Origin of the sequence: Enterobacter sp. R-25 (assembly GCF_049913205.1) — a bacterium.
GTDB lineage: Bacteria > Pseudomonadota > Gammaproteobacteria > Enterobacterales > Enterobacteriaceae > Enterobacter > Enterobacter ludwigii.
This window is the reverse complement of record NZ_CP183982.1, coordinates 919408-1150093: the sequence shown is the minus strand read 5'-3', so window position 1 is coordinate 1150093 and position 230686 is coordinate 919408. Positions and strand designations below refer to the sequence as shown.

At 55.4% G+C, this 230686-nt stretch carries 212 protein-coding genes, 1 tRNA gene, 1 other RNA gene and 1 other annotated feature (2 of these 215 running past the window's edge); of the genes, 87 read left to right on the top strand and 127 right to left on the bottom strand.

What is annotated here, in order from left to right; genetic code table 11:
* Positions 1-1074, top strand: partial view of a PLP-dependent aminotransferase family protein gene (locus ACN9MQ_RS05415; RefSeq protein WP_244047734.1) — the 3' portion only. 306 nt of this gene lie to the left of the window's left edge; the window shows 1074 of its 1380 coding nt (coding positions 307-1380); its start codon lies beyond the left edge, outside the window; it ends in the stop codon at positions 1072-1074.
* Between the two features lie 329 nt (positions 1075-1403).
* Complete coding sequence (locus ACN9MQ_RS05410; RefSeq protein ID WP_020885097.1) at positions 1404-1880, top strand: RrF2 family transcriptional regulator; 477 nt, start codon at positions 1404-1406, stop codon at positions 1878-1880.
* 69 nt (positions 1881-1949) lie between these two features.
* Here the strand turns inward: ACN9MQ_RS05410 and oqxB are convergent, their stop codons facing one another.
* Positions 1950-5102, bottom strand: coding sequence for a multidrug efflux RND transporter permease subunit OqxB (oqxB, locus tag ACN9MQ_RS05405; RefSeq protein ID WP_020885098.1), 3153 nt, complete (start codon positions 5100-5102; stop codon positions 1950-1952).
* A 23-nt stretch (positions 5103-5125) separates the two neighbouring features.
* Positions 5126-6301 carry an efflux RND transporter periplasmic adaptor subunit gene (locus tag ACN9MQ_RS05400; protein WP_284962500.1) on the bottom strand — a complete coding sequence of 392 codons (1176 nt, stop codon included), beginning with the start codon at positions 6299-6301 and terminating at the stop codon, positions 5126-5128.
* Positions 6302-6633: 332 nt separating this feature from the next.
* Between ACN9MQ_RS05400 and ACN9MQ_RS05395 the strand changes: the two genes are divergently transcribed.
* On the top strand, positions 6634-6984 hold the full coding sequence (locus tag ACN9MQ_RS05395) for a helix-turn-helix domain-containing protein (protein ID WP_025204752.1): 351 nt from the start codon (positions 6634-6636) through the stop codon (positions 6982-6984).
* A gap of 74 nt (positions 6985-7058) precedes the next feature.
* Here the strand turns inward: ACN9MQ_RS05395 and ACN9MQ_RS05390 are convergent, their stop codons facing one another.
* Positions 7059-7892, bottom strand: coding sequence for an oxidoreductase (locus tag ACN9MQ_RS05390; RefSeq protein ID WP_426262680.1), 834 nt, complete (start codon positions 7890-7892; stop codon positions 7059-7061).
* A gap of 103 nt (positions 7893-7995) precedes the next feature.
* On the opposite strand from ACN9MQ_RS05390, the gene ACN9MQ_RS05385 reads away from it, so the two are divergent.
* Complete coding sequence (locus ACN9MQ_RS05385) at positions 7996-8916, top strand: AraC family transcriptional regulator (protein WP_160890631.1); 921 nt, start codon at positions 7996-7998, stop codon at positions 8914-8916.
* A gap of 70 nt (positions 8917-8986) precedes the next feature.
* On the opposite strand, the gene ACN9MQ_RS05380 is transcribed toward ACN9MQ_RS05385, so the two are convergent.
* The 5 genes from ACN9MQ_RS05380 to ACN9MQ_RS05360 form a co-directional block, all read right to left on the bottom strand.
* Positions 8987-9382 carry a YidB family protein gene (locus tag ACN9MQ_RS05380; RefSeq protein ID WP_020885102.1) on the bottom strand — a complete coding sequence of 132 codons (396 nt, stop codon included), beginning with the start codon at positions 9380-9382 and terminating at the stop codon, positions 8987-8989.
* A gap of 44 nt (positions 9383-9426) precedes the next feature.
* Entirely contained in the window at positions 9427-9876 is a 450-nt protein-coding gene (lysM, locus tag ACN9MQ_RS05375; RefSeq protein WP_020885103.1) for a peptidoglycan-binding protein LysM, read from the bottom strand.
* Positions 9877-10081: 205 nt separating this feature from the next.
* Complete coding sequence (locus ACN9MQ_RS05370; RefSeq protein ID WP_032677594.1) at positions 10082-10945, bottom strand: biotin/lipoyl-binding protein; 864 nt, start codon at positions 10943-10945, stop codon at positions 10082-10084.
* Positions 10942-11157, bottom strand: a complete 216-nt coding sequence (locus ACN9MQ_RS05365) for a DUF1656 domain-containing protein (protein WP_020885123.1) — start codon at positions 11155-11157, stop codon at positions 10942-10944. The genes ACN9MQ_RS05370 and ACN9MQ_RS05365 overlap by 4 nt, the downstream gene beginning before the upstream one ends.
* Positions 11147-13144, bottom strand: coding sequence for an FUSC family protein (locus tag ACN9MQ_RS05360; protein WP_426021400.1), 1998 nt, complete (start codon positions 13142-13144; stop codon positions 11147-11149). The genes ACN9MQ_RS05365 and ACN9MQ_RS05360 overlap by 11 nt, the downstream gene beginning before the upstream one ends.
* Before the next feature lie 76 nt (positions 13145-13220).
* Between ACN9MQ_RS05360 and ACN9MQ_RS05355 the strand changes: the two genes are divergently transcribed.
* Positions 13221-14015 (top strand): AraC family transcriptional regulator, encoded by a 795-nt coding sequence (locus tag ACN9MQ_RS05355; RefSeq protein WP_014168979.1) that lies wholly within the window; start codon positions 13221-13223, stop codon positions 14013-14015.
* On the opposite strand, the gene ACN9MQ_RS05350 is transcribed toward ACN9MQ_RS05355, so the two are convergent.
* Positions 14012-14902: an oxidoreductase gene (locus ACN9MQ_RS05350; RefSeq protein ID WP_426021401.1), complete on the bottom strand. Its 891-nt coding sequence runs from the start codon at positions 14900-14902 to the stop codon at positions 14012-14014. The two genes, ACN9MQ_RS05355 and ACN9MQ_RS05350, sit on opposite strands and share 4 nt — an antisense overlap.
* A 143-nt stretch (positions 14903-15045) precedes the next feature.
* On the opposite strand from ACN9MQ_RS05350, the gene ACN9MQ_RS05345 reads away from it, so the two are divergent.
* On the top strand, positions 15046-16167 hold the full coding sequence (locus ACN9MQ_RS05345; protein WP_025204771.1) for a YbdK family carboxylate-amine ligase: 1122 nt from the start codon (positions 15046-15048) through the stop codon (positions 16165-16167).
* Here ACN9MQ_RS05345 and ACN9MQ_RS05340 read toward each other — a convergent pair.
* The 3 genes from ACN9MQ_RS05340 to ACN9MQ_RS05330 all read right to left on the bottom strand — a co-directional run bounded on the left by ACN9MQ_RS05340 (position 16118) and on the right by ACN9MQ_RS05330 (position 23138).
* The gene (locus tag ACN9MQ_RS05340) at positions 16118-19252 is read right to left on the bottom strand and encodes an efflux RND transporter permease subunit (protein WP_426021402.1); all 3135 of its coding nucleotides are present in this window, start codon (positions 19250-19252) and stop codon (positions 16118-16120) included. The genes ACN9MQ_RS05345 and ACN9MQ_RS05340 overlap by 50 nt on opposite strands.
* Positions 19253-19261: 9 nt before the next feature.
* The gene (locus ACN9MQ_RS05335; protein WP_104440481.1) at positions 19262-20323 is read right to left on the bottom strand and encodes an efflux RND transporter periplasmic adaptor subunit; all 1062 of its coding nucleotides are present in this window, start codon (positions 20321-20323) and stop codon (positions 19262-19264) included.
* A 106-nt stretch (positions 20324-20429) separates the two neighbouring features.
* On the bottom strand, positions 20430-23138 hold the full coding sequence (locus ACN9MQ_RS05330) for a cation-transporting P-type ATPase (RefSeq protein ID WP_047744073.1): 2709 nt from the start codon (positions 23136-23138) through the stop codon (positions 20430-20432).
* Positions 23139-23626: 488 nt separating this feature from the next.
* Here ACN9MQ_RS05330 and ACN9MQ_RS05325 point away from each other — a divergent pair, with 488 nt between their 5' ends.
* Positions 23627-23875 carry a DUF1158 domain-containing protein gene (locus ACN9MQ_RS05325; protein WP_025204775.1) on the top strand — a complete coding sequence of 83 codons (249 nt, stop codon included), beginning with the start codon at positions 23627-23629 and terminating at the stop codon, positions 23873-23875.
* Positions 23876-23933: 58 nt separating this feature from the next.
* On the opposite strand, the gene ACN9MQ_RS05320 is transcribed toward ACN9MQ_RS05325, so the two are convergent.
* Positions 23934-24275 (bottom strand): RamA family antibiotic efflux transcriptional regulator, encoded by a 342-nt coding sequence (locus ACN9MQ_RS05320; protein ID WP_020885132.1) that lies wholly within the window; start codon positions 24273-24275, stop codon positions 23934-23936.
* Between the two features lie 32 nt (positions 24276-24307).
* Positions 24308-25411 (bottom strand): MBL fold metallo-hydrolase, encoded by a 1104-nt coding sequence (locus tag ACN9MQ_RS05315; protein ID WP_032681517.1) that lies wholly within the window; start codon positions 25409-25411, stop codon positions 24308-24310.
* Between the two features lie 190 nt (positions 25412-25601).
* Here ACN9MQ_RS05315 and ACN9MQ_RS05310 point away from each other — a divergent pair, with 190 nt between their 5' ends.
* From ACN9MQ_RS05310 to nfsB, 3 genes are all read left to right on the top strand, one after another.
* A complete protein-coding gene (locus ACN9MQ_RS05310) occupies positions 25602-26192 on the top strand; it encodes a TetR/AcrR family transcriptional regulator (RefSeq protein WP_020885134.1) in 591 nt (196 codons plus the stop codon).
* Positions 26182-26550 (top strand): MmcQ/YjbR family DNA-binding protein, encoded by a 369-nt coding sequence (locus ACN9MQ_RS05305; RefSeq protein ID WP_020885135.1) that lies wholly within the window; start codon positions 26182-26184, stop codon positions 26548-26550. Before ACN9MQ_RS05310 ends, ACN9MQ_RS05305 begins: the two co-directional genes overlap by 11 nt.
* 121 nt (positions 26551-26671) lie before the next feature.
* Entirely contained in the window at positions 26672-27325 is a 654-nt protein-coding gene (gene nfsB, locus ACN9MQ_RS05300; RefSeq protein ID WP_426021403.1) for an oxygen-insensitive NAD(P)H nitroreductase, read from the top strand.
* Between the two features lie 121 nt (positions 27326-27446).
* Here nfsB and ACN9MQ_RS05295 read toward each other — a convergent pair whose 3' ends face one another.
* Both ACN9MQ_RS05295 and ACN9MQ_RS05290 read right to left on the bottom strand, forming a co-directional pair.
* The gene (locus ACN9MQ_RS05295) at positions 27447-28481 is read right to left on the bottom strand and encodes a DUF2157 domain-containing protein (protein WP_426021426.1); all 1035 of its coding nucleotides are present in this window, start codon (positions 28479-28481) and stop codon (positions 27447-27449) included.
* Complete coding sequence (locus ACN9MQ_RS05290; protein WP_014168966.1) at positions 28478-29347, bottom strand: helix-turn-helix transcriptional regulator; 870 nt, start codon at positions 29345-29347, stop codon at positions 28478-28480. Before ACN9MQ_RS05290 ends, ACN9MQ_RS05295 begins: the two co-directional genes overlap by 4 nt.
* Before the next feature lie 107 nt (positions 29348-29454).
* Between ACN9MQ_RS05290 and ACN9MQ_RS05285 the strand changes: the two genes are divergently transcribed.
* Positions 29455-30891, top strand: a complete 1437-nt coding sequence (locus ACN9MQ_RS05285) for an MFS transporter (RefSeq protein WP_032681520.1) — start codon at positions 29455-29457, stop codon at positions 30889-30891.
* A 66-nt stretch (positions 30892-30957) separates the two neighbouring features.
* Positions 30958-32202 carry a mechanosensitive ion channel family protein gene (locus ACN9MQ_RS05280; RefSeq protein WP_020885139.1) on the top strand — a complete coding sequence of 415 codons (1245 nt, stop codon included), beginning with the start codon at positions 30958-30960 and terminating at the stop codon, positions 32200-32202.
* On the opposite strand, the gene ACN9MQ_RS05275 is transcribed toward ACN9MQ_RS05280, so the two are convergent.
* The 10 genes from ACN9MQ_RS05275 to ACN9MQ_RS05230 all read right to left on the bottom strand — a co-directional run bounded on the left by ACN9MQ_RS05275 (position 32203) and on the right by ACN9MQ_RS05230 (position 44805).
* A complete protein-coding gene (locus ACN9MQ_RS05275) occupies positions 32203-33174 on the bottom strand; it encodes a LacI family DNA-binding transcriptional regulator (RefSeq protein WP_025204778.1) in 972 nt (323 codons plus the stop codon). It abuts the gene before it with no gap.
* Positions 33175-33249: 75 nt separating this feature from the next.
* Positions 33250-34392, bottom strand: a complete 1143-nt coding sequence (locus tag ACN9MQ_RS05270) for a Gfo/Idh/MocA family protein (protein ID WP_047955161.1) — start codon at positions 34390-34392, stop codon at positions 33250-33252.
* Positions 34385-35410: a sugar phosphate isomerase/epimerase family protein gene (locus tag ACN9MQ_RS05265; protein ID WP_252068674.1), complete on the bottom strand. Its 1026-nt coding sequence runs from the start codon at positions 35408-35410 to the stop codon at positions 34385-34387. The genes ACN9MQ_RS05270 and ACN9MQ_RS05265 overlap by 8 nt, the downstream gene beginning before the upstream one ends.
* 15 nt (positions 35411-35425) lie before the next feature.
* A complete protein-coding gene (locus ACN9MQ_RS05260) occupies positions 35426-36664 on the bottom strand; it encodes an MFS transporter (RefSeq protein WP_426021404.1) in 1239 nt (412 codons plus the stop codon).
* Positions 36665-36848: 184 nt separating this feature from the next.
* Positions 36849-38237: a phenylalanine transporter gene (gene pheP, locus ACN9MQ_RS05255; RefSeq protein ID WP_014168959.1), complete on the bottom strand. Its 1389-nt coding sequence runs from the start codon at positions 38235-38237 to the stop codon at positions 36849-36851.
* 102 nt (positions 38238-38339) lie between these two features.
* Positions 38340-40523 (bottom strand): TonB-dependent receptor, encoded by a 2184-nt coding sequence (locus ACN9MQ_RS05250; protein WP_025204782.1) that lies wholly within the window; start codon positions 40521-40523, stop codon positions 38340-38342.
* Between the two features lie 217 nt (positions 40524-40740).
* Positions 40741-41781, bottom strand: a complete 1041-nt coding sequence (locus ACN9MQ_RS05245; protein ID WP_426021405.1) for an ABC transporter ATP-binding protein — start codon at positions 41779-41781, stop codon at positions 40741-40743.
* Between the two features lies 1 nt (position 41782).
* Positions 41783-43357 (bottom strand): ABC transporter permease, encoded by a 1575-nt coding sequence (locus ACN9MQ_RS05240; protein WP_014168956.1) that lies wholly within the window; start codon positions 43355-43357, stop codon positions 41783-41785.
* A gap of 24 nt (positions 43358-43381) precedes the next feature.
* Positions 43382-44398: an iron ABC transporter substrate-binding protein gene (locus ACN9MQ_RS05235; protein ID WP_032677574.1), complete on the bottom strand. Its 1017-nt coding sequence runs from the start codon at positions 44396-44398 to the stop codon at positions 43382-43384.
* Positions 44399-44728: 330 nt separating this feature from the next.
* Positions 44729-44805 (bottom strand) — tRNA-Arg (locus tag ACN9MQ_RS05230).
* Positions 44806-45083: 278 nt separating this feature from the next.
* Here ACN9MQ_RS05230 and ACN9MQ_RS05225 point away from each other — a divergent pair.
* The 3 genes from ACN9MQ_RS05225 to fimZ all read left to right on the top strand — a co-directional run bounded on the left by ACN9MQ_RS05225 (position 45084) and on the right by fimZ (position 47968).
* Positions 45084-45782 (top strand): EAL domain-containing protein, encoded by a 699-nt coding sequence (locus tag ACN9MQ_RS05225; RefSeq protein ID WP_134178872.1) that lies wholly within the window; start codon positions 45084-45086, stop codon positions 45780-45782.
* Between the two features lie 24 nt (positions 45783-45806).
* Positions 45807-46523, top strand: coding sequence for a helix-turn-helix transcriptional regulator (locus ACN9MQ_RS05220; RefSeq protein ID WP_032677572.1), 717 nt, complete (start codon positions 45807-45809; stop codon positions 46521-46523).
* A gap of 812 nt (positions 46524-47335) precedes the next feature.
* The gene (gene fimZ / locus ACN9MQ_RS05215) at positions 47336-47968 is read left to right on the top strand and encodes a fimbria biosynthesis transcriptional regulator FimZ (RefSeq protein ID WP_014168952.1); all 633 of its coding nucleotides are present in this window, start codon (positions 47336-47338) and stop codon (positions 47966-47968) included.
* 51 nt (positions 47969-48019) lie between these two features.
* Here the strand turns inward: fimZ and sfmF are convergent, their stop codons facing one another.
* The 6 genes from sfmF to fimA all read right to left on the bottom strand — a co-directional run bounded on the left by sfmF (position 48020) and on the right by fimA (position 54033).
* Entirely contained in the window at positions 48020-48544 is a 525-nt protein-coding gene (sfmF, locus tag ACN9MQ_RS05210) for a fimbria assembly protein (protein ID WP_047356118.1), read from the bottom strand.
* Positions 48545-48553: 9 nt separating this feature from the next.
* The gene (gene fimH / locus ACN9MQ_RS05205) at positions 48554-49561 is read right to left on the bottom strand and encodes a type 1 fimbria D-mannose specific adhesin FimH (protein WP_020885154.1); all 1008 of its coding nucleotides are present in this window, start codon (positions 49559-49561) and stop codon (positions 48554-48556) included.
* Complete coding sequence (locus ACN9MQ_RS05200) at positions 49554-52115, bottom strand: fimbrial biogenesis usher protein (RefSeq protein ID WP_426021406.1); 2562 nt, start codon at positions 52113-52115, stop codon at positions 49554-49556. Before ACN9MQ_RS05200 ends, fimH begins: the two co-directional genes overlap by 8 nt.
* Positions 52116-52129: 14 nt before the next feature.
* Positions 52130-52822 carry a type 1 fimbria chaperone FimC gene (fimC, locus tag ACN9MQ_RS05195; RefSeq protein ID WP_020885156.1) on the bottom strand — a complete coding sequence of 231 codons (693 nt, stop codon included), beginning with the start codon at positions 52820-52822 and terminating at the stop codon, positions 52130-52132.
* 34 nt (positions 52823-52856) lie between these two features.
* The gene (gene fimI, locus ACN9MQ_RS05190) at positions 52857-53402 is read right to left on the bottom strand and encodes a type 1 fimbrial protein subunit FimI (protein ID WP_020885157.1); all 546 of its coding nucleotides are present in this window, start codon (positions 53400-53402) and stop codon (positions 52857-52859) included.
* Positions 53403-53469: 67 nt separating this feature from the next.
* On the bottom strand, positions 53470-54033 hold the full coding sequence (gene fimA / locus ACN9MQ_RS05185) for a type 1 fimbrial major subunit FimA (RefSeq protein ID WP_020885158.1): 564 nt from the start codon (positions 54031-54033) through the stop codon (positions 53470-53472).
* Between the two features lie 310 nt (positions 54034-54343).
* Between fimA and folD the strand changes: the two genes are divergently transcribed.
* From folD to ACN9MQ_RS05160, 5 genes are all read left to right on the top strand, one after another.
* Positions 54344-55210, top strand: coding sequence for a bifunctional methylenetetrahydrofolate dehydrogenase/methenyltetrahydrofolate cyclohydrolase FolD (folD, locus tag ACN9MQ_RS05180; protein ID WP_014168945.1), 867 nt, complete (start codon positions 54344-54346; stop codon positions 55208-55210).
* Between the two features lies 1 nt (position 55211).
* On the top strand, positions 55212-55424 hold the full coding sequence (gene ybcJ, locus ACN9MQ_RS05175) for a ribosome-associated protein YbcJ (RefSeq protein ID WP_014168944.1): 213 nt from the start codon (positions 55212-55214) through the stop codon (positions 55422-55424).
* A gap of 219 nt (positions 55425-55643) precedes the next feature.
* A complete protein-coding gene (locus ACN9MQ_RS05170; RefSeq protein ID WP_014168943.1) occupies positions 55644-57143 on the top strand; it encodes a PTS transporter subunit EIIC in 1500 nt (499 codons plus the stop codon).
* Positions 57144-57227: 84 nt separating this feature from the next.
* Positions 57228-58244, top strand: a complete 1017-nt coding sequence (gene malI / locus ACN9MQ_RS05165; protein WP_014168942.1) for a Mal regulon transcriptional regulator MalI — start codon at positions 57228-57230, stop codon at positions 58242-58244.
* Positions 58245-58316: 72 nt separating this feature from the next.
* Positions 58317-58838 carry a metal-dependent hydrolase gene (locus ACN9MQ_RS05160; RefSeq protein ID WP_025204825.1) on the top strand — a complete coding sequence of 174 codons (522 nt, stop codon included), beginning with the start codon at positions 58317-58319 and terminating at the stop codon, positions 58836-58838.
* A 78-nt stretch (positions 58839-58916) separates the two neighbouring features.
* Here ACN9MQ_RS05160 and cysS read toward each other — a convergent pair whose 3' ends face one another.
* On the bottom strand, positions 58917-60302 hold the full coding sequence (gene cysS / locus ACN9MQ_RS05155; RefSeq protein WP_020885161.1) for a cysteine--tRNA ligase: 1386 nt from the start codon (positions 60300-60302) through the stop codon (positions 58917-58919).
* A gap of 174 nt (positions 60303-60476) precedes the next feature.
* Here cysS and ppiB point away from each other — a divergent pair, with 174 nt between their 5' ends.
* From ppiB to mnmH, 6 genes are all read left to right on the top strand, one after another.
* Positions 60477-60971, top strand: a complete 495-nt coding sequence (gene ppiB, locus ACN9MQ_RS05150) for a peptidylprolyl isomerase B (protein ID WP_014168939.1) — start codon at positions 60477-60479, stop codon at positions 60969-60971.
* A gap of 3 nt (positions 60972-60974) precedes the next feature.
* On the top strand, positions 60975-61697 hold the full coding sequence (gene lpxH, locus ACN9MQ_RS05145) for a UDP-2,3-diacylglucosamine diphosphatase (protein ID WP_426021407.1): 723 nt from the start codon (positions 60975-60977) through the stop codon (positions 61695-61697).
* A gap of 137 nt (positions 61698-61834) precedes the next feature.
* Complete coding sequence (locus tag ACN9MQ_RS05140) at positions 61835-62044, top strand: YdgH/BhsA/McbA-like domain containing protein (RefSeq protein ID WP_040021483.1); 210 nt, start codon at positions 61835-61837, stop codon at positions 62042-62044.
* A 212-nt stretch (positions 62045-62256) separates the two neighbouring features.
* Positions 62257-62766, top strand: a complete 510-nt coding sequence (purE, locus tag ACN9MQ_RS05135; protein WP_020885164.1) for a 5-(carboxyamino)imidazole ribonucleotide mutase — start codon at positions 62257-62259, stop codon at positions 62764-62766.
* Positions 62763-63830, top strand: coding sequence for a 5-(carboxyamino)imidazole ribonucleotide synthase (gene purK, locus ACN9MQ_RS05130; RefSeq protein ID WP_025204827.1), 1068 nt, complete (start codon positions 62763-62765; stop codon positions 63828-63830). The genes purE and purK overlap by 4 nt, the downstream gene beginning before the upstream one ends.
* An 84-nt stretch (positions 63831-63914) precedes the next feature.
* Positions 63915-64985 carry a tRNA 2-selenouridine(34) synthase MnmH gene (gene mnmH / locus ACN9MQ_RS05125; RefSeq protein ID WP_068795145.1) on the top strand — a complete coding sequence of 357 codons (1071 nt, stop codon included), beginning with the start codon at positions 63915-63917 and terminating at the stop codon, positions 64983-64985.
* A 71-nt stretch (positions 64986-65056) separates the two neighbouring features.
* On the opposite strand, the gene ACN9MQ_RS05120 is transcribed toward mnmH, so the two are convergent.
* The 3 genes from ACN9MQ_RS05120 to ybbA form a co-directional block, all read right to left on the bottom strand.
* Entirely contained in the window at positions 65057-66202 is a 1146-nt protein-coding gene (locus ACN9MQ_RS05120; RefSeq protein ID WP_014168933.1) for a porin, read from the bottom strand.
* Positions 66203-66384: 182 nt separating this feature from the next.
* Positions 66385-68799, bottom strand: coding sequence for a putative ABC transporter permease subunit YbbP (gene ybbP / locus ACN9MQ_RS05115; RefSeq protein ID WP_086463096.1), 2415 nt, complete (start codon positions 68797-68799; stop codon positions 66385-66387).
* Complete coding sequence (gene ybbA / locus ACN9MQ_RS05110) at positions 68796-69482, bottom strand: putative ABC transporter ATP-binding protein YbbA (RefSeq protein ID WP_068795147.1); 687 nt, start codon at positions 69480-69482, stop codon at positions 68796-68798. Before ybbA ends, ybbP begins: the two co-directional genes overlap by 4 nt.
* Between ybbA and tesA the strand changes: the two genes are divergently transcribed.
* The 3 genes from tesA to ACN9MQ_RS05095 are packed head-to-tail and all read left to right on the top strand — an operon-like array spanning position 69453 to position 71788.
* Positions 69453-70076: a multifunctional acyl-CoA thioesterase I/protease I/lysophospholipase L1 gene (gene tesA / locus ACN9MQ_RS05105; RefSeq protein ID WP_025206538.1), complete on the top strand. Its 624-nt coding sequence runs from the start codon at positions 69453-69455 to the stop codon at positions 70074-70076. The genes ybbA and tesA overlap by 30 nt on opposite strands.
* Positions 70066-70875: an SDR family oxidoreductase gene (locus tag ACN9MQ_RS05100; protein WP_014168929.1), complete on the top strand. Its 810-nt coding sequence runs from the start codon at positions 70066-70068 to the stop codon at positions 70873-70875. The genes tesA and ACN9MQ_RS05100 overlap by 11 nt, the downstream gene beginning before the upstream one ends.
* A gap of 58 nt (positions 70876-70933) precedes the next feature.
* Entirely contained in the window at positions 70934-71788 is an 855-nt protein-coding gene (locus ACN9MQ_RS05095; RefSeq protein WP_050737449.1) for a co-chaperone YbbN, read from the top strand.
* 49 nt (positions 71789-71837) lie between these two features.
* On the opposite strand, the gene fetB is transcribed toward ACN9MQ_RS05095, so the two are convergent.
* Both fetB and fetA read right to left on the bottom strand, forming a co-directional pair.
* Entirely contained in the window at positions 71838-72620 is a 783-nt protein-coding gene (gene fetB, locus ACN9MQ_RS05090; protein ID WP_020885171.1) for an iron efflux ABC transporter permease subunit FetB, read from the bottom strand.
* A complete protein-coding gene (gene fetA, locus ACN9MQ_RS05085; protein ID WP_044868016.1) occupies positions 72613-73284 on the bottom strand; it encodes an iron efflux ABC transporter ATP-binding subunit FetA in 672 nt (223 codons plus the stop codon). The genes fetB and fetA overlap by 8 nt, the downstream gene beginning before the upstream one ends.
* Before the next feature lie 217 nt (positions 73285-73501).
* Between fetA and ACN9MQ_RS05080 the strand changes: the two genes are divergently transcribed.
* Positions 73502-74416 (top strand): SPFH domain-containing protein, encoded by a 915-nt coding sequence (locus ACN9MQ_RS05080; protein WP_014168925.1) that lies wholly within the window; start codon positions 73502-73504, stop codon positions 74414-74416.
* On the top strand, positions 74413-74871 hold the full coding sequence (locus ACN9MQ_RS05075) for an NfeD family protein (RefSeq protein WP_014168924.1): 459 nt from the start codon (positions 74413-74415) through the stop codon (positions 74869-74871). Before ACN9MQ_RS05080 ends, ACN9MQ_RS05075 begins: the two co-directional genes overlap by 4 nt.
* Here ACN9MQ_RS05075 and cueR read toward each other — a convergent pair.
* Positions 74862-75272 carry a Cu(I)-responsive transcriptional regulator gene (gene cueR, locus ACN9MQ_RS05070; protein ID WP_014168923.1) on the bottom strand — a complete coding sequence of 137 codons (411 nt, stop codon included), beginning with the start codon at positions 75270-75272 and terminating at the stop codon, positions 74862-74864. The two genes, ACN9MQ_RS05075 and cueR, sit on opposite strands and share 10 nt — an antisense overlap.
* 108 nt (positions 75273-75380) lie before the next feature.
* On the opposite strand from cueR, the gene copA reads away from it, so the two are divergent.
* The 3 genes from copA to ybaK all read left to right on the top strand — a co-directional run bounded on the left by copA (position 75381) and on the right by ybaK (position 79403).
* Entirely contained in the window at positions 75381-77879 is a 2499-nt protein-coding gene (copA, locus tag ACN9MQ_RS05065) for a copper-exporting P-type ATPase CopA (RefSeq protein ID WP_426021408.1), read from the top strand.
* A gap of 50 nt (positions 77880-77929) precedes the next feature.
* The gene (locus tag ACN9MQ_RS05060) at positions 77930-78724 is read left to right on the top strand and encodes a TraB/GumN family protein (protein WP_025204835.1); all 795 of its coding nucleotides are present in this window, start codon (positions 77930-77932) and stop codon (positions 78722-78724) included.
* A 199-nt stretch (positions 78725-78923) separates the two neighbouring features.
* The gene (gene ybaK / locus ACN9MQ_RS05055; protein WP_020885175.1) at positions 78924-79403 is read left to right on the top strand and encodes a Cys-tRNA(Pro)/Cys-tRNA(Cys) deacylase YbaK; all 480 of its coding nucleotides are present in this window, start codon (positions 78924-78926) and stop codon (positions 79401-79403) included.
* Between the two features lie 89 nt (positions 79404-79492).
* On the opposite strand, the gene ushA is transcribed toward ybaK, so the two are convergent.
* On the bottom strand, positions 79493-81145 hold the full coding sequence (ushA, locus tag ACN9MQ_RS05050) for a bifunctional UDP-sugar hydrolase/5'-nucleotidase UshA (protein WP_014168919.1): 1653 nt from the start codon (positions 81143-81145) through the stop codon (positions 79493-79495).
* Between the two features lie 169 nt (positions 81146-81314).
* On the opposite strand from ushA, the gene ACN9MQ_RS05045 reads away from it, so the two are divergent.
* Together ACN9MQ_RS05045 and ybaL are read left to right on the top strand one after the other, a co-directional pair.
* A complete protein-coding gene (locus tag ACN9MQ_RS05045; RefSeq protein WP_426021409.1) occupies positions 81315-82523 on the top strand; it encodes an MFS transporter in 1209 nt (402 codons plus the stop codon).
* Positions 82524-82752: 229 nt separating this feature from the next.
* Positions 82753-84429 (top strand): YbaL family putative K(+) efflux transporter, encoded by a 1677-nt coding sequence (ybaL, locus tag ACN9MQ_RS05040; protein WP_014168917.1) that lies wholly within the window; start codon positions 82753-82755, stop codon positions 84427-84429.
* An 89-nt stretch (positions 84430-84518) separates the two neighbouring features.
* On the opposite strand, the gene ACN9MQ_RS05035 is transcribed toward ybaL, so the two are convergent.
* The 9 genes from ACN9MQ_RS05035 to ACN9MQ_RS04995 form a co-directional block, all read right to left on the bottom strand.
* Entirely contained in the window at positions 84519-85823 is a 1305-nt protein-coding gene (locus ACN9MQ_RS05035) for an inosine/guanosine kinase (protein ID WP_020885178.1), read from the bottom strand.
* 63 nt (positions 85824-85886) lie between these two features.
* Entirely contained in the window at positions 85887-86849 is a 963-nt protein-coding gene (hemH, locus tag ACN9MQ_RS05030) for a ferrochelatase (protein ID WP_025204839.1), read from the bottom strand.
* 125 nt (positions 86850-86974) lie between these two features.
* Complete coding sequence (gene adk / locus ACN9MQ_RS05025; RefSeq protein WP_006809841.1) at positions 86975-87619, bottom strand: adenylate kinase; 645 nt, start codon at positions 87617-87619, stop codon at positions 86975-86977.
* Positions 87620-87811: 192 nt separating this feature from the next.
* Positions 87812-89686: a molecular chaperone HtpG gene (gene htpG, locus ACN9MQ_RS05020; protein WP_014168914.1), complete on the bottom strand. Its 1875-nt coding sequence runs from the start codon at positions 89684-89686 to the stop codon at positions 87812-87814.
* Between the two features lie 110 nt (positions 89687-89796).
* Entirely contained in the window at positions 89797-90402 is a 606-nt protein-coding gene (gene recR / locus ACN9MQ_RS05015; protein WP_006809843.1) for a recombination mediator RecR, read from the bottom strand.
* Positions 90402-90734 carry a YbaB/EbfC family nucleoid-associated protein gene (locus ACN9MQ_RS05010; protein ID WP_010428194.1) on the bottom strand — a complete coding sequence of 111 codons (333 nt, stop codon included), beginning with the start codon at positions 90732-90734 and terminating at the stop codon, positions 90402-90404. The genes recR and ACN9MQ_RS05010 overlap by 1 nt, the downstream gene beginning before the upstream one ends.
* Positions 90735-90788: 54 nt before the next feature.
* A complete protein-coding gene (dnaX, locus tag ACN9MQ_RS05005) occupies positions 90789-92717 on the bottom strand; it encodes a DNA polymerase III subunit gamma/tau (RefSeq protein ID WP_426021410.1) in 1929 nt (642 codons plus the stop codon).
* Positions 91395-91459, bottom strand: a sequence feature (DnaX frameshifting element). It overlaps the preceding gene by 65 nt.
* Before the next feature lie 88 nt (positions 92718-92805).
* On the bottom strand, positions 92806-93357 hold the full coding sequence (gene apt, locus ACN9MQ_RS05000; RefSeq protein WP_000127359.1) for an adenine phosphoribosyltransferase: 552 nt from the start codon (positions 93355-93357) through the stop codon (positions 92806-92808).
* Between the two features lie 151 nt (positions 93358-93508).
* A complete protein-coding gene (locus ACN9MQ_RS04995; protein ID WP_020885182.1) occupies positions 93509-93886 on the bottom strand; it encodes a DUF454 family protein in 378 nt (125 codons plus the stop codon).
* Positions 93887-93936: 50 nt separating this feature from the next.
* Between ACN9MQ_RS04995 and priC the strand changes: the two genes are divergently transcribed.
* Together priC and rsmS are read left to right on the top strand one after the other, a co-directional pair.
* Positions 93937-94464, top strand: coding sequence for a primosomal replication protein N'' (gene priC / locus ACN9MQ_RS04990; RefSeq protein ID WP_279256709.1), 528 nt, complete (start codon positions 93937-93939; stop codon positions 94462-94464).
* A gap of 12 nt (positions 94465-94476) precedes the next feature.
* On the top strand, positions 94477-94662 hold the full coding sequence (rsmS, locus tag ACN9MQ_RS04985) for a pleiotropic regulatory protein RsmS (protein WP_014168908.1): 186 nt from the start codon (positions 94477-94479) through the stop codon (positions 94660-94662).
* A 1-nt stretch (position 94663) separates the two neighbouring features.
* Here the strand turns inward: rsmS and mscK are convergent, their stop codons facing one another.
* Both mscK and acrR read right to left on the bottom strand, forming a co-directional pair.
* On the bottom strand, positions 94664-98011 hold the full coding sequence (gene mscK, locus ACN9MQ_RS04980) for a mechanosensitive channel MscK (protein WP_426262679.1): 3348 nt from the start codon (positions 98009-98011) through the stop codon (positions 94664-94666).
* Positions 98012-98124: 113 nt separating this feature from the next.
* On the bottom strand, positions 98125-98778 hold the full coding sequence (acrR, locus tag ACN9MQ_RS04975) for a multidrug efflux transporter transcriptional repressor AcrR (RefSeq protein ID WP_014168906.1): 654 nt from the start codon (positions 98776-98778) through the stop codon (positions 98125-98127).
* A 141-nt stretch (positions 98779-98919) separates the two neighbouring features.
* Between acrR and acrA the strand changes: the two genes are divergently transcribed.
* The 6 genes from acrA to ACN9MQ_RS04945 all read left to right on the top strand — a co-directional run bounded on the left by acrA (position 98920) and on the right by ACN9MQ_RS04945 (position 105760).
* Positions 98920-100113 (top strand): multidrug efflux RND transporter periplasmic adaptor subunit AcrA, encoded by a 1194-nt coding sequence (acrA, locus tag ACN9MQ_RS04970; protein WP_426021411.1) that lies wholly within the window; start codon positions 98920-98922, stop codon positions 100111-100113.
* Between the two features lie 22 nt (positions 100114-100135).
* The gene (gene acrB / locus ACN9MQ_RS04965; protein WP_014168904.1) at positions 100136-103282 is read left to right on the top strand and encodes a multidrug efflux RND transporter permease subunit AcrB; all 3147 of its coding nucleotides are present in this window, start codon (positions 100136-100138) and stop codon (positions 103280-103282) included.
* Positions 103283-103793: 511 nt separating this feature from the next.
* Entirely contained in the window at positions 103794-104168 is a 375-nt protein-coding gene (tomB, locus tag ACN9MQ_RS04960) for an Hha toxicity modulator TomB (protein ID WP_020885187.1), read from the top strand.
* Between the two features lie 27 nt (positions 104169-104195).
* Positions 104196-104414 (top strand): HHA domain-containing protein, encoded by a 219-nt coding sequence (locus ACN9MQ_RS04955; protein ID WP_014168902.1) that lies wholly within the window; start codon positions 104196-104198, stop codon positions 104412-104414.
* 209 nt (positions 104415-104623) lie between these two features.
* A complete protein-coding gene (maa, locus tag ACN9MQ_RS04950; RefSeq protein ID WP_020885188.1) occupies positions 104624-105175 on the top strand; it encodes a maltose O-acetyltransferase in 552 nt (183 codons plus the stop codon).
* 117 nt (positions 105176-105292) lie between these two features.
* The gene (locus ACN9MQ_RS04945) at positions 105293-105760 is read left to right on the top strand and encodes a YlaC family protein (RefSeq protein WP_032677533.1); all 468 of its coding nucleotides are present in this window, start codon (positions 105293-105295) and stop codon (positions 105758-105760) included.
* Here ACN9MQ_RS04945 and ACN9MQ_RS04940 read toward each other — a convergent pair.
* Positions 105732-107192, bottom strand: coding sequence for a PLP-dependent aminotransferase family protein (locus ACN9MQ_RS04940; RefSeq protein WP_149376877.1), 1461 nt, complete (start codon positions 107190-107192; stop codon positions 105732-105734). The genes ACN9MQ_RS04945 and ACN9MQ_RS04940 overlap by 29 nt on opposite strands.
* Before the next feature lie 100 nt (positions 107193-107292).
* On the opposite strand from ACN9MQ_RS04940, the gene ACN9MQ_RS04935 reads away from it, so the two are divergent.
* Positions 107293-108003: a GNAT family N-acetyltransferase gene (locus ACN9MQ_RS04935; protein WP_181240139.1), complete on the top strand. Its 711-nt coding sequence runs from the start codon at positions 107293-107295 to the stop codon at positions 108001-108003.
* Here ACN9MQ_RS04935 and ykgO read toward each other — a convergent pair.
* Both ykgO and ACN9MQ_RS04925 read right to left on the bottom strand, forming a co-directional pair.
* Positions 108000-108140 (bottom strand): type B 50S ribosomal protein L36, encoded by a 141-nt coding sequence (ykgO, locus tag ACN9MQ_RS04930; protein WP_003859006.1) that lies wholly within the window; start codon positions 108138-108140, stop codon positions 108000-108002. The genes ACN9MQ_RS04935 and ykgO overlap by 4 nt on opposite strands.
* A 2-nt stretch (positions 108141-108142) precedes the next feature.
* Complete coding sequence (locus ACN9MQ_RS04925; RefSeq protein WP_010428154.1) at positions 108143-108403, bottom strand: type B 50S ribosomal protein L31; 261 nt, start codon at positions 108401-108403, stop codon at positions 108143-108145.
* A 208-nt stretch (positions 108404-108611) separates the two neighbouring features.
* On the opposite strand from ACN9MQ_RS04925, the gene ACN9MQ_RS04920 reads away from it, so the two are divergent.
* Positions 108612-110177 (top strand): EAL domain-containing protein, encoded by a 1566-nt coding sequence (locus ACN9MQ_RS04920; protein ID WP_063156334.1) that lies wholly within the window; start codon positions 108612-108614, stop codon positions 110175-110177.
* Here the strand turns inward: ACN9MQ_RS04920 and ACN9MQ_RS04915 are convergent.
* Positions 110170-110442: a metal/formaldehyde-sensitive transcriptional repressor gene (locus tag ACN9MQ_RS04915; protein ID WP_020885193.1), complete on the bottom strand. Its 273-nt coding sequence runs from the start codon at positions 110440-110442 to the stop codon at positions 110170-110172. The genes ACN9MQ_RS04920 and ACN9MQ_RS04915 overlap by 8 nt on opposite strands.
* A 134-nt stretch (positions 110443-110576) precedes the next feature.
* On the opposite strand from ACN9MQ_RS04915, the gene ACN9MQ_RS04910 reads away from it, so the two are divergent.
* The gene (locus tag ACN9MQ_RS04910) at positions 110577-111479 is read left to right on the top strand and encodes a nickel/cobalt efflux protein RcnA (protein WP_426262678.1); all 903 of its coding nucleotides are present in this window, start codon (positions 110577-110579) and stop codon (positions 111477-111479) included.
* A gap of 33 nt (positions 111480-111512) precedes the next feature.
* On the opposite strand, the gene ACN9MQ_RS04905 is transcribed toward ACN9MQ_RS04910, so the two are convergent.
* The 3 genes from ACN9MQ_RS04905 to ACN9MQ_RS04895 all read right to left on the bottom strand — a co-directional run bounded on the left by ACN9MQ_RS04905 (position 111513) and on the right by ACN9MQ_RS04895 (position 116469).
* Complete coding sequence (locus tag ACN9MQ_RS04905; protein WP_426021413.1) at positions 111513-114605, bottom strand: beta-galactosidase; 3093 nt, start codon at positions 114603-114605, stop codon at positions 111513-111515.
* A 103-nt stretch (positions 114606-114708) separates the two neighbouring features.
* On the bottom strand, positions 114709-115779 hold the full coding sequence (locus ACN9MQ_RS04900) for a LacI family DNA-binding transcriptional regulator (RefSeq protein WP_422714450.1): 1071 nt from the start codon (positions 115777-115779) through the stop codon (positions 114709-114711).
* 78 nt (positions 115780-115857) lie between these two features.
* On the bottom strand, positions 115858-116469 hold the full coding sequence (locus ACN9MQ_RS04895; RefSeq protein ID WP_014168890.1) for a YczE/YyaS/YitT family protein: 612 nt from the start codon (positions 116467-116469) through the stop codon (positions 115858-115860).
* Between the two features lie 87 nt (positions 116470-116556).
* On the opposite strand from ACN9MQ_RS04895, the gene ACN9MQ_RS04890 reads away from it, so the two are divergent.
* Complete coding sequence (locus ACN9MQ_RS04890; RefSeq protein WP_025204848.1) at positions 116557-117978, top strand: PLP-dependent aminotransferase family protein; 1422 nt, start codon at positions 116557-116559, stop codon at positions 117976-117978.
* Positions 117979-118058: 80 nt separating this feature from the next.
* Here ACN9MQ_RS04890 and ACN9MQ_RS04885 read toward each other — a convergent pair whose 3' ends face one another.
* From ACN9MQ_RS04885 to ffs, 3 genes are all read right to left on the bottom strand, one after another.
* A complete protein-coding gene (locus tag ACN9MQ_RS04885) occupies positions 118059-118274 on the bottom strand; it encodes a hypothetical protein (protein ID WP_014168888.1) in 216 nt (71 codons plus the stop codon).
* A complete protein-coding gene (locus tag ACN9MQ_RS04880) occupies positions 118271-118522 on the bottom strand; it encodes a hypothetical protein (RefSeq protein ID WP_020885198.1) in 252 nt (83 codons plus the stop codon). The genes ACN9MQ_RS04885 and ACN9MQ_RS04880 overlap by 4 nt, the downstream gene beginning before the upstream one ends.
* Before the next feature lie 268 nt (positions 118523-118790).
* Positions 118791-118887, bottom strand: an RNA gene (ffs, locus tag ACN9MQ_RS04875) — signal recognition particle sRNA small type.
* A 170-nt stretch (positions 118888-119057) separates the two neighbouring features.
* On the opposite strand from ffs, the gene ACN9MQ_RS04870 reads away from it, so the two are divergent.
* On the top strand, positions 119058-119369 hold the full coding sequence (locus ACN9MQ_RS04870) for an MGMT family protein (protein WP_025204849.1): 312 nt from the start codon (positions 119058-119060) through the stop codon (positions 119367-119369).
* A gap of 30 nt (positions 119370-119399) precedes the next feature.
* Here ACN9MQ_RS04870 and ACN9MQ_RS04865 read toward each other — a convergent pair whose 3' ends face one another.
* The gene (locus ACN9MQ_RS04865) at positions 119400-119927 is read right to left on the bottom strand and encodes a YbaY family lipoprotein (protein ID WP_014168885.1); all 528 of its coding nucleotides are present in this window, start codon (positions 119925-119927) and stop codon (positions 119400-119402) included.
* Between the two features lie 203 nt (positions 119928-120130).
* Here ACN9MQ_RS04865 and tesB point away from each other — a divergent pair, with 203 nt between their 5' ends.
* Entirely contained in the window at positions 120131-120991 is an 861-nt protein-coding gene (gene tesB / locus ACN9MQ_RS04860; RefSeq protein ID WP_047744132.1) for an acyl-CoA thioesterase II, read from the top strand.
* Positions 120992-121066: 75 nt separating this feature from the next.
* Here tesB and amtB read toward each other — a convergent pair whose 3' ends face one another.
* The 5 genes from amtB to ACN9MQ_RS04835 all read right to left on the bottom strand — a co-directional run bounded on the left by amtB (position 121067) and on the right by ACN9MQ_RS04835 (position 127005).
* A complete protein-coding gene (gene amtB, locus ACN9MQ_RS04855; RefSeq protein ID WP_020885201.1) occupies positions 121067-122353 on the bottom strand; it encodes an ammonium transporter AmtB in 1287 nt (428 codons plus the stop codon).
* A 35-nt stretch (positions 122354-122388) separates the two neighbouring features.
* On the bottom strand, positions 122389-122727 hold the full coding sequence (glnK, locus tag ACN9MQ_RS04850; protein ID WP_008503304.1) for a P-II family nitrogen regulator: 339 nt from the start codon (positions 122725-122727) through the stop codon (positions 122389-122391).
* 222 nt (positions 122728-122949) lie between these two features.
* Positions 122950-124731, bottom strand: a complete 1782-nt coding sequence (locus tag ACN9MQ_RS04845) for a SmdB family multidrug efflux ABC transporter permease/ATP-binding protein (protein ID WP_020885202.1) — start codon at positions 124729-124731, stop codon at positions 122950-122952.
* The gene (locus tag ACN9MQ_RS04840; protein ID WP_032681552.1) at positions 124724-126496 is read right to left on the bottom strand and encodes a SmdA family multidrug ABC transporter permease/ATP-binding protein; all 1773 of its coding nucleotides are present in this window, start codon (positions 126494-126496) and stop codon (positions 124724-124726) included. Before ACN9MQ_RS04840 ends, ACN9MQ_RS04845 begins: the two co-directional genes overlap by 8 nt.
* 50 nt (positions 126497-126546) lie before the next feature.
* Positions 126547-127005, bottom strand: a complete 459-nt coding sequence (locus ACN9MQ_RS04835; protein ID WP_020885204.1) for an Lrp/AsnC family transcriptional regulator — start codon at positions 127003-127005, stop codon at positions 126547-126549.
* A gap of 115 nt (positions 127006-127120) precedes the next feature.
* Between ACN9MQ_RS04835 and ACN9MQ_RS04830 the strand changes: the two genes are divergently transcribed.
* On the top strand, positions 127121-128167 hold the full coding sequence (locus tag ACN9MQ_RS04830) for a PLP-dependent cysteine synthase family protein (RefSeq protein ID WP_040016790.1): 1047 nt from the start codon (positions 127121-127123) through the stop codon (positions 128165-128167).
* A gap of 41 nt (positions 128168-128208) precedes the next feature.
* Here ACN9MQ_RS04830 and cof read toward each other — a convergent pair whose 3' ends face one another.
* On the bottom strand, positions 128209-129027 hold the full coding sequence (gene cof, locus ACN9MQ_RS04825) for an HMP-PP phosphatase (protein ID WP_014168878.1): 819 nt from the start codon (positions 129025-129027) through the stop codon (positions 128209-128211).
* A 101-nt stretch (positions 129028-129128) separates the two neighbouring features.
* Here cof and ACN9MQ_RS04820 point away from each other — a divergent pair, with 101 nt between their 5' ends.
* Positions 129129-130829: an SgrR family transcriptional regulator gene (locus ACN9MQ_RS04820; protein WP_426021414.1), complete on the top strand. Its 1701-nt coding sequence runs from the start codon at positions 129129-129131 to the stop codon at positions 130827-130829.
* A gap of 66 nt (positions 130830-130895) precedes the next feature.
* Entirely contained in the window at positions 130896-131591 is a 696-nt protein-coding gene (gene queC, locus ACN9MQ_RS04815; RefSeq protein WP_014168876.1) for a 7-cyano-7-deazaguanine synthase QueC, read from the top strand.
* Positions 131592-131651: 60 nt separating this feature from the next.
* Here the strand turns inward: queC and ACN9MQ_RS04810 are convergent, their stop codons facing one another.
* From ACN9MQ_RS04810 to bolA, 9 genes are all read right to left on the bottom strand, one after another.
* Positions 131652-132050 (bottom strand): YbgC/FadM family acyl-CoA thioesterase, encoded by a 399-nt coding sequence (locus ACN9MQ_RS04810; protein ID WP_014168875.1) that lies wholly within the window; start codon positions 132048-132050, stop codon positions 131652-131654.
* 99 nt (positions 132051-132149) lie between these two features.
* Positions 132150-132530 carry a helix-hairpin-helix domain-containing protein gene (locus ACN9MQ_RS04805; RefSeq protein ID WP_426021415.1) on the bottom strand — a complete coding sequence of 127 codons (381 nt, stop codon included), beginning with the start codon at positions 132528-132530 and terminating at the stop codon, positions 132150-132152.
* A 148-nt stretch (positions 132531-132678) separates the two neighbouring features.
* Positions 132679-134550, bottom strand: a complete 1872-nt coding sequence (gene ppiD, locus ACN9MQ_RS04800) for a peptidylprolyl isomerase (RefSeq protein ID WP_020885208.1) — start codon at positions 134548-134550, stop codon at positions 132679-132681.
* A gap of 212 nt (positions 134551-134762) precedes the next feature.
* A complete protein-coding gene (gene hupB / locus ACN9MQ_RS04795) occupies positions 134763-135035 on the bottom strand; it encodes a nucleoid-associated protein HU-beta (RefSeq protein ID WP_002444653.1) in 273 nt (90 codons plus the stop codon).
* A 210-nt stretch (positions 135036-135245) separates the two neighbouring features.
* Positions 135246-137600, bottom strand: coding sequence for an endopeptidase La (lon, locus tag ACN9MQ_RS04790; protein WP_014168872.1), 2355 nt, complete (start codon positions 137598-137600; stop codon positions 135246-135248).
* 183 nt (positions 137601-137783) lie between these two features.
* Positions 137784-139058 carry an ATP-dependent protease ATP-binding subunit ClpX gene (clpX, locus tag ACN9MQ_RS04785; protein WP_020885209.1) on the bottom strand — a complete coding sequence of 425 codons (1275 nt, stop codon included), beginning with the start codon at positions 139056-139058 and terminating at the stop codon, positions 137784-137786.
* Positions 139059-139184: 126 nt separating this feature from the next.
* A complete protein-coding gene (gene clpP, locus ACN9MQ_RS04780) occupies positions 139185-139808 on the bottom strand; it encodes an ATP-dependent Clp endopeptidase proteolytic subunit ClpP (protein ID WP_020885210.1) in 624 nt (207 codons plus the stop codon).
* A 260-nt stretch (positions 139809-140068) separates the two neighbouring features.
* Entirely contained in the window at positions 140069-141367 is a 1299-nt protein-coding gene (gene tig, locus ACN9MQ_RS04775) for a trigger factor (RefSeq protein ID WP_014168868.1), read from the bottom strand.
* A gap of 330 nt (positions 141368-141697) precedes the next feature.
* Positions 141698-142015, bottom strand: a complete 318-nt coding sequence (gene bolA / locus ACN9MQ_RS04770) for a transcriptional regulator BolA (protein ID WP_013095855.1) — start codon at positions 142013-142015, stop codon at positions 141698-141700.
* A 304-nt stretch (positions 142016-142319) separates the two neighbouring features.
* Here bolA and ACN9MQ_RS04765 point away from each other — a divergent pair, with 304 nt between their 5' ends.
* From ACN9MQ_RS04765 to ACN9MQ_RS04730, 8 genes are all read left to right on the top strand, one after another.
* Complete coding sequence (locus ACN9MQ_RS04765; RefSeq protein WP_014168866.1) at positions 142320-142898, top strand: lipoprotein; 579 nt, start codon at positions 142320-142322, stop codon at positions 142896-142898.
* Positions 142899-142944: 46 nt separating this feature from the next.
* On the top strand, positions 142945-144420 hold the full coding sequence (ampG, locus tag ACN9MQ_RS04760; RefSeq protein ID WP_025204965.1) for a muropeptide MFS transporter AmpG: 1476 nt from the start codon (positions 142945-142947) through the stop codon (positions 144418-144420).
* A 479-nt stretch (positions 144421-144899) separates the two neighbouring features.
* Positions 144900-145847: a cytochrome o ubiquinol oxidase subunit II gene (cyoA, locus tag ACN9MQ_RS04755; protein ID WP_008503322.1), complete on the top strand. Its 948-nt coding sequence runs from the start codon at positions 144900-144902 to the stop codon at positions 145845-145847.
* A 16-nt stretch (positions 145848-145863) separates the two neighbouring features.
* Positions 145864-147855 (top strand): cytochrome o ubiquinol oxidase subunit I, encoded by a 1992-nt coding sequence (gene cyoB, locus ACN9MQ_RS04750; RefSeq protein ID WP_014168864.1) that lies wholly within the window; start codon positions 145864-145866, stop codon positions 147853-147855.
* Positions 147845-148459 (top strand): cytochrome o ubiquinol oxidase subunit III, encoded by a 615-nt coding sequence (locus ACN9MQ_RS04745; protein WP_014168863.1) that lies wholly within the window; start codon positions 147845-147847, stop codon positions 148457-148459. Before cyoB ends, ACN9MQ_RS04745 begins: the two co-directional genes overlap by 11 nt.
* Positions 148459-148785, top strand: a complete 327-nt coding sequence (locus ACN9MQ_RS04740; RefSeq protein ID WP_006176899.1) for a cytochrome o ubiquinol oxidase subunit IV — start codon at positions 148459-148461, stop codon at positions 148783-148785. Before ACN9MQ_RS04745 ends, ACN9MQ_RS04740 begins: the two co-directional genes overlap by 1 nt.
* 11 nt (positions 148786-148796) lie before the next feature.
* A complete protein-coding gene (cyoE, locus tag ACN9MQ_RS04735; RefSeq protein WP_014168862.1) occupies positions 148797-149684 on the top strand; it encodes a heme o synthase in 888 nt (295 codons plus the stop codon).
* Between the two features lie 149 nt (positions 149685-149833).
* The gene (locus ACN9MQ_RS04730; protein WP_426021416.1) at positions 149834-151195 is read left to right on the top strand and encodes an MFS transporter; all 1362 of its coding nucleotides are present in this window, start codon (positions 149834-149836) and stop codon (positions 151193-151195) included.
* 32 nt (positions 151196-151227) lie between these two features.
* Here the strand turns inward: ACN9MQ_RS04730 and ACN9MQ_RS04725 are convergent, their stop codons facing one another.
* On the bottom strand, positions 151228-151719 hold the full coding sequence (locus ACN9MQ_RS04725; protein ID WP_020885215.1) for a YajQ family cyclic di-GMP-binding protein: 492 nt from the start codon (positions 151717-151719) through the stop codon (positions 151228-151230).
* Positions 151720-151922: 203 nt separating this feature from the next.
* Here ACN9MQ_RS04725 and panE point away from each other — a divergent pair, with 203 nt between their 5' ends.
* Both panE and yajL read left to right on the top strand, forming a co-directional pair.
* Positions 151923-152834: a 2-dehydropantoate 2-reductase gene (gene panE / locus ACN9MQ_RS04720; RefSeq protein ID WP_014168859.1), complete on the top strand. Its 912-nt coding sequence runs from the start codon at positions 151923-151925 to the stop codon at positions 152832-152834.
* A complete protein-coding gene (gene yajL, locus ACN9MQ_RS04715; RefSeq protein ID WP_426021417.1) occupies positions 152797-153390 on the top strand; it encodes a protein deglycase YajL in 594 nt (197 codons plus the stop codon). Before panE ends, yajL begins: the two co-directional genes overlap by 38 nt.
* A gap of 45 nt (positions 153391-153435) precedes the next feature.
* Here the strand turns inward: yajL and thiI are convergent, their stop codons facing one another.
* Complete coding sequence (gene thiI, locus ACN9MQ_RS04710) at positions 153436-154884, bottom strand: tRNA uracil 4-sulfurtransferase ThiI (protein ID WP_014168857.1); 1449 nt, start codon at positions 154882-154884, stop codon at positions 153436-153438.
* 312 nt (positions 154885-155196) lie between these two features.
* On the opposite strand from thiI, the gene xseB reads away from it, so the two are divergent.
* From xseB to ACN9MQ_RS04690, 4 genes are all read left to right on the top strand, one after another.
* Complete coding sequence (xseB, locus tag ACN9MQ_RS04705) at positions 155197-155439, top strand: exodeoxyribonuclease VII small subunit (RefSeq protein WP_008503331.1); 243 nt, start codon at positions 155197-155199, stop codon at positions 155437-155439.
* A complete protein-coding gene (gene ispA / locus ACN9MQ_RS04700) occupies positions 155440-156339 on the top strand; it encodes a (2E,6E)-farnesyl diphosphate synthase (RefSeq protein ID WP_014168855.1) in 900 nt (299 codons plus the stop codon).
* A gap of 24 nt (positions 156340-156363) precedes the next feature.
* Positions 156364-158226, top strand: coding sequence for a 1-deoxy-D-xylulose-5-phosphate synthase (dxs, locus tag ACN9MQ_RS04695; protein WP_025204969.1), 1863 nt, complete (start codon positions 156364-156366; stop codon positions 158224-158226).
* A 63-nt stretch (positions 158227-158289) separates the two neighbouring features.
* A complete protein-coding gene (locus ACN9MQ_RS04690) occupies positions 158290-159264 on the top strand; it encodes an aldo/keto reductase (RefSeq protein ID WP_014168853.1) in 975 nt (324 codons plus the stop codon).
* A gap of 81 nt (positions 159265-159345) precedes the next feature.
* Here ACN9MQ_RS04690 and thiL read toward each other — a convergent pair whose 3' ends face one another.
* From thiL to nrdR, 5 genes are all read right to left on the bottom strand, one after another.
* Positions 159346-160317 carry a thiamine-phosphate kinase gene (gene thiL, locus ACN9MQ_RS04685; protein ID WP_020885221.1) on the bottom strand — a complete coding sequence of 324 codons (972 nt, stop codon included), beginning with the start codon at positions 160315-160317 and terminating at the stop codon, positions 159346-159348.
* Positions 160318-160395: 78 nt separating this feature from the next.
* A complete protein-coding gene (gene nusB, locus ACN9MQ_RS04680; protein WP_006809908.1) occupies positions 160396-160815 on the bottom strand; it encodes a transcription antitermination factor NusB in 420 nt (139 codons plus the stop codon).
* Between the two features lie 21 nt (positions 160816-160836).
* Positions 160837-161307: a 6,7-dimethyl-8-ribityllumazine synthase gene (gene ribH, locus ACN9MQ_RS04675; RefSeq protein ID WP_006176874.1), complete on the bottom strand. Its 471-nt coding sequence runs from the start codon at positions 161305-161307 to the stop codon at positions 160837-160839.
* Between the two features lie 87 nt (positions 161308-161394).
* Positions 161395-162498, bottom strand: a complete 1104-nt coding sequence (gene ribD, locus ACN9MQ_RS04670; protein ID WP_063925420.1) for a bifunctional diaminohydroxyphosphoribosylaminopyrimidine deaminase/5-amino-6-(5-phosphoribosylamino)uracil reductase RibD — start codon at positions 162496-162498, stop codon at positions 161395-161397.
* Positions 162499-162502: 4 nt separating this feature from the next.
* Complete coding sequence (gene nrdR / locus ACN9MQ_RS04665; protein WP_426262677.1) at positions 162503-162952, bottom strand: transcriptional regulator NrdR; 450 nt, start codon at positions 162950-162952, stop codon at positions 162503-162505.
* 152 nt (positions 162953-163104) lie between these two features.
* On the opposite strand from nrdR, the gene ACN9MQ_RS04660 reads away from it, so the two are divergent.
* Complete coding sequence (locus tag ACN9MQ_RS04660) at positions 163105-163644, top strand: DUF3251 domain-containing protein (RefSeq protein WP_025204974.1); 540 nt, start codon at positions 163105-163107, stop codon at positions 163642-163644.
* Positions 163645-163910: 266 nt separating this feature from the next.
* Entirely contained in the window at positions 163911-164795 is an 885-nt protein-coding gene (locus ACN9MQ_RS04655) for a nucleoside-specific channel-forming protein Tsx (protein WP_025204975.1), read from the top strand.
* Positions 164796-164843: 48 nt separating this feature from the next.
* Here ACN9MQ_RS04655 and ACN9MQ_RS04650 read toward each other — a convergent pair whose 3' ends face one another.
* The 7 genes from ACN9MQ_RS04650 to queA all read right to left on the bottom strand — a co-directional run bounded on the left by ACN9MQ_RS04650 (position 164844) and on the right by queA (position 171510).
* A complete protein-coding gene (locus ACN9MQ_RS04650) occupies positions 164844-165524 on the bottom strand; it encodes a helix-turn-helix transcriptional regulator (protein WP_014168847.1) in 681 nt (226 codons plus the stop codon).
* Between the two features lie 14 nt (positions 165525-165538).
* On the bottom strand, positions 165539-165904 hold the full coding sequence (locus ACN9MQ_RS04645; RefSeq protein ID WP_426021418.1) for a VOC family protein: 366 nt from the start codon (positions 165902-165904) through the stop codon (positions 165539-165541).
* Positions 165905-166046: 142 nt separating this feature from the next.
* Positions 166047-167018, bottom strand: a complete 972-nt coding sequence (gene secF, locus ACN9MQ_RS04640; RefSeq protein ID WP_020885225.1) for a protein translocase subunit SecF — start codon at positions 167016-167018, stop codon at positions 166047-166049.
* 10 nt (positions 167019-167028) lie between these two features.
* The gene (gene secD, locus ACN9MQ_RS04635; protein WP_014168844.1) at positions 167029-168876 is read right to left on the bottom strand and encodes a protein translocase subunit SecD; all 1848 of its coding nucleotides are present in this window, start codon (positions 168874-168876) and stop codon (positions 167029-167031) included.
* Positions 168877-168903: 27 nt separating this feature from the next.
* Positions 168904-169236 carry a preprotein translocase subunit YajC gene (gene yajC, locus ACN9MQ_RS04630; protein ID WP_000007630.1) on the bottom strand — a complete coding sequence of 111 codons (333 nt, stop codon included), beginning with the start codon at positions 169234-169236 and terminating at the stop codon, positions 168904-168906.
* Positions 169237-169258: 22 nt separating this feature from the next.
* Complete coding sequence (gene tgt / locus ACN9MQ_RS04625; protein ID WP_020885227.1) at positions 169259-170386, bottom strand: tRNA guanosine(34) transglycosylase Tgt; 1128 nt, start codon at positions 170384-170386, stop codon at positions 169259-169261.
* A 53-nt stretch (positions 170387-170439) separates the two neighbouring features.
* Positions 170440-171510, bottom strand: a complete 1071-nt coding sequence (queA, locus tag ACN9MQ_RS04620) for a tRNA preQ1(34) S-adenosylmethionine ribosyltransferase-isomerase QueA (RefSeq protein ID WP_032677507.1) — start codon at positions 171508-171510, stop codon at positions 170440-170442.
* Positions 171511-171602: 92 nt separating this feature from the next.
* On the opposite strand from queA, the gene acpH reads away from it, so the two are divergent.
* Together acpH and ACN9MQ_RS04610 are read left to right on the top strand one after the other, a co-directional pair.
* Positions 171603-172184 (top strand): ACP phosphodiesterase, encoded by a 582-nt coding sequence (gene acpH, locus ACN9MQ_RS04615; RefSeq protein ID WP_025204983.1) that lies wholly within the window; start codon positions 171603-171605, stop codon positions 172182-172184.
* Between the two features lie 127 nt (positions 172185-172311).
* Positions 172312-172914, top strand: coding sequence for a peroxiredoxin (locus ACN9MQ_RS04610; RefSeq protein WP_014168840.1), 603 nt, complete (start codon positions 172312-172314; stop codon positions 172912-172914).
* A gap of 70 nt (positions 172915-172984) precedes the next feature.
* On the opposite strand, the gene ACN9MQ_RS04605 is transcribed toward ACN9MQ_RS04610, so the two are convergent.
* The 8 genes from ACN9MQ_RS04605 to phoB all read right to left on the bottom strand — a co-directional run bounded on the left by ACN9MQ_RS04605 (position 172985) and on the right by phoB (position 183472).
* On the bottom strand, positions 172985-174853 hold the full coding sequence (locus tag ACN9MQ_RS04605; protein ID WP_014168839.1) for an amidohydrolase: 1869 nt from the start codon (positions 174851-174853) through the stop codon (positions 172985-172987).
* Positions 174854-174874: 21 nt separating this feature from the next.
* Entirely contained in the window at positions 174875-175420 is a 546-nt protein-coding gene (locus ACN9MQ_RS04600) for an antibiotic biosynthesis monooxygenase (RefSeq protein ID WP_014168838.1), read from the bottom strand.
* Between the two features lie 48 nt (positions 175421-175468).
* Positions 175469-176110, bottom strand: coding sequence for a hydrolase (locus tag ACN9MQ_RS04595; protein WP_014168837.1), 642 nt, complete (start codon positions 176108-176110; stop codon positions 175469-175471).
* A 200-nt stretch (positions 176111-176310) separates the two neighbouring features.
* Positions 176311-178128: a maltodextrin glucosidase gene (gene malZ, locus ACN9MQ_RS04590; RefSeq protein ID WP_270292906.1), complete on the bottom strand. Its 1818-nt coding sequence runs from the start codon at positions 178126-178128 to the stop codon at positions 176311-176313.
* 153 nt (positions 178129-178281) lie between these two features.
* On the bottom strand, positions 178282-179655 hold the full coding sequence (gene proY / locus ACN9MQ_RS04585) for a proline-specific permease ProY (protein ID WP_014168835.1): 1374 nt from the start codon (positions 179653-179655) through the stop codon (positions 178282-178284).
* 81 nt (positions 179656-179736) lie between these two features.
* Entirely contained in the window at positions 179737-181056 is a 1320-nt protein-coding gene (brnQ, locus tag ACN9MQ_RS04580; RefSeq protein WP_014168834.1) for a branched-chain amino acid transporter carrier protein BrnQ, read from the bottom strand.
* Between the two features lie 409 nt (positions 181057-181465).
* Positions 181466-182761, bottom strand: a complete 1296-nt coding sequence (phoR, locus tag ACN9MQ_RS04575) for a phosphate regulon sensor histidine kinase PhoR (protein WP_014168833.1) — start codon at positions 182759-182761, stop codon at positions 181466-181468.
* Positions 182762-182782: 21 nt separating this feature from the next.
* The gene (phoB, locus tag ACN9MQ_RS04570; RefSeq protein WP_008503265.1) at positions 182783-183472 is read right to left on the bottom strand and encodes a phosphate response regulator transcription factor PhoB; all 690 of its coding nucleotides are present in this window, start codon (positions 183470-183472) and stop codon (positions 182783-182785) included.
* 187 nt (positions 183473-183659) lie between these two features.
* On the opposite strand from phoB, the gene sbcD reads away from it, so the two are divergent.
* Both sbcD and sbcC read left to right on the top strand, forming a co-directional pair.
* On the top strand, positions 183660-184865 hold the full coding sequence (sbcD, locus tag ACN9MQ_RS04565) for an exonuclease subunit SbcD (RefSeq protein WP_032681573.1): 1206 nt from the start codon (positions 183660-183662) through the stop codon (positions 184863-184865).
* A complete protein-coding gene (gene sbcC, locus ACN9MQ_RS04560) occupies positions 184862-187993 on the top strand; it encodes an exonuclease subunit SbcC (RefSeq protein WP_251884333.1) in 3132 nt (1043 codons plus the stop codon). Before sbcD ends, sbcC begins: the two co-directional genes overlap by 4 nt.
* A 60-nt stretch (positions 187994-188053) precedes the next feature.
* On the opposite strand, the gene mak is transcribed toward sbcC, so the two are convergent.
* A complete protein-coding gene (gene mak, locus ACN9MQ_RS04555; RefSeq protein ID WP_059306746.1) occupies positions 188054-188959 on the bottom strand; it encodes a fructokinase in 906 nt (301 codons plus the stop codon).
* A gap of 123 nt (positions 188960-189082) precedes the next feature.
* On the opposite strand from mak, the gene rdgC reads away from it, so the two are divergent.
* Complete coding sequence (gene rdgC, locus ACN9MQ_RS04550) at positions 189083-189997, top strand: recombination-associated protein RdgC (protein ID WP_014882739.1); 915 nt, start codon at positions 189083-189085, stop codon at positions 189995-189997.
* A gap of 45 nt (positions 189998-190042) precedes the next feature.
* Here rdgC and ppnP read toward each other — a convergent pair whose 3' ends face one another.
* The 5 genes from ppnP to ACN9MQ_RS04525 form a co-directional block, all read right to left on the bottom strand.
* Positions 190043-190330 carry a pyrimidine/purine nucleoside phosphorylase gene (gene ppnP, locus ACN9MQ_RS04545; protein WP_014168827.1) on the bottom strand — a complete coding sequence of 96 codons (288 nt, stop codon included), beginning with the start codon at positions 190328-190330 and terminating at the stop codon, positions 190043-190045.
* A 71-nt stretch (positions 190331-190401) separates the two neighbouring features.
* Positions 190402-191079 carry an AroM family protein gene (locus tag ACN9MQ_RS04540; RefSeq protein ID WP_025204994.1) on the bottom strand — a complete coding sequence of 226 codons (678 nt, stop codon included), beginning with the start codon at positions 191077-191079 and terminating at the stop codon, positions 190402-190404.
* Positions 191080-191316: 237 nt separating this feature from the next.
* Positions 191317-191508: a protein YaiA gene (gene yaiA, locus ACN9MQ_RS04535; protein WP_013095817.1), complete on the bottom strand. Its 192-nt coding sequence runs from the start codon at positions 191506-191508 to the stop codon at positions 191317-191319.
* A 44-nt stretch (positions 191509-191552) separates the two neighbouring features.
* Positions 191553-192077 (bottom strand): shikimate kinase AroL, encoded by a 525-nt coding sequence (gene aroL, locus ACN9MQ_RS04530; RefSeq protein WP_073395601.1) that lies wholly within the window; start codon positions 192075-192077, stop codon positions 191553-191555.
* A gap of 144 nt (positions 192078-192221) precedes the next feature.
* Positions 192222-192680 (bottom strand): YaiI/YqxD family protein, encoded by a 459-nt coding sequence (locus tag ACN9MQ_RS04525; RefSeq protein WP_073395599.1) that lies wholly within the window; start codon positions 192678-192680, stop codon positions 192222-192224.
* A gap of 97 nt (positions 192681-192777) precedes the next feature.
* Between ACN9MQ_RS04525 and proC the strand changes: the two genes are divergently transcribed.
* Entirely contained in the window at positions 192778-193587 is an 810-nt protein-coding gene (proC, locus tag ACN9MQ_RS04520; protein WP_020885239.1) for a pyrroline-5-carboxylate reductase, read from the top strand.
* A gap of 16 nt (positions 193588-193603) precedes the next feature.
* Here proC and adrA read toward each other — a convergent pair whose 3' ends face one another.
* The 6 genes from adrA to ACN9MQ_RS04490 form a co-directional block, all read right to left on the bottom strand.
* On the bottom strand, positions 193604-194707 hold the full coding sequence (gene adrA, locus ACN9MQ_RS04515) for a diguanylate cyclase AdrA (RefSeq protein WP_063215184.1): 1104 nt from the start codon (positions 194705-194707) through the stop codon (positions 193604-193606).
* A gap of 101 nt (positions 194708-194808) precedes the next feature.
* On the bottom strand, positions 194809-195129 hold the full coding sequence (gene psiF / locus ACN9MQ_RS04510) for a phosphate starvation-inducible protein PsiF (protein WP_014168820.1): 321 nt from the start codon (positions 195127-195129) through the stop codon (positions 194809-194811).
* Between the two features lie 89 nt (positions 195130-195218).
* On the bottom strand, positions 195219-196634 hold the full coding sequence (gene phoA / locus ACN9MQ_RS04505) for an alkaline phosphatase (protein ID WP_426021419.1): 1416 nt from the start codon (positions 196632-196634) through the stop codon (positions 195219-195221).
* Between the two features lie 99 nt (positions 196635-196733).
* A complete protein-coding gene (iraP, locus tag ACN9MQ_RS04500) occupies positions 196734-196994 on the bottom strand; it encodes an anti-adapter protein IraP (protein WP_014168818.1) in 261 nt (86 codons plus the stop codon).
* A 209-nt stretch (positions 196995-197203) separates the two neighbouring features.
* Positions 197204-198418, bottom strand: coding sequence for a multidrug efflux MFS transporter (locus ACN9MQ_RS04495; RefSeq protein WP_025204998.1), 1215 nt, complete (start codon positions 198416-198418; stop codon positions 197204-197206).
* 169 nt (positions 198419-198587) lie between these two features.
* A complete protein-coding gene (locus tag ACN9MQ_RS04490; RefSeq protein WP_251884335.1) occupies positions 198588-199271 on the bottom strand; it encodes an extensin family protein in 684 nt (227 codons plus the stop codon).
* Positions 199272-199374: 103 nt separating this feature from the next.
* On the opposite strand from ACN9MQ_RS04490, the gene ddlA reads away from it, so the two are divergent.
* Positions 199375-200475 (top strand): D-alanine--D-alanine ligase, encoded by a 1101-nt coding sequence (ddlA, locus tag ACN9MQ_RS04485; protein WP_223398385.1) that lies wholly within the window; start codon positions 199375-199377, stop codon positions 200473-200475.
* On the opposite strand, the gene ACN9MQ_RS04480 is transcribed toward ddlA, so the two are convergent.
* A complete protein-coding gene (locus ACN9MQ_RS04480) occupies positions 200472-200708 on the bottom strand; it encodes a DUF2754 family protein (protein ID WP_025205000.1) in 237 nt (78 codons plus the stop codon). The genes ddlA and ACN9MQ_RS04480 overlap by 4 nt on opposite strands.
* A gap of 248 nt (positions 200709-200956) precedes the next feature.
* On the opposite strand from ACN9MQ_RS04480, the gene ACN9MQ_RS04475 reads away from it, so the two are divergent.
* Positions 200957-201259, top strand: a complete 303-nt coding sequence (locus tag ACN9MQ_RS04475; protein WP_020885246.1) for a DUF2755 family protein — start codon at positions 200957-200959, stop codon at positions 201257-201259.
* Here the strand turns inward: ACN9MQ_RS04475 and ACN9MQ_RS04470 are convergent.
* The 3 genes from ACN9MQ_RS04470 to ACN9MQ_RS04460 all read right to left on the bottom strand — a co-directional run bounded on the left by ACN9MQ_RS04470 (position 201256) and on the right by ACN9MQ_RS04460 (position 204233).
* Entirely contained in the window at positions 201256-202353 is a 1098-nt protein-coding gene (locus ACN9MQ_RS04470; RefSeq protein ID WP_025205001.1) for a DUF1615 domain-containing protein, read from the bottom strand. The genes ACN9MQ_RS04475 and ACN9MQ_RS04470 overlap by 4 nt on opposite strands.
* 14 nt (positions 202354-202367) lie before the next feature.
* Positions 202368-203588, bottom strand: a complete 1221-nt coding sequence (gene sbmA / locus ACN9MQ_RS04465; protein WP_422712196.1) for a peptide antibiotic transporter SbmA — start codon at positions 203586-203588, stop codon at positions 202368-202370.
* A gap of 111 nt (positions 203589-203699) precedes the next feature.
* Positions 203700-204233, bottom strand: a complete 534-nt coding sequence (locus ACN9MQ_RS04460; protein ID WP_025205011.1) for an isochorismatase family protein — start codon at positions 204231-204233, stop codon at positions 203700-203702.
* Positions 204234-204437: 204 nt separating this feature from the next.
* Here ACN9MQ_RS04460 and ampH point away from each other — a divergent pair, with 204 nt between their 5' ends.
* Entirely contained in the window at positions 204438-205604 is a 1167-nt protein-coding gene (ampH, locus tag ACN9MQ_RS04455; RefSeq protein ID WP_020885249.1) for a D-alanyl-D-alanine-carboxypeptidase/endopeptidase AmpH, read from the top strand.
* Here ampH and ACN9MQ_RS04450 read toward each other — a convergent pair.
* Together ACN9MQ_RS04450 and ACN9MQ_RS04445 are read right to left on the bottom strand one after the other, a co-directional pair.
* Positions 205601-206224, bottom strand: coding sequence for a helix-turn-helix domain-containing protein (locus ACN9MQ_RS04450; RefSeq protein WP_014168808.1), 624 nt, complete (start codon positions 206222-206224; stop codon positions 205601-205603). The two genes, ampH and ACN9MQ_RS04450, sit on opposite strands and share 4 nt — an antisense overlap.
* A gap of 91 nt (positions 206225-206315) precedes the next feature.
* Entirely contained in the window at positions 206316-209090 is a 2775-nt protein-coding gene (locus ACN9MQ_RS04445) for an autotransporter outer membrane beta-barrel domain-containing protein (protein ID WP_426021420.1), read from the bottom strand.
* A gap of 450 nt (positions 209091-209540) precedes the next feature.
* Here ACN9MQ_RS04445 and hemB point away from each other — a divergent pair, with 450 nt between their 5' ends.
* On the top strand, positions 209541-210515 hold the full coding sequence (hemB, locus tag ACN9MQ_RS04440; RefSeq protein ID WP_020885251.1) for a porphobilinogen synthase: 975 nt from the start codon (positions 209541-209543) through the stop codon (positions 210513-210515).
* A gap of 132 nt (positions 210516-210647) precedes the next feature.
* Positions 210648-212348: a lysophospholipid acyltransferase family protein gene (locus tag ACN9MQ_RS04435; protein WP_020885252.1), complete on the top strand. Its 1701-nt coding sequence runs from the start codon at positions 210648-210650 to the stop codon at positions 212346-212348.
* A gap of 44 nt (positions 212349-212392) precedes the next feature.
* On the opposite strand, the gene tauD is transcribed toward ACN9MQ_RS04435, so the two are convergent.
* The 6 genes from tauD to mmuP all read right to left on the bottom strand — a co-directional run bounded on the left by tauD (position 212393) and on the right by mmuP (position 218321).
* On the bottom strand, positions 212393-213244 hold the full coding sequence (gene tauD, locus ACN9MQ_RS04430) for a taurine dioxygenase (protein WP_014168804.1): 852 nt from the start codon (positions 213242-213244) through the stop codon (positions 212393-212395).
* Positions 213241-214068: a taurine ABC transporter permease TauC gene (gene tauC / locus ACN9MQ_RS04425; RefSeq protein WP_014168802.1), complete on the bottom strand. Its 828-nt coding sequence runs from the start codon at positions 214066-214068 to the stop codon at positions 213241-213243. The genes tauD and tauC overlap by 4 nt, the downstream gene beginning before the upstream one ends.
* Positions 214065-214832 (bottom strand): taurine ABC transporter ATP-binding subunit, encoded by a 768-nt coding sequence (gene tauB / locus ACN9MQ_RS04420; RefSeq protein WP_014168801.1) that lies wholly within the window; start codon positions 214830-214832, stop codon positions 214065-214067. Before tauB ends, tauC begins: the two co-directional genes overlap by 4 nt.
* A 10-nt stretch (positions 214833-214842) precedes the next feature.
* Positions 214843-215805: a taurine ABC transporter substrate-binding protein gene (tauA, locus tag ACN9MQ_RS04415; RefSeq protein WP_025205018.1), complete on the bottom strand. Its 963-nt coding sequence runs from the start codon at positions 215803-215805 to the stop codon at positions 214843-214845.
* A gap of 196 nt (positions 215806-216001) precedes the next feature.
* Positions 216002-216934 carry a homocysteine S-methyltransferase gene (gene mmuM / locus ACN9MQ_RS04410; protein ID WP_073395593.1) on the bottom strand — a complete coding sequence of 311 codons (933 nt, stop codon included), beginning with the start codon at positions 216932-216934 and terminating at the stop codon, positions 216002-216004.
* Positions 216921-218321: an S-methylmethionine permease gene (gene mmuP / locus ACN9MQ_RS04405; RefSeq protein ID WP_025205021.1), complete on the bottom strand. Its 1401-nt coding sequence runs from the start codon at positions 218319-218321 to the stop codon at positions 216921-216923. Before mmuP ends, mmuM begins: the two co-directional genes overlap by 14 nt.
* Before the next feature lie 336 nt (positions 218322-218657).
* Between mmuP and ACN9MQ_RS04400 the strand changes: the two genes are divergently transcribed.
* Positions 218658-219767 carry an AI-2E family transporter gene (locus ACN9MQ_RS04400; RefSeq protein WP_020885256.1) on the top strand — a complete coding sequence of 370 codons (1110 nt, stop codon included), beginning with the start codon at positions 218658-218660 and terminating at the stop codon, positions 219765-219767.
* Between the two features lie 120 nt (positions 219768-219887).
* Positions 219888-221672: a diguanylate cyclase gene (locus ACN9MQ_RS04395; protein WP_073395592.1), complete on the top strand. Its 1785-nt coding sequence runs from the start codon at positions 219888-219890 to the stop codon at positions 221670-221672.
* Positions 221673-221705: 33 nt separating this feature from the next.
* Here ACN9MQ_RS04395 and ACN9MQ_RS04390 read toward each other — a convergent pair whose 3' ends face one another.
* Both ACN9MQ_RS04390 and ACN9MQ_RS04385 read right to left on the bottom strand, forming a co-directional pair.
* Entirely contained in the window at positions 221706-222215 is a 510-nt protein-coding gene (locus tag ACN9MQ_RS04390; RefSeq protein WP_020885258.1) for a hypothetical protein, read from the bottom strand.
* Positions 222216-222235: 20 nt separating this feature from the next.
* Positions 222236-223132: a LysR family transcriptional regulator gene (locus tag ACN9MQ_RS04385; RefSeq protein WP_050737472.1), complete on the bottom strand. Its 897-nt coding sequence runs from the start codon at positions 223130-223132 to the stop codon at positions 222236-222238.
* A 97-nt stretch (positions 223133-223229) separates the two neighbouring features.
* Between ACN9MQ_RS04385 and ACN9MQ_RS04380 the strand changes: the two genes are divergently transcribed.
* Entirely contained in the window at positions 223230-224024 is a 795-nt protein-coding gene (locus ACN9MQ_RS04380; protein WP_047355620.1) for an SDR family NAD(P)-dependent oxidoreductase, read from the top strand.
* A gap of 68 nt (positions 224025-224092) precedes the next feature.
* Positions 224093-225307 (top strand): L-dopachrome tautomerase-related protein, encoded by a 1215-nt coding sequence (locus tag ACN9MQ_RS04375; protein WP_108647476.1) that lies wholly within the window; start codon positions 224093-224095, stop codon positions 225305-225307.
* 404 nt (positions 225308-225711) lie between these two features.
* Here the strand turns inward: ACN9MQ_RS04375 and ACN9MQ_RS04370 are convergent, their stop codons facing one another.
* The gene (locus ACN9MQ_RS04370; protein ID WP_108647478.1) at positions 225712-226071 is read right to left on the bottom strand and encodes a LecA/PA-IL family lectin; all 360 of its coding nucleotides are present in this window, start codon (positions 226069-226071) and stop codon (positions 225712-225714) included.
* A gap of 786 nt (positions 226072-226857) precedes the next feature.
* Between ACN9MQ_RS04370 and ACN9MQ_RS04365 the strand changes: the two genes are divergently transcribed.
* Positions 226858-227622 (top strand): LecA/PA-IL family lectin, encoded by a 765-nt coding sequence (locus ACN9MQ_RS04365; protein ID WP_014168780.1) that lies wholly within the window; start codon positions 226858-226860, stop codon positions 227620-227622.
* A gap of 87 nt (positions 227623-227709) precedes the next feature.
* Entirely contained in the window at positions 227710-229092 is a 1383-nt protein-coding gene (locus tag ACN9MQ_RS04360; protein WP_236900105.1) for a carbohydrate binding domain-containing protein, read from the top strand.
* Positions 229093-229276: 184 nt separating this feature from the next.
* Here the strand turns inward: ACN9MQ_RS04360 and ACN9MQ_RS04355 are convergent, their stop codons facing one another.
* A complete protein-coding gene (locus ACN9MQ_RS04355) occupies positions 229277-229969 on the bottom strand; it encodes a DAPG hydrolase family protein (RefSeq protein ID WP_073395586.1) in 693 nt (230 codons plus the stop codon).
* A gap of 108 nt (positions 229970-230077) precedes the next feature.
* On the opposite strand from ACN9MQ_RS04355, the gene ACN9MQ_RS04350 reads away from it, so the two are divergent.
* Positions 230078-230686: the 5' portion of a TetR/AcrR family transcriptional regulator gene (locus tag ACN9MQ_RS04350; RefSeq protein WP_073395584.1), read on the top strand. It continues 33 nt past the right edge of the window; the window shows 609 of its 642 coding nt (coding positions 1-609); it begins with the start codon at positions 230078-230080; its stop codon lies off the right edge, out of view.

Here is a 230686-nt window from a genome sequence, read left to right as displayed (position 1 = left end):
CTGACCTCCCGGTCACTGAGTAAGACACTCACCACCCTCGCCCGGCGTCCTGACATGGATATGTTTAACACTTACGCCCCGGCAACGGGCCATGATGAACACCGGCGGCTTCTTGCGCAGTGGTTCAGTCGTCTGGGTGTCCCGGCAGATTACCAGCGTCTCATCTTAACGAACGGTGCTCAGCATGCGCTCTCTGTAGCGTTGTCTACGGTCTGTGAACCTTTTGGCCGACTGTACGTTGAGGCTCAAACCTATTCAGGGCTGATTCAGCTGTCGCATTTACTGAAGCTCACATTAGTGGGGATCCCGATGGATGACGAAGGCATGGATGTCTCTGTTCTGGAAAAGATCCTCGATGAAAATGCGGAAAAAGGCGGTGCTGTCTATGTCACGCCGCTCTTACAAAGTCCGTCCACACGCATTATGAGCCTGGCCCGCCGTCAGGAACTGGTTCGGGTTTGTCGGGAAAGGGGCATAAAGATTATTGAGGATGATGTTTATCGGCTGATGAGCACGACAGAATTGCCACAGATTGCCAAAATAGCCCCCGATATCACCTTATATGTGAATAGCTTATCTAAGATCCTTAATCCAGCATTGCGAATTGGCGGGCTGCTGGTACCGGAGGCGCTGTATTCACGAGCAGAATCCATGCTAAGGGCAACGGCGATGATGGTCTCTCCGCTAAGCAGCTCCATCATGGAGCAATGGCTGATTGATGGCACAGCAGAAACCGTCACCCTCGCAATTGAATACGAAACCCGGCGTCGTTACCAACTCGCTATCGACATTTTAGGGGAGCACGTTTATCGCTCGGGGCTGCCCAGCTTTCATCTCTGGTTACCGTTTTCACGCGATGACGCGCACTCGTTCTACAATGCAGCGCTGGCGACAGGCATCAAAGTGACAGCACCGGCCTCAACTGAAGTGGGTCAACAGTCGGATCAGTACGGCGTCAGGTTGTGTATTGGCGGAACGGAGTTCAGCCAGTTAAAGCAAGCACTCTTGAAACTCAACGAGATTGCCGGGCAACTCAAACAGAAACCAGACCCGTTCCCGCTTTTTAATGTATGAATGACAGGATAGGTATGACTCCTTTTCTTCTGACGAGGGTAATGTCATTCCCTTTATGTGCTCAAAAAATCAGCGGCGATTCGATCAGCATTTTTTCATAATATTTTTATCAGTCGCCATGATGAAATAGACGATGCTTATACAATCGGTAAAGCGTATGGATAGGTCTTATGCTGCCATTCGACGCGAAGCGTAAACGCTTTTTTACGGGCCAGGTCAGGCGTTGTCTGCTTCAAAAAAATTGCCGTATTTGTTATATTGTTACTTATTGATTATTCACCTCTGCGGTGCCAAAAAGAACAAGATTCACCGCAACCCAGGACAAAGAAATGTTAGATTACCGCTTCCCGACAGCTTTGCAGATGGTTCTCAGCGTAGCGATGGCGGAGCAATCGGGTGAACGTTCGACGAGTGCGATTCTGGCCTACGGACTGGAAGCAAATCCGAGCTTTATCCGCAAGTTAATGGTTCCGCTTACGCGTGACGGCATTATCGTCTCAACCCTTGGCCGTAACGGTTCTATTCATCTTGGTCGTCCGGCGGATAAGATCACCCTGCGTGATATCTATGTTTCTGTCATAGAAGATAAAAAGCTGTGGGCGTCGCGTCCTGACGTACCGGCTCGCTGCGTCGTCAGCGCCAACGCGTGCTGGTACTTTAAATCTATCGCCGATGAAGCGGAGCAGGCTTCGCTAGAGGTTCTGGCTCAACATACCGTGGCCAGCGCGCTGGAAAAAGTCAAAAAAGCCGATACCAGCGGGTGCGATCCGGTGCCTGAAATTGAAGGCCTGCATAAAAAAGCGTAGCCATGCCCTTACTGATACGAAAAAAAACCGCCTTCACGAGAAGGCGGTTTTTTTGTGCCCTGTAAAAACCTAGGCAGGTAAAACGTCGTTGACCGGCTTGCCGCGCGTAACGAATTTACGCAGCGTCACGTAAAACACCGGCGTCAGGAACAGACCAAACAGCGTCACGCCCAGCATCCCGGAGAACACCGTGATCCCGGTGACACCGCGCACTTCTGCGCCTGCGCCGTGGCCGAGGATCAGCGGAATCGTCCCGGCAATAAAGGCGATGGAGGTCATCACAATCGGGCGTAAACGCAGGCGGCACGCTTCCAGCGCTGCTTCCATAATCCCTTTCCCCTGAAGCTCCAGCTCGCGCGCAAACTCAACGATAAGAATCGCGTTTTTACATGCCAGCCCCATGAGTACCACCAGCCCCACCTGCACGAAGACGTTGTTATCGCCCCCGGTCAGCCAGACGCCAAACAGCGCGGACAGCATCGTCATCGGAACGATCAGGATAACCGCCAGCGGCAGGGTCCAGCTTTCATACAGTGCGGCCAGCACCAGGAAAGCCAACAGCACCGCAACCGGGAAGACGATCAGCGCCGTGTTGCCCTGAGTGGCCTGCTGGAAGCTCAGATCCGTCCATTCAATATTCATCCCGTTCGGCAGGATCTGCTTAGACATTCCGTCCAGTTGCGTCATCGCCTGTGCCGAAGAGAGAATGCGCGGATCGGCATCGCCAATCAGATCCGCCGCCGGATAACCGTTATAACGGATCACCGGATCCGGCCCGTAGGTGGTGCTGATATTCACCATACTGCCGATCGGCACCATTTCGCCCTGATTATTACGGGTGCGCAAATTCGCAATGTCTTCCACGCTGTCGCGGAACGGCCCGTCGGCCTGCGCCATCACGCGCCAGGTACGCCCGAACTGGTTAAAATCGTTCACATAAGACGATCCCAGATAGGTTTGCAGCGTACCGAACAGATCGGTCAGCGACACGCCCTGCGCTTTCGCCTTATCTCGATCAACCTGCACATCCAGCTGCGGAACGTTAGCCTGGTAGGTTGAGATCGGGAAATGCATCCCCGGCGTCTGCATAATCGCACCGGACATGGTGTTCACCGCGTTTTGCAGCGCACCATAGCCCAGACCGCCGCGATCCTGGATGTACAGCGAATAGCCCGACCCCTGCCCCAGCCCTAAAATCGGCGGTGGCAAAATGGAGAAACCAAAGCCCTGCTGAATTTGAGCGATTTTGGCATTGATCTCAGCGTTAATTTCCGCCGCCGTGTGTTTACGCTGATCGAACGGTTTCAGACCAAAGAAGACCGTCCCGGTATTCGGCGTGTTGGTGAACTGCAGCGCGTTAAGCCCAGGAAAAGCGACCGCATAATCCACGCCTTCGGTATTCATCCCGATTTCGCTCATTTTGCGGATCACCGCATCAGTGCGGGCCAGTGAAGAACCTTCCGGCATTTTCACGCCGCCAATTAAATACAGCTTATCCTGGGTAGGTATAAACCCGCCGGGGACCGCTTTAAACATGACGCCAGCCGCGCACAGCAGCAGCACATAAACAACAAACACCGCGCCACGGCGTCCGAGCGTTTTCCCCACCAGCCCCTGATAACCATTAGAGCTACGGTGGAAAAAGCGGTTAAACGGACGGAACAGCCAGCCGAACAGACGATCGATAAGCCGGGTCGGGAAGTCTTTCGGGGCGCCGTGCGGTTTTAACAGCAGCGCTGCCAGTGCAGGCGAGAGCGTCAGCGAGTTGATGGCGGAAATCACCGTCGAAATCGCGATAGTCACCGCAAACTGTTTGTAGAACTGGCCGGTTACCCCGGAGAGGAACGCCATCGGTACAAACACCGCGCACAGCACCAGCGCAATCGCGATAATCGGCCCCGAAACTTCACGCATCGCCTGATGCGCCGCCTGAAGCGGAGAAAGCCCCTCTTCGATATTTCGCTCGACGTTTTCCACCACCACGATGGCGTCATCCACGACGATACCGATAGCCAGCACCAGCCCGAACAAACTCAGGGTATTCAGTGAGAAGCCAAGCAGGTAGAGAATGCTGAACGTCCCCACAACCGATACCGGCACCGCGATCAGCGGAATAATCGACGCGCGCCAGGTCTGCAGGAACAGGATCACCACCAGTACTACCAGCACCACCGCTTCCAGCAAGGTCTGTACAACCGCGCGAATGGAATCGCGAACGAAAACCGTCGGGTCGTACGGTGCTGCCCATTTCATATCTTCCGGGAAACGCGTGGCCAGTTCGTTCATTTTCGCGCGCACGGCGTTAGACAAATCGATGGCGTTCGCACCCGGGGACTGGAAGATACCAATCCCGACCGCGTCTTTGTTGTTGAGCTGGGAACGCAGCGCATAGCTGCCAGAGCCCATTTCAATACGCGCCACGTCGCGCAGGCGTACCAGCGAGCCGTCTTGCGCCGTTTTCAGAATAATATTGCCAAACTCTTCTTCCGTGTGCAGACGCCCCTGGGCGTTAATGGAGATCAGGAAATCGCTCTCTTTCGGCAGCGGCTCGGCGCCAAGCTGTCCGGCGGAAACCTGAACGTTTTGCTCCTGCATCGCCGTCACGACATCCGAGGCCGTCAACCCGCGGGCTGCCACCTTGTCGGGATCCAGCCAGATGCGCATCGCGTATTCGCCAGAGCCAAAAATTTGAATCTGGCCCACGCCCGGCAGACGCGCCAGTTCGTCCTTCACTTTAAGCGTGGCGTAGTTACGCATATACAGTGAATCGTACTTGCCGCCCGGCGAAAACAGATGCACCACCAGCGTCAGCGTCGGTGATTGTTTCTGGGTGGTAATACCCAGACGTCGTACATCTTCCGGCAGACGCGCCTCGGCCTGTGACACGCGGTTTTGCACCTGTACCTGCGCCTGATCCGGGTCGGTACCCGGGCGGAACGTCACGGTGGTTACCAGTACGCCGTCAGAGCCTGCAACGGATTTCATGTACATCATGTTTTCAACGCCGTTGATGGCTTCTTCCAGCGGCGTCGCCACGGTTTCTGCAATCACTTTCGGGTTGGCACCCGGATACTCCGCGCGCACCTGCACGCTTGGCGGTACGACGTCAGGATATTCGCTCACCGGCAACAGCGGGATAGCGATTAATCCTGTGATGAAAATCAGAATCGACAGTACTGCGGCGAAGATCGGCCTGTCGATAAAAAAGCGGGAAAAGTCCATATGTCGGATTCTCGGGTAAGGGATCAGTTAAGCGCGGCGCTGGCGGTCATCGGAACGGTTTTCACGTTAACCGGCATACCCGGCATAAACACTTTTTGTAAACCGTCGACGATGACTTTATCGCCAGGGTTCAGCCCCTGCTGCACGATACGTAAACCGGCGGCCAGACGCCCAGGCGTGATATCGCGGCGCTGCGCTTTACCTTCTTTATCAACGATATAAACGTATTTGCGATCCTGATCGGTCAGCACCGCTTTATCGTCGACAAGCGTGGCTTTGAATTCAGCGCTGCCCGGCAGGCGTACGCGGGCAAACAGTCCTGGCGTGAACTGACGCTGCGCATTATCCAGCAGCGCGCGCATACGGATGGTGCCGGTGCTCGGCGTTAACTGATTATCAAGAAAATCCACCTTGCCCTGATGGGGATAACCCTCCTCCCCCACCAGACCAATCTCAACCGGGAGTGCCAGGTGATTACTGGACGCGCCCTGCCCGCTGCGGGCGAGATTTTGATAGTGAAGGTAGGTTGCTTCATCCACGTCAAAGTAGACGTAAACCGTTTTCAGGGAGACCAGCGTGGTGAGGACGCTGGCACTGTCACCCGCGGTGACCAGATTACCGCTGGTGATCAGCGCGCGGCTGGCGCGGCCATCAATAGGCGCGGTCACTTTGGTGAAATCCAGGTTAAGTTGTGCCGCGTCAACAGCAGCCTGCGCGGCGCGAATGTCGGCCTGCGCCTGGGCGGCGGCCGAACGGCGCTGCTCCCACTCTTCACGGGAGACGACGTTGGTATTAACGAGTTTATCGGTACGGTTAGCCTCACTGCGCGCCAGGCTGGCCTGCGTTTTGGCTCTCGTTAAGGTGGCCTGCGCCTGTTCCAGCGCAGCGCGATAGGTTCTGTCATCGATAGTGAACAGCACCTCGCCCTTTTTCACTTCCTGGCCGTCGGTGTAATTCACTTTATCAATGTAGCCGGAGACACGGGGGCGCAGCTGAACGCTTTCCACCGCTTCAATCCGGCCGTTAAAGCTATCCCACTGACTGATGGATTTCACTACCACGTCAGCGGCGCTCACAGCGGGCGCTTGTGGGACGGCATTTTGTGCCACGCCGTCATCGCATCCGACAAGCAGCATGGAGAGGAACATCGCTCCCAGCGCCGTCAGATGAACGTTAACCCAGGGTTTTTGCAGGCTCATTATTTTTATTCCGGTAATGGTAGCCGCCGGGCAAGACGCTGCGGGAGACGCGGCGCCACTTCCTTTGTCCGGACTGGCTTGAGACTATTTGTGTCGTTCATCGCCACAAAACTGTAACAGTTGCGAATACACTATCGCGGCGATTGTAGGAAGGCGTCAGATTTAGTGCAAGAATAATTAATACACTTTATGTGCTATTTGGCTCAGGGGCAAAAGGCGCGTTTTCGGCAAGGATTTAAATGCAACAATAAAACTTGCATTTAATGTCAGAGCGAGTCATCTTTAAATGCAACAGACAAAAATGCTTTTTAAAACGCGGCGTGGGGGAAACCATGAACACTGACGCATTTATTCATGATCTACTCGACTGGATCGACAACAACCTTGAAAGCCGCCTGGACATTAACACCGTTTCCAGGCGCGCCGGCTACTCGAAATGGCATCTCCAGCGGATCTTCAAGGAACATACCGGGTATCCGCTGGCCGAGTATATTCGTGCACAAAAGCTGCAAAAATCGGTCGAGCGCTTAACCCACAGCGATGAACCGATCCTGAACGTGGCGATCGCGCTGGGCTTTGACTCCCAGCAGTCCTTCAACCGCAGCTTTAAGCGTCAGTATGGCCAGGCCCCCGGGGCATGGCGTCGCAGTACCGTCTGCACTGAACGCCAGCAATCAACATAGTGTCGCGGCTTTCGCCGCGACCGGTACTGGCCGGTGGCAAACCGGCCTGTAATCATGTCTCCCGTGTTCACCGCTCAGCCGTCCGTTGAACGTGTTAACGCTTCCCAGCGATCGATTTCCTCACCTAAACGCGCGAGCTTTTCCCGCACTAAACTCAAAGCATCACTGCCAAGCAATAAATGCGTCGGCGGGTTCTGGCTCTCAATGATAGCCAGCATGGCGCGCGCCGCTTTTACGGGATCGCCGAGTTGCTGACCACTTTTTTCCTGACGAGCCTGGCGGACAGGATCGAATAACGCGTCATAGTCCGGGATGCTGCGCGCGCTGCGTACCATCGAGCGTCCTGCCCAGTCGGTGCGAAACGAGCCCGGTGCCACCGCAGTGACATGTATATTGAACGGAGCAAGCTCTTTGCTCAGCGTATCTGATATGCCTTCGAGTGCAAATTTACTGCCGCAGTAATAGCTGATGCCGGGCAGAGTGATGAAACCGCCCATCGAGGTGATATTAAGAATATGGCCGTGACGACGCTGGCGCATGCCCGGCAGCACGGCTTTGATCATCACGACGGCGCCAAACACATTCACCTCAAACTGGCGGCGCATGTCTGCGAGCGAGGACTCTTCCAGTATGCCTTCGTGACCGTAACCGGCATTGTTCACAAGGACATCAATCGGGCCGACGGCAGACACACTCTGCGTAACCACTTCATCAATGTGCGCATAGTCCGTGACATCCAGCAGGCAGCCGAATGCCCGCTGCGTATCGAGTGCCTCGAATGCCTGCTTTGCTTCGGGGGTGCGCACGGTCCCCACGACCCGATGGCCTGCGGCGAGGGCTTCCTCCGCCAGGGCACGACCAAAGCCGCTGCTGACGCCGGTGATTAAGATTGTTTTTGCAGATGCCATAAATAACTCCCATGAACAGTGAAGGTTGCATGGTATTCTCTGCTCTGCCGTATTTTTAGGCCGTATCTTCTCTTTTTATTGCCTGATTTTATGAGGTGCAGTGATGTCCGGGATGATTGCCTTAGTAAAAGCACTGGCGGTGCAGGAGGGGTACAACCTGACGGCGTTGCCTGATGTGCGAATTTTGCGTGCCGACCGCCCGCTTGCGCGAACGCCCGTGCTTTACGATCCGGGGATTGTGATTGTCTGCCAGGGCAGCAAACGCGGCTTTTTCGGTCAGAAGACCTATCTGTATGATGAACAGCACTATCTGGCCGTGTCGGTTCCGGTGCCGTTTGTGATGGAAACCGACGCGTCGGCAGAACACCCCTTGCTGGCGATATATCTGCATCTGGATTTTCAGCTTGCCGCTGAACTGATGTTGCAGATTGAGCAGCATCACGCCCCACATCCTCCCGCTGCGCCACAAAGCATGATGTCGAGCCCGATGGACGACGCGGTAAAAACGGCCGTGCTGCGCCTGCTTGAAGTACTGAACAATCCGCTTGAGGCGGCGATCCTCGGCCCGGCGCGGGTGCGAGAGCTCTATTTCCGCGTCCTGACGGGCGCCCAGGGCAAGGCCATGCGCGCCGCGCTGGCCTTACAGGGGCAGTTCGGCAAAATTGGCAAAGTACTGCAGCACATCCATGCCGCCTACGCTGAGCCGTTAACGCTTAATCAACTGGCGATGGAGGCCGGAATGAGTGTGCCGACGTTTCACACCCATTTCAAAGCGATAACCCGTATGCCGCCGATGCAGTATGTGAAATCGGTGCGCCTGCACCAGGCAAGGATGTTGATGGTGCGTCAGCATATTACCGCCGCCGCCGCGAGCTACGCCGTCGGTTATGAAAGTCCGTCGCAGTTTAATCGTGAATTCAAACGGCTGTTTGGTTTGCCACCCGCAGAGGAAATAAAACGCATGCAGCGTAATTTCGCCGTTCCGCCTGTGCAGCAGGCGTCGATATTTGTCTCTTCCCATTAAGCCTGATACTACATACCAGGCCTGAATACAGGCCTGGTATGTACACGGCGTCATGACGCTGCGGATTGCACTAACTCAGGAACTTACCTTTGAGCAGGTTAAGTCCCGCAGACATCAGGTCGCCCTGGGCCGGGGCTTCGCCCTGCGGTGAAAGGCCGTCGACGATTTTAGGCAGGTATTCAGCAATCAGCGTCGACGCGGTTTGAGAATCCACGCCCAGTTTTGCGCCGAGATCCTGCAGCGCAGGCGATCCAAACACCGATGTGATCTGTTCGCTGTTCACCGACTGATTACTCTGCTGGCTAAGCCACGACTCGACAACGCCGCCCAGGCCGCCATTGCGGAATTTTTCGAGGATCCCCTGAATGCCGCCCTGCTGCTCAATCCAGGTCATGATCGCCTGGAGTTGCTCCGTCTTACCGCCCTGCCCGCCGGCCAGGCTGCCGATTTGATCTAATAATCCCATCACAGACTCCCTACAAACATCGCTAACACGTCCTGATTGACGGCTTACTTAGCCGGGATAATCAGTACCTGACCCGGGTAGATTTTGTCGGGATGCGTCAGCATCGGTTTATTGGCTTCAAAAATACGCTGATACTCATTGGCAGAGCCATACATCGCTTTTGAGATGGCGCTCAGGGTATCGCCGGATTTCACCGTGTAATAGCGGCTTTCCACCCCGCTTTGGGTGACGGTCACGCTATCATTGACCTGACCAATCCCGGTGACGTTACCTACCGCCACCAGAATTTTTTCTTTATCTTCCTGGGAGCCCACGTCGCCGGTCACCGTCGCCGTACCGTCGTCCGCGACATTAATGTTGACCTTTTCGGCACCAGGCAGGTTAAGACTATCAATATGTTTTTTCAGCTTGTCAGCCTGATCTTCCTTGCTACCGCCGGATACAGCATCCCAGATTTTCTCGCCCGCTTCTTTCACAAAACTTAATAATCCCATCTTCCACACCTCCATAACTGTTTCATGGTGAACATTTTCATTGGATCCCGTTGCAGGATGTACGATGCGGTGTCTCCGCTCTGGCTGAAAAATCCGGAAACAGCACAACCTGCCACATGAAGTATATCCAATAAGCGTCAGGGTGCAGGATATTTGCCCTGGTATCGCCGTTATGCCGCAATATAAACAGGGGCTCCCGTCGCCCTCAACGCACCACCTCCACGCTCGCCGACAACCCGGCTACCAGCTCAATCCCCTTCGGCAATGCATCAATATGTATGCGCACCGGGACGCGCTGCGCCAGCCGCACCCAGCTAAACGTCGGCTCGACGTCGGGAAGCCCAAGCCCGCCCGTCTCATCGTTGTTATCACCGATCCCATGGCCGATGCTCTCAACATGCCCGGCAATCACCGGGTCATAGCCCATCAACACGATATGCGCCGTGTCCCCAACGCGAATATGTCGAAGTTTGGTCTCCTCGAAATACCCCACCACCCAGAAACTGTGCGCATCGACGATGGCGACCTTAGTCTCCCCCGCGGTGGCATAGTCCCCCGGGCGAAGCCGCAGATGGGTGATATAACCCGAGACGGGAGCCCGTACGGTGGCATGGGACAAATTAAGCTCGGCCAGCTCCAGCGCGGCCAGCGCACCGTGATAATTCGCCACCGCGACGTTCGCGGCGCTGCCCGTTTGCTGTAAATCCTCGCTGGAAATCGCGGCTTTAATCTGTGCGCGTCGTCTGGCGGCATCCTGTCGCATCACCATCTCATGCCGTCTGGATTCCACCTCCGCCTGCGCGCTGGCCACCGCCAGCGTGAGCCAGTGCGGGTCGATAGCGTAGAGCACATCGCCCCGGTTAACCCAATGGTTATCCCGGACGGCCACGCGGATTACCGGCCCGGATACGTCCGGCGCAATCTGTACCACATCCGCCCGTACCCGGCCGTCGCGGGTCCAGGGCGTTTGCGCATAATGTTTCCACATCATAAAAGCCAGAAGCGTGGCCGCCGCGACGGCACATAACGTCAGCGCATAGCGACCGACCAGAGAAAGTAATGATTTCATCTAAATAACCCCAGCGCGGTCAGGCCCTGCATCAGCAGGAAAAAGGTGACCAGATAAGTTGAAACGTCCAGCAGCGGGCGAAAAGGCAAACGACGGTAGAGCCTGCTGAGGGATAAAAGCGCGATGAGTGCCAGCGTGCACGCCAGCGCCGCGAGCGCGGTGACAAGCAGTCCCGGGATAAAAACGCCCCCGATATTCAGATCATTGACCATCGTCTGCCCTCCGTAATGCGCAATGTAAATCCACCAGATGGCCGACAAACTGGCGCGTTTGTGCATCTGTGGCAGGCAAACAGAGGCGGATGTGGTCGGCGATGTGTTCACGCAAGGCGTCGGTGTCGTTCAGGTGATACAGGCGCGCGCTGATCTCCCTGCTCGCGGGCATACCGCAGCGGCGTAAATGCATCACCGAAAGGCCGATGCGCAGCGCGCGCAGCAGCGGGTTAAGCACCTGCTCTGAGGCACGTCCGCTGCGCTGCAGGCGCGGCAGTAACAGGGCAGCGCGGTCAATCATCAGATTGGTCCAGTGCGTCTCATCCAGCAGAAGCGTGCCCTTCACGCTGCGACGAATATCGCGCTGGCACAGCGTGTGCAGACGTGCGATGGCCGCGTCGGCCTGCACGGTTTGCAGCAGGCTCATGCTGATAACAGCAAAGCCGGTTGCGGCAAACAGCGCAATGGCGGAATTGGCCGCCGTGGCAAAATCTCCGCTGTAGTGGGCACCCAGCTCGCACAACACCGGCAGCGTCAGGGTGATCCCCATCGCCATAAACGTGGTGGGAGGACGTGCCTGAAGTGACCCGGCCAGCAGATATACCGGCGCCAGCACGGCCACCAGCACGGGGAAATCGCTCACCTGCGGAAGCAGCGCAAAGCTGTACAGCAGGCTAATCAATACGCCCCAGAACGAGCCAATAATGTATTTCACTATGTGCGGAGCCGGGGTGTCGAAACTGCCAAACAGCGTGCAGCAGACCCCAAGGATAGAGACCGCCGTGCTGCCATCGGGCCAGGCGGAGAAGATCCAGACCAGGCAGCCGCTCAGGATAATGGCGAACGCGCCCAGCGCGGTGCGGGCGGCAGTAAGAGGATCGCGGTGAAAAACATACCCTTTAACTGCCCTGCCCACCGTCAGTCCCTGGGCGGGCTTCGCATGGTGGATGGCATCAGAAAGACGTTCGCACTGCTGCAACAGCGCAATGGCCTGCGTCAGATAACGGACAAAACTGGCCTGTAGCGCGTCGTCCATCGTCCGGGCCTGTGCAGCGTAGCGCTCTGCGAGCTGTTCACTGCGTGCTATTAACGCATCTGCCGTGCTGGGGCGTGCAGCATTTTTATCCCCCAGCCAGGCCTGAACGTCGTCGAGCAATACCTGCAACCCGGCAGGCACCGTCGCCGGTAAGCGATCGCGTAATTCACAGTTGACGATGACCAGCCGCGCCAGTCGGTCATGGATAGCCTTTCTGCCCTGCCGCACCGGAGCAGACAGGGCAAAATCATACGGAATATGGTGGCTTATACCCTGCAGAAACTGCAGCGCCAGCGCCAGATGCAGCGGGTCTGAAACCGCGGCGGGTTTGCCTGCGAGGGTGTCAGCCACCCGCTCACGCGCGGCGTGCAGGGTTTGCGATAACTTACTGTTGAACAGGCCGGAGATACGCGCGGGTAACACGTAGCGATGTATCAGCGCCGCGCAGAAGATCCCAATGACAATCTCCTGCACACGGATAATGGCGATATTAAAAATCCCGCCGGGGTCGGATACCGCAGGAAAACCAATCAGGCTCGCAGTGTACCCGGCCAGCACAAAGGCATACGCCCGCGGGGTGCGCTCCAGCAGAGATAAATAGAGGCAGAACGTGATCCAGCCCGACAGCATCACACTGCAGAGGATCGGCATATTGACGAAGACAGGCACGATCGCAACGGTGGCGCAGGCCCCCACAACGGTGCCGGCCAGACGATAGAGACTTCTGCTCAGCGAGGCCCCCACCGACGTCTGCGACACGATATAGACGGTAATAATGGCCCACGATGGACGTTCTAGGCCTATCGACAGCGCAATGGAGTAAGCGAGCATCGCCGCTGCAAAACTTCTCGCGGAATAGAGCAACGCACTGGCATCGTTACGCAGCACGAGAGATAACCGCTCACGCATGCCGCGCCACAAATAAGAATGAAAAGCGTTTAATGTGTTCATGCCAGAATTATTACTGGCTTGCGAACCCGCTTAAATACTCTATTCTGTCAAAAAATACCTAAATGTTGCCAGAAACGTGAAACCTCAACTTGCCAATACGCTCTTCGACCCTGACGCCACCGCATGCCCGGCCGTAGCCCGACATCTGGATTTCGTGGAGTACGCCGCGGAAGTGCCGGTGCACACCCACCGTAAGGGGCAGCTGATTATTGCTTTGTATGGCGCGGTGATTTGTCATGCGGAAAATGATATCTGGATCGTGCCGCCAGACTGTGCCGTCTGGATCCCTGGCGGGATCGCACACAGCGCCAAAGCGACCTGGAATGCTCATCTCAACTATCTGTTTATTGAGCCCGGTGCCGCCGCGCTGCCGGAGAAATGCTGCACGCTGGCCATTTCCCCGTTAATCAAAGCGCTGGTTGACCGTTTGACGCATGAACGCGTTGATTATCCGTCAGAGAGCCATGCCGCACGGCTGACCAGAGTGACGCTTGATGAGCTCGCCAGCATGCCGCAGCAGAAGCTGAGCCTGCCCGTTTCAGCCCATCCCAAAATACGCGCCATGGCCGACGCGCTGGTCAGCCATCCTGACGACAGAAGCACCCTGAAAGCGTGGGCGAAACGGCTGGCGCTGAGCGAGCGCTCCTTTGCGCGTTTGATGGCGCGCGAGACCGGGCTGAGCTTTGGCCGCTGGCGTCAGCAGCTGCAGTTGATTATTGCCCTGCAGGAGCTGGCAAGCGGTGTCCCGGTCCAGAACGTGGCGACAACGCTTGGGTATGAATCCGTGAATGCGTTTATCACCATGTTCAGGAAAGCCATGGGCACCACGCCCGCGCACTATTTTGCCGAACGAAAAGTCAGCGGCCGTTAACCCGGCCCTTCGCTGCCTGCAGCAAGCAGGGGAACCAGCACATCGCTAATCGGAACGGGAATACCGTGAGCACGACCATAGCGCTGGATCACGCCGTTGCGGATATCCCACTCCATGGGACGGTTGGCCTGACGATCGGCGAGGATAGACGTGCCCAAATCGGCAGGTGCGCGCTGGAAGTTCGCCAGGATCTCCTGCGCAACGTCATAGTGCAGCACCGCGCCTTCTGCCCGGGCCACGGCAAGCCCTTCGCGCAGATACGCCAGCGCCAGCTCGCTGATATCCTCACGGGAGAACATCCCGGCACGACGATTCGCAAGCACCATCAGGCCTGCAACCGCATTTTGCAGCAGCTTGCGCCATGCGACGGTAAGAAAATCTGCCGACAAGTCTACCGCGCAGCGCGTGCCGTTCAGCGCATCAGCTACCCGTTTTGCCTGCGGCACATCCGGCAGCGTCAACCGCGGACTGGCGCGCAGCCAGACGGACGCATCCGGCTCACGCTGCGCCGGGAACCAGACCACCGACGGCAGTACCGTCGCGCCATTGACCCACGGTGCCAGCTGGGCCTTTTGCTCGACGCCGTTTTGCAGCGCGCAGACCACCGTGTTTTCATCGCACAGCGCGTTCAGCCATCCCGCGCTGTCGGCGTTCTGGGTCGTTTTCACTGCGATAAAAACCAGATCGTACGGACGATCGATGACCGTCGGATCGGTAAATACCGGACCGGGTACCACGATTTCACCCTCATCGTGCCGCAAACGTAATTGCGGATGTGCGGTACGTCCGCACAGTTGCGGCGTGCGGCCAGCCTCATGCAGCACCGCAGCGATAGTGGTTCCGATTGCACCGGGTCCAATCAGCGCAATGGTTGGATAGTCAGACATTGTTAACTCCCCTGGTCGCTAAAGCCCTAATCAGTGTGCCGTGGCGTTCAGCATAGCCGCCACACGTCCCTTTATACCACCGCCTGAAGTGGGAGCCATACCCGTTGTCTATACTCATTTCATCTACGACAACGGAGTGCACCATGCCATTACCCGATTTCCATTCCTCTGAACCTTATACCCTTGGTATTGAACTTGAACTGCAGGTGGTTAACCCGCCGGGGTACGATCTGAGCCAGGACTCCTCCGCCCTTATCGCTGCCGTCAAAGACGACATCAAAGGTGGGGAAGTGAAGCACGATATCACCGAGAGCATGCTCGAAATCGCCACCGGCGTGTGTCAGAACATTGATCAGGCCGCCGCACAAATCTCGGTGATGCAGCAAAGTATTCTGCGCGCCGCTGCGGAGCAGCATATTCAGATCTGCGGCGGTGGGACGCACCCTTTCCAGAAGTGGCAGCGTCAGGAGGTGTGCGATGACGAGCGCTATAACGTCACGCTCGAACGGTTTGGCTATCTGATTTTGCAGGCGACGGTATTCGGCCAGCACGTGCATGTCGGGTGTCGGACCGGCGACGACGCTATTTATCTGCTGCATGGTTTGTCGCGCTTTGTCCCCCACTTTATTGCTCTGGCGGCGTCCTCACCCTATATGCAGGGTACGGACACGAAGTTCGCCTCGTCGCGGCTCAATATCTTCTCGGGATTTCCGGATAATGGACAGATGCCGTGGGTGAACAACTGGCAGGAGTTCGAAGGGCTGTTTCGTCGTCTGAGCGCCACCAGCATGATCGACAGCATTAAAGATTTGCACTGGGATATTCGCCCCAGCCCGCATTTTGGCACGGTCGAAGTGCGGGTGATGGATACACCGCTGACGCTCGGCCACGCGATCAACATCGCCGGGTTGATTCAGGCGACGTCTCACTGGCTGCTGACCACGCGGCCCTATAAGCATCAGGAAAAGGATTTTCTGCTGTACCGCTTTAACCGTTTTCAGGCGTGTCGTTATGGGTTAGAGGGCATTCTGACAGACGTGCAGACTGGTGAGCACAAAACCGTGGCGGAAGATATTGCGTGGCTGCTGGAGCAGGTTGCGCCGTCGGCCGAGAAGCTCGGCGCGACGAGCGCGATTAAGGAAATAGCCCTGATGTTAAAACAGGGCAAGAGCGAGGCGCAGCGCATGCGCGATTTTATCGCAGACGGCGGTTCGCTTATTTCTCTGGTTCAGAAACATTGCGAGCTGTGGGCGACGAGTCCGTAAGGCGATGTCCCCACTCACGCAGGCGCTGGAACAGCACAAACAGCGCCGGGATAAACAGAATGCCGACCACGGTGGCCACCAGCATCCCGCTGAACACCGTGGTGCCAATGATGCGGCGGCTCTGCGCCCCTGCCCCGGACGCCAGCATCATCGGCAGCACACCGATAATAAATGACACCGCCGTCATCATCACCGCCCGGAAGCGGCGTGAGGCGCCCTCACGGGCCGCATCGACAATCGCCATCCCCTCATGACGCCGTGCGCGGGCAAACTCGACGATCAGGATCGCGTTCTTGGCCGCCAGCGCGATTAACAGTACCAGCCCAATCTGCACATACACATCGTTGGCGTATCCCGCGATCCACAGCCACACCAGCGCGCCACCGATGGCGAACAGGACTGAGAGCATCACGCTCGCGGGCAGCGTCCAGCTCTCATACTGCGCGACAAGGAACAGCCACGCCATAACCACCGCGGCCAGGACAATCCAGATGGCCTGATTTCCGGTCTGCTGCTCCTGATAAGACATCCCGCTCCAGGCATAGTCGTACCCGGCAGGCAGGTTTTCCGCCAGAAGCTCGCTCATCACGGCCATCGCCGTGCTGCTGCTCACGCCGTCTGCTGCCGACCCGCTCACTGACACCGACGGGAACTGGTTATACTGCTGCAGGAACGGTGCGCCAACGGTCGGGGTAATCGTGACAAGATTACTCAGACGCACCCGCTCACCGTTATTGCTACGCACGAACAATTCGCTGATTTGCCCGGCACGCTCGCGCCACTGCATTTCGTTCTGTACCACCACGTGGTAGACGCGGTTGTTAACGCTAAAATCCCCGGCCCGCGTGCCGCCAAAGGCGGTTTGCAGGCTGCTGAAGATGCGCGAGACCGGCACGTCGAGGCGGGCAGCGCGCTCGCGATCAACGGTCAGCGTCAGCTGCGGCACGTTGCTGCTCCAGGTGGTAAACACCCGGTTAAGCTGCGGATGCTGGTTAGCTTTTATCAGAACGTTGCGGGTAACGCGTTCCAGCTCCGCCGGGCTTTGCCCCGCCTGGGCCTGAATACGCAGGTCGAAGCCGGAGGCGTTGCCCAACCCCGGCAACGTCGGCGGGGCGAAGGTCATGATGGTCGCTTCCGGCAGCGCCAGCAGCTGACGCTGCAGCGTTCCCATCACCTCATCAAGCGGCGGACGCTCCCCCCATGTCTTCAGCATGATGGAGATAAACCCGCCGTTAGACGCGCTGGTACCGTTGAGAATGTTAAAACCGGAGACCTGAATCACATCCTCGACCGCAGGGTGTCTGGCGATAAGCTCCCGCGCGGTGGTCATCACCGCTTCTGTACGCTCCAGCGACGCCGCTTCCGGCAGCTGCACGCTGGCGAAGAAGTAGCCCTGATCTTCCTGCGGCAGGAAGCCCTTTGGCATCGACATAAAGCTGAACACCACCACGCCCGCCGCGCCAGCCGTTGCCAGCAGCACCAGCCACGGACGGAGGTTAATGCAGTTAACGATGCGGGTATAAACGGTGCGCGTGGTTTCCAGTCCGCGGTTGAAAACGCGGTAAACCGCGGCTGGCTTCTTCGGGCGCGGGCGCAGCAACAACGCACAGAGCGCTGGCGTCAGGGTCAGCGCCACCAGGCTTGAGAGCGTGACGGCGGTGGAGAGCGTGACCGCGAACTGGCGATACAACTCCCCCACGATCCCCGGCAGCAGCGCCACCGGCACAAACACCGCCAGCAGCACCAGGGTGGTGGCAATCACCGGCCCGGCAATCTGGCGCAGCGCCTGTGCGGTAGCCGCCGTGCGGCTTTGCCCTTCCGCCATCAGCGTTTCAACGCTCTCCACCACCACAATGGCGTCATCCACCACCATGGTAAGCGCCAGAATAATGGCGAACAGGCTGAGCGTGTTGGCCGAATAACCGAGGGTATAGAGCACCGCAAAGGTGCCGACCAGCGACACTGGAATGGCGAGCGCCACAATCAGCGTCGCACGCCAGCTCTGCAGAAATAAGGAAACCACCACCACGACGGCGAGCAGGGTCAGCGCCAGCGAGACGCCAATCTCCTTGATGGTCGCGGCGACAAAGGTGGTGGTATCGAATTTTACTTCATAGGTCAGATCGTCCGGGAAGCGTGCCGAAAGTCGCTCTAGCTCCGCGCGAACCGCATCGGCTACGCGCAGGGCGTTGGCGGACGGCGTAGGGTAGATGCCAAGATAGGCCGAGTCATGCCCGTTCAGCTGGGCGCCGGAGCTGTAGCTGCGCGACCCCAGTTCAATCGTGGCGACATCTTTCAGGCGCACCAGCTGGCCCATCTCCCCTGCACGGATAATGATGTCTGCAAAGTCCTCAGCCTGATTTAAACGCCCCAGGCCGTTAATCGTCAGGGTTTGCTGCTGGCCGTTAAATACCGGCGGCGTTCCGACCTGGCCTGCCGCCCCCTGGACGTTCTGCTCGCGTAACGCCTGAGCCACGTCATCGGTGGTCACGTTCAGGGCGTTCATGCGATCCGGACGCAGCCAGATACGCATGCTGTAGTCGCGTGCGCCAAACATCTGCACCTGCCCGACGCCCGGCAAACGCGCCAGCGCTTCACGCACCTGCGTGCTGGCGTAGTTACTGACGAAAAGCGGCGTGTGGGTATTGTCCGGTGAGTAAAGGCTTACCCCCATCATCAGATTGGTAGCGCGTTTACGCACCTGCACGCCGTTTTGCTGCGCCTCGGTGGGCAATTGCGCCACAGCCTGCGCCACGCGGTTTTGCACGTCGATGGCGGCCAGATCCGGATCGGTCCCTGCCGCAAATGTGATGTTCAGGCTGTAGGCACCTTCATCCGAACTGGTGGATTCCATATAGAGCATGTGATCCACGCCGTTAAGCTGAGTCTCCAGAGGCGTGGCAATGGCTTCCGCCACGTCAGCCGAACTGGCACCGGGCCAGCTGGCGGAGACATTCACCACCGGTGGGGTGATCTGCGGGTACTGCTCCACCGGGATAATCTTCAGCGCGATGGCACCCAGCAGGGTTATCACCAGCGCAATCACCATCGCGAAGCGCGGGCGTTTGATGAAAAACGTCAGCATGATGGCTCCTTAATTCAGTATCTGGACGGCTGCGCCAGGCTGTACGCGCTGGGCACCGTCGGTGATCGCTCGCTCACCGGGATGTAAGCCGGATGAAATCTCAAACTGCTGGCCAATCTGTCCGGCAATCTTCAGCGGGCGTTTTTCGGCTTTGCCTTCTGCGTTAACCACCCAGGCAAAGAATCCCTCGCCGTTTTGCTGTACCGCAGCAGCGGGCACTGTCAGCACCGGCTGCGCGCTTGCCGGACGCAGGTAGACATTCACATTGCCGCCCGGCAGCAGCTGATGGCGCGGGTTGGCGAATTCGGCGCGCAGCATCACGCTGGCGGTACGCGGGTCGATACGATTGTCCACGGAGGTCAGTTCACCGCTCAGGCGCTGACCATTGCTGTCAATCCGCGCCTGCCAGGCGCGCTTCAGGGCGCTGATATCCGCATGTTGTCCGGCTTTGGTGGCAAACGCCCCCTCTTCCAGCGCAAAGGCGATACGGATCGGATCAAGCTGCACGACATCCACCAGCACGCCGCTTGACGGGTTCACCAGGCTGCCGGCATGGAACTGGCTGTGCCCCACGCGGCCATCAATCGGCGATGTGATGCGCGTGTACGCCAGCGTCACGTTACGGGTTTCGAGGCGAGCTTTCGCCTGCTCCAGCGCAGCGCTGGCGACATCGCGCTGCATGCGCGCGTTATCCACGTCGTGACGGCTGATGGCATTGCTGTTGCCCAGGCTTTCAAAGCGTGAAAGCTGCTGCTGCGCCTGACGCAGCGTGGCTTCCGCGCTCTTTACCTCAGCCTGTGCCAGACGCACGGCGGCGCGTGGCTCGGCATCGTCCAGCTCAAACAGCACGTCACCTTTTTTCACGTATTGTCCGTCGCGAAAATGAACCTGGGTAATCACGCCTTCCGTGCGCGCTTTTATCTCGACGGAATGAATGGCTTCAATGCGGCCAGGCACGTGCCGTTCAGCTGCGTGGGTCGTTTGCTCCACAACCGCCACGCGAACCGGAATGGCAGCAGCAAACGCGGGTTGAAAGAGGGCGAGGAGGACAAACAGGAGCGGGAATTTCATGGGGATGTACCTCTGATGTGTTTCCCTCACCCCGGCCCTCTGCCCAATGAAAGGGAAGTCAGCATCCCCTCTCCCGGCGGGAGAGGGTTAAGGTGAGGGCAAAAGGTTATGCAGCCTTACGGAACCTGCGGGTCAGTCGCTTCTCGATTTCAACAACGAAGAACATCACCGCGGCTACCGCCAGCGTGACGAACCAGTAGCGCAGAGGCAGCGCTTCCGTGCCGAAAAGCATCTGCATAAACGGCAGGTAGATGATTGCCGCCTGGAGCAGGAACAACACGCCTGTGACCAGCCAAATCCCTTTGTTCGCCAGCAGGCCACGGTTCAGGGAGAACCCTTCAGTGTTGCGGCAGTTAATCATGTATACCCACTGGGCGCAGACCAGCATCTGCAGCAGCACGGTACGGATGAACTCCGCGCTGTGGCCGCGCGGTGCCAGCCAGGCTTCCAGTGCAAAGGCGGCGATGGCAATCATGGTCCCGACGAAGGCCACGCGCCATACGGCGTACGCATCCATCACGTGCTGTCCGGTCTGACGCGGCGGACGCTTCATGATGTTGCGCTCAGCGGCTTCAAAGGCCAGGCCAAAGGAGAGCGTGGCGGAGGTTGCCATGTTCATCCACAAAATCAGTACCGGCGTCAGCGGGATAATGTTCCCTGCCAGCAGCGCAATAACAATCAGCAACCCCTGCGCCAGGTTGGTCGGCATAATGAACAGAATGGTTTTCTTCAGGTTGTCGTAAACGCGACGCCCCTCTTTTACCGCGCTGGCGATGGTGGCGAAGTTATCGTCGGTCAGGACCATATCCGCCGCTTCTTTGGTCACTTCGGTGCCTTTAATGCCCATTGCGATGCCCACGTCCGCCTGGCGCAACGCCGGAGCGTCATTCACACCGTCGCCGGTCATGCCCACGATCTCACCCTTGTCCTGCAGGGCTTTCACCAGGCGCAGCTTATGCTCCGGGCTGGTACGGGCGAAAATGTCATATTTCACCGCGGCGTCTGCAAGCTCAGCGTCGTCCATTTTCTCCAGCTGGTAGCCCGTCACCGCCTGCTCGCTGTTGGTGATCCCGAGCATCTGGCCGATGCTCATTGCCGTCTGCGGGTGATCCCCGGTGATCATCTTCACGCGGATCCCGGCCTGCTGGCAGGCATGAATCGCATCAATCGCTTCAGGACGCGGTGGATCCATCATTGCGGCAATACCGAGGAAGATCAGCCCGTGATTCAGATCGTCATGCGTCAGCGCCTGCTCACCGTTCGCCGGTTTGAACGCCGCGGCAACCATACGCAGCCCCTGACGTGCATAGCGCTCCATCTCGGTTTCCCAGTAAGCGCGGTCGAACGCTTCAGCGCCGTTACGGGCCTGCTGCTGTTTACACAGCGCGAAAATCACGTCCGGCGCGCCGGTAATCAGGATGTGCTCCTCGTGACCAATCTGATAGTGGGTGCTCATGTACTTGTACTGCGAATCGAACGGGATCTTGTTAATCAGGGTGGTCATCACCGGCTCAAGATGCGCCTTCGCCGCCAGCACCTTCAGCGCCCCTTCGGTCGGCCCACCGGTGATGCCCCACAGACCGCGTTCGTCCTGAATCAGTTGGCTGTCATTACAGAGATCGACAGTGCGCAGGTACTGCTCCAGCACGGTGCCCGGCTGGATCTGCATCGGCTCGTCGCTGCCTTCCAGGTAAATGTTCCCCACCGGCTCGTAGCTGTTACCGTCCACGCGGTAGCAACTGTCGGCAGTAATGATGGCTTTCACCGTCATCTCGTTCATGGTCAGGGTGCCGGTTTTATCCGAGCAGACCACGGTCATCGCCCCCAGGGTTTCAACCGTTGGCAGCTTGCGGATAATCGCCCGCTTGCGTGCCATCGCCTGCACGCCAAGAGAAAGGATGATAGAAATAATGGCTGGCAGACCTTCCGGCACGGAGGCGACCGCCAGGCTAATCAGAGAGAGCAGCAGCTCGCCCATGGGGATTTCGCGGAACACCAGGCTGAAGACAAACAGTGCCGCCATCATCGCCAGAATAATGGCGAAGATCGCTTTCCCCAGCTTGTCCATCTGCACCAGCAGCGGCGTACGATGCTTTTCAATACCCGCCATCATCTGGTTAATGTGGCCAAGTTCAGTCTCTTGCCCGGTGGCAATGACCACGCCAATGCCGCCCCCTGCACTCACGGTCGTACCGGAAAAGACCAGGTTAGTGCGGTCGCCCAGCGGTAATTCACCGGTCAGCGGATTAATGTGTTTATCCACCACGGTAGATTCGCCGGTCAGAATAGCCTCTTCCACGCGTAAATTATGCGCTTCGATTAAACGCATATCCGCCGGAATACGATCCCCCGCGCGTAATACAATAATATCGCCCGGGACTATTTCAGTTGTCGGTAGCGTTTCATGATTGCCATTGCGAATGACGCGCGCTTCGCTGGAGAGCATATTGCGAATACTCTTCAGGGATTTTTCCGCATTGCTTTCCTGAATATGGCCAATTAACGCGTTGATTACCGCCACACCGAGGATAACCAGCGTATCGACCCAGTGGCCCATAACCGCGGTTAATACCGCCGCGGCAAGCAGAACGTAAATCAGTACATCATTAAAATGGGCGAGAAAACGTAGCCAGGCGGGTTTGCCTTTTTTCTCCGGCAACGCGTTAGGGCCATACTGATGCAGACGTGCCTGCGCTTCAGCACGGTCGAGGCCGCTTGCCTGGCTCTGCTTGTTAGCAAGCACTTGCTCAACGGTCTGCTGATACGCCTGCCCACCAGCAGGTGGCATGTTCTGAGAGAGATTTTTTTTGGTCATCGTATTTTTCCTTCAATATACGGTGGACGGAAGCCTGAATTCCTTTCTGGCTTTAATAAATTCATTTTTAAGGCTTGCGGGTAAAATTGATCTACCGCAATATAATTACTGCCGGGATATTCAAAACTAATAAATATTATTCGAATACGATGATTTTTACAAAATATTTCTAAACCAACGCTAAACGAGGAGGAACCATGTTTGGTATTTATCGCGCACGCCGCCTGGCGTTATACATTGTCGCAGCCATTGTTATTGCCACGTTAATTGGATATAGCACTTATATGTTTGTAAAATTATTTGCATGACAAGGACATTTATTTACATAACGCGATAATAATTTAATCGCTTCTGAGAGATTATTCTCTTTCTGTTATTTATTCGCAGAAAAGTGCATTTGATTTAACAAAAAACGTCTGCCGGGTTTATATTGCTTTACGTTCCGCGATGCCGGACAATGACATTTTTAACTGACGATTAACATTAAGATGAAACACCCGTTAGAATCGCTGCTCACAGCGGGGGGCATTTTGTTGATGGCCCTGCTCTCCTGCCTGCTGTTACCTGCGCCGTCGCTTGGGCTGGTGCTGGCGAAAAAGCTGATGACGATCTTCCACATGGTCGATCTTAACCAGCTGTACACCATTTTGTTCTGCGTGTGGTTTTTACTGCTTGGCGCCCTCGAATTCTTCATCCTGCGTTTCGTCTGGCGTCGCTGGTTTTCACTGGCATCGTAAGTAAAAAAACCGGGTGCGGCTGCGCCTTACCCGGTCGGATTTCTGCATAACGACACGTTCAGTGTGTCCGGCTGTGGTTCTCTTTGCGGTACGCGCCAGGCGGCTGGTTGAAGGTACGGGTAAAGATACGCGTAAACGTCTGCTGCGAATCAAAGCCGTAGCGCAAACAGATATCGTAGACACGCTCGTCCGATTCACGCAGGTCACGCGCTGCCAGCAGCAGCTTGCGTTCGCGAATGTAACGCCCGAGACTTTCGCCCTTATACTGCATAAACAAACGCTGCAGATGCCATTTCGAGTAACCCGCGTGGCGGGCGATCTCTTCGATACGTAATGGCTGGTGCAGGTTGTCGTCGATCCACTCGACGATGGTGTCGATGACTTGAGCGGAAATGGTCATACAGCTCTCCCCCTCTGCTTCTCGCTTAAACATTATTCCCACCACTCACGAAAGGTTTGCGTGGTATCACTCACGTGAACAGGTTCACCCAGCTCCGGCGTCAGTAGCCGATAATTTTTATCTTTGCTGGCCTGCGCCAGCTGGATCAGCGGATCGTTCCAGGTGTGTTTCGCCAGCACAAAGCGTCCGTTATGACCGGGCACGACAGCTTTCGCGTTAAGGTCAGCCGACGCCTGTGCCGTTTCCGCCGGCATCATGTGAATGTACTTCCAGTCCCGATCGTACTGGCCGTTTTCCATGATGGCTAAATCCACCTCGCCGAACTGCTCACCGATGGCCCTGAAGTGCGGGCCGTAACCGGAGTCTCCGCTGTAATAAACCTTCTGCGCCGGCGTGACGAACATAAAGCTCCCCCACAGGGTTTGATCGCGTTTAATCCCGCGTCCGGAGAAGTGACGTGCCGGCAGGACGTGCACCGTTAAGTCATCACTGATGCGCACTGACTGGTTCCAGTCGCGCTCGTCGATAATTTCCGGCTTCATGCCCCAGTAGCGCAGATGAGATCCAACGCCCAACGGAGTAACCACACGTTTCACCTTCGGCAGTAACGCCCTGATGGTGGCGTAATCCAGATGATCGTAGTGATCGTGGGAGATGATCAGCAGGTCGATCTCCGGCATGTTCTGCGCATGCCAGGGATACTCGCCCGCAAAAGCTTTATTGAGGAACGAGAACGGCGCGGCATAGTTGCTGAGTACCGGGTCAATCAGAATACGTTTACCCGCCAGCTGCATATACCACGACGAGTGACCGAGCCAGACCAGCGTGTCCTGCTCCAGCGGCAGACTGGCGAGATCGGTTTTCACCAGCGGCAGCGGCTGCGCGGGACGGGCATTTTCGGTTTTGCGGGTCAGAAATTGCCACCACGCTACCAGCATATTTTGCTCGCCGGTGAAGCCCGGTGTCGGCAACGTATTGTGGAACTTCCCGTCGCGATACTGCGGGGAGGCCTCCACTTCGGTAAGCTGCGCACCCTGCGGTGGCTGGCCAAATCCAGGATTCAGGATAAAAGGTAAACTCGCAGCTGAAGCAATAATCATGACGAACACCACGCAGATGAATAGAGGCTTTTTCATATCCTGACCCGAAAACGCGCCCCATCCGATGGTTTACGCGGGTTGAACTTGATTATGAGTGAGTAAGCACTCATTATAGATATGATGATAAAGTCGTCAAGACGTTTTCGATCTTTGACATTGCGCGTTGCAGCCTGTCAAAGCACGTGTTTCAATCAAGGTTTTTACAATTGACAGGAGGAACAATTTAGTGGCACGTCCGAAGAGTGAAGATAAAAAACAGGCCTTACTGGACGCAGCAACCGCTGCATTTGCACAGTCAGGTATTGCCGCCTCAACGGCCTTAATTGCCCGGAACGCGGGCGTCGCTGAAGGCACACTGTTCCGCTACTTTGCTACCAAAGACGATCTGCTGAATGCCCTCTATCTGCACCTGAAGCAGGATCTCTGCCAAACGATGCTGGCGGAGCTTGATCGCACGCTCACTCTCCCCAAAGAACATACCCGCAATATCTGGAACAGCTACGTGGACTGGGGCATCCGTAATCCTGTCGCTCACGCCGCCATTCGCCAGCTTGGCGTCAGCGAGAAGATCAGCGCCGAAACGGAGCAGGCCGTGCAGGAGATGTTCCCGGAGCTGCATGAACTGTGCCGTCGTGCAGTGCGTCCGGTATTTATGTCCGATGAGTTTCGTACCTTTGGTGATGCCATGTTCTTATCGCTTGCCGAAACCACCATGGAATTTGCCACCCGCGATCCGTCCCGCGCCGTCGATTTTAAAGCGCTGGGCTTTGAAGCCATGTGGCGTGGACTCGCCTCCGAGGATATTGATGGACAGTAAATCGCTGCAGGAACACGCCAAACGCGTGGCGCTGGAACTGCCGTTCACCGAACATTGCTGGCCATTCGGGCCGGAATTTGATGTGTTTAAAGTGGGTGGCAAAATTTTCATGATTGTTGCGGTTGCTCACGGGCGACCGCATGTCAGCCTGAAATCCGATCCGGAAAAATCCCTGTTAAACCAGCAGATCTACCGCGGCGTTGAGCCGGGGTATCATCTCAATAAAAAGCACTGGATTTCACTCTACGGCACCGACGATGTTACGCCGGAACTGGTGGCCGATCTCATCAACGATTCCTGGAATCTGGTCGTCGATAAGCTGCCGAAAAAAGACCAGAAATGGATCAGGCCGCGCTGATTGTTCGTCTGAGACGAACAGATTAAGCGCTCAAAATGCACTTATCTTTTCCCGCTTCGCACGGTAATCTGCACTCCTTTTCGCGCCCGCACGCGGGCGAACTTTATCACCAGGAGTTGTTATGGATATCCTTTCCGTTGCCCTGAAACGCCACTCCACCAAGGCGTTTGACCCAAGCAAGAAACTGTCCGCTGAAGAAGCGGAGAAGATCAAAACCCTGCTGCAGTACAGCCCGTCCAGCACGAACTCCCAGCCGTGGCATTTTATTATTGCCAGCACTGAGGAAGGTAAAGCGCGCGTGGCCAAATCTGCGGCAGGCACTTACGTGTTCAACGAACGCAAAATGATGGACGCCTCTCATGTGGTGGTGTTCTGCGCGAAAACCGCCATGGACGATGCGTGGCTTGAGCGCGTCGTGGATCAGGAAGAGGCCGACGGTCGCTTCAACACCCCAGAAGCAAAAGCGGCGAATCACAAAGGTCGCTGCTATTTCGCCGACATGCACCGCGTGGATCTGAAAGATGACGACCAGTGGATGGCGAAACAGGTTTACCTCAACGTCGGTAACTTCCTGTTAGGCGTGGCCGCGCTGGGCCTGGATGCCGTACCCATTGAAGGTTTTGACGCCGCCATTCTCGACGCAGAGTTTGGCCTGAAAGAGAAAGGCTTCACCAGCCTGGTGGTGGTCCCGGTTGGACACCACAGCGTGGAAGATTTCAACGCCACGCTGCCAAAATCTCGCCTGCCGCTGAGCACGATTGTGACCGAGTGCTAAGACAAACGGGCCGCAACTGCGGCCCGTTTTCAATCACGCGTCATCTGCCTGGTTTCGCCATTGAACCAGCATCTCACGCAGACGGCGTTTTCTGCGTCTTCCCGATAAAAACGCGTAAAACTTACTTCTCCGCACGCCCGGCATGCCAGATCCGCTCCGCATACCGCCCTATCACCGCCAGCGACGCCGCCAGAATCAGGAAGAACACCACCTTGTTCATCCCATCCCAGAAGTATTCGAAGTAGCGGGTATAGAGGTTAATGGCGAGGAACGTCAGGCCAAACCCGCGCAGCATGCCATCGTCGGTTTTCAGACTGATGTAAATACAGAGAACCGCCGCCACCGCAAACAGCAGCGCCCACGGCAGCAACGAGGCCTGGGTCACGCTGTACCAGTTATCGATATCGTAATTACCAAATATCGACATGATCCACAGGGCGACAAAGAGATACGTCAGCCCCATCACTTTACTGGTGGTGTAGAGATGACGGGACTGCAGCACAGCGCGCAGGATCCAGCACAGGGCCAGCAGCGCGCCGCCGAAAAAGATAAAGCGCACCGGATAGTTCATCCCCAGCCAGTAAGCGCCCCAGCCGGACATATAGCCCGTCTCCGCGCCAAACCAGTTGCCAAGCGAGAGCAAGAAAAACAGCCAGACCAGCCCGGAGCGGCCGAAAAAGCCTACCAGGCCATAGACGGCACAGCCGGCCAGGAACAGGGGCGCGATGTGGCCGCTGCCGTTATCCAGCCGTTCACCCAGCTGCCAAAGCGCGATGGCGGTAAACAAGACTCCGAGGAACAAAATCGCTTCGGTGCTGTAATGCCACTGCGTCTCCCGCCGCTGGCGGCTGAAGCCCCACAAATAAAACAGCACGGCCAGGAGCGCCGGCAGCCCGATGCGGGCAAGGGAGGAAAAAGCGAAGAATTCGATAATGCGCGCCATCAGTTCGCTGTCCGAAAACAGGCTGCCGATGGCGATAATGACGCAGGCGAGTGCCGTCCAGAAGGCGTAGCGGCTCAGCCGCTGCCAGTCCATGGTCACGCGTTGAAGCGTACCGGCCAGCCGCTGGTGGTCGTCAGCGGTTAATGTGCCTTCCTGTTGCCACTCGTTGAGTGCGCGGCGTAGCAGCCGCTCCTGTTTGCCGGTAACCTTCATTTTGCCTGCTCCGTCAGCCATTCCATTGCTCTCTCCCCGGCTTCATCCACTGGCAGATACACCAGCAACCGGGAACCGTTTCGTGGAGCAGAGTACCAGTACATCTGCTGCAGGGTAAATTCCCCAAGCTCAGGATGGGTAAACAACTTGAGCTGGTTTTCCACACCGCGCACGTCATTGCGCTGATGCCACAGATTTTTAAACTCCTCAGACACCGCAAAGAAGCGCGCCAGTTTGGCTTCCCACAGCGGGTCACCCCGGTGCTCGGCCATCGCCGCCCGGAAATAGGAGACAAAGACGGGCAGCACATCGTCACGTCTGCCGAGACGGGCGCGCCATGCCGGGTGGGTGAGGAACAGATAAATACAGTTGCGGTCTTCCGGGGGGATCGCATTGAAATCGACACCCATCAGATGACCAAAGCTGTCGTTCCACGCCACGATGTCGAAATTGGGTTTCTGAATGCTGGCCGGTTTCGGCATTAACGTATCAAGCAGGCGGCGCGTGCCTTCGCTGATCCCTTCACAGCAGGTGGCCTGCGGTGCTTCACCCGGCGGTAGCCCGGCCAGCACAAAAAGATGGCGCGCTTCGGTCGGGGTACATTGCAGCGCTTTTGCCACGGCGGCCATCACCGCGCTGGACGGATTGACGTCCCTGCCCTGCTCAAGCCAGGTGTACCAGGTCACCCCGACGTCCGCCAGCAGGGCCACCTCTTCACGGCGCAGCCCGGGCGTGCGGCGTCGACCGCTGCGCGGCAGGCCGAGCCGCTGCGGATCGAGGCTTTCGCGTCGGGCGCGTAAAAACGCACCAAGTTGTTTTCGGGTGTCATCCTTGAGCGAGACGACGGGTTCAGACATCAGCGCCATAAATCCCCCTGCATGGTAGTGCCAGTACCAGTATAAGCAAGAACTGGTACCCGTTTATCAGATCGTTGATGCTACGACCATCTGTTGAATGACGCAATGGAGTTACCATGAATACGTCAGTCGTTTCACCGGGCCGCGCAGGCCTGATATTGCTGTTAACCGGCCAGATGCTGCCGCTGATTGATACCTCAATCACCAACGTGGCGCTGGATGCTATCACCCACTCGTTGCACGCTACGGCCACCGAGCTGGAATTAATTGTGGCCCTCTACGGTGTGGCCTTTGCCGTCTGCCTTGCCCTCGGCAGCAAGCTGGGGGATAACCTTGGCCGCCGACGTCTTTTCATGTGGGGCGTGGCGAGCTTTGGCCTGGCCTCACTGCTGTGCGGAATGGCAGGCAACATTGAACAACTGCTGGGCGCCCGTATTCTTCAGGGGGCTGGCGCGGCGCTGATCATGCCGCAAATTCTCGCCACCCTGCACGTAACGCTGAAAGGCACGGCCCACGCGAAGGCCATCAGCCTCTTTGGCGGCATCGGCGGCATCGCGTTTATCGTCGGCCAGATGGGCGGAGGCTGGCTGGTATCGGCGGACATTGCCGGCCTCGGCTGGCGTAACGCCTTCTTTATCAACGTGCCGATTTGTCTGGTGGTACTGGCCATGAGCCGCCGCTACGTGCCGGAAACCCGCCGCGACACGCCATCAAGCATTGACTGGACGGGCACCGTCCTGCTGGCGATCATCCTCTGCTGCCTGCTGTTCCCGATGGCGCTTGGCCCGCAGTGGCACTGGTCCTGGCCGCTCAAGGTCGCGCTTATCGCCATTATTCCGCTTGCCGGGTTGATGGCCCTCAACGCCCGCAAAAAAGAGCGGGACGATGCGCATCCGCTGATCCCGCCGCGCCTGCTGCAGTTGCGCAGTATCCGCTTTGGCGTGCTGATTGCGTTGCTCTTTTTTAGCGTCTGGTCCGGCTTTATGTTCTGCATGGCGTTAACCATGCAAACCGGTCTGGGGATGGCGCCGTGGCAGTCTGGCAACAGTTTTATCGCCCTGGGTGTTACCTACTTTATTTCAGCGTGGTTTGCCCCGCGTCTGATTGCCCGCTACAGCACCAGTACCATTCTGCTCACCGGTCTGGCGATCCAGATAGCGGGCCTGCTGGCGCTGATTGTCACCTTCCGCCTCTGGGGAATGCACAATACCGCGCTGACGCTGGCACCCGCGACCGGGCTGGTCGGCTATGGTCAGGCGCTGATCGTGAACAGTTTTTATCGTATTGGCATGCGCGATATTCAGCCTGATGACGCCGGGGCGGCGAGCGCCATTTTGAGCACGCTGCAGCAGGCGGCACTTGGACTCGGCCCGGCCATCTTTGGCGCGATTTTGCTGCACGGTCTGCAAAATCATCACGGAGATTACACCCAGGCGATCACCCTCTTCCTCGCGGTGGAAACTGGCCTGATGGTGATCCTCGCGCTGGCGACGCTGCGGGTTCGCCATCGGCTGTGCCTGCCGGTGGTGACGACCTGCCACGCCGTCAAATAACCCTGACGAATTTGCATAATAGATCCGCAGCCGCCATTATGGGGCTGCATCAATACAGGAGACGTTATGCAGGAATTAATTGCTCAGGTTGAAGAGTTAGGCATTGAAATTAATCACACCACCTCTTTAGTGATTATCTTTGGTATTATTTTTCTTACCGCACTCATCGTTCATTTTATTCTGCACAAAGTGGTCCTGCGGGCCTTTGAGAAGCGCGCGCAGGCCAGCAGCCATTTATGGTTGCAAATCATTACCCAGAACAAGTTATTTCACCGCGTCGCTTTTACCCTGCAGGGGATAATTGTCAACGTTCAGGCGGTACTGTGGCTGCAAAAAGGCAGCGAAGCCGCGGAAATGCTCACCACCTGCGCCAGGCTGTGGGTGATGGTGTATGCCCTGCTCTCGTTCTTCTCGCTGCTGGACGTCATTTTCAATCTTTCGCAAAAGATGGCGACAGCCTCGCAGCTCCCGCTGAAGGGCATCTTCCAGGGGATAAAACTGGTGAGCGCTATTCTGGTGGGGATTTTAATTATCTCGCTGCTGATTGGTCAGTCGCCAGCCATTCTGATTAGCGGCCTGGGCGCCATGGCTGCGGTGTTAATGCTGGTGTTTAAAGACCCGATCCTCGGGCTTGTCGCCGGGATCCAGCTCTCCGCCAATGACATGCTTAAACTCGGTGACTGGCTGGAGATGCCAAAATACGGAGCCAACGGCACGGTCACGGACATTGGCCTGACCACCGTCAAGGTGCGCAACTTCGACAATACCATCACCACCATTCCGACCTGGGCACTGGTCTCTGATGCCTTTATCAACTGGAGCGGCATGTCGGCCTCCGGCGGGCGACGCATCAAGCGTAGCCTGAATATAGACACCACCAGCATCCACTTCCTCGACGAGCAGGAGCAACAGCAGCTGATTCAGGCGAAGCTGCTTAAGCCGTACATGGCGGCGCGTCACGAAGAAATTTCGCTCTGGAATCAGGAAAACGGTGAAGGCGAATCGGTGCTGAACCTGCGCAAAATGACCAATATTGGAACCTTCCGCGCCTATTTAAATGAATATCTGCGTAATCACCCGCGGATCCGCAAAGATATGACGCTGATGGTTCGCCAGTTAGCGCCAGAAGCTAACGGGCTGCCAGTTGAAATATACGCGTTCACTAACACGGTCGTCTGGGCGGAATATGAGGCGATTCAGGCCGATATTTTCGACCATATATTCGCGGTGGTGGATGAATTTGGTCTGCGTATTCATCAATCTCCGACCGGAAACGATATTCGCTCGCTGGCTGGCGTAATAGCGAAATAATCAGGCGCTGGCGCGGGAGATAAAGCGCCAGTCCATCATCACTCTTTCCGTGGGCGCATCCGGGTTATCGATTTTATTCAACAACAAATCGACCGCCTTGCGCCCAATATCCCGCGACGGCTGTTCGATGGTGGTGAGCGAAATCATCTCCGCCAGTTCCGTACCGTCAAACCCGACTACCGCAATGTCTTCCGGCACGCGTAATCCCGCCTGCTGGATCGCATGCAATGCGCCTGCCGCCAGGGTATCGGAAACGGCAAAGACCGCGTCCGGCGGGTTTTCCTTCAGCAGGTTTTGCATCGCCGCCATTCCGGCGCCGAAGCTGAGATCGCTGGCGTATTCCACCGCCTGGTAAGCCAGATCTTTCAGGTGGATAACGCTCTTATAGCCACGCTCGCGCAGGCGGGCATATTTATAACTCAGGTCGTGGTTAATCATCGCGATCCGCCCGCGCCCGCCGTCGGCAAGCTGGCTGACGGCATGCTGCGAGGCGTCCACATCGTTAATCCCGACGCAAGAGACCGCACCGGCATCGGCGTATTCGGCGCACTGCACCCACGGCGCGGCACCAATCAGGGCGGCCAGTTCAGGAAGCTTTGAGAAGGCATCCATGGTGATAATGCCGTCGACAATTTTACCGGACAGCAAACTCAGCCCCGAACGCGAGCGTTCAATGTCAGAGCCGGAATTGCACAGCAGAATGCGGTAGCCGTTCTTTTCGGCTTCCTCTTCAATGCCTTTCACCACTTCGGCGCAGAACGGGTTAGCGATGTTCGACACCATTACCAGAATCATATAGCTGCGGGCAGTTCGCAGCTGGCGCGCCAGCAGGTTGGGCTGGTAATTACTCTCTTTGATCGCCTGCAGGACGCGTTCGCGGTTTTTCGCTTTCACGGTATCGCTGTTGTTAAGCACGCGAGAGACCGTTGCCACGGACACCCCGGCAAGCTGAGCGATTTTCTGAATGGACATAGCGACGGCATTTCCTGCGGTTAACGTTTTATGCAGGCTACCATAAATTCGTTGCCCGGCGAACCGGGCAACGCGTCAATACGCAACGCGCACCCAGCGCTGTTGCTGATGGCTTTTCACTATCGCATCAATGATATACATGACGTTCGCGCCGTCATGGAACGTCGCAAACAGCGGCTGTGCCGGCATCTCCCCCTGCATCACGGCGCGGTAAAACTGCGCCATCATATTTTTAAAGGCATCAGGCCAGCCTTCGATATGTCCGCCGGGAAAATGGGCGCTTTCGGCCACGTCACGGTTCATCAGGTTTGGATCGTCGGAGAGGGTCTGGTTTGCCTGCGCGCGATGGCCGATCCAGAGTTGCTGCGGCACCTCCTGATCCCACGCCACGGACCGTTCGCTGCCGTTAACTTCAAACATCAGTCGATTTTTGCGCCCGGCGCTGACCTGCGAGACGTTAAAACTGCCTTTGCTGCCATCGTCGAAGCGCACCAGCACCGAGCCAAAATCTTCGGTGGTGACCGGTTTGTCTTCATCGTTCGCGCTGCGATCATCCGTGAAGGTCCGGTTTCCCGCCACACTGGCCTTGCGCGTTGGCCAGACGATGGCGAGGTCGGCCATCACGTCGGTGATCCGCCGCCCGGTCACAAACTGCACCGTGTCGCACCAGTGGGAGCCAATATCCGCCACCGCGCGCGACGCACCGCCCAGCGCGGCATCCACCCGCCAGTTGTAGTCGGTTTCCAGCAGCATCCAGTCCTGCAGGTAGCTGCCATGCGTGGCAAACAGCCGACCGAGACTGCCCTCGCGCCTCATGCTGGCCGCCTGGCGCACCATCGCAAACTGGCGATAGACAAAGCTGACGCCGTGTACCACGCCCGCCTGCTCAGCCAGTGCCACCAGATCGCGGGCCTCCTCCGGGGTCATACACAGCGGCTTTTCGGAAAAAACATGCTTACCCGCCCGCAAAATCTGGCGGTTAATCTCTGCGTGCAGATGGTTTGGCGTGCAGTTATGCACCACGTGCAGATCCGGATGGGCGAGCAGTGCCTCAACGTTCCCGTAAGCATGGGGCACATTCAGCTGGCGCGCCTTTTCCTGCGCTTGTGAAAGCGAGCTGTCGCACAGGGCGACCACCCGCACACTGCCGAGGCGCCGCAGCGCCTCAATGTGCGCCGGGCCGATAAAGCCGCTGCCGACAATCCCGACGTTAATCATGGCTGCCTCCCGCGGCGAAATCGTCAAACGCGCGCCCGGATACCGGAATGATATGACGACGGATAAATTCGCTGCCTTCGCGGGCGCCGGTATCGCCATCCTTAAGACAGCACTCCCACTCCAGCACTGCCCAGCCCTCGTAGTCGTACTGGGTCAGTTTGCTGAAAATACCGGTGAAGTCGATCTGCCCGTCGCCCGGCGACCGGAAGCGACCCGCGCGATGGATCCACGGCTGGTAGCCACCGTATGCACCGCTGCGCCCGTTGGGACGAAATTCCGCATCTTTGACGTGAAACGCTTTAATGCGCGCATGGTAGAGATCGATAAACGTCAGGTAGTCCATCTGCTGAAGCAGCATATGGCTGGGATCGTAGAGAATATTGCAGCGCGGGTGGTTGTCCACCAGCGCCAGAAAACGCTCAAACGTCACGCCGTCATGCAGGTCTTCCCCCGGATGCAGCTCATAACAGACATCGACGCCATGCTCATCAAAAGTGTCCAGAATGGGCCGCCAGCGGGTTGCCAGCGTCTGGAAAGCGTCCTGAAAACGCTGCGCGTTGTGCGGCGGCCACGGGTAGAAAAATGGCCACGCCAGCGATCCAGAAAAAGTGGCGTGCGCTGTCAGGCCTAATTTTGCGGAGGCCGCCGCCGCCTGATTCAGTTTGCTGGTCGCCCACGCCCGACGGGCCGCGTCGTTACCCCGCACGTCTGCCGGCGCGAAATGGTCAAACGCGTCGCCGTAGACCGGGTTCACCGCAATAAGCTGCCCTTCCAGATGGGTCGACAGCTCGCTGATCGCCAGCCCGTGCTCCGCCAGCGTGCCGGTAATGTCGTCACAGTAGGCCTGGCTCTCAGCCGCTTTCTCCACGTCAAAAATGTGCGGATGATTGCAGGGGATCTGCACGGCTTTGTAGCCCTTACCTGCTGCCCAGCCTGCCAGCCCATCCAGCGAGTTAAACGGCGCTTCTGCGCTGATAAACTGCGACAGGAAAATACCAGGTCCCTTAATCGTTCTCATACCACCTCCTGAACGTTACGCCTTGTCATCGTCATATTTGAACGTGAGAAGGAAAATCAGCGCAATCACCGCTGCCGCCACCGCCGGGATCCACCAGAAGGTGACCCACGCCTGCGGCACGGCCTGTCCCGCCACCAGACGGTTATACAGCGCGCCAGAAATCTGCGAACCAAGCAGCATGCCGATGCCGTAGGTGAACATCACGATCATGCTCTGCGCCTGGCCTTTCACCTTTTCGCCCGCCACGCGATCGGTATAGATAAAGCCCACCACAAAGAAGAAGTCATAGCACACACCGTGCAGCAGGATGCCGAGATAGAGCAGGAAACGTCCCTCCTCACTCACCCCCATGGCAAACATCGCGTAACGGACAAACCACGCCAGCATGCCGACCAGCAGCATGACTTTCACGCCCAGACGACGGAAAAGCAGCGGGATCACCAGCATGAAGACAATCTCTGACATCTGGCCGAACGACATCGCGGTGCTGACATCAGCAATCCCGGCATCCGCCAGATACGAGGCGGTGTAAGCGTAGTAGGTGCCAAGCGGCACGGAAATCAGCATTGCGCAGACGGAAAAGACCAGGAAGTGGCGGGTTTTCAGCAGGGCAAACGCATCAGCGCAGAACAGATCGCGAATCTGGACCGGCAGCCCTTTTGCCGGGGCGGGCGTGTGCGGCAGCGTCAGGCTGTAGAGCGCCAGCAGCACGGAGCTCGCCGCCGCAACCTGGAAGATCGTGACGCTGGAGGCCACGCCGGTAACGCCGATAAAGATCCCCGCGACAATCCAGCCGATAGTGCCGAACACGCGCACCACCGGGAAGGTTTTATCGACGTTTGCCAGGCTGTGAAACGCGATGTTGTTCGTTAACGCCAGCGTCGGCATATAGCAAAGCGTGTAGCCAAACAGCAGGCCGATCAGCAGCGCACCATTTTCAGCGATCAGCGTCCCCGGAACGAACCACAGGATAGCCGCGCCCGCCAGGTGCATTACCGCCATCACCTTCTGCGAGGCAAAGAAGCGATCCACCAGCATCCCGAGCACGAACGGCGACAAAATAGAGGCGATGGGCCCGGCGGAGAACGCATCACCAATCAGCAACGACATGTTGTGCTGGGTCATCACCAGACCCAGCGTGACCGACCAGCTACCCCAGATAAAAAACTGTAGAAACATCATCAGCGACAGACGCGGAACCAGCAGCCGGTGCTGCGCTATCACCTTCCCACTACTTTCAGTTGTTGACACCATAATGAGCCTCACCCTAGAAAAGTAATCGATTACAAATACCCTCAAATGAAAAGTAATCGATTACAAAATAAAGATCCTGTGGATCAGGAGAGATTTGGGAGAGGGGTCACGATAAAGAGGTTAATCGCGTTGGGATGGGAAACCGGATAGCTCGCCCTCTCCCACCGGGAGAGGGCGGCATGCATTATTGCTTGCGGGAAAGTTTAAACGCCACAAACAGGAAGATGACCCACACCGGGAGCAGCATCGCGGAAAGGCGCATGTCGTCCATGGTGCACATCAGCACAAGGATCAACCCGAGGAAAGCGATGCAGAGATAGTTTCCTGCCGGATAAAGCAGCGCTTTAAACTGCGTCTCACGTCCCTTACGACGCATCGCGGCACGAAAACGCAGGTGCGCCAGGCAGATCATGATCCAGTTCAGCAGCAGGGTGGCAACCACCAGCGCCATCAGCAGGCCAAACGCCTCTTTTGGCAGCAGGTAGTTGATCACCACCACCAAAGAGGTGATCGCACCGGACAACAGCAGAGAATTCACCGGCACGCCGCGACGGCTGACGCGGGTTAAGAACTTCGGCGCATTCCCCTGCACGGAGAGGCCAAACAGCATCCGACTGTTGGAGTAGACGCCGCTGTTATAGACCGAAAGTGACGCCACCAGAATAACGAAGTTCAACGCTGAGGCCACCACATTGCTGTTGAGATCGTGGAAAATCATCACAAACGGACTGCTGTTTGATTTCACCTCAACCCAGGGATAGAGCGCGAGCAATACCACCAGCGAACCGATGTAGAACAGCAGAATACGGTACACCACCTGGTTGACCGCTTTCGGAATGCTTTTATGCGGGTCGCGCGCTTCAGCGGCGGTGATACCAATCAGCTCCAGCCCGCCGAAAGAGAACATGATCACCGCCAGCGAAAGGATAAGCCCCTTCCAGCCGGTCGCCAGGAACCCCCCGTGCTGCCACAGGTTGTCGATCGTGGCACGCTCACCGCCGTGACCTGAGAACAGCAACCACAGGCCAAAACCAATCATGCCGATAATCGCCAGCACCTTGATGAGCGCAAACCAGAACTCGGTTTCACCGTACAAACGGACGTTCACAAGGTTGATGGCATTGATGATGATGAAGAAGGCCGCCGCCCAAATCCAGGTGGGCACATCCGGGAGCCAGTACTGCATGTAGATGCCAGCAGCGGTCAGCTCTGCCATCCCCACCAGCACAAACATCACCCAGTAGTTCCAGCCGGAGAGGAACCCCGCAAACGGGCCCCAGTATTTATACGCAAAGTGCGCGAACGAGCCTGACACAGGCTCTTCGACGACCATCTCGCCGAGCTGGCGCATGATCAGGAAGGCGATAATCCCGGCGAGGGCATAACCCAGCAATACCGCCGGCCCCGCCATCTGAATGGCCGGGCCGATGCCGAGAAACAGCCCGGTACCGATAGCCCCACCGAGGGCAATTAACTGTATATGTCGATTTTGCAAACCACGTTGCAGCGTCGGATTCTGTTCCGACGAAGCTTCAGCGCTACCGGTGCCTGAAGCGGATGACGCGTCTTTCACGCCCTACCCCTGTCTCTTTTTTAGAAGGGGCACGTTTTAACACTTCAGGCTGGTGGTAGCAAGGGAATGGGGCATCCCTGCCCCGGATAACGAGCGGCGTTCTCAGAATGCGTAGCCCACCGAGACTTTAAAGGTACGCGGTTCGCCCTGGGTGATGTAGGTACCTGAATCATCCACGCTGGACCAGTAGTTTTCATTGGTCACGTTGTCAATACCCGCACGCACCGTCATCTGATTTTGATTGTGGTTAACGGCGAAGCGATAACGCATACCCAGATCCAGCGTGGTGTAGCTGTCCAGCTTTTTGGTGTTCGCCAGGTCCGCATATTGCGTGCCGGAGTGGTTCACGCGCGCGGTAGCGGTCAGGCCATCAATCGGTTTGATGTCATACTCTGCGCCCAGAACGGCATAGAAATTCGGAACGCCAATCGCATCGTTACCCTGGTTGAGGCCGTTGTTGGTTTTGGTCAGCTCCGCCTGCAGCCAGGTAGCGCTGGCGTTCAGACGGACGCCCAGCAGGGGCTCGCCGAACACATTCAGCTCCACGCCGCGGTTACGCTGCTCGGCATCAAGGCCATAATGACCGTTGCTGTTGAGGATCGCCGACGGCATTTTGATCTCAAACAGCGCCAGGGAGCCGCCCACGCGACCAAAATCCGCCTTCACGCCCACTTCGTTCTGCTTAGAGTGAACGATGCCGGTGCTCTGCCCGTAGTTGGTGGCGGTGTTGGGGGCTGCCTGACCCGGCTGCAGCGCTTCGGTGTGGTTGGCATACAGGGAGATCGCCTCCCACGGCTTGTAAACCACGCCGTAGGTAGGCATCCAGCGGCTGCCGTCGAAGCCGTCTGCTTTATTTTCCTGCCCGGTAATTTTGTTGTATCCGCGAATGACCACCTTCTGATGACGCGCCCCGGCGGTAAACAGCAGTTTGTCGTCCAGCACACCCAGCGTATCACTCAACAGCCAGCCCTGCGTCCGGGTACGCCCGCTGGTGAGCGGATCGCTGTAATTTCCGCCTAAGCCGTTGAAACTGGAGCTGTCCGGCATATCCACACCGGTATTGTGATAGATATTGGTGGTTGGGTTATCCGCCGCCGACGACATTTTCCAGCCGATTTTTTCGTTTTTGGTCATCGCGGAGTAACCGACGTTGACTTTATGCGTTACGAAGCCAGTAGCAAAGTTACCGCGAATACCCGCCATCCCGCTGACGGAATCGCTGATGCGGTTGGTATCAAGACGGCTGACCGTCGCCTTACCGCTTTTATCCAGCAGCTTCGGCGCGCTGTAAATCCCTTCTTCGTGAGCGTGCTGTGCGCCGAGGCCGGTATAGGCCGTCCAGTTATCGGTAATGTCGTACTCGCTGCGCCACATCCCGAATTCATTTTCGATGTTGCTGTAGGCCCATTTCTGCGAGAAGTTGCGATCGTTTTTCGGCGGTTCAGGCACGAAATCCACGGCGGAGATATTGACGCTGGTCGGGCTGCCATGGAAGGTTTTCTTCTGATACCCCACATCCAGAGAGGTGCGGAAATTGTCGCCTTTGTAGTCGAGGCCGGTGGAGAGCAGCGTAGTGCGGCGGCGATCGTTGGGCACCCCGCTTTCCCCTTCGCGATGAACGAGGTTCACGCGCGCGCCAAACTGGTCGTTGTCCCCATAGCGACGGCCCGCATCCAGCGTAGTGCCAAACTGGGAATCGGAGGTGTAATCGACGCCCACTTTTGCCTGCGGCGTTTCATCCGCGTGTTTTGGCTCAAGGTTAATCATTCCCCCCACGCCTGAACTTGCCGCGCCGTTCATCAGGGCGTTTGCCCCTTTAAAAATCTCAATGCGGTCGACCATCTGCGCATCCACCACCTGACGCGGCAGAACGCCGGACAGGCCGCCGAAGGTCATGTCATCTCCGTCAAACTTCAGGCCACGGATACGGAAGGTTTCGGCGCTGTTGCCGTAGCCCTGCACGTACTGCACCCCCGCGTCGTTAGCGACCACATCAGCAATGGTTTTCGCCTGCTGATCTTCTACCAGCTTCGAGGTGTAGCTGATGATATTAAACGGCACGTCCATGGCGTTCTGCTGCCCCAGCATCCCCATGCGTCCACCGTTCGCCACCTGCCCGTCAAGGAACGCCGGCACAAGCTGGTCGCCACCGGGTTTAAAATCGCTGGCAGGCGCAGACTGGACAATCAGGGTGTCTTCTTTCTTTTCATCCGCCGCCAGGGCGGAGTGCGTGACCGCGCCAATGGCGAGAGCCAGCAGCGTTTTATGCCTTTTCGTGTTGTTCATAATTAACTCATTAAACGTGCGCGCAAAAAGGGCCCGTTGTCGGGCCTTAGAATGTAATCAAGTGCAATGCAAATGAGAACTATACGCATTACATGATTGTTGGCAAGCGTAAACGCACGTCACTGCGTGAGAAAATCGGTTAACAGGCGTGGGAAAGCAGGAGGACGTATAGACGGGATAGCGTGGCGCATAACCGCCCCGTTTCCGGGACGGTCTTTCAGGCGCGGCGGGAGAACGATAAAACGCGGGCGGTTCCCGCAACATCAATACGCACAGCCGAACCCGGATTCCAGCCAGGCTGGCTTACGGTCTTCAGAACAACAGGCTCCTGATGCCCGGCAAACGCCAGGGTGAGCGTGGACAAATGACCGGTAAAATCGACATCAATTATCGACACCGGGCTTTCATGCGGCGCGCACGCCGTCACGCGCAGTTGTTCAGGGCGCATCATGACCCGGCCCTGCCCGGTGGCATGCGTATTGTTGGTGGGTATCTCACCCAGCGCGCACACCGCATGGCCGGCGGTAAGCTGAGCGGGCAGGATCACCGCGTCGCCCAGAAACAGCGCGGTCTCTTCATCAACGGGCTGAGTGTAGACGTCATACGGGGTACCCACCTGGGTGAAGCGCCCGGAACGCATTACCGCCACCTGGGTGGCAAAAGATAACGCTTCGTTTTGATCGTGCGTCACCAGAATCGAGGCAACGCCCGCTTCCGCCAGCAGGTCAGCGGTCGCTTTGCGGGTCATGGCGCGAAGACCGGTATCGAGCGCCGAGAACGGCTCATCCAGCAGCATCAATGAAGGACGCTGAGCCAGCGCGCGGGCGAGCGCCACACGCTGCTGCTGTCCGCCAGAAATCTCATGCGGCCAGTGGGTCGCGAGCTGTCTGTCCAGCGACACCATCTCCATCAGCGCCTCTACGCGCTGGCGCTTTTCGTGGCGCGTGCCGTCCAGCCCCCAGGCAATGTTGTCTGCAACGCTGAGATGCGGGAATAACGCCCCCTCCTGGGGAACAAAGCCGATGCCGCGCAGATGGGCGGGAATGAAGCTGTTTTCGTCAAACAGCGTTCGGCCCTGCATCACTATCCGCCCGGCGTCCGGCGTTTCAAAGCCGGCAAGAATGCGCAGCAGCGTCGTTTTCCCTGACCCGGACGGCCCGACTATCGCCGTCCGGCTCCCAGGCGCAACGCTCAGGTTTAAGCTGTCGAGCACCTGCACACCGGAAAAGGATTTAGAAATGGACGTCAATTCAAGCATGTCATAGTCCTGCAATTTTTTTCGACTGCACGTAGAGGATGGCGGTCAGCGGGAGTGAAATCAGGATCATCAGCATCGCGTACGGTGCGGCGGCAACATAATCGATCTCACTGGTCAGCGCCCAGAAACCGGTGGAAAGCGTGCGTGTTCCCAGCGGGGAGAGCAGCAGCGTGGCGGTCAGTTCGTTGCTGACGCCGAGGAAAACAAGCGCAGCCCCCGCGGCGGCACCCGGCGCGGCCAGCCGCATGGTGACGCTCCACAGCGCCTTCGCAGGCGTGCTGCCAAGGCTACGCGCCACGTTTTCCAGCTCTACCGGCGCCTGTGCAATCCCGGCCCGCAGGTTGATGAGCGCGCGGGGCATAAACATCAGCAGATAGGCGAGGAACAATGTAATTTCCGTCTGATAAATGGGGCGGGCGTAATGAATCGTCACCGTTACCAGCGCGAGAGCGGTCACAATCCCCGGCAGCGAGCTGGTGATGTAGATACACCCTTCCAGCATCCGGAAGACGCGGTGCGGATAACGGATACCGAGCCACGCAATGGGGATCACGCAGGCCGTGGTCAGCAGTGCGCCACCCACGCCGAGCATGAGCGTCTGGCGCAGGGAGTGCCAGAGGTCCGCGCTCATCCAGTTCTCAATACCGCCCAGCCAGACCCAGCGACACAGCACAATTAACGGTACGCCCAGCGCCAGCACGATCAGCGTGAGGAAAAACAACTGGCCCAGCGTGGCCGCGACCGGCTTCAGCGGCCAGCGTTTCTGTTCACGTGCGGCCCCGCCGCCGATGCGCGCATAGCGTGCTTTTCCGCGCGTCACCCCTTCCAGCATTAAGATGGCCAGACAGCATAAGGCCAGCACGCCCGCCAGCATATTGGCTGCCGGGCCGCTGAAGGTAGACTGAAACTGGTCATAAATCGCGGTGGTGAACGTATCAAAGCGGATCATCACGTACAGGCCGTATTCCGCCAGCAGGTGCAGCGCGACCAGCAGCGCCCCGCCGCAGATAGCAAGCTTGAGCTGCGGCAACACCACGCGGAAAAAGACCCGCCACGGCGGCGTGCCGAGCGACGCGGCCACATCTTCAAGCGTCGGGTCGAGGCGGCGCAGTACCGCGGCAACCGGCATGTAGATAAACGGGTAGTAGGCTAAAACAGAGAGAAATACTCCCGCGGAAAGACCGTGCAGGGAGGGAACGACGCTCACCCAGGCATAGCTTTGTACAAACGCGGGGATTGCCAGCGGGGCGACCGCCAGCGCAGACCATATTCCCCGCCCGGCCAGCCGGGTACGCTCCGTGAGCCAGGCTATCGCCACGCCGGTCACAATACAAAGCGGAACCGCTAAGGCCGTCAGCCACAGCGTGTTGCTGAGCAACTCAGCAACACGCGGGCGGAACACCAGCGTCTTAATGGTCTCCCAGCCCGTCTCAATGCCAATGGCAATGATAAAACCCAGAGGCAGAAGCGCCATTAATGAAAATAAGACAGCTAACGCAACCATCGGCAGTGCAGGTCGCCTGCGAGCAGGCTCCTGCATCCTGTTTTTTCCGATGTCGAGACTCAGACCAGACATAAGGCGTTCACTTAACTCTCAGGATCACAGCAGGCCGGCTTGCGTCATCAGCTCGATAACTTTTTTGCTGTTAAGCGTTGAAGGTTCCACTTTCGGCGCATCCAGATCTTTCAGCGGAACCAGTTTCGGGTTAGAGGCCGCGTTCACGCCAACCGCATATTCAAACGCGTTGTTGGTGCGCAGGCTCTCCTGACCTTCTTTACCGGTGATCCACTTGATGAATGCCTGAGCCTGTTCTTTGTGTTTGCTGGACGCCAGTACGCCACCGCCGGAAAGGCTGACAAAGGCACCCGGATCCTGATGTTTGAAGTAGTAGAGTTGGGTGTTTTTGCTGTTTTCACCCGTTTTGGACTGATCGACAAAACGGTAGTAGTGATAAATCACACCGCCATCAATCTGGCCGGCGTTAACGGCTTTCATCACGGTGCTGTTACCTTTGTAGGCCACAAAATTGGTTTTCATCGCCTTCAGCCACTCAAGGGTGGCCTGCTCGCCTTTCAGGGCCAGCATCGCACTCACGATCGCCTGGAAATCCGCGCCTGACGGCGATGCCGCCCAGCGGCCTTTCCACTCAGGTTTCGCCAGATCCATCAGCGATGTTGGCAATTGCTGTTCGCTCAATTTTTCCGGGTTATAGACAAACACCGTGCTACGCGCAGCAATCCCGATCCAGCGGCCGTGCGCAGGACGAAATTCCGCAGGCACCTGCTTCAGGGTCTCTGCATCCAGTGGCGCGAACAGTTTGGCATTATCCACCAGAACCATTGAAGGCGAGTTTTCCGTCAGAAACACGTCTGCAGGTGATGCCGTGCCTTCCTGAACCAGCTGGTTACCCAGCTCGCTGTCATCGCCATTACGCAGCGTCACCTTAATACCCGTTTCTTTGGTAAAACCGTCAACCCACGCCTTCACCAGATTTTCATGCTGCGCGTTATAAACAACGATACCTTCGTTGTTATCAGCGGCAAGTGCTTGTGTGGAAAGGAAAAGAGATGAAGACAACAAGGCAAGCGAGAAGCATGACAACAGGCGAGAATTCATGAACATATCCTTTATAGACCAGGGTGATTTACCACGCATAGCGTTGTGGGACAGGATTAAAGCATACAAAAACGCTAATGATAATTAGTATCAATCAAGTTTAGTCGTAAAAGTGTAAAATATTCTTATACAGCGGATAAATATGATAAAAATCCAGATTATAAAAATGGATGAAATAAAGATTAAGAAAACCTTAGGCTGGAAAAATAACAAATATTCATTAGCGTTCTATTTATTTCCCGATTATTTAATCGACAGAATGAGATCGGCATAAACGTGTATTTAGCGTAAAACGGGAGAGTGGAAGCGAAAAAGGGTGAAGGCAGTAAATGGCACGCCCTGTAGGATTCGAACCTACGACCTACGGCTTAGAAGGCCGTTGCTCTATCCAACTGAGCTAAGGGCGCACTGAGAAGAGTGAACTTCGCGGTGGTGAAACGCCTGGAATTATACGGTCAATGACAGGTGAGTCAATGCCTTTTCGGCTTTCAGGGGCAATTACCGCTAGCCGATTGTAAATACGGCTGTTTTTTCAACATTCATCGCTTTTCCGTCGTAGAATTTCGCGCTGCGAAAAGGCTTAGTTGCATTTAAGTAACGCCTGCTGTTTTCATGAGCGTCAGCTCGTCACACTAGTGTGAGGTATCCCGGCCGCCTGGAGGCTGACAGACAACAGGACCATGGAGTGACAGCGCAAAACCTGACCTATACGCCCCCCCGGTTACAGTACCTTTCTCAGGACATCGTCGGCATCAAACTTGAGCCCATCGTCGCCCTCTCCTCTTTACGCAGGGTCGGCGTGGAGGTCCTTAGCGTCCTGTCTGAAACGCAGCATAGCGAAGCCTTTTTCCGCCATCAGTCTGCAGACTGGTCGATAACGCTGCTTGAAGCACAGCTCACCGCGTTAAAAAATACCCCGCACTGTAATAATTTTTTCATTAATCTGCCGATAACCGTCCTGACAGAGCCCGACGCTTTTCAGCGGCTTAGCCGGATAAAATGTCCGCCGCTGAATATTGAACTTGTCGACCCCAGTGCTTTTTTAACGCTGTCAGCCGCGCAGAGGCAGGCCGTTACCCGGAGCCTGTTGCAGCTCATAAGACAAGGTCACGGTATCTGGCTGGATGACATTGATGAAACACTCATCCCGCCCTTTTTATCCTGCCAGTTACCGTTAAGCGGCGTAAAAATCGATAAGGATGCATTCTGGCGTCTACGCGCCACGCCCGCGCTAAGGCAACTGGTGTCCCGGTGCTTTCAGCTTGCCGGGAAAGTGCTTATTGAAGGTATTGAGACTGAGCAGGATTGTACCTGGGCACTGCAGGCAGGCGCAGAACTCGGCCAGGGCTATTACTGGCCGTCCTGGACATGGCCGGAGGATTAAAAAGCCATTTCCAGGGGGGAGGCCATGCGAATGACAGTGCGCCGTTACCGGCGGCGGCGTACAGGAAGTGATGCACTGGGATTTACGCGCTCGCCTTTTGCTCCCCCCTTCTTCGACCGGCTCGAATTTTTGAGTCAGTCCATCAGCCAGCCCCGCAAAACAGACGCTCCGTTTATCATTCTGGTGACGGAGGATCATTTTCTGCGCACCGGTTTTCTCAACGGCCAATTTCCCCTGAGCAGCTGTTGCGACTATCCCACGCTGGAGGATGCGTTTAGCGCCCTGGCCCAGTGGCCTTCCGCCCGTCTGGTGGTGGATATTGAAAGCCGCTCCACTGCGCTGATCGACAAGCTGGATCAGCTCAGAAGGCATAGCCTCTATCCCCCTTTTCTGACGCCCTATCTGTTAGTCAGGGCGGATAATTACGATACTCGCCTGTTCTGCAAAGCGGCGGGCCCTTTTCACGTGCTCGAACGTCAGCTGACGCCGTCTGCTTTCCAGCACAGCCTGATGGATACCAGCCCTCCCCAGGGCTGCGATAAAGACTGGTTCTCCCGCACCGAATGGCCTATTTTGCAGGAGTTATCGCGGGGGAAGACCCTTCGCCAGATAGCGTTGATGCAGAATCGCCCCTATAGCCGCATTATCTATCGTCTCAGCTGCATTCTGTTGAAACTGGGTCTGACCCATCGCCAGGAACTGCTGCACCTTCTCAATAACCTCTCAGACTGCACCTTCTAACCCACCCACTAAGCCCTTATTTCCTAAAGACCTTTAGGAATTTACTTATCAATCATGTTACTTATTTGTTAAATTTTAACAATAATTTCAATTTTATAACTATTCCTAATTTACGGGCTTAAACCATGTGAAATGTCACAGAATGAATAATCTGCAGCACTTTCCTCCGTGCGTTAAGTGTTTGATAAAGGAGTTAATAAGACGATAATGATGTAAAAACAAGCGGCTCGGCGAGACTGCCTGGCAGTCGAAAGCGAAGTCTGTAGTATGTTCTGCTGTACGACGGGAGCCCTTTCCGGCGGCGACCCGATCACTTTCAAACGAAGGTCTGGTGCCCTCTGTGAACACTTTTTCGCCATCCGATCCCGCTTTCAGCCCCTGAAAACGGCCGTCGATTTGTTAACATTTGATCAACATACAGTGTGATATGTCATTTTTTGTTATTACATAAAGATCAAAAGATGCGGTAAATGGGATAACAGGATATTTAAGCTAATTTTAAAAAAATAGCTATTCGGATCCAGAAGATAATACAAAGTAATAAGCGAGGGGTAATTTACAGGGTTTTCGGAAAAAACTTACACGGTATAATAAGACGCGTATCAAATATGAATAAGAAAAACCTTTTTGCCAACACCAGCCAAATGAGATGACCGCGCTGAGGCATAGATTTCTTCACTACGTTAACAAGGATGCTTTCGCTCTTTCCAGGGAAATACTACGGTATAAGGATCTGCACATTTATCCTTCCGGCATTTCGAGAGTTTTAACCAAACTCGGCATAACGCTTTTAACAGTCTGAGGCATTAAAAATGAAACCGGCATCCGTTATCATTATGGACGAACACCCTATCGTCAGAATGTCGATAGAAGTCCTGCTACAGAAAAATAAAAACATCACAGTCAAACTCAAGTCTGGCGACAGCCATGAAGTCCTTGACTGTATCCGTAACCACCCTATCGATCTGGTGATCCTGGACATCGAACTTACGGGCACAGACGGCTTCGCTTTACTGAAGAGAATCAGAAACTTAAATAAAGACATCAAGGTCCTGTTCCTCTCTTCAAAATCCGAGTCTTTTTACGCGGGACGCGCCATTCGCGCCGGGGCAAATGGTTTTGTCAGTAAACGAAAAGATTTGGGCGAGATCTACAACGCCGTTGAAATGATCCTGATGGGCTATTCTTTTTTCCCGTCGGAAACGTTGAATTTTATAAACCATTTGGGTTCGGGGAAAGGGATGGTCGCGGATATGCCATTATCGAATCGTGAGGTGACGGTATTACGTTACCTGGCAAATGGTTTATCCAATAAGGAGATTGCAGAGCAGTTGCTATTAAGCAACAAAACCATCAGCGCACATAAATCCAATATTTATTCCAAGCTGGGTGTGCAAAGCATCGTTGAATTAATTGATTATGCCAAAGCACACGAACTGCTATAACCTGAATTCACTCCCTGCAGCTTATCCGAGCTGCAGGGAGTGCGGTCAGCGCTAATTATAATTAATCATGAAGGTGGCATCAGCATCAGCCCGTCCGGGCTGAGGGTTATCAGCAGTGGCAATATAATTGGCATAAAATGACAATGTCGCATTTCCCTGCGCATCAACCGCTACCGGCTGGCTGGCCTCCTGAAGTGCCAGACGCGTTTTATCCGCATCCCTGATCTCGACGGCAACGTTGCTTGCCGTACTGGCGTCATTGAGCGCCAGTAACCCGTTATTGCTTCCGTCGGCTTTACCCGAAAACGTGATGGACGCCGCACCAGGCGGACAGCCGGTCAGCTTCAGCGTAAACGGCATGGGCTGCGTGCGGCTTCCCGTGGTGCTGAGCTGTTTCGTGGGCCAGGTTCCCAGCGTAACGCTCTTGTCGCTATCGCTGCCCTCGGCCACACAGGTAAAATCAACAATGTTGCCGTACATCTGAATATTGATCTCCCCCAGCGCAGTGGCTGCCTGCGCGCTGGCGTGAAGCATCATCAGTGTCATCGCGGCGAAATGCCAGTTCCGGTTCCGCATCTCTTCCCCTTAATCGTAATCCACACGCAGATAACCCCGCGACGTAAAACGGCCTTCCGCAGGCTTATTCCCCGTCACGCTGACCGGCCAGACCCGGATCCCCACCTGCGCCTGCGCACTGTCGTCGAGCCGGAACGGAATTTTGCTGGTCAGGTTGTTGGGCGTTAGCGGGGTACCGCTTTCGTTGGCAATCACAAACCCCACATCGGGGTTATCCGACACCACCGCGTTGCTGGAGACCTTTTCTGCCTCAACGCGCATCGTCAGCATTGCGTTCGCTTCCACGTTGGTGCATTTGATGGCGATGGTTTTGCTTTGTGCGGTTACCCCTTCCGGTTTGTTACCCGCCCCGGCCTTGCTGAACAGGGAGGCCCCGATATCGCCGAAGTCAAATTCCACGATATTCCCCGCATTGATGGCGCAGCTTTGCGGCACCTGGATGGTCCCGCTGTAGCTGATGGTGTAGACCGGCGAGGTTAACGGATCAGAAGAGGTAGTGGTGACATAGACGCGGAACATGGTCGCCCGCGGGATCACCACCATATTTATAAACCGTCGTGTCACTTTGAGGCGAAAGACGAGGCTGGAATCCTGAACGCCAAACGGTTTGTTTTTAGAGACGTTCGGGTGACTCCCCATCTGGATGTAACTTTTGGGCGGATAAAATACGCCAGCAAAGCTGTCCGTAATTTTCATTGCCCCATCCAGATAGTCGTTGAGTTTCAGGTACTGATAGCCATCACTTGTTCCCGTGACCGGGTAATCGGTAACATAACTACGTTTGGTCGTGTTCCCGGTGGTGCCCTTCGGGCAGACGGCATTCACCCCCACCCACTGCGATTTCTCGCTGAGCGTCACCACCTGTCCGATCTGGTTATTCGAACTGTTAAATTTATCCGTCAGGTCGTAATGAACCTCCGTAGGGACGCCCTTTTCATTCACACACACGGTGGCTAAGGCATTCCCCACGGGCAAAATAGAGAGAAGTGATAAAGCCAGGCAATGGATTTTACTCACAGCGAATCCCCTTAAGTGTGATTGCCTGTTGCAGGCTCTTTTCTGGCAAGCTGTAGTGCGCACGACACTGGGATTGCATCCCGTTGCCCCACTGGATCAGCAGTTCACCTTCCAGCGGCAGGCCACTCAGGTAAATCTGTCCGTCATCGCCCACCATACTGGTGACGCCGCTCTGGGTTTCACGCACCACGGCACCGAATGGCACAGGCTGGTTGCCGCGCGTGACGGTCAGCAGGGCGCGCACGCCAATACGGGTATCAAAGCTGGCGCGCACCAGCGCCCCTTTTGTCGGCACCACGCTGCTCACGTTATTTTCGATATCGGTGTTATTGCTCATGGTGTTGGTATCCAGCGCCACGCGGTTATAGCGGTAGACGGTGGCATACGGCATCACCGCATAGCCACGCCAGTCGGTTTTCACACCGGTCTGGTTTTCCACGCTCACGCCCGATGCTCCCGGCGCTTTGATCAGAACGTTGGTATCACCCAGCGGCTGGCTGAAGGTTACGCCATCCGCATGGCCGACCACGCCGCCGGAGAGCTGCCAGTTGAGATCGTGCTGGTCGCGTGCGTAGTTGTAGCCAACCCCCAGCGTGCCGTAGGTTGCCTGCCAGTTCGCGCTGGCGCTTCCGCTTGAGCCGTTATTGCTGGTGTGGCCCTGGGTCACGCTGTAGTTCAGGTTGCGATCTTCCAGCAACGTCCCACTGACCCCGGTTTGCCAGCTTGTGTCGCCATCACTATTACGGCTGGCTGACGCCGTGGCATAGGCACGGTCAATGGCGCTGTCCCGACGAAAACCCTGGCGGGTAAAGAGGCTGAACGGTACGGAGACGTTAAACGACGCGATTCGGTCCGTGCCGTCTATCCCGACGGATTTGTTCCAAGACCAGGACACGGAGTAGTTGACGCCCTTCACGCCGCCCGCGTACCCCAGTTGATACCAGAGGTTGGACTCATCGGTGCCCCAGTACGTCTGTTCGCTACCGGAGATATAGACCGAGCCGTAATCCCCCAGCGACTGGGAAATATTGAGCTGGAAACGCCCTTTTTTATTCCACGTCAGGTTGTGATAACTCTCCACATCCGGCACACCGTCATCATCCTGGTTGTCGGCATACTGGTAGCCTTCCATTGAACGCCACGCGACATCGTCCAGGGTGTAGAACCCTTTTGTGGAGTAGCGGTAGCCCAGCAGCTGGAAGTTGGTTCCGAATCCGTTAAGCGATTTTGCATAGAGGAAACGCAGCGACTGCCCTTCATGGCGGCTGTCATCCGCGAGCTGGCTGCGGGCATGGGTGATATCGAGCGACACCGCCCCCCAGTCACCGAGGTTTTTCCCGGCCCCGATGGCCACCGCGGTATAACGTGACGCGAGTTGGGTACCGCCGTACAGCGTGTAGCCGTCGCCAAGCCCGGTAATCAACGTACCCTGCGTGAAGAATGGCGTATCCTGTTCGCTGTTGCCGCTGCGGTAATCCCCGGCCACCAGGTCATATTTCCAGCGACCTTCGCGCTGCAGGAGGGGCACGGTGGAATACGGCACGGTATAGCGCTGCTGGCTGCTATCCTTCTCTTCAACCGTCACCTCAAGGTCACCGCTTGACGAGGTTGGGTTAAGATCGGTGATGGCAAAGGCGCCAGGCTGTACATAGCTTTGATAGATAACGTAGCCGTTTTGTCGAACGACCACTTTGGCGGGCGTTCGGGCGATGCCGCGAACGGTTGGCGCGTAGCCCTGCAGGCTGTCCGGGTACATGCTGTCAGACGAGAAGAGCCGCCCGCCGCGAAAACCCACGCTGTCGAAAACGTCATTACCGGTATTGCTGTCACCCAGCACCAGCTCGCTTTTCAGCGGGATCACGGTGCGCTGCGCCCAGGTGCCAATATTCTGCCAGTTGCTGTGCCGCTGCCCGTTATTCTGCGTGTAACGCCATGCGCCATTATTGCGTAAACGCCACGCGCCGTAGTTCAGCCCGCTCTGCAGGTTCAGATAATAGCTGTCGTCCTCGCTCCCGCGGTTGCCGGTAAAGCTGTAGTTCACCAGCGCGGCAGGGATCCCTTCATCCCATTGATCGGGCGGAATATAACCGCGTGCGCTGTTCTGCATCGCCACCTGTGGCAGGCTGATATTCAGGCGCAACGAGGCAAAGTTGAACGCGATCTCACTGCCGGGAATAGCCTTCGCCAGGGGTATACAGGTCTCCCCTTTCACGTTAACCAGCTCAGGAAAGGCTGCGATATTGACGCCAAAACGCTCCAGCATCACGCGCGTAATGCACGGCGACAGCCCACCGGCAACCGGCGGTGTATTGTCGGCCTGCTCGAAGCGCACATCCTGCGTCGCGATAAACTCATCGTTACGCCAGATATCCACGCGATAAACGCCAGGCGCCTGCTGGTGACCTTGTTCAAAACGCGATAAATCCGCCACGTTGGCGGTGTCATCGGACAAGAAGGCCGGGTTAAAGTAGCTTTCGCTCCAGCCAGCCTGTGGCCAGAGCGCTGCCATCAGCGCCAGTGCGACCGGGCAGTAACGTCCCTGGTGATTATTCATCGCCCTGACTCTGCTCACAGGTTGACGCTACGCGCCGGCGTAATGGCACCGTAGTCATTCACGCTCTGCCAGGAGAGCGTACCGCTTGCGGCGGCTGGCAGTACCTGCTGCGCCGAGTTTTTAGGCGCAACCATCAGGTTATCCAGCGTCTGTCCGCCCAGCTTCATATTGACCAGCGTGATGTAATACGGCGAAGCGTTACTGACTTTGAGGTGGTTGCCGACGCGCTCAAAACGCAGCTGCGAGAGCGCCTCTTCCGGCTGCATCGGCAGATTTGTCGGGCGGACAAACAGCTTGATCCGCGACAGGATAGCCAGCTGCAGCACGTTATTGTTTTCCGTTTTCGCTTTGTTCACGGACGGGATCGCTTTCACGTTCATGTAGAAGAGCGATTCACGATCGGCAGGCAGCGCGGGCCCGGCATAAATAATGCGCAGCGTGTTTTCGCTGTCCGGCTCGCTGACAAACAGCGGCGGGGTCACGGCAAAGGTTTTTTCTTTTTGCCCGTTCGCATTTTCGATCCACGCGTTGATTAAATAGCGCTCTTGTTTATTGCTGTTGGTGATCGCCAGCGAAGTTTGCTTTGCATCTGCCGGATAAATAACGCGGGTGGCCCCCAGCGCAATACCGCCGGAAGCATTTGCGCATGCAGAAACCATCATTAAAATTAACGATAAAAACAGTCCTGGTTTAATTAGGGTATTCATCACAACCGTACCTTTAATAATGTGTTCGCAGGTGTTATGGATAAATCAACGTAAACCAGACATCCGACTGAATATTGCCTGGCACGAGGTGTTCGGAAATAGCCCGATAGCGGGCGCTAAAATGAAACGCAAGCTCACTGGTATTCACCGGCAACCAGCTGACGGCCGTTGCGTTCGGGATAATCTGACGTTGTTGTTCGTCAAAAAGAGCCAGCCCGACGCCGCTGCTTATCGGTGATTCACCTGGCCGCGATGTCGCCAGAAAAACCTGCGGATCTTCTGCTGGCGTAACGCCCTGAAACTGGATCCCCACGGTGCGCGAGACATCCACGCTGCAATCCAGCAGCCGCACGGTGAAGGGCACATTGACCGTGGAAAAACTGCCCACACCGGAAAATGAATTGGTTCGGTACTGCCCCATTTCGATGCGCATGTTCTGGCTGTCGGGTGCCACGGCGCAGCCGCCGTTCACCAGTTCACCTCTGAGATGAACTTTGCCGCCGTCGATCACCACGGTATGTGCTGAGGCCTGGCAGGCCATCGCAAGGGTTAACAGCAGTAGTGTTCCGGTCCTTGTCATCCTTCGTTCCTGGCCTTAGCGTATGACGGCCTCTTCCCTGAGGCCTGAACATCCCTGTGCGGAGGAATTACTCGTATTTCATTACGAAAGTGGCGTCAGCGTTTGCCTGGCCTGGCTCGGTGGTCGCAGCCGTTGATTTGTAACGTGCGGTGAAGTTCAGGGTGTTAGTCCCTTCGATCAGGTTCTGCGCGGCAGAGAAGGTTGAACCATCTGGAGTCAGGGTGGTGGATTTGCTGTCGAGGATCTCGATGCCCACGCCCTTCGCGGAGTTGTCGTTGTTACCAGAGGTTACCGCCAGCAGGGTTTTGTCGGTTGCGTCGATCTGACCGGTGAACGCAACTGCGGCCGTTTTCGCAACCAGCGGGTCACAATCATTCAGTTCAATGGTGAACGGAATATTAGAGGTGGTGTCACCCACTTTCGTGAACTTCGCGGTACGGTATTGGCCCAGGTTAACCGTCTGCTCGGAAGAATCAGTATTTACTGAACATGCAGCATTAACCAGTTCACCTTTAAAGTGTACGGTACCGCCATTTACGGTAACCGGAGTGGCTGTATCTTCTGCATTTGCGGCACCCGCAACCAGGGCCAGAGTAGCAATAACAGTAGAAGCAATGTTGCTGAGTTTCATGTCTATTCCTTTAAAATGTAAATAACCCTTCCCGCGAATAATCGGGAATAAGAAATACGTTCAATTGATTAATTGAAAGCTTATTTCGGAGGAGACAAAGTAGCTCATGAATGTATTTTAAAATATGTCAAAACGCTGTCATTTCGCCAGGTCACATCCTAATCCTGCCTAAGAAATTGACCATCCCCTCAGAAGGGTTTTTACGGCCTCCTGATGAAAACTCGCAAAGGGTGACTGACAGCGGCGCTCGCTTCTGACAAAATACAGGCAATCCCCCCTTTCAAACGTTACAGACGGAATCTTCTCTCTGATGGCAGCAAAGATTATTGACGGTAAAACGATTGCGCAGCAGGTGCGCTCTGAGGTCGCGGAAAAAGTGAAGGCGCGTAAAGCTGCCGGAAAACGCGCCCCCGGGCTGGCCGTTGTGCTGGTCGGCAGCAACCCGGCATCGCAGATTTATGTCGGCAGCAAACGCAAAGCGTGTGAAGAGGTGGGGTTCGTCTCCCGCTCTTACGATTTGCCGGAAACCACCAGCGAAGCAGAGCTGCTGGAACTTATTGATACCCTGAATGCCGACAACGCGATCGACGGTATTCTGGTTCAGCTGCCGCTGCCAGCCGGCATCGACAACGTGAAGGTGCTGGAACGTATCGCCCCCGACAAAGACGTTGACGGTTTCCACCCGTACAACGTGGGCCGTCTGTGCCAGCGCGCCCCTCGTCTGCGTCCGTGCACGCCGCGCGGAATCGTTACGCTGCTGGAGCGTTATAACATCGATACCTACGGTCTGAACGCCGTGGTCATTGGCGCATCAAACATTGTTGGCCGTCCGATGAGCATGGAGCTGCTGCTCGCTGGTTGCACCACCACCGTGACCCACCGCTTCACCAAAAATCTGCGTCATCACGTAGAAAACGCCGATCTGCTGATCGTGGCGGTCGGGAAGCCGGGCTTTATTCCGGGTGAATGGATTAAAGAAGGCGCGATCGTTGTGGACGTCGGTATTAACCGTCTGGAAAACGGGAAAGTGGTCGGTGACGTGGTTTACGAAGATGCTGCGGCTCGCGCCTCTTACATTACCCCAGTACCGGGCGGCGTAGGCCCGATGACCGTTGCCACACTGATTCAGAATACTTTGCAGGCATGCGAAGAGTACCACGACGTAGAGGACGCGTAAGATGGCCACATTTTCATTAGGTAAACATCCGCACGTTGAGCTGTGCGATCTGCTGAAGCTGGAAGGCTGGACCGAAAGCGGCGCACAGGCCAAAATCGCCATTGCCGACGGGCTTGTTAAGGTGGACGGCGCAGTGGAAACCCGCAAGCGCTGCAAAATTGTCGCGGGTCAGACCGTGAGCTTTGAAGGGCAAACCGTGACGGTGACCGCCTGATGCTCTCCCCCTCTCCCGTCGGGAGAGGGAACCCACATTTCCCCACACCCATCACGGTTAATTATCGATCGACTTCAAATAATCACTATTTCATCTGTTGAAAAGTGAAAATTCTGTTGCGCGTTTTTCACTCTTTCCCCACGATAAGTAGAACGTTCTACTAAAACGTTCTACTTACAATAACAGCGCCAAAAAAAGCGCTACTCGGGGGAAATCAGCATGAGTCTGATATCAGGGTTTGTTAAATCGCTATCTAAATTATCGATGATTGGTCGCGCGTTAATGCTGCCAATTTCACTGCTTCCCGCTGCGGGCCTGCTGCTGGCCTTTGGCGATAAGTTTCACCTGCCGCTGATGATGAACGCGGGCGGGGTTATCTTTGATAACCTGCCGATGCTGTTTGCCATTGGTTCCGCCGTGGGGCTGGCATCCGAGTCCGGCATTGCCGCGCTCTCGGCGGCGGTCTCGGTGTTTGTCACCAACATCACCATCAGCACCGTCTTGAGCATCACGCCGGAAATGGCGTCTCAGGGCGGCAAATACGCGATGGTGGTCGGCATCCCGACGTTGCAGATGGGCGTCTTCGGCGGCCTGATCTGCGGGATTCTCGCCGCCTGGTGCTATAACCGTTTCCACACCCTGCAGCTGCCAGAGTTCCTCGGGTTCTTCTCCGGGAAACGCTTTGTGGCGATTGCGACAGCGTTTCTCTCTTTCCTGCTCGGCCTGCTGTTGCCGTATGTCTGGCAGCATATCCAGGCGGGCATCGATGCGCTCTCCGTGGTGGTTAATGGCGATAATCAGGCAGCCTCGACCTTTATCTTTGGTCTGGTGGAACGTGCGCTGATCCCGCTCGGCCTGCACCACATCTGGTATCCCTCTTTCTGGTATTCGTTTGGGGATTACACCACCCAGGCCGGTCAGGTGATTCACGGCGACCAGACCATCTGGTTCAAGATGCTGGAAGAAGGGGTCAAATCCTTCAGCAGTGACAGCTACCAGAACGCCGGTAAGTTCATGCAGGGTGAATTCCCGCTGATGCTGTTCGCGCTGCCTGCGGCGTGTCTGGCGATGTACCACGAAGCGCACACCAAAAATAAGAAAATCGCGGCCGGTATTTTATTCTCTGCGGCGCTCACCTGCTTCCTGACGGGGATCACCGAGCCGGTTGAATTTACCTTTATCTTCGTCGCCCCTATTCTGTACGTCTTTAACGCCATCATGGCCGGTCTGGCGTACATGACCATGTATCTGCTGCATGCGCATATCGCCAAGTCGTTCTCTGCGGGCTTTATCGACTACCTGTCGTTCGGGATCCTGCCGTCATTTAACGGCTACAAAACCAACTTCCTGAACGCCATTATTATCGGCATTCCGATGGGCCTGATTTACTACTTCACGTTCCGCTTTGTGATCCGTCGTTTCGACGTGAAAACGCCGGGCCGTACAGAAGTGACCGCCAGTGCGGACGATAAGTCAGATTCAGAACTCGCTACAGAGATCATCAACCTGCTGGGCGGCGCGCACAACATCGACTCCGTCGGCTCCTGCATCACCCGTCTGCGCCTGGAAGTGGCAAAAAGTGAAGCAGTTGATAAGGACGGTCTGAACGGCCTTGGCGCCCGCGGCGTAGTGTTCGTCGGTGATAACGGTATTCAGGTGATTTTCGGTGCCAGAGCACAGTTTATCGCCCAGACCATGTCCACCATGATTGGCAAATAATAAGATGCCTGAACGACACGTCTCCTGTACGCTGGGGGACGTTGTCTTATCTGGCTGATAATCGGTAAATTTCAGGGAGCGGTTTTGAAGAAAGTCAGCATTATTGATGTCGCAAAGCATGCGGGCGTTTCGGTCTCCACCGTGTCGCTGGTGCTGCGCCAGAAAGGGAAGATTTCAGACGCAACGATCGCGAAGGTCAATGCTGCCATCACTACGCTGGGCTATGTTCATAACGTCGCCGCTGCCAACCTCCGCGCTAACACCTCCAACCTGATCGGCCTGATCCTGCGCGACTTTAGCGACAGCTTTTCCATTAAGGTGATGGCGAGCATCGTCCAGGAGCTGGAGAGACAGGGGTATATGGTTTTTCTCGGCCAGCCGCTGAACGACCATGAACATCTTGAGCGCTGCCTGCTGTCGTTTAAACAGCAGGGGGTCGCCGGCGTTATCTATCTGGCCTCTGATACCCGGGCATCCTCGCTGCCGGAACACATCCGCCAGTGCCCGCTGCCGCTGGTGGTGGTCTCTCAGTCCCTGCTGGATGAAAAATGCAATCTGGTGATGCGCGACAACCGCCAGGCGGCGAACCTTGCCGCGCGTTATCTTATCGAGCGCGGACACCGCAACATTGCCTACATTGGGGGTCGTGAAGGCTGCCTTATCCGCGAGCAACGTCTGCTCGGCTTTCGCAGCGCGATGACCCAGAACGGCCTGGTCTGGCGTGAGGAATACTCGCCTGCGTGTAGCGATGACACGCTGGCCGCAGGTTTCGCCACCCGCCAGCTGCTGGAAAAAAACAACACCATTACCGCCCTGCTCTGCCACTCACCGGATGCGATGATCGGCTCCATCTCCGGCATTCATCAGGTGGGGCGCACCGTGGGGAAAGATGTGTTTCTCACCCAGCAGGTCGCGCTGGTTGGTTTTGAAGATATGTTGCACGTGAACCTGACGTCTCCCTCGTTTACCTACGTTTCCTCCGCCAGTGAGGAGACAGGGCGTCAGGCGGCGGGGTTGATCATCCGCAAGTTAAAAGAGCCGGATCTGCAAACACAGCGTATCACCCTTTCCGGGCAGCTTATTGCCCGGGAATCGGCGTAAATAAGACGCTAACACCATCCTCATTGCGCCCATTCGCTGCTATATTTCCCTGCTTTGCCATGGATAATTGCAATGCCTACCGTTATCACCCACGCTGCAGTGCCTTTGTGTCTGGGTTTAGGCCTGGGAAGTAAAATCATCCCTCCCCGCCTGCTGTTTGCCGGCGTCGTCCTCGCCATGCTGCCGGACGCCGACGTGCTGGCGTTTAAGTTCGGCGTTGCCTACGGCAATGTGTTCGGCCACCGCGGCTTTACCCACTCCCTGCTGTTTGCCTTTGTGGTGCCGATACTTTGCGTACTGATGGGCCGACGATGGTTTCGGGCAAGCCTGACCCGCTGCTGGCTGTTCTTAACCGTGTCTCTGCTGTCGCACAGCTTGCTGGATTCCATCACCACCGGTGGGAAAGGCGTCGGCTGGCTGTGGCCGTGGTCAGATGAACGGTTTTTTGCACCGTGGCAGGTCATTAAGGTCGCGCCGTTTGCGCTGTCACGCTATACCACGCCCTACGGGCATCAGGTGATTATGTCGGAGCTGCTGTGGGTGTGGCTGCCAGGGGTTGTGCTGATGGGGCTGTTGTGGTGGAAGCGGAGGTAAAAGCAAAACGGCAACCCAGTTGCCGTTTTAGTATTTGCACCCTCTCCCGGTGGGAGAGGGCATCAGCGCGCACCAGAATTATTTTCGACGCCAGGTGGTTCCCTGCGGGCCATCTTCCAGAATGATGCCCATTTCCGTCAGACGGTTACGCGCGGCATCTGCTGCCGCCCAGTCTTTCGCCTGACGCGCTTCCAGACGCGCGTTGATAAGTTGCTCAATCTCCGCCACTTCGCTATCGTCCGCCTGCGCACCGCTTTGCAGGAACAGATCCGGTTCCTGCTCCAGCAGACCCAGTACCGAAGAGAGCTTACGCAGATGGGAGGCCAATGCATTCGCCGCCGCCATATCTTCTGACTTCAGACGGTTAACTTCACGCGCCATATCAAACAGCACGGAGTAGGCTTCCGGCGTGTTGAAGTCATCGTTCATCACGTCAATAAAGCGCGCTTCAAACGCCTCACCGCCTGCCGCGGGTACAGATTTATCGGTACCGCGCAGGGCAGTGTACAGACGCTCCAGCGCCGCACGCGCCTGTTTCAGGTTCTCTTCGCTGTAGTTCAGCTGGCTGCGATAGTGACCAGACATCAGGAAGTAGCGCACGGTTTCCGCATCGTAATATTTCAGCACGTCGCGCACGGTGAAGAAGTTGCCCAGAGATTTAGACATCTTCTCACGGTCCACCATCACCATACCGGAGTGCATCCAGTAGTTCACGTACTCGCCGCCATGCGCACAGGTTGACTGTGCAATTTCGTTTTCATGGTGCGGGAACATCAGATCCGAACCGCCACCGTGAATATCGAAATGTTTGCCCAGCTGTTTGCAGTTCATCGCCGAACACTCAATGTGCCAGCCAGGACGCCCTTCGCCCCACGGGGAAGGCCAGCTTGGTTCGCCCTCTTTGGACATCTTCCACAGCACGAAGTCCATCGGGTTACGCTTCACGTCCACCACATCAACGCGCGCACCGGCCTGCAGCTGATCCAGATCCTGACGGGAAAGCTGACCGTAGGTAGGGTCAGTCGGCACGGAGAACATCACGTCACCGTTATCGGCCACATAGGCGTGACCACGTTCGATCAGCTTTTCGGTGATGTCGATAATTTCGTGGATATGGTGGGTGGCACGCGGCTCGCTGTCCGGACGCTGAATATTCAGGGCGTCGAAATCTTTGTGCATTTCCGCGATCATACGATCCACCAGCGCAACAAAGCTTTCGCCATTTTCGTTCGCACGCTTGATGATTTTGTCGTCGATGTCGGTGATGTTACGCACGTATTTCAGGTTGTAGCCCAGAAAACGCAGGTAGCGCGAGACAACGTCGAAAGCAACAAAGGTACGGCCATGGCCGATATGACAGAGATCGTAAACCGTAATACCACACACGTACATGCCGACTTCCCCGGCATGGATAGGTTTAAATTCCTCTTTTTGGCGCGTCATTGTATTAAAGATTTTTAACATCGAAGATTCCATGTAAACACGTGTGTGGTTGAAAACCGGTTATTCTACCTGTAATTCAAACCTGAAGCAGCACACAATGCAAGGTGATCGCATCCTGTGGTTATGCTATAACAAGCCCCTATAGATGACCCAAACGCGGGTCGACGTACCACAATAACGGAACAGGATGCAAAAATGGTTACTTTCCACACTAATCATGGCGATATCGTAATCAAAACCTTTGATGACAAAGCGCCTGAAACAGTTAAAAACTTCCTGGACTACTGCCGCGAAGGTTTCTACAACAACACTATTTTCCACCGCGTGATCAACGGCTTTATGATCCAGGGCGGCGGTTTCGAACCTGGCATGAACCAGAAAGCGACGAAAGAAGCGATCAAAAACGAAGCGAACAACGGTCTGAAAAACACCCGTGGTACGCTGGCGATGGCGCGTACGCAGGCTCCTCACTCTGCAACAGCCCAGTTCTTCATCAACGTTGCTGACAACGACTTCCTGAACTTCTCCGGCGAAAGCCTGCAGGGTTGGGGCTACTGCGTCTTCGCAGAAGTGGTTGAAGGTATGGACGTAGTCGACAAAATCAAAGCCGTGGCGACCGGCCGCAGCGGCATGCATCAGGACGTTCCAAAAGAAGACGTCGTGATTAACAGCGTGACCGTCAGCGAGTAATTCGTGGCGACACTCTTTATTGCAGATTTGCACCTGCAAACAGAAGAACCGGCGATAACCGCCGGTTTTCTGCGTTTTTTACGCGGTGAAGCGAAAAGTGCCGATGCACTTTACATTCTGGGTGACCTGTTTGAAGCCTGGATTGGCGACGACGATCCCAACCCGCTGCACCGTGAGATGGCGGCTGCCATTAACGCGCTGGTCGATTCCGGCGTCCCCTGCTTCTTTATCCACGGCAATCGTGATTTCCTGCTCGGCAAGCGCTACGCCCGCGAAAGCGGCATGACGCTACTGCCGGAAGAGCAGGTACTCGACCTTTATGGCCGAAAGGTGTTAATCATGCACGGTGACACACTTTGCACTGACGACACCGGCTATCAGGCGTTTCGCGCTAAGGTTCATACCCCGTGGATCCAAAAACTATTCCTGGCTCTGCCGCTGTTTCTCCGCAAGCGGATCGCAGCCAGAATGCGTGCAGACAGTAAGGCCGCCAACAGCGGAAAATCCATGGCCATTATGGACGTTAATCCCCAGGCGGTAGTCAGGGTCATGGAAAAACACCGCGTTCAGTGGTTGATCCACGGTCATACTCATCGTCCCGATGTGCATACCCTTACCGCCAACGGCGAAGCGGCCCACCGCGTCGTCCTGGGGGCCTGGCACAGCGAAGGTTCTATGGTCAGCGTCACGCCTGACGGTGTGGAACTGATCGCTTTCCCGTTTTAACCCGCCAAAAAATCATTCTATTTTTTTGAACAATATCGGCAAATTGTTTCGATTTTAATCAGCCCGTGGTCGGCCTATTATTTATCACATCAGGGCAACACGCCCTATCCCAGATAAAAAATTTAAGGAATACGACCATGAAATCCATCAAAATTTTCGTTGCTGTTGCCGCACTCTCTCTGATCTCTTTCGGTTCTTTTGCTCAGAGCGTCAGCGCCACGGCCTCTACCCTTGACCGCGCAGAAGCGAAAATTGCCGCTCAGGCTGCTGAACAGGGCGCGTCTTACAAAATCACCAGCGCTCAGTTTAACAACCGCGTTCACATGACGGCAGAACTGACTAAATAAGACGTCTGCTGACCGTGCCGCCCGTCAAAAGCACATCAAAGCACATCGATGCCTGATAAAACAGACCGCCAGAACGCGGTCTGTTTTGTTATCTCCTGAGGGCCACAACGGCTCAGTTTTTAACCGCGCAACCGTTTTCCTTGCCCCTATTACATGCTATTCTCTGTGCCCTCGAAAGCAGTGTGTTTCGCACCACAGGAGTTTTAAGACGCATGTCTTCCCGCAATAATCCGGCGCGTGTCGCCATCGTGATGGGGTCCAAAAGCGACTGGGCTACCATGCAGTTCACCGCCGAAATCTTTGAAATCCTGAATGTTCCGCACCACGTTGAAGTGGTCTCCGCACACCGTACACCGGACAAACTGTTCAGCTTCGCCGAAAGCGCCGAAGAGAAGGGTTATGAGGTGATCATTGCCGGTGCGGGCGGCGCAGCACATCTGCCAGGCATGATTGCCGCCAAAACGCTGGTACCGGTTCTGGGTGTTCCGGTGCAAAGCGCTGCGTTAAGTGGTGTCGATAGCCTCTATTCCATCGTTCAGATGCCGCGTGGCATTCCGGTCGGCACGCTGGCCATTGGTAAAGCGGGCGCTGCCAACGCTGCCCTGCTCGCCGCGCAGATCCTGGCGACTCACGATAAAGCGTTACATCAGCGTCTGGCGGACTGGCGTAAAGCCCAGACCGACGAGGTGCTGGACAATCCGGACCCGCGGGGTGCGGCATGAAGCAGGTATGTGTCCTCGGTAATGGTCAGTTAGGCCGTATGCTGCGTCAGGCCGGCGAGCCGCTGGGTATTGCCGTCTGGCCCGTCGGGCTGGATGACGAACCGGAAGCCGTGCCGTTTCACCAGAGTGTGATCACCGCGGAGATTGAACGCTGGCCACAAACGGCCCTGACGCGCGAGCTGGCGCGTCACAATGCCTTCGTTAACCGCGACGTCTTTCCCATTATTGCTGACCGTCTGACGCAAAAGCAGCTGTTCGATAAGCTCGGGCTGCCGACTGCGCCGTGGCAGCTGTTGTCCGATAAAAGCGAGTGGAAGGATGTATTCGCAATGCTGGGCGAGCTGGCAATTGTGAAGCGTCGCGTCGGCGGGTACGACGGTCGTGGACAGTGGCGTCTGCGCGCCGATGACACTCACGAGCTGCCGGACGATTGCTACGGGGAGTGCATCGTTGAGCAGGGCATTAACTTCAGCGGTGAAGTCTCGCTGGTGGGCGCTCGCGGGCAGGACGGCCATACCGTTTTTTATCCGCTGACGCATAACCTGCATCAGGACGGGATCCTGCGTACCAGCGTTGCATTCCCGCAGGCCAGTGCTGAACAGCAGGCGCAGGCAGAAGAGATGCTCTCTGCCATCATGCACGAACTCGGTTACGTCGGCGTCATGGCGATGGAGTGTTTTGTCACGCCGTCCGGTCTGCTGATTAACGAACTGGCACCGCGCGTTCACAACAGCGGTCACTGGACCCAAAACGGGGCGTCCATCAGCCAGTTCGAGCTGCACCTGCGCGCCATCACTGACCTGCCGCTGCCGCAGCCGGTGGTGAACAGCCCGTCGGTGATGATCAACCTGATCGGTACCGATCTGAACTACGACTGGCTCAAGCTGCCGCTGGTGCATCTGCACTGGTATGACAAAGAGGTGCGTCCGGGTCGTAAGGTCGGTCACCTGAACCTGAACGATACCGACACCGATCGTCTGGGCGCCACGCTGGAAGCGATTATTCCTCTCCTGCCGCCGGAATACGCGAGCGGAATTATCTGGGCGCAATCAAAGCTTAAGTAATACTCCTCTGCCGGGGAGTTGACCTTCCCCCTCCCCGGCGTACAATCCCCGCCCATTGCAGCTTAGTTTTCTTCTGGAAAAACCATGAACGATGGAACGGACTATCGCGCGATCCTCGCATCCGATACCCCTTTAATCGACGTTCGCGCGCCGATCGAATTCGCCCAGGGCGCGATGCCTGCGGCAATCAACCTGCCTCTGATGAACGATGATGAACGCGCCGCCGTCGGTACCTGCTATAAACGCCAGGGGCCGGACGCTGCGCTTGCTCTCGGCCATAGCCTGGTCGCAGGCAGTACCCGTGAGATGCGCATTAACGCCTGGCGCGAAGCCTGTCTCTCCCACCCCACCGGCTACCTCTGCTGCGCGCGTGGCGGTCAACGCTCGCATATCACTCAGGCCTGGTTGAAAGCGCGCGGCGTGGATTACCCGCTGATCGCAGGCGGCTATAAAGCGCTGCGTCAGACCGCGATTGAGGTAACCGCTGAGCAGGTGCAAAAACCGATGGTGCTGATCGGCGGCTGTACCGGGAGCGGCAAAACGTTGCTGGTGAAACAGCACGCGCAGGGCGTGGATCTGGAAGGGCTGGCGCACCATCGCGGCTCGTCGTTTGGCCGCACGCTTACACCACAGCTTTCGCAGGCGAGCTTCGAAAATCAGCTCGCCGTCGTGCTGTTGAAAAAAGAGGCCGCACGCTGGGTGCTGGAGGATGAAGGGCGGATGATTGGCTCCAACCACCTGCCGGAATGCCTGCGAGACCGCATGGTTCAGGCGCCTGTTGTGGTAGTAGAAGACCCGTTTGATGTCCGTCTTGAACGCCTGCGTGAAGAGTATTTCGACCATATGTGGGCGGATTTTTCTGCTGCCTTTGGCGAAGAGGCGGGCTGGAACGCGTACAGCGAATACCTGCACCACGGCCTGTTTGCCATTCGCCGCCGTCTGGGGCTGCAGCGCTTTGCAGACTTTACGGCGCTGCTGGATTCCGCCCTGCAGGAGCAACAACGTTCTGGCAGCACCGACGCGCATTTGCGCTGGCTTGCCCCGCTGCTGAACGACTATTACGACCCGATGTACACCTGGCAGCTGGCAAAAAAGGCGGAGAAGATTGTGTATCGCGGAACGTTTGAGGACGTGGCTGACTGGCTCAATCGCTGAATCACGCGCAAAAAAAACGGCAACCCAGGGTTGCCGTTTTCATATCGGGGTGACTCCCTTGCTGACTGAACTTAGAAGTCGTAACGCAGACGCACCAGGTTCATGTCGCCCAGGTTATCCGTGCTGGAGGTGAACACGTGTTCGTAATCAACACGGAAACCGTAGTCCAGCTGGACGCTAACACCCACGCCGTTATCGATACGCTGGTAGTTACGACCATTCACGTACTCAATACGGTCACCCATGAAGTAAGGCTGGATGGATTTCACCGCATACTGATCGATTGGGAATTTGTACCCTGCGAAGTATTCAATACCCCATGCATCACCGGCAAAGTAGTTGTCAGTAGACACTTTTTTGGTGGTCAGGAAGTTCTGGTACCAGCCGCCGCCAGCCGAGAAGGTCCAGTTATCCGGCGTCCAGCTCAGCGCGGTACCGAGGATATTCTGGTCGTAAGATTTGCTGTCGCCGTTGTCCGGGTTACGCATGTCCGCGCGGGTGTAGTTCCACGCTGCGCCCCAGGTCAGATCGGTGGTCAGGTGGTAATCCAGACCCAGTGAACCGCCGCCTTTACGTTTGTAACGCAGGCCATTGCCCGGCAGGTATTCGCTGTCTTCAAACAGGTAGGATGCATAGATATCCGCATCGCCTACGGTTTTCTTATATTTCAGCATTTTGCGTGAACGATAAGAGCCGTCGTAGTCACCGTTGATCCCGTTACCTGGAGCCTGACCAATCATGTCGTAGTCCCAGATATCGGTTTTCACGCCAACCACATCATAGTAAACGCTGTTCTGTTGACCGAAGGTCAGCGTACCCCAGGTGTCGCTCTTCAGACCGGTGTACAGCATACGGCGAGAGGTGTCGTTAGCACCTTCAGCGTAGTGATTATCCCAGTTGAACAGCGCCGGAATGTTCACACCCAGCTCGTAGTAGCTGATCCAGCTGATGTCATCAAACAGATAGTAATCTGCTGCGAAACGGAAACGGGTGCCGCCGTCGAAGCCATTACGTTTGTAGGAGCCTTTATCGCCGTCGCCCGTCATCATGTTGAACTGAGGACGAATACTGCCGCCAACGGTAAAGTTAAGACGGCTCAGCGGGTTACCCGCCTGAGGGTCTTGTTTAAGAACCGTGATTTCCGCCTGAGATGCGAAGGAGGTCAATGCCACTGCTGCGCCAATTGTTACTGCCAGCGCTGATTTTTTTATAGTCATTATTTTTCCTTTATAGACACGCTGCTAAATATTTAGCAGGTGAATATTAACTGGAAATAATCTTGCTGTGTGCGCGGGTTTTTAATGTTTTGTGCTACTAAACGCATGGGTATTACCGATTTGTGCTGCTAAATTATTACGCACCAGCAGATAAACCGGTGCGTAATTATCACGGATTTGAACTAACTGGCAAACTGACGGAACAGCGCTTTGCCTTTTAGCAATCGCGTGCCGAGCCAGCCGCCGCACAGCGACAGCAGCACCGCACCGCAGACCGGCAGCGTGAACCACAGTCGCCAGTCAGGCTCCCACGGGAAATCGAAGACCCGGGTCTGCAGCACGGCTAACGCCGTCTCAGCACCCATCGCCGCCACCAGACCCGAGACCAGCCCCAGCAGGGCAAACTCGCTCCACAGCGTGGTGCGCAGCAGTCGCTTACTCGCCCCGAGCGTGCGATAGACCACCAGCTCCTGATGACGCTGCCGCATCCCGACCTGCACCTGGGCCAGCAGCAACAGTACGCCGCAGATCGTCACCAGCACCACCATAACCTCCAGTGCCCGGCTGACCTGCTCCAGCACCTGCCCGACCTGTTTAAGGATCGCGCCAATATCCAGCAGGCTGACCGTCGGAAATTCGCGGTTCAGCCGGGTCAGCATACCGTTGCCGTTTTCCCAGCGGAAACTGGTGAGCCAGCTTTGCGGCTGTCCGTCCAGTGCGCCTGCGGGGAAAATAAAGAAGAAGTTCGGCCGCAGGCTTTCCCAGTCCACCTTACGCAGGCTGGTGACCTTAGCGCTAAAGTCCTGGGTATCGCCGGTAAAAGTCACGCTGTCGCCCAGCCTGACGTTCAGGCGCGTCGCCAGCCCCTCTTCCATCGAGACTTCTCCCGCTTTCGGCGGCCAGCTGCCGGCGGTAATCGGGTTGTGATCTGGACGTTTCTCCTGCCAGGTCAGGTTCAGTTCGCGGTTAAGCGATTCATCCTTGTTTCCCTCCGTGGACTGGCCGTTGATCTGCGTCAGACGCGCGCGGACGATGGGGTAGAACGACTCCGGCACAATCTGGTGTTCCGCCAGGAACGTCTTCAGCGGTGTCACCTGCTCAGGGGCGATATTGATCAGGAAATAGTTCGGGCTTTCCGGCGGAAGCTGCTGTTGCCAGCGCTCCAGCAGATCGCCGCGCAGCACCAGCAGCAGTGCCAGCAGCATAAACGACAGCGAAAAGGCAGACAGCTGACTCAGCGTAGACCAGGGCTGGTGCAGCAGACGGTTCACCGCCAGCCGCACGGGAAGCGACTTCACCGTCAGCTTTTTAAGCACATTAAGGAGCACCCAGCCGACCACACCACACAGCAGCGCCAGCACCACCGCCCCGGCCAGTACGGCCCACAGCAGCGTGCTGCCGCCCATCAGCCAGGCCAACAACCCAACCGAAACCGCAACAATGACAGGAAGATAGAACTTCAGCGGCCAGACGTTGGCCACCACGTCACGGCGCAGCACGCGCAGCGGCTGCGTCGCGAGCAACAGCCGGTACGGGCGAAGCCCCACCAGCACCGAGATCACCATCATCGCGCCAATCGCCCACAGCCACGGCCAGAGGCTGGCCGGTGGAAGTGCGGCAGGCAGTACCGGTTTCAGCATGACCATCAGCAGCTTTTCAAACAGCAGCCCCATCGCCCCACCGGTGAGTGCTGACAACACCAGCAGCATCAGCCACTGGCCGACAATCAGCTTACGCAGCTGGGCGCTGCCCGCGCCGAGGGTTTTGAGGATCGCCACCAGATCGTATCGGCTGCGGCAGTAGTGCCCCATGGCCACCGCCACCGCCGCCACGGCCAACAGCAGGGTTAACAGCGCTGAAAGCAGCAGGAACTGCTGAGAACGTTCGAGAGATTTACCAAGCGCCCCTTCGTCCTGCTCCAGTCCGTACCAGCGGTGCTCTGGTTTTAACTGCGGCAGCAGCCATTTTTCATACGCGTCAAGCTGGGCGGGCGTTCCCGCAAACTTATAGCGCCAGGTGACGCGGCTTCCCGGCTGCACGGCATGGGTATTCGCCACATCAGCGGTATTCATCAGCAAGCGCGGGGCAAGCTGGAACGGGTTAAAGCCGGAGTCAGGTTCCTGAACCACTTCCCCGGCGATACGGAACGTGGCGTCACCCACGTCGATGCTGTCACCCGTTTTCAGGTTCAGCAGCGCCATTAAACGTGGCGCCAGCAGCACCGTGCCCGGTTTCGGCTTTAAGCCAGGCGGGCTGGTCTGCAGTTCACCGTACAGCGGGTAAAGGTCGTCGACGGCTTTGACGCTCGCCAGCTGCGGCGTATCGCCGGCAAAGGTCATGGTCTGAAAGCTCAGCTGTTCCCCCACCTTCAGTCCACGCTTACGCGCCTCCTCAAGCCAGCCCGGCGGGACGGGACGCGAGCTTTGCAGCGCCCTGTCTCCGGCCATAAACTCGCGGCTTTGCTGGCTTAACCCTTTCTCCATGCGATCGCTGACGCTGCCCAGCGCCAGCACGCAGGCTACCGCCAGGCTTAACGCCATCCAGACAATCAACAGCGTGGGCGAGCGCCATTCGCGCCAGAACCAGCGGGCAATCATGCTTCCTCCTGCAGTTCACCGTTAACCAGCCGCAGGCGACGGTCGCAGCGGGCAGCCAGTTGCGGATCGTGGGTCACCAGAATCAGCGTGGTCCCGTGTTCGCGGTTGAGCGAAAAAAGCAGGTCGGCAATTTTATCCCCGGTCTTTCGGTCGAGGTTTCCGGTAGGCTCATCCGCAAACAGCACGTCCGGGCGGCCGTTAAACGCCCGGGCCAGGGCCACACGCTGTTGCTCCCCGCCGGAAAGCTGCGCCGGAAGATGGTCGAGGCGTTTGCCCAGCCCTAGTTGCTCCAGCAATGCCTTCGCGTGGGCGCGACTTTCACGGCTGTTCTCGCCGCGCAGTAGCGCCGGCAGTTCAACGTTTTCCAGCGCATTGAGCGTCGGGATCAGCATGAAGGACTGAAAGACAAACCCGATATGACGAGCGCGGAGCGCAGCACGCGCCTCTTCATCAAGCTGATGCAGCGGTTGCCCGACCAGGTTGACCTCTCCACTGCTGCCGTCGTCCAGACCGGCTAAAATGGCCAGGAGCGTGGACTTCCCGGAGCCGGACTCGCCAATCAGCGCAATGGTTTCGGCGCGTTTGACAACGAGTTCAACTCCGGTGAGGATGGAAAGCTCGTGTTCCCCCTGACCGACGGACTTCTTAAGACGATGAACTTCAACAATGTTTTCCGCTGGCATTTGCCCTTCCTGTTTTTAATCCTGATGACCTTCCGCGCGGCGGCAGCGGACACGTTACTGGTTCTCGGTGACAGCCTGAGTGCAGGCTATCGCATGGCGGCCAACGCGGCCTGGCCAGCTCTGCTCAATGACAAATGGCAGAGTAAGACAACGGTTATTAATGGCAGCATCAGCGGTGATACCTCGCAGCAAGGCTTGTCGCGCCTGCCAGCCTTGCTCAAACAGCATCAACCGCGATGGGTGCTGGTTGAGTTGGGCGGTAATGATGGCTTGCGTGGTTTCCAGCCTCAGCAAACGGAACAGACCCTGCGCACGATCCTTAAGGATATTAAGGCCGCGAACGCGCAACCGCTGCTGATGCAAATTCGCCTGCCCGCCAACTATGGACGTCGGTATAATGAAGCCTTTAGCGCGATCTACCCAAAGCTTGCCAACGAGTTTGATATTCCGCTGCTGCCATTTTTTATGGAAGAGGTCTATCTCAAACCCCAGTGGATGCAAGACGATGGGATCCACCCCAATCGCGATGCGCAGCCGTTTATTGCCGACTGGATGGCAACACGGCTGGCCCCTTTAGTTAAACATGACTCCTAATTCAGCGGAGATCCTGACAGGTAAAGTTATGCAAAAATCGGTCTTAATTACAGGATGTTCCAGCGGAATCGGTCTTGAAAGTGCACTCGAATTGAAGCGTCAGGGATATTGGGTACTGGCGGCCTGCCGTAAACCCGACGACGTCGAACGCATGAACGGGCTGGGCTTTACCGGTGTGTTACTGGATTTAGACTCACCGGAAAGCGTGGAACGCGCAGCCGATGAGGTGCTGGCCCTGACCGACAACCGTCTGTACGGCCTTTTTAACAATGCCGGTTACGGCGTGTATGGTCCCCTGGACACGCTCACCCGCGAGCAGCTGGAAAAACAGTTTTCCACCAATTTCTTTGGCGTCCATCAGCTTACCATGCGCCTGCTCCCCGCCATGCTGCCGCACGGTGAAGGACGCATTGTGATGACCTCCTCCGTGATGGGGCTGATTTCAACCCCGGGCCGCGGGGCCTATGCCGCCAGCAAATATGCGCTGGAGGCCTGGTCCGATGCCCTGCGCATGGAGTTGCGTCACAGCGGCATTAAGGTCAGCCTGATTGAGCCGGGCCCTATCCGCACCCGCTTTACGGAAAACGTTAACCAGACCCAGGCGGATAAACCGGTCGAAAACCCCGGTATCGCCGCACGCTTTACGCTCGGGCCGGAAGCAGTCGTCGCTAAAGTGCGCCATGCTTTTGAGAGCGAAAACCCAAAAATGCGCTATCCGGTGACGCTGGTAACCCATGCGGTAGGCTGGTTAAAACGCCTGCTGCCGGGCCGGATGATGGACAAAATTTTACACGGTTGAGTTGAAGCGTCGTCGCTAACCCCCATGTAAATAACAAACCGATAAAAGAGAAGGCCGCATGTCCGTACAGAATATCGTCAATATTACTGAAGCAAACCTGCAACAGACCCTCGAACAGTCCATGACCAAACCGGTGCTGTTCTACTTCTGGTCTGAGCGTAGTCAACACTGTCTGCAGCTGACGCCGGTACTCGAAAGCCTTGCCGCGCAATACAATGGCCAGTTCATTCTCGCCAAGCTGGATTGTGACGCTGAGCCTATGGTGGCGTCTCAGTTTGGCCTGCGCGCGATTCCTACCGTCTATCTGTTCCAGAATGGGCAACCTGTTGATGGCTTCCAGGGGCCACAGCCTGAAGAAGCGATCCGTGCCCTGCTGGATAAAGTCCTGCCGCGCGAGGAAGAGCTGAAGGCGCAGGAAGCCATGGGACTGATGCAGGAAGGCAAATACGACGAAGCGCTGCCGCTGCTCAAAGAGGCGTGGCAGCTGTCGAAACAGGACAGCCAGATTGGCCTGCTCCTCGCGGAAACGCAGATTGCCCTGCACCGTTCCGACGATGCGGAAGCTGTGCTGAAGACCATTCCACTGCAGGATCAGGATACCCGTTATCAGGGTCTGGTCGCGCAGATCGATCTGCTGAAACAGGCGGCGGATACGCCGGAGATCCAGCAGCTTCAACAGCAGGTTGCCGATAACCCGACCAATGCCGCGCTGGCAAGCCAGCTGGCGCTGCAGCTGCATCAGGTGGGACGTAACGAAGAAGCGCTGGCACTGCTGTTCAGCCATCTGCAAAACGATCTGGGTGCCGCCGACGGTCAGGCGCGGAAAATGTTCCAGGAGATCCTGGCCGCGCTGGGCACCGGCGATGCGCTGGCGTCGACGTACCGCCGTCAGCTGTACGCCCTGCTCTACTGATGAACAGGCCCGGTGCCGTTTGCGCTCACCGGGCCTGCAAAAGAGGCGGTCACCCCGCCTTTTTCAACTGCGTCACCACCAGCTGATGGCGCGCGTTGTAGAACTTCCGATAGGTTAAATAGCAGGCAATGATGGTCGACAGGCTGGCCGTAGAGAGCAGCATAAAGGTCACCATGATCTGATATTTAATGGCTTTGACCGGATCGATACCGGCAAAAATTAACCCGGACATCATTCCCGGCAGGCTAACCAGCCCAACCGTTTTTGCGGAATCCACCGTTGGGATCAGCGACGAGCGGATGCTGTCGCGGATCAGTACCGCCGAGGCCATTTTCGGTGTCGCCCCCAGACTTAATTTCTCCTGCAGCTTCTGTTGTTCACTGCTAAATCGCTGGCCGAGGTTGTTGTAACACAGTCCTACAGCCACCATAGCGTTCCCCGCAATCATCCCGGAAATAGGGATAACCTGCATCGGCGTAAACTCGATTGAGCCGGACACCACCAGCACCGCCAGCGTCAGCGCCGTCCCGGTTGTAATGGCGATAAACGATGAGACAAACGCCTTATCGATATACTTACTGCGTTTCTGCGCGTTCCACGCCGCGTTAAAGCAGATAAAGAGCACCATCAGGAGCGTCAGCACCGCGTGGTTGACGTTAAAAATATACTTCAGCACATAGCCGACAATAATGAGCTGGATAACCGCGCGGCAGATACTCCAGATAATATCTTTCTCCAGGCCCAGCTTTTCCCGGTAGCTCACCACAATAGCGATCAGTACCAGCACCATCGAAAACGCCAGCGACGTATTCGTAATATTATGCTCACCCACGGTTTGCCTCCTGCATTTTCCCGCCCTGCGGCTCAAGCGTAATGACATCATCCGCATGGGTAATTTCGTTTGAATCGTGCGTAACCCACAGCACGGCAATATTCTGCTCGCTTGCGTAACGATGAATAATCTCGTTAACGTTGCGTTTGTTCACCTCATCCAGCGCGCTGGTGATCTCGTCCAGTAACAATATCTTCGGCAAAAACTGCAGATTGCGAATCAGCGAAACGCGCTGCTTTTCGCCGCCCGATAATTCATTGATGGATTTAGTCAGCGTCTCTTTCGACAGGCCAAAGCGGGCCAGATCGGCGATAAATTTTTCTGGCTCCGGCGTTTTATGACGGATTTGCCACGGAAAGACCAGGTTGTCATAAACCGTGTCCCCAAACAGCGAAGGGGTTTGCACGCAGTAAGAGACCTGCTGACGATAGCTTTCTGGCGACTGTGTCGCGATATCCTGCCCTTCAAACAGAATAGCGCCCTCAGTGGGGCTGAGCAGTGAAGCGACAATCTTTAATAACGTGCTTTTACCACAGCCTGACGGCCCTGTTATCAGTTTGAACTCACCCGGGGAAAGACAAAAATCGACATGCTGAAGGATCGTGGTATTTGCCACACGAAAACCGACATCCCTGACCTGCAAGAGCGTATTTTTATTGTTCATCATGCATCCTGTAACCACCTTTATTGCAACCACGCGTAGAATAATCCTTTCACGAACGCAGCGCGAATAGGGTGTGTCGATGGCTGGAGTAAAGGTTTTACCGGTATTCGTCGCGCCCCCTTCTTTACAGGGGCGAATTTCAGTCCGATAGCCGATATACTGACTTATAACACACACGCAGTTCCCTTCGTCACAGCATGCAAAACAGGAGGTTTTTATGCTTATCGTTATACCTGTCCTTATTTTCGTTGCGCTGGTTATTGTCGGCGCTGGCGTCAAAATTGTCCCACAGGGGTATCAGTGGACCGTTGAACGCTTTGGCCGCTACACCAACACGCTCCAGCCGGGTTTAAGCCTGATTGTCCCTTTCATGGACAGGATTGGACGTAAAATCAATATGATGGAACAGGTGCTGGATATTCCTTCCCAGGAAGTGATCTCCAAGGATAACGCCAACGTCACCATTGATGCGGTCTGTTTTATTCAGGTTATTGATGCCCCAAAAGCGGCCTATGAAGTCAGCAATCTGGAGCTGGCTATCGTAAATCTGACGATGACCAACATTCGTACCGTGCTCGGTTCAATGGAGCTGGACGAGATGCTCTCTCAGCGCGACAGCATTAACACCCGCCTGCTGCACATTGTCGACGAGGCCACCAACCCGTGGGGGATCAAAGTTACCCGTATTGAGATCCGCGACGTGCGTCCACCGGCAGAGCTGATCGCCTCCATGAACGCACAGATGAAAGCGGAACGGACCAAACGCGCCTACATTCTGGAAGCTGAAGGGGTACGGCAGGCAGAGATCCTGAAAGCCGAAGGGGAAAAACAGTCGCAGATCCTGAAAGCGGAAGGTGAACGCCAGTCTGCCTTCTTACAGGCGGAAGCCCGTGAACGTTCTGCAGAAGCGGAAGCCCGCGCCACCCAGATGGTCTCTGAAGCAATTGCAGCAGGTGATATCCAGGCGGTGAACTACTTTGTTGCGCAAAAATACACTGACGCGCTGAAAGAGATTGGCTCCGCGAACAACAGCAAAGTGGTGATGATGCCGCTGGATGCCAGCAGCCTGATGGGCTCCATCGCCGGGATCACGGAACTTATCAAAGACAGCGGAAACGAGCGCAAAAAATGATTGAGCTAATCGTCGCACATCCTCATGCATTCTGGCTAAGCCTCGGTGGCTTATTGCTGGCCGCGGAGATGCTTGGCGGCAACGGTTACCTGCTCTGGAGCGGTGTTGCCGCTGTCATTACCGGGTTAGTGGTCTGGCTACTGCCCCTGGACTGGGCGTGGCAGGGGGCGTTATTTGCCGTGCTGACGCTGTTGGCCGCCTGGCTGTGGTGGCGCTGGCTTAACCGCCAGGTGACAGAACAGAAACCGCTCGACGCCCACCTCAATCAGCGCGGTCAGCAGATTGTCGGCAAACGTTTTACGCTTGATACGGCGCTGGTTAACGGGCGCGGACATATGCGCGTGGGCGACAGTTCATGGCCCGTGGTGGCCGACGATGACCTCAGCGCCGGCACGCAGGTTGAGGTCATTGCGGTGGAAGGAATAACCCTGCGGGTTAAAGCCTGTCAGGCATGAGCCTTACGATGACAGCAGCCGGACAGATTATCGATAATCGGGCAGTCGGCGCTGTCATCCCCCGGACAGGATTCCGCCAGCGCCAGAAGCTGCTGACGCATCGCCTGTAACTCGGTAATGTGGCGTTCAATCTCAGCCACTTTCTCCAGCGTTCGTTTTTTCACGTCTGCGCTATGGCGTGCCGGATCGTTGAATAAGGTGACCAGCTCGCCGCACTCTTCAAGGTTAAATCCCACCTGCCGCGCCTGGCGCAGCAGCGTCAGTTCATCAAGATGCAGTTGCGTATAACTGCGGTAGCCATTTTCACTGCGCAGCGGCGGTGTCACCAGCCCCTTCTCTTCATAAAAACGGATCGCTTTGCTGGTCAATCCGGTTTTTTTCGCAACATCACTGATATTCACATTTCCCCCTTGACCTTCCCCTTGATGGAAGGTTTAACCTTCATAACAGTTAGCGAAAAGCGTTATGCCGGTCAACATCTGACCAGATCATTATACGGGAGTTTTGTTATGTCTCACACTATTGACCTGACACTGGACGGCCTCTCCTGCGGCCACTGTGTCAAACGCGTTAAAGAAAGTCTGGAACAGCGTCCTGATGTAGACAGCGCTGAAGTGACCCTTGATCACGCCGCCGTCACCGGTAGCGCCAGTGCGGATGCGCTGATTGATACGATCAAACAGGCTGGTTATGGGGCGGAGCTGAGCCACCCAAAGGCTAAACCGCTGGCAGAGTCATCATCCCCGTCGGAAGCACTGACAGCGGCCACTCCTGAGCTTCCGGTAGCTGATGATATTGATGACAGCCAACAGCTGCTGATCAACGGCATGAGCTGCGCCAGCTGCGTCTCCCGGGTACAAAATGCCTTGCAGGCTGTACCGGGTGTCGCGCAGGCACGGGTCAATCTTGCGGAGCGTACTGCGCTGGTGATGGGCAGTGCCTCCGCCGCAGATTTAGTGCAGGCCGTTGAAAAAGCGGGCTACGGCGCAGAGGCCATCGAAGATGACCTCAAACGTCGTGAACGCCAGCAGGAAACGGCCGTCGCCACCATGAAACGCTTCCGCTGGCAGGCCATCGTCGCGCTGCTGGTTGGGGTGCCGGTCATGGTGTGGGGTATGATCGGTGACAATATGATGGTCACCGACGATAACCGCACGCTGTGGCTGGTCATTGGGTTGATTACGCTTGCCGTGATGGTCTTCGCAGGCGGTCACTTCTACTCCAGCGCCTGGAAAAGCCTGAAAAATCGCACCGCGACGATGGATACCCTTGTCGCACTCGGCACGGGTGCGGCGTGGCTGTACTCCATGAGCGTCAACGTCTGGCCCCAGTGGTTCCCGATGGAAGCGCGTCATCTCTATTATGAAGCGAGCGCGATGATTATCGGCCTGATTAACCTCGGCCATATGCTTGAAGCGCGCGCCCGTCAGCGCTCCTCCAAAGCGCTGGAGCGCCTGCTGGATTTAACCCCACCGACCGCGCGCGTCGTGACGGATGCAGGTGAAAAAAATGTCCCATTGGCTGAAGTTCAACCCGGCATGACGCTGCGCCTGACCACCGGCGACCGCGTTCCCGTCGACGGTGAAATCACTCAGGGCGAAGCCTGGTTTGACGAAGCGATGCTGACCGGCGAACCCGTCCCGCAACAGAAAGCCCAGGGCGATGCCATTCATGCCGGTACGGTGGTGCAGGACGGTAGCGTGCTTTTCACCGCCAGTGCGGTCGGCAGCCATACCACGCTGTCACGCATTATTCGCATGGTGCGTCAGGCACAGAGCAGTAAGCCGGAAATTGGTCAGCTGGCCGATAAAATCTCCGCCATTTTTGTGCCGGTCGTGGTCGGTATCGCGCTGCTGAGCGCGGCTATCTGGTATGTCTTCGGCCCGGCACCGCAAATTGTTTATACCCTGGTGATTGCCACCACGGTGCTGATCATTGCCTGTCCTTGCGCGCTCGGTCTTGCCACGCCAATGTCGATCATCTCAGGCGTAGGCCGTGCCGCTGAATTTGGCGTGCTGGTACGGGATGCCGATGCGTTGCAGCGGGCGAGCACGCTGGACACGCTGGTGTTTGATAAAACCGGCACGCTGACGGAAGGGAAACCGCAGGTAGTGGCCGTGATTACCGCAGGCATCACGCAGGAAGACGCGCTGCGTCTCGCCGGGGCGCTTGAACAAGGCTCCAGCCATCCGCTGGCCCATGCCATTATTGAGAAAGCCGGGAATGCCAGCCTGCCGCAGGTGAGCAATTTCCGTACCCTGCGCGGTTTAGGCGTTAGCGGTACCGCCGAAGGGCACACGCTGCTGCTGGGGAATCAGGCACTGCTGAAGGAGCACGGCGTTGAGACCTCCGCCCTGGAACAAGACCTGAAAGATCAAGCCTCTCAGGGCGCAACCCCGGTTCTGCTTGCCGTTGATGGCAAGGCCGCGGCGCTGCTGGCAATTCGCGATCCGCTACGTCAGGACAGCGTGCAGGCGTTGCAACGCCTGCATCGTGCGGGCTATCGCCTGGTGATGTTGACCGGGGATAATCCTGTGACGGCGAACGCCATCGCCCGGGAAGCAGGGATTGACGAGGTCATTGCCGGGGTGTTACCTGACGGCAAAGCAGACGCCATCAAGACGCTGCAAAGCCAGGGTCGCCAGGTGGCGATGGTCGGTGACGGGATTAACGATGCGCCGGCGCTGGCACAGGCGGAAGTGGGTATTGCGATGGGGGGCGGTAGCGATGTCGCCATTGAGACGGCCGCCATCACCCTGATGCGTCACAGCCTGATGGGCGTTGCGGACGCGCTGGCGATTTCAAAAGCCACCTTGCGCAACATGAAGCAGAACCTGCTGGGTGCCTTCGTCTACAACACGCTCGGTATCCCGATTGCCGCCGGTATTTTGTGGCCGCTGACCGGCACGCTGCTGAACCCGGTTGTCGCGGGTGCGGCGATGGCACTCTCGTCCATTACCGTGGTGAGCAACGCAAACCGGTTGTTGCGGTTTAAACCGAAAGATTGAACCTTCTTCTCCTACGCGCTAGCATGAACCTTTCCGTTTATGGAGCGCGTATGAGTCTGTTTAATCGTATAAAAACATCGTTTCGCGCCCTCTTCCCCCGCCGTTATGCCTGGCCCGGCATGGACATCTCGCTTCCCGGCGGGCAGCACCTTCACCTGGTGGGCAGCATCCATATGGGCACGCAGGATATGTCCCCGCTGCCAGCCGGTCTGATGAAACTGCTGAAGAGCGCCGATGCGCTGGTCGTTGAAGCGGATATTTCGGGCCAGACGTCACCGTTTGCCGGCCTCGAAAGCGATCTCCCCCTGGCTGAACGTCTGAACGACACGCAGTTTGCTGAACTGACGCGCGTCGCAGATGAGACGGGCGTGTCGCTCTCCATGCTGGACACACTGCCGCTGTGGCAAATCGCGATGGTCCTGCAGGCGACCCAGGCGCAGCGTCTGGGGCTACGCGGGGATTACGGTATTGATTACCAGCTGTTGAATGCCGCGAGAGCACGCCATTTGTCAGTCATTGAGCTCGAAGGCACGGACAGCCAGATAGCCCTGCTGCGCCAGCTTCCTGATGATGGGCTGATGCTGCTGGATGATACCCTGACTCACTGGCACACCAACGCGCGCCTGTTGCAAACGATGATCGGCTGGTGGCTGAATGCGCCGCCCACGGACGGTAAACTGGCGCTGCCGTCGACGTTCAGTGAATCGTTGTATGATGTGCTGATGAACGAGCGCAACAAAGCCTGGCAGCAGACGTTACATGCGTTGCCTGCTGGGCGTTACGTGGTCGCTGTCGGGGCGTTACATTTGTACGGAGAAGGGAATTTGCCGTCACTGCTGAAATAAAAAAATGGCCAATATTTCTATTGGCCCGTCAAAGAGGAATTTCATCGTTTTTATTATGCCGAAGGAGACCTTCGGTTGAGCCGATTGTCGCTCAAAGTGACCATCACTGCCAATACTATTGCGCAAGATGGTGCTATTTTTTAGACAAACGTCAGGCGTATGCTGTCAGCATGAATTGTCTGTCGTAAGAAGGATAGCTATGACTCCCGCCGTTAAATTACTCGAAAAAAACAACATTCCCTTTCGGATCCACACCTACGATCACGATCCCAGCGAAACGAATTTTGGTGATGAAGTGGTGCGCAAACTGGGGCTGAACGCCGATCGGGTTTATAAGACGCTGCTGGTGGCGGTGAACGGTGATATGAAACACCTCGCCGTCGCGGTAACGCCTGTTGCCGGGCAGCTGGATCTCAAGAAAGTGGCCAAAGCGCTGGGGGCAAAGAAGGTGGATATGGCCGATCCGATGGTTGCGCAACGCACTACCGGCTACCTTGTTGGCGGTATCAGCCCGCTCGGGCAGAAAAAACGCCTGCCGACGCTGATTGATGCCCCTTCGCAGACCTTCGACACTATTTATATTTCCGGCGGCAAACGCGGGCTGGATATTGAACTGTCCGCAGGCGATCTGGCGAAAATACTGGACGCGACATTTGCGGATATTGCGCGACGGGATTGAGGAAGTGGCCCGGAGGCACTGTGCTTACCGGGCCGACGATTCTCATACAGGCCGGGTCAGGCGTAGCCGCCCCCCGGCTCAAAACCGCACTACTGCCAGCTCACCTCGCCTTTCGGCTCGTAGGTATTCACGTCGATCGGTGAATTCTGCTCGATGAACTGCTTCAGCACTTCCGCATCGATAAACCCGGTATTCACATAGCCCGGTTTATTGTCGATATGCGGATAACCGTCACCACCGGTGGCGTTAAAGCTTAATGTTGCCATGCGGTAGGTTTTGGCAGGGTCGACCGGCTCGCCTTTGATTTTGAGGTCGTTGAGCTTGCCGTCCTTCGCCACAAAGCTGACGTTGGCAAACTGCGGATAAGCGCCGGAGTCCGGCTTCATCTGCGCCACGGCGGTGAGATAGTCAATCACCTCTTTACCGCTCATGTCGACATACACCACGATGTTACCGAACGGCTGAACCTTCAGCACATCTTTATAGGTGATGTTTCCGCCTTCGATGGAATCACGGATGCCGCCGCCGCTCATCACACCAAAATCGGCATTTGTGCGCGCCATTTGTGCCGCCAGCACCAGATGCCCCATATTGGTCTGCACAAAGCGAACTTTGCTGCGGTCCCCTTCCAGACGACCATTCAGCGTACCAATCTTCACGTCCAGCTGCGCCTTGCCTTTATTCTGGAAGGGCGTCAGCAGGGAGAGCATCTGCGCGTTCTCAGCAATTTCTGGGGTGTAGAGTACGCGCTCACTTTTCCCGTCAGGGTAAGTCACTTTCTTCTTCAGGTTGACCGGAATGAGCTGATAGTGCACCAGCTTCATCTCGCCGTTACGGAACTCAAAGTCCGCACGCCCCACGTATTTACCCCACTCGTGCGCCTGCACAATCCAGATACCGTTCTGACGGTCCGGAGCACACGGCGTGCCTGGCACGTAGTCGACCTGCTTTTTATTCTCTGACGCCATGCAGACCGGGTCTTGTGAATGACCGCCCACAATCATCGCCAGCGAGCCCGCAGGCAGGCTGCGAGCCATCTCCACGTCACCCGGCGCATTCGAGCCGTGCTCACCGTTGTCATAGTGGCCCATATGGGTGGTGGCAATAATGACATCCGGCTTTTCGTTCTGCTGCAATTCCTGGATGACCAGCTTCGCTTCGTCTGCCGGTTTACGGAATTCGATATCGGTAAAGAACTCAGGGTTGCCGATTTTCGCCGTATCGTCGGTGGTTAACCCGATGACCGCAATTTTCAGATCCTGACGCTTAAACAGCGCCCAGGGTTTGAACAGTCGCTCACCGGTGCTTTTCTGGTAGATGTTGGCAGAGAGGAACGGGAATTTGGCCCATTTTTCCTGCTGGCGCAGCACCGTCAGCGGGTTATCGAATTCATGGTTACCGACGGCCATCGCATCGTAGCCAATAAGATTCATGCCGCGGAAATCAGGCTCCGCATCCTGTAAATCAGATTCCGGCACACCGGTATTGATATCGCCCCCCGAGAGCAGCAGTACGCTGCCCCCCTGGGCTGCCACCTCTTTACGAATGCCATCCACCAGCGTTTTTTGTGCCGACAGACCGTATTCGCCGTATTCACTGCGCCAGAAATGGCCGTGGTGATCGTTGGTATGCAGAATGGTGATTTTATAGGTTTTATCTTTTTCATAGGCCTGCACGGGCAGGCTAACCAGACCCCAGGCGGCGATCAGCGCCAGCGCGACGCTCCGCTTCATTAACTTCATCTTCTCTCTCCCTGACCAATAGACAAAGGCAAAAATTACAGTGACTAATAAGAATAGACAAATAAGTTTTCAGAATTGCGACTTTATTCAAATGTCACTGCCGGGTATGTTAGTTGGATAATAATTACACCCTGCATTTCTAATAACAAAAGACGTGGTATTCATCTCTATGGCAATCAGTGAATCAACCCAGCCCGTGTCTGGCGCTCCGGCGTCGCGCACCTCGTTTAAAGTGTTAGGCGCAATCAGCCTTTCACATCTGCTCAACGACATGATCCAGTCGTTGATTCTCGCGATCTACCCGCTGCTGCAGTCCGAGTTTTCATTAACGTTCGTGCAGATCGGGATGATCACCCTGACCTTCCAGCTGGCCTCCTCACTTCTGCAACCGGTCGTGGGCTACTGGACGGATAAATATCCTATGCCGTGGTCGCTACCGATTGGCATGTGTTTTACCTTGAGCGGGCTGGTGCTGCTGGCAATGGCAGGCAGCTTTGAAGCAGTGCTGATTGCCGCCGCGCTGGTGGGCACGGGGTCGTCGGTCTTTCACCCGGAGTCCTCACGCGTGGCGCGCATGGCCTCCGGGGGCCGTCACGGGCTGGCGCAATCGCTCTTTCAGGTGGGCGGTAACTTTGGCAGCTCCCTCGGCCCACTGCTGGCAGCGGTGATCATCGCTCCGTACGGCAAGGGTAACGTGGCGTGGTTTGTGCTGGCAGCCTTGCTGGCGATTATCGTGCTGATTCAGATCAGCCGCTGGTATGCCGCGCAGCATCGCGTGAACAAAGGTAAGCCTAAAGCGAAGGTTATCAATCCCCTTCCTCGCGATAAGGTCATTCTGGCCGTCTCCGTGCTTCTGGTGCTGATTTTCTCGAAATACTTCTATATGGCGAGCATCAGCAGCTATTACACCTTTTACCTGATGCAAAAATTCGGATTATCGGTCCAAAACGCCCAGTTTCACCTGTTTGCCTTCTTGTTTGCGGTGGCTGCAGGGACGGTTATTGGCGGGCCTGTGGGCGATAAAATCGGGCGCAAATACGTCATTTGGGGCTCTATCCTCGGCGTGGCCCCGTTTACCCTTATTTTGCCGTATGCAAGCCTGGAGTGGACGGGGATTTTGACCGTGATTATTGGGTTTATCCTCGCCTCGGCGTTTTCCGCCATCCTTGTTTACGCGCAGGAGCTGCTGCCAGGCCGTATTGGTATGGTTTCCGGACTCTTTTTCGGTTTTGCTTTCGGCATGGGCGGCCTTGGTGCGGCAGTGCTGGGCATGATTGCCGACCACACCAGTATCTTCCTGGTCTATAAAATCTGTGCTTTCCTGCCGCTTCTGGGGATGTTGACCATATTTCTTCCTGATAACCGCCATAAAGCGTAATATAACGGTCGCTAAAGTTTTACTTTGGCGACCTGACACCCTGATGCCATAAGGGTTTCTTCTCCATTCCCCCGCCTAATTTATCAAAATGCGCTTTTTTACACGCATATTGCTGTTTTATTCAAACTTCAACAATTATTCATAAACATAACGGCAAAAATTGTCATAAACTATTACTCGGTTTTTGGTTTTTTAACCAAATGGAACACCCACAACGAAAGGAGACGGAATGCATCACGCCACACCGCTTATCACCACCATTGTTGGTGGACTTGTGCTCGCTTTTATCCTCGGCATGATTGCCAATAAACTGCGTATTTCGCCTCTGGTGGGCTATTTGTTAGCGGGTGTGCTGGCGGGTCCCTTTACGCCAGGTTTCGTGGCGGATACCAAACTGGCGCCCGAACTGGCGGAATTAGGCGTGATTCTGCTGATGTTTGGCGTGGGTCTGCATTTCTCACTCAAGGATCTGATGGCGGTAAAGTCGATCGCCATACCGGGAGCGATCGCACAGATAGCCGTAGCGACGCTGCTGGGAATGGCGCTTTCGACAGTGCTTGGCTGGTCGCTGATGACCGGTATCGTCTTTGGGCTGTGTCTTTCAACCGCCAGTACCGTCGTACTGCTGCGCGCGCTTGAGGAGAGGCAGCTTATCGACAGCCAGCGCGGACAAATCGCGATAGGCTGGCTGATTGTGGAAGACCTGGTGATGGTGCTGACGCTGGTGTTGCTGCCTGCCGTCGCCGGTATGATGGAAAAAGAGAGCGTCGGCTTTGCGACATTGGCGCTGGACATGAGCATCACCATCGGGAAAGTGGTGGCGTTTATCACCATTATGATGCTGGTGGGCCGCCGTCTGGTGCCGTGGATCCTGTCCCGCAGCGCGGCCACCGGCTCCCGTGAGTTGTTTACCCTGTCTGTCCTTGCCCTGGCGCTGGGGATTGCCTTTGGGGCCGTAGAACTGTTCGACGTCTCCTTTGCACTGGGCGCGTTCTTCGCCGGGATGGTGCTGAACGAATCAGAGCTGAGCCACCGTGCGGCGCACGATACGCTGCCGCTGCGCGACGCCTTCGCCGTCCTGTTCTTTGTCTCCGTCGGGATGCTGTTTGATCCGATGGTTCTGGTTCAGCAGCCGCTGGCCGTGATGGGCACCCTGGCGATTATTATCTTTGGTAAGTCGGTTGCCGCCTTCTTCCTGGTGCGGATGTTTGGCCACTCGCCGCGTACGGCTCTGACCATCGCCGCCAGCCTGGCGCAGATTGGTGAGTTCGCCTTTATTCTGGCGGGCCTGGGTATGGCGCTGAATCTGCTGCCGCAGGCCGGGCAAAATCTGGTCCTCGCCGGAGCGATCCTCTCCATCATGCTGAACCCGGTCCTGTTTGCATTGCTGGAAAAATACCTCGATAAAACCGAAACGCTGGAAGAGCAGACGCTGGAAGAAGCTATCGAAGAAGAGAAGCAGATCCCGGTGGATATTTGCAATCATGCCCTGCTGGTCGGCTTTGGCCGCGTAGGAAGCCTGCTCGGTGAGAAGCTGATGGCGCAGGGGATCCCGCTGGTGGTGATTGAAACATCACGTACCCGCGTCGACGAGCTGCGCGAGCGCGGCGTTCGCGCGGTGTTGGGTAATGCGGCAAACGAAGAGATCATGAATCTCGCGCATCTGGACTGCGCGCGCTGGCTGCTGCTGACCATTCCAAACGGCTATGAAGCGGGTGAAATTGTGGCGTCCGCACGTGAGAAGTGCCCGAATATTGAGATCATTGCCCGCGCCCATTATGACGATGAGGTGGAGTACATTACCGAACGTGGTGCGGATCAGGTGGTGATGGGTGAACGCGAAATTGCAAAAGCGATGCTGACGCTGTTAACGAAGCCGCCGGTTGACGAGGTGGTGACGGGGTAAGTGTGCCTCCTGCAGCCCCTGACTGACCCTCCCCCACCGGAAGAGGGTACAAACACGAATACGGCAACCGCAAGGTTGCCGTTTTGCCTTTATCGGTCCCAGTAGGCTTCTTCGAGGCTATCTTCCCTTTCCGGCAGACCGCGGGTTAAGCGCGGCGAGTGCTGATTCAGCACCTGATAACTCACGCGGTTCGCGTACTTACACACCTGCGCCAGCGACGAATAGGTGAGCCAGTTGAATTTGTGCTTGCTGGAATTCGGGACGTTGGTTTTATGGTAGGCATTCGCAGTGATGTCATGCAGCAGCGCCGCCAGTGCGCCATCTCCCGCGCCATTGGTGTTCATGATCTTTTCTGGCCCGCCCATATACGGTGCGATGTGGGAGTAAATACGCAGCGGGTTTTCGCAATCTTTATGGCGAATCGCGCGGCTGAACTCGTACTGGTTAAACTCGGCAATGGCGCCTGGCAGCAGTGGATGCTGCGTTTTGCGTTTGCTCTCTTCTTCCGTGAAGCCTGCCATATACAGCCCTACCGGTCCGGCAGTGCAGAGCACCAGATCGACCCAGTCGAGCGCTTTATCGGAGGCCAGCAGCGGATCGCTCTCGCCGGTCAACGCTTCAGCCTCTTCTTCGTTCATCGCCAGAATCGAGACGTGTTCCTTCAGGAAGGCCTGCCACCACTCGGGGTTGTCGGCTATCACGAATTTGGTGCCCAGCGTCAGAACGACCGGCACATTGTATTTCTTCGCGTACTCAATCGCTTTCATGGTGGCTTCCGGCATCGGCTCGCCGGGTTTACAGCGCACCAGATACGACGTCAGCACCAGTGCAGACGCACCCGCTATCACCGCTTCCGGAATGCTCTCTGCACGCAGCTTATTCATGTGCCCGGGGCTGATGGCAAAGGTACGTTCGCCGGAATCGCTGATCAGCGTGAAGCAGCGGCCAATCGGCCCGTCAACGCCCTGAAGGTAGTTCAGATCGGTGCGGCTGGAGGTATTGCACAGGTAACGGTAGGCGTAGCCACCAATTTCGATGTTGCTACACATGACGCCCAATAACACAGAGCGGTCGTCGGCAAGCACCGAGTAGTTGTGCATGGTGTTGCCGATAGTGCCACCGGCAAACTGATGGGTGATCAGGTTTTCGCGCGTCAGCTCCTGATACAGGGCTTCGGCAACATCGTCCTCAATCACCAGCGAGTGACCGGCGCTCAGACCGTAACGAGCGACAAACGCATCATCCACTTTAGCTTCAATGTCGACCAGCGTCTGATCGATACCGACGACCCATGCGGCGCTGGTTTCATTTTCCGGCTGGATTTGCTGCAGGAGCGGATCGCGGGCATCAACGGGAAAGTAGTGTTTAGATTTGCGTTTACCGGGAAATTTCATGGGTCTGAACTGTGCAAGGATTATGGGCCGGGAATGGTAGCACAAACCCGGCCCATAGTGCGATCAGCGGCTGTTTGTCACCAGTGACACCATCATCTCGATATGCTCAGGCGAGTCGTTAAGGGCCGGAATGTATTCATATTTCGTTCCGCCCGCCTCGAGGAAGAACTCTCTGTTCTGCACGGCAATCTCTTCCAGCGTTTCCAGACAGTCGGCGGAGAAACCGGGTGACATCACCTGAATATGTTTCACGCCCTTCTCACCGAGCATTTTGAGGGTTTCGTCGGTGTAAGGCGTTAACCACGGCTCGCGACCAAAACGCGACTGGAAGGTCATCATCACTTTCTCTGGCGGCAGGCCGAGGGCTGAGACCAGCTCACGGGTAGTATCGCGGCAGCGCTGCGGGTAATCATCCCCTTCATTGGCGAAGCGCTGCGGGATCCCGTGATAGGAGAGCAACAGCAGATCCGGCTCGCCATGTTTTTCAAACGACGCGCGCGCGCTACTGGCAAGCGCTTTAATATAGCGTTCGTTATCGGCGTAATCGCGAATAAAGGTCACGCCAGGAATACGGCGGCGGGTCGCCAGAATACGAGCCAGCTCATCCCAGACGGCGGCAACCGTCGAGCAGGAATACTGCGGATAAAGGGCGAGCACCACAATGTGGTCGACGCCCTGCGCCAGCAGCGAGTCGACCGCGCTTTCCAGTGACGGTTTACCGTAGCTCATGCCCAGCGCGACGGGCATATCCGGCAGACGGGCAGCCAGCGCTTTTTCCTGCCGACGGCTATACACCATCAGCGGTGAGCCCTCTTCCATCCAGACGGACTGATAAAGCTTTGCGACACGTGGGGCACGAATCGGCAGAATGACGCCACGCAGCAGCGGCCACCACAACAGTCTTGGGGTATCCACGACGCGCGTGTCGCTTAAAAATTGTCGCAGGTAGCGTTTTACCGCTTCTGATGTCGGTGCATCTGGTGTACCCAGATTGGCAAGCAGGATGCCGGTTTTCGCCTGACTCATTCACGCCTCTTAACCATTTGAATGGTTTTCAATTGTAGCGGAAAAGCGTTTAAACGAAACCCATTGCTGCAATAGGTAAGATGAGAATTTTTCTCACCCGGAGAGCCCGGGTGAGAGAGGTGCAATTAGCCGAGGATTTTTTCCAGCTCTGCACGAACGTCAGCAACGGCTTTGGTGCCATCAACTTTCGCGTATTTGGTGTTACCCGCCTGCGCTTCTTTGGTGTAATAACCGATCAGCGGAGCGGTCATCTGATGGTATTCCACCAGACGTTTACGCACGGTCTCTTCCTGATCGTCTTTACGGGTGGTCAGCTCTTCACCGGTAACGTCATCTTTACCTTCAACCTTAGGCGGGTTGAATTTGATGTGGTAAACACGGCCAGAGGCAGCGTGTACGCGACGACCAACAATACGGTCAACGATCAGCTCGTCCGGCACGTCGAACTCGAGCACGTAGTCCACGTTGATGCCCGCTTCTTTCATGGCATCAGCCTGAGGAATGGTACGTGGGAAGCCGTCCAGCAGGAAACCGTTACGGCAGTCTTCCTGAGCAATGCGCTCTTTGACCAGAGCGATAACCAGCTCGTCGGTCACCAGCTTGCCTGCGTCCATGATATCTTTCGCTTGTTTACCCAGCTCGGAGCCAGATTTAACAGCGGCGCGCAGCATATCACCGGTGGAGATTTGCGGAATACCGTATTTCTCCATGATGAACTGAGCCTGAGTTCCTTTACCCGCGCCCGGAGCGCCAAGCAGAATAATACGCATTGCGAAAATCCCCTCAAAAGTCGATTCAATTTTTCAAAAGCGCTAAACAATACCACCAGAACGGATATGGCTCAAGGAAGGCAGGCGGGCTGAAACGGTTAATGAAGGGAGATTAACGGGAAGGAACGGTCTGGTGCCCTCCCCCGGTCCTCTCCCACAGGAGAGGGAGAAGACCAGGGGGAGGCGAGTCAATTACGCCAGCAGCAGCGCATTCACACGTTTAATGAACAGGTTAGGATCTTCCAGCGTGCCGCGCTCGGCCAGCAGAGACTGATCCAGCAGGAGCTCAACCCACTCGGCAAAGCGCGCTTCGTCCTGCGTATCCGCCGCGCGTTTCACTAGCGGATGATCCGGGTTCAGCTCGAAGATATATTTCACTTCTGGCATCGCCTGGCCCGCCGCGGCGAACAGTTTCGCCATCTGGGTGCTCATTTCATCCGCATCCGTGGTGACAATGGCCGGGGTATCGGTCAGACGGTGAGTGAAACGCACCTCTTTCACGCGATCGCCCAGCAGCGTTTTCACGCGCTCAACGAAAGGCTCCAGCGCCTTCTCCGCTTCTTTCGCGCTTTCGTCCACTTCATCGGCCAGCTTATCGATCGACTCATCGGCTTTGGCAACGGACTGGAACGCCTTACCGTCGAACTCGGTCAGGTAGTTCATCATCCACTCGTCGATGCGGTCAGACAGCAGCAGTACTTCGATGCCTTTCTTACGCAGCAGCTCGAGGTGTGGGCTGCTCTTCGCCGCGGCGTAGCTGTCGGCGGTGATGTAGTAGATCTTCTCCTGCCCTTCTTTCATGCGGGAGACGTACTCTTCCAGCGAGACGGTCTGCGCAGAGGAGTCGGTGTGAGTGGAAGCGAAACGCAGCAGTTTAGCAATGGCTTCTACGTTGGATGTATCTTCCGCAGGGCCCTCTTTCAGCACCAGACCGAACTGTTTCCAGAAGGTCTGGTATTTTTCTGCATCGTCTTTCGCCAGTTTTTCCAGCATCTGCAGCGCACGTTTGGTCAGTGCATTACGCAGGTTACGGGTGACGGTGCTGTCCTGCAGAATTTCACGGGAGACGTTCAGCGGCAGATCGTTGGAGTCAATCAGGCCACGCACAAAGCGCAGGTAGTTCGGCATGAACTGCTCGGCGTCATCCATGATAAACACGCGCTGGACGTACAGCTTCAGACCGTGCTTGTGATCGCGGTTCCACATATCCCACGGCGCCTGTGACGGGATATACAGCAGGCTGGTGTACTCCTGCTTACCTTCCACACGGTTGTGGCTCCAGGTGAGCGGATCGGTAAAGTCGTGGGCGATGTGTTTGTAGAATTCGTTGTATTCGTCGTCTTTAATTTCAGACTTATTGCGCGTCCACAGCGCCTGCGCCTTGTTGATTTTCTCCCAGGACACCACGGTTTCACCGTCTTTCTCTTCCTGTTTTTCAATCTCAACCGGCAGGGCAATATGGTCGGAGTATTTGCTGATGATGGAGCGCACGCGCCAGTCATTCAGGAAATCATCTTCGCCTTCACGCAGGTGAAGGGTGATTTCGGTACCGCGGTCCGCTTTGGTGATGTCATCAACGGTGTATTCGCCTTCGCCTTTAGATTCCCAGAAGACGCCGTGATCCGCACTGTCGCCTGCTGCGCGAGTACGCACGGTGACTTTGTCCGCAACGATGAACGCCGAGTAGAAGCCCACACCGAACTGGCCGATCAGCTGGCTGTCTTTCGCCTGATCGGAGCCCATTGATTCGAGGAACGCTTTGGTACCGGATTTAGCAATGGTCCCGAGATGGTCGATGACCTCGTCGCGGTTCATACCAATGCCGTTATCGGCGATAGTCAGGGTACGGTTCTCTTTATCAAAAGAGACGCGCACGCGCAGCTCTCCGTCGCCTTCGTACAGATCCGGGTTAGACAGGGCGCGGAAACGCAGCTTGTCCGCCGCATCGGAGGCGTTGGAAATCAGCTCACGCAGGAAGATTTCTTTGTTGGAATACAGGGAATGGATCATCAGGTGCAGAAGCTGTTTTACTTCTGACTGGAAACCACGGGTTTCTTGTCCTTTCATCTATGTCGACCTCAACAATGCCATTTAATGGGGTTTTAAAACGTTGAGGGAGAGATGGGGATACGAGGGGAGAATTTCAAGCGGAGGCCGCGATTGCAGCCTCCGTTTGGTCAGAAAATAATCTTGTGACGTCCAGCCAGAGAGTGGGACAGCGTGGTGCCGTCCACCATCTCCAGCTCACCGCCCACTGGCACGCCGTGAGCGATGCGGCTGGCGTCAACGCCATACTGTGCGCACAATTCGGCGATGTAGTTAGCCGTAGCTTCCCCTTCCACCGTTGGGTTGGTGGCGAGGATCACCTCTTTGATCGTTTCGGACTCAAGACGCTGTTCAAGGCGATCGAGACCGATATCGTCCGGGCCAATACCGTCCAGCGGGGAGAGATGCCCCATCAGCACAAAATAGCGGCCAGAAAACTGCCCGGTCTGTTCGATGGCATAGATGTCCGCCGGACTCTCCACCACGCAAATCTGACCGTTTTCCTGACGACGCGGATTAGTGCAGATGTTACACACGTCCTGCTCGGTAAAGGTACGGCAATCCGCACAGTGACCAATTTCTGACATGGCACGGGTCAAAGCCTGCGCCAGGCGCATCCCGCCGCTGCGGTCGCGCTGCAATAGCGTAAACGCCATGCGCTGCGCCGACTTCGGGCCGACACCCGGCAGACAGCGCAGTGCTTCCATTAACTGCGTGAGCAGCGGACTGGTTTGCATCAGAATGGCATCTTGAAGCCAGGCGGCAGTTGCATACCGCTGGAAACAGAGGCCATTTTCTCTTTCTGAGTTTCATCGATACGGCGCGCAGCATCGTTAAACGCGGCTGCAACCAGATCTTCCAGCATGTCTTTGTCGTCTTCGAGCAGGCTTGGGTCGATTTCAACGCGACGGCAGTTATGCGCACCGTTGATGGTCACCTTGACCAGACCGGCACCGGATTCACCCGTGACTTCCAGCTGAGCGATCTCTTCCTGCATCTTCTGCATTTTTTCCTGCATCTGCTGAGCCTGCTTCATCAGGCCACCCAGACCGCCTTTTCCACCAAACATAGGCTTCTCTCTTCTTTCACGTTTAAGGATTACAACCGTAAGTCAGACTCACGATCAAATGGGGCGAATACTCTCTTCATCCAGATCGGCGTCGAAGAACCGGCGCAGAGTCTGGATATTGTTATCCGCGATAATCGACTCGCGCGCCTGCGCGAGCTTCTCTTCATAAATCGCCTGACGCCATTCCAGTGGCGTTCGCACCGCCGGATTATCATCTTCAATGATAGTCAATTCAACCGGTGCACCGTGTAATGCGGTGAGCGCCTCGGCCAGCACTTTTTGCGCGCCAGGGGAATTCAGGTGCCGCTGACCCGGTCGCAGGTGTAAACGTACCTGATGACCGTCCTGCTCTTTCCAGGCATTCAGCGCGACCTGCTCAACCAGCTTCGGCAACTGCAGTTTACTGACCTCTGCGGCCCACGCGTCACGCTCAATAGACTCTTCGGCAAGTTTCGCGGAAAGCTCAGGTGTTTTTTCATGCTCCAGCGCCTTTTTTAGCGCTTTCGGTGTGGCAACTTCTTCTTTCACCTCTTCAACGAGGGTTGTTGCCTTCCAGCGGTAAGCCTCTTCTTTCACCGGGGCTTTTTGCTCGAGCGCGGACGGTGCAGGGCGCGACTGAACGCGCTCCGTAACCGAAGCCAGTCGTTCAAGCGCGGCGTTGTTCACCGGCCGCGCTCTTCCTGGCGCTGCCGGTTCACTCTTTTTTGGTTTGGTTGCTCCCTGAGCACGTTGCAACTGGCTTCGTGCGGCAAGCACCGAACTGGTGGCCTCCGGCAGCGGTACGTTCTGCTGCGGGGGAGCCGTCGGCTGCGGTGGCACCTGCTGAGGCGACATCACCGCAGTGGGGGCGACCGGAGCAAAAGACTGTCGGGGCACTTCCGGCTCCGGCAGAGGCATGCGCGGATGGAACGCCAGCGCACGCAGCAGGGTCATTTCAACGCCCATCCGGGGATCCGGCGCAAACGGCAGCTCTTTGCGGCCAATCAGCAGCGTCTGGTAATAAAGCTGCACGTCAGCCGGTGGGACGGTGCGCGCAAGTTCACGCATCCGGTGTTCAATAACCGCCATATCGGCACCGATGGCTGACGGAGAAAGCTGCAGCATCGCCACGCGGTGCAGCAGACTCAGCATCTCAACCAGCAGCGCTTCCCATTCAATGCCCCGGGCAGCCGCGGCGTTCACCAGCGACATGACGCGTTCACCGTTGGCGGCAATCATCGCTTCGATGAGAGAAAGCGCCTGATCGTCATCCAGCGTGCCGAGCATGGTGCTGACCGCGTCGGTCGAGAGTTTACCGTCACCGCTGGCAATCGCCTGGTCGGTGAGACTTAAGGCATCACGAAGGCTGCCGTCTGCCGCGCGGGCCAGCAGCTGCAGGGCGCGCGGCTCGTGGACAATCTTCTCTTCATCAAGAATATGTTCAAGCTGAGCGCGGATCTGCTCGACGTCCAGCGCCTTCAGATGGAACTGCAGGCAGCGCGACAAAATAGTGACCGGCAGCTTTTGCGGATCGGTTGTCGCCAGCAGGAATTTCACATGCGCGGGCGGCTCTTCCAGCGTTTTCAGCAGGGCGTTGAAACTGTGGCGTGACAGCATGTGCACTTCATCGATCAGGTAGACCTTGAAGCGGCCACGCGCCGGCGCGTACTGCACGTTGTCGAGCAGATCGCGGGTATCTTCCACTTTCGTGCGCGAGGCGGCGTCGATCTCAATCAGATCGACAAAGCGCCCCTGCTCAATTTCACGGCAGTTGTCACACACGCCGCACGGCGTGGCGGTGATCCCGGTTTCGCAGTTCAGACCTTTTGCCAGCAAACGGGCAATAGAGGTCTTACCGACGCCGCGGGTGCCGGAGAAAAGATAAGCGTGATGGATGCGACCTAGCGACAAGCCGTTCGCCAGGGCCGTCAGCACATGCTCCTGACCGACAACGTCAGCAAAGGTTTGTGGTCGCCATTTACGGGCTAACACCTGATAACTCATGGGCAGGCTCTGCAACGCTGGAAGGTGAATTTATGGAGGGGAATGCTATCACAACCTCACCCATTGAGCGAGGTTGTGAAAACCGGGATTAATGACCCGGGAAAGGCACCAGGCTGTAGCTGGTAATGCCCTGTTTTTCCAGGCGCTGTTCGCCACCCAGATCGAACAGGTTAATGATGAATGCCGCGTCGGTCACTTCACCACCCAGACGACGGATCAGCTTCACGGTCGCTTCAATCGTGCCGCCGGTCGCCAGCAGATCGTCAACCACCAGCACTTTATCGCCAGGCTTGATCGCATCAACGTGGATTTCCAGCTGATCGGTGCCGTACTCCAGTTCGTAGCTCTCTGCGATGGTTTCACGCGGCAGTTTGCGCGGTTTACGCACCGGCACAAAGCCAACACCCATTGCCAGCGCGACCGGCGCGCCAAACAGGAATCCACGGGCTTCGGTACCCACTACTTTGGTGATCCCGGCGTTTTTATAACGCTCGACCAGCAGTTCAATGCTGAGCGCGTACGCTTTCGGGTCTTCCAGCAAGCTGGTGACATCACGGAAAAGAATGCCAGGCTTTGGATAGTCCTGGATACTTTTGATGCTGTTTTTCAGATATTCAAGCTGCTGTGCAGTTGCGGTCATCGGTTTGTGCCTAAATGAAACAGTGTTACTCACAGCGCGCAACGAGTCGGCCAGGGTAACAATTGTTTAACCTTTGACCAGGCGCAGCTGTGCTCGAAAACGGTCGAATTTACTGGCTGCGCGCAATAATTGCAACAGCCATTATAAGGCTTCAGTGCTTTTGTTGCTTTTCATCAACCACGGGGATCCGCCACATAAAGAAAAGCAGACAGGCGAGGATCGTCAGCAACAGAATGCGCACCCACATCATTTTCACCAGCCATAATGAAATGGCAAAGGTAATCAGGATCACCGCGATCGCACGCGGCTTCGCACCGGGCGGCATTGCCCGATGTTTTTGCCAGTGGCGCAAATAGCCGCCAAACCAGGAGCGGTACAGCAGCCAGTGGTGAAAGCGCGGCGATGAACGGGCGAAGCACCAGGCTGCCAGCAGGATAAAAGGCGTAGTGGGCAATAAGGGCAAAACCACGCCCAGCGTGCCTAACACTACCGCGAGCCAGCCAATGATGATTAAAATAGTACGCTGCATAATGCGAATCGTTATCAAACTGAACGGCTACTTTACCACTGGAGAGCGTATTGAAAACAGCCCTGCTTCTGGAGACGCTGCAAAATCAGCTGTCCACCCTGCGCGCGCAGGCTACGCCGTTAATGGGGCATGCTACGCTGAAGCCGCGCTTTGACCGGCAGCTTTTTCGTACCCGCAGCACGCGCATCCAGGATTATGTTGCTGAGGCGCAGATGAACCTTGATGAGTTGCGCCATGCGGTTGAGAACAATCAACAGCAACAGGTCGCCTGGCTTGCGGAACATCTCACCGAGCAGATCACCGCCCTGCACCGTGAAATGACCGCCTGGCCGCTACGCGTCTGGGACAGCGCGTCGCCGGGTCTCGGTAAATGGCAGCGCAAGCGGCTGGAGAACCAGGAGTTTGCGCGCCGTCTGTTTGAGATGAAGCAGGAGCGGGAAACGCGCCTGAACGCAAGCGAGACGCTGGAAGAGCAGCAGTTATTAATGCGAGAGGTTAGCGCCCTTGAGGGCCGCATCGTTCGTTGCCGTCAGGCACTGGATGAAATTGAACGCGTCATTGAACGTCTGACCCGTTAACAGGAGCCGTAAATGTCACTGGAAAATGCACCCGATGAGGTCAAGCTGGCCGTCGATTTGATTATGCTGCTGGAGAATCATGACATCCCTGCCCAGACGGTGCTGAAAGCACTTGAGATAGTGAAGACGGATTTTGAAGGCAAGGTGAAGGCCAGTCGCCTTCACCCTGACCCCCTCCCACCGGGAGAGGGAACCTGAATTACGCCGGGGTAGGATCGTCACCCTGAATCTCGCGCTTCACTTCCGTATGCTCGTCACCTTTCTCGTTACGCAGGTGAACTTCAAGCTGGTTGAAGGCGATGTTAATGTTGTTTTCACGGCACAGACGATCGATAGTGCGGTTCAGCTCATCCACGGTGTAGCTGCGATCGCGCAGCTCACGCACATATAACCGCAGCTCGTGATCCAGCGTGCTCGGCCCAAAGGTGGTGAAGAACACATCTGGGGCGGGCTCGTGCATCACCTTAGGATGCGATTTCGCGGCTTTTAACAACACCTCTTTCACTTTATCCAGATCGGAGCCGTAGGCCACGCCCAGCCGAATGACGACGCGCGTTGTGGTGTCGGAGAGCGACCAGTTGATCAGTCGCTCGGTGACGAACGCTTTGTTCGGGATGATCACCTCTTTGCGATCGAAGTCGGTGATGGTGGTGGCACGAATACGGATCTTACTGACCGTTCCCGAGAAGGTGCCGATGGTGACGGTATCACCGATACGTACCGGACGTTCGAACAGGATAATCAGGCCGGAAACAAAGTTACCGAAGATCTCCTGCAAGCCAAAACCGAGACCGACAGAGAGCGCGGCCGCCAGCCACTGCAGCTTATCCCACGAGACGCCAAGCGAGCCAAAGACCGTCATCGCCCCGACAATAATAATGACGTAGTTGAGGATGGTGGTGATGGCATACGACGCCCCCTGACGCAGGTTCAGACGCGACAGCACCAGCACTTCAAGCAGGCCTGGCAGGTTTCGAATCAACGCCCAGGCCACCACTGACGACACCAGGGCAAAGAGCAGGCTGCCCATGGTCACGCTTTTCATTACCGCGGCGCCCGCTTCGGTGCCGTTGTATTGCCAGAGGGTGATACTGTCGAGGTAGGCAAAGACGGTGATTAAATCAGACCAGATCGCCCAGAACATCACCGCAAACAGCGCGATCATCACCAGCATGGTGATACGCAGTGTCTGCTGGTTAACCTGCTCCAGCGCGATGGTTGGCTCTTCCTGTGGCTCCGCGCCTTCGGCCCCCTCTTTTACCTGATGCTGGCGACGCGCGATGGCACGACGATAAGCGATGCGGCGAGCCGCCACGCTCAGGCCGCGCAGTACGGTCTGATAGAGCAGGTTCCAGACGATCACCAGATAGACGGTTTCAATCCAGCGTCCGGACAGGCGCAACGTGGTATAGAAGTACCCCGTCGCCGTGAGCACCATCAGTGCCAGCGGAATAATCGCCAGTACCGTCACGGTGGCCAGACGAATGTTGTGAGACTCTTTATCCCGCCAGCTGTCGCGGCACATCGGCCACATCAGGATGGCAATGAGCAGCAGGTTCAGCAAAATAACCAGCTGGCCCATGACATCGTCCATCAGGTGCAGCGGAGACAGCTCAGCGACAACGGACCAGAAGTGCAGCGGCAACAGCGCCAGGCTGACGCGCACAATCTGACGACGCCAGTGGCTGGTCAGTTGCGCAGGCATGTTGAAATGACGCACCGCAACGCCGTCTTTTTCCAGCACTTTCCAGCACACGCCAAACACCAGCCAGAACAGGGCCAGTTTTTTACTGAACGCCCACAGCAGGTCGCTGATGTTGAGCTGCATCGTCAGCAGGATAAGCCCCACCGCCAGAATAATCAGGCAGACCGGCAGCGCGCGGATCAGATCGATCAGAATCGCTTTTGGCGTGTGCAGCTGACTGTCGTTACGCAGTTGTCCCACTTCAGACGCCAGCTTATCCTGGTATTTCTTCAGCCAGCCCAGACGCCAGCGGATCAGGCCGGCAATCAGCAGCAGCGGGAGCCCCGCCAGGAAGGCAATCATCACCGCAGGCCAGGCTTTCTCCCAGTTTACGGTGATTTTCATGCTCTTAATCTGCGCCTTCAGCGTTTCAGGGAAGGATTTAATCCAGTCCCAGTCCATCGGCTTGTTGCTATTAACCCAGAAAATCTGCTGGGTCAGGATCTCCTGCAGACTTTTCGACACGCTCACCAGCTGTTGCTGGTTGATCTGCAGGTTAATCGCCATCATCAGCTGGTTGCCGAGCTGTTTGTTGAGCTGGTCGAGCAGCTCGCGGCGCATATCCACAACCTGCAGCAGGGCGTCGTGAACTTCCGGGTTCACTTCACTGGAATGGCCCTCTTCCAATTTGGCGACAAACGTATCGCTCTGGAAAAGGGCGTCGCGCTGCTGGTTCACATCGAATTGTTCCAGACGCAAATCCGCAATGCGGTTGGTCATGTCCTCGAGCTCATCGGCGGACGGCAGCGTCTGCTGTTGCTGGTAGAGAATACGCGACAGCAGCAGGCTGCCTTTCAGAACCGCAATCTGCTCTTTAATGTTGCGTTCAGCCTGCAGCGCGCGGTCCAGCCAGTTTTTCACTCTGATATTTTGCTGAACCAGCGAGTTACCGCTTTCTGTTGCCAGTATCAGGCGCTGGCTCAGCTGATGGTTAGCCTCGAGCTCCTGTTTCACCAGCGGGTTCGCCTGAATGCGGGCAGTTTCGTCCGGTGAGACGGCTTCCTGAGCCGTTTTCTCCGTCAGCGTAAGGCGCTTACTGTTAACCGCCTCCTGCAACAGCTGAAGCTGATGTTCCAAACGATTAATGTTCGCCGTTACGTAGTCGCGCTGCTTCTGAAGCGTATCCTGCAGCACCGTATTCCCTTCCAGGCTTTTACGCTGCTGTTCGATTTGCGCATTCAGTAAGGCCTGCTGCACCAGCAGCAGCGTTTGCTGCGTTGGGCGCAGGGTGCCTTCGCCAACCGACGTACCGTTCAGACGGTTGCGGATCTGCTGCAGCTGCTGAGAGGCGGCATACATCGCATTTTGTACGCGCTCGGGCTGGGTTTGCAGGGAGACAAGCTGGCTGTTGTACGTACCGAGATCGGACTGTGCCGTTTGCAGATCGTCGAGCAGCTGTGCGACGCGCGATTCCAGCTGACGCAACGACAGGGTCGCGAGCGTTTTACGGGTTTCGTCGTCATTATCCACATCGCTCAGGGCATTCAGCGATTCCGTGGCCTTACGCATGTTTTCAGGCGCCTGCGCCACTTTCTGCCGAAGCTGTGTGGTTTCCGCTTTAACACGCTCAATTTTATCAAGCGTTTCCAGCGTCTCCGTCAGATCCTGCTGAACGAGCTTATCCAGAGCAGAGAGATCTTTTTGTTTATTCAGGGTGTCGAGTTGCGACTGAACATCACTGCGTGAAGGGATGTCATTGTTGTTATCGGCGCGGGCCCAGGAAAGCGGTGCCGTTGCGAAGAAAAACAGCGTCGCCAATAAAAATACAAGAACAGGATCTTGCGAGCGATTGGTGTGCAGCATAGTTGTGAATGATGTCAGAAGATGACCGAAAATAGTCCGGCGTGCAGGATATCACGCTCGCCTGAAGCAGAATAGCGCGAACGTGAGCCTCTAAGAGAAATCCTGGAATCGCGTCAGGCTGTTAGCGAGCCTGACTTGCCATGCAGCGTCGGGGAGAGCTGGCACATCTCCAGGAAAATAGCGACATAGCTGCGGGCTTCGTTCTTCAGGTCAAAGGAGTCCGGGGCGAAAAGCCAGTTTTCCATCAGGCCGGAAATATAACTGCGCATCAGGACTGCCGCCCGTCGGGTCATTAACGTCGCCGGCAGCTGGTTCGCCTGCATGCACTGGGTGAGGACCTGTTCAATGCGATCGTAGCTTTCCAGACACAGGCTGCGCTGCGCCTGCTGGACGACCGCCATCTCTCCAACCAACTCGCATTTATGGTAGATGATTTCCATCATTAACCTGCGACGTTCTTCAACTACCGTTGCTTCAAGGATATATACTAATATTTCTCTTAATACTGAGAGTGGATCCTCGGGGAATTTTGCCCGATACTCAGTCTCAAGATCGCTAATGCTGGACTCTGAGAGTTGCCAGATTTCACTGAACAGATCTGTCTTGTCTTTAAAATGCCAGTAAATCGCTCCCCGCGTGACGCCCGCGGCCTGAGCAATCTGCGCCAGCGAGGTTGACGAAACACCCTGCTGAGAAAACAAACGCATAGCCACATCCAGAATGTGTTGTCGGGTTTCAAGCGCTTGTTGTTTGGTTTTTCGTGCCATACGTTAGTGAATTTACAGGAGTCAGATTTACATACATTTGTGAATGTATGTACCATAGCATGACGATAATATAAACGCAGCAATGGGTTTTTGGACTCAGGACCATTGATCAATTTGAAATCGGACACTCGAGGTTTACATATGAACAAAAACAGAGGGTTAACGCCTCTGGCGGTCGTTCTGATGCTCTCAGGCAGCTTAGCGCTAACAGGATGTGACGACAAACAGGCTCAACAAGGAGCTCAGCAGGTGCCAGAAGTTGGCGTGGTGACGCTCAAGTCCGAACCTCTCCAGATAACGACAGAATTACCGGGCCGTACCAGCGCATACCGCATCGCAGAAGTGCGTCCTCAGGTGAGTGGTATCATCCTGAAACGTAACTTCACCGAGGGTGGTGAAGTGAAAGCTGGCGAGTCTCTGTATCAGATTGATCCGGCAACCTACCAGGCCTCCTATGAGAGCGCGAAAGGCGATCTGGCGAAAGCAGAAGCTGCAGCCAAAATCTCCCAACTGACGCTGAACCGTTACAAAAAACTGCTCGGTACCAAGTACATCAGTCAACAGGATTATGACACTGCCCTGTCTGATGCACAGCAGACCAACGCCGCCGTGATTGCCGCGAAAGCTGCAGTGGAAACAGCGCGTATCAACCTCGCCTATACCAAAGTGACCTCCCCAATCAGCGGTCGCATCGGTAAATCTTCCGTCACGGAAGGGGCGCTGGTGCAAAACGGTCAGACCAACGCGTTGGCCACCGTGCAGCAGCTTGATCCGATTTACGTTGACGTGACCCAGTCCAGCAACGATTTCCTGCGCCTGAAACAAGAGCTGGCAAATGGCACGCTGAAGCAGGAAAACGGTAAAGCCAAAGTGGAGCTCGTGACCAATGACGGTATCAAGTTCCCGCAGGCAGGCACACTGGAATTCTCCGATGTGACGGTCGACCAAACTACCGGTTCCATCACCTTACGTGCGATTTTCCCGAACCCGGATAAGACACTCTTACCTGGTATGTTCGTTCGCGCGCGTCTGCAAGAAGGCACCAACCCAACCGCACTTCTGGTGCCTCAGCAGGGTGTCACCCGTACGCCACGTGGCGACGCGAGTGCACTGGTTGTCGGGGCTGATGACAAAGTCGAAACGCGCAACATCACTGCCACGCAGGCGATTGGCGATAAATGGCTGGTGACGGAAGGTCTGAAAGATGGCGATCGCGTGATTATTACTGGTTTGCAAAAAGTTCGTCCTGGCGCGCAGGTCAAAGCACAGGAAGTGAAATCTGACGATAAACAACAAGCTTCGGCCGCTGGCCAGTCAGAACAAACCAAGTCTTAACTTAAACAGGAGCCGTTAAGACATGCCTAATTTCTTTATCGATCGCCCCATATTTGCATGGGTGATCGCCATAATCATCATGCTGGCTGGGGGACTTGCGATCCTGAAGCTGCCTGTCGCGCAATATCCAACGATTGCGCCACCGGCGGTAACAATTTCCGCAACCTACCCCGGGGCTGATGCAAAAACGGTGCAGGACACCGTGACACAGGTTATCGAACAGAACATGAACGGTATCGATAACCTGATGTACATGTCCTCAAACAGTGACTCAACCGGTACGGTACAGATCACACTGACCTTCCAGTCAGGTACGGATGCTGACATCGCGCAGGTTCAGGTCCAGAACAAACTGCAGCTCGCCATGCCGTTGCTGCCACAAGAAGTACAACAGCAGGGTGTGAGCGTCGAGAAATCGTCCAGTAGCTTCCTGATGGTTGTTGGCGTTATCAACACCAACGGCACCATGACGCAGGAGGATATTTCCGACTACGTGGGCGCCAACATGAAGGACGCCATCAGCCGTACGTCTGGTGTGGGTGACGTTCAGCTGTTCGGTTCTCAGTACGCAATGCGTATCTGGATGGATCCGAACAAACTGAACAACTTCCAGCTGACGCCGGTGGACGTGATCAACGCCATCAAAGCGCAGAACGCCCAGGTTGCCGCCGGTCAGTTAGGCGGTACCCCGCCGGTGAAAGGCCAGCAGCTTAACGCCTCGATCATCGCACAGACCCGTCTGACCTCCGCCGATGAGTTCAGCAAAATTCTGCTGAAGGTGAATCAGGACGGTTCGCAGGTTCGTCTGCGCGACGTGGCGAAAGTGGAACTGGGTGGCGAAAACTACGACATCATTGCGAAGTTTAACGGCAAGCCGGCTTCCGGTCTCGGGATCAAACTGGCGACAGGTGCTAACGCCCTGGACACCGCGACGGCTATCCGTGCGGAACTGAAGAAGATGGAACCGTTCTTCCCGTCAGGCCTGAAGATCGTTTATCCGTATGACACCACGCCGTTCGTCAAAATCTCGATTCACGAAGTGGTTAAAACCCTGGCAGAAGCGATCATCCTGGTATTCCTGGTCATGTATCTGTTCCTGCAAAACTTCCGCGCGACGCTGATCCCAACCATCGCCGTACCAGTCGTATTGCTCGGGACCTTCGCCATACTGGCCATCTTTGGCTACTCGATAAACACCCTGACGATGTTCGGGATGGTGCTCGCCATCGGCTTGCTTGTGGATGACGCCATCGTGGTGGTAGAAAACGTCGAGCGTGTCATGGCGGAAGAAGGTCTACCGCCGAAGGAAGCAACCCGTAAATCCATGGGCCAGATCCAGGGCGCGCTGGTCGGTATCGCGATGGTACTGTCTGCGGTATTTATCCCAATGGCCTTCTTTGGCGGCTCTACCGGTGCAATTTATCGTCAGTTCTCCATCACCATTGTCTCGGCGATGGCGCTGTCGGTACTGGTTGCATTGATCCTGACGCCTGCACTGTGTGCCACCATGCTGAAACCTGTTCAGAAAGGCGGTCACGGCGAGCATAAAGGGTTCTTCGGCTGGTTTAACCGCATGTTTGATAAGAGCACGCATCACTACACCGACAGCGTGGGTAACATCCTGCGCAGCACCGGTCGTTACCTGCTGCTCTATATCATCATCGTGGTGGGGATGGCCTATCTGTTCGTTCGTCTGCCAAGCTCGTTCCTGCCAGATGAAGACCAGGGCGTGTTCCTGACGATGGCACAGCTGCCGGCGGGTGCCTCGCAAGAACGTACCCAGAAGGTGCTGGATGAAGTAACGGATTACTACCTCACCAAAGAGAAAGCTAACGTTGAATCCGTGTTTGCGGTTAACGGCTTTGGCTTTGCGGGTCGTGGTCAGAACACCGGTATTGCCTTCGTTTCTCTGAAAGACTGGTCAGAACGTCCGGGCGAAGAGAACAAAGTTGAGGCGATTACTGGCCGTGCAATGGGCACGTTCTCACAGATTAAAGATGCGATGGTCTTCGCCTTTAACCTGCCAGCGATTGTTGAACTGGGGACAGCGACAGGTTTCGACTTCCAGCTGATTGACCAGGGCGGTCTGGGTCATGAAAAACTGACGCAGGCACGTAACCAGCTGTTCGGTGAAGTGGCGAAACACCCTGACCTTCTGGTCGGCGTGCGTCCTAACGGTCTGGAAGATACGCCTCAATACAAAATCGACATCGATCAGGAGAAAGCGCAGGCACTGGGCGTTTCCATCAGTGACATCAATACCACGCTGGGCGCGGCCTGGGGCGGTAGCTACGTCAACGACTTCATCGACCGTGGTCGTGTGAAGAAAGTGTACGTGATGTCAGAAGCGCAATACCGTATGTTACCGAACGATATCAACAACTGGTACGTTCGCGGCAACAACGGCCAGATGGTGCCGTTCTCATCCTTCTCTACGTCGCATTGGGAATACGGTTCGCCGCGTCTGGAACGTTATAACGGGCTGCCATCCATGGAGATCCTGGGTCAGGCCGCACCAGGCCGAAGCACCGGTGAAGCCATGAACCTGATGGAAGAGCTGGCAGGTAAATTGCCTGCGGGTATCGGCTATGACTGGACCGGTATGTCCTACCAGGAACGTCTGTCCGGAAACCAGGCCCCTGCCCTGTACGCCATTTCACTGATTGTGGTCTTCCTGTGTCTGGCGGCACTGTATGAGAGCTGGTCGATTCCGTTCTCCGTTATGCTGGTGGTGCCACTGGGGGTTATCGGTGCGCTGCTTGCGGCAACGTTCCGTGGATTAACCAACGACGTGTACTTCCAGGTGGGCCTGCTGACAACCATTGGCTTGTCGGCGAAGAACGCGATACTTATCGTTGAATTCGCCAAAGATCTGATGGAGAAAGAAGGTAAAGGCCTGATTGAGGCGACGCTTGACGCGGTGCGTATGCGTCTGCGCCCAATCCTGATGACATCACTGGCATTTATCCTCGGGGTAATGCCGCTGGTTATCAGTACCGGTGCGGGTTCCGGTGCACAGAACGCCGTCGGTACAGGCGTTATGGGGGGTATGGTTACCGCAACCGTACTTGCTATCTTCTTCGTTCCGGTATTCTTCGTGGTGGTTCGCCGCCGCTTTAGCCGCAAGAATGAAGATATTGAGCACAGTCATTCGGTAGAACCGCACTGATACCGGTTTCACATGATAAAAAGGCCGCATTAGCGGCCTTTTTCTTTTTCAGAAAAAAATCATAAAATAGGCTTATTGTGCTTCTATTTATTTCCTGCCGCCTACAATGACATATCATAATTAAGTGATAACGTAATCGCTGAATTCAGGATTTTTTTAATTTCATTTCCCTGCTTAAATGATTAGGAATATTCCTAACCATATCTTCAGACAAAGAGAACTCCGGATTTGGACATCTTAGGATTGTTTACGCTAAGCCAATGAAACGTAAGGGAGCGAAAAAAGTTCCACGTTAATCTGGATAAAAATGTTTAGCGCTGAAGGCACATTTGCGTAAAGGCTCGCAGTCAGTGCTTTTATTTGTAATTTTTCGTAATAGCGCGGTGAAATCTTGATCAGAGTGGATTATAGTTAGAGTTATCAGGAACACAGCACCCGTGCGGCTAAGTATGTTGTATCCATCCCGACATGATGTTCGGTGAGTAAGAAATCACTCAGAAGGGGATGCGCTATGGACGAGTACTCGCCAAAAAGGCATGATATCGCGCAGTTGAAATTTCTCTGCGAATCCTTGTACCATGACTGCCTTGCCAATCTTGATGAAAGTAACCATGGCTGGGTAAACGACCCAACGTCTGCCATCAATTTACAGTTAAACGAGTTGATCGAGCATATTGCAACCTTCGCACTTAATTATAAAATTAAGTACAATGAAGATAATAAGCTGATTGAGCAAATTGATGAATACCTGGATGACACCTTTATGTTGTTCAGCAGCTACGGCATTAATGCGCAAGATTTGCAGAAATGGCGTAAATCGGGCAACCGACTATTTCGTTGCTTCATCAACGTGAGCAGAGCTAACCCCGTTAGTCTTTCCTGTTAAAATTATTACAATTAGTAAGGTAAATTTATGTCTGAAAAACCACTCACAAAAATCGATTATTTGATGCGTTTGCGACGCTGCCAGTCAATAGACACGCTTGAACGTGTAATTGAAAAGAATAAATACGAGCTTTCTGATAATGAACTGGCGGTATTTTATTCAGCGGCTGACCACCGTCTTGCAGAACTGACTATGAATAAGCTGTATGACAAAATCCCAACGTCCGTGTGGAGATTTGTCCGTTAATCTTTGAAGTGTGTCTGTAGAGGTTCTACGCCACTTTCTCAGCTGTATTCAACTTTCTGGCTATACCCTCCTGCCCCAGTGCAGGTCTCCGTGTAAAACGTGCTCATCCGCAATATTATTGTGATTATAGTCACAGTGATTTTCCGGGAACGTTCCCCTGCCATCATGTTCCGATTACCCTACGGTAAAGACGACCAGTGAGGTTCCCAATGAGCATAGAAAAGCAGAAGATGATTGCAGGTGAACATTACCGCCCTGGTGATGAAACATTACGGGCCGACCGATTACGCGCCCGACACCTGGTTCACCGTTATAACCACACTGCACCTGATGAGAAACTCGAACGCCAGAACATTCTGGCGGAACTCCTCGGGCAAAGCGAAGGGGCCTATATTGAGCCGAGCTTCCGCTGTGACTATGGATATAACATTTATCTGGGCAAAGAATTTTACGCCAATTTCGATTGCGTGATGCTGGATGTCTGCCCGATACATATTGGCGACAACTGCATGCTCGCGCCAGGGGTGCATATTTACACGGCAACCCATCCGCTGGACGCCGACGCGCGTAATAGCGGCGTGGAGTTTGGCAAGCCGGTGACCATCGGCAACAACGTCTGGATTGGCGGACGTGCGGTTATTAACCCGGGCGTTACGTTGGGTGATAATGTGGTGGTGGCCTCTGGCGCTATCGTAACGAAAGACGTCCCGGCGAATGTCGTCGTCGGCGGCAATCCGGCAACAATCATTAAACGGCTGTAAAGTGACGGGGAGTCAACTGTTATGGTCTTTTAGCGCCTGACTGTTACTTTTTTCAGCCAAATGGCTCCCCTAAAATTGGCAGACATCCTGTATTGTCAATTCTCATAAAGGCAAAAAATGACCGAGATACAGCGCCTGCTTACTGCCACCATCGACGATCTTAATCACCGCGAAAAGCGCGACAATCGCCCGCGCTTTAGCATCAGCTTTATTCGCAAACACCCTGGACTGTTTGTCGCAATGTATGCCGCCTGGCTGGCGACACTGATTGTGATGTTGAAGTCCGAAACTCTGGTGGACTCCGTCTGGCTGCTTGTCATTCTGTTTGTGGTGTTTAACGCCTTTTTCTTTTTTGACGTTAATCCCCGCTACCGCTACGAAGATATCGACGTCCTTGATTTCCGGGTTTGCTATAACGGTGAATGGTATAACACGCGTTACGTGCCGCCGGAGCTGATCGAAAGCATCATGCACTCCCCCGCGGTTGAAACAGTGCAAAAAGAGAAGCTGCAGAAGATGGTATCCACCAAAGGTCAGCTCTCTTTTTATGATGTCTTTACCCTTTCCCGTCCTGCTGCTGCGTGATTAAAGCCTGTATGCGTCGGATACCCGACACAAACTGAGAAGCAGAGGTATTGCCGTAACCTAACACCAGACCGGTTTGCCCCTGCTTCGGCTCCAGGTAATACCCGCTCAGTGCAGCGGGTGCCAGCTGAAACGCCCTCGCCTGCGCGACCACTTTCTGGTCGTCGATGCCGTCTATTGCCAGCGTCAGATGCATCCCCCCTTCACCCGCCAGAATGCGATGCGGAGTATGAAGCTCAGCACTCAGCACCTCACGCAGCTGTCGGTAGCGCTTACGGTAGAGCCGGCGCATGGCGGCAAGGTGGCGGGCATAATGTCCTTCCTCAATAAACAGCGCCAGGGTTCGCTGTTCGGCGCGATGCCCGCCACGCAGCAGCGCGCCAATGGCCGGACGGGCCGCGTTTGCCAGCGCCGGGGGTAACACCATGAACCCCATTCTCAGCGACGGAAAGAGGGTTTTGCTGAAGGTACCAAGATAGACAACCGGCGCATTGTTGACCATTCCCAGCATTGCGGGCACGGGCTCACCGGAATAACGAAACTCGCTGTCGTAATCATCTTCAATAATCCAGGCGTTATGCTGCCGGGCCAGATCCAGCAGCGCCAGGCGTCGCCGCGCGCTGAGCACGCTTCCGTACGGAAACTGGTGCGAAGGTGAGGTGAAAATAAGCGCAGGGGACGGCGTATCCAGCCCTTCCCAGAACATGCCTTCGTCATCAACCGGCATCCCCGTCATGACTAAGCCCGCTTTGGCAAAGGCGCTTTTAGCCCCGCCATAGCCAGGATCTTCCACCCACGCGACGCTGCCGGGTTCGCTCAGCAGCAACGTGCAAAGGTTTACCCCCTCAAGCGCGCCTTCGGTCATCACTATCTGACTGGCATCGCAGTCAATGCCGCGCGAAAGGGCAAGGTGGCGGGCAATGGCCGCCCGCAGCGACGGCTCCCCGGCAGGATCGCCATACCCTAAGAGCGCGCTGCCCTCTTCACGCAGAACCCGGTCGTACAAGCGCCGCCACAGCGGCAGGGGAAAGTAGTTGATGGCCGGTGTTCCCGGCGTAAATGCCGGAACCGGGGTATCACGCGGCACCGGCGCAGGCAGCGAGGCGACCCGGGTGCCGAGCGTGACGGCAGAGTCCGGCAATGCCTGAACGAGCGTACGCTGCGCCAGCTGCGCTACCCGCGTCCCCAGGCGGTTACGCAGCAGATACCCTTCGAGCGTCAGCTGTTCCAGCGCCGCATTGACGGTATTCCGTGAAAGCGAGAGCTGCTGAGCCAGCATTCGCGAACCGGGAAGCCGGCTCCCGGGGTGTAGCCGGCCGCACAGTATCGCCTCACGCAGTGCATGATACAGCGCGCGCTGCAGCGTCTCTTCCCCCCGCGCTTTCAACGCGGCATTCAGCAAAGTATAAAATTCATCGCCCGGTATGTTCATCTCGCCTCCCGTGGTACCACCAAAACATAGCTGAGTGGCACTTTTTAAGGAACCAGTAATTCACTAGTCTGGCGTTCTTATCAACGTCACGGACAGTAAAATGAAAACATTCAATGAGTTTGGACAGCCAGTAGGCGAGGCGCTTATCGACTGGCAACCCCGCCAGCACCCTTCACGTGTGGTGCTTCAGGGCCACTATTGTCGCCTTGAGCCGCTGCGGGTGGAGCACGCTGAGGCGTTGTTCAGCGCGTATTCTCTGGCCGAAGATACCCGCAGCTGGACGTGGCTGTTGCGTGAGCCGGATGCCAGCGCAGAGGCGTTTGCAGGGTGGGTAGAGAGCGTGCGTGACTTATCCGATCCGATTCACTTTAGCGTTATCGACAACCAGACCCAGTCTGCGGTCGGCACGCTGGCTCTGATGCGGATCGATCCAACCAATGGCGTTGTGGAGGTGGGACATGTTCATTTCTCCCCGCTGCTCAGCCGCACGCCGATGTCGACGGAAGCGCAATATCTGCTGATGCGATACGTGTTCGACACCCTTGGGTATCGTCGATACGAGTGGAAGTGCAACAGCCTGAACGCGCCTTCGCGCAAGGCGGCACTGCGTCTTGGCTTTCAGTTTGAGGGGCGTTTTCGTCAGGCGCTGGTCACGAAAGGTCATAACCGGGATACCGACTGGTTTTCAATTCTCGACAAAGAGTGGCCGGCGCTGGCGAGTGCCTTTGAAGGCTGGCTTGCCACCGACAATTTTACTGCCGATGGCAACCAGAAAAGATCCCTGGAAAGCTGGCGCGAAACACGCGTCTAGCGTCTTTTCTTACGTCCCTGAACCGCCTTAAAGCGCGGATTGGATTTGCAAATCACGTATAAGCGTCCCTTGCGTTTGACTATCTGGCAATCCGGGTGACGCTGTTTTGCACTGCGCAATGAGTTAAGTACCTGCATGGTTATCCCCGCTTCGCATTAAGAAAGCCGCCGAAACGCTTACGGAAGCGCGCCGCACTGCCATCCGTCGAGAACGTTTTCTGCTTGCCGGTGTAGAACGGGTGCGATTTTGAAGAGACCTCGATGGTGATATACGGATACGTTTCACCGTCGAGTTCAATTTCGCGGTCGGTCTTAATGGTTGAGCCGACTTTAAAGTATTCATTAGCACTGGTGTCGTGGAACACCACGGTGCGATAGGCTGGGTGGATATCTGGTTTCATCGTAAACTCTTTATGTTTTGTTATAACATAACAAAATGATATCTAACCCCTGCTGAAAAAACAACCCCTCTGCCCCGACGATATTTTCTGTTGTGCCGTAAATCATGACCTGCGCGTGCTATAACTTTATCATTTAGCGGTAAAATCTTTCTCCTCTGGCAGGTTTTTCAGCGCCCAGGAGCGGGCATAAGAGGAAGGAAACAGCACCATGAAAACCCGACATCTGGTCAGTCTGGTGACCGGCGTACTTATCATTGCGGTGCTGGTTCCGATTAGCCTGAGCATCTGGCTGGCACATCGCCAGGCGGAAGATAAGTTTGTCGATGCGCTGGATAGCTATGCCTCACGCGTGCTGATACGTACCGCCAGGGTGGTGGATGATGCAAAGGAAGCGCTCAATAGCCTGCAGACCTTTAAAGGGATCCCCTGTAGCGTTATGCATTTAAGGGAGATGCGGCGGGTCGCTTTTTCATGGCGTTATGTTCAGGAAGTTATTTATATCAACAATCTTGAACCCCTTTGCTCGTCCCTGGAACAAACCAGTCAGTCGGCCCCTTTCCCGCCGCCCATGCGAATCACGGAAGATGGTTATGGCGCATGGCTCACCACGCAAAACGATCTCGGTTTTAGCCGCTACATGGCGGTCCTGGGTCGGGGCCACTATCTGGTGCTGGTGGATCCTGCCTCGCTTGTCGATGTGATCCCTTTTGGTGAGATCGCCACAGATGCCGCCCTGGTGGGCAGCAAATCACATCTCATTTTTGCCAGCAGCAGCAAGCTCGATCCGCATATCCGCAATCTGGTTAAGGATCAGGGCGTCACCCGTATTCAGTACAACGGCTCGATATACATTATGAAGCCTGTTCCTGAACTGGGGTTTACGGTGGTCGCCTGGGCGGCGTTAAAACCGCTGGCTGAAACCTGGCACCAGCAACTTCTCATCTGGCTGCCATTCGGCATACTGATAAGTCTGCTTGCCGCACTCTTTGTTTTACGATTGCTGCGTCGCATCCAGTCGCCACGCAACCGCCTGCTTGACGCCATCAATAACCGGGAATTTGTGGTGCATTACCAGCCCATTATTGAACTCTCTAGTGGGAAGATTGTGGGCGCAGAGGCGCTAACCCGCTGGCCCCAGCCTGACGGCAGCAGCCTTTCACCGGATATTTTTGTGCCACTTGCTGAGCAAACGGGGCTCATCTCGCAGCTGACGCATTTGGTCATTGAAAAGGTGTTTGAGGATATGGGCTACTGGCTGCACCTTCATGCCGGGCAGCATATTTCCATTAACCTCGCGCCGGCCGATTTGACCTCGGGAAAACTCCCGCCACTGTTGAGTCACTTAATGAATAAGTGGAAAGTCCATCCGCAACAGATCGCCCTTGAGTTAACCGAGCGCGGCTTTGCCGATCCTAAAATCAGCGCACCGGCCATCGCCGCCTTTCGTCATTCAGGCCACGCAATCTATATTGATGATTTCGGTACGGGCTATTCCAGCCTGAGCTACCTGCAGGATCTGGATGTCGACACGCTAAAAATTGATAAAGCGTTTGTGGATGCACTGGAATATAAAAACGTGACGCCACACATTATTGAAATGGCAAAATCGCTGAAGCTGGCGATGGTTGCGGAAGGCGTGGAGACCGAAGGGCAACTCGCCTGGCTACGTCGTCACGGCGTGCAGTATGGGCAGGGTTGGTACTACAGCAAGGCGTTGCCGAAAGCGGACTTTATTCTTTGGGCGGAAGATAACCTCAAAACACATCCTACTTAAGATAGGATTTGATCACCTGTAACACGACGCCAAGATCGGCTTCGCGCTGAGCTTCTTCAGGCTCTTTTACCACATGATCGGTGAGATGACCTTCGATCACCTGCATCATCATGCCGTTTACCGCGCCGCGGATCGCCGCCAGCTGTTGTAACACGTCGGCGCATTCGTGGTCGCTATTGAGCATTTTTTCCAGGGCAGCGCTTTGCCCCTGAATTTTCTTCAGGCGAGTCAATAACATCTTCTTGTCGCGAACCGTATGTGACATCTCTGTCTCCCTTATCGTATGGCTTTTAAAGCATATCATGCTCTACTCCCCCTGAGTATTTTTCTACTGGGGGGTAGTATTTGACTACTGGGGGGGAGTAGTATCTGAACACGCTTTCCACTCCGGAATTTTCCATGAACGATTTTGCTTCACTCCTGCAGCAGGGCAATGCCTGGCTGTTTGTACCCAGCGCTATCCTCCTCGGCGCGCTGCATGGCCTGGAGCCGGGCCACTCCAAAACGATGATGGCCGCGTTTATTGTGGCTATTCGCGGTACGCTGAAACAGGCAGTGTTGCTTAGTCTGGCGGCAACGCTTTCCCATACGGCGGTGGTCTGGATCATTGCCATGGCAGGATTATGGTTTGGCCGGGGCTGGGATGCGCATACGTCTGAGCCCTGGTTCCAGCTGGTCTCGGGGATACTGATCGTGCTGATCGCCCTGTGGATGGCCTGGCGAACCTGGAAGGAGAGTCAGCCACACGATCACCACCATCATCACGATCACCATGACCATCATCATGACCATGACCATGACCATGACCATGACCACCATCATGATCATCACGACCATGACCATCATCATGATCATCACGACCATGACCATGACCATCATCATGATCATCACGACCATGGGCATCCACTGGTTGAAGAAGAGTGGCAGGACGCCCACCAGCGCGCGCATGCACAGGATATTAACCGCCGCTTCAACGGCCAGAACGTTACCACCGGACAAATTGCACTGTTTGGTCTGACCGGAGGGCTTATCCCCTGCCCGGCCTCAATCACGGTCCTGCTCATCTGCCTGCAGCTGAAGCATTTTGCCCTCGGCGCAACGCTGGTATTCAGCTTCAGTATTGGTCTGGCGTTAACGCTGGTCGCTTCCGGTGCAATTGCCGCCCTGAGCCTTAAGCATGCGACAAAACGCTGGCCGGGTTTCAGCGAGTTTTCACGAAAAGCACCGTGGATCTCCGCCGCCCTGATTACTGTGGTCGGGATTTACATGAGCCTGCACGGCCTGAGCGGTATCCTGGCGTAAGCGAGGCGGCCACTGCTGTGGCCGCCTCTTTGCTCAGTCAGGGTTCTGCTGCCAGCTGAAGGTATAGCGAAGCTGGCGTTTCTGCAGAATAAATTCCGGCGAGACGCTGGGGCTCCACGAGTCATCACCGCCCACGCCCATATGGAACGCGTCTAGGTTAAGCCAACACCCCGGCTCCTCGCGCAACAGATGATGGTGAGTTGTCTCGTGCAACTGCTGCTGGCTGTAGCGGCTGACGGAGAAATGGAACAGGCCATTCAGCCGATGCGCGCCCAGCAGCAGTTCACGGGTATCACAGCGCAGACCATTTTCTGTCGGGAAGATGTAAGGCGTGTGCATGGCTTCCAGCGGTAATGTCCAGCGCCCCTGCTGAGCCGCCAGCGTTCTGTCCGGGTAGTTTTCATGTGGCCCAAGCCCCAGCCACTGAACCGTTTCCGGCGTTGCGGCAAGGTGAACACTCAGGCCTACGCGTGCCGGTTCCGGGATATCAGACGCAATATCGACCTGGATATCGCCATGCAAAACGCCCCGATCGTCCACCCGCCAGACTTTACGGCTCAGGAACAGCGCTTTACCGCGATACTCCCAGACATGCAGGGTTTTCACCACCGCCTCGGCTGCATGCTGCTCTCCTTCACAGTGCAGTAATCGCGGGGTGAGCTCGTACATGCCTGCCGCTTTCCAGCGCTCAACCCACGCATTCGGATCGATTCGCGTGGCCTCGCTCACGCCAATATCATTGTCCAGCGGTGCGCGGCTAACGTTATCCGTCAGCGGTGAGAGCAGCGTTTCAACGCCATTGCGCCACCATTGCGTCAGGTGTCCTGATGCGCGGTTGAACTGCCAGCGTTGCTGCTGATGCACCAGCTCAAACACGTCGCCAGTTTGCGTTAACACCGGCGGTACACCTTCTGGCGCTGGCGGGGCGATATACAGGGGAGTCGGAACCGGCCACTGCTCCCACGCGCAGCGATGGTTTGCCGGTGACCACGGCGTCGCCCGCGGCTGGTGCACTTCAACGTTCAGCCAGACGTCACCCGGTTCAGGCGCCAGCGCTGGCAGGTTGATGTCCAGACGCTGTGTGCCCTGGGGAGCAATGGAGAGCGTCACGTCCCCTCTGGCCAGCACGTTGCCGTCGCGGACAAGGGTCCAGCGCAGCACCTCGTTATCGGTATGACGGAACAGGTAATCGCTGTGGACTTCAATCACCAGCGGAGACGTACTTATCCGCGTAAAGGTGAAAAACTGCTGAGCGCGCTGGGCTTCATACAGCGCCGGATGCGGTGTGCGATCGGGAAAAACCAGCCCGTTAAGGCAGAACTGGCGGTCATTGGGCGTGTCGCCAAAGTCTCCCCCGTAGGCCCAGAACGGTGTGCCATTGTCATCTTTTCTGGTCAGCGCCTGGTCAACCCAGTCCCAGACAAATCCCCCCTGCAGGCGAGGATGGCGGCGAAACGCCTGCCAGTATTTGGCAAAACCACCGAAGCTGTTTCCCATCGCGTGGGCGTATTCACAGAGAATAAGCGGACGCGTTTCATCCGGCATGCCGATCCATTTTTTAACAGACCATTTCGGTACCGCCGGGAAGGGCTGATCCTGATCGACCCGGGCATACATCGGGCACACGATATCGGTCGCTGCCGTATTCGCCCCACCGCCTTCGTACTGCACCGGACGCGTCGGATCGGTGGTTTTCAGCCAGCGATACAGTGCGTCATGGTTCGCGCCATGGCCGGACTCATTCCCCAGCGACCAGATGATAATCGAAGGATGATTGCGGTCGCGCTGCACCATGCGGGTGACGCGTTCGCTCATGGCAGGGAGCCAGCGCGGATCGTCAGCAAGGCGACTCATCGGCACCATGCCGTGGGTTTCAATATTGGCTTCGTCGACGACATACAAACCATAGCGGTCGCAAAGCGTGTACCACAGCGGATGGTTCGGATAGTGCGAGCAGCGCACGGCGTTGAAGTTGTGCTGCTTCATGAGTTCGATATCGCGGCGCATCGTCGCTTCATCCATCACCTGGCCATTTTCCGGGTGATGCTCATGCCGGTTAACGCCGCGGATCAGCAGGGGTTTACCGTTGAGCTTCAGCAGGCCATTGCTGATCTCTATGCGGCGGAACCCCACATCGCAGGCCTCCGTTTCCAGCACCTCACCCTGCGCGTTCAGAAGGGTCATCGTCAGGCGATAAAGTTCCGGCGTTTCCGCACTCCACAAGGCGGGCGCCTCAACGGGGAGCGTCACCGTTAGCCGCTCGGCCCAGCCGCCGCGCTCATCGACAGCGGCAGTGCCCGGCCGCCCGGTGGCACTGCCGCATTTTTCGCCGTTGCGCCACAGGGTAAACGCCACCTCACACTCCGCAAACTGTGCGCCTGCGAGCGCGAGATCCACCTTCAGCACCGCGCGATCCCGCTCCGCATTCAGGTCAGTCACAACCTGATAATCGGCTATGTGCGTCTCTGGCTTATGCAGCAGCGACACATCGCGGAAAATCCCGCTCATGCGCCACATGTCCTGATCTTCCAGATAGCTCCCGTCGCACCAGCGCAACACCATGACCGCAATGCGGTTCTGGCCAGGACGCAGCACCGTAGAAAGATCGAATTCGGCGGGCAGTCGGCTGTCCTGTGAATAACCGATCCACTGACCGTTACACCACAGATGAAACGCCGAGTTCACGCCATCGAAGACAATGCGGGTTTGGCCGCTCTGCAGCCAGACATCATCCATCTCAAATGTGAGCGAGTAACAACCTGTTGGGTTTTCTTGCGGCACAAACGGTGGGTTTACGGGGATCGGATAGGTCACGTTGGTGTAGATGGGCGTGTCGAAGCCCTGCATCTGCCAGTTAGAGGGCACGGGCATCAGCACGGCATCGGCGCAATCTTCACTGACCCATACCGAAGGAACCTGCTCTGGTGCAGGAAAGAAGCTAAAACGCCACTCCCCGTTAAGGAGGCGTCGGCTGACGGTTCCCCCGTCTTCTCTGGCGGAGTGTTCGTCACGCCAGCTGTGCAAGGGAGCATGTGCTGCCAGGCGGTTCCACTGGGTGACTCCGGGATTTTCCCAGTCCCGACGAGCCAGAAGTGCGCTGAGGGTCAGCGATGGAGTGTTGGACATATTAACCTCTTTGCGAAGCGCTCACAATTTTAGCTAACATGCCCTGGCTACCGGGTGCGGTAAAGCATCGGATCGCGGGGTAGCGAGTCAGATCACAAAAGTCTTACCGGCGGGCAAGTTGCTCAGCCGCTAGCGCCAGGCTCCTGAGCTGCTGTGCCAGATCCTCGCGTTCGATCTGCTGCGGATCGTGGCGAGCGGTAGAATGGCGGGTCACCAGCGTCACCGGAAGCTGAACCTGCCAGTATGCGTCACCCTCAACTGGCGCCAGCAGCCACTCCACGCTTCGCTCGCCAGCCTCGCGAAAAGCCTGGCGAATAGTGGTCAGTGGGGGAGAAAACCAGGCGCTGTCTGCCGTATCGTCGAACCCGACAACCGACATCTGGCCCGGGATCGCGGTCCCTTTTTCCGCACAGGCGCGCATCACCCCCAGCGCCATTTGGTCGTTCGCGACCACTATCGCATCCGGGAGTTGCGCGGCAGATAACAGCAAATGTCCTTTCTCATATCCGCTTGCCGCACTCCAGTCGCCGTGCGCCACCGCGACAGCCTCAAGCCCGGCCTGGGCCAGCGTGGTGTTCCAGCCTGCGAGACGTGCCCGGGCAGAGACAGAGCTCTCCGGTCCGCTCAGCAGCGCTATACGCTCATGCCCCAGCGAAAGCAGATGCTCAATCCCGAGACGAGCCCCCTGCTCTGCATTAAACACAAGACTGTTTACCTGAGCCGAGGGCGAGACATCCAGAAACAGCACCGGAATGGGCGATGCGAGGGCTTTTAGCGCCTCAGCATGAGGATCCTCCAGCGGCACATTCACCAGCAGAGCTTCCACACGCTGCGCCAGCAACGCCTGAAGGGCAGACTGGCACTGCTGTGGATGTTCTACCATTGAGATAAGCACGCTCGCCCCCTGCTCAACCGCCCTGGATTTTACCGCCGAAACAATTTGCGAAGGGGCGTGCAGCGCCAGATCGGTAGTAATAAGGCCAAGCGTACGGGTACGTTTACCCGCCAGCTGTTGTGCCCTGAGATTGGGGACGTAGTGCAGTTCCGCCATCGCCTGCTGCACCTTTTCCCGCGTGCGGGCAGAGACATGCTCCGCGTCGTTAATCACACGGGAAACGGTCTGATAAGAAACCCCCGCAAGGAGGGCAACATCATAAAGAGTGATTGCTTTCATGCATTCTGGCATCGCGTCATTCGAAGGCCACTATTCTGACACAGCGTCGCCATGAAAACATGTGAGCGCTTCGCAGAATTAAACAACCCGCTCCGGCTGGGGGGCCTTCTCAACGCGCGGCTTATAACGGAAAAGAGGCAAGCAGATCTGGATAAGCGGGCCAATGGTCAGCGCATACGCGACGGTGCCTATCCCGAACGTTCCGCCCAGCATGCACCCAATCAGCAGCACGGACACTTCAATCGAGGTACGCACGCTGCGGATGGACCATCCCATACGGGCATGGATCCCGGTCATGAGACCGTCGCGCGGGCCCGCCCCGAAACCGGCACCGATATACATACCGGTGGCTATCGCGTTCACGACAATTCCGGCCACCAGCAGCGCGATACGCAGGGGCAGCGAGGTCACCTCGGGGATCAGGGCCATGGAGGCATCTGCCGCAAGGCCAATAATAATCACGTTACTGAGGGTTCCCAGACCAGGCATCTGACGCAGCGGGATCCACAGCAGCAGTACCGCCGCACCGGTTAAAATAATCACCATCCCAATGCTCAACCCCAGCTGGATCGCCACGCCCAGGTGGAAGACGTCCCACGGATCTAGCCCCAGATCCGAACGAATAAACATCGTGGTTGAAAGCCCATACAGCCCTAAACCGACATACAGTTGTAGCAGACGACGTACCATTTTTTATCTTCTCCAGTGAACCAGGCTTTCATCTTGAGCGAAAATGGCATTATGATTAATGTCCAGTTTTCAAATAGTGGACTGCACATGTCATCTCGCCGCTTCGGAAGCCAGTCATTGGTACGCCTGTTAGGCCACTGGCAACAAACCTCGTCCCGGACCCCGCTCTGGCGTCAGCTGGCGGATGCGTTGCGCCTGTTAATTCTTGATGGCCGACTGGCGCTTAACACCCGTCTACCCGGCGAGCGGGAGCTGGCCACTGCGCTGGATGTGAGCCGGACCACCATCAGCAGCGCACTCGCCCATCTGCGTGAGGAAGGTTATCTCGAAAGCCGCCACGGCAGCGGTTCACGCGTGATCCTGCCCGACACACGCGCCGTGCCAACCCTTTCAGCAGCCAGTGCCGCGCTGGATCTCTCCACCGCGGCGCTCAATGCCGGGCCTGAGATCCACCAGGCCTATACCCATGCGCTCACGGCCATTACGCAACATCTCTCGCTTACGGGTTACGATCAGCTTGGGTTGCCGGCGCTGCGGGAAGCCATCGCCGCACGCTATACCGCGCGGGGGCTTCCGACCCGGACAGACGAGGTGATGGTGGTCAATGGCGCGGTCAGCGGTTTTGCGCTGGTCCTGCGGATGATGACCGGTCCGGGGGATCGCGTCGTGGTCGATCATCCCACTTACCCGCTGGCGATCGCCGCCATTCAGGGAGCGCAGTGCCGTCCAGTGGGCGTGTCGCTGCCGGAAACGGGCTGGGATACCCATGGGTTTGCCGCAACGCTTGCCCAGACAGCGCCGCGCCTGGCATACCTGATGCCCGATTTTCATAACCCGACCGGGCGATGCATGGATATTCCCACCCGCCAGGCAATCACCGAGATTGCCGCGCAAACCCGCACGACGCTGGTAGTAGATGAAACGATGGTGGATCTGTGGTTTGACTCGCCCCCCCCGCCGCCGCTGGCGTCATTCAACCCGCAGGCCACCGTGATAACGTTAGGCTCTGCCGGAAAAAGTTTCTGGGGCGGCCTTCGTCTTGGCTGGATCCGTGCCTCCTCGCGCACCATCGCTACGCTTGCCCAGACGCGGGATACCCTGGATTTAGGATCGCCCATGCTCGAACAGCTGGCGACGCTGTGGCTTATCAATAACAGCGAAACGTTTTTGCCCGCTCGCCGGAAGATGCTGGCGGAACGACGAGACCAATGCGGCGCGCTGTTGCGTGAGCACTTCCCTGAATGGACATTCCATGAAGCGGAAGGTGGGCTTTCCTACTGGATTGAACTGCCGGGGATGCTGGCAACACAGCTTGCTGCACGCGCAGAGATACTGGGAATCAACCTGGGGACCGGCACGCGGTTTGGTTTATCGGGTGCGTTTGATCGGTATTTACGTATGCCCTTTTCACTCGATCCGGCTGAGCTTGAACAGGCGTTACTGAGAATTAAACCCTTGTGGCTCGCCCTGAATAAAAACGTGCCATCAATAAAAAGAAGTCTGGTTTGATATAAAAAATTTGAAGTGGATCATAAAATAAAAACTGCTGACTGTCACAGATACAGTCAGCAGTTTTCACCATTCAGGATTTAGTGCTGAGGAGGAATAGGAAAACCTTTCAGTGAAATAACGAAATTTTCACCGTCTTTCTTTATTTTTGCGCCGGTATCACACCAGTCAGACGCAATACGAAAGAACTCATCACTTCCTACATTCCAGCCAAGACGTACATGCTTCACGTAGCCTGAACGCAACAGATCGCAGGCCTCGTTGTAGTCACTGGCAGTTGACAGTTGTTGTTTCATTTTCTCTTCTTAAGAATTTTACGTAGAGCCTTGATTTCTTTAGGAGTAAATGGAGAAACACTCTCTTCTTCCGTATGCTGGTTATCAATATCCTCTTCCGATACTCCCGCCTCTTCTACCGCTTCGAATGCCAGCAGCAGCAGTTTCTCTGTCGTCACGCTTAAATTCTCGTTATTAACTTCAGCATAGTGGCGAAGTCTTTCTTTTAGCGCTTGATCAATCTTAACGTTTAACACCGCAGTAGCCATGTTTGTCACTTCCCTTCGGAATAAGTACTTTATTTAATACACGAACTTACCAATGTTATCCAGATATATATTTTTAAGTTATGACAGAAAAAAGACATCCGATATTAAAATGACAGTCTATTATTACAGGTTTATGACAGTAATATTTCAATGCAATGAAATATATATTACATGCAGTCAGTAAAGTCCTAATAACGTTGTGGATTAAAGGCTATTCGAAGCGAAGAGAAACAGGGAGAGTGTTGATGAGAGCAGAAATGGGTGGGGGCCCTGCCAGCTACATCCCGGCACACACGTCGTCTGCCCTGGCTGCTTCCTTCCGGACCTGACCTGGTGAACAGAGTAGCGTTGCGGGAGAACCAACAGAGCCCCCATTGAGAGCGTTGATAACCAACGCGCTGGCGCATTATCCCTGTGCTTACCGCCAATTGCAAGCGACCCGCAACTGGATGCTGGTTTCTTGCGCAAACTGGCGCAGCAATTGGGTTTATCTTCGTTTAACATGACTGTCCAGACATTCCCCACAGGTAGACGTATGGACGAACATGATTCCTTTCCACAACGCGTATGGCAAATTGTGGCCTCTGTGCCGGAAGGTTATGTTACCACCTATGGCGACGTAGCGCGTCTGGCCGGTTCTCCGCGTGCGGCGCGGCAGGTCGGTGGCGTACTGAAAAGGTTGCCCGAAGGAAGCACCCTGCCCTGGCATCGGGTGGTAAATCGTCATGGGGCGATCTCGTTGACCGGGCCGGATCTGCAGCGCCAGCGTCAGGCGTTACTGTCAGAAGGGGTGCAGGTGTCGGGGTCAGGACAGATTGATTTGCAAAAGTACCGCTGGGTGTATTAAACCCTCTCCCGAAGGAGAGGGTTTAAAGCGTTACATCTGGGTCGGAGGGGTTGGCAGAGACGGTTGGTTAGTCTGTGGCGCAACCGGCACTTCGGTTTGCTGTACCGGAACCAGGTTCAGGTCAACTTTTGTCCCGCCGTGGTTAATCGCTTCCTGCACCGTATCGGTGATAAACACCAGTTTATCGTTGATCGTTACTGCTGCGCTCAGGAGGATACGGGCATTAGGCTGCACGTCTGATGGGTTATACGGCAACACGAAGCTAAACGGTGCCTGCTTACCTTCCGTACGCACGGCACGCTGGGCCAATACTTTAGACGGCGCGTCTGCCAGGGAAGCATCAGACAGGGTTACCGTTAATACCGCATCTGGTGGTAACGCGACTTTCTGTTTAATCCAGATAGTCCCGGAAACGTTAGGCTGCTGAATGGACTGCTGTGAGAGTGTATTAATCCCGTTTGGATCTGCTGCTGGCACCGGCACCTGGGCGCTCTTTCCTGCACAGGCGGACAACGCCACCGCAATTGCTACACCACTTAGCATGGGCACGAGTTTCATTGAAGTCTCCTTATCATCAATGCACCAGCGGGATCGATCCCATCCGATGTCGTTTCAATCACATAACACAGGTAAGTTTGGCACAGATCACTGATTTATGCCTAAAATCGTCCAGATATTCAGATTATTCTACCCATCGGACCACTTTCATTTCTGCGTTATACTCTGCCTATCTTTCGCTACGGCGTTTATTGAGGACAACTATGAGTCAGGCACTGAACAATCTGCTGACATTACTGAATCTGGAAAAAATTGAGGAAGGACTCTTTCGCGGACAGAGCGAAGATCTCGGCTTACGCCAGGTCTTCGGCGGGCAAGTCGTAGGACAAGCGCTCTACGCAGCAAAGGAGACCGTCCCTGCAGACCGTCTGGTGCACTCATTTCACAGCTACTTCTTACGCCCTGGTGATAGCGCAAAACCCATCGTGTATGACGTTGAGGTATTGCGGGATGGCAACAGCTTTAGCGCGCGTCGTGTCGCGGCGGTTCAGAATGGCAAGCCTATCTTTTACATGACCGCCTCGTTCCAGGCGCCGGAACCGGGTTATGAGCATCAGAAAACGATGCCACCCGCGCCGTCGCCAGACGAACTCAAATCCGAGACCGATATCGCCCGTGCGCTGGCGCATCTGCTTCCACCGCAGGTAAAGGAGAAGTTTCTCTGCGATAAACCGCTTGAGATCCGCCCTGTCGAATTCCATAACCCGATGAAAGGCCACACGGCCGAGCCGAAGCGCCAGGTCTGGATCCGCGCTAACGGTACCGTACCCGCGGATTTCCGCGTTCATCAGTATCTGCTGGGTTATGCCTCAGATTTCAACTTCCTGCCGGTGGCGCTGCAGCCGCACGGCGTGGGCTTCCTTGAAAAAGGGATGCAGGTGGCCACCATCGATCACTCCATGTGGTTCCATCGTCCGTTCGACATGAACGAGTGGCTGCTCTACAGCGTGGAGAGTACCTCGGCGTCAAGCGCGCGCGGCTTTGTGCGCGGTGAGTTTTACACTCAGGATGGCGTGCTGGTCGCGTCGACGGTGCAGGAAGGGGTAATGCGTAACCGCGGGTGATGCTGTACTGCGGCCCTCTCCCGACGGGAGAGGGAACAAAACGAAAACGGCAACCCTGGGTTGCCGTTTTGCTTATCAGGCGTTGTACGCATTCTCGCCGTGGCTGTTGACGTCCAGACCTTCGCGTTCCTGCTCTTCCGGAACACGCAGACCGACGGTCATATCCGCCAGCTTATAGCCGATGAAGGCCACAACGGCAGACCACACGACGGTGATGGCAATACTTTCCAGCTGCACCAGCACCTGGTGAACCATGGTGACGCCTTCTGCGTAACCCACGCCACCCAGCGATTTCGCCGCGAAGATACCGGTCATGATACAACCGACGATGCCGCAGACGCCGTGTACACCGAAGACATCGCACGGGTCATCGACGCGCAGAACACGTTTCAGCGCCGTCACACCCCACAGACCCGCCAGACCGGCCACCAGCCCGACAAGCAGCGCGCCGCCAACACCGACGTAGCCACAAGCTGGCGTGATACCAACCAGACCGGCAATTGCACCTGAACAGGCACCCAGCAGCGAAGGCTTACCGCGTACCGCCCACTCACCAAATACCCATGAGAGGATCGCACCCGCCGTGGCCACAACCGTGTTCACGAAGGCCAGCGCGGCGATTTCGTTTGCTGCGCTTGCTGAACCGGCGTTGAAGCCGAACCAGCCAAAGTAAAGGATCGCTGTACCGGTAAAGACCATCGGCAGGTTGTGCGGTTTGAACGCTTCTTTACCGAAGCCCACGCGTTTGCCAATCAGGTATGCCCCTACCAGGCCCGCCACCGCGGCGTTGATGTGTACAACGGTACCGCCTGCGAAGTCCAGCGCGCCATGGCTCGCCAGCAGACCGCCACCCCAGACCATGTGCGCAATCGGCACATAGGAGAGCGTCAGCCAGACCACCACGAAGATCAGGACGGCGGAGAAGCGAATACGCTCAGCCAGCGCCCCGACGATCAGCCCGACGGTGATACAGGCGAACGAGCCCTGGAAGGCAACGTGAATATATTGATAGAAACTGCCCATCAGCGCGGTCAGTTCGATGTTTTTCAGCATGACCCAGTCAAAGTTTCCGAAGAACGCATTGCCCGTGCCGAAGGCCAGAGAGTAACCGTAGACCACCCACAACACGCAAACCAGCGCGAACGTGACGGCAACCTGCGTCAGCATGGAGAGAACGTTTTTGCCACGGATCAGGCCGCCATAGAACAGCGCAATGCCCGGAATGGACATGAACAGCACCAGCGCGGTGCTGATCATCATAAAGGCGTTATCGGCTTTGTCTGCCACCGCAGGGGCAGCCAGTGCCAGGCCCGGCAGCAGTGCCAGCGAACCCAGACCCGTTTTGATTGTTGCTATCTTCATTTTCTCGATCCCTATCACTGTGTGCCAGGAGTTACTTACAGTGCCGCTTCGTCAGATTCGCCGGTACGGATGCGAATGACGCGCTGCAATTCGGCAACGAAAATTTTGCCGTCGCCAATTTTGCCGGTGTAGGCCGCTTTGCTAATGACATCAATAACTTCATCAAGCTGGTCATCAGCAATCGCGACATCAATTTTTACTTTTGGCAGGAAGTTAACGCTGTATTCTGCCCCGCGGTAAAGCTCGGCATGACCCTTCTGACGACCAAAGCCTTTCACTTCGGTGACAGTCAGTCCCTGAATACCCATGGAAGACAATGCTTCACGCACGTCTTCGAGTTTGAATGGTTTGATTACAACCGTAACCAGCTTCATAGATCCCCTCCAGTCAGAATTCGGTAATGGCCGCCGCTAATACGCAGAAGACATTGCAAGGGGTGTGCCAGAAATGAAAACCTGAGGGAAACGCGCTGCAATGAGCATTACACGAGCATGTTTAACGAACCGGTGAAAAAAAACGCACCATGACAGTGCACGGTGCGTTTCAGTTTTGCACCAACAGTAATGACTGTTAGCGCGCTGCCTTATTTTGGTGCATCAGGCGCTGAGGGATTCGTCCTCACGCACGCTGGCGGCCAGCTCTTCACCGGCCAGCTGCAGCTGATACATCTGCCAGTAGCGCCCTTTTGCTTCGAGCAGCTCCCGGTGCGTACCGCGTTCAACGGCCTGACCACGGTGCAGCACCAGGATGGTGTCTGCGTCGACAATCGTTGAAAGACGGTGTGCGATAACCACCAGCGTCGTGTGGTCACGCACCGCGGCCAGCGCCAGCTGGATAGCCTGCTCAGTACCAGAGTCGATGCTGGCGGTCGCTTCGTCGAGTATCAGCACCTGCGGCGTTTCAATCAGCACCCGCGCCAGGGCCAGAAGCTGCTTTTGTCCCACCGAGAGGTTATTCCCCTGCTCACCAAGCCGGGTATTGATCCCATCGCTAAAGCCGCGCGCCAGCTCTGCCAGCTGCACGGTTTCCAGCACATCCCACACCTGTTGCTGGGTATAGTCCCGACCGAGAGTGACGTTGGCGTAAAAGGTATCGGCCATGACTACCGGGTCTTGCTGCACCATTGCAACGCCTTTGCGCAACACATTGTGGCTCAGTGATGCGAGCGGACGACCATCAATGCGGATTTCACCCTGACTGACCGGGTAATAGCCCATCAACAGGCTGGCGAGGGTACTTTTGCCGCTACCGGTGTGCCCCACCAGCGCCACAAAGCCGCGCGACGGCACATCAAGAGAGATGTCCTGCAACACCAGACGGTCTTCACGGTAAGCAAACGAGACCTTATCAAACGTAATCTCTCCGCTTTGCAAAGGACGCTCATCATCGCCGTAGGTCTGACGTGGCCGGTCCATCAGTTCGAACACGCGCTCCCCCGCCACCACGGCCTGTTGCAACATAGATTGCTGGGTGGTGAGTTCTATCAACGGTTCATTAAGGCGTCCCAGATAGCTGATAAAAGCGTACAGAACCCCAACTTCAATTGTTCCGTTCGCGCTCATCCCGAAAAGCATCAGCAGGCCACAGAGAACCAACGCCGAGAAGAGGCTCAGCAGCGGACGCAGCAGGAAACCGTCCAGTCGCAGCGTCTGCATACGCGCCATATAGTGCGACCGGCTGGCTTCCCCCATGCGTTCACCAAAGCGAGCCTGCTGGCGGAACTGCTGAATGACGCTCATGCCGTTGATCACTTCGTTGAAGCCATCGTTGATATCGGCCAGATAGGCGCGCACCCGACGCACAATCGGCGTGCTGTAGCGTTGATAGATGACCATTACAATCAATACGGCCGGGAAGATGGTGATCGCCACCAGAGCCATACGCCAGTTGAGGCTGAACATCGCCACCAGCATGGCGCCAATCAGCGCCGCGCTGCGCAGCACGGTTGCCACGACGGTGACATACAGATCGCGGATCACCTCGGTATCGTTGGTCACCCGGGATATCACCTGCCCAACCGGCTGGGTATCAAACTCGCTCAACGGCTGGCGCAGTGCCGCATCCATCACATCCGTACGTAGCTTCTGCACCACGCCCACGGCCGCCCGGTTAAAGAGCAGAGACTGGGCGTAATGCAGTGACGCCGCAGTCAGCTGTAGCCCAACGTAGGCCACACCTAACCCCGCGACGAGCCCCAGCGGCAAATAGCTTTTCGCCACCATATTGTCGATAAAGTAGCTGATGAGCAGCGGACCGCTCACTTCTGCAATCGCGGCAATCCACAGCAACAGCACGGCAAGTGAAAGCGGTTTTCGCCACGGAGAACCATAGGCCAGCAGGCGTTTTAGCGTCGGCCACTGCGTCACGGTCTTACGCATTAGCGTTCTCCTCATCCTGTTCCGGGGCGTCGTCCAGCGCCGCTTCAAGCTGCTGATAACGATACATATCGCGATACCAGCCCGGTTGCTCCGCAAGCTGTTCATGCTGTCCGCGCTGGGCAATGTGCCCGTGCTGTAATACCAGAATTTCATTGGCTTCCGTCAGCGCCGACAACCGGTGTGCACTGATGATCACCGTCCTTCCATCCCCCCACTGTCGCAGGTTATGCAGGATCTGGTGCTCGGTGCGGCCATCGACGGCGGAGAGCGCATCATCAAGGATCAGGATTTCGGCATTCAGCAGCAGCGCGCGGGCAATCGAGAGACGCTGTTTTTGCCCGCCGGAAAGCATAACGCCACGCTCACCCACTTCCGTTTCATAGCCCTGTGGCAGACGCAGAATATCGTCATGGACGCTGGCCAGGCGCGCGACGTGCTCAATCTCTTCCTGAGTCGCCGCCGGGCGTCCGAGGGCAATGTTATTCGCCACGGTGTCAGAAAAGAGAAACGGCGTCTGGCTGACCACCGCCAGACGACCGCGCCAGTCATCGAGCAGCAGGTTCGTCAACGGAATATCATGGAAGCGAATATCGCCCTGCGTGACGTCAAAGTGACGTTGAATCAGGGAGAGTACGGTACTTTTCCCGGCGCCTGTCGGACCGCAGATACCGAGCATCTGACCCGGTTTGAGCGTAAAGCTGACGTTCTCCAGTACCGTATGTTCCGTTTGCGGATACACAAACTTACGGACGTCGACATTCATCACGCCGCGCCCTTCCGGTACCGATTCGCTACCGTCATTCACCACTGGCGCTTCGGCAAGCATCGCGCGAATACGGCTGTAGGCGGCGCTGCCGCGCTCTACGATGTTAAACATCCAGGCCAGTGCCAGCATCGGCCATATCATCAGCCCCAGGTACATGGCAAAGCTGGTCAATTGCCCGAGGGTTAGCGAGCCCTGCACCACCATCCAGCTCCCGCCACCAATGGCCAGCAGGTTTGCCATGCCAATCGCGACATAGATTGTCGGGTCAAACCGCGCATCGATACGCGCAACGCGCATGTTCTTCGCCCCCGTGTCGGCGGCATCGGCTGCAAACAGCGCGGATTGTCGATCTTCCAGGCCAAACGCTTTGATCATGCGGATGCTGGTCATGCTCTCCTGCGTACGGTCATTCAGCGAGGAAAACGCCGCCTGCGCCAGCTTGAAGCGCTCATGAAGCTGTTCGCCATAGCGGTTGATCGCCAGCGCCATCAGCGGCATAGGTAGCAACGCCAGCAGCGTGAGCTGCCAGCTTATCTGGGTGGACATCACAATCAGAACCGCACAGCCCATCACCAGAGAGTCCACCAGCGTTAACACCCCTTCCCCGGCGGCAAACACGACGCGGTCAACGTCATTGGTGGCGCGAGCGATAAGATCCCCGGTGCGATGGCGCAGGTAGAACTCGGGATGCTGGCGGCTCAGCTGACGATAAAAATCTTCACGCAGTTCGACGGCCAGCTGATAGGACGCGCCAAACAGCAGTACCCGCCAGACGTAGCGCAGCAGATAGACAATGATGGCCGTCAGCACCAGCGTGCCGACCCACATCAACACCCGTGCGGTGGTGTAATGCTGTTCTGTAACGCCATCCACCACGTATCCCACCACTTTCGGTGGAATTAACTGCAGGATGGCAATGATAATAAGCAGGGCCACAGCGCCGAGGTAGCGTTGCCACTCCCGACGAAAGTACCAGCTTAATTGGGCAAATAATCGCACGCGGTTTGTTCCTGAAGGTATGGATCCGGCTACGCCGGGAAGTTATTCAATTAATCAATGGGTAGTGCTGTGGTGTATTTAATCTGTTCCATGGCGAAGCTCGAGGTGACGTCCGACAAGCCCGGTACGCTGTTCACCAGCCGCTTGTAAAAATCATCATAACGCTTCATGTCTGCCACCTGGACGCGCATCAGATAGTCATACTCTCCCGCCATGCGCCAGAAACCGAGCACCTCCGGCATCTCGGAGACCTGTGTTACGAAGCGGCTGTACCACTCGCTGCTGTGATGTTGGGTTTTTATCAGGACAAATGCCGTCAACCCAAGCCCCAGTTTTTCGGGATCTAAAAGCGCGACTCGCCCCAGAAGGATGCCGTCATCTTCAAGCTTCTTGAGGCGCTTCCAGCACGGCGTGGTGGTCAGATTAACGGCATCTGCCAGTGCCTGCAAAGAGAGGGTACAGTCACTTTGCAGTAAAGAAAGCAGCTTACGGTCTATTTTATCTAGCATACCCACCTCACAGAGAAAAATTTTCTCCCTTCATTCTATTTTAAAGGCCATATAGCAACAATTTTTTCTGTGCTTTTCGCTATGCTGGGCACAAAATGACAAACGGATAAATACGATGAATAGCGCCTGGGTTAAACATGCCATCAGCGAAATCAATGCCGACTATCAGCGCTCGGCGGACACCCATCTCATTCGCCTGGCTCTGCCGGGTTTTGCTGGCATCCAGCTGTACCTGAAAGATGAAAGCACCCATCCCACCGGTAGCCTGAAGCATCGCCTGGCGCGTTCGCTCTTTTTATACGGTTTGTGTAACGGCTGGATTAAGGAGGGAACCACGATTATTGAATCCTCCTCCGGTTCAACCGCCGTATCCGAAGCCTACTTTGCCCGCCTGCTGGGCCTGCCGTTTATCGCCGTGATGCCCTCCTGCACCGCGAAACGAAAAATTGAGCAGATCGAATTTTACGGTGGACGCTGCCACTTTGTGGAAAGCGCCTGCGAAATTTACGCCGCGTCTGAAATGCTGGCCCGTGAGCTGAATGGCCACTATATGGATCAGTTCACCTTTGCCGAGCGAGCCACAGACTGGCGCGGCAATAACAACATCGCCGACAGTATTTTCCGCCAGATGACCCACGAACCTCACCCTGTTCCGTCGTACATCGTGATGAGCGCCGGTACTGGCGGCACCTCAGCCACCCTGGGGCGTTACATCCGCTGTCAGGGCTATGATACGCAGCTGATGGTGGTGGATCCGCAGAACTCGGTGTTCCTGGACTACTGGCAAAGCCGCAATGCGGATCTGCGCAGCCCGGTGGGCAGTAAGATTGAAGGTATTGGCCGCCCGCGCGTGGAGCCTTCATTCATTCCGGACGTGGTGGATGAAATGCTCCGCGTGCCGGATGCCGCCAGCGTGGCAACCGCGCACTGGCTGGAGACACAGATTGGCCGTAAAGTCGGTGCATCTACCGGCACCAACATGTGGGGAGCCCTGCAGCTTGCGGCTCGCATGCGTGAAGAGGGGCGCACCGGCTCTATCGTCACCCTGCTCTGCGACAGCGGCGAGCGCTATCTTGAGACCTATTACAATGCGCAGTGGGTTCAGGCAAACATCGGCGATATTGAGCCGTGGAAAGCGCAGATTACGCAGCTGGTGAAATAAAAAAAAGCCAGACCGGGGTCTGGCTTGCTGGAAGGGTCTCACTATTCGGGGGAATATGGGAGGTTGTTGTTGTCCAGCCAATGCGTCAAAAAATGAGACACTGCTTCGTTACCGCAGTGCCCGATAACCGGTAGATGGGGAAGCTCTGCCTTCAACTGCGGCATCGCATTTCCCATAATCAGACCGCGACCAACGCTGCCCAGCATTTCGCGGTCGTTCATGGCGTCGCCAAACGCCATACATTCCTGCATCGTTAAGCCTAAGTGATCGCTCAGTACCGCCAGCGCCGATCCTTTATTACACCCAACCGGCAAAACCTCGAGACAGTCCACCGCTGAAAAGGTCAGGTGCGCCCGGTCGCCTAACGCGTCATTCAGTTGAATGCGTAAGCGACAAAGATCGTCATGATCGCCGCAGAAACAGATCTTCGTCACCGCGTGAGCCGGAATACGGCGCAGATCGATAAGCTGATAGCGGAAACCACTGTAGACATGGGCGTGCAGCAATGCCGGAATGTCATGCCCGGTAAACCAGCCGTTATCGTTAAAGACGTGAACGCTGGCCCGGGTGTCCCAGGTGCTGTGCAGGACGATATCTGCCACTTCCGGGTTGAGATCCTGACGGTGGAGAACATCGCCTTCGACAGAGTGAATGCGCGTCCCGTTGCCGGTAATAAGAAAAGCATCCAGGGAAAATGCCCCCAGCAAATGGCGCATCTCCAGCACATGACGGCCGGTGGCAAACGTCAGGGTGACATCACGTTCGTGCAGGCGCTTAAGAGTACTCAGGGTTTTCTCACCCAGACGGTGATCCGGCATTAACAACGTACCGTCCATATCAAACGCAGCGAGACGAGCCATGATTACTCCTGAAATGTGATGCGGTTAACTTGTGCATCAGTATTGCGTGAGATATACGGAAGTAATAGTGAATAGATGATAATTATTGTTCAGGGTTTCTCATGCGCCAGCTTAACCGACTCAACCAGTACCACCGTTTGTGGCAGCCTTCCGCTGGCGCGACGCAGCAGGCCACCATCAGCGAGCTGGCCGCCCGCTGTTTTTGCAGCGAACGGCATGTCCGTACGTTACTGCGTCAGGCGCAGGAGGCGGGCTGGCTTAGCTGGCGAGCGCAGTCTGGCCGCGGTAAGCGTGGGGAGCTGACTTTCCACGTCACCCCGGAGTCACTGCGCAATGCGATGATGGAAGAGGCGCTGAAGCGTGGGCAGCAGCATAACGCGCTTGAGCTGGCCCAGCTGGCACCGGAGGAGCTGCGGTCACTGCTTCATCCGTTTTTAGGCGGCCAGTGGCAAAACGATACGCCGACGCTGCGCATTCCCTATTACCGCTCGCTGGATCCACTGCATCCCGGCTTTTTACCCGGTCGGGCGGAACAGCATCTGGCAGGACAGGTCTTTTCCGGGCTGACGCGTTTTCATGGTAACAGCAGCGAACCGACGGGCGATCTTGCCCATCACTGGGACGTGTCGGAGGACGGACTGCGCTGGCATTTTTATATTCGCTCCACGCTTCACTGGCATAACGGTGATAAAGTCGAAACGGCCCAGTTACAGGAGAGTCTGAATGCGATGTTGACGCTCCCGGCCATGCACAGGCTTTTTCAGAGCGTGCTGCGCATTGAAGTTACCCATCCGCAGTGTCTGACGTTTATTTTACACAAGCCCGACTACTGGCTGGCGCATCGGCTGGCAACCTATTGCAGCCGTGTGGCGCACCCGGCACAACCGATGACAGGCAGCGGACCTTTCAGGCTCACCGCGTATAAGCCGGACCTGGTTCGTCTGGAAAGCCATGAGCAGTATCACCTTAACCACCCGCTACTGAAGGCCATCGAGTTCTGGATCACCCCTCAGCTATTTGATCAGGGTCTTGGAACCAGCTGCCGGCATCCGGTACAAATCGCCATCGGGGAGCCTGACGAACTGACCCGTTTGCGGCTGGTGAGTAACAGCATCAGCCTGGGGTTTTGCTACCTCACGCTGAAGCGCAGCCCGCGTCTTAGCGAAATGCAGGCAAGACGCCTTATCAACATCATTCATCTCTCAACGCTTCTGCATACTCTTCCTCTGGATGAGGGGCTTATCACCCCAACGCAGGAGTTGCTGCCGGGCTGGCGTATTCCTGAGTGGCCGGATCTCACGGATGTCCCTTTGCCTGAGACGCTGACCCTGATTTACCATCTGCCCGTCGAGTTACATACCATGGCGAGTCAGCTAAAAGCGTATCTTTCCCGCCAGGGCTGCGCGTTAACGGTCATCTTTCACGATGCCAAAACGTGGGACGGATGTCAGCATCTTGCCGACGCGGACCTCATGATGGGAGACAGGCTGATTGGCGAAGCACCGGAATACACCCTTGAGCAGTGGCTTCGCTGCGATGCGCTATGGCCGCACCTGCTGAGCGCGCCGCAATATGCCCATCTGCAGGCGACACTGGATGCCGTTCAGACTCAGGCTGACGAGCATGCCCGGCATCGCGGGCTGAAAGCTATTTTCACCCAACTCATGGAGAGCGCGGTGCTGACACCGTTGTTTAACTACCAGTACCAAATCAGCGCGCCCCCGGGAGTCAATGGCATACGGCTTAACACCCGCGGCTGGTTCGATTTCACCGAAGCCTGGCTCCCGGCCCCCAAATCGTGAAGAAGCTGGTCGTCGCCGTAGTCAGACGGTAACATGATGTTTTTACCGTAACTGTCGAGATGATTTATGAAACGTGCCGTCGTCGTGTTCAGCGGAGGACAAGATTCCACTACCTGCCTGGTTCAGGCGCTTCATCAGTACGATGAAGTTCACTGTGTCACTTTCGATTATGGTCAGCGACATCGCGCTGAAATCGACGTCGCCCGTGAACTGGCGCTGAAACTGGGCGCGCGCGCGCATAAGGTGCTGGACGTTACGCTGTTAAATGAACTGGCCGTCAGTAGCCTCACCCGCGACAGTATTCCCGTTCCTGACTATGAACCTGATGCCAGCGGCATTCCGAACACCTTTGTGCCAGGCCGCAACATTCTCTTCCTGACGCTGACGGCGATCTACGCCTACCAGGTGAAAGCCGAAGCGGTGATCACGGGCGTGTGTGAAACCGACTTCTCCGGGTACCCTGACTGCCGTGACGAGTTCGTGAAGGCTCTCAACCACGCCGTGAATCTGGGGATGGCAAAAGAGACGCGCTTTGAAACGCCACTGATGTGGCTTGATAAAGCGGAAACCTGGGCGCTGGCAGACTACTGGGGCAAACTGGACATGGTTCGCAGCGAAACCCTTACCTGCTACAACGGCATTAAAGGTGATGGTTGTGGCCAGTGTGCGGCCTGTAATCTGCGCGCAAACGGGCTGAATCACTATCTGGCCGATAAAGCGGGCGTGATGTCGGCGATGAAGAAAAAAACCGGGCTCAAATAAGCCTCTTTGACCGTGCTGGCGAACAGAATATCGACAGCACGGGTCATGAACACAACGCGTCTAGACGATCATCAACTGCAGTTTTTCCCGCAACTCCCCTTCCAGCGGCAGCGCTTTCTGGGTTTTCAGATCGATACAGACAAAGGTGATCAGCGCATCGGCAACGGCCTGGCCTTCAGGATCCAGCGTCACCGCCTGGGTTAACACGCCGCTCTTGCCGTTTAACTGTTGAAGCTGGCTGGTGATGGTCAGCACATCTCCCAGCACGGCCGGGCGACGGTAGTTGATATTGATGTTGACGACCACGAACGCGATGTTGTGCGCGGTCATCCACTGAAAGCTTTCGCTGCTTTCCAGACCGTCCCAGCGCGCTTCTTCAAGAAACTCAAGATAACGGGCGTTGTTGACGTGCTGGTAAACATCGATGTGGTACCCGCGTACTTTGATTTTTGTCTGCATAGCGCAATAGCCTTTACTGTTGTTATAGGATAAGAGGTCATGACTGGTATGACCTCTTTATCCTGGCAAAATTTTGCCGCCGTGCAAGTAATTATGTGATTACAACGTCAGGTGTGAGAGGTTGCGCTCAACCAGCGCTCCGCCCATACCGGGCACTTGCTTAAGATCGTCAACCGTTTTGAAAGGACCGTACTCTTCGCGATAGCTGACTATCGCCTGCGCTTTTTTTAGCCCTACGCCATTCATCACCCGGGCGAGATCCTCTGCCGATGCCGAATTGATACTGACTCGCGTACCGTCATCATCCGCGCTTTTTCCGGCATCCGTGGCTTTCGTCTGGCCAGCTGCGGGTGCCGCTGCGTCAGGCCGGGTTTGCACCGCCGGTGTTTTCGCCGCAGGTGTCGTCGCCAGCGCACCTGCGCTAATCCCGGTGGTGGCAATCGCCAGAGTAATGAACAGAGCCTTGATTCCACATTTCATGCTGTTATCTCCTTGTTTGTTGACAGCCAGGCCACAATATCCAGCGTTATAACCCGGCACAAACGGCAGATTGCAGAAATGGAAAAGGCCGCGAAAGCGGCCTTTAGTTATTGCAGAGCGTTACGAAAATATGCGAGCAAATACGTAATTATTGCTGCTGAGTCATCACGTCACCGAGCTTGATTTTGGCTTCTGTGCGCAGGTTGCTCATCATCGCTTCGAAAGCAATCTGGGCATTGTTCTGGGTAATACCCTGCACCATCGCTTTCTTCTGCTCTTCAGGCATCGTGCCTGCTTTCACGTCGTCCAGTGCGAGCAGAACGACGTTACCCTGCATATCGGTAGTGGTACCGAAGCTTGGTTTATCCTTCGCAGGCAGGCTCAGACCGAACGCTGCCTGACTGACAGGATCCTGACCGGTACGGCTCAGCGTTTTTGGCTCACCGAAGCTCAGACCTGCCGCTTTCAGCGCATCCTGTTTACCCGCTTTCAGGTCAACCAGAATCTTCTCAGCATCCAGTTTTGCCTGCTGTTCCGCTTTGTTGTGCTTAACCTGAGCAACCACCTGATCTTTCACTTCTGCCAGCGGTTTAATCGCTTCTGGTTTGTGCTCGCTGACGCGAAGAACAAACGCACGATCGCCGTCGACGGTAATGATGTCAGAGTTGCTGCCCGGCGTGCCGTTCTCGCCAACCAGACCACCGTTGAAGATGGCATCAGCAACCGGTTTGAAATTCAGCTCTTCCGGCAGGTTGTTACGACCGAACCAGCCGGTCTCAACCGCTTTCACCCCTGCAGCCTGCTCAGCACCCGCCAGAGATTCGTTGTCGTTGCTGGCAGCATCACTGACTTTCTGTTGCAGCGCGTAGTAAGCATCCAGCGCTTTTTCCTGCTTCACTTTCGCTGCGATATCATCGCGAACGTCAGCCAGCGGCTTGGTTTTCGCGGCCTCGATGTCATCCAGACGCGCCACCAGGAAACCAACGGAAGATTTAATGACACCCGAAAGCTGGCCTTTGTCTTTCAGACCGGCATTTTTCAGTTCGTCAGGCGTGGTGCTCTCTTCCAGCCAGCCCATATCACCACCGTTTTTAGCAGAGATAATATCGGTGGATTTTGCTTTCGCGAGGGAGGCGAAATCAGCGCCCTTATTCAGCTCATCCAGCACGGCTTTGGCGTCTGCCTCAGTTTTGGTCTGGATCACGCTGTAGCGGTTACGCTGCGGCTGAGTGAACTGATCCTGATGCTGATCGTAATAAGACTGAATTTCCGCGTCAGAGGCTGTTTCCTGCAGCGCGGCAGCATCCAGCTTGATGTAGCTCACACGGAACTGTTCTGGAGCAACGAAGTTACTCTTGTTCTGCTCGTAATAGGCGTTAATGTCCGCGTCGCTAACCTGCTGCTTCGCCGCCAGAGCATTCACATCGATGGTCGCTTCACGTACCACGCGCTGCTGTGCAACCAGGGCTGCCAGCTCTTCCGTCTCACCTTTGAGCATGAAATCAGTGCCAACGACGGCATTGATGAGCTGTTGGGTTGTCAGTTGATTACGCAGAGCCTGAGCGTATTGATCGGCAGTCATGCCCATCTGATTAATGATGCCGTTGTAACGCGCATTGTCGAATTTGCCGTTAGACTGGAATGCCTGAGTCGATAAGATGGCTTTTTTAACCTGCTCATCGCTGATGCCCAGGCCCAGTTTTTTCGCGTATTGATCCAGCAGCGCTTCGTCGATCAGACGGTTCAGGGTCTGTTGGCGCAGGGATTTCATATACCCTTCGTTTGCCGCGAGTTCAGAGAATTGGTCGCCCAGCTGTTGCTGCATACGGTTACGTTCACCGGCAAAAGCATTCTCGAACTGACCGCGGCTGATCTCCTGGCCATTCACTTTTGCGGCATAGTTCGCGCCACCGCCGATAAGGTAACTGCTCACGCCGGTCAATATGAACGACACGATAATGATACCGAAAATAATCTTGAGCACGAGACTGTTAGCAGCCGTGCGTAAGCTGTCCATCATGGTGTAACAACACTCCGCTGTAGGTGACTGGTTACCTGACGCTAACGGAAAATCCTGCCCGTCGCGCGTAAAGGCGTATTGTGACAAGAAAACGGTGCGATTGTCAGCCCACAACTCGCATAAACTCGCACAAATCAGGCCTGGACAAACAAAAAAGGCACATCAAATGATGCGCCCTTGTACTATTCGGCTTCCCTGAGATGGGAAAGCAATCAGTTTACTGCGTCTTTCAGCGCTTTACCTGCACGGAAACCCGGCACTTTAGCGGCAGCAATGGTGATCTCTTTACCGGTCTGAGGGTTGCGGCCAGTACGGGCAGCACGCTCTTTAACAGCAAAAGTACCGAAGCCTACCAGTGCAACGTCGTCCCCAGCCTGCAGAGATTCAGTAACAGAAGCAATTAATGCATCTAACGCACGTCCAGCTGCAGCTTTAGAAATATCAGCACCAGCAGCAATTTTGTCAATCAGTTGAGATTTATTCACTGTTCTCTTCCTCTCTTTATAATTTATATCGCGCCTGAATCCTTCACAACGCGACCGCGCAGCAGTTATATCAGGCCTGCCATGACCTTACAACACCCGTTGTTGATGGCTGGCCTAATCAGCAATCTAAATTAGCTATACAAAAAAAGGCTGGCAAGTGCGAAATGACTTACCAGCCTTACTTTTATTGACGCTCTTTGCGCGAGGTCACTATTTTGCGGTTACAACCTGCATTCCGGAAGGTTCATTCTGCAGGGCGAGAGTCAGAACTTCCTCAATTCGCTTCACAGGATGAATCTGCAGATCGGCAATCACGTTGTCCGGAATCTCTTCCAGATCGCGTTTATTTTCGTAAGGGATCAATACGGTTTTGATCCCACCACGGTGTGCCGCCAGCAGTTTTTCTTTTAACCCACCGATTGGCAGCACCTGGCCACGCAACGTGATCTCACCGGTCATTGCCACATCGGCACGCACCGGGTTGCCGGTAAGGCAGGAAACCAGTGCGGTACACATGGCAATACCTGCGCTTGGGCCATCTTTCGGCGTTGCCCCTTCAGGCACGTGCACGTGGATATCGCGTTTCTCGTAGAAATCAGGGTTGATGCCCAATTTCTCCGCACGCGCGCGTACCACGGTCAGCGCGGCCTGAATCGACTCCTGCATCACTTCACCCAGAGAGCCGGTGTAGGTCAGCTTGCCTTTACCCGGGACACAGGCGGTTTCAATGGTCAGCAGATCGCCACCCACTTCCGTCCATGCCAGACCGGTGACCTGGCCCACGCGATTTTCATTGTCCGCGCGACCATAGTCAAAGCGCTGAACGCCCAGATAGGCATGCAGGTTGTCGCCATTGATCACGATGTGTTTCAGGCTCTTATCCAGCAGCAGCTGTTTAACCGCCTTACGGCACAGTTTAGAGATTTCGCGCTCAAGGCTACGCACGCCCGCTTCACGGGTGTAGTAGCGGATGATGCCAATAATCGCGCTGTCCTCAACGGTCAGCTCGTTGGCTTTCAGCGCGTTACGCTCAATCTGCTTCGGCAGCAGGTGCCGTTTCGCAATGTTCAGTTTTTCGTCTTCGGTATAACCGGAGAGACGAATCACTTCCATACGGTCAAGCAGCGGCGCCGGAATGTTCATGGAGTTCGAGGTCGCGACAAACATGACATCGCTCAGGTCGTAATCCACTTCGAGGTAGTGATCGCTGAACGCCACGTTCTGTTCTGGATCAAGAACTTCCAGCAAAGCAGACGCCGGATCGCCACGCATGTCCGAAGACATTTTGTCGATCTCATCGAGCAGGAACAGCGGGTTTTTAACGCCCACTTTCGCCATCTTCTGAATCAGTTTACCCGGCATAGAACCGATGTAAGTACGACGGTGACCGCGGATCTCCGCTTCATCGCGTACGCCACCCAGCGCCATACGGATATACTTACGGCCGGTCGCTTTGGCGATGGACTGACCCAGAGAGGTTTTCCCTACCCCCGGTGGTCCCACCAGGCACAGAATCGGGCCTTTGATTTTGTTCACACGGCTCTGGACGGCGAGGTACTCAAGAATGCGGTCTTTCACGCGCTCAAGGCCGTAGTGGTCGGTATCCAGGATCTCCTGCGCCTGACGCAGGTCTTTTTTGACCTTGCTGCGGGCATTCCAGGGAACCTGAACCATCCATTCGATATAGCCGCGCACGACGGTCGCTTCAGCCGACATTGGAGACATCATTTTCAGCTTCTGCAGTTCTGCTTCGGCTTTCTCTTTGGCCTCTTTCGGCATTTTCGCCGCGTCGATCTTACGCTTCAGCGCTTCGTTTTCGTCCGGCGCGTCATCCATCTCGCCGAGCTCTTTCTGAATGGCTTTCATTTGCTCATTCAGATAGTACTCACGCTGAGATTTCTCCATCTGCTTTTTAACGCGGTTACGAATACGCTTCTCAACCTGCAGCAGATCGATTTCAGACTCCATCATCGCCATCAGATATTCCAGACGTTCGTTAACGTCGGACATCTCCAGCACGGACTGTTTGTCAGCCAGCTTCAGCGGCATGTGTGCAGCGATGGTGTCCGCCAGGCGCGCAGGATCGTCGATGCTGTTCAGCGACGTCAGCACTTCTGGTGGGATTTTCTTGTTCAGCTTGATATAGCCTTCGAACTGGCTAATCGCGGTGCGCACCAGCACTTCCTGCTCGCGCTCATCCAGCTGAGGTGATTCAAGATACTCTGCCTTGGCAGAGAAATGCTCGCCATCGTCAGACAGGGTGGTAATACGCGCACGCTGCAAGCCTTCTACCAGCACCTTAACGGTGCCGTCAGGCAGCTTCAGCATCTGCAAAATAGAGGCCACGGTCCCGACGGTGAAAAGATCGTTTACACCCGGCTCATCCGTTGATGCTTCTTTCTGCGCCACCAGCATGATTTTTTTATCATGATCCATGGCGGCTTCGAGGCAACGGATAGATTTTTCCCGCCCTACAAATAAGGGTATGACCATGTGCGGATAAACCACCACATCGCGCAACGGCAATACGGGGATTTCAATGCGTTCAGAACGCTCAGGATTCATAGAGCTCTCTCTTAGTTTAGTGTCCGCCAGGTAAACTGGTCATGTCACTGTGCTTCACATAACCATTAACATGTATCCAGTATATGGGGATGTTTCCCACACATTCAACGCCGCGTATACGGAAAAATAAAAGGGGAGATAAAATCCCCCCTTTTTGATTAACTGCTTGTATGATTTGGTGAATTATTCGCCAGATGCCTGTTGCGCTTCCGGCTTGCCATAAATCAGCAATGGCTTGGTCTGGCCGCTAATGACCGACTCATCAATCACCACTTTCTCAACATCTTCCATCGACGGCAGATCGTACATGGTGTCAAGCAGCGCCGCTTCCACGATAGAACGCAGGCCACGCGCACCGGTTTTACGGATCATCGCTTTCTTGGCAATCGCGTCCAGCGCTTCGTCACGGAATTCCAGCTCAACGCCTTCCAGATTGAACAGCGCCTGATACTGCTTGGTCAGCGCATTTTTCGGCTCTTTCAGGATCTGGATCAGCGCGTCTTCACTCAGTTCGTTCAGCGTTGCCACAACAGGCAGACGGCCAATGAACTCAGGAATCAGACCAAACTTGATCAAGTCTTCTGGCTCAACCTGTGACAGCAGCTCGCCTTCGTTCGGCTTTTCAGACGAGGCTTTCACCGTCGCGCCAAAACCAATGCCGGAGCCGGTTTCAACACGGTGAGAGATCACTTTATCCAGACCGGCAAACGCACCACCACAGATGAACAGGATCTTGGACGTATCAACCTGCAGGAACTCCTGCTGAGGATGTTTACGGCCACCCTGCGGTGGAACGGCTGCAACCGTACCTTCGATCAGCTTCAGCAACGCCTGCTGCACGCCCTCACCCGATACGTCACGGGTAATGGACGGGTTGTCAGATTTACGGGAGATCTTGTCGATCTCATCGATGTAAACAATCCCGCGCTGCGCTTTCTGTACATCGTAATCGCATTTCTGCAGCAGTTTCTGGATGATGTTTTCTACGTCCTCACCCACATAACCGGCTTCGGTCAGGGTGGTGGCATCGGCCATTGTGAACGGAACATCCAGCAGACGCGCCAGCGTTTCAGCCAGCAGCGTTTTACCGGAGCCGGTTGGGCCGATCAGCAGAATATTACTTTTACCCAGTTCTACGCCATTGCTGGTATCACCGTTACGCAGGCGTTTATAGTGGTTGTATACCGCCACGGCGAGCACTTTTTTCGCCTGCTCCTGACCGATGACATAGTCGTCAAGATGATGACGAATTTCATGCGGCGTTGGCAGCGCGCTGCGCTCGCGGTGAGGTGCTACTTCTTTAATCTCTTCGCGAATAATGTCGTTACATAAGTCAACACATTCGTCGCAGATATACACGGACGGCCCGGCAATCAGTTTACGCACTTCATGCTGGCTTTTGCCGCAAAAAGAGCAGTACAGCAGTTTGCCCGAACCATCTTTGCGTTTATCTGTCATGAGTCCAAACCTCTTTTTAAGTTCTTTGTGCCGCACATGACGACGCAAATGCCATTTTCAGACGCAAGCTGCTTTTAGCAACATGCCGCCCTACCTGAGTATAGCGGCACACTCGCGTCACGGGCATCAATTACGATGGGTCAAAACGGAGTCGACTAAGCCGTACTCAACAGCCTCAGAGGCAGAGAGGAAACGATCGCGCTCGGTATCGCGCTCGATCTGCTCAAGAGATTGACCCGTATGCTGCGCCATAAGTTCATTCATGCGCGCTTTTACTTTCAGAATTTCGCGGGCGTGGATTTCAATATCCGTCGCCTGCCCCTGATAACCCCCCAGCGGCTGGTGAATCATCACGCGGGAATTTGGCAGGCAGAAACGCTTACCTTTAGCCCCTGCGGTTAACAGGAACGCACCCATAGATGCAGCCTGACCCATACAGATAGTGCTGACATCTGGCTTGATGAATTGCATGGTGTCATAAATGGACATACCTGCCGTGATCACGCCGCCCGGGGAGTTAATGTACAGGTAAATGTCTTTTTCCGGGTTTTCCGCTTCCAGAAACAGCATCTGCGCCACGATCAGGTTAGCCATGTGGTCTTCCACCTGGCCGGTCAAAAAGATAACGCGCTCCTTGAGCAGACGGGAATAGATATCAAAAGAACGCTCACCACGTGAGGTCTGTTCAATAACCATTGGCACCAGAGCCATATGGGGTGCAAAGTTATCTCGTTCGCCACTGTATGACATTTCCGTCTCCTGGATCAAAATTGAAAACACCTGCTGTACTGATTGTAACCTTACGGACGGATTATCAGCCAGTCTCAATCATCGTGATTACACACTTATGGGGTTCATACTGCCCTATTTCAAGCATAACAACCTTTTGTTGTTACGCTAACACTGAAAGGGCGTTTTAGCACTCTTCCTGGGGTAAAGCCGTGATAAAAAAAACCCGTCGCCGGAAGGCAACGGGTTTTTTGTTCAAACTTTAAACCCTGGGGGCGAAATTACGCCTGCTGGTTCATCAGTTCGTTGAAAGAGGTCGCTTTTTCGGTCACTTTCGCTTTCGCCAGTACCGCTTCAACAGCCTGCTCTTCCAGGGCAACATTGCGCATGTTGTCCATCAGCTCTTTGTTCTTACCGTAGAACTCGATCACTTCTGATGGATCTTCGTATGCAGAAGCCATCTCTTCGATCAGGCCTTTCACACGCTCTTCGTCAGCTTTCAGCTCGTGGGTACGAATCACTTCGCCCAGCAGCAGGCCAACAACAACGCGGCGTTTAGCTTGCTCTTCGAACAGCTCGCGTGGCAGTTCCATCGCTTGCTGCTGGTTGCCACCGAAACGCTGTGCAGCCTGACGGCGCAGAACGTCGATTTCGCTGTCAATCAGGGCAGCCGGAACGTCGATTTCGTTCGCTTTTACCAGACCGTCAATCGCCTGAGATTTCACACGGTTACGTACAGCGCCGTTCAGCTCACGTTCCATGTTTTTACGCACTTCGGTACGCAGACCGGCTACAGAACCATCTTCCACGCCGAAACGCTTGATGAATTCTTCAGTCAGTTCAGGCAGTTCGCGCTCTTCAACTTTCTTCAGGTTGATAACGAACTTCGCTGCTTTACCTTTCAGGTTTTCAGCGTGGTACTCTTCCGGGAAGGTCACGTCGATGGTGAACTCTTCGCCCGCTTTGTGACCTTTGATACCGTCTTCGAAGCCTGGGATCATACGACCCTGGCCCATTGCCAGTACGAAGTCAGACGCTTTGCCGCCTTCGAACTCTTCGCCGTCTACAGAACCGGTGAAGTCGATGGTCACACGGTCTTCCGCGTCAACAGCACCTTCTTTCTCTTTCCAGTTCGCCTGCTGCTTACGCAGAGTGTCCAGCATGCCGTCAACGTCTTCGTCAGTCACGGAAACAACAGGTTTTTCAACTTCGATAGATTCCAGACCTTTCAGCTCAACTTCCGGGTACACTTCGAACTCTACGGAGTAGGTGAAGTCTTCGCCCTGTTTGTATTCGCCTGGAACGTAATTCGGCGCACCGGCCGGATTAATTTTTTCTTTGATGATTGCATCAATAAAGTTGCGGCTCATCAGTTCACCCAGCACATCCTGACGCACGGAAGCGCCATAACGCTGAGCAACAACATTCATCGGTACTTTGCCCTTACGGAAGCCGTCAATACGTACTTTTTTTGCTACGTTGACCAGCTCGCTTTTCACAGCAGTTTCGATGCTGTCAGCAGCGATAGTAATCGTTACACGGCGGCCAAGGCCTTGAGTGGTTTCAACTGAAACTTGCATCTTGTTACCTCAAAAAAATCACAGTGCTCGGTCAACTCTGAATCTGTCTGTTATACCGGGATGCTCTCTTAGTGCAGATTCACATTCCCTGTCGCCAGAATCATCCCGAAGACATTCATTAAGACGCGGCATTATAGCGGCATCACTTAGGTGAGTCGAGAACGGTTGGGGCATGTTGCTGCGGCTTTTTTCACACTTTAAGGCTATTTTTAGCCTTAAAAACGCACCATCCGCTCAAAACTCAGACAAAACAAAACGGCCCGGAGGCCGTTTTGAGGAAATCTGTATGCAACATACTGGAAAAGCTCCAGCCGTTGCAAATCCGATTTATCAGGCGATGGTGCCTGCGCCGCGACACGGCGGCGATGCAAATACCGTATCCTGCAAGCCTTCCCATTCCTTAATGGTATAGGTGTGCAATGCCAGCGCATGTACGGTTGTGGAGAGTTCTTCCGTCAAGGTGCTGTAGATCAAGCGATGTCGGTTCAGGAAACGTTCTCCCGTGAAGCGATCGCTGACCAGAACCACTTTAAAGTGGCTTTCAGAACCTGCCGGCACGTTATGACGATAGCTTTCGTCGACGACTTCGAGGAACACAGGGTTGAACGCTGCCCTTAATTTATCTTCTATCTGTTCACGTATCATCATGAAATCACTCCTCCGACAACGCCAGGATGTCACCCATCCCTTTAAATATTAGCCGCTTTTACCGTTTCCATTACAACAAGACAACAAATATTTAGCTTTCGTCTTATTTTCTCATTCAGACGAATGAAGTTCACTGTGAGACTCATACCTTTTGACCTTCGCGCGTGGAGAAAAAGGCGGGGCTGGTCAGTTTTCGGACAAGGCGATGAATTTACATGCGTTGACCACTTCCCCTGGCCGTTAGCGATGTTATGATGGCGGCAATTTTTCTCTGTAATGCTTACGATTCGTTGAGAACCTGAAAATGTTAAAAAAACTCTTCTTTCCGTTGGTAGCACTTTTTATGCTGGCAGGCTGCGCTACCCCGCCTACAACCATTGATGTCTCCCCTAAGATTACCCTGCCTCAGCAGGATCCTAGCCTGATGGGCGTAACCGTGAGCATTAACGGTGCCGATCAGCGTCAGGATCAAGCCCTGGCTAAAGTGACCCGCGACAACCAGCAGGTGACGTTGACCGCCTCACGAGACCTGCGCTTCCTGCTGCAGGAAGTGCTCGAGAAACAGATGACTTCCCGCGGCTATATGATTGGCCCAAGCGGTGCGGTTGATCTGCAGATCATCGTGAACAACCTGTACGCTGACGTGTCCCAGGGTAATGTTCGCTACAACATCTCCACCAAAGCGGATATCGCCATCATCGCGACCGCGAAGAACGGTAACAAGATGACCAAAAACTACCGTGCGAGCTACTCTGTTGAAGGCGCGTTCCAGGCGTCCAACAAAAATATTGCTAACGCGGTTAACAGCGTGCTGACTGACACCATTTCTGATATGGCGCAGGACACCAGCATCCACGACTTCATCAAGCAAAACGCGCGTTAATCCCGCTTCCTGACCCGGTGTTTCACCGGGTCAGCTTTATATGAACATGTCGAGTCATTACTTACGCATTTTCCAGCAACCTAAATCAGCCATCCTGCTGATCCTTGGTTTCGCCTCCGGTTTACCTCTCGCCCTCACCTCCGGCACGCTGCAGGCCTGGATGACCGTCGAGAATATCGATCTCAAAACCATTGGTTTCTTCTCCCTCGTCGGCCAGGCTTACGTCTTTAAGTTCCTGTGGTCGCCGGTGATGGACCGTTATACCCCGCCGTTCCTGGGCCGTCGTCGCGGCTGGTTAGTGATGACCCAGGTCCTGTTGCTGATCGCAATCGCGGCGATGGGCTTTCTTGAACCCACGACGCAGCTTCGCTGGATGGCCGCCCTTGCGGTGGTAATCGCCTTCTGTTCTGCCTCGCAGGATATCGTTTTTGATGCCTGGAAGACGGACGTGTTGCCTGCAGAAGAGCGGGGAGCCGGCGCAGCCATTAGCGTGCTGGGCTATCGTCTGGGGATGCTGGTATCCGGAGGTCTGGCGCTGTGGGTGGCCGACCGTTATCTCGGCTGGCAGGGCATGTACTGGCTGATGGCCGCCCTGTTGATCCCCTGTATTATTGCCACCCTGCTCGCCCCCGAACCGAGCGATGTGATCCCGGTTCCACGTTCTCTGGAGCAGGCCGTTGCCGAACCTCTTCGCGACTTCTTTGGCCGCAACAACGCCTGGCTTATCCTGCTGTTAATCGTCCTTTATAAGCTCGGCGATGCCTTCGCGATGAGCCTGACCACCACCTTCTTAATTCGCGGGGTCGGGTTTGATGCCGGCGAAGTCGGCGTGGTGAACAAAACGCTCGGGTTGTTTGCGACTATTGTCGGGGCCCTGTACGGCGGCGTATTAATGCAGCGTCTGACGCTCTTTCGCGCACTGCTGATCTTCGGCATCCTGCAGGGGGCATCGAACGCCGGTTACTGGCTGCTGTCGGTGACGGATAAGCATATGATCAGCATGGGCGCCGCGGTGTTTTTTGAAAACCTGTGCGGCGGTATGGGGACAGCGGCGTTTGTTGCCCTGCTGATGACCCTGTGCAACAAATCGTTTTCCGCGACGCAGTTCGCTCTGCTCTCGGCGCTTTCCGCCGTTGGTCGCGTGTATGTCGGGCCGATTGCCGGCTGGTTTGTTGAAGCCCATGGTTGGCCAACGTTCTACCTCTTCTCCGTGGTAGCGGCAGTGCCTGGGCTCTTATTGTTACTGGTCTGTCGCCAGACGCTGGAATATACCCAGCGAACAGAACACTTTATGCCACGCACGGAATATCATCGCGCTTACCGTTTTGCGTTACGACTGTTAATGGCGGGTTGCTTTGCCCTGGTGCTGTGGCTCGTGGTGCTCATTATTAATGCCACCACCTCTCTGGTACTGCCTCTCGAAGCGCTTCTGCTGGATGCCGGCGCGCTGCTGGCGGTTGCCGGGATCCTGACTGGCGGGCTGCTCGATTTCATGGCGCTGCGTAAAACGCAGTTAACCTGAAGTAAAATCCGAAAGGTTATTTCCCGTTGTAATCACGACCCGAAATTATAACGGTGAAATAGCCGCCAGCCGCTAAAAAAAATATTTGTTGTTTTGTGCGGGATAGGATTCGGAAATTATTGGAGTCAATTGCAGAACGCTATTTTTCATTAAACGATTCAGCATCAGAGAGTTTGATTTTTCGTTTTTTAGTTGTCTTTTTATTGATAATTAATTGTTAATTTTTTGTTTATTTTTCACAATGGTTATACCAATTGCCCCTTTTAGGGTATGCTTGGGGGTCCTTTCGTTATAAAGCCCATGCCATGCGGCTTACGTCTTAAAAAGCGACATAATTTGCAACACTTGTGACATGTGCGGCAGAACCCGGTAACACCTTCCTGACACAGGTCTAATGATGTTTACAGTAATGTAACCTTCCCGTAAAATGCCCCCACACTTTAAACGCCACCAGACTCCCGTGGAATTGAGGTCGTTAAATGAGACTCAGGAAATACAATAAAAGTTTGGGATGGTTGTCATTATTCGCAGGCACTGTATTACTCAGTGGCTGCGATTCTGCACTACTTGACCCCAAAGGACAGATTGGACTGGAACAACGTTCACTGATATTGACGGCTTTTGGCCTGATGTTGATTGTGGTTATTCCAGCCATTTTGATGGCTGTTGGTTTCGCCTGGAAGTATCGTGCGAGCAATAAAGATGCGAAGTATAGCCCTAACTGGTCACACTCCAATAAAGTGGAAGCTGTGGTCTGGACGGTACCTATCCTGATCATCCTGTTCCTTGCCGTACTGACATGGAAAACCACTCACGCACTTGAGCCAAGCAAGCCGCTGGTTCACGATGAAAAACCGATTACCATTGAAGTGGTCTCCATGGACTGGAAATGGTTCTTCATCTATCCGGAACAGGGCATTGCCACCGTGAATGAAATCGCCTTCCCGGCGAACACTCCGGTTCAGTTCAAAGTGACCTCCAACTCCGTAATGAACTCCTTCTTCATCCCACGTCTGGGTAGCCAGATTTACGCGATGGCCGGTATGCAGACTAACCTGCACCTGATCGCGAATGAAGCAGGCACCTACGATGGTATCTCCGCCAGCTATAGCGGCCCGGGCTTCTCAGGTATGAAGTTCAAAGCTATCGCGACGCCAGACCGTGCCGCTTTCGACCAGTGGGTTGAAAAAGCGAAGCAGTCTCCAAACACCATGTCTGACATGGCGGCGTTCGAAAAAGTGGCAGCACCTAGCGAATATAACAAGGTGGAGTACTTCTCTAACGTGAAACCCGATTTGTTCAAAGACGTTATTGGCAAATTTATGGATCACGGCAAGAGCATGGACATGACCCAGCCTGAAGGTGAGCATAGCGCACACGAAGGTATGGAAGGCATGGACATGAGCCACGCGGAAACCGCTCACTAAGGGGCCGAGGAAGAAAATGTTCGGAAAATTGACACTGGATGCAGTGCCCTACCATGAACCCATTATCGTGGTTACGGTTGCTGCAATTATCATCGGTGGCGCAGCCTTACTGGCCTTGATCACTTACTTCGGTAAGTGGAGCTACCTGTGGAACGAGTGGCTGACTTCGGTTGACCACAAAAAACTGGGTATCATGTACTGCATCGTCGGTATCGTCATGTTAATTCGTGGCTTTGCGGATGCGATCATGATGCGTAGCCAGCAGGCACTCGCGTCTGCGGGTGAAGCCGGCTTCCTGCCGCCGCATCACTACGACCAGATCTTTACCGCCCACGGCGTTATCATGATCTTCTTCGTGGCGATGCCGCTGGTTATCGGTCTGATGAACGTTGTCGTTCCGCTGCAAATCGGCGCGCGCGACGTAGCGTTCCCGTTCCTGAACAACCTGAGCTTCTGGTTCACGGTTGTCGGCGTTATCCTGGTTAACCTGTCACTGGGTGTGGGCGAATTTGCGCAGACCGGCTGGCTGGCTTACCCGCCGCTTTCGGGAATTGAGTACAGTCCGGGCGTTGGCGTCGATTACTGGATTTGGGCACTTCAGCTCTCCGGTGTCGGTACAACCCTGACCGGTATCAACTTCTTCGTGACCATTATCAAGATGCGTGCCCCTGGCATGACCATGTTCAAGATGCCGGTATTTACCTGGGCATCTCTGTGCGCCAACATCCTGATTATTGCATCATTCCCAATTCTGACCGTCACCATCGCGCTGCTGACCCTGGACCGCTACCTGGGCACCCATTTCTTTACCAACGATATGGGTGGCAACATGATGATGTACATCAACCTGATTTGGGCCTGGGGTCACCCGGAAGTGTACATCCTGGTTCTGCCGGTCTTCGGTGTGTTCTCCGAAATCGCAGCAACCTTCTCGCGTAAACGTCTGTTTGGTTACACCTCACTGGTGTGGGCAACCGTGTGTATTACCGTTCTGTCGTTCATCGTTTGGCTGCACCACTTCTTCACCATGGGTGCTGGCGCGAACGTAAACGCCTTCTTCGGTATTACGACCATGATTATCGCAATCCCTACCGGGGTTAAGATCTTCAACTGGCTGTTCACCATGTACCAGGGCCGTATCGTGTTCCACTCAGCAATGCTGTGGACTATCGGCTTCATCGTCACCTTCTCCGTGGGTGGGATGACCGGTGTACTGCTGGCGGTACCGGGTGCTGACTTCGTTCTGCACAACAGTCTGTTCCTGATTGCGCACTTCCATAACGTTATCATCGGTGGTGTGGTCTTCGGCTGCTTCGCTGGCGTAACCTACTGGTGGCCAAAAGCGTTCGGTTTCACCCTGAACGAAAAATGGGGTAAACGCGCATTCTGGTTCTGGATCATCGGCTTCTTCGTTGCATTTATGCCGCTGTACGTGCTGGGCTTCATGGGTATGACCCGTCGTCTGAGCCAGCAGATTGATCCACAGTTCCACCCAATGCTGATGGTTGCAGCGGGCGGTGCCGTGCTGATTGCTTGTGGTATCGCGTCTCAGCTGATTCAGTTCTACGTTTCTATTCGCGACCGCGATCAGAACCGTGACCTGACCGGTGACCCATGGGGTGGCCGTACGCTGGAGTGGGCAACCTCTTCTCCACCACCGTTCTATAACTTCGCCATTGTGCCGCAGGTCCATGAACGCGACGCATTCTGGGAAATGAAAGAAAAAGGTGAAGCGTACAAGCAACCTGCTCATTACGAAGAGATCCACATGCCGAAAAACAGCGGTGCGGGCATTGTTATTGCCGCCTTCGCAACGGTATTTGGCTTCGCAATGATCTGGCACATCTGGTGGATGGCGATTGTTGGCTTCGCCGGCATCGTAATCAGCTGGATTGTGAAGAGCTTTGACGAGGACGTAGACTACTACGTACCAGTCCGTGAAGTCGAAAAACTGGAAAACCAGCATTTCGATGAGATTTCTAAAGCGGGGCTGAAAAATGGCAACTGATACTTTGGCGCACTCTACTGCCCACGCGCATGAACATGCGCACCACGATACAGGACCGACAAAAGTCTTCGGTTTCTGGATCTACCTGATGAGCGACTGCATTCTGTTCTGCTGTCTGTTCGCAACGTATGCCGTTCTGGTGAACGGCACTGCGGGCGGCCCGGCTGGCAAGGACATCTTTGAACTGCCGTTCGTTTTGGTAGAAACCGCGCTGCTGCTGTTCAGCTCCATCACCTACGGCATGGCGGCTATCGCCATGTACAAAAACAACAAGAGCCAGGTTGTCTCCTGGCTGGCGTTGACATGGCTGTTTGGTGCTGGCTTTATCGGGATGGAAATCTATGAATTCCATCACCTGATTATGGAAGGCTTCGGGCCGGATCGTAGTGGCTTCCTGTCTGCGTTCTTCGCACTGGTCGGGACCCACGGTCTGCACGTAACGTCTGGTCTGATCTGGATGGCAGTACTGATGTTCCAGATCTCCCGTCGTGGCCTGACCAGCACTAACCGCACGCGTATCCTGTGCCTGAGCCTGTTCTGGCACTTCCTGGACGTTGTGTGGATCTGTGTGTTCTCTGTTGTATATCTGATGGGGGCGATGTAATGAGTCATTCAAACGATCATGGCGCTTCCCACGGTAGCGTAAAAACCTATATGACAGGTTTCATCCTGTCGATCATTCTGACGGTGATCCCGTTCTGGATGGTGATGAGCGGTTCTGCGTCTAAGCCGGTTATTCTGGGTGCAATCCTGGTAACCGCGGTGATTCAGATTCTGGTGCATCTGGTTTGCTTCCTGCACATGAACACCAAGTCCGATGAAGGCTGGAACATGACGGCTTTCATCTTTACCGTGATTATCATCGCTATCCTGGTAGTCGGTTCCATCTGGATTATGTGGAACCTTAACTACAACATGATGGTTCACTAAGAGCGGCGAGTATGTTTAAGCAATACCTGCAAGTCACGAAACCAGGCATCATCTTTGGCAACCTGATCTCCGTAATTGGGGGGTTCCTGCTGGCCTCTAAAGGCAGCATCGATTACACCCTCTTTATCGCTACGCTGGTCGGTGTGTCGCTGGTTGTTGCATCCGGTTGTGTATTTAACAACTACATCGACATGGATATCGACAAGAAGATGGAAAGGACTAAAAATCGGGTGCTGGTTAAAGGCCTGATCGCCCCTTCCGTCTCGCTGGTGTACGCCACCTTGCTGGGTATTGCTGGCTTTATGCTGCTGTGGTTTGGCGCTAACCCTCTGGCCTGTTGGCTGGGGGTGATGGGGTTCGTCGTCTATGTGGGCGTTTACAGCCTGTATATGAAACGCCACTCCGTCTACGGAACGCTGATTGGTTCTCTCTCCGGCGCTGCGCCGCCGGTGATTGGCTACTGCGCCGTCACGAACGAGTTCGACAGCGGTGCGCTGATCCTGCTGGCTATCTTTAGCCTGTGGCAGATGCCGCACTCCTATGCCATCGCGATTTTCCGCTTTAAGGATTATCAGGCAGCGAACATCCCGGTTCTGCCGGTCGTGAAGGGCATTTCCGTGGCTAAAAACCACATCACGCTGTACATCATCGCCTTTGCCGTGGCAACGCTGATGCTCTCTCTGGGCGGTTACGCCGGGTACAAATACCTGGCGGTAGCGGCTGCGGTGAGCGTCTGGTGGCTCGGCATGGCCCTGCGCGGCTACAAAGTGGAAGATGACAAGGTCTGGGCACGTAAGCTGTTCGTGTTCTCCATTGTCGCTATCACTTCGCTGTCGGTGATGATGTCCGTTGATTTCATGGTGCCTGATTCACACAACCTGCTGACTTACGTCTGGTAAGTCACACCTGGTGAATAAAAGGGTGCTTCGGCACCCTTTTTTATTCATCGAATCCATTAATAACGCATGTAATATTTGTTAAATAACCCTTTATTTACCCCGCCCCTTCCCCGCACTACACTATGGCCTGCTTTTGAATTGAGGTGGTAATGAACGATTATAAAATGACGCAAGGCGAATTGCGCGCGACCTGGGGTTTAGGGACTGTTTTCTCGCTACGGATGCTTGGCATGTTTATGGTCCTGCCTGTTCTGACCACGTACGGCATGGCGCTACAGGGTGCCAGCGAAGCGCTGATTGGCCTGGCGATTGGCATCTACGGTCTGGCTCAGGCGGTATTTCAGATCCCATTTGGTCTGCTCTCGGATCGGGTAGGTCGCAAACCGCTGATTGTCGGCGGCCTGCTTATTTTTGTGCTCGGCAGCGTGATAGCCGCCCTCTCCCACTCCATCTGGGGAATTATTCTTGGTCGCGCCCTGCAGGGCTCTGGCGCGATTGCCGCCGCCGTGATGGCGCTGCTGTCAGACTTAACGCGTGAGCAGAATCGCACCAAAGCGATGGCGTTTATCGGCGTGAGCTTTGGCGTCACTTTCGCGATTGCGATGGTGCTCGGGCCTATCATCACCCATAAACTCGGTCTGCATGCCCTGTTCTGGATGATTGCCGTGCTGGCGACCGTCGGTATTGCGCTGACCCTTTGGGTGGTGCCGGACAGCAAAAACCACGTCCTTAACCGTGAATCCGGGATGGTGAAAGGCTGCTTCAGCAAAGTGCTGGTGGAACCGCGCCTGCTTAAACTTAACTTCGGCATTATGTGTCTGCACATCCTGCTGATGTCGACCTTTGTCGCCCTTCCCGGTCAGCTTGCCGCTGCGGGCTTCCCCGCTGCGGAGCACTGGAAAATCTATCTGGTGACCATGCTGATTTCGTTCGTTTCGGTCGTGCCGTTCATCATCTACGCCGAAGTGAAACGCAAGATGAAGCGCGTCTTCATTGGCTGCGTGGCGGTGCTGCTGATTGCCGAGATTGTACTCTGGGGATCCGGCCCGCACTTCTGGGAACTGGTGGCCGGCGTGCAGCTCTTCTTCCTGGCCTTTAACCTGATGGAAGCCCTGCTGCCATCGCTGATTAGCAAGGAGTCCCCGGCCGGCTATAAAGGCACAGCAATGGGGATCTACTCCACCAGCCAGTTTATCGGCGTGGCTATCGGGGGCTCGCTCGGCGGCTGGGTGGACGGCCTGTTTGATTCGCAAACCGTGTTCCTCGCGGGCGCACTGCTGGCGATGGTCTGGCTGCTGGTCGCCAGCAGCATGAAAGAGCCGCGCTACGTCAGCAGTCTGCGGGTCGAAATCCCTGAGGATGTTGAGATTACCGACGCGCTAAAACAGCGTCTTGAAGCAACAGAGGGGGTAAGTGAAGTGCTTATTGCCCCACAAGAGCGCAGCGCTTACGTCAAAATAGACAGTAAAGTGACTAACCGCTTCGAAATCGAGCAGGCTCTCAAAGCCTGAAAAAATGCCCGGTGAAACCGGGCATTTTTGTCTTAATCGCGGAAGTTCTTGAACTGGAACGGCTGCCCCAGATCGCCGCCACGTACCAGCGCCATAACGGCCTGCAGGTCATCGCGGGATTTACCGGTCACACGAATTTCTTCACCCTGGATTTGCGCCTGAACCTTCAGCTTGCTGTCCTTGATGAGCTTAACGATCTTCTTCTGAACCGCGCTCTCAATACCCTGCTTCAGTTTGGCTTCGACAAACCAGTTTTTACCGCTATGCACAAACTCGTCTGGTACATCCAGTGAGGTGCCTTCAATGCCGCGTTTAAGCAGCTTGGCGCGCAGAATATCCAGCAGCTGGTTAACCTGGAAATCAGATTCGCTCAGGACCTTAATGGTCTTATTCGCATCGTTCAGCTCGAAAGTGGCCTCAACGCCACGAAAGTCGAAACGTGACTCAACTTCACGGCTTGCGTTTTCAACGCCGTTGCGGACTTCCTGGATATCAACTTCGGAAACAATATCGAAAGATGGCATCTTTTCTTCTCCCTTCATTTTTGTTGCGTTGCATAATACCCGCTACAAGGCAGATACCCCAAATAATTCGAGTTGCAGCTATCCCTGGCCGTTCACGTGAGGAAACACCGCACAGATGTCACAGGGTTTACTCAACAGAAGCTTAGCTGACGGCGCTATACTTAGGCCGTAACACCTGGCGCAGTTGCAGGTGAGGAGGAACAATGAAAATTACAGTGCTCGGATGCGGAGCCCTTGGACAGCTATGGCTGACCGCGCTTTGCAAGCACGGACATGAGGTACAGGGCTGGCTGCGCGTGCCCCAGCCCTATTGCAGTGTGAACCTGATTGACGAAGACGGAAGTATATTCAACGAATCACTCACCGCGAACGATCCGGATTTTCTGGCGCAAAGCGATCTGCTGCTGGTCACGCTCAAAGCATGGCAGGTATCAGATGCGGTAAAGACGCTGGCCGCGCAACTTCCCCCAGACTCCCCCATCCTGCTGCTGCATAACGGCATGGGAACCATTGATGAGCTGAAAAGCATCCCGCATCCCTTGTTAATGGCGACCACCACGCACGCTGCACGCCGCGATGGCAACATTATCGTGCATGTCGCCAGCGGCGTAACGCACATGGGCCCCGCCCGTACGCAGGATGGCGACTACAGCTATCTGGCGGATGTTCTGCAGAAGGTGCTGCCGGACGTGGCCTGGCATGACACTATCCGCCCGCAGCTGTGGCGCAAGCTGGCGGTTAACTGCGTGATCAATCCGCTGACGGCGCTGTGGAACTGCCCGAACGGGGAACTGAAAAATCATCCGCAGGAAATTGCCACCCTGTGCGCGGAGGTCGCCTCGGTTATCGAACGTGAAGGCCTGCATACCTCGGCGGAGGATTTACGCTATTATGTTGAGCAGGTAATTGAAAGTACTGCAGAAAACATCTCCTCGATGTTGCAGGACATTCGGGCATTACGCCACACAGAGATTGATTACATCACGGGCTATTTGCTCAAACGCGCCCGCGCCCACGGCATTGCCGTGCCGGAAAATGCCCGTCTGTATGACCTGGTTAAACGTAAGGAGAGTGAATATGAGCGCGTCAGCACTGATCTGCCTCGCCCCTGGTAGCGAAGAGACAGAAGCCGTCACCACCATTGATTTGATGGTGCGCGGCGGCATTAACGTGACCACCGCCAGCGTCGCCAGCGACGGTAATCTGACCATCACCTGTTCACGGGGCGTAAAAATCCTCGCCGATGCACCGCTTGTGCAGGTGGCCGACGGGGATTACGACATCATCGTACTGCCGGGCGGCCTGAAGGGCGCGGAGTATTTTCGCGACAGCCCGCTCATGGTCGAAACCGTCAGGCAATTCCATCTGTCGGGGCGCATCGTGGCGGCAATTTGTGCCGCAGCCGGCACGGTTCTGGTGCCGCATAACATTTTCCCGATCGGGAATATGACCGGTTTCCCGGGACTGAAAGAGACCATTCCTGAAGAGCAATGGGTGGATAAACGTGTGGTCTGGGATCCGCGCGTCAATCTGCTCACCAGCCAGGGGCCGGGTACCGCGATCGATTTTGGACTGAAGATTATCGACCTGCTGGTCGGGCGTGAGAAAGCCTACGAGGTGGCGTCGTCGTTAGTAATGGCAGCGGGGATTTATAATTTTTACGAAGCGTAGCGTGTAAAGAAAGCCGGGTAAGCGAAGCCGCCACCCGGCAAACGGTTAAGGGCGATAGACCTTCACATTTGCAAAGCCCTGCTCGCGCAGATACAGTGCCTGCAGACGGCTCATCACCCCGCGCTCGCACCACAGCAGATATGTTTTGCTCTGGTCGAGATCGCCGAATTTGGTGCTCAGCTTGTAGAACGGCAGAGAAACCACGTCCACGCCTTCAACCTGCAGCGGTTTGTCATCCTGTTCATCAATGGAACGGATATCCAGAATCGCATCGTTGGCACCGAAACCGCTGACGGTTTCAACTTCAACCACTTCCTGCTCGGTCTGCTGGGCAATCTCGCGGATATCGATGTTGGTCGCTTCCGCCACCACCTTCTCCAGAATGCCGAAATCGAAGTTCTCTTCTTCGGCTTCGATTTTCGCCTTCACCGCTTTGACGGTCGGGCTTTTTGAGATCACGCCGCAGTATTCCGGCATGGTGCGGGCAAAATCTTCGGTACCGATTTTGCGCGCCAGATCGATGATGTGCTCTTTATCGTAGGAGATCAGCGGACGCAGGATCAGGGTATCCGATACGTTGTCGATAAGACGCAGGTTGGTCAGAGTCTGGCTGGAGACCTGCCCCAGCGCTTCACCGGTAACCAGCGCCTGCACGCCGTAGCGCTCCGCCACTTTGGACGCTGCACGCACCATCATGCGTTTCAGCACCACGCCCATCTGACCGTCGTCCACTTTTTCAAGGATTTCGCCGACCACTGGCTCAAAGTTGATCGCCACAAAACGCACGCGGTGGGAGCTGCCGAAGCGGTTCCACAGATAGTGCGCAACCTGACGCACGCCGATTTCATGCGCCGCACCGCCCAGGTTAAAGAAGCAGTAGTGTACGCGGCAGCCGCGGCGCATCAGCATATAGCTGGAAACACCGGAGTCGAAACCGCCGGAGATCAGCGACAGGACATCTTCCTGCGTGCCGATTGGGAAACCGCCGATACCTTCATAACGGCCTTTCACCAGCAGCAGGCGATCGTTTTCGATCTCCAGGTTAACGGTCACGTCCGGGTTAGTCAGGCGCACGCGCGCGCTCTCAACGTGCTGATTGAGGCCGCCACCCACATAGCGTTCCACTTCAATGGAGCTAAACTCATGCTTACCACGACGCTTCACGCGCACGCAGAAGGTTTTGCCTTCAATCTGATCGCGGTACTGCACCAGCGCTTTTTCAAAAATGTCATGCAGGGAGGTGTAAGGAACGTCTTCCACTTCCAGAATATGGTGAATGCCCGGAATACGGGTCAGCGCGTCGCGAATATCCTGACGTTTGTTTTCATCTTTCGCGCGAACCTCAACGTGGTCCCAGTGACGCACCACGGCGAGCGTTTCGTCGTAGTGTTTTAATACGTTACGAATGTTCCCGGTGAGAATTTTAATAAAGCGCAAACGCACAGATTGGCTTTTGATGGTGATTTCAGGGAACAATTTAATGATAAACTTCATGGCGGCAATGTTTCTTAGGCAAGCTTAAGGCTTGTAATGGAAAATGAAATATACACAAAATCATTCAGGTGGCATCAACGCGGCGAGCCACAGCCCCCTGCAAGCTTACGCGAGTAAGTAACGGAAAGGCGCAAACGTAGCCCAAACAGAGACAACCTGAAGGATGACGTGTATAGCAGCCCACACCCGTGGCTGCATCCAGGCGCGCAAGTATATCATCTTCACGCCGCTCCTGTGCACATTGCGCGTTATTTGATAATTGCCCCGAGTCCGTTACCATGTCGGGGCTGAGAATATAAGAGTCAATTCACTATGCCGAAGAAGAACGACGCACCGGCCAGTTTTGAAACTGCGCTGAGTGAGCTGGAGCAGATTGTCACCCGCCTTGAGAGCGGCGATTTACCCCTGGAAGAGGCGCTCAATGAATTCGAGCGCGGCGTGCAGCTGGCGCGCCAGGGGCAGGTCAAACTGCAGCAGGCCGAGCAGCGCGTGCAGATCCTGCTGTCCGACAGCGAAGACGCTAAAACTACGCCATTCACACCGGACGCCGAGTAAATGGATTTCGCCAACGAGCTTCAGGCATGCGTCGCGCGTGCCAACGATGCGCTGCGCCGTTTTATTGAGCCACAGCCTTTTCAGAACACTCCACTGGTTGAAGCCATGCACTATGGCGCACTCTTGGGTGGAAAGCGCCTGCGTCCGTTTCTGGTCTACGCCACGGGCAATATGTTTGGTATCAGCGCTAACACGCTGGATGCCCCGGCAGCCGCCGTTGAGTGCATCCATGCCTACTCGCTGATCCATGATGATTTGCCGGCCATGGACGACGACGATCTACGTCGTGGCCAGCCTACCTGCCACATCAAGTTTGGCGAAGCGAATGCCATTCTGGCGGGGGATGCCCTGCAAACCCTGGCGTTCTCGATTCTGAGCGATGCGCCGATGGCCGAAGTGGCCGACCGTGACCGTCTGTCGATGATCTCTGAACTGGCAATGGCCAGCGGCGTCGCCGGTATGTGTGGCGGTCAGGCACTGGATCTGGAAGCGGAAGGACGTCAGGTTAATCTGGAACAGCTGGAGCGTATTCATCGCCATAAAACGGGCGCATTGATTCGTGCAGCCGTTCGTCTGGGCGCCCTGAGCGCGGGTGAACAGGGGCGCAAAGCCCTGCCGATACTGGACAGATACGCAGAAAGTATCGGTCTGGCATTCCAGGTTCAGGATGACATTCTGGATGTGGTGGGCGATACTGCAACATTGGGTAAACGTCAGGGTGCGGATCAGCAGCTTGGCAAAAGTACCTACCCCGCCCTGCTGGGTCTTGAGCAAGCCCAACGTAAAGCCCGGGATCTGATAGAGGATGCCCGCCAGTCGCTGAATCAACTGGCCGCGCAATCACTGGATACTTCGGCACTGGAAGCGCTAGCGGACTATATAATCCAGCGTGATAAATAAACACACTATCTCGATGAGCCTTTGATGAGTTTTGATATTGCCAAATACCCGACACTGGCGTTAGTTGACTCCACCCAGGAGTTACGCCTGTTGCCGAAAGAGAGCCTGCCGAAGCTGTGCGATGAGCTGCGTCGCTACCTGCTCGACAGCGTAAGCCGCTCCAGCGGCCATTTCGCCTCCGGGCTTGGCACGGTAGAGCTGACCGTGGCGCTACACTATGTCTATAACACGCCGTTCGATCAGCTCATCTGGGATGTCGGCCACCAGGCCTATCCGCATAAAATTCTGACCGGACGTCGCGATAAAATTGGCACCATTCGTCAGAAAGGCGGCCTGCATCCGTTCCCATGGCGTGGCGAGAGCGAGTACGACGTATTAAGCGTTGGGCACTCCTCCACCTCAATCTCTGCGGGTATCGGTATTGCGGTGGCAGCCGAAAAAGAGAATAAACAGCGTCGTACCGTCTGCGTCATTGGCGACGGGGCGATCACTGCCGGAATGGCCTTTGAGGCCATGAACCACGCGGGCGATATCAAGCCAGACATGCTGGTTATCCTTAATGATAACGAAATGTCGATTTCCGAAAACGTGGGCGCGCTGAACAACCATCTGGCGCAGCTGCTCTCCGGCAAGCTTTACTCCTCGCTGCGCGAAGGCGGCAAAAAAGTCTTCTCCGGCGTACCGCCAATCAAAGAACTGCTTAAACGCACCGAAGAACACATCAAAGGCATGGTCGTGCCGGGTACGCTGTTTGAAGAGCTGGGCTTTAATTATATTGGTCCGGTGGACGGGCATGACGTTCTGGGGCTTGTCACCACGCTGAAAAACATGCGTGACCTGAAAGGCCCGCAGTTCCTGCATATCATGACCAAAAAAGGCCGTGGATACGAACCGGCGGAAAAAGATCCCATCACCTTCCACGCGGTACCGAAATTCGACCCGAGCAGCGGTTGCCTGCCCAAAAGCAGCGGCGGCATGCCGAGCTATTCAAAAATCTTTGGCGACTGGCTGTGTGAAACCGCCGCTAAAGACAATAAGCTCATGGCGATCACCCCGGCCATGCGTGAAGGTTCTGGCATGGTGGAGTTCTCCAAAAAATACCCGGACCAGTATTTTGACGTTGCCATTGCCGAGCAGCACGCGGTGACCTTCGCGGCAGGCCTGGCGATTGGCGGTTATAACCCGGTTGTCGCCATTTATTCCACCTTCCTGCAACGCGCCTACGACCAGGTGATCCATGACGTTGCCATCCAGAAGCTGCCGGTCCTGTTTGCTATTGACCGCGCAGGCATTGTGGGTGCTGACGGCCAGACGCACCAGGGGGCATTTGACCTGTCGTTCCTGCGCTGCGTCCCGGATATGGTCATCATGACGCCAAGCGATGAGAACGAATGTCGTCAGATGCTGTTTACCGGCTACCACTATCAGGATGGCCCTAGTGCGGTGCGCTACCCGCGCGGCAATGCCGTCGGCGTTGAACTGCAGCCGCTGGAAAAACTGCCGATAGGTAAAGGTCTGGTGAAGCGTCGCGGTGAGAAAGTGGCGATCCTGAACTTTGGTACGCTGATGCCGGAGGCCGCGAAAGTGGCTGAAACGCTGAATGCGACCCTCGTGGATATGCGCTTTGTGAAGCCGCTCGACGAGGCCCTGATCCTGAGCATGGCGGAATCTCATGACGTGCTGGTCACGCTGGAAGAAAACGCCATCATGGGCGGTGCGGGCAGCGGCGTAAACGAAGTGCTGATGGCTAACCGTAAAGCCGTGCCGGTACTGAACCTTGGTCTGCCGGATCATTTCATTCCGCAAGGTACGCAGGACGAAGCCCGTGCGGCGATTGGCCTGGATGCGTCCGGCATTGAGTCGAAAATCCGTTCCTGGCTTGCCTGATCCCTCCCCTTTTCCGCTCCTGCTATGCTTAAACGTATTGTTTAAAAAAGCAGGAGCGGAACCATGCAATACACGACATTAGGAAAAACAGACCTTCAGGTTTCCCGACTTTGCCTGGGATGCATGACCTTTGGCGAGCCAGACCGGGGAAATCACGCCTGGACGCTGCCGGAAGAGAGCAGCCGCCTTATCATCAAACGCGCACTCGACGGCGGGATTAACTTTTTTGATACTGCCAACAGTTACTCCGACGGCAGCAGCGAAGAAATTGTCGGCCGCGCCCTGCGCGATTTTGCCCGCCGTGACGATGTGGTCGTCGCCACCAAGGTATATCACCAGGTGGGTGATTTGCCTGAAGGCCTTTCCCGTGCGCAAATCCTGCGATCCATTGATGACAGCCTCCGGCGTCTGAATATGGATTATGTCGACCTGCTACAAATCCACCGCTGGGATTACAACACGCCGATTGAAGAGACGCTGGAAGCCCTTAACGATGTGGTTAAGGCCGGGAAGGCGCGTTACATCGGCGCATCGTCTATGCACGCTTCGCAGTTTGCCTCAGCGCTTGATCTTCAGGCGCAGCACGGCTGGGCACGGTTTGTCACCATGCAGGATCACTACAACCTTATCTATCGTGAAGAAGAGCGCGAGATGCTGCCGCTCTGCTATCAGGAAGGTGTAGCGGTGATCCCATGGAGTCCCCTGGCGCGCGGACGCCTCACCCGACCATGGGGAGAGACCACTGCCCGCTCGGTGTCGGATGCGTTCGGTAAAACCTTATACGAAGGTACAGAAGCCAGCGATGCGTTGATCGCCGAGCGTTTAGCGGGGATTGCCGATGATACCGGTGCCACGCGTGCGCAGGTAGCGCTGGCGTGGTTGCTGAGCAAACGCGGAGTCGCGGCACCGATTATCGGTACATCGCGGGAAGAACAGCTGGATGAGTTGTTGAGTGCCGTTGATTTAACGCTGACGCCTGAGCAAGTCGCCGAGCTGGAAACGCCGTACCAGCAGCATCCGGTGGTAGGGTTTAAGTAAGCCCTCGCCCTGCCCGTCTCCCAAAAGGAGAGGGAACAAAACCCCTCGGCCGGGTAAGCGCAGCGCTACCCGGCAGACGAATCACGCAAAGTGGTCGTAACCCTTCCAGTCAAGCGTAACCGGCGCGCCATCACGCACAAATTTCAGCCCTTCGCTTTCCGGCATAATCTGTCCGATACAGGTAAACTTCGCCCCAAGGTGAGCTAGCGCCACGTCCAGCGTTCCCCGGTTCAGCTCCGGTACGGTAAAGCACAGCTCATAATCTTCGCCGCCGGAGAGCGCCCAGCGCAGAGCCTGCTCGGGTTCCACATGGCGAAGCAATGGCTCTGACAGCGGGAACAGATCCAGATCTACGCGCGCGCCCACACCGCTGGCTTTCAGAATATGGCCGAGATCGGAGATAAGCCCGTCAGAGAGGTCGATAGCCGAGCTTGCCCGCTCGCGCAACGCCTGGCCGTGCAAAATACGCGGCGTTGGGCGCAGATGGCGTTTCACCAGATATGCCGCATCGTCGGCATCCTTGACGCGTAAGCGGTCCTGGAGGATCGCCAGCCCTGCGGCGCTGTCGCCCGGCGTGCCGGTCACGTAGATCCAGTCACCCGGCTTTGCGCCCGAGCGTTTCAGCGCCCGGCCCAGCGGGACATAGCCGTGGATCGCAAGCGTCATCGACAGCGGCCCGGCAGTGGTGTCACCGCCAATCAGCTGCATATCGTAGTAGTTGAGCTGATCAAACAGCGCATCGCTAAAGGCTTCAAGCCAGTCTTCGTCCACCTCGGGCAGCGTCAACGCCAGCGTCAGCCACGCGGGATCGGCGCCCATGGCCGCTAAATCGCTTACGTTGACCGCCAGCGCTTTATACGCCAGATCGGCGGGATCAATATCAGGTAAAAAATGACGTCCGCACACTAAGGTGTCGGTGCTGATTGCCAGCGTCTGTTTTTCGGGAATATTGAGAAGTGCACAGTCATCGCCAATGCCGGTTTCAACATCAAGACGAGAGGTTCTGACACGGTCGAAATAACGGGCAATCAGGGAGAATTCGCCGCATGCCATACGTTATGCCTCAGCAAATTAAATAAAAAAACCGGAGCCGCACTGCCCGGCAGGCAATGCAAAACTCCGGTTTGCGAATCACTTTTTGTGGGGACGGATCGCAGGTGCGGCTTTATCCAGCACGCCGTTTACAAATTTATGGCTGTCTTCAGCACCGAAGGTTTTCGCCAGTTCGATCGCTTCGTTGATGGCCACTTTGTACGGCACATCATCACGTTTAGACAACTCAAACAGCGCGATACGCAACACTGCTTTCTCAACCTGACCCAGCTCTTCGAGCAGACGGGACAGGTATGGCTTCATCAGACCATCGAGATACGCGCTATTAGTCGCCACTCCCGACAGCAGTTCACGGAAGTACAGAACGTCAACGTCTTTCACGTCCTGTTCTGACAGGAACTGGTATTCAACATCAGCGATGTCGTTCTGGGACAACTGCCAGGAGTAAAGTGCCTGGACGGCACATTCACGGGCGCGGCGACGAGCAGCAGGTTTCACGGAATTCCCCTTACAAAAAAATCAGGCCTTAATGGCTTTCAACACATTGATCATTTCAAGCGCGGTCAGTGCAGCTTCTGCACCTTTGTTACCGGCTTTGGTACCAGCGCGCTCAATGGCTTGTTCAATACTTTCGGTAGTCAGCACGCCAAACGCGACAGGAATTTCTGCATCCTGCGCAACGTGTGCCAGACCATTGCTTGCACCGCCTGCAACGTATTCGAAGTGTGCAGTGCCGCCACGAATAACGGTACCCAGCGCAATCACCGCGTCGTATTTACCGGTTTTCGCCAGCGCGCCCGCTGCCAGTGGCAGTTCATAAGCACCTGGAACCCAAACAACGGTAATGTTGTCATCTTTAACCTGGCCGATACGTTTCAGGGCGTCAATGGCACCTTCCAGCAGGCTGTCGTTGATGAAGTTGTTGAAACGCGCAATGGTGATGGCGACGCGAGCGTCCGGGGTAGCTACAGCAGCTTCAATAATGTTCATACTCTTCCTTTACGGGTTCATTTGGCCCCGCAGGGGGGCGGATTTTATCATAATACTTTGCGCACTGCTTCCCTATTTCAGGAGCAATTACGCTGGCGTTAAATGGAGACAGACATCCGGACCCACCGGACGAATCTCGCTAAATTTGAGTTGCGGTGCATCACCAAGTTTTTCAAGACCCGGCAGCACAAACAGACCACGCGCATCGTTACCCAACAGTTTAGGTGCTACGTAGACAATCAGCTCATCCACCAGCCCGGCCTGCAGCAGCGCGCCGGCCAGCGTCGGCCCCGCTTCTACCCAGATACTGTTCACCTGTTGCTTACCAAGCAGCATCATCAGCACCACTAAGTCGAGGTGCCCGTTATGCTCTGGCACCATGATGCTGCGTACGCCTTGCGGCCATTCACGCGCATCGTCCTGCGTGCGTGCAATCCAGGTTTCGCCCGGCTGTTGCACGATGCGGTGCGCAGGCGTGATGCGATTCTGGCTATCGATGACAATACGCAGCGGCTGACGCAGGTTTTCCTGCGGGTAGCACGCCTGGGTATCGGCATTCAGTTCATCCCAGCGCACGGTCATGGCAGGATTATCAGCCAGAACCGTTTCACTGCTGGTGAGGATAGCATGGCTTTGCGCGCGCAGACGTTGCACATCGCGCCTTGCCTGCGCAGAGGTGATCCACTGGCTCTCGCCGTTCGCCATCGCCGTGCGACCATCCAGTGAGGCCCCAAGCTTAAGCTGAATGTACGGGAACCCGGTGCGCATGCGCTTCAGGAAGCCTTTGTTGATCGCTTCTGCATCCTGCATCATCAGACCGTGACTGACGTCAATCCCTTCCTGCTGCAGTCGATACAGGCCGCGTCCGGCAACCTGCGGATTGGGATCCTGCATCGCCGCGACAACGCGCGCGACACCCGCTGCAATCAGTGCTTCGCAGCACGGCGGGGTACGGCCGTGGTGGCTGCAGGGTTCCAGCGTCACGTAGGCCGTTGCACCGCGCGCCTTTTCGCCGGCCATGCGCAGGGCATGAACTTCGGCATGGGGCTCACCGGCACGGTAGTGAAACCCTTCGCCCACGATCTCGCCATCGTTGACAATGACGCACCCGACGTTAGGGTTGGGATGGGTGGTAAAACGACCGCGCTGCGCCAGCTTCATGGCTCGCGCCATGTAAATCTCATCCTGCATGAGCTTAATCCTGTAAGCGGGCGATCTCTTCGCCAAACTCTTTGATATCTTCGAAACTGCGGTACACAGAGGCGAAGCGGATATAGGCGACCTTATCGAGCTTTTTCAGTTGCTCCATCACCAGGTTGCCAATCATCTTGCTTGGCACCTCGCGCTCACCCAAACCACGAAGGTAAGATTTTATGTGGTTTAACGCCATTTCGACGTCATCTGCACCGACAGGGCGTTTTTCCAGCGCCTTGAGCATCCCGCTGCGCAGTTTCTCTTCGTTAAACGGCTCACGCACGTCGTTACTTTTTACCACGCGCGGCATTACCAGCTCTGCAACCTCAAAGGTCGTGAAACGCTCGTTGCACACCAGACATTGCCGGCGGCGGCGTACGGAAGACCCTTCGCCCACAAGGCGAGAGTCGATAACTTTGGTATCCACAGCGGAGCAGAATGGGCAATGCATACGGTATCCCTGTTATGTGGTTAACTGATTTTCATTTTACCCTGATCTGGCCTGACAACAAAGGAAGAGCTTTTTGAGACAAAGGATCTATGCCTGTTGATGCGATGCTGGCTACCATTACGGAGATCCGTTATTTCAAGGAAATAAACGCAATGACAAGACGTTACCTGAAAATATTGCTGGTGGGGAGTCTGTTTACCCTTAGCGCCTGTGCACAGCAAACCGAAGTCCGTCAAATGAAACAAAGCGTGAATACGCTCAATACCGCGATGGACAAACTGAACAAAGAAACCGTGAAGATCACCCAGCAAAACGCGCTGAATGCCAAATCCAGCAGCGGGGTTTATCTGCTGCCCGGGTCTAACACCCCGGCGCGCCTTAACAGCCAGATTGGCACGCTGAAAATGTCGCTGGTTAACGTGGCGGCCAATGCGGATGGTACTCGCGCAACATTACGCATTCAGGGGGAATCCAACGATCCTCTGCCAGCCTTTAGCGGCACCGTCGAGTGGGGGCAGATTCAGGGCACCACCGAGAACTATCAGGAAGTGAACGTGAAGAGCCAGCTGTTCACCGCACCCGCCAGCGTGCTGGCCCCGAGCGATGTTGACATTCCGATCCAGCTGAACGGACTTACGCCGGATCAGTTAGGTTTCATCCGCATTCACGATATCCAGCCCGCCGCGCAGTAATCCCCTTTCAGCGGAGTGCAATGTCACTCCGCTAACATTTACAATCCGCAAAGATTGGCAACAGAAATCATTGCCGCTACAATCCCCGCCGTTTAAAGTACGCAAACGTGAACGCAATCGATTACGCGTGTGAGAGATATGTGAAACAACACATATTTTTGTGAGCAAGGATTCCTATAATAGGCTCCGCAGAAACACGAAATATTTAGAAACGCAATTCGCGCATTTTTCACTCCCGGAAGGGAATTTCAATCAGTGGCATGATTATGAAAAAAACATTACTCGCGGCTGGCGCCGTGCTGGCACTCTCCTCCACTTTCACTGTTAACGCAGCGGAAAACGATAAACCACAATACCTCTCCGACTGGTGGCACCAGAGCGTTAACGTGGTCGGCAGCTATCACACCCGTTTCGGACCACAGATCCGCAACGATACCTACCTGGAGTACGAAGCCTTCGCCAAGAAAGACTGGTTCGATTTCTACGGCTATATGGATGCACCGGTCTTCTTCGGCGGTAACACCGATGCGAAAGGTATCTGGAACCACGGTTCACCCCTGTTCATGGAGATCGAACCCCGCTTCTCCATTGATAAGCTGACGGGCACCAGCCTGGCGTTTGGTCCATTCAAAGAGTGGTACTTCGCGAACAACTACATCTACGACATGGGCCGTAACGCGTCCGGTCGTCAGAGCACCTGGTATATGGGTCTGGGTACCGACATCGATACCGGTCTGCCAATGAGCCTGTCCCTGAACGTCTATGCGAAATACCAGTGGCAGAACTACGGTGCCGCGAACGAAAACGAGTGGGATGGCTACCGTTTCAAAGTGAAATACTTTGTGCCAATTACCCAGCTGTGGGGCGGTAACCTGAGCTATATCGGTTTCACCAACTTTGACTGGGGTTCAGACCTGGGCGACAACGACTTCCGTGATCTGAACGGTAAGAAAGCGCGAACCAACGACTCCATCGCCTCCAGCCACATCCTGGCGCTGAACTACGATCACTGGCACTACTCCGTTGTTGCGCGTTACTGGCACAACGGCGGTCAGTGGAACGATGACGCAAGCCTGAACTTCGGCAATGGCGACTTCAGCGTACGTTCTACCGGTTGGGGTGGTTACCTGGTTGTCGGTTACAACTTCTGATGTGAAAGAAGGCAAAAACGGACAAAGCCAGCTGATATGCTGGCTTTTTTATTGCTTCACCTTACGCAGAAAATCCGCCAGCGATCGCTCCGCGCTTTCGCTAAAACGCCTCTGCGTGAGCGTAATATTCAGACACCTGTCGAGCCGGAAGCAGCGGTAGTCATCACGCCGTTCACACCACGCGGCCAGCAGCCAATGCTCTCCCCAGAAGAACAGCCCCAGCGGCTGAATGTCGCGCCATGTCAGATGCCCGGCTTCATCACGATAATGCAGCGCCAGTACGCACTGGGCAGAAATAGCCTGATGAATAACATCAAAGTCGCTGCGCGAATGCGGCTGAAGCGCAATATCCGGCGCATATATTCGCGTCTGCTCCGCCTTACGTCGGCTCTCCTCGGGCAGGATCGCCAGTACCTTCTCCTGCGCCGACTCAAGCTCACGCGAGAGCGAGTCGCCTCCCCAGGTTTTCAGCAGACGGATGGCGACCATCAGCGCTTCAGATTCTTTGTTCGTCAGCATCAGTGGAGGTAAGTCAAAACCCGACATCAGCCGATAGCCGCTTCCCGCCTCCCCTTCCACCGGCACGCCGGAAAGCGACAGGTCGCGGATATCACGGTATACGGTCCGTTCCGATACGCTCAACCTGTCCGCCAGATGCGCTGCCGTTGTCAGACGCCTGCCTCTCAGGATCTGCACAATCTGAAACAAACGGTCAGCGCGTCGGGTCATATCGTATTCAGCTCTCAGGCAGGTTGATGGAGGCCGACGCGATTACCTTCGCTGTCGGTAAACAAGGCTATGGTGCCAATGCCACGCGGCAATTCCAGCGGGCCAAACACGCACTCGCCACCCGCAGACGCGACGCGATCGAGCGTTGCCGCCAGGTTGTCAGTATGCAGGTAAATAATAGCGCCCTGTACGGACGGTGTAATGCCCTCAAATTTTGCCAGCGCGCCGCCGGTGGCCGGATCGTCATGCGGGAAAACGGCTAACTCAGCCACATCCATCTTCTCTCGTCTCAGCTGTACCTGCATCACGGGCTCATAAAATTTGATAGCGCGATCCATATCGGCGACCGGAATTTCAAACCAGTTAATTACACTCTTCATACATCCTCCTGCCTGTTGTTTGGGTTCGAAAAGAGTCTACGACAGGGCTCCTGACAGCATACTGTCAGGAGTGTTTGGCAGGAGCAGATAAAAAAAATCCCGGTCAACAGACCGGGATTTCAGGAACGAACGACACGTCGTCTTACGGCAGAATAGACGGCTGATCCGCCCCTTCTTTCTCGACTTTCTGCTGGAGCAGGTGCTCGCGCTTCATGCCAAGTTTCAGTGCCAGTGCGGAGGCGACGTAGATAGACGAAGCCGTACCGATAGAGACACCGATCAGCATGGTCAGCGAGAAGCCTTCCAGTACCGGGCCACCGAAGAGGAACAGCATCAGGATCACCATCAAGGTGGTTCCGGATGTGATCAACGTACGGTGCAGCGTCTGGGTCAACGACACGTTAAAGATTTCGTACGGCGTACCGCGACGGATCTTACGGAAGTTTTCACGAATACGGTCAGATACCACGATACTGTCGTTCAGTGAGTAACCGATAACGGACATCAGGGATGCCACGATTGTCAGGTCAATCTCAATGTGGAACAGAGACAGTATGCCCATGGTGATCACCACGTCGTGCGCCAGGGCGATAACCACACCCGCCGCCAGTCGCCACTCAAAGCGGAAACCGACGTACACCAGAATGGAGATCAAAGCCACCAGCAGCGCCATCGCACCAGTTTGCGCCAGGTCAGCACCTACGCTTGGCCCGACGAACTCGATACGCTTAACCGTCGCATGCTGGTTGGTTGTTTCGTTAACCACGTTAACAACCTTGCTGCCCAGCTCCTGGCTGCCGTTCGCATCGTGCACCGGCGGCATACGCACCATGATGTCACGGCTGCTGCCGAAGTTCTGTAGCAACGGCTCTTCAAAGCCCGCTTTCTGCAGAGACTGGCGCATCTGGTCCATATCGACCGGTTTTTCCAGGGAGATCTCAATTACCGTACCACCGGTGAAATCAAGACCCCAGTTAAAGCCTTTCACGCCCATCACGATAAGGGAGAGGATCAGCAGTAAACCTGAAATGCCGAAAGCCCAGTAGTCCCAGCGCATAAAGTCCCAGACTTTACGGCCGTGGTTCAATTGTTCAACAGTATATTCCTGTGCCACAACGCACTCCTCAGATAGACAGCTTTTTGACGCGCTTGCCGCCATACAGCAGGTTCACGATGGCACGGGTGCCGACAATAGCGGTAAACATTGACGTTGCAACACCGATACCGGTGGTGATCGCAAAGCCTTTGATAGCGCCAGTCCCCACTGCATACAGGATAAGAACCTTAATCAGTGTTGTTACGTTCGCATCGAAGATGGAGCTGAATGCCCCTTTGTAGCCTTCGTCAATCGCCTGCTGAACAGAGCGACCGTTGCTTAACTCTTCTTTGATACGTTCGTTTATCAGTACGTTGGCGTCGACCGCCACCGCAAGGGTTAAGACGATACCGGCAATCCCCGGCATGGTCAGCGTCGCCCCCGGCAGCAGAGACATGATGCCGATAATCAGCACCAGGTTCGCAACCAGTGCGCTTGTCGCAATCAGACCAAACTTCTTATAGAAGAAGATCATGAAGAGGATGGAGACCACCAGACCGGCCAGACACGCTTCCAGACCCTGCTTGATGTTTTGCATCCCCAGCGTTGGACCAATGGTACGTTCTTCAACAATCTGAATCGGTGCAATCAGCGCACCGGCACGCAGCAGCAGTGAAAGCTGACGCGCTTCGTTCGGGTTGTTGATACCGGTGATGCGGAAGCTGTTACCCAGACGAGACTGGATGTTGGCGATGTTAATCACCTCTTCCTCTTTCACCAGCACCGCGCGGCCGTTTGCATCTTTCTTACCGCTGTCTTTGTACTCCACGAACAGGGTCGCCATCGGTTTACCGATGTTGTCCTTGGTGAAGTTAGACATGATGTTACCACCCGCGCTATCCAGCGAGATGTTAACCTGCGGCTGGTTGTATTCGTCCTGGCTGGATGTGGAGTCGGTGATGTGGTCACCGGTCAGGATCACGCGTTTGTACAGCACAACTGGCTGACCTTCGCGGGTCTGTTTCACTTCCGAATCGCCCGGAATACGGCCAGCGGCGGCAGCGGACTGATCGACGTTGGAGTTAACCAGACGGAATTCCAGCGTAGCAGTTGCCCCCAGAATCTCTTTCGCACGTGCCGTGTCCTGAATACCCGGGAGTTCCACCACGATACGGTCAGCACCCTGACGCTGTACCAGTGGCTCAGCAACCCCCAGCTGGTTTACACGGTTACGCAGAATATTGATGTTCTGCTGAACGGCGTATTCACGGGCTTCTTTCAGGCGAGCATCGGTCATCACCGCGCGCAGCTGGTTGCTGCCCTGAGAGGTGATCACGAGGTCACGGTGACGTTGAGTCAGGTAATCTACAGCCTGATCGCGCGCCGCGCTGTCGCGGAACGTGATGCTCATACCGTAGTTATCTTCTTTACGAACGGTAGTGTAAGCAATGCCTTTTTCGCGCAGATCGCTGCGCAGGCTGTCGATGTTTTGTTCCTGCAGTTTGCCGAGCGCGGTATCCATATCCACTTCCATCAGGAAGTGAACACCGCCACGCAGGTCAAGACCGAGTTTCATTGGCTCTGCATTCAACGCAGCCAGCCAACGCGGGGTTGCAGGAGCAAGGTTAAGCGCCACGACGTATTTATCACCCAGCACGCCCATCAGCACTTCGCGAGCGCGGAGCTGCGTGTCGGTGGTGTCGAAGCGAGCAAGAATTGCGCCCTCTTCCAGAGCCACAGACTTAGCGGTAATTTTTTCTTCTTGTAACGATTTCTGGACCTGGATCAGCGTTTGCTCACTGGCGGCGACACCGCGCGCGCCAGTGATTTGAACAGCCGGATCCTCACCATACAGGTTGGGAAGCGCGTACAGCAGGCCGACGAGAATCACGGCGACCAGCATGATGTACTTCCACAAAGGATAACGGTTTAACACGGCAGTTCCCTTTGGGAAAAGTTGGGATTACAGCGCCTTCATGGTGCCTTTCGGCAGAACGGCAGCTACGAAGTCACGTTTGATAACCACTTCAGTGGTGTCGTTCAGGGCAATAGCAATGTAGCCACTTTCAGCCACTTTGGTTACGCGACCGACCAGACCACCGTTGGTCAGCACTTCATCACCTTTGGCAATGGAGTCCATCAGCTTTTTGTGCTCTTTGGTACGCTTCTGCTGTGGGCGCAGGATCATGAAGTAGAAGATCAGACCGAACACAACCAGCATCAGAATCAGAGACATCGGGCTGCCCTGCGCCGGAGCACCTGTTGCCGCTACCGCATCAGAAATAAAAAAGCTCATTCAAATTCCCTCATTATTAAAATTAATCAACGTTCAAAGGTGGAACGGTTCGACCCTGACGTTGGTAAAAATCGGTCACGAAGCTCTCTAATTTACCCTCTTCAATAGCCTTGCGTAAACCAGCCATTAAGCGCTGATAATAACGAAGATTATGAATGGTATTGAGACGCGCGCCCAAAATCTCATTGCAACGATCAAGATGATGCAGGTACGCGCGAGAATAATTGCGACAGGTGTAGCAATCGCACTCGGAATCGAGCGGGCTGGTGTCACTCTTATGCTTCGCGTTACGGATTTTCACCACGCCATCGGTCACAAACAGATGACCGTTACGCGCGTTGCGGGTTGGCATAACGCAGTCGAACATATCAATGCCGCGGCGCACACCTTCAACCAGGTCCTCAGGTTTACCCACACCCATCAGGTAACGGGGTTTATCTGCCGGGATTTGCGGGCAGACATGCTCCAGAATGCGATGCATGTCTTCCTTCGGTTCACCCACAGCCAAACCGCCGACAGCGTAGCCATCAAAACCTATCTCTACCAGACCTTTAACAGAGATATCGCGTAAATCTTCGTAAACGCTGCCCTGGATAATACCGAACAGCGCATTTTTGTTCTGCAGGGAGTCAAAGCGGTCACGGCTACGCTTCGCCCAGCGCAACGACATCTCCATGGAGCGTTTCGCGTAATCCCAGTCGGCCGGGTATGGCGTACATTCGTCGAAGATCATCACGATATCAGAGCCGAGATCGTACTGAATCTCCATAGACTTTTCAGGATCGAGGAAAATCGGATCGCCGTTGATCGGGTTACGGAAGTGTACGCCCTGCTCGGTGATCTTACGGATGTCGCCCAGGCTGAAGACCTGGAAACCACCGGAGTCGGTCAGGATCGGGCCTTTCCACTGCATGAAGTCATGCAAATCGCCGTGCAGCTTCATGATCTCCTGGCCAGGACGCAGCCACAGGTGGAAGGTATTGCCGAGGATAATCTGTGCGCCAGTGGCTTCCACTTCTTCCGGCGTCATCCCTTTTACGGTGCCGTAGGTGCCCACAGGCATAAACGCGGGGGTTTCCACCACGCCGCGATCAAACACCAGGCGGCCGCGACGTGCGCGACCATCGGTGGTATCGAGTTCAAATTTCATTTTTTCTCCGACGTCAGAAAAACAGTCCAACGTTGTAAAACGGTGCCGCGGACTTATTCCCCGACACGCTCATTCAAAGCCTGCGGATTGTACGTGATAAACATCGCGTCCCCGTAGCTAAAAAAGCGATATTTTTGTTCTACCGCAGACTTGTACGCCGCCATGGTGTGCTGATAACCCGCAAAAGCGGACACCAGCATAATCAGCGTTGATTCAGGCAGATGGAAGTTGGTTACCAGGGCATCAATCACGTTGTACTGATAGCCCGGGTAGATAAAGATCTGCGTATCGCCAAAGAAAGGCTCAATCAGGTCATTTTTGGCGGCCTGCGCGGCGCTCTCAAGGGAGCGTACCGACGTGGTGCCCACTGCCACAACGCGGTTACCGCGTGCTTTGGCGGCCAGAACAGCATCTACCACCTCTTGCGGCACTTCGGCATATTCGGAGTGCATGATGTGGTCTTCGATGCTGTCCACGCGCACCGGCTGGAACGTACCCGCACCGACATGCAGGGTCACGAAGGCCATCTCGATGCCTTTCGCGCGCAATTTTTCCAGCAGCGGTTCATCAAAATGCAGGCCCGCCGTCGGCGCGGCGACCGCGCCAGGCTTCTGGCTATAGACGGTCTGGTACAGCTCGCGGTCAGCCTCTTCGTCCGGGCGCTCGATGTAAGGGGGCAGCGGCATATGGCCGATCGCATTCAGAATGTCGAGCACCGTGCGCTCGTCATTGAACGCCACCTCAAACAGCGCATCGTGACGCGCGGTCATGGTTGCACGGATGCTCTCATCATCGCCAAGCAGCAGCTCTGCACCCGGCTTCGGCGCTTTAGAGGCGCGAATATGTGCCAGAATACGTTTATCATCAAGCATACGTTCGACCAGCACTTCAATCTTGCCGCCGCTGGCTTTACGGCCAAACAGACGCGCCGGGATCACGCGGGTATTGTTAAAGACCAGCAGATCGCCAGGGTTGAGCTTGTCGAGCAAATCGGTGAAAGTACCGTGCGTCAGCTCGCCCGTCGGCCCATCCAGTGACAGCAAACGACAGCTACTGCGCTCAGGCATTGGGTAGTGAGCAATCAGGGATTCAGGTAGTTCAAAGGAGAAATCGGCGACGCGCATGACGTATACTCGTGACTTAAAAACAGGCGGCATAGTCTAGTGCTCACACCCTTTTGCTGCAACAACTAGCCGCCCCTGGACAAATAAAACGCATGAATTTTCTCGCTCACCTGCATCTTGCTCATCTCGCTGACAGCTCTCTTTCCGGCAATCTGCTGGCCGATTTCGTGCGCGGTAATCCCGCCGACGCGTACTCCGCAGAGGTTGTCGACGGGATTTTTATGCATCGCCGTATCGACGTACTGACCGATAACCTGCCGGAAGTCCAGGAAGCCAAAGCGTGGTTCCGCCCTGAAACGCGGCGCGTCGCACCGATCACGCTCGATGTAATGTGGGACCATTTCCTCTCGCGGCACTGGGAAACACTCTCTCCTGAGATGCCCCTAAACGCGTTCGTGCGCTATGCCCACCAACAGGTGTCCATTATTTTGCCGGATTCGCCGCCGCGCTTTGTGAATCTGAATAACTATCTCTGGTCAGAACGCTGGCTTGAGCGCTATCGCGAGATGGACTTTATACAGAATGTGTTAAACGGGATGGCGAGTCGCCGACCGCGACTCGACGCGCTGCGCGACTCCTGGCATGACCTGGACGCCCACTACGAGGCGCTGGAGACGCGGTTCTGGCAGTTCTATCCGCGTATGATGACCCAGGCGAAAAACAAACAGCTATAACAGAAATGCCATTGATAGGTGAAAGCTTGCTGAACGATTGTTAGCGCCTCTTTGTCTTATCAATGAACACTCTCTATACTGGGCGGCGTTGCGTTCCAAATAACCTTAGTATCTACAGGAGAATCACATGGTTCTGGTAACTCGTCCGGCTCCGGATTTTACAGCTGCAGCAGTTCTGGGCAACGGTGAAATCGTTGAAAACTTCAACTTCAAACAGCACACCAACGGTAAAGCGACCGTTCTGTTCTTCTGGCCAATGGACTTCACTTTCGTTTGCCCGTCTGAGCTGATCGCATTCGACAAACGTTACGAAGAATTCCAGAAGCGTGGCGTAGAAGTTGTAGGCGTCTCCTTCGACTCTGAATTTGTACACAACGCATGGCGTAACACCCCTGTCGACAAAGGCGGCATCGGTGCGGTGAAATACGCAATGGTTGCGGACATCAAACGCGAAATCCAGCAGGCTTACGGTATCGAACATCCGGACGCTGGTGTTGCACTGCGCGGTTCTTTCCTGATCGACGCAAACGGCATCGTTCGTCACCAGGTTGTTAACGATCTGCCACTGGGTCGTAACATCGACGAAATGCTGCGCATGGTTGACGCGCTGCAGTTCCACGAAGAGCACGGTGAAGTGTGCCCGGCTCAGTGGGAAAAAGGTAAAGAAGGTATGAACGCGTCTCCGGACGGCGTTGCTAAATACCTGTCTGAGAACGTATCCAGCCTGTAATCGGCACGGTTTACGGAAAAGGCCCGCATCTGCGGGCCTTTTTGTTTTGTACGATCTCGCTATTCACACGTTAAAACGCGAAGCACGAACACCCCAGAACGCCCCAGAATGCCTGGTCATCAGATACCGGGATATCCGATTGCCGCGCAATACCGTGCGCATGGCCATGCACTCCGCAGCTACCAATGCACTGGTGCATCTGTACCACCGCCCCCACTTTGCTGGCTGCAGGCGGCGCAGAGCGGTAATGCCCCGGGACTTTCACGACCGGTGACCACGACGGCACAACCGGGATCGGCGGCGGTGACAGCGGACTGAAATGACCGGCGGCATACACGACCTTGCCATCCACAACGGTCAGCACCGATTCAATGCCCTTGATCTCCTCTTCCGTCACGCTGAAGTAATCTTTCGACAGCACCACCAGGTCCGCAAGCTGCCCTTCAACCAGACGGCCTTTTTTACCCTGCTCGCTGGAAAACCACGCGCTGCCTGCGGTCCACAGCTCCAGCGCTACCTCACGCGGCAGGCGGTTATTGTCGTCATACATCGCCAGGCCGCCGACGGTTCGCCCGGAGACCAGCCAGTAGAGCGCCGTCCATGGGTTATAGCTCGCCACACGGGTCGCGTCAGTACCTAACCCAACCGGCACGTCAAGTTCCAGCATTTTCGCCACCGGTGGCGTGTGTTTCACCGCCTCTTTGCCGTAGCGGTCGACGAAATATTCGCCCTGGAACGCCATACGGTGCTGCACCGCAATACCGCCCCCCAACGCTTTGACGCGCTCGATATTACGCTCGGTAATGGTCTCCGCATGGTCAAAGAACCAGTGCAGCCCGTTAAACGGAATCTCACGGTTCACCTTCTCAAAGACATCCAGCATCCGGCTGATGGATTCGTCATAGGTGGCATGCAGTCGGAACGGCCAGCGGTTTTCCACCAGGTGGCGCACCACGCGTTCCAGCTCGTCTTCCATCCCTTGCGGCAGATCCGGGCGCGGCTGGAGGAAATCTTCAAAATCCGCCGCCGAGAAGACCAGCATCTCTCCTGCCCCGTTCGCACGATAAAAGTCTGTGCCCTGCCCCGGTTTGAGCATATCGGTCCAGCGCTCAAAATCCTCCAGCTCCTGTTTAGGGCGCTGAGTGAAGAGGTTGTAGGCAATACGCACCGTCATCTGCTCTTTGGCGTGCAGTTCGGCAATCACCTCGTAATCTTCCGGGTAGTTCTGGAAGCCGCCGCCGGCATCAATGGCGCTGGTCAGCCCCAGACGGTTAAGCTCGCGCATAAACTGGCGCGTGGAGTTAACCTGCTGCTCAATGGGGAGTTTCGGTCCTTTTGCCAGCGTGGCGTAGAGGATCATCGCGTTAGGTTTAGCGATCAGCAGCCCGGTCGGGTTGCCGTGGTTATCTCGCACAATCTCCCCGCCCGGCGGGTTTGGCGTCTCTTTGGTGTAGCCGACAGCTTTCAATGCGGCGCGGTTAAGCAGGGCGCGATCGTAAAGGTGCAGGACAAACACCGGCGTATCCGGTGCCGCCTCGTTAAGCTCTTCGATGGTCGGCATCCGGCGTTCGGCGAACTGAAACTCACTCCAGCCGCCCACCACCCGAACCCACTGAGGTGAAGGTGTACGATCGGCCTGATCTTTCAACATCCTTAGCGCATCCGCCAGCGACGGTACGCCTTCCCAGCGCAGCTCGAGGTTGTAGTTCAGCCCGCCGCGGATCAGGTGCAGGTGCGAATCGTTAAGCCCGGGGATCACCGTACTTCCCTTCAGATCGACAATCTGCGTTCCCTGCGTCGCATAGCTCATAATGCGATCGTGGTTGCCCGTCGCCAGAATCTTGCCGTTAGCAATAGCCACCGCTTCCGTGAGCGGGTTTTCGCGATCGAGAGTATGGATCTTACCTTTGGTTAAGATCAGTGTGGCAGTTTGAGACATAACGTACTCCTTTCAGCCGAATCAGGCTTTTTTGAGCCATCCGGCAAACAGACGGGTCACGATGGGCATCCACAGCCAGACCACCAGCGCGACCACACAGGCATCGTTAATCAGATGCAGCAACAACGTACCTTTCAGGCCAGGAAGCAACGCACCGGTGACCAGCGGCACAAGGTTGGTACTGGGGAAGATAACCAGCAGGGTAATGAGAAACTGTTTCCACTGTTTAGGCTTACGCACATGAGGCTCCGGTGGGGTAAACCAGAACGCCGCCTCGGTACGCACTTCGGTTTTATCGCCTTCCGCCAGCAGCGGTTCAATCTCTTTTACCAGCGCATTACGGGTATCGGACTGGGTCCACGCAGAGAGGTGTTCGAGGGTGTCGAAACGGATTATCACCGTCCACAGATGTTGTCCGTCGGTCGGGCGGATGACGTTCGCGCCAAGATGCCCCGGAAATTCCGCCGCGATGGGCATGATCTTACCCAGCCACTGTTCGTATCGCTCAGCCTGACCCGGCAGCAAGGTGTGGGTGATCACCAGCGTGACATGCGATGTGTGCGCCATAATAGTTTCCTGGTCATTAATGGGCGGGAGAACCCCGCCCTGGAAGGTTTACGCTTTGCGTTCTGGCGCACCGTGAACGAGGGTGTAGGCATAGTCAACGCCCATGCCATAAGCGCCGCTGTGCTCACGGACCAGGTCCATGACCGCGTCGTAAGTGCCTTTGCGAGACCAGTCGCGCTGATACTCAAGCAGCACCTGCTGCCAGGTCACAGGAACCGCGCCCGCTTGAACCATACGGTCAATCGCACGTTCATGGGCATCTACGGAGGTACCGCCGGAAGTATCGGTCACTACATAAACTTCAAACCCTTCATCCAGAGCCATCAGCGCCGGGAAGGTCAGGCAAACTTCGGTCCACAGGGCTGAGATGATAAGTTTCTTGCGGCCCGTTGCTTTCACTGCCGCAACAAACGCATCGTCTTCCCAGGAGTTCATAGAGGTACGTTCAATCGGTTTAACCGCCGGGTGAACCGCCAGCAGTTCTGGCCAGATGTATCCGCTAAAGCTTTTTGTTTCGACAGAGGTGTAGATAACCGGAACATCAAAAATTTTGCCTGCTTTTGCCAGAGCCACCGTATTATTCTTTAATAACTGACGGTCAATATTTGCCACGCCAAAAGACATTTGCGGTTGGTGATCGATAAAAATCAGTACGGAATTGGACGGGTCAATCAGTTCACGAATAGACATAAAAGTACCTTTTAATCAATGTGTTAAAAGCCAACGTTTTGGTGTGCTATATGAGAAAGGGCCCTGACTGATAAAGCAATTTGAGTATAGCGAGAATTGATTGAGCGGATAGTAAAGATATTTGTCCCCTCTGTTGAAATTAACCGAACAACTTAGGGGAATTTTCAGCAACCGGGAAATAAACCGGTTGCTGATGACGATTAATTTCCGAACCAGACGGAGGCGGAAATGGCCGGTAGGGAGAGAATGCCTTCCTGAATCGTGCCTTTACCCTCTTTGCGTTGCCACGCCTTCACGTGCAGCAACGGAGAGTCATCCAGCACCACTTCACAGGCTTCTCCGCGGTTGATGGCGACCAGCACGCGTTGCTGGTTGTAGACGCGGGCAAACACCACCACGTTATCGTGGGCATACACCACCTGACAGCCACCGTAACGCAACGCCTGGTTCTGTTTACGAAGCTTAGCCAGACGCTGGTACAGGGTGAGCAGCGCCTTGTCCTGCTTCGCCGGATCCCAGGGGAAGGTTTTGCGGCAGAAGGGATCGTTGTTCCCCTCCAGCCCCACCTCATCACCGTAGTAAATGCACGGCACGCCAGGCCAGGTGAAGAGCCAGGTAACGGCCAGCGGCAGACGTGCCACATCCTTGCCAAGCAGGGATTTAAAACGTGCGGTATCGTGGCTGTCCAGCTGGTTAAACATCCGCAACTGCTGCTGATGCGACAGGCTGGCGCGGTAGTTATCCATCCATGCCATACAGGTTTCGGCGTCGATATGCTGCGGATCGTAAGAGATATCGGTGTTCGCCAGAAATCCCCATAGCGGGAAGGTAAAACCGCGGTAGTTCATGGCCGAGTCTTCTGCATCGGCTTGCAGCCACTGGCGTGCATCGCCAAAATGCTCGCCAAAGACAAAGGCCTCCGGCTGCGCGGCTTTCGCTGAGCGGGTGATACCTGCAACGTGCTGAAGGTTATTACGCGCTCCGCCCGCTTCACCCAGCATATGCACCACGTCAAGACGCCAGCCGTCCATGTTCCATGGTGCCTTAAGCCAGTGGCGGACAATGCTGTCTTCACCGCCGTAGATTTCGCTGACCAGAGAAGGCGACTGGAAATCCAGCTTCGGCAGGCTTGGGTAGCCCAGCCAGTCCAGCGCGTAGCCCTCTTCATTAAAGCTGTACCAGTCACGCTGCGGCGAATCCGGGTTATGGCATGCCCCGCTCATCGACTGGTTATGACGGTCAAACCACGCGTGCGAATCCCCGCTGTGGTTGAACACGCCGTCCAGAATCAGGCGCATCCCTTCGTTTTTAGTGTTCTGTCGCAGGCGCAGCAGCGCCGCATCGCCGCCAAACTGCTCATCAACATGACGATAATCTTCGGTGTCGTATTTATGCACGCTCGGGGCTTTAAACACCGGGTTAAGGTACAGCGCCGTCACGCCCAGTTTTTTCAGGTACGGGAGTTTTTCGCTGATCCCGTCGAGATCGCCACCGTAAAACGTCGAGCCACCCGCCTGCGCGGTCAGCGGTTCATCCCATGCTTTGAGGATAATGTCGTGACCTGCTGCGTGGTGGTAATACACCTTGTCCTGGTCTGCAGTGCGCTTTTCGCTGCGGGCAAAGCGGTCCGGGAAAATCTGGTAAAACACCTGATCGTTAACCCATTGCGGGCCATTGTCCGGGTAATCGACGGCAAACTGCTCCAGCCGGGCCGGCGGAAAACGGCTAAACCCCTGCGGGGTAAACCACAGCTGGCGGTTATTCCACAGCAGTTTAAAACTGTAGCGACGACGCGGCTGTCCACGGGTTAAATCGATGTTTGCCCGCCACGCCGTGATCCCGGGCTGCGGCTGGCTGCGCTGCTTATGCATTTTCAGCGCGGTCTCTTCGTTATCAATTTCGGCGCGTAGCGTCACGCGTTCAGGCTGATTTTCCCCCGCCAGCCAGAGCGTAATCACAAGGTTGTCTTTGTTTTGCTTAACAAATGGGGCAACCGGAAGGTGCCAGGCGTTTAACATCACGAATCCCCTTTGATGAAATTGACGTCACCTTGCCACAGGGTGGTTAAGGTTAGCTCATCATGACGAGGTTTATTGAGGGAGGAGGACGGGGGAGGAGGCATCAGCGTGAGCGGATGCCTCCTTCCAGTCCCTCTGCGGGGAGAGGGAAGTTTACTGTGCCTGCGCCAGCTGACGGTCGCGGCGGCATTTGAACATCCAGCCCAGCAGCAGCAGGACGATCCACGCGCAGCCCACGTAAAGGGAGATACGGGTATCCGGATGATAGCCAATCAGGGCGATGATAAAGACCAGGAAGACCAGACCGACAGCGGTTGTCACCACCCCACCCGGCACTTTGAACTTCAGCGCTTTCGCCTCTTCCGGTGACAGACGGCGACGGAACGCAATCTGCGACAACAGGATCATGATCCACACCCACACGGTCGCGAAGGTCGCCAGCGACGCAATCACCAGGAACACATTCTCCGGCATGATGTAGTTCAGGTAGACCGACAGCAGCAGGGCTACGGTCATTACCATTACCGTCACCCACGGCGTGCCGCGACGAGAGGTTTTGGCAAACACCTTAGGCGCACTGCCCTGCTCCGCCATTCCGTGCAGCATGCGGCCCACGCCAAAGACGTCACTGTTGATTGCCGAAAGCGAGGCGGTCAGCACCACAAAGTTCAGGATGCTGGCGGCAAACGCGATGCCCATATGCTGGAAGGTCAGCACAAACGGGCTGCCGTTAGTGCCCACCTGGTTCCACGGGTAGATGGACATAATGACGAACAGCGTCCCCACATAGAACACCAGAATACGCATTGGCACTGAGTTGATGGCGCGCGGAATGGATTTCTCCGGATCTTTCGCTTCCCCGGCGGTAATGCCGATAATCTCGATCCCGCCGTAGGCAAACATGACCATCTGCAGCGACATCACCATGCCGAGCCAGCCGTTGCTGAAGAAGCCACCGTTGCTCCAGAGGTTATGGATCCCCGTTGGCTGACCGCCGTTGCCGATACCCCAGATGATGATCCCGAAGCCCGCGATAATCATGATGATGATGGTGGCAACTTTGAAGAAGGAGAACCAGAACTCCAGTTCACCGAACACCTTCACGCTCATCAGGTTGACGGCACATATGATCAGGACCACGCTCAGCACCCAGATCCAGTGCGGAACCGCGGGGAACCAGACGCCCATGTAGATGCCAAAGGCGGTAACGTCGGCAATAGCCACAATCAGAATTTCGAAGCAGTAGGTCCATCCGGTGATGAAGCCCGCCAGCGGGCCTAAGTTTTCCTGCGCATAGCGCGAGAACGAACTGGCAGACGGATTGTGAACCGACATCTCCCCGAGGGCGCGCATGATAATATACGCGGCCACGCCACCGATGATGTAGGCCAGCAGAACGCTGGGACCGGCCATTTTAATGGCATCTGCCGAGCCATAAAAAAGACCGGTACCGATAGCGGATCCCAGCGCCATAAAGCGAATGTGGCGGGTACTGAGTCCACGTTTGAGTTTGTTAGTGCTTTCCATTTAAATCTTGCCATTCAACTCGAAAAAAACAAAAAACCACGGGGCCTTAAGCCCCGTGGTTAAACAGTTTGTTGCCGTTGATTAATGGGCGTTCGATGCGACCTGACGCCCTGCAGCACGATCCCAGATAATGGCCAGAACCAGTGCAACAACGGTAGGCATCAACCAGGCCAGGCCTTGCTCGGACAGCGGCAGACGCTGTGTCCAGGCTGGCAGTATTTGCGCAAAGGCGGATGCTTTAATCCCGTCAAGGATACCAAAAATCAGGCTGATAAACATGGCTGGCGCAATAATTCGCGACGAGTTGTTCCACCACGGGCGGGTGAAGCTCAGCACCACCAGCACGATACATGGCGGATAGATGGCCGTCAGCACCGGGATAGAGACCTGAATCAGGTGGCTCAGACCGAGGTTTGACACCGCCATGGAGAAGATGCCCAGGATAAAGACCAGCGTGCGGTAAGAGAGCGGCAGATACTGAGCAAAGAACTCAGCGCAGGCGCAGGTCAGCCCCACGGCGGTGACAAGGCACGCCAGGAAAATCAGTACCGCCAGCAGCAGGCTACCCGCACCACCAAAGGTGTGCTGTACGTAAGCATGGAGGATCGCCGCGCCGTTGGCATTTTGATCGACCAGTATGGCGCTATCTGAGCCCAGGCGGAACAGCGCCAGGTACAGCAGCGTCAGCCCCACACCGGCCATCAGGCCAGCCCAGATGGTGTAGCGAGTCAGCAGACGCGCTTCCGTTACGCCGCGGGAACGAGCGGCATTCACGATAACAATACCAAACACCATTGCGCCCAGCGTATCCATCGTCAGGTAGCCGTTCACAAAGCCGTTGGAGAACGCGGCGTTTTTATAGGCGTCCATCGCATCGCTAATCGGGCCTGCGGGCCAGACGATGGCTGCAACCGCCAGCACAATCAGCGCCACGATTTTCAGCGGAGCCAGGAAGTTACCCACGGTATCCAGCAGCTTGCCCGGATAAAGGGAAACCAGAATCACAATCGCGAAGTAGATCAGGCTGTAGATAAACAGCGGCATCGCGCCATCGCCAGTGAGCGGGGCAATCCCCACTTCGAAGGATACGGTCGCGGTACGCGGGGTCGCAAACAGCGGGCCAACGGCCAGATAACAGACGGTCGCCAGCAGAATGCCGGCCACTTTGCCAATCGGGGTGCTGAGGCTATCAACGCCACCACCGACTTTCGCCAGCGCGACGACGGTCAGTACCGGCAGACCCACAGCAGTAATCAGGAAACCAAACGCAGCGGTCCAGACGTGTTCACCCGCCTGTAAGCCAACCATTGGAGGGAAAATGATGTTGCCTGCGCCAACGAACAGCGCAAATGTCATAAAGCCCAGCGCGATGATGTCACGCGATTTTAAGTGATGGGTCATAAAACCTTACTGCCTGTGGATGTGGTGTTGAAAACATTGAGATTTTCGCTATCCCTGACGGGACGATACAGCGGAAAATTTGCTCAATTTCAGCGGGATATGCTCCCGTCCTGGCGTGGAGAAGAATAGTTTTTCGATTTACCACGCAAATACAGTCGGTATGACAGTATCTGGGGCGCAATTTAAACGCTTATAACGTTTAAAGGCAAGATGGGATCGTGAAACCAGAACAATATGCCAGCATCAAAAATCAGGCCAGCACAATACGCTAATTATAAGAAAAACCCATGGCTAATCATGCGAACAAAAAACAGCCAGCCGTATAATATTCAGCCGCGTTTCGCTTGACTGCAAAGCAAACGGGCCAGCAAACGCTGGCCCGTGGAAAGGTAAACTGACACGCCTGTCGTCAGGCGATCTTTTTGGCAATTAATCGTTCCGGGATAACGAAACTGAAGCGGGTTCCCTTACCCAGCGTGCTTTGAATATCGAGACGGCTTTCATGGTGATTCACCGCGTGTTTCACAATAGCCAGCCCCAGACCGCTGCCGCCGGTCTGCCGTGAGCGCGCTTTATCCACCCGGTAGAAGCGCTCGGTCAGACGCGGGATGTGTTCAGGTGCGATCCCCGGCCCGTTATCCTCTACGCTGAACTCAGCGCCCGTTGGCGTGTGCTGCCAGCGCACCACGATATCCGTCCCCGCTGGCGTATGATTCACCGCGTTATACACCAGATTGGAAATGGCGCTGCGCAGCTCATCTTCGCTGCCAAGCACCTTGAGCGTGTTGTCGACCTCGAAGGTCAGCTGATGCATTTTATGGCTTAACGTCTGCGCTTCGCGCTCCACCACCCGCAGCATCATCGGAACATCAATGGTGTCATTCAATGCCAGCGAGGGGGCGGCCTCAATTTTCGAGAGCGTCAGCAGCTGTTTCACCAGCCCTTCCATACGGTGCGTTTGTTCACGCATCGTATGCAACGCTTTCTCGCGCGGCGCGCCTTCCAGCGTTTGCTCCTGCATCATCTCCAGGTACCCCTGAAGCACCGTCAGCGGAGTGCGTAATTCGTGGCTGACGTTGGCAAAGAAGTTGCGTCGCGCCCCTTCCAGCTGGTGCATCTGGGTGACATCACGGGCAACCATCAGCCACTGCTGGTCGCTGTAAGGCATCACACGGATTTCCAGATGGCGCCCATTATTGAGCTTCAGGTTGTGGGGGCGGGTAAAATCACGCTTTTTCAGGTACAGCGTGAACTCGGGGTAACGCAGAAGGTTGAGGATGTTCTGGCCATTATCGTCCGGCCAGCGCAGGCCCAGCAGCTGTTGCGCGAGGCCGTTACACCAGAAGATCGTCCCTTCTTCGGTCGTCAGAATGACAGCATCCGGCAGCGACTCAGCGCCGCTACGGAAGCGTTTGATCAGGCTTCCCAGCTCCCGACGCCGCTTTTTGTTACGCATCTGCATCTGGTGCAGACCGTACAGCAGCGGCTCCCAGCTTCCGCTTCCCGGCGGAGGCGTCATACTTCGGTCAACCCACAGCCACCACGAGAGGCGCAGCAGGTTCCAGAAATGCCAGATCAGAAGCCCGGTAACCGACGCCAGCAGAAACCACGGCAAATATCCAAGAAAGGCCCCCAGAATGAAGGCCGGAATACAGCATAAGATCAGTTCAAAGACGAGCCTTTTCCATGACAGACGTTCCAGCACGCGTCACACTCCTGTCATTGTTCAGAAACGGGTTGAAAAACGATAACCCGTGCCGCGGACCGTCTGCACCATGCGATCGTGGCCGCTCAGTTCCAGCGCTTTTCGCAGGCGGCGGATATGTACGTCAACCGTCCGGTCTTCGACATACACGTTAGTTCCCCAGACGTTATTCAGCAACTGTTCGCGGCTGTATACGCGCTCCGGGTGAGTCATAAAGAAATGCAGAAGTTTAAATTCGGTAGGCCCCATATCGAGGGGATTTTCACCGGTCATGACGCGGTGTGAGGTAGGGTCAAGGCTCAGTCCCTGCATCTCAATCACCTCTTCCACCGCCATCGGTGAAATGCGGCGCATCACGGCTTTAATGCGGGCAACCAGCTCTTTCGGTGAGAACGGTTTGGTAATGTAATCGTCCGCCCCCGTTTCCAGACCGCGTACGCGATCCTCTTCTTCACCGCGCGCCGTGAGCATCACAACCGGTATGTCGCGGGTTAGCGCTTCACGTTTCAGGTGTTTGATAAACTGCAGCCCGGAGCCGCCAGGCAACATCCAGTCGAGCAGAATCAGATCGGGCCAGGGTTCATTCAGCTGGTTCACCGCGCTGTCATAATCTTCCGCCTCAACCGGCTGGAAGCCATTTTGCTCGAGCACGAAGCACACCATTTCACGAATCGGAGCTTCATCTTCTACGACCAGAATACGTCTCGCCATACTTTGCCCTGTTTTATCTTATTTAAGTTACAAGTTTGTAATGCGGCGTCATTATGCGTCAGATTTATGACAGATTTATGAAAAACAGTACCACTATAAAGGGCAAACTGTTGTTTTATTACAGCGGTTATTTTCTGTTCCCTGACAGTTTATAATCCTGCTTTCTCTTTTTCGCCACGGATCAGCAATGCGCATACTACACACCTCTGACTGGCATCTGGGTCAAAATTTTTACAGCAAAAGCCGGGCGGCTGAACACGAAGCGTTCCTGAACTGGCTGCTGGATACGGCCCGCTCTCATGAGGTGGACGCCATTATTGTGGCGGGTGACATCTTCGATACCGGCTCGCCCCCCAGCTATGCGCGCGAGTTATATAACCGTTTTGTCGTCAATCTGCAGCAAACGGGCTGTCATCTGGTGATTGTTGCCGGCAACCATGATTCCGTCGCAACGTTAAATGAATCCCGCGATATTCTGGCGTTTCTCAATACTACCGTGGTGGCCAGCGCAGGACATGCGCCGCAGATCCTGAAAAAGCGCGACGGGACGCCGGGTGCGGTACTGTGTCCGATCCCATTTTTACGCCCGCGCGATATTGTCCAAAGCCAGGCGGGGCTTTCCGGCGCAGAAAAACAGCAGCATTTGCTGCAGGCCATCACCGACTATTACCACCAGCAGCATGCCCAGGCCTGTGCCCTTCGCGGCGACCAGGCGATTCCGGTGATTGCCACCGGGCACCTCACCACCGTTGGGGCCAGCAAAAGCGACGCGGTGCGTGACATTTATATTGGCACGCTGGATGCTTTCCCGGCACAAAACTTCCCGCCCGCGGATTATATTGCCCTCGGGCATATCCACCGGGCGCAGGTTATCGGCGGCTGCGAGCACATTCGCTACTGCGGTTCGCCCATCTCGCTGAGTTTTGATGAGACCGGCAAAGCCAAAAGTGTCCATCTGGTGAGCTTTAGCGACGGCAAGCTCAGCGCCGTTGACACGCTGGAAGTGCCCGTCACCCAGCCGCTGGCGGTGCTGAAAGGCGATCTGGACGCCATCACCGCCCAGCTTGAACAGTGGCGCGGCGTGGAACAAAACCCGCCGGTCTGGCTGGATATTGAGATCGCCAGCGGCGACTACCTGCATGATGTACAGCGTAAAATTCAGGTACTCACGGAAGACCTGCCGGTAGAGGTGCTACTGGTGCGCCGCAGCCGCGAGCAGCGCGAGAAAATTCTGCTCGGCGCTCAGCGCGAAACGCTCAGCGAACTCAGGGTGGAAGAGGTTTTTGAACGCCGGCTCTCCCACGAGGAGATTGACGACGCGAAACGCGCACGGCTGAACGAGCTGTTTACGCACACCCTGCATGCCCTGAACGATGAGGAAGAAAACGCATGAAAATCCTCAGCCTGCGTCTGAAAAACCTCAACTCACTGAAGGGTGAGTGGAAAATCGATTTTACCGCGGAGCCGTTTGCCAGCAACGGACTGTTTGCGATTACCGGGGCTACCGGCGCAGGGAAAACGACCCTGCTCGACGCCATTTGTCTGGCGCTGTATCACGAAACGCCACGCCTGCAGAAAGTCTCCCAGGCACAAAACGATTTGATGACGCGCGACACGGCCGAATGCCTTGCCGAAGTTGAGTTTGAAGTCAAAGGTATTGCCTATCGCGCTTTCTGGAGTCAGAACCGCGCGCGAAATCAGCCCGACGGTAATCTTCAGGCCCCACGCGTCGAGCTGGCACGCTGTGAGGACGGTAAAATTCTGGCCGACAAAGTGTCGGATAAGCTGGAACAAACGGCCGCCCTCACCGGGCTGGATTATGGCCGTTTTACCCGCTCAATGCTGCTCTCGCAGGGGCAATTTGCCGCCTTCCTCAATGCCAGACCTTCCGACCGCGCCGAACTGCTGGAAGAACTGACCGGAACCGAGATCTACGGTCAGATTTCCGCCATGGTGTTTGAGAAACACAAAGCCGCACGTAACGCCCTTGAGGTGTATGAAGCACAGGCTGCAGGCGTCGTGTTGTTGAGTGAAGAGCAACAGCAGCAGTTACAGCAAAGTTTGCAGGCACTTACTGACGAAGAGAAAACGCTGCTGGCGCAACAGCAGAATCAACAGAAAGATTTTCAGTGGCTTACGCGCAATGACGAGCTCATACGTGAGCAGCAGCGCGTTGCCACCTTACAGCAACAGGCGCAACAGGCGCTGACCGAGGCTGCGCCCGAGCTGGCAACGCTCCAGCTTGCTCACCCCGCCGCCCAGCTGCGTCCACTGTGGGACAGCCAGCAAGAGCAAACCACCCGGCTGGGGCAAACGAAGCAGCGCATTGTTGAAGTAAATGCTCGCTTACAAGCAAAAACCGCGCTGCGCTCGCGTATCCGTAATACGGCCCAGCGTAGCCATGCACAACTGCAGACCGACCTTACGGCGCTGGCACAGTGGCTGGCAGAGCACGAGCGGTATCGTCAGTGGGGCCAGGAGATAGCAGGCTGGCGCGCCCATTTTGCACAGCTGAATCGCGATAAACATCAGATCGCCACGCTTTCCACGCGCATTGCTGAATTACGCCAGAAGCTGGCAGAGATGCCGGAAAACGCCCTGACGCTCACGGCTGACGAGGTCAGCGTGGCGATGGAGCAACAGGCTCAGTCACGGACTTTCCGCCAGCGGCTGATGTCGCTTCAGGCCCGTTATCTGCCGCTACAACAGCGTCTGCGCCAGAACGGTGAAAGCCTGCAGAAAGCCCAGGCAGAGCAGGTAAAACTCAATGAAACGCTGACGCTGCGTCGCCAGCAGTACAAAGAGAAAAACCAACATTATCTGGATCTTGAAACGCTCTGCAGACAGGAAGAGAAGATTAAAAGTCTGGAGGCAGAGCGTGCGCAGCTGCAGGCGGGACAGCCCTGCCCGCTGTGCGGCTCAACCTCGCACCCGGCAGTCACGGCCTATCAGGCGCTGGAGCTGAGTGCCAACCAGCAGCGTCGCGACCAGTTAGCCAAAGAGGTCGCTGCACTTAAAGAGGAAGGATTGTTAGTTCTCGGTCAGGTGAATGCCCTGACCCGGCAGATCCAGCGTGAGACAGACGACGCTCAGACGCTCTCTCAGGAGGAGCAAGCGCTCACTAAAGAGTGGCAATCGGTTTGCGCGTCCCTGAATATCACTCTGAATATTCAGGAAGATATTGCCCCGTGGATGAACGAACAAGAGCAGTATGAGCGTCAGCTTTACCAGTTGAGCCAGCGTCTGACGCTGCAGCAACAGCTGAATGAACAGGACGCGCAGGCGCGTCAGTATCAACAGCAGCTGACGGCCACGCGCCAGGCGCTGGAAACGACCCTGCTGACGCTGTCACTCAACGTCCCGGAAGAAGGCACAGAGGCTGCCTGGCTGAACGAACGAGAAACCGAGTTCGCACAGTGGCAGGAAAAACAGACTCAGCATGGCGTCATGCAGGAGCGCATGACGGCTCTGATGCCGCTGCTCGACACCCTGCCCGCCACAAACGACACAGAAACCGAACCGGCCATTCCTGATAACTGGCGCGAAACGCACGACGAATGCGTTTCTCTTCAGAGCCAGCTTGCTACATTGCAACAGCAGGAAAGCCTCGAAAGCGAGCGACTGCAGCACGCCACGACGCATTTTACCGCCGCACTGACCGCAAGCTGCTTCGCCGATCGGGAGGCCTTTCTGGCTGCACTGCTTGATGAAGAGACTATCCGCCGTCTTGAACACCGTAAGCAGACCCTGGAAAACCAGCTTCAGCAGGCAACCGCGCTGTTCGCACAGGCAAACCAGCAGCTGCAGGCTCATCAGACGCAGCGACCGGAAGGGCTGGAACTCGACGCGCCAACCCTGCAGTTGCAGCTACAGCAACTCGGGCAACAGCTTCGGGAGAACACCACTCATCAGGGTGAGATCCGCCAGCAGCTTAAACAGGACAGCGATAACCGTCAGCACCAGCAGGTGCTCATGCAGCATATTGAAGAGGCCGCGCGGCTGGCCGATGACTGGAGCTATCTGAATTCGCTGATAGGTTCCAGCACCGGCGACAAGTTCCGTAAGTTTGCCCAGGGGCTCACGCTGGATAATCTGGTCTGGCTTGCCAACCAGCAGCTAAATCGCCTGCACGGGCGCTATTTGCTGCAGCGCAAGGTCAGCGATGCGCTGGAACTCGAAGTGGTGGATACCTGGCAGGCGGACGCGGTGCGCGATACCCGTACCCTCTCCGGCGGCGAAAGCTTCCTTGTTAGCCTGGCACTGGCGCTGGCGCTTTCCGATCTGGTGAGCCACAAGACACGCATCGATTCGCTGTTCCTGGATGAAGGCTTCGGCACGCTCGACAGCGAAACGCTGGATACCGCCCTGGATGCGCTCGACGCGCTGAACGCCACCGGGAAAACCATTGGCGTGATTAGCCACGTCGAGGCGATGAAAGAGCGGATCCCGGTGCAGATCAAAGTGAAGAAGATTAACGGGCTGGGGTATAGCAAGCTGGATAAGGTGTTTGCGGTGGAGTGAGGGTGCCCTGCATAAGGGCACCCTCATCCCGCCCCTCTCACGTAGGGAGAGGGAGAATGGCTATAGCGGCCAGAGCCACGCGGCGCCGCGCACGCCGCTGGAGTCCCCGTGCACCGCTTTGCGGATCGGGGTTTCACACTCGCCGCCGAAGACCCACTGCTTCACCAGATTCGGCACCGTGGCATATAAACGGTCGACGTTGCTCATCCCGCCGCCGAGCACAATCACGTCAGGGTCAAGGATATTCACCACGTGCGCCAGGGATTTCGCCAGCCGCATTTCATAGCGGCTGAGAGCCAGCTCAGCCACCGGATCGTGTTCCCCGACCCGGCGCATAATCTCGTTCCCCTTGAGTGGCTGGCCACTCAGGCGGTGGTAATCGGTGGCAAAACCGGTGCCGGAGATAAACGTCTCAATACAGCCCTGCTTGCCGCAATAGCACGGCACCTCGGCGCGGTATTTAAGTTCATCTTCATCCATCCACGGCAGGGGGTTATGTCCCCACTCGCCCGCCGTACCGTTGCCGCCAATATGGGCACGCCCGCCCAGGGCCACGCCTGCGCCACAGCCGGTCCCGATAATGACCGCAAAAACGGTCTGGGCCCCTGCGGCGGCACCGTCAATGGCTTCGGAGACGGCCAGACAGTTGGCGTCATTTGCCAGACGCACTTCCCGGTTCAGGCGCTGACTTAAATCTTTATCAAAAGGCTGACCGTTGAGCCAGGTGGAGTTGGCATTTTTAACCACCCCGGTATAGGGCGAGATTGAGCCCGGGATCCCCATCCCAACGGTGCCGGTCTGCCCTGTCGCCTGCTCAGCCATGTCGACCAGCCGGGCAATCGTCTCGATAGTCTGGTGATAATCATCGCGCGGCGTAGGCAGACGGTGGCGGAACAGTTGCTCCCCCTGCTCGCTCAGTGCGATGACTTCTGTTTTGGTGCCGCCCAAATCAATCCCAATACGCACAAGACACTCCTCATTATTTTGATTATCAACAGAGTAGAAGCCCGCTTCCCGATTAGCAATGCAAGCGATGCGACAATTCGTTATCATGCCCGCTGATTTAACGACAAGGCCGTGGAAATTATCATGCTGTGGTTCAAAAATTTGATGGTTTACCGTCTCAGCCGCGACGTTTCGCTGCGTGCAGAAGAGATGGAAAAACAGTTAGCCGCTTATAGCTTTTCCCCTTGCGGTAGCCAGGATATGGCCAAAACCGGTTGGGTTCCTCCAATGGGTTCACAAAGCGATGCATTGACCCACGCCAGCAGCACGGGTCAAATCATCGTCTGCGCCCGCAAAGAAGAAAAAATTCTGCCCACGCCGGTGGTCAAGCAGGCGCTCGAAGCGAAAATTTTCAAGCTTGAAGCCGAACAGGGTCGCAAGCTGAAAAAAACCGAAAAAGATTCGCTGAAAGACGAAGTTCTTCACTCTCTGCTGCCGCGCGCCTTTAGCCGTTTCAGCCAGACAATGATGTGGATCGATACCGTTAACGGGCTGATCATGGTGGACTGCGCCAGCGCCAAAAAAGCGGAAGATACGCTGGCCCTGCTGCGCAAAAGCATCGGCTCGTTACCGGTCGTTCCGCTGGCGCTGGAAACGCCGATTGAACTGACCCTGACCGAATGGGTGCGCAGCGGTACAGCGGCCCAGGGCTTCCAGATCCTTGATGAAGCCGAGCTCAAAGCCCTGCTCGAAGATGGCGGCGTGATCCGCGCGAAAAAGCAGGATCTGGTGAGCGACGAGATCGCCGTACATATTGAAGCGGGCAAAGTGGTGACCAAACTGGCACTCGACTGGCAGCAGCGTATTCAGTTTGTGATGTGCGATGACGGCTCGGTGAAGCGTCTGAAATTCTGCGATGAGCTGCGCGATCAGAACGAAGATATCGATCGTGAAGATTACGCCCAGCGCTTTGACGCGGACTTTATCCTGATGACCGGAGAGCTGGCAGCGTTAATTCAGAATCTGGTAGAAGGCCTCGGCGGCGAAGCGCAGCGGTAATGCCTGCAGTGACCCTCTCCCGACAGGGAGAGGGTATAAAACGTTTTATTTCAGGTAGCGGCACAGATAAGAGGTCGGTTCAGCAACCTGCAGATGGAATTCGCTGTGGCCAGGGACGTTGAACGCTTGTCCGGCAGAGTAAACTTTCCATTCTGTTTCCCCCGGCAGTAAGACGTTGAGCGCACCGCTGATCACCGTCATCTCTTCAGCTTCGGCTGTACCAAAGGTGTATTCCCCTTCAGCCATAACGCCGACACTGGCGCGGCCAGTGCTGCTGCTGGTAAAACCAATGGATTTCACTTTACCGGAAAAGTATTCGTTACTTTGAAGCATGAACTGGCCCTTATATTTTTAGATAAAAATTCACTATAGGGGCCATGATCATCACCTGTCACGCAAAATCATTAGATCAACAGCTCTGCGGCCAGCCGGGCCATCAGAACATTAGACAACAGCACCGGGACATCCAGCGCCTTTTGCAGTAAATCACGGTGGTGCTGGTGGAATCCAAGGCAGTCCAGAATCAACACATCGGCCCCTCTCTCCAGCAGTTCCCGTCCTGCCTCAATCAGCGCAGCCTCGCTATCCCAGAAGGGATTGGCCAGCGCATACAAAGGCATTTTTTCGAGTACGTGCCATTTTGCCGTCTGGTTGTCCATGAGCTCTTCAATGGGAACAATGACCCCCACCTGATGCCCGTCAACAATGGAGGCCACCAGCGGCGGAATGATCCGCATCGGCTCCAGCAAAATCGCATTACGCGCGATGAGTCCCTTAACAGGTGCAGTACTCATCAGTAAAATAACGTCATAGCCTTGATTGTCGAGCACTTCTATTACGCTCTGCAGCGAGCGCTCGATTTTCTGACGCGAAACATGCGCCAGTTTACCGTCACTTAATAACGTCGCCAGGGGATCCTCCCCCGCCTCTACAGCGTAGTCTTCCATGACCTCTTCCCGACTCATCTTCCCCAGCAGGCTTAGATGCGTTATCTGTTGTTCAGATACATGCTCGGTTAAGAGCGGTAACACTTCGCTTACAGGGACCACACCAATAGTGAGGATCGCCAACGTCGCCTTCATCTTCATCGCCTTCCATTACCGCTAAATCTTTCACACAGGTACAGGCTCACTACGCTGCACAGTTCGTTTTTTCAACAAAACAGCACCAAGCGTAGCAGGTGATCCCCATCGCGAAATGTAAAGATCGCCTGCCCGTTACGGAGTTACCTGTAATAACTAAATATTAACCCCTGCTTAACATTTGCGATGAGTAAAAAGTGTGATTCAGGCACGGTATTTAGCCCTTTAGGAATTCATTCACGACTTATCAGGATCTTCGTAGCGCCGTTTGGCATCCAGCGCTTCCTGTTCAGTTTCATGTTCACTGATCAGAGAGTCTGGTTTGGGGTGATCGGCACGCAGCTGATACCAGGTGACGGTTTGATCGCCATTGCCTTTTTCAACGGTAACGATGCGTGCTTCACGTGGATAGGGAGGTCTGGTTGGCATAGCTCATCCTTTTTTTATGTCTGAGCTATAAGTATAGACGCCGCTTAGCTGGCGCAAGCCAAACGCAGGGCGGTAATAATCTGAATTACCACGTCCTCGGGTGAAGCGGAAGCATCCACAACGTGGTGTGCCGCTTCGCGGTATAACGCATCGCGTTCGGCCAGCACTTCGCTCACCTCTTCGCTGAGCGGCCGGGAGGTCAGCGCAGGACGTTGTCCCTCTTCCGGAAATGCTTCCAGCCGCCCTACCAGGGCCGAAACGGGTGCGCTGAGGTAGATGACAATCCCTTTTTCGCGCATAAAGCGACGGTTACACTCGGCGAGAACAATGCCGCCACCGGTTGCGATAACAGCAGACGGCGTGGTGACCGCCTTCAGCGCGGCCGTTTCACGGGCGCGAAAGCTCTCCCACCCCTCTTGCTCAACGATTTCCGCGATGCTTTTCCCGGCTTCGGTTTGCAGCCAGTGGTCGGTATCAACAAACTGACGATCGCACACGCGTGCCAGTTCCAGGCCAACGGTGGTTTTCCCACAGCCGCGGGGGCCAACTAAAAAGATGGGTTGGGTCATAACCAGGTGTTCCCCTTGATGCCGGATGGCCGAAGAGCGTAAAGAAATAATTGCAGAAGATGTTGCGTTTACTTTACTGCAAAGCGGTACGGGATGACAACCCTGCGGAGGCCATACTGTACCACAAAGTGACAATGGTTATCATTACGCAGTGCGACGCTTGACTTCGAGCAGCCACTTATCAAGCTCTGCGGCGAACTGCTGGCGATCGCGCTGGGACAGGCTGTCTGGCCCGCCGGTTTGCACGCCGCTGGCGCGAAGCGTATCCATAAAATCACGCATGGTGAGTCTTTCACGAATGGTCGCCGGCGAATAACGCTCCCCTCTCGGGTTCAGCGCCGCCGCTCCCTTTTCAATTACTTCCGCGGCCAGCGGGATATCCGCCGTGATCACCAGATCCTCGGGGCTACACAGACGCACAATCTCGTTATCCGCCACGTCAAAGCCAGCCGGAACCTGCAACGCGCGAATAAATCGGGAAGGCGGTACGCGAATATTCTGGTTCGCCACCAGCGTAAGCGGCATCTGCACGCGCTCGGCCGCGCGGAATAAAATCTCTTTAATCACATTCGGACACGCGTCCGCATCAACCCAAATCGCCATATTGTCTCCCCATAATGATTCTGCCGACTATTGTCGCCTGCATTTCGTTGTTAAGCTATCAATCAGAGAAAACAACGCATAATGACGGAGAATCGTGATGGATAAGAAAATCGGGTTTATCGGCTGCGGTAACATGGGCAAAGCCATCCTGGGTGGCCTGATCGCCAGCGGACAGGTGCTGCCGGGTCAGATTTGGGTCTACACCCCATCACCGGACAACGTCGCCGCGTTACGCGATCGGTACGGGATCAACGCAGCCGAAAGCGCCCAGGAAGTGGCTCAGGTAGCCGATATTGTCTTTGGCGCCGTCAAGCCGAACATCATGATCAAAGTGCTGAGCGACATCACCACCAGCCTGAACAAAGAGACACTGGTCGTATCGATTGCCGCGGGCGTCACGCTCGATCAGCTGGCGCGCGCGCTGGGTCATGACCGTAAAATCGTACGCGCTATGCCGAATACCCCGTCACTGGTCAACGCCGGCATGACCTCCGTCACGCCTAACGCGCTGGTGACGTCGGAAGACGTGGCGGATGTCCTGAACATCTTCCGCTGCTTCGGTGAAGCGGAAGTCATTGCCGAATCCATGATCCATCCGGTAGTGGGAGTGAGCGGTTCAGCGCCTGCGTATGTCTTTATGTTTTTAGAAGCGATGGCCGACGCCGCGGTGCTTGGCGGTATGCCACGAGCGCAGGCGTATAAATTCGCTGCACAGGCCGTGATGGGCTCTGCCAAAATGGTGCTGGAGACCGGTAAGCATCCGGGTGAACTGAAAGATATGGTCTGCTCGCCTGGCGGAACCACTATCGAGGCGGTGCGGGTGCTGGAAGAACGCGGCTTCCGTTCGGCCGTTATTGAAGCGATGACAAAATGCATGGAAAAATCAGAGAAACTGAGTAAATCCTGATTATCTGCTCCGGACGTCAGGCGGCCACCTCGGTGCGGCCGCGTCCGGCATTTTTGGCCTTATACAGCGCCACATCGGCCGCTTTTAACCACTCCCGATAGTGCCCGAACTGCGGTCCCCAGGGCGCGACACCGACGCTAATACGCAGAGATTCCTTGGGCGCACACGGTAACGACAGCGTTTCCAGCCTCTCATGTACGCGTGACATCACGGCGATGGCACTGTCAGCCGCCGTCCGGGACATGATCACCGCAAACTCATCCCCGCCAAAACGGCCTATCGCATCCCCGGAACGCACCGTTAGCTGCAGTTGCCGCGTCAGGGCGATGATCGCCTCATCACCCACATCGTGGCCCCAGGTGTCATTGATATTCTTAAAATGATCGATATCGATAAGCAAAATCGTGGCGGTGCAGTGGTTGCGGCGACAGTGTTCAAATTCATTTCTCAGCAGCACTTCCCAGTGCCGGCGATTAAAGACGCCGGTCATGCCGTCGCGAGTACTCATCAGCTCCAGCCGCCGTTTATGCTCTGCAAGCCTGATGGCAGTACGATGGCTGAGCCAGGCAAAAAGCATCGGATATAACACCAGCACGGGAAGCGTTAAGCCCCATGCCAGAGGCTCCGGGTTAAAGACAGCCACCCGGCCCACGACGGGGAGCGTCACCAGGGAAGACAGAAGGGTTAACATGATGCCGGTAAAAAACAGCCGACAGCCGCCGGCCCCCATCATGTTCATTCCCACCATCATCAGCAGCGCTGCCGTAGGTAGCGCATTGATCCCCATCATGCCGATCCAAAGCCCGGCAATAATGGCATCAATCTTCAGATTAAAGCGTTCCTGCTGATGAGGAGAAGCAGCACGGCAGGACCACTGCCAGGCGAAATGGGGCCAGACAAATGCCCACCCCACCAGGAACAACCACCAGACGCCGGATACAGAAAAGGTGACCAGCACGCCAGAGAGGGGGAAGAACATCGCTGCCAGTCCGACAACACGCGCCAGCCGGGCTCGCCGGGCAAACGGGATCCCGGTACGGTGGGGGTCATCCTGAGAAAGGGTCATATTCCACTCTTCCCGAATGCGCTTTATATTGTAATAAGATTCATCATTCATCATTTTTGGGAATATTCTGAAATATTTCCCAAATTATAGAGAGGGGGCTTACGGGGAAAGTATGAAATTTCGGGTGAGCCGCCGGGGCCACTCACCCGATAGGACTACACGTTTTTCTTCAGACAGGCACTCATGAACTTGCTGCGATCGTCGCCTTTCAGGGACTGTTCGGTCGCTTTCGCATTACACTCGCGCATTTTTTGCTGCTGCGGCGTCAGGCTTTTCTCACCCGGTTTCGCGGCACCGTTTTTGAGGCAACCGCTCATGTAGGTCTTACGGGCATCGCCCTTCAGGCTCTGTGCGGTCGCCTGTTGATTACAGGTGGTCATGCGTTGCTGCTGCGGCGTTAATGTTTTCTCTTCCGCGTTCGCCGATGAGATCAGGAACAGACCCGAGAGCAGAGTAACCAGTAATGTTGTTTTCATTGCACCATCCTTTTGTGAACATTCACTGTAAGTCTGGTTCGTGACAGGAAAAAAACCACCCGGCAGATGTGATTTCCGCCGGGCTTTTATTATTTCAGCCCTAAAGCCGCTTTCATGGTGTAGAACAGATCCGTTTGATCGGTCAGCCCTACCACGTTTGCCGCATGCGGACCGTATGCTGCGATGCGCAGCTGGGTTCCGGTATGCTCCATGGACTCTTCTTCAGAGTTGCCATAACTCAACACCATCACCGCGCCGTCTTTGGTGTTCAGCGCCTGCGTCAGGCCCGGTGCTTTGGTATCCGCTGGGATGATCTGGCTGGCGTGCGCATGGTCTGCGGTAACAACCACCAGGGTGTTGCCGTCTTTCTTCGCGAACTCAAGTGCCTTCTGCACTGCTTCGTCCAGATCGACCGTCTCGCCAATCTGACCGCACGGGTTAGCCGCATGATCCTGTTTATCGATCGACGCGCCTTCCACCTGCAGGAAGAAGCCCTTTTCACTCTTGCTCAGCAGTGAGATCGCTTTATCGGTCATCGCTGCCAGCGTCGGGACGCTGTCGGTACGTTTTGGATTTGGCGTACAGGTTACGGCAGGCTTATCAATGTTGCCGTGGTAGGACGCTTTTGGCCCTTCCCAGCGCACCGGCATATTGCCATCAGAGAAAAGACCCAGCAGCGGTTTATCCTGGCTTGCTTCGGTAATCGCCGCCAGAGAAGATGCATCGCTCACCAGCTGATAGCCGCGAGCCTGCGCCTGCTCACGCAGCGTTTTGCCCTGCCATTCGCCCGCCGTTGCGGTTTCCGCGAAGGTTTTCGCCCCGCCGCCCAGCGTCACGTCAGGACGTGCGTTCAACAGTTGTTCCGTAATCGAGCCTTTACCGCCCTTTTCCAGCGCGTTAGTGGGGCATTTTTCGCTGGTCACCGACGGGCCGTAGCATTTACGCGAGGTGACATGCGCTACCAGCGCCGCTGGCGTTGCATCCTGAAGTTCAGCCGTAGAGACGTTGCCGGTAGCCAGTCCCGCCGCTTTAGCCATCTCCAGAATGGTCTGGTGATCTTTTTCGTGAATATCCACACCCAGCGCACCATTATAGGTTTTCACACCGGTGGACCACGCCGTGGCAGAGGCAGCAGAATCCGTCACGTAATCGGGTTTACCGGTTTTTTTATCCAGCGCGTAATGGGTATATTGTCCGGTGAGAGGCAGTGCGTCGATACCTTTAAAAAAGCCGCCCGCGCCTTCGGCATAATTTCGTGCTGCCGTTATTTCGGAATCGCCCATCCCGTCGCCAATCAGCAGAATAATGTTTTTAGCGGGTTTCTCATTCAGCGAAGCGCGAATGGCGGCGGTTTGATCTTCAGTCAACCGGCGCGCGCCGCCAGGCTGGGTGATATCCCCTTTGGCCGCACGATTATCCAGCACGCTGGTATTGTGATTGTCGGCATAAATAGCGGGTGACATTAACAGGGGAAGTAATGCGATGAAAAGTGCGCTCTGTTTCAATTTATTTTCTCCATGTACAAATACATAAAAAATAAAACAGAGCGACTATAGGCATCCTGCATGACAATTCTATGACACGCCGTCAGGTTCCGTGATGGTTTAGTTGCGAGGATGCCTTAACAGCTTTTTTACGTACTGGCGGAGCATTTCAGCATCCTCAACCGGCACCTGGGAATCGGGTCTGACGCTTTCCAGCGCGCCTTCAACGTTCTCAATCAACGTCTGTTGTTCGTTTTTCGCCATTTGTCGCAGCAGCGCGGTGACCACAATTTCCAGCGCTTCAACCTGGGCGACCAACTCTTTTGACTCTTCTTCCTTTTGTGCAAGCTTGACCAACAACTCAGCAATGAGATTTTTCATGGTGCTATTTCCTTATCCGTTTTGTCTGAACTTAGCATTCTGAATCCATTATGCAAAGAGAAGAAATTTATTATGTTATGCAAAAGTGATGCGGCAGGAAAAATAGATTCCTCGCGGCTTTCAGCGAAACGTTTTTCTATAAAAAACGCCGCATTTAGTTATATAAAAATGCGGCGACCATAAGAATATATAATACATCCACGAAACAGCTATCGCGCCGACTTCGCCTCTGCCATTTGTCTGCGGCGACGCAGTGCAATAGCCAGTTGAATTATATTTATCAGCACCACAATGGCGGTAGCAGCAAATACCCAACGGAAACCGGCCATTGCCGAAACAGCGGCTCCCATAAGCGGACCGGCAACGTTACCTAAATACATAAACGACTGGTTATAGCCAAAAATACGGCCCGTTACCTGGTCACTGGAATATTTCACCAGCAATGTTTGCACCGCGGGTAACATCGCACCATCGGCAAAGCCCAGCAGAAACCGCAGCACGCCAAGCTGAAGCGGAGAAGTGACAAACGACATTGCGAAAAAGAGCACCACCGCAAAAATCAGCGTGGCCATCAGGATACGCGCCGTGCCGATCCTGTCGCCCAGTTTTCCAAGGCGTGGCGCCGAAATGAGGGCTGATACGCCCGGGACGGCGGCAATCATCCCGCTGAGGAAAGCAATATTATTGCTGTCTGGCTCCATCGACTTAATAAACAGCGCCAGAATCGGGCCGACCGAACCGTTGCAAAGCTGGATCACCATGGTGGTCACAAACAGGCTGATCATCAGGCCCGGATAGGGCAGCGAGGCGAAAACGGCCTTGCCGCTCAGGCGTTCAGCTTTGCTGATGACGGGGCGTCCTCCCTCTTTAATGAGGAAGAGCGTGACCAGAAAACTGACCACCAGCAGGATGGCCGTAATGATAAACACCGCGCGCAACCCCACATGATCGGCGAGGAAGCCCCCTAGCAGCGGGCCGCCAATGACCCCGCTTATCTGAGCAGTAGAGAGCGTACTCAGCGCCCAGCCGCTGCGTTCACGGGGCACCTGCGAGGCCACCAGCGCCATGGCATTCGGAATATACCCGGACGTCAGCCCCATCACCGCTCGCAGGAAAAAGAGCTGCCATACGTTAGTGGCAAAGGCCTGCAGCAGAATGGCTATCGCCATCCCCAGCGATGCGCGCAGCAGCATCAGCTTGCGCCCTTTGCGGTCGGCCAGACTCCCCCACATCGGCGAGACGATGGCAGAGACCAGAAACGTGACGCTGAACGTCAGACCTGACCACATGGAGAGCGCTTCATGGGAGGTAACGCCCAGCTGCGACACGTACAGTGGCAGGAAGGGCAATATCTGGCTGATGGCCAGCCCGGTAAAGAAGCACCCGAACCAGACCGAGATGAGATTAACTTTCCAGGATTCCATAAAAGAAATAGTCTTCATTTTTAGGCGAATTCGCCGACAGATTAGCAAGTTACGCGTTATGACGTCGCACCAGAGATGCGCCCTTGCCGACTTTGGTGTTTTATCTTCCCAGTCATCATATTTGTGAAATAAGTCACAAATCATCCATTTTCTGACGGAATATTATGCTTCAGCGGCAGAGACCGAAACCGCGCATCCCCAGGTGAAAGTGGCTGGCATGGGCAGCGTTATACTCTGGCCCCAGGCTGTTACCGTAATAGCTGCAGCTCGCCGCCAGCATGCCTTTCAGCCATGGCTGCGTTTTTGTCGCCTTCCAGCCGTTTTGTACCGTGACCCTCACACCGTTTGCCAGCCCAAACGCCGTGATATCCAGCGCCTCTGCCGTAGCATGTTCACTGCGTCGCGCGTCGGGGCGATGGTAAATGTTGCGGCAGGCAAAGCTGCCGAGATGCTCAATACGCGTCAGCTCACTTCCCGTATAGCGTCTGGTGAGTGGCCGGGCCTGCTGGCTGATAAACAAGGCAGAACTGAGCGCCAGCGGGCAGCTCGCAAGGAAACTGCTGTTCAGGCTGACCGGACCGAAGTTACGTACCCGGACGACGTTACGGAGTGGACACTCCCCACCGCTGTCTGCGACCGGTTGTGTGCGGATAAGCGCGCGTTGATTGGCCTGCGATAACAGGCTCGCGCACGCCTGGGGCGTTAAGTTCCGAAGCTTATACTGGGTAATGCGGCCTGGCGGGTCGTCGAGATGTAGGGGCGAGAAAGGGTTGTAGTAAGACGGCAACCAGTGATACCCCACCGTTGCGACAGCCGCAATAATGAAAACGGTCAGCAGAGTTTTTCCTTTCACGCTCCCCCCTTAACATTCCCCAAAACATTATGGCAGAAGGCCGCGAAACCCGCTGGGCATCGTGGTATGTTATTGGTTTTTCGTCAGACTGGAAGAGAGTGAGATGGCAAAGCAGCGCGTAGGTATTGTCTTTGGGGGAAAATCAGCGGAGCACGAGGTTTCATTGCAATCGGCCAAAAATATCGTCGATGCAATCGATAAAAGCCGTTTCGACGTGGTGCTGCTGGGCATAGATAAACAGGGGCAGTGGCATGTCAACGATGCCAGCCAGTATCTGTTAAATGCTGACGATCCGGCGCATATCGCCCTGAATCCTTCTGCAATCAGCGTCGCTACCGTACCCGGCGTGGTGCAAGGGCAGCTCATCGACGCCGGTAATGCGCAGTCTCTCGCCCAGATTGACGTGGTCTTCCCTATCGTTCATGGCACCCTTGGCGAAGATGGTTCGCTGCAGGGGATGCTGCGCATGGCCAACCTGCCGTTTGTCGGTTCTGATGTGCTGGGTTCCGCTGCCTGCATGGATAAAGACGTCACCAAGCGCCTGCTGCGTGATGCGGGGCTGAATATTGCGCCGTTTGTCACCCTCACCCGCGCCAATCGTGACCAACACAGCTTCGCTCAGATTTCCGGTCAGCTGGGCCTGCCGCTGTTTGTGAAACCCGCAAACCAGGGGTCTTCCGTCGGGGTCAGCAAGGTGACAAGCGAAGCGCAGTTCACGCAAGCGGTCAGCCTGGCGTTTGAGTTTGACCATAAGGTGGTGGTTGAGCAGGGCATCAAAGGCCGCGAAATTGAGTGCGCCGTGCTGGGCAACGATTTCCCACAGGCAAGCACCTGCGGTGAAGTGGTGTTAAACAGTGATTTCTACTCTTACGACACCAAATACATTGATGATAAAGGCGCCCAGGTTGTCGTGCCTGCGAATATCGATCCGACAATCAACGATAAGATCCGCGCGATCGCGATTAACGCTTATCAGACGCTCGGCTGCAGCGGCATGGCGCGCGTGGATGTGTTCCTGACACCTGAAAACGAGGTGGTGATTAATGAAATCAACACCCTGCCGGGCTTCACCAACATCAGCATGTATCCCAAGCTGTGGCAGGCCAGCGGGCTTAGCTACTCAGCACTTATCACCCGCCTGATTGAACTGGCGCTGGAGCGTCATGCTGCGGACAGCGCCCTGAAAAGCTCCGTAAACGGTTAATCGGGAGTTTTCGCCGTTTCCGTCTCATCCGCTGTCGTCTCTTCAGGACGACGGCGGATAATCATCCCCGCCAGCCAGAAGCTGATAACCCAGGTCACCAGACCCACGGCATACGTTTGCCACCCTTTTGCTTCAAATCCCAACAGCCCCACGACACCGTTAAGAATAAAGATCAGCCCAATAGCAAAGGCGTAGTAATGCCAGTCACGGCGTAGTTTGGAAGTGAGCTTCATGACAACTCCGGCAGGAAAAAAAGATATCCTCTCACAGATTTATGACGAGGTCTGTGGCTGATGCGGAAATTCTGAAACACGCTGTTGTTTCAATTAAGTTAAGAAATTGTGATGCGCTGCAGAATTCGACAATCCAGGAGAATTCCTTAGGGTAAATTAACACGATTCTGATATTGACAAATGCTATGACCTGTCAAACTCACCCTGTAAGACGCATATAAAACAGAGTGATTTATCGGGAGGTCGTGATGGCTGACTTTACATTGTCGAAACCGATTTTTGGCGGTAAACAACCAAAAACCTCCACGGCGGGTAATATCGCTTATGCCCTGTTTGTCTTGTTCTGTTTCTGGGCGGGTTCGCAGCTACTCAATATGCTGGTTCATGCACCAGGAGTCTATGAACACCTGATGCAGGTGCAGGATAACGGACGCCCGCGAGTGGAAATTGGCTTTGGCGTAAGCACCCTGTTTGGCCTGATTCCTTTCCTCGCAGGGTGTATGATTTTAGGCGTTGTGGCATTAGTGCTGCGTTTTCGCCGTCGCTTTTAAAGCCCCATACAGCGAGCCCGGCGGTCATCCACGCGTTTTGCGAACCAGGCGGTTGTCAGGTTACGCGTGATCTTCGGGCTTTCCAGCTGAATACCCGGCAGGATTGCCCTCGGTAATGTTTTCCCACTTTTCTGTTCTGCAAGCGTAAAGACTTTCTTGTAGAGATCGGTTTTCTCAAACGCCAGACTATCGCCTTTCTCAAGCTGATGGCGAATGTCGCTGTCACTCATGCCAAGCCTGTTCGATAATTTCCGCACCGCCCGCTCCGTGGTGCCAGCCTCGCTGCTGCCGTAGGCAATAAGATCGCCATCCAGTGCCAGCTTCACGCCGCTCGCGCGGCTGACCGCATTCTGAAACGCCGCGTTACGACTGGCATACCAGCCCGCGTTAAAGTCCGCAAAGCGGTACAGCGGCTCACTGTAATTCGCCGGATAGTTCAGCAGATGATAAGTGCCGAACCACAGGCCGCCACGCAGGGAGAAGACCTCCTGACGCACCGTACCGTCGATTTTCCACGGGTAGCCGTCGGTATGCTTTTCCGCAAAGGCAATGCTGACCTGCATCGGCCCGCCGGTGTGTACCGGGTTAAGTGAGCCAAACAGTGTCTGCCCCATCGGCACCATGCTGATGAAATCATCAAAGATGGCGCTGAGCTGTTTCTCGGTTTTTACCGTGTCCAGCCGTTCGCTGTAGCTTTTTCCATTTGGCGAGGTGATTTTAAACGCGGTATGCACGAGAAATACCGGGATATGCATCGATTCCGCACGGCGGTCGATCTCTTTCCAGGCTATTTTGTTCAGACCCGGCACGACCGGGTCTGACTGGTACATTGATTCCTGCTGCGCCACCGCCAGTACCGAGCAGATGTTCTCCTCGGTAGGGGCAATCTTCTGGCTTTCAAAGGTTTTTGCCAGCGCATCCGCCCATGCATTGCGATCTTTCACGCTGGCGGGCATTTTTTGCCGCACAACGCTTGCCACATCAACAGGCTTCTCCCCTTCTTTAAGCGGAGCGGCCCCTTTTTCGGCACACCCTACCAGCACCAGAGCGGCCAGTAAGGACAACGGTAACGCACGCGGTACGGCAAAGGTCATAGCAACTCCCTGTATTAGCTAAATGTATTGGTGACTTCCTGCAGTTCCTGGCCGTCCAGCTCACGCTCAAAGCTGCGTAAACGTTTATAGATGGACATCAGTTCCACCAGGGTGGTCCAGGAGCTGATCAGGTACTGGAATGAGCCACGCACCTGACCAAAAACGTTAGTTATCTGGGTCATCAGGCCGAGCGTAATCGTACCCGCAACGATGGACGGGAACAGCAGGAACAAACCGAAAACGTTATCGACCTGCAGATACAAAATGCGCGCAATATTGAAATACATATAGTGGAAGTAGAGACGGAAATAGTTGCGACGCACGGCACCAAATAGCTCACGTACGGTTGGTGGCGAGGCGCGGTTAGCATCATCTTCACCATAGACCAGCTCTTTACGATAAGCCGCTTCCACGCGTTGATTTTTAAACTCCAGCCCCGGCAGCTTAATCCCGACCACCGCCAGCAGCCCCGTCCCCATCAGAGACCAGACAATCGCCGCAATCACCAGCCCATACGGCAGATGACCGACAAGAGGCAGATCCGGCACGTGAGCCGAGAGCGTCACCAGCACCGGCAGGAAGGCAATCAGCGTCATAATGGCGTTGATAAAGCTGACGCCCATGTCTTCAAGGGTGGAGGCAAAACGCATGGTGTCTTCCTGCACACGCTGTGCTGCACCTTCGATATGACGCAGGTGTTGCCAGTGCGCCATATAATGTTCGTTCATCGCGGTACGCCAGCGGAAAACGTAGTGGCTGACGAAGAAGTTGTTCATCACCCCGATCACCACCGCAATCAACGCGATACCGAGGAAAATGCCCACCTCATGGTAAAACTGGTTAATGGTTACCTTATGCGGCGAACTCAGCGCAGTCTGGATAAGGTCGTAGAACGGGGCATACCAGGCGTTTACTGCCACCCCCACTTCCACCAGGAACCAGGTCACAAAGATAATCAGCGAGGTTCCCAGAATCGACCAGTATTGCCAGCGGTGCGGCGCATAGACAAACCAGAACAGGGCAAAAAAGCCAACGCATACCATGTAGTAGGCGTAAAACAGCAAATAGCTAAGCGACCAGAAGCGAGCGGCGCTGATCGGGACGTCACCCGTTGCACCCGTTATGCGGGCCAGCCACGCCCCGCCGCCAGCCTGCCAGAAAATGACAGCGATCAGTGCCCAAATAAATGCCGACAGGAAAAAAGGCCCCGGCTTTGGGAAAAAAGACTTAAACATAATGCTTCCTTCTTGTTGTTATGGCTGTTGCTGTGCTCAACACATCACCACACGAAAATCTCGCCTGAGCCAGACGGCGCAGGCAAAAAGGTCAGACCCGAGGGTTAATTATTAGTTCGCTTTCCAGTTTTCGAGAATTGTTTCGGTGCGTTTCACCGCGAGAGGATTGGCCGGCGCAATAAAGTCACGCCAGACGTCGTTGTAATGGTTAATCAGAATCGGCGCGTCGGCTGCCGGACGATTAGCCGTGGTATGGGCATCTTCCGCCACGGTAATGTGATAGCCACGGCTGACCCCGTTCTTGATGGTCGCGTCGACACAGTAATCGGTGGCACAGCCGCAGATGACAAACTCGCGAATACCTTGCTCGCGCAACACCGCTTCAAGTGCGGTGTTATAAAATGCATCGCAGGCAGTCTTGGTGACGTAAAGCGCGTCAGCGGGCTGATGGAGTTCAGGCAGCAGCGCAAACCCTTCGCTCCCCTCTTCCAGACCGCCTTCACCGGTATGCTGAATAAAAATCACCCGTTCGGCGGCCTGCGTGAGCTGATTGATAAGCGAAACACATTTTTCGCGCTGGTAACGCGGCGTTGCAAACACCCCTTGCTGCATATCGACAACCATAACCACACGCTTCACTGACATATCGTTCTCCGCAAGATTGAGTGACACTGGCCTCTATCATACGGCCGATGTCACAAAATGGGAGACTGGTCGCCAGGAAATTATGCTTATTTACCCATGGTTACGTTTTTCTCGCTATCGTTATGCAATTCGGGGCATTGCACCGTGCGCTTTAGTAGTATAAATACCCATTACTTTTCTCATTCAATTCATGGATGCTTTTCGTTGAAACGTTGTCTGCTCTCTTTTGCCGCGCTGTGTGCGGTGAGCTTCTCCACCGCCCAGGCAGCTCAGCCGCTGACGGCCCCCGTTTTGGCTTCAGATATTGCCGATCGCTACGCGAACCTTATCTATTACGGCAGTGGCGCGACCGGGATGGCGATGGTGGTCATCGACGGCAACCAGCGCGTATTTCGCAGCTTTGGCGAAACGCGACCGGGAAATAACGTTCACCCGCAGCTGGATTCCGTGATCCGCATTGCGTCCTTAACCAAGCTGATGACCAGCGAAATGCTGGTGAAATTACTCGATCAGGGCGTGGTCAAGCTCGACGATCCGCTCAGCAAATATGCGCCGCCAGGCGCACGCGTTCCAACCTATCAGGGCACGCCCATCACGCTGGTAAACCTTGCCACCCATACCAGCGCGCTGCCACGCGAACAACCCGGCGGCGCGGCGCACCGTGACGTTTTTGTCTGGCCAACGCGCGAACAGCGCTGGAACTACCTGAGCACCGCCACGCTGAAATCGGCCCCGGGTTCACAGGCATCTTACTCAAACCTGGCGTTTGACCTGCTGGCAGATGCGCTCTCAACGGCAGCAGGCAAACCTTACCCGCAGCTCTTTGAAGAGCAGATAACGCGCCCGCTCGGCATGAAGGACACCACCTTTACCCCTTCTCCGGATCAGTGCCGACGCCTGATGGTGGCAGAGAAAGGCGCAAGCCCGTGTAATAACACCCTGGCAGCCATCGGCAGTGGCGGGGTCTATTCAACGCCAGGCGACATGATGCGCTGGATGCAGCAGTTCCTCTCATCAGATTTCTATGCGCGCAGTCACCAGGCCGATCGTATGCAGACCCTGATTTACCAGCGTAGCCAGTTGCACCGCGTGATCGGCATGGACGTACCGGGTAAAGCCGACGCGCTGGGCATGGGCTGGGTCTATATGGCACCCAAAAATGGCCGACCGGGCATTATTCAGAAAACCGGTGGCGGCGGTGGATTCATCACCTATATGGCGATGATCCCGCAGTCCAACGTGGGCGCGTTTGTGGTCGTCACCCGCTCTCCAAATACGCGTTTCGTCAATATGAGCGATGGCATCAATAACCTGGTGGCTGAGCTGAGCGCCAATAAAGCCCAGGTGCTCACCGCCTCCATCCAGCCTTAATATTCCGTGGGCAAACGGTTGATACTGACCAGTTTGCCCCGGCTCATATTGATGTAGTTGCCTTGTCGCAAAGCGGCGAGCACTTCGGCAACGACAGAGCGTGAAATACGCGTGCTTTGCTGTATATGATTCATCACACCAATTTTTGAACGCAGTGTTTCATCCCACTCGGCCATATTCAGCAGCATTGCGCGGATCTGGTGATAGGAGTTATTTCCCACCAGCTGTCTGTCGCGTTTGCCCAGAATGTAATTTATCCAGGATAACCAGCAAAACGCGTCTTTCCAGAGCGAATGCTGTTGAATGAGTTGACGGGTGGTCGCCGCGGGCAAATAAAAACCGGTACAGGCCGTTTTGGCAGTGACTCGGTATTCCTGACTGTGATTAATCACTACGGCAGACAGGCCAAAAATAAAAGGGGCTGACGCAATGCCAACCAGCAGATCGTCTGAATGACGATAAACTTCAATAACGCCGGTCTGGAATACGTAGGTACAAGGCTCACTCCCCTTGCCCGAGGTAATTAATTGCTGTGGAGCAGATTTAAACGGGGTACTGGCTGCTATCAAACATGCTTCGAGCCGGCTTAATTCAGAAAGTGGTTTCGCATTAACGTTCATGCAGACCTCAAGACATCCGTATTTGTCGGTTCACTATTATTTTTTATTGTCATCTATAAAAAAGCGGGGGCTTATCCCCCGCTTTTATTCATTACCAGGTATATTTCACACCCAGATTTGCGCCCCAGTTCTGGTCAACGTCACCGCCGCCCAGATAAGTGGCATCAGTGTAAGCACTGAAGTTCTTCGTAAAGCTAAACTGGGTACCCAGACCAACCCGCACTGCGGAGCCTTTCACGCCATTATCAATGCTGTCACCGTTAACATCGGCATCGTTACCAGCGTCGTCATAGACATAAGCGAGTTTGAAGTAAGGCGTAAGCGCCTGGTCACCGCCGTAGTTAAAGGTGTAACCGGCATCCACACCCGCTTCGTAACGCAGGCTGTCATAGGATTGACTATCCATGCGCATGTCGTTGCTGAGGCGATAGTCATCACCGGACTGGAACAGACCCGACACGGCCGCGTATGGCGTCACATAACCAGAGAGGTTTGGTTTCCAGTCATAGCCCAGTTTCAAGCCAAAACCAACGGCGTCGGTGGTGGTGTTACCGTCAACATACTGACCATTGCTCATGGTCGCGGAGAGATCGTTGTTGAATCGGGTGTAGCTCAGGGAACTGTCGATGAACAGATCGTTCGCAAACTTCGCGGACGCGTACATCATTGCCGTCTGGCTGTCCTGATCCACCTGACCGGTGCGATCGCTGATATCGCCTTTGGCGAAACCTGCCGCACCACCGACGATCCACTTCGCATTATTACCGTCAATCAGGGTATCCAGACCAACCATGATACCGCTCACGTCCTGATCGTAGCTGATAACGCCATTATCGCCGTCGAAGTTGCCGCCAACGTAGCTTACCCATGCGCCGCCGTTATCCGCCAGGCCATGACGGCTGTTGGTCAGACGCGCGCTAACTGCATCCTGCTGCAGATTCCAGATGTTGGTGTTGGCAGACGGGATGCTCAGCGCCATGTTGGCATAATCGGTCAGCGCTTGCTGTTGCAGAACAACAGTGTCGCCTTTCTGCTGCGCCTGATAAGTATATGCCCCTAAATCGGCTTTATTTGCCGCAGTGAAGCTGGCGCGGGTCTCCGTGTTGTTGTCATAAACACGGATAATCTCTTGGCCTTTATAGTCAGCAACAGAGCCGGCGCCGGTGGCGTTGTCGATACGCACGGCGTAATTCCCTGCCACGTCACCATTCACGGCCAGATGGCCGTCAGCGTTGAGTGCCACAACGCCGTAGTCGTAATCGGCTTTGCTCATATCGTTGGTGATATAGCGGGCGTTGTTCAGATCGCTGTTCAACACGTAATCACGGCTGGCCACGTTCAGCACGCCGCCATCCGTTAACACCATATTGTGCGTATCCACCTGGCCGAGGCCGAGAGACAGCTCCGCACCGTTGTCCACGGTAATAGTATTGGCATACAGCTCCGCGGTTTCCTCTGTCAGGGCCGCACGGCTGTCGCTGTCCAGATAGAGGCTGTCGGTTGCCACGGCACCATTGTCACCGATGTTCAGAGATGAAGCATTGGACAGGGTGATGGAATCAGCCAGCAGGCCCGAGTTTTCAACATTGACCTGCGAATGATTATTCACCGTCAGCGTGTCGATGTTAGAGAGCTTACGGGTATCCCACTCAGAGCCGTTATCCAGCGTGACGTTGAACAGACCGCTCTGATAGACCGCTTCACCCGCGACATGTCCATTATTGTCGAACGTGGAATCCGGCCAGATGCTATCTGGAGAGAGGGTGCGCCAGTCAACGTCACTGTAGCCCAGGCCATACATCTGCGCGGTGCCGATGGCCTCAACGCTGGACTGCGCTGCGCCGACCCATTTGCTGCCATTGGTCAGCATGACGTCCAGCTTATCGGTGTCATCCCAGCCGTTGGTGGTTGGGTTGTATATACCGTCAGCCGTCGTATCGGTTGCCGGATCGCCGTTCGGGTAGAAGTTGTTATCGAAGGTACTGGAGAACAGGATATCGCCGGTGATCGTGGAGTGATCGAATATGGCGGTGGTCTGCATCGCGTTGTCAGACGCGCTGGCAGCAACAATCAGCGCCGCGTCGTCAGCCGCAGTGGCATTGGTTTCACCGTAATCACTCGGCTTCGCGGTTTGACCATAGAACCCGCTGGTGCCAAGGTCACTGTATGCGCCAGAGGTCAGCACCGAGTCTTTCACCAGCAGCGTGTCGGTAAAGACATTGCTGCTGTTCGCCACACCTTCCACACCGTCATACGGGGTATTATCCTGTTCCTGATACCCCTGAGTCAGGGTAATGCCGGCGATGTGAGAGTTATTCTGAATAACAATATCCGATTCCACATCCAGGGTAATTGCATTGCCCAGCGCATAGGTGTCCAGATAGTGCGTTTCCGTATTTTCCCCGTTCACAACGTCATACGCATAATGCTCGTAAGTATCATTGATCGTGGAGTTATCGACGGTCAGGCTAAAACGGTCGTATTGAGAATGGGTTGTGCCGTCCGTATCCACGCCATCAGCACATGACGCGGTCATGCATTCTGAAGTGATCATGCCATTAATGGTGCTGTTGGAAATGCTCAGCGCATTCGCCCGCCCATTGATACCATCATCCAAATAATAGGTTGATATAACACCATTCACGGTGGATTTATTAATCACCGGATAAATATCACCATCGTGCGTCGCATCAGAGTAATCCCAGTCAGCGTAACCATAATACCAGGGTGCAGCTGCCGTATTATCATATCCGAAGGTATTATATGTCGTACCAGAAATATCCTTCGCATTGGCCTGAGAAGCGATAGCCAGGGTGCAGGCTAATGCAAGTTGTGATACAACCAGTTTCTTTTTCCATGTTTGCATTGGGTCATCCCTCCTCAGGGACGTAAGCAAGTTTGTCCATCTAACGATTTTGCAATACTTAATTGCGGAGGGAATTATGCATTTTCAATCTGAAAAGGTTCAATGAATCATTCCATTAAGTCCGCATTCAGACAAACAACATGAAAATAATGCAGCAGCGATACAACGCCATCAATAATCATTATAAAACAGTAAGTTAAAACACCCCCTTATAAAGATAACAAATATAATAAAAATAAATAGATCATTTTCAATGATATATTTACTTCATCATAGAAATAAAACCAATATTTCGAAAACAATTAACGCCAGTGGAAGGGTGTATATTATTGATCGCATAACGCGTTGGCATCGGGATTTTCCCCTCGACAAAATGCCCACTTTGGTAAAACACCTTCTTTCACTTTGAGGTACACTAACCCTCTTTGTTCCACAAACCTCAGGCATACCATGACCGATTTAATTGCTCGTCCCCGTCGCCTGCGCAAGTCACCCGCACTACGCGCTATGTTTGAAGAGACAACACTGACCTTAAACGATCTGGTGTTGCCGATTTTTGTTGAAGAAGAGATTGACGACTACAAGGCCATCGAAGCCATGCCTGGCGTGATGCGCATTCCTGAAAAACATCTGGCGCGTGAAATCGAACGTATCGCCAATGCAGGGATCCGCTCGGTGATGACCTTCGGCATCTCCCATCATACTGACGCCACCGGCAGCGATGCCTGGAAAGAGGACGGTCTGGTCGCCCGTATGTCGCGCATTTGCAAAGAGACCGTGCCGGAAATGGTCGTGATGTCCGACACCTGTTTCTGCGAATATACCTCTCACGGCCACTGCGGCGTGCTGTGCGATCACGGTGTGGATAACGATGCTACCCTGCTGAATTTAGGTAAGCAGGCGGTGGTTGCTGCCGCTGCGGGTGCTGATTTCATCGCGCCATCGGCTGCGATGGACGGGCAGGTGCAGGCTATCCGCCAGGCGCTGGATGCTGCCGGTTTTACCGACACGGCCATCATGTCCTACTCCACCAAATTCGCCTCCTCTTTCTACGGCCCGTTCCGTGAAGCAGCCGGTACGGCGCTGAAAGGCGATCGTAAAACGTATCAGATGAACCCGCTCAACCGTCGGGAAGCTATCCGTGAATCCCTGCTCGATGAAGCCCAGGGCGCAGACGCCCTGATGGTGAAACCGGCGGGAGCCTATCTCGACATCCTGCGTGATATTCGCGAACGCACCTCGCTGCCGCTGGGCGCGTACCAGGTCAGCGGCGAGTATGCGATGATCAAATTCGCCGCCATGGCGGGTGCGATCGATGAAGAGAAAGTGATCCTGGAAAGCCTGGGTGCGATCAAACGCGCGGGTGCGGATCTGATCTTCAGCTACTTTGCGCTGGATCTGGCTGAGAAGAAAATTCTGCGCTAAGGCGCAACGGTGCCGGGGGGCGGTTTCGCCTGACCCGGCCTGCTCTCCCTGCCTCACGAAACTTCACCAAACTGCAATACAACCGACATCTCCCCCTTCTACTGTCATCGCAAGACGGCAGGAGGAGTGATCATGTTTAGTCTCGATAGCGTTCTCGATGACCTTTGGCCTCAGGCGAGGCCGGCACCCTGGCAAAAAAGTCTGTTAAAAAGGCTGTTTTACGAAGAAGAATTCCAGCAATTTGCCGCAGCACACCGCCACCTGAAAGGACTGGATATGGTGGAGCAAGTTCTGGAGCACCTTGATATTCTCTGCACCGTTTCCGCCCGCGATCTCGAACAAATCCCCGAACATGGCCCTCTGGTTATCATTGCCAACCACCCGACAGGTACTCTGGACGGGCTGGCGCTGATGTACGCCGTCTCGCGCGTGCGACGCGATGTCAAAGTCGTGACCAACCGGATGCTGACCCACCTGGAGCCGCTAAGCTCGCTGTTTATCCCGGTCGATAATATGGGCGGCAGGACGGCAAAAACGTCGCTGGTACAGATGGAACAACATCTGCAAAACGCGGGCGTGCTGATCTTCTTCCCGGCGGGTGAAGTTTCCCGGCCGACGCGAAAAGGCATTCGCGATAAAAAATGGCACTCGGGATTTATCAAACTCGCCACCAAACTGCGCGCCCCACTGCTGCCGGTACATATTCAGGCGCACAATAGCCTCCTCTTTTATGCCAGCACGCTGGTATCGCCGACGTTATCCATGCTGCTGCTGATGCAGCAGATGTTCCGCCGTCGCCATAGCCAGCTGCCGATTACAATCGGTCAGCAGATTGCCTGGAGTGACTGGTATAGCGCCACCCTTTCGTCGCGTGAGATGGCCGAAAAGTGCCGTCAGCACGTGATACGTCTTGGCAAGGGAGTGCCTGGCGTCTTTAAAACCCAGTGCGCCATTGCCCGTCCGGAAGACCGGGCTACGCTAAAACGCGAGCTGGCGCAGGCCGAATGTCTGGGCAAAACCGGCGATGGAAAATCCATCTATCTCTGGCAGCGTAACGGCCAGGAAGAGGCGCCACTGCTACGCGAACTGGGCCGCCTGCGTGAGATTGCGTTTCGTGCGGTGGAAGAAGGGAGCGGTAAACGCCGGGACACTGACAGCTACGATGATGATTATCTGCATCTGATCTTATGGGACGATGAGGACCTGGAGATTGTCGGCGCGTATCGCTTTATGCCCACCGCCAGACAAGTGGAGCGTCGGGGGCCGGAAGGACTGTACAGCTACAGCCTGTTCCACTACGACGACAAAATGCAGGATGTGCTGGAGCACGGCATTGAGCTCGGGCGCAGCTTTATTCAGCCGCGCTACTGGGGACGCCGAGGTCTGGACTATCTGTGGTCAGGCATTGGTGCCTATCTGGCGCGTTATCCCCACTACCGCTATCTGTTTGGTCCGGTCTCGATATCCGGCGGCTTACCGCCTGCCGCGCGGGATCTGCTGGTGGCGTTTTACCGCCTCTGGTTCCCGGCAAGCCATCCGCTCGCGGCGTCACGCCAGCCCTACCCGGCATCGCTTCCGGATGTGCTGGCGCAGTTTGGCGGCGTGGATTATGTCGACGATCTGACGAAGCTGAAATCCCTGCTCGGCAATCTGGGCTGCGGCATTCCGCCGCTCTACAAGCAGTATTCCGAGCTGTGCGAACCGGGTGGCGTACAGTTTATTGATTTCGGGAGCGACCCGGCATTCAACAACTGCGTTGATGGCCTGGTGCTGGTGGATTTGTGTTATCTGAAGGCGAACCGCTATCAGCGCTATATTGAGGCGCATTTGTAACCCTGCTTTCCCCTCTCCCGTCGGGAGAGGGTCAGGTGAAGGCATCAGCCCGCACGGTAAAACGGTTTATCCCCTAAAATCGTCGCCCGCTGCATAATCCGACGCTGCGGCAGATAATCTGCGTTCGCATAGTGTTGCGTCACGCGATTGTCCCAGATCGCCAGATCGTTCTCCTGCCATCGCCAGCGCACCTGAAATTCCGGCCTGGTGATATGGGCAAACAGGAAGCTTAACAGCGCATCGCTCTCTTTTTCCGTCACGTCTACGATCCGCGTCGTAAAGCCTTCGTTCACAAATAACGCCTGCTTACCGGTTACCGGGTGCGTACGCACTACCGGATGCAGCAGCGGCGGATGTTTCGCGACCGCATCCTGCCAGCGCAGATGTTCCTCTTCGCTTTTCCGGTACTTGTACTCCTGGAAGGATTTTTTGAAGTCATGTTCGGCCCGCAACCCGCTCAGCAGCGTCCGGAACGGCACGGACAGCGCCTCGAAGGCGGCGATACCGCTGGCCCACAGCGTATCTCCACCGGTGTCCGGCAACAGCTTCGCCGCCAGTATCGCCCCGGCAGGTGGCGTTTCGATAAACGTCACGTCGGTGTGCCAGTTGTCGTTGTCCGGCGGATTATCGTTATGGGTATCCAGCACGATGATCTCCTCCACGCCTTCCGCATGGGGATAGACCGGGTGAATATGCAGATCGCCGAAGCGCAGGGCCAGCGCGCGCTGCTGCTGCGGGGTGATCGCCTGTTCGCGCAGGAACACCACCTGATGGCGCAGCACCGCGTGGTACAACTGCTCGAACTGGTTATCGCTCAGTGGACGGGTCACGTCCAGGCCGGAGACCTGCGCACCAATGTATGGCCCCAGCGGGGTGATGGTCAGACGTTCACTCATTGTATTTCTCCATGCCAGGGCGTCAGACGTCGCTGTAGCGCGCGCAACCCCAGTTCTAATCCAAAGGCGATCACGGCGATCACCGCGATCCCTGCCAGCACGACGTCAGTCGCCAGAAACTCTCCCGCCGACTGCACCATAAACCCTAATCCGCGCGTGGCGGCGATCAGCTCAGCCGCCACCAGCGTTGACCAGCCCACCCCGAGGCCAATGCGCAACCCGGTTAAAATCTCCGGCAGCGCGCCCGGTAAAATCACAAACAGCAGCACCTGAAGACGGCTGGCACCAAGCGACTGCGCCGCGCGGATACGCACCTGCTGTGCACTCTTCACCCCAGCCAATGCCGACATAGCAACCGGGGCAAAAATCGCCAGATAAATCAGCAAGATTTTCGAGGTTTCCCCGATGCCAAACCAGATCACCATCAGCGGCAGATAGGCCAGCGGTGGGACCGGACGGTATAGCTCAATCAGCGGGTCGAGAATGCCGCGCACCGTCGGGCTCAGCCCCATCGCGATACCCACCGGGATGCCAATCACTACCGCCGCCAGCAGCGCCACCAGAATACGCGCCAGACTGGCACCTAAATGCTGCCAGAGCGTGGCATCCATAAAACCCTGCGGCCCGGCGATGGTGATGAGTTTCGCCAGCACCTGTCCCGGTGGCGGAAGGAACAACGGGCTAACCCACTGTTGCGCTGCCACTGCCCACCAGACCGCGAGCAATACCAGCAACGTGCCCGCACTCAGCGTGATCTGGCGAGAGAACGGCCAGCGTAACGCGAGACGAGGACGGCGCGTTTTTTCACTGAAGACAATGCTCATGAGAATGCCTCCCGTTGCTCAAATACGCGGCTTAAAACATATTCGCGCTGTTCAATAAACAGCGGATCGGATTTGATACTGCGGACCGGTTCACCGGCCACATAGCGACGGGCAAAGCTGAGCGGCAACCGCTCCAGCACACGCCCCGGCCCCGGCGAAAGCAACACCAGTTCGGTCGCCATAAACACCGCCTCTTCGATATCGTGGGTGATCAGCAGTACCTGCTTGCCCGTTTCGTGCCACAGGCGCAAAAGCAGCGTTTGCATCTGCTCACGGGTGAAGGCGTCCAGCGCACCAAACGGCTCATCCAGCAGCAACAGCTGTGGGTTTGCCGCCAGCGCGCGGGCAATCCCGACCCGCTGACGCTGGCCACCGGAAAGCTGCCAGATAAAACGTTTTTCAGCGCCCTCCAGCCCCACCTTTTTTAGCATCTCACGCGCGGTCGCCAGCCGTTGTTCACGGTGAATCCCCGCAAGCTGCAGGCCGAAGGCGACGTTTTCCTGCACGTTGCGCCACGGAAGCAGCCCTTCACTCTGAAAGACCACGCCGCGCTCTGCACCCGGACCCTCGACCCGTTTCCCTTCCAGCTGGATGGAACCATGCTGATACGGTACAAACCCGGCGATCAGATTCAGCAGCGTGGTTTTGCCGCACCCGGACGGACCCAGCACGACCAGCAATTCACCGCTGTCCAGCGTCAGGTTGATCTCCTCCAGCACGGGTTTACCGCCGTAATCAGCAGACAGATTTGTAATATTCAGCATCGCTTCCCCCTTATTTCACAAAGCGATCGGTCACGTACTGGCTGTAATCTGTCGCCACCGCAGGCACTTTGCCCTGCTCTTTCAGAAACGTAGCGGTATCGACAATCGCTTTATTGACCGGCCCATTGAGCTGCTGGACCTGTTGTGCAGGCGTGAGATAGGTATTGCCTTTCACCAGCCCCGGCACATCCGCTTCCGGAACGCCGCTCAGGCGCGACAGTTTTTCCAGATTGCCCGTCTCTTTCAGCCACGCATCGGGGTTGCTGAGATAAGGCTGTTGGGCGTCAATGGCGCTTTTAGCAAACGCCTTCACCACGTCAGGGTGTTTCTCCGCGAAGTCTTTACGCACGACCCACACGTCAAGCGTCGGCGCCCCCCACTGCCCCACCTGTTCGGAATCGGTCAGCACGGTGCCGTCTTTTTCCAGCGCATTCACGGCAGGTGCCCAGACGTAAGCGCCGTCGATATCCCCACGCTGCCAGGCGGCAATAATTGCGGGTGGCTGCAGGTTGATGATCTGCACCTGGCCCGGCTTGATGCCCCAGTGTTTGAGCGCCGCCAGCAGGCTGTAATGGGTAGTGGAGATAAACGGCACGGCGATGCGCTTGCCAATCAGATCTTCCGGCCGGGTGATGTTTTTCTTCACGACCAGGGCTTCAGAGTTCCCGAGCTGTGACGCCAGCAGGAAAACCTCAACAGGCACCTGCTGGCTGGCAGCTACCGCCAGCGGACTGGAACCGATATTGCCAATCTGCACATCGCCGGACGCTAATGCGCGCACGACGGCCGCCCCGCTGTCGAATTTACGCCAGTCCACCTTCGCGCCGCTTTCTTTGGCGAAAGTGTTATCCGCCTGCGCAACTTTTGCCGGTTCCGCAGAGGTTTGATACGCGACGGTAACGTCTACCGCCTGTGCCTGAAATGCCCACAGCGCCAGCGCGCCGAGAAGTGTAATTCGCGATGAAATTGCCATTGTGACTGCTCCCCTTGTTGTTATGAGGGCAGTATTTCCGGCGCAGGAATTTTGATAAAGGAATAAAAAAGAATCGTTAATTCCGATTCGTTTTTAGAAAAAAAGTGGCAAAGGATAGTGAATTTTGTGGGGTTTATTCTGGCTCCCTCTCCCGACGGGAGAGGGATGAAGTGAATGCATCAGACGACACACGGCATCAGCGCTGCGCCTTTAGCTCCGCAATGTCTTTCGGCGTGGTCCGGCAACATCCTCCAATCAACTTCGCCCCGGCCGCCAGCCACTGGGGTAAATAGCCCGCCAGCGTTTCGCAGGCTTCGCCATGGTGATGCCAGGTTTTGGTCACGGCGTCATAATGCTCCCCCGAATTCGGGTAGACCACCAGCGGCAGTGCGGTGAGGCTGTGAAGATGTTTCAGTGCCGCGGAGGTATTTTCCAGCGCGATACAGTTGATCCCCAGCGCCACAATTTGCGGATAGCGTTCCAGCGCAGAAATCACATCGCGCAGCGGCGTGCCGTCGCTGAGGTGCTCGCTGTCACGCAGGGTAAACGAGAACCATCCCCGGGCCCGGGGATACTCGGCAAGAAGCGCCGCCAGCGCCTTGATTTCAGCAAAGGATGGCAGCGTTTCGCAGGCCAGCAGATCTGCCCCGGCATCCAGCAGCGCTTCCACGCGCGGGCGATGGAAATCGGTAAACGCTTCTGCGCTTCGCACGTAGTCACCGCGATACTCAGAACCATCCGCCAGGTATGCACCATACGGCCCAACCGATCCCGCGACCAGCAGCGTGCCTGCACGAGGGTTTTCCGCGAGATACGCTTCGCGCGCCTTACGCGCCAGCTCCACGCTTTTGCCAATCAGCGCGCGGGATTGCGCCTCATCCAGGCCTCGTGCGGCAAACCCCGCAGGCGTGGCCTGATAGCTGGCGGTGATCGCCACCTGCGCCCCCGCCCGGTAGTAGTCCAGATGAACGTCGCGGATAAGATCCGGGTTTTCAACCAGCACTTTGGCAGACCACAGGCTGTCTGCAAGATTACAACCGCGCGCTTCCAGTTCCGTCGCCATCGCGCCATCCAGCACCACAAATGGCTGTTTTTCAAGGATGGCGGTAAGCGGATTATTCTGCGACATGTTCAGGCTCCTGCGATGTCATGTTTCGGGTCAGGTAGTAGGCACCATAACACAGGGCAACAAACGGAAGCCCGCAATAAAGGGCAATACGCTGACTCGGGTCAAACGCCAGACCAACACAGGCCACCACACAGAGGATAAAGCCAAGCACCGGCACCAGCGGATACCACGGCGCGCGATACTGCAGAGCGGAAAGCGGCTGACCAGACTGAAGATGGCGACGACGGAAGACAAAATGCGACGCGCAGATGCTGATCCAGACCGCCACCACAGCAAAGCCTGAGATGGCGGACAGTGCGACAAACACCGTGTCCGGTGCCACCACGCTTGAGAACAGCGCCAGTACGCCGCCAAGCATTGAAACAGAAATCGCCGTCATGGGTACGCCGTTTTTATTAACGCGCGCAAAGCAACGCGGCAGCGTTTTTTCATTCGAGAGCGACCATAACATGCGGCCAGAAGCGTACAGGCCCGAGTTCGCCGCCGACAGGATGGCCGTCAGGATCACGAAGTTAAAAATATCAGCCGCGTACGGAATACCGACCTTTTCGAACACCAGTACAAACGGACTTTTTTCCACGCCCGCCTGATGCATCGGGATCAGCGCGGCCAGCACAAACACGGTACCAATAAAGAAGATGATCAGCCGGGCAATGGTGGTGCGAATGGCAACCGGAATCACCTTGTGCGGATTTTCCGTCTCACCCGCCGCGATACCGATAAGCTCTGTCCCGGAGAAGGCGAAGTTCACCGCGACCATGGTCATCAGGATGGGCAGGCCGCCGTGCGGGAACCAGCCTTCGGCGGTAAGGTTGGTTAAGCCCGGCGCGGGAGAACCGTCCTGCATCGGGATAAAGCCAAACACCGCAGCGCCGCCAAGAATAATAAAGGCAATAATGGTGATGACTTTCACCAGCGAGAACCAGAACTCGCCTTCGGCAAAGAAGCGCGTGGAGATGACGTTAAGGCCGAAGATCACCACGCAGAACACCACGCACCACGTCCAGACGGGCACCTGCGGGAACCAGTACTGCATACAGAACCCGGCGGCGGTAAAGCTCGACCCGAGCGCCACCGTCCAGGTAAGCCAGTAAAGCCACGCCACGGTATAGCCTGTAGCCGGGCCAAGATAGCGGGCGGCATAGACGTGAAACGCGCCGGTTTCCGGCATCGCAACGGAAAGTTCGCCCAGACACTGCATCACCAGCCAGACCACCAGCGCGCCAATCAGGTACGCCAGCAGCGTTCCCGCGGCCCCGGTCGTTGAAATGATATAACCAGTATTGAAGAATAGCCCTGTCCCAATGACCCCACCCAGCGAGAGCATAATCAGGTGGCGTGTTTTCATGGTGCGCTTAAGCTGCCCATTTTCTTGTTGTGTTTGCATATTACCTTCTATACGTATGGACATCTAAACATCCAAAGAAGGTGTGTTATACCGCGATTGTTAAGAAAAAGCTAGACGACCAGACGTAATCGAGCGCGCCGCGCGCTGAGTCTGGGGTGGGTTGTGAGGATCACATACAGGAACGGACGCCAGGCCATAAGTACCTCCGCAAGCAGATACTTACAGCATGGCGCGGACCCTGGCGTTCTTCGGTCAGTCGAAAGTGGTATCCGTAAGGAGCGGGTTCATACGCGGGATTTTACAGCGGCGCAATTCTTGGTAAATCCCTCAATCAGTTCTATAGTCGACACAGTTTCATCGTTACAGGATCAACTGATGCGCTTTAACGGACTGACCAAAGGTTTCTTTATCTTCATACTCGCCCTTGTCACCTGGGCTTTCTTCGACGTGCTCTCCCCCTACTTCTCCGCGATTTTATGGGCCGCCATTCTTACCGTTATCTTTAACCCGGTAAAAAACAAGCTGCGCGCGGCGATGGGCGATCGCAACGGACTGGCTTCGCTGTTAACTATCGGCATTATCTGCCTCATCGTCTTTATCCCGTTGATGGTGATCTTTTCATCGCTCGCCATTGAACTGAACGTGGTGTACACCAAGCTGCAAGCGAACAACACCCAATTCCCGGAAGTGGTGGCGAGCATCTTTAACCACCTGCCAGGCTGGGCCAGCGGCTTCCTTGCGGACCACAATCTGACGAACGCGGCGCAGATCCAGAAAAAACTCTCCGATGTGGCCCTGCAGGGCGGACAGTATCTGGCCGGCAGCGCGTTTCTGATTGGTAAAGGGACGTTTGGCTTTGCGATCAGCTTTGGCATCATGCTTTATCTGCTGTTCTTCCTGCTGAAAGATGGTCCGTATCTGGTACGCCAGATCCTTGATTCGCTTCCTCTGTCTGATTTTGCCAAACAGCATCTGTTCGCCAAATTCGTCGGCGTCTCGCGGGCAACGGTAAAAGGTACGGCGGTAGTGGCGGTGGTTCAGGGCACGCTCGGCGGGATTGCATTTGCCATCGCTGGTATTGACGGTAGCGTACTCTGGGGCGCGCTGATGGCGTTCCTTTCGCTGGTTCCGGCCGTCGGCTCGGCCATTGTCTGGGTGCCGGCCGCCATCTTCCTGTTCGCCACGCATCAGCTCTGGCAGGGTCTCTTTATCGTTGGCTTCTTCGTCATCATTGTCGGGCTGGTGGACAATATTCTGCGTCCATTGCTGGTGGGGAAAGACACCAAAATGCCGGACTACCTGATCCTCATCTCAACCCTTGGCGGGATGGAGCTGTACGGCATTAATGGCTTTGTGATTGGGCCGCTGATCGCCGCGCTGTTCATCGCCTGCTGGAACCTGTTCTCCGGTCGCGATCACGCGGGTAACGCCGAAGAGCTGGATGCGGATTTCATCGAGGAAGGAAAAAACCCTCCAGATTTGTGATGATATGACGATAAAGACCACACCAGGCGGCACTGTGCCGCCTTTTTTTTCGCCTTAAATCAAACGTTTTCTATAATTTGAAAGAACGCCATCCTTCTCATGTCGTAAAAGGATCCACAGGTGCGAATCGCAACGATAACTAACTGGGCCTATGGTGCCACGGTCTGCCTGACCCTTGTCTCAGGCATCATCATGCTGATGGCATCCAATGCCGACACCGTGGAACGTCACGCCGTTGAACAGCGGCAGCGCTTTGATGAGCTGACGGAGGATATTGAAACCGACGCCTGGGCGCAGTCCGATTTAGCCCGCCTGTACGTGATAAAAAAAGATCCGCAAACCCTCAGACAATACAGCCAGTCAGAGAACAACCTGAAAAATGTCGAACTGAGGCTGGATAAACTGCGCGATAACGGCGCGTCTGATGAGGAGCTGGCCCTGCTGCGGGAAGGTCTCAAGATTATCGATGCGCTACAGGATGAACAGCAGACGGCCCTGACCAGTACAGAGCGGGGAGAAGATGCTCAGGCCATTGCCCTGCTTTATGGTGCCCCCTATGAGCAGGCGCTGGAACGCGCACAAAACCAGATTGATCACTTTCGCCAGATCCTCGACAAGCGGGTGATTGCGTCCGTGCAGGATGCCACCAAAAAATCGAAAGCGCTGCGTACGGCCTCTGAACTGATGGTTGGCCTGACCGCCCTGCTGTTTCTGTTTGTCCTGGGCTTTATCCTGAAACGCCGCGTGCTGCGCCCCGTGGTGCGTCTGAGCGACGTGGTACACCGTCTGGCGTCGCAGGATTACGCCGTCGAAACGCCGAATTTTAATCAGATTGATGAGATTGGCGATATGGCGCAGGCGATCCGTATTTTTCGTGAAAACGGCCTTGCCCGGCAACGGCTGGAAAAAGAGCGCGACGCCGACTGGGCTGTCCGCGAACTGCTGGCCCGCATGACGCAGCGGCTGCAAGGGTGTGAGAACTTTACCGATGTTATCAACGTGGCGGAGCTGTTTGCCCCCAATATCGCCCCGGGGGTCCCTGGCCGGCTCTATGTCCTTGACCGCGATCCCTGGCAGATGCGCTGCGTTGCCCAGTGGCTCTCCCCCACGGGAGAGGAGATGACGTTTCATCCTGACGAATGTTGGGCAGTAAGGCGTGGTCAGAGCCATCCCCCGTTCAGCGGTAAGCCGGATATCGCCTGCTATCATCTGCCAGAATCACTGGCGTATCGTTCGCTGTGCGTGCCGCTCATTGCCCAGGGCGAGGCCATTGGTCTGCTCTCATTCCAGAATATCACCGCGGAAAATGCCCCTGCCCGAGCTTATCTCGAACTGATGGCCGAAGCGCTCGGTCTGGCGCTGGCAAACCAGCGGCTACGCGATGCGTTGCTGGAAAAAGCATTGTTCGACCCGCTGACCGGCTTGCGCAATCGCCATCATCTGGAAGATACGCTTCATACCCAAATGACACAGGCCATTCGTAACGGCGAACCACTGAGTTGCATGATGATCGATATCGATCACTTCAAGAGCATTAATGACCGGTTTGGCCATGAAGCGGGTGATCAGGTTATTAAAAGCGTAGCGACGATTGTTCAGCGGGCTACCCATGACAACGGAATGGCTTTCCGCTACGGCGGGGAGGAGTTTTTAGTACTGCTTTCCGGTGCTGATGAAGAAGAAGCGCATGACTGTGCTCAACAGATTTACAACGGCGTACAAGGGTTGTCGCTACGTTATGGACTCACGGAGATTGGGCCAGTCGATGTTTCGATTGGTATCGCCAGCTATCCGCAGCACGCCCAGAGTGACAACCTGCTGCGTGCAGCCGATGTGGCTTTGTACCGGGCTAAAGAACTGGGCCGATCGCGGATTGTAAGTTTTGGGATGCTGGAGGCGGGCTAGACGTCATGTTGCGCCACTGAGGCTTTCCCCTGTTCATGAGCGCGTGATAGCCCAAAGCACCACGATACCCAGCGCATTACTGCGTTTTTCAACATATAAGGTGTTATCGAGTTGATAGTCGCCCATCGGGTGACAAATACGTATCTTCTCTTTCAGTTCAGGTTCATATACTTCAGCCCCTTCACAATTATATCTGCCTACAGATTTATATTTGTAAGGAGCACTCCAGGACGACACTTTCCCATCCAGTAAATAAACCGCCGTAAAGACGACGAAAATGGCGAGAGGCATGCTGATAATAAAGGTGCCAATGAACACTTTTAGACGCTCAGAAAACGGCCAACCTTTCAATCGTCCCTTCCAGATAAAAATGACCATCAAAGCCAGCGACAAGAGCAATGAGCCGGTCGCGATGTATTGCATTGCGAGAGCGTTAATAAATGTCACACGGTAAATTTCTACGCGCCAGGTAATAAAACAAATTACCAGCGTCAATACCCCAACAATCGCTGGAATCAAAAACGAATAAGACGTTTTTTTCATATTGCACCCCTCCCTTGTCGTTATTGCGTGGTCAGGAGATCAATCATCGCGCGGGTGGCAGCGGACTGGCGCCGGTGTGGCGCGAAGATCACCGAGAACGGCCGCGAGCGTCCGCGAAGGTGAGGAAGCACCTCCACCAGCTGACCGCGCTGTATCCTGTCCTGGACGATAAATTCATAGCTCTGGCAAATCCCCATACCGTGTTCAGCCAGGGAGACGACGCCAAGCACATCATCCGATGTTTCGATAGGTGAAACGGGTAGCCAGTCCACATCGCGTTCGTCTTCCCGAAACACCCACGGAGCGATGCGACCGGTGCGCGGCAAAATAAACGGCAGACACATGTGTCGGTGCAAATCATCCAGCGTTTGCGGAGTCCCCATCCTGTGAAGGTACGCGGGTGATGCGACCAGCAGCAAAGCGGCATCCTCCAGTTTACGCGCGACTAAACCACTGTCGGGCATCTGACCCAAACGAATCGCCAGATCGAACCCTTCAGCAATCAGGTCGACGTTGCGGTTGGTGATGTTCAGATCCACCTGAACGCGCGGGTAGTGTTGGGAGAATCGCGCCAGCAAGGGCGGCAGGCGATAGTGCCCGTAGGTAGTCGGTACACTCATGCGCACGCGTCCGGTCAGATCGCCTTCCTGACCCTGCCCATCACGTTCGGCTTCATCCAGCAGGGAAAAAGCAGAGCGCGCCTGCTCCAGATAGACTCGCCCTGCCTCGGTCAGGCCTACCCGACGGGTGGTTCGCTGTAAAAGCTGTCGTCCCAGACGCGTCTCAAGGCGAGAAACCGCACGACTCAACACCGAGGGCGTGGTGGACAGGGCGACGGCAGCAGCAGTAAATGAGCCGTGTTCAACGACAGCGATGAAGACCTCAACATCGCCAAGATAATCGAATTTTCTGCTCATTATGCTCTTTCAGGAACAAATGTTTTTCAATTCCGCTAATTTATCTCCAGTTGGGCGATGAGTAAAGTGTGCGCATTCATCACCAGAGGGTAAAATCATGGATCTTCAACTCACCGGTAAGACAGCACTCGTTACTGGCGCAACCGCGGGGATTGGTCTGGCCATCGCCCGCACGCTGGCGCGCGAAGGCGTGGCCGTCACCATTACTGGTCGTGACCACGCGAAATTGCAAAACGCCGTGGCAGACATTACCGCCGCTCAGCCTCAGGCGCAGGTCACCGCCATCGTTGCCGACCTGGGAAACGCTGAGGGGGCAAAAGCCCTGATCGCGGCCTGCCCTGACACCGATATTCTCATCAACAACCTGGGCTTTTACGAAGCCCGAGACTTCGTCGACATCACCGATGATGAGTGGCTGAACATGTTCAACATCAATGTCATGTCCGGCGTTCGCCTGTCACGGCATTACTTCCCGCGCATGCTGGAACGCAACTGGGGCCGGGTGATATTTATGTCGAGCGAAGTCGGCGCGTTCACGCCGCCAGACATGGTGCATTACGGCGTCAGTAAGTCGGCGCAACTCGCCGTTTCGCGCGGTATGGCCGAACTCACGAAGGGGACGGGCGTTACGGTCAACAGCGTACTGCCTTCAGCGACCCGCTCCGACGGCATTATCGAATACCTGCGCCAGACCGCACCTGCACCGGGTATGACCGACCAGGAGATCGAAGCGAATTTCTTCCAGACCTACCGTCCCAGCTCTCTTATCGCGCGAATGATCGATGCTGATGAGATAGCCGCGATGGTCGCGCTGCTGGCAAGCCCGTTGGGCGCTGCCTCTAACGGTGCCGCGGTGCGCGTCGAAGGCGGCACCTTCCGCTCCATTCTTTAATACAGCAGCCGTCATGACCTGAGGGGAATCAGTGTCCCCTGCTTTCCCCTATTTACCGGAGCATAGAAATGTTCAAACGTACCCGTAATATGTCCGCCATCGCGATGGCAATGTTGTTCTCTTTTGCGAGCGGAGTCAGCGCAGCGAACCAGGCCCCTCTTGAGCGCTGGCGCAGCTATACCGGCGTAACCTGGAATACGCCTGAGAAGGAGGAAACGCCGACGCCGTTTTCCGGCTCGGTTAACGCGCCCATCGCAGGCATCCACTTTGATGCAAAGGGAAGAGCCTTTGTCAGTACCCCTCGACTGGTTTCAGCCGGTGCACCCGCGACGTTAAGTATTCTTGATACGACCGTGCAGACCGGACCGGCGCGCCTCACGGCATTTCCGTCCCGCGAGGGGAATGCGGTGGAAACCGCTCCCGATCAGAACCTGCGTAACGTGCTTGGCTTCTATATTGACCGTAAGAATGGCTGGCTGTGGGCCCTGGATATGGGGTTCGTCGCGGGAGAAGCGGAATCCCCCGTGGGTTCGCAGAAACTGATGGTGCTGGATCTGAATACCGGCCGCACGATCAAACGCATTCCACTGGATGGCGTGGCAGACCGCAAGGCGAGTTTCCTCAATGATGTGGTTGTTGATGAGACGCGCCGTGTCGCTTACATCTCCGACAGCGGCTCGCGCAGTGCGCCTGAGAACCGCGTCGGTCTTATCATCGCCGATTTCGCAACCGGCACTGCCCGACGTGTGCTCGACCGTCATCCAGACCTGCAGATTGAGCCGGGTGTGAAAGTCGTCTCGCACGGGGCTGAAGTCTGGCCAGGTCATCCATTACTGATTGGCATCAACGGTATTGCGCTGTCTCCGGATACCGGCACGCTCTACTGGACGGTGACGACAGGGACCCATGCGTTTGCGGTACCAACTGACATCCTGCGAAAGCCTGGTGCTGACGATGCGCAGATTGCGGCGCAGATCCGGGATCTTGGTTCGGTGGGAGGCAATACCGACGGTATCGTGACCGATGCCAAAGGCAACCTCTATATCACCGATGTGACACACAACGGTATTGTCAGGTATGAACCGAAGAGCGGCTCAATGACCCTGTTGGCGTCAAACGACGGCGTACACTGGCCGGACACACCGGCCATCAATCCGAACGGGGATCTGATCTTTACCTCCAGCAGCCTGAACGACCATTTTGCTGGCGCGGTCAAACCTGGCCAGGAGCGCTATGACGTATGGCGTTTACCCCTGAAGGCGTTGCAGGATAAGCACCAGTAACGCGACTGCGCATGCTCAGCACTGGAAACACTACACGCTCACAGGGACTCTCCTTGTGGGCGTGTACATTACTGACGCCGGTGTATGCGAGATAACCGGTGCAGCCAGAAGCAAACGGGCAATGACAGCAACAGAAAAAGGCAAAATGCGGCCAGGAATGCATCCGTTGTAGTAAAATGCAGGACTGAAGCCGCCAGTCCCCCTGCGATTCCACTGAGCACTATCAGGCCAAAAAACACCCACCCGGTAGAGTACCAGAGAATATTGTTGATTAGTCTTCTTATCATCTGCTGAGTTCTGCGAATAATATTGGAATGAATAAGATATCGGTTTGAGAACGCCGGACATAATCCCTGCCGCCATATCAATGGGGCTGAAATCGCTGTATCCGAAACGACCCGTTCTTATCGGTATACATTGACGCTGAAACTGCCGGTATTATCAGAGTATCCAACCTCTGTATCGGCAATATACAGATGCAGGATACCGCTTTGGGGAGTCGCCCATTTATATACTCCACCGCCTATATCATAACCTTTGCCAGAAGTATCAAATCTCGCCTTGAGCACCTTATCATTGCAGGTAATGAGCCCTTCTTTCACCCTGCCATCCGGCACCGCCAGCGCAAATTCTTCTTTACCGTATTTAATCCAGCCAGAGGCCATTATCGTTATCTCATCACCGGCATTCAGTTGCAGGCCTGTATTAATACCGGCAGGAATATTTGCAGGAACTTCTCCGGACCATTCTGGCTTAGCCGTCATGCTATTCTCCTTTATCAAACTTCATTAACATTACATTTGATGCGTGCTTTGCATCAATCAAAGACAAGATTCTCCTGCATGTGACAGACATCACATTTAGTATTCATAACATTTCATCATGGATGCATATGAATATATTTATCTTTTCCAGAGTTATGTCGAAAGAATAATGCGATTTCTTTTTTTACGCCGCGATTTATATAAACACACCAACACAACCAACCACTAACACATTGATTTGTAGTTGATTTTAATGTTAACTATAGGAGTAATCGCACTTTTAATCATGACTGTAATTATACCTTTAGTAAATTAATTACCATGCCTGACTGGCGGTAATAATAGGTACGCGAAGCAGTGAAAGGGCGCCTTACAGCACAGCCTACTGCGATATCCGCCCAATAAAAAACCTCTACTTCTCCACTTAATTTCTCGCCTCCCCGACGGAAAATGAATGGGTTAACAAATATCCACTTAGTTACCCTGTGTATTACTTTTTTGGTTTCAACATATACCTCTCACGCGGACGCATTACCGCTCTGGAGTAACAAAACACAGCATGAGATTAATCCTAATATTTAATTCGCAGAACTGCAGCAGACGGGAGACGAACGGAAATCATCAGCATCATTTCCAGAATATTATTTGCTGAGTGGCATATCTGTTTATATTCTGATTGTGAATGCCGTACCCCTTAGTAACAAAAAACATTATCTGTAGGCTATTTATTACCTCATACCACTGACAAGCTGGACGCTCTACGCTGTCACGATTACGGAGAATTATATGACTGTTTCACCTGCATGGTCGGGCAATATTGACGCAACTGCTGACACGGGCATTAATACCGGACTTAAACTAAAAGCCGGGCAAAAAATCAGTATTATTGCGGAAGGATGGATTAAATACGGTAAAGAAGACTACGCCCTGGCATCGCCATACGGCAGGCTAAAAGAGGGCTTTGTCTTACGGAACGATAAGGTGCTGAAAGCCCGATTCAGTGCATCCGGAAAAAGCTATGACATTGGCAGTGGTGTTTACCAATGGTCGGTACCGGAAGACGGCGAGCTGATTCTCGTGGTCAGTGACTCTTCACATCGCGACAACAGCGGCGCTTTCAGCGCGGTTGTGTATATCGCTGAAGACGAAAAGAAAGCGGCGGCTCAAAAGGCGGACTGGAAAGGTCATGTTCCCGCAACGCGCAGTGACTGGACCCACACCGGCGTATCCGTGAGCAAAGGGGACAAGGTGATGCTGATTGCTGCCGGTACCGCTCAGTACGACAGCCGCGGTCGCAGCTTTGGACCTGACGGCGACAGCCAGCATCCGTCAGCGCAAAAACCGGATCCCACTTTTGTCCTGCCAGAAGCACTGGCGGGGAAATTACTGATCAAAGCGGGTGAGCATATTTACGGTATCGGAAGCGGCGGTAGCGACTGGGAAGTCCCTGCTGATGGCGAAATTTCATTCATTTTTAACGATACAAATGTTGCGTCTGAATACGCCAATAATACGGGAGGCTATGACGTCAGGTTTGTTGTGCTCGGTTGAAACGCCCGCAGGGAGGCAACGTGCCATGCACTGCCTTCCCTGCCGGTTCACTGGAAAACAAAAATGAACGTTAATGGAGCCCCTGATATGAGCATTATGGACAATAAAAAAGTTGATTTGGTTTTCATCATCGACAGCAGTCTTTCAATGAAGGATGAAGCGGAAGCGCTCTGTGCAAAACTTGAGAGCGCCATTGAGGAGGCCAGAAAAGCCTGCCCTTCGGATTTACGAACTGATTTTCTGGGTATCGAAGGCGTTTTTGCCGGCACCAAATTTAATAAAACGGTCCGTCAGTTCCTGACGAGCGAGGCCGGTGCTAACCCGTCCGCCCTGAAAGGCAGAGAGTATGTCAAAGAGGGGAACCCCGCTCAGGAAGATGTGGCGCCTGCTGCGGAGGACGTTATCCGTCATTACAACTGGCGTGACGGCGCTGAAAAGAATGTTTTTGTGCTGGGAGACGAAAGTCTGAAAGGCGGAGAGATGACCCTGGATGCGGGCCGCATCAAAGCCTGCGATGATGCCATTGCCACCGCCCTGGAGTACAGCGTCAAAATCCACTCCTATCTGGGCACGCCTCATGCCTCATTACCTTATCCCACCCCGGATGATGAGAAAGCCATGGTTCGGGAATACAAGCGCCTGGCGCTTCGTACGGGTGGTGAGCATTATATCTACACCTCCGGCATTGCCGATTTTGCCTCGGTTTTAAAAAGCACCATTTGCGCCAGTAAGGCCACGCAACACGACAGCGTGGCGAACAAAAAAGAAGAAGCAGATGCGCTGGAAGGCAAAACGCCAGCGAAGACGCCCGGTAATGGCAGCGATCTTTGCGCACAGGCCCCTGAGATTGTCCGGGCGGTGAATACGCTTGCTGATGTGCTTAAGAACCTGATTGACGCTTGCGCCAGCGACTGCAGTTGCAAAGAGAATACGCCCCCTTGCCCGTGTCAGGAACATCACAACAAACCGGTGCCCCCCTCCTCACCCCCCGCTGCGCCGGACACTCCCTCTGTCAGTCCCGAGCCAACACCATTCCTGGATGAGAGTAAGTTTACGAATAATCATCTGAATCACTGGCAGTTTGGACCGGCAACGCCTGAGCATGAGTTTTACTCAGAAGGTGGCGCGACCATGATTCGTTTTCCGACCACCAATGTTAAGGGCCGGACACACAATGGCGTGCTGCTTTATAAACATTATTCGGAACTCCTGCCGGGGAAACGCTATCGCTTCAGCCTTCAGGCTCGCAGGGACAATGACTACAAGGTGATACCCGAACTGTCACTGCGGGTGGCAGGCCAGGATATTACCTCGGTTACAGCACTTGCCGTGAAAGGCGAGTGGGTCACGCTGTCAGGTGAGTTTACGGCGGCACAGGGCGATAATGTGCTGGAAATTTTCAGCCATAAAGCCAGCGGCGATGGTAATGATTTCAGCATAACTGGAATCACAGTAAGATCAGTCGATTGATTTTGTTACGCTGACTTCATTTCAGATATGAAGTGATGCCGGTTTGGCTACGTGTTAGTTAAACCAGGCATCACTGCTTAGCCAGTGTGCGTCACGCAGGCGATAACGTTGGTCTGGCCCGGTAATACACGGTGGGCATGATTACCCTCGTCGAAACGTTTATTTGAGCAGTTAAACCTGCGAGTTACCAGGGAAGCGCAATTTTCTCATCATTCGCTTTCTCGCCGTAATACAAAGAAGGCAGGAAACGAGACAAGAACGTGAACTCTGTATAACAGTGTCGCATAAGCGCTAATCCAACGTCATCGGCAGGTTCAGCGTGGTCGTCATTACTCATACCCAGAATAAACCGGCTACGCAGCACACACCCAAAAGGCGTATCCCGGACAACATGTAGCATTTGTCCGTCCAGCGGGTCGCCCTGGCTATCCAGTTCAGTTTTTTCACCGAAGCCTATCCTTGCGGCAATGATTGCCGAGACACTCCCATCCGCCATTGCCTTTTCGACAGCCATTTCGCCAAATACCGATGCAGGGTGATGGAATTTAAGACGCGCGGGAATGGGAGGGATTTCAGCTAATGATTCTACTGCATGGATGCTTGCGCCATAAAAACTTTCCCCACGCTTCCAGTTGGCATCCCATCCACGATGTTCAACATGATCAATGGGATGCCACCATTTTATATGCTGCGTCGTTTCAAAGAAGGTAAACCACCAGTTAATCATACGTCCTTTGCAGCCATGTAAATCGGTGCGTACGGCGACCAGCAGACTCCCGTCATCCAGACGTTTAATACCTGTCTCCAGCGGCATGGGAGAAGGATCAAGCAATGCCGAATAATCCAGCCAGGGCCTGGCAATATCGTGTTGTCGCATTTTTTTCTCCATTAGCATTGGGAAGTTCGAACCATTTAGGAAACGAAGTGCGTTTCCTAAACATTACCGATAGAATGGTCGTATGACAAGCGAAAAGGAATCTCCAGGATGACCTCACCAACCAAACCACGCGGACGTCCCTCAGTCCCTGAGGAAGAGGTGAAGAAACAAATCATTGGTAGCGCGATGGCCTTGCTCTTTGACAAAGGCTATGACGCCACAACAATTGAGGCGGTTGCATCGCATGCAGGCGTTGCCAAAAAGACCGTCTATCGCTTTGCGAAAAACAGGGAGGAATTGCTTGGCCTTTCGGTTCGAAACTGGACGGATAACTATGCCCCACTCCTGCAGAGCGATCCGACAGATAAGAATGACGTTTTACCGGCGTTAAGAAAATTACTGGCTGCGATTTGTGGTCAGGCGCTATCAGTAACCGCCGTGAAAATGTTTCGTCTTCTCAATACTGAATTTCCTGGTAAAGATGATCTCCTCAAGAAATACACTGAAAATGGCATAGCGCGCGGCCAACAATTACTCACAGAGTGGATTACACGACAGCAAAAACAGGGCTGGTTGCCGATGTTACCTGCAGATACTAGTGCCAAAGTCATACTCGCCATGTGTGTCGCCGAACCTCTTCGGCAGGCGGCGATTGGTTTAATTGATCCCGTTGAGAAAACCGATATTGAGACACATTTGGATTCTTGTATGCCTTTT

Coding starts and splice junctions, on each gene's coding strand:
- ACN9MQ_RS04645 (WP_426021418.1), bottom strand. CDS start 165,904: ATGAAGAGTGTAATTAACTGGTTTGAAATTCCGGTCGCCGATATGGAT.
- proC (WP_020885239.1), top strand. CDS start 192,778: ATGGATAAGAAAATCGGGTTTATCGGCTGCGGTAACATGGGCAAAGCC.
- ACN9MQ_RS04835 (WP_020885204.1), bottom strand. CDS start 127,005: ATGCTAGATAAAATAGACCGTAAGCTGCTTTCTTTACTGCAAAGTGAC.
- ACN9MQ_RS05385 (WP_160890631.1), top strand. CDS start 7,996: ATGTCCGGGATGATTGCCTTAGTAAAAGCACTGGCGGTGCAGGAGGGG.
- ybbP (WP_086463096.1), bottom strand. CDS start 68,799: ATGATTGCCCGCTGGTTCTGGCGCGAATGGCGCTCGCCCACGCTGTTG.
- ACN9MQ_RS04955 (WP_014168902.1), top strand. CDS start 104,196: ATGTCTGAAAAACCACTCACAAAAATCGATTATTTGATGCGTTTGCGA.
- ACN9MQ_RS04945 (WP_032677533.1), top strand. CDS start 105,293: ATGACCGAGATACAGCGCCTGCTTACTGCCACCATCGACGATCTTAAT.
- ACN9MQ_RS05305 (WP_020885135.1), top strand. CDS start 26,182: ATGGACAGTAAATCGCTGCAGGAACACGCCAAACGCGTGGCGCTGGAA.
- ACN9MQ_RS04380 (WP_047355620.1), top strand. CDS start 223,230: ATGGATCTTCAACTCACCGGTAAGACAGCACTCGTTACTGGCGCAACC.
- ACN9MQ_RS04445 (WP_426021420.1), bottom strand. CDS start 209,090: ATGCAAACATGGAAAAAGAAACTGGTTGTATCACAACTTGCATTAGCC.
- thiI (WP_014168857.1), bottom strand. CDS start 154,884: ATGAAGTTTATCATTAAATTGTTCCCTGAAATCACCATCAAAAGCCAA.
- ACN9MQ_RS05010 (WP_010428194.1), bottom strand. CDS start 90,734: ATGTTTGGTGGAAAAGGCGGTCTGGGTGGCCTGATGAAGCAGGCTCAG.
- yajL (WP_426021417.1), top strand. CDS start 152,797: ATGAGCGCGTCAGCACTGATCTGCCTCGCCCCTGGTAGCGAAGAGACA.
- ykgO (WP_003859006.1), bottom strand. CDS start 108,140: ATGCAGGTACTTAACTCATTGCGCAGTGCAAAACAGCGTCACCCGGAT.
- ACN9MQ_RS04870 (WP_025204849.1), top strand. CDS start 119,058: ATGGACGAACATGATTCCTTTCCACAACGCGTATGGCAAATTGTGGCC.
- ACN9MQ_RS04655 (WP_025204975.1), top strand. CDS start 163,911: ATGAAAAAAACATTACTCGCGGCTGGCGCCGTGCTGGCACTCTCCTCC.
- ACN9MQ_RS05265 (WP_252068674.1), bottom strand. CDS start 35,410: ATGAGAACGATTAAGGGACCTGGTATTTTCCTGTCGCAGTTTATCAGC.
- cyoE (WP_014168862.1), top strand. CDS start 148,797: ATGTTTAAGCAATACCTGCAAGTCACGAAACCAGGCATCATCTTTGGC.
- amtB (WP_020885201.1), bottom strand. CDS start 122,353: ATGAAGATAGCAACAATCAAAACGGGTCTGGGTTCGCTGGCACTGCTG.
- sbmA (WP_422712196.1), bottom strand. CDS start 203,588: ATGTTTAAGTCTTTTTTCCCAAAGCCGGGGCCTTTTTTCCTGTCGGCA.
- ACN9MQ_RS05285 (WP_032681520.1), top strand. CDS start 29,455: ATGAATACGTCAGTCGTTTCACCGGGCCGCGCAGGCCTGATATTGCTG.
- tesB (WP_047744132.1), top strand. CDS start 120,131: ATGAGTCAGGCACTGAACAATCTGCTGACATTACTGAATCTGGAAAAA.
- ACN9MQ_RS04820 (WP_426021414.1), top strand. CDS start 129,129: ATGCGCCAGCTTAACCGACTCAACCAGTACCACCGTTTGTGGCAGCCT.
- tauD (WP_014168804.1), bottom strand. CDS start 213,244: ATGAGTGAACGTCTGACCATCACCCCGCTGGGGCCATACATTGGTGCG.
- fimI (WP_020885157.1), bottom strand. CDS start 53,402: ATGACAAGGACCGGAACACTACTGCTGTTAACCCTTGCGATGGCCTGC.
- ushA (WP_014168919.1), bottom strand. CDS start 81,145: ATGAAGTTAATGAAGCGGAGCGTCGCGCTGGCGCTGATCGCCGCCTGG.
- purK (WP_025204827.1), top strand. CDS start 62,763: ATGAAGCAGGTATGTGTCCTCGGTAATGGTCAGTTAGGCCGTATGCTG.
- ddlA (WP_223398385.1), top strand. CDS start 199,375: ATGGCAAAGCAGCGCGTAGGTATTGTCTTTGGGGGAAAATCAGCGGAG.
- ACN9MQ_RS04845 (WP_020885202.1), bottom strand. CDS start 124,731: ATGCGTAAGACCGTGACGCAGTGGCCGACGCTAAAACGCCTGCTGGCC.
- ACN9MQ_RS04905 (WP_426021413.1), bottom strand. CDS start 114,605: ATGTCCAACACTCCATCGCTGACCCTCAGCGCACTTCTGGCTCGTCGG.
- ACN9MQ_RS04805 (WP_426021415.1), bottom strand. CDS start 132,530: ATGAAATGTGGAATCAAGGCTCTGTTCATTACTCTGGCGATTGCCACC.
- ispA (WP_014168855.1), top strand. CDS start 155,440: ATGGATTTCGCCAACGAGCTTCAGGCATGCGTCGCGCGTGCCAACGAT.
- ACN9MQ_RS05075 (WP_014168924.1), top strand. CDS start 74,413: ATGATTGAGCTAATCGTCGCACATCCTCATGCATTCTGGCTAAGCCTC.
- ACN9MQ_RS04895 (WP_014168890.1), bottom strand. CDS start 116,469: ATGGTACGTCGTCTGCTACAACTGTATGTCGGTTTAGGGCTGTATGGG.
- ACN9MQ_RS04450 (WP_014168808.1), bottom strand. CDS start 206,224: ATGAACGTTAATGCGAAACCACTTTCTGAATTAAGCCGGCTCGAAGCA.
- ACN9MQ_RS05400 (WP_284962500.1), bottom strand. CDS start 6,301: ATGAGCCTGCAAAAACCCTGGGTTAACGTTCATCTGACGGCGCTGGGA.
- lysM (WP_020885103.1), bottom strand. CDS start 9,876: ATGGGATTATTAAGTTTTGTGAAAGAAGCGGGCGAGAAAATCTGGGAT.
- ACN9MQ_RS04690 (WP_014168853.1), top strand. CDS start 158,290: ATGCAATACACGACATTAGGAAAAACAGACCTTCAGGTTTCCCGACTT.
- yaiA (WP_013095817.1), bottom strand. CDS start 191,508: ATGCCAACCAGACCTCCCTATCCACGTGAAGCACGCATCGTTACCGTT.
- adrA (WP_063215184.1), bottom strand. CDS start 194,707: ATGATGAATGATGAATCTTATTACAATATAAAGCGCATTCGGGAAGAG.
- panE (WP_014168859.1), top strand. CDS start 151,923: ATGAAAATTACAGTGCTCGGATGCGGAGCCCTTGGACAGCTATGGCTG.
- ACN9MQ_RS04910 (WP_426262678.1), top strand. CDS start 110,577: ATGAACGATTTTGCTTCACTCCTGCAGCAGGGCAATGCCTGGCTGTTT.
- ACN9MQ_RS05245 (WP_426021405.1), bottom strand. CDS start 41,781: ATGCTTGAATTGACGTCCATTTCTAAATCCTTTTCCGGTGTGCAGGTG.
- ybcJ (WP_014168944.1), top strand. CDS start 55,212: ATGGCCACATTTTCATTAGGTAAACATCCGCACGTTGAGCTGTGCGAT.
- ACN9MQ_RS05330 (WP_047744073.1), bottom strand. CDS start 23,138: ATGACCAAAAAAAATCTCTCTCAGAACATGCCACCTGCTGGTGGGCAG.
- hemB (WP_020885251.1), top strand. CDS start 209,541: ATGACCGATTTAATTGCTCGTCCCCGTCGCCTGCGCAAGTCACCCGCA.
- ACN9MQ_RS05250 (WP_025204782.1), bottom strand. CDS start 40,523: ATGAACAACACGAAAAGGCATAAAACGCTGCTGGCTCTCGCCATTGGC.
- ACN9MQ_RS05360 (WP_426021400.1), bottom strand. CDS start 13,144: ATGAACACATTAAACGCTTTTCATTCTTATTTGTGGCGCGGCATGCGT.
- ACN9MQ_RS04900 (WP_422714450.1), bottom strand. CDS start 115,779: ATGAAAGCAATCACTCTTTATGATGTTGCCCTCCTTGCGGGGGTTTCT.
- ACN9MQ_RS05160 (WP_025204825.1), top strand. CDS start 58,317: ATGCCTACCGTTATCACCCACGCTGCAGTGCCTTTGTGTCTGGGTTTA.
- dxs (WP_025204969.1), top strand. CDS start 156,364: ATGAGTTTTGATATTGCCAAATACCCGACACTGGCGTTAGTTGACTCC.
- dnaX (WP_426021410.1), bottom strand. CDS start 92,717: ATGAGTTATCAGGTGTTAGCCCGTAAATGGCGACCACAAACCTTTGCT.
- tomB (WP_020885187.1), top strand. CDS start 103,794: ATGGACGAGTACTCGCCAAAAAGGCATGATATCGCGCAGTTGAAATTT.
- sbcD (WP_032681573.1), top strand. CDS start 183,660: ATGCGCATACTACACACCTCTGACTGGCATCTGGGTCAAAATTTTTAC.
- ybaL (WP_014168917.1), top strand. CDS start 82,753: ATGCATCACGCCACACCGCTTATCACCACCATTGTTGGTGGACTTGTG.
- ACN9MQ_RS04460 (WP_025205011.1), bottom strand. CDS start 204,233: ATGTCAGTGAAGCGTGTGGTTATGGTTGTCGATATGCAGCAAGGGGTG.
- rsmS (WP_014168908.1), top strand. CDS start 94,477: ATGTCACTGGAAAATGCACCCGATGAGGTCAAGCTGGCCGTCGATTTG.
- phoB (WP_008503265.1), bottom strand. CDS start 183,472: ATGGCGAGACGTATTCTGGTCGTAGAAGATGAAGCTCCGATTCGTGAA.
- ACN9MQ_RS04995 (WP_020885182.1), bottom strand. CDS start 93,886: ATGCAGCGTACTATTTTAATCATCATTGGCTGGCTCGCGGTAGTGTTA.
- htpG (WP_014168914.1), bottom strand. CDS start 89,686: ATGAAAGGACAAGAAACCCGTGGTTTCCAGTCAGAAGTAAAACAGCTT.
- ACN9MQ_RS04495 (WP_025204998.1), bottom strand. CDS start 198,418: ATGGAATCCTGGAAAGTTAATCTCATCTCGGTCTGGTTCGGGTGCTTC.
- apt (WP_000127359.1), bottom strand. CDS start 93,357: ATGACCGCAACTGCACAGCAGCTTGAATATCTGAAAAACAGCATCAAA.
- tgt (WP_020885227.1), bottom strand. CDS start 170,386: ATGAAATTTGAACTCGATACCACCGATGGTCGCGCACGTCGCGGCCGC.
- copA (WP_426021408.1), top strand. CDS start 75,381: ATGTCTCACACTATTGACCTGACACTGGACGGCCTCTCCTGCGGCCAC.
- ACN9MQ_RS04725 (WP_020885215.1), bottom strand. CDS start 151,719: ATGCCATCTTTCGATATTGTTTCCGAAGTTGATATCCAGGAAGTCCGC.
- ACN9MQ_RS04355 (WP_073395586.1), bottom strand. CDS start 229,969: ATGCGACAACACGATATTGCCAGGCCCTGGCTGGATTATTCGGCATTG.
- ACN9MQ_RS05275 (WP_025204778.1), bottom strand. CDS start 33,174: ATGTCCATTCAGAAAATCGCTCAGCTTGCCGGGGTGTCCGTGGCAACG.
- fimC (WP_020885156.1), bottom strand. CDS start 52,822: ATGAATACCCTAATTAAACCAGGACTGTTTTTATCGTTAATTTTAATG.
- nrdR (WP_426262677.1), bottom strand. CDS start 162,952: ATGCATTGCCCATTCTGCTCCGCTGTGGATACCAAAGTTATCGACTCT.
- ACN9MQ_RS05095 (WP_050737449.1), top strand. CDS start 70,934: ATGTCCGTACAGAATATCGTCAATATTACTGAAGCAAACCTGCAACAG.
- ybaK (WP_020885175.1), top strand. CDS start 78,924: ATGACTCCCGCCGTTAAATTACTCGAAAAAAACAACATTCCCTTTCGG.
- hemH (WP_025204839.1), bottom strand. CDS start 86,849: ATGAGTCAGGCGAAAACCGGCATCCTGCTTGCCAATCTGGGTACACCA.
- aroL (WP_073395601.1), bottom strand. CDS start 192,077: ATGACCCAACCCATCTTTTTAGTTGGCCCCCGCGGCTGTGGGAAAACC.
- purE (WP_020885164.1), top strand. CDS start 62,257: ATGTCTTCCCGCAATAATCCGGCGCGTGTCGCCATCGTGATGGGGTCC.
- ACN9MQ_RS05235 (WP_032677574.1), bottom strand. CDS start 44,398: ATGAATTCTCGCCTGTTGTCATGCTTCTCGCTTGCCTTGTTGTCTTCA.
- ACN9MQ_RS05315 (WP_032681517.1), bottom strand. CDS start 25,411: ATGAAAAAGCCTCTATTCATCTGCGTGGTGTTCGTCATGATTATTGCT.
- ACN9MQ_RS04610 (WP_014168840.1), top strand. CDS start 172,312: ATGGTTCTGGTAACTCGTCCGGCTCCGGATTTTACAGCTGCAGCAGTT.
- thiL (WP_020885221.1), bottom strand. CDS start 160,317: ATGGCATGCGGCGAATTCTCCCTGATTGCCCGTTATTTCGACCGTGTC.
- ACN9MQ_RS04400 (WP_020885256.1), top strand. CDS start 218,658: ATGCGCTTTAACGGACTGACCAAAGGTTTCTTTATCTTCATACTCGCC.
- ACN9MQ_RS05350 (WP_426021401.1), bottom strand. CDS start 14,902: ATGTCTGACTATCCAACCATTGCGCTGATTGGACCCGGTGCAATCGGA.
- ACN9MQ_RS05380 (WP_020885102.1), bottom strand. CDS start 9,382: ATGGGATTATTAGATCAAATCGGCAGCCTGGCCGGCGGGCAGGGCGGT.
- ACN9MQ_RS04935 (WP_181240139.1), top strand. CDS start 107,293: ATGAAAACATTCAATGAGTTTGGACAGCCAGTAGGCGAGGCGCTTATC.
- ACN9MQ_RS04660 (WP_025204974.1), top strand. CDS start 163,105: ATGACAAGACGTTACCTGAAAATATTGCTGGTGGGGAGTCTGTTTACC.
- clpP (WP_020885210.1), bottom strand. CDS start 139,808: ATGTCATACAGTGGCGAACGAGATAACTTTGCACCCCATATGGCTCTG.
- folD (WP_014168945.1), top strand. CDS start 54,344: ATGGCAGCAAAGATTATTGACGGTAAAACGATTGCGCAGCAGGTGCGC.
- ACN9MQ_RS04920 (WP_063156334.1), top strand. CDS start 108,612: ATGAAAACCCGACATCTGGTCAGTCTGGTGACCGGCGTACTTATCATT.
- ACN9MQ_RS04890 (WP_025204848.1), top strand. CDS start 116,557: ATGTCATCTCGCCGCTTCGGAAGCCAGTCATTGGTACGCCTGTTAGGC.
- ACN9MQ_RS05100 (WP_014168929.1), top strand. CDS start 70,066: ATGACTCCTAATTCAGCGGAGATCCTGACAGGTAAAGTTATGCAAAAA.
- acpH (WP_025204983.1), top strand. CDS start 171,603: ATGAATTTTCTCGCTCACCTGCATCTTGCTCATCTCGCTGACAGCTCT.
- ACN9MQ_RS04885 (WP_014168888.1), bottom strand. CDS start 118,274: ATGAAACAACAACTGTCAACTGCCAGTGACTACAACGAGGCCTGCGAT.
- ACN9MQ_RS05365 (WP_020885123.1), bottom strand. CDS start 11,157: ATGGTCAATGATCTGAATATCGGGGGCGTTTTTATCCCGGGACTGCTT.
- rdgC (WP_014882739.1), top strand. CDS start 189,083: ATGCTGTGGTTCAAAAATTTGATGGTTTACCGTCTCAGCCGCGACGTT.
- ACN9MQ_RS05395 (WP_025204752.1), top strand. CDS start 6,634: ATGAACACTGACGCATTTATTCATGATCTACTCGACTGGATCGACAAC.
- acrR (WP_014168906.1), bottom strand. CDS start 98,778: ATGGCACGAAAAACCAAACAACAAGCGCTTGAAACCCGACAACACATT.
- ACN9MQ_RS05080 (WP_014168925.1), top strand. CDS start 73,502: ATGCTTATCGTTATACCTGTCCTTATTTTCGTTGCGCTGGTTATTGTC.
- bolA (WP_013095855.1), bottom strand. CDS start 142,015: ATGATGATACGTGAACAGATAGAAGATAAATTAAGGGCAGCGTTCAAC.
- ppnP (WP_014168827.1), bottom strand. CDS start 190,330: ATGCTTCAAAGTAACGAATACTTTTCCGGTAAAGTGAAATCCATTGGT.
- ACN9MQ_RS04475 (WP_020885246.1), top strand. CDS start 200,957: ATGGCTGACTTTACATTGTCGAAACCGATTTTTGGCGGTAAACAACCA.
- queC (WP_014168876.1), top strand. CDS start 130,896: ATGAAACGTGCCGTCGTCGTGTTCAGCGGAGGACAAGATTCCACTACC.
- ACN9MQ_RS05045 (WP_426021409.1), top strand. CDS start 81,315: ATGGCAATCAGTGAATCAACCCAGCCCGTGTCTGGCGCTCCGGCGTCG.
- cyoA (WP_008503322.1), top strand. CDS start 144,900: ATGAGACTCAGGAAATACAATAAAAGTTTGGGATGGTTGTCATTATTC.
- cysS (WP_020885161.1), bottom strand. CDS start 60,302: ATGTTAAAAATCTTTAATACAATGACGCGCCAAAAAGAGGAATTTAAA.
- yajC (WP_000007630.1), bottom strand. CDS start 169,236: ATGAGCTTTTTTATTTCTGATGCGGTAGCGGCAACAGGTGCTCCGGCG.
- maa (WP_020885188.1), top strand. CDS start 104,624: ATGAGCATAGAAAAGCAGAAGATGATTGCAGGTGAACATTACCGCCCT.
- tig (WP_014168868.1), bottom strand. CDS start 141,367: ATGCAAGTTTCAGTTGAAACCACTCAAGGCCTTGGCCGCCGTGTAACG.
- ACN9MQ_RS04375 (WP_108647476.1), top strand. CDS start 224,093: ATGTTCAAACGTACCCGTAATATGTCCGCCATCGCGATGGCAATGTTG.
- ACN9MQ_RS05060 (WP_025204835.1), top strand. CDS start 77,930: ATGAGTCTGTTTAATCGTATAAAAACATCGTTTCGCGCCCTCTTCCCC.
- ACN9MQ_RS04650 (WP_014168847.1), bottom strand. CDS start 165,524: ATGACCCGACGCGCTGACCGTTTGTTTCAGATTGTGCAGATCCTGAGA.
- ACN9MQ_RS04605 (WP_014168839.1), bottom strand. CDS start 174,853: ATGTCTCAAACTGCCACACTGATCTTAACCAAAGGTAAGATCCATACT.
- mnmH (WP_068795145.1), top strand. CDS start 63,915: ATGAACGATGGAACGGACTATCGCGCGATCCTCGCATCCGATACCCCT.
- xseB (WP_008503331.1), top strand. CDS start 155,197: ATGCCGAAGAAGAACGACGCACCGGCCAGTTTTGAAACTGCGCTGAGT.
- ACN9MQ_RS05260 (WP_426021404.1), bottom strand. CDS start 36,664: ATGGTGTCAACAACTGAAAGTAGTGGGAAGGTGATAGCGCAGCACCGG.
- ACN9MQ_RS05335 (WP_104440481.1), bottom strand. CDS start 20,323: ATGAAATTCCCGCTCCTGTTTGTCCTCCTCGCCCTCTTTCAACCCGCG.
- ACN9MQ_RS04600 (WP_014168838.1), bottom strand. CDS start 175,420: ATGGCGCACACATCGCATGTCACGCTGGTGATCACCCACACCTTGCTG.
- malZ (WP_270292906.1), bottom strand. CDS start 178,128: ATGTTAAACGCCTGGCACCTTCCGGTTGCCCCATTTGTTAAGCAAAAC.
- recR (WP_006809843.1), bottom strand. CDS start 90,402: ATGCAAACCAGTCCGCTGCTCACGCAGTTAATGGAAGCACTGCGCTGT.
- ACN9MQ_RS05170 (WP_014168943.1), top strand. CDS start 55,644: ATGAGTCTGATATCAGGGTTTGTTAAATCGCTATCTAAATTATCGATG.
- ACN9MQ_RS05340 (WP_426021402.1), bottom strand. CDS start 19,252: ATGCTGACGTTTTTCATCAAACGCCCGCGCTTCGCGATGGTGATTGCG.
- tauC (WP_014168802.1), bottom strand. CDS start 214,068: ATGAGCATTGTCTTCAGTGAAAAAACGCGCCGTCCTCGTCTCGCGTTA.
- ACN9MQ_RS04595 (WP_014168837.1), bottom strand. CDS start 176,110: ATGTCTATTCGTGAACTGATTGACCCGTCCAATTCCGTACTGATTTTT.
- ACN9MQ_RS05200 (WP_426021406.1), bottom strand. CDS start 52,115: ATGAATAATCACCAGGGACGTTACTGCCCGGTCGCACTGGCGCTGATG.
- sfmF (WP_047356118.1), bottom strand. CDS start 48,544: ATGCGGAACCGGAACTGGCATTTCGCCGCGATGACACTGATGATGCTT.
- ribH (WP_006176874.1), bottom strand. CDS start 161,307: ATGAACATTATTGAAGCTGCTGTAGCTACCCCGGACGCTCGCGTCGCC.
- tesA (WP_025206538.1), top strand. CDS start 69,453: ATGAACTTCAACAATGTTTTCCGCTGGCATTTGCCCTTCCTGTTTTTA.
- ACN9MQ_RS05035 (WP_020885178.1), bottom strand. CDS start 85,823: ATGAAATTTCCCGGTAAACGCAAATCTAAACACTACTTTCCCGTTGAT.
- ACN9MQ_RS05290 (WP_014168966.1), bottom strand. CDS start 29,347: ATGGCGCTGATGTCTGAACCCGTCGTCTCGCTCAAGGATGACACCCGA.
- ppiD (WP_020885208.1), bottom strand. CDS start 134,550: ATGATGGACAGCTTACGCACGGCTGCTAACAGTCTCGTGCTCAAGATT.
- ACN9MQ_RS04880 (WP_020885198.1), bottom strand. CDS start 118,522: ATGGCTACTGCGGTGTTAAACGTTAAGATTGATCAAGCGCTAAAAGAA.
- ACN9MQ_RS05120 (WP_014168933.1), bottom strand. CDS start 66,202: ATGACTATAAAAAAATCAGCGCTGGCAGTAACAATTGGCGCAGCAGTG.
- ACN9MQ_RS04730 (WP_426021416.1), top strand. CDS start 149,834: ATGAACGATTATAAAATGACGCAAGGCGAATTGCGCGCGACCTGGGGT.
- cof (WP_014168878.1), bottom strand. CDS start 129,027: ATGGCTCGTCTCGCTGCGTTTGATATGGACGGTACGTTGTTAATGCCG.
- nfsB (WP_426021403.1), top strand. CDS start 26,672: ATGGATATCCTTTCCGTTGCCCTGAAACGCCACTCCACCAAGGCGTTT.
- ACN9MQ_RS05410 (WP_020885097.1), top strand. CDS start 1,404: ATGTTAGATTACCGCTTCCCGACAGCTTTGCAGATGGTTCTCAGCGTA.
- ACN9MQ_RS04865 (WP_014168885.1), bottom strand. CDS start 119,927: ATGAAACTCGTGCCCATGCTAAGTGGTGTAGCAATTGCGGTGGCGTTG.
- ACN9MQ_RS05270 (WP_047955161.1), bottom strand. CDS start 34,392: ATGATTAACGTCGGGATTGTCGGCAGCGGCTTTATCGGCCCGGCGCAC.
- oqxB (WP_020885098.1), bottom strand. CDS start 5,102: ATGGACTTTTCCCGCTTTTTTATCGACAGGCCGATCTTCGCCGCAGTA.
- ACN9MQ_RS05220 (WP_032677572.1), top strand. CDS start 45,807: ATGCGAATGACAGTGCGCCGTTACCGGCGGCGGCGTACAGGAAGTGAT.
- ybbA (WP_068795147.1), bottom strand. CDS start 69,482: ATGCCAGCGGAAAACATTGTTGAAGTTCATCGTCTTAAGAAGTCCGTC.
- psiF (WP_014168820.1), bottom strand. CDS start 195,129: ATGAAAACAACATTACTGGTTACTCTGCTCTCGGGTCTGTTCCTGATC.
- ACN9MQ_RS04370 (WP_108647478.1), bottom strand. CDS start 226,071: ATGACGGCTAAGCCAGAATGGTCCGGAGAAGTTCCTGCAAATATTCCT.
- iraP (WP_014168818.1), bottom strand. CDS start 196,994: ATGAAAAATCTCATTGCTGAGTTGTTGGTCAAGCTTGCACAAAAGGAA.
- ACN9MQ_RS05325 (WP_025204775.1), top strand. CDS start 23,627: ATGAAACACCCGTTAGAATCGCTGCTCACAGCGGGGGGCATTTTGTTG.
- ACN9MQ_RS04925 (WP_010428154.1), bottom strand. CDS start 108,403: ATGAAACCAGATATCCACCCAGCCTATCGCACCGTGGTGTTCCACGAC.
- fimZ (WP_014168952.1), top strand. CDS start 47,336: ATGAAACCGGCATCCGTTATCATTATGGACGAACACCCTATCGTCAGA.
- ACN9MQ_RS04810 (WP_014168875.1), bottom strand. CDS start 132,050: ATGCAGACAAAAATCAAAGTACGCGGGTACCACATCGATGTTTACCAG.
- ACN9MQ_RS04365 (WP_014168780.1), top strand. CDS start 226,858: ATGACTGTTTCACCTGCATGGTCGGGCAATATTGACGCAACTGCTGAC.
- ppiB (WP_014168939.1), top strand. CDS start 60,477: ATGGTTACTTTCCACACTAATCATGGCGATATCGTAATCAAAACCTTT.
- ACN9MQ_RS04830 (WP_040016790.1), top strand. CDS start 127,121: ATGAATAGCGCCTGGGTTAAACATGCCATCAGCGAAATCAATGCCGAC.
- lon (WP_014168872.1), bottom strand. CDS start 137,600: ATGAATCCTGAGCGTTCTGAACGCATTGAAATCCCCGTATTGCCGTTG.
- ACN9MQ_RS04470 (WP_025205001.1), bottom strand. CDS start 202,353: ATGACCTTTGCCGTACCGCGTGCGTTACCGTTGTCCTTACTGGCCGCT.
- ACN9MQ_RS04525 (WP_073395599.1), bottom strand. CDS start 192,680: ATGGCGATTTGGGTTGATGCGGACGCGTGTCCGAATGTGATTAAAGAG.
- mmuM (WP_073395593.1), bottom strand. CDS start 216,934: ATGTCGCAGAATAATCCGCTTACCGCCATCCTTGAAAAACAGCCATTT.
- ACN9MQ_RS05370 (WP_032677594.1), bottom strand. CDS start 10,945: ATGAAATCATTACTTTCTCTGGTCGGTCGCTATGCGCTGACGTTATGT.
- cyoB (WP_014168864.1), top strand. CDS start 145,864: ATGTTCGGAAAATTGACACTGGATGCAGTGCCCTACCATGAACCCATT.
- ACN9MQ_RS04385 (WP_050737472.1), bottom strand. CDS start 223,132: ATGAGCAGAAAATTCGATTATCTTGGCGATGTTGAGGTCTTCATCGCT.
- adk (WP_006809841.1), bottom strand. CDS start 87,619: ATGCGTATTATTCTGCTTGGCGCTCCGGGCGCGGGTAAAGGAACTCAG.
- ACN9MQ_RS04480 (WP_025205000.1), bottom strand. CDS start 200,708: ATGAAGCTCACTTCCAAACTACGCCGTGACTGGCATTACTACGCCTTT.
- ACN9MQ_RS05295 (WP_426021426.1), bottom strand. CDS start 28,481: ATGAAGGTTACCGGCAAACAGGAGCGGCTGCTACGCCGCGCACTCAAC.
- fimA (WP_020885158.1), bottom strand. CDS start 54,033: ATGAAACTCAGCAACATTGCTTCTACTGTTATTGCTACTCTGGCCCTG.
- sbcC (WP_251884333.1), top strand. CDS start 184,862: ATGAAAATCCTCAGCCTGCGTCTGAAAAACCTCAACTCACTGAAGGGT.
- ACN9MQ_RS04435 (WP_020885252.1), top strand. CDS start 210,648: ATGTTTAGTCTCGATAGCGTTCTCGATGACCTTTGGCCTCAGGCGAGG.
- brnQ (WP_014168834.1), bottom strand. CDS start 181,056: ATGACCCATCACTTAAAATCGCGTGACATCATCGCGCTGGGCTTTATG.
- ACN9MQ_RS05140 (WP_040021483.1), top strand. CDS start 61,835: ATGAAATCCATCAAAATTTTCGTTGCTGTTGCCGCACTCTCTCTGATC.
- ACN9MQ_RS04540 (WP_025204994.1), bottom strand. CDS start 191,079: ATGAAGGCGACGTTGGCGATCCTCACTATTGGTGTGGTCCCTGTAAGC.
- ACN9MQ_RS05240 (WP_014168956.1), bottom strand. CDS start 43,357: ATGTCTGGTCTGAGTCTCGACATCGGAAAAAACAGGATGCAGGAGCCT.
- glnK (WP_008503304.1), bottom strand. CDS start 122,727: ATGAAGCTGGTTACGGTTGTAATCAAACCATTCAAACTCGAAGACGTG.
- ampG (WP_025204965.1), top strand. CDS start 142,945: ATGTCGAGTCATTACTTACGCATTTTCCAGCAACCTAAATCAGCCATC.
- ACN9MQ_RS05390 (WP_426262680.1), bottom strand. CDS start 7,892: ATGGCATCTGCAAAAACAATCTTAATCACCGGCGTCAGCAGCGGCTTT.
- ACN9MQ_RS04915 (WP_020885193.1), bottom strand. CDS start 110,442: ATGTCACATACGGTTCGCGACAAGAAGATGTTATTGACTCGCCTGAAG.
- tauB (WP_014168801.1), bottom strand. CDS start 214,832: ATGCTGAATATTACAAATCTGTCTGCTGATTACGGCGGTAAACCCGTG.
- ACN9MQ_RS04745 (WP_014168863.1), top strand. CDS start 147,845: ATGGCAACTGATACTTTGGCGCACTCTACTGCCCACGCGCATGAACAT.
- ACN9MQ_RS04390 (WP_020885258.1), bottom strand. CDS start 222,215: ATGAAAAAAACGTCTTATTCGTTTTTGATTCCAGCGATTGTTGGGGTA.
- acrB (WP_014168904.1), top strand. CDS start 100,136: ATGCCTAATTTCTTTATCGATCGCCCCATATTTGCATGGGTGATCGCC.
- ACN9MQ_RS05345 (WP_025204771.1), top strand. CDS start 15,046: ATGCCATTACCCGATTTCCATTCCTCTGAACCTTATACCCTTGGTATT.
- clpX (WP_020885209.1), bottom strand. CDS start 139,058: ATGACAGATAAACGCAAAGATGGTTCGGGCAAACTGCTGTACTGCTCT.
- ACN9MQ_RS04765 (WP_014168866.1), top strand. CDS start 142,320: ATGTTAAAAAAACTCTTCTTTCCGTTGGTAGCACTTTTTATGCTGGCA.
- acrA (WP_426021411.1), top strand. CDS start 98,920: ATGAACAAAAACAGAGGGTTAACGCCTCTGGCGGTCGTTCTGATGCTC.
- ACN9MQ_RS04940 (WP_149376877.1), bottom strand. CDS start 107,192: ATGAACATACCGGGCGATGAATTTTATACTTTGCTGAATGCCGCGTTG.
- ACN9MQ_RS05280 (WP_020885139.1), top strand. CDS start 30,958: ATGCAGGAATTAATTGCTCAGGTTGAAGAGTTAGGCATTGAAATTAAT.
- queA (WP_032677507.1), bottom strand. CDS start 171,510: ATGCGCGTCGCCGATTTCTCCTTTGAACTACCTGAATCCCTGATTGCT.
- ACN9MQ_RS04360 (WP_236900105.1), top strand. CDS start 227,710: ATGAGCATTATGGACAATAAAAAAGTTGATTTGGTTTTCATCATCGAC.
- mscK (WP_426262679.1), bottom strand. CDS start 98,011: ATGCTGCACACCAATCGCTCGCAAGATCCTGTTCTTGTATTTTTATTG.
- ribD (WP_063925420.1), bottom strand. CDS start 162,498: ATGCAGGATGAGATTTACATGGCGCGAGCCATGAAGCTGGCGCAGCGC.
- ACN9MQ_RS05320 (WP_020885132.1), bottom strand. CDS start 24,275: ATGACCATTTCCGCTCAAGTCATCGACACCATCGTCGAGTGGATCGAC.
- fetA (WP_044868016.1), bottom strand. CDS start 73,284: ATGAACAATAAAAATACGCTCTTGCAGGTCAGGGATGTCGGTTTTCGT.
- tauA (WP_025205018.1), bottom strand. CDS start 215,805: ATGGCAATTTCATCGCGAATTACACTTCTCGGCGCGCTGGCGCTGTGG.
- proY (WP_014168835.1), bottom strand. CDS start 179,655: ATGGAAAGCACTAACAAACTCAAACGTGGACTCAGTACCCGCCACATT.
- ACN9MQ_RS04740 (WP_006176899.1), top strand. CDS start 148,459: ATGAGTCATTCAAACGATCATGGCGCTTCCCACGGTAGCGTAAAAACC.
- mmuP (WP_025205021.1), bottom strand. CDS start 218,321: ATGCAAACACAACAAGAAAATGGGCAGCTTAAGCGCACCATGAAAACA.